The sequence below is a fragment of the Paenibacillus sp. FSL K6-1122 genome (genome assembly GCF_037977015.1).
Taxonomy (GTDB): domain Bacteria; phylum Bacillota; class Bacilli; order Paenibacillales; family Paenibacillaceae; genus Paenibacillus; species Paenibacillus amylolyticus.
On record NZ_CP150272.1, the window covers coordinates 6,854,266 to 7,084,951 of the forward strand.

The 230,686-nt window shown below is 45.8% G+C and carries 189 protein-coding genes and 4 pseudogenes (2 of these 193 running past the window's edge); 62 read left to right on the plus strand and 131 right to left on the minus strand.

The features are described 5' to 3' along the window. A protein-coding gene (locus tag NSQ20_RS30435) for a response regulator (protein ID WP_036671639.1) crosses the window boundary here: on the plus strand, positions 1 to 717 show its 3' portion. Its footprint begins 213 nt before the window's first position; the window shows 717 of its 930 coding nt (coding positions 214-930); its start codon lies off the left edge, out of view; its stop codon occupies positions 715 to 717. Positions 718 to 890: 173 nt separating this feature from the next. Here NSQ20_RS30435 and NSQ20_RS30440 read toward each other — a convergent pair whose 3' ends face one another. Then, on the minus strand, positions 891 to 1,067 hold the full coding sequence (locus tag NSQ20_RS30440; RefSeq protein ID WP_017691636.1) for an aspartyl-phosphate phosphatase Spo0E family protein: 177 nt from the start codon (positions 1,065 to 1,067) through the stop codon (positions 891 to 893). A 435-nt stretch (positions 1,068 to 1,502) separates the two neighbouring features. On the opposite strand from NSQ20_RS30440, the gene NSQ20_RS30445 reads away from it, so the two are divergent. The 4 genes and pseudogenes from NSQ20_RS30445 to NSQ20_RS30460 all read left to right on the plus strand — a co-directional run bounded on the left by NSQ20_RS30445 (position 1,503) and on the right by NSQ20_RS30460 (position 6,108). Continuing rightward, complete coding sequence (locus NSQ20_RS30445) at positions 1,503 to 2,126, plus strand: GPR1/FUN34/YaaH family transporter (protein ID WP_036671640.1); 624 nt, start codon at positions 1,503 to 1,505, stop codon at positions 2,124 to 2,126. A gap of 143 nt (positions 2,127 to 2,269) precedes the next feature. Beyond that, positions 2,270 to 3,341 (plus strand): annotated as a pseudogene (locus NSQ20_RS30450) (IS3 family transposase); the annotation flags it as partial. 651 nt (positions 3,342 to 3,992) lie between these two features. Then, entirely contained in the window at positions 3,993 to 4,931 is a 939-nt protein-coding gene (locus NSQ20_RS30455) for a hypothetical protein (protein ID WP_036671642.1), read from the plus strand. Between the two features lie 664 nt (positions 4,932 to 5,595). Further along, entirely contained in the window at positions 5,596 to 6,108 is a 513-nt protein-coding gene (locus NSQ20_RS30460; RefSeq protein WP_026081401.1) for an acyl-CoA thioesterase, read from the plus strand. Positions 6,109 to 6,149: 41 nt separating this feature from the next. Here the strand turns inward: NSQ20_RS30460 and NSQ20_RS30465 are convergent, their stop codons facing one another. Further along, entirely contained in the window at positions 6,150 to 7,226 is a 1,077-nt protein-coding gene (locus NSQ20_RS30465) for an anthranilate phosphoribosyltransferase (protein ID WP_340031450.1), read from the minus strand. An 18-nt stretch (positions 7,227 to 7,244) separates the two neighbouring features. Further along, the gene (locus tag NSQ20_RS30470; protein ID WP_036671644.1) at positions 7,245 to 7,838 is read right to left on the minus strand and encodes an ANTAR domain-containing protein; all 594 of its coding nucleotides are present in this window, start codon (positions 7,836 to 7,838) and stop codon (positions 7,245 to 7,247) included. Positions 7,839 to 8,428: 590 nt separating this feature from the next. Here NSQ20_RS30470 and nirB point away from each other — a divergent pair. Genes nirB through cobA form a run of 4 tightly spaced genes read left to right on the plus strand, consistent with a single transcriptional unit; the run spans position 8,429 to position 12,890 of the window. Continuing rightward, complete coding sequence (nirB, locus tag NSQ20_RS30475) at positions 8,429 to 10,870, plus strand: nitrite reductase large subunit NirB (RefSeq protein WP_036671645.1); 2,442 nt, start codon at positions 8,429 to 8,431, stop codon at positions 10,868 to 10,870. A gap of 16 nt (positions 10,871 to 10,886) precedes the next feature. After that, positions 10,887 to 11,204, plus strand: a complete 318-nt coding sequence (nirD, locus tag NSQ20_RS30480; RefSeq protein ID WP_036671647.1) for a nitrite reductase small subunit NirD — start codon at positions 10,887 to 10,889, stop codon at positions 11,202 to 11,204. 37 nt (positions 11,205 to 11,241) lie between these two features. Then, complete coding sequence (locus tag NSQ20_RS30485) at positions 11,242 to 12,123, plus strand: formate/nitrite transporter family protein (RefSeq protein ID WP_036671649.1); 882 nt, start codon at positions 11,242 to 11,244, stop codon at positions 12,121 to 12,123. After that, entirely contained in the window at positions 12,120 to 12,890 is a 771-nt protein-coding gene (cobA, locus tag NSQ20_RS30490) for a uroporphyrinogen-III C-methyltransferase (protein ID WP_036671651.1), read from the plus strand. The genes NSQ20_RS30485 and cobA overlap by 4 nt, the downstream gene beginning before the upstream one ends. An 8-nt stretch (positions 12,891 to 12,898) precedes the next feature. Here cobA and NSQ20_RS30495 read toward each other — a convergent pair whose 3' ends face one another. Beyond that, entirely contained in the window at positions 12,899 to 13,537 is a 639-nt protein-coding gene (locus NSQ20_RS30495; RefSeq protein WP_100528192.1) for a TetR family transcriptional regulator, read from the minus strand. A 195-nt stretch (positions 13,538 to 13,732) separates the two neighbouring features. On the opposite strand from NSQ20_RS30495, the gene NSQ20_RS30500 reads away from it, so the two are divergent. Continuing rightward, on the plus strand, positions 13,733 to 14,500 hold the full coding sequence (locus NSQ20_RS30500) for an SDR family oxidoreductase (protein WP_036671654.1): 768 nt from the start codon (positions 13,733 to 13,735) through the stop codon (positions 14,498 to 14,500). A 595-nt stretch (positions 14,501 to 15,095) separates the two neighbouring features. On the opposite strand, the gene NSQ20_RS30505 is transcribed toward NSQ20_RS30500, so the two are convergent. The 3 genes from NSQ20_RS30505 to NSQ20_RS30515 form a co-directional block, all read right to left on the minus strand. Then, positions 15,096 to 15,350 carry a hypothetical protein gene (locus NSQ20_RS30505; protein ID WP_036612324.1) on the minus strand — a complete coding sequence of 85 codons (255 nt, stop codon included), beginning with the start codon at positions 15,348 to 15,350 and terminating at the stop codon, positions 15,096 to 15,098. A gap of 201 nt (positions 15,351 to 15,551) precedes the next feature. Then, a complete protein-coding gene (locus NSQ20_RS30510; RefSeq protein ID WP_340031451.1) occupies positions 15,552 to 16,901 on the minus strand; it encodes a HAMP domain-containing sensor histidine kinase in 1,350 nt (449 codons plus the stop codon). Then, entirely contained in the window at positions 16,901 to 17,578 is a 678-nt protein-coding gene (locus tag NSQ20_RS30515) for a response regulator transcription factor (RefSeq protein WP_036612327.1), read from the minus strand. Before NSQ20_RS30515 ends, NSQ20_RS30510 begins: the two co-directional genes overlap by 1 nt. A gap of 253 nt (positions 17,579 to 17,831) precedes the next feature. Here NSQ20_RS30515 and NSQ20_RS30520 point away from each other — a divergent pair, with 253 nt between their 5' ends. Genes NSQ20_RS30520 through NSQ20_RS30530 form a run of 3 tightly spaced genes read left to right on the plus strand, consistent with a single transcriptional unit; the run spans position 17,832 to position 21,666 of the window. Then, positions 17,832 to 18,650, plus strand: a complete 819-nt coding sequence (locus tag NSQ20_RS30520) for a polyphosphate polymerase domain-containing protein (protein WP_340031452.1) — start codon at positions 17,832 to 17,834, stop codon at positions 18,648 to 18,650. Beyond that, positions 18,643 to 19,323 carry a DUF4956 domain-containing protein gene (locus tag NSQ20_RS30525; protein ID WP_340031453.1) on the plus strand — a complete coding sequence of 227 codons (681 nt, stop codon included), beginning with the start codon at positions 18,643 to 18,645 and terminating at the stop codon, positions 19,321 to 19,323. Before NSQ20_RS30520 ends, NSQ20_RS30525 begins: the two co-directional genes overlap by 8 nt. 27 nt (positions 19,324 to 19,350) lie before the next feature. Further along, entirely contained in the window at positions 19,351 to 21,666 is a 2,316-nt protein-coding gene (locus NSQ20_RS30530) for a carbohydrate-binding domain-containing protein (protein WP_340031454.1), read from the plus strand. Positions 21,667 to 21,895: 229 nt separating this feature from the next. Here NSQ20_RS30530 and NSQ20_RS30535 read toward each other — a convergent pair whose 3' ends face one another. Together NSQ20_RS30535 and NSQ20_RS30540 are read right to left on the minus strand one after the other, a co-directional pair. Beyond that, entirely contained in the window at positions 21,896 to 22,474 is a 579-nt protein-coding gene (locus NSQ20_RS30535) for a class I SAM-dependent methyltransferase (RefSeq protein WP_076329225.1), read from the minus strand. Positions 22,475 to 22,499: 25 nt separating this feature from the next. Next, complete coding sequence (locus tag NSQ20_RS30540; RefSeq protein WP_036612185.1) at positions 22,500 to 23,171, minus strand: FHA domain-containing protein; 672 nt, start codon at positions 23,169 to 23,171, stop codon at positions 22,500 to 22,502. A 234-nt stretch (positions 23,172 to 23,405) separates the two neighbouring features. Here NSQ20_RS30540 and NSQ20_RS30545 point away from each other — a divergent pair, with 234 nt between their 5' ends. Beyond that, complete coding sequence (locus NSQ20_RS30545; RefSeq protein ID WP_017691624.1) at positions 23,406 to 23,561, plus strand: hypothetical protein; 156 nt, start codon at positions 23,406 to 23,408, stop codon at positions 23,559 to 23,561. 380 nt (positions 23,562 to 23,941) lie between these two features. On the opposite strand, the gene NSQ20_RS30550 is transcribed toward NSQ20_RS30545, so the two are convergent. Both NSQ20_RS30550 and NSQ20_RS30555 read right to left on the minus strand, forming a co-directional pair. Further along, positions 23,942 to 26,530 (minus strand): DUF2339 domain-containing protein, encoded by a 2,589-nt coding sequence (locus NSQ20_RS30550; RefSeq protein WP_076329224.1) that lies wholly within the window; start codon positions 26,528 to 26,530, stop codon positions 23,942 to 23,944. Positions 26,531 to 26,719: 189 nt separating this feature from the next. Beyond that, on the minus strand, positions 26,720 to 27,763 hold the full coding sequence (locus tag NSQ20_RS30555) for an LCP family protein (RefSeq protein ID WP_327196801.1): 1,044 nt from the start codon (positions 27,761 to 27,763) through the stop codon (positions 26,720 to 26,722). A 295-nt stretch (positions 27,764 to 28,058) separates the two neighbouring features. Between NSQ20_RS30555 and NSQ20_RS30560 the strand changes: the two genes are divergently transcribed. After that, positions 28,059 to 29,033 carry an aldo/keto reductase gene (locus tag NSQ20_RS30560; RefSeq protein WP_036612194.1) on the plus strand — a complete coding sequence of 325 codons (975 nt, stop codon included), beginning with the start codon at positions 28,059 to 28,061 and terminating at the stop codon, positions 29,031 to 29,033. Positions 29,034 to 29,177: 144 nt separating this feature from the next. Here the strand turns inward: NSQ20_RS30560 and NSQ20_RS30565 are convergent, their stop codons facing one another. The 3 genes from NSQ20_RS30565 to NSQ20_RS30575 form a co-directional block, all read right to left on the minus strand. Then, positions 29,178 to 29,639: a MarR family transcriptional regulator gene (locus NSQ20_RS30565; RefSeq protein WP_036612197.1), complete on the minus strand. Its 462-nt coding sequence runs from the start codon at positions 29,637 to 29,639 to the stop codon at positions 29,178 to 29,180. Positions 29,640 to 29,773: 134 nt separating this feature from the next. Continuing rightward, positions 29,774 to 30,451: a TIGR00266 family protein gene (locus tag NSQ20_RS30570; RefSeq protein WP_036612199.1), complete on the minus strand. Its 678-nt coding sequence runs from the start codon at positions 30,449 to 30,451 to the stop codon at positions 29,774 to 29,776. Then, on the minus strand, positions 30,448 to 30,843 hold the full coding sequence (locus NSQ20_RS30575) for a winged helix-turn-helix transcriptional regulator (RefSeq protein ID WP_017691613.1): 396 nt from the start codon (positions 30,841 to 30,843) through the stop codon (positions 30,448 to 30,450). Before NSQ20_RS30575 ends, NSQ20_RS30570 begins: the two co-directional genes overlap by 4 nt. A 164-nt stretch (positions 30,844 to 31,007) precedes the next feature. On the opposite strand from NSQ20_RS30575, the gene NSQ20_RS30580 reads away from it, so the two are divergent. From NSQ20_RS30580 to NSQ20_RS30595, 4 genes are all read left to right on the plus strand, one after another. Continuing rightward, a complete protein-coding gene (locus NSQ20_RS30580) occupies positions 31,008 to 32,222 on the plus strand; it encodes an MFS transporter (protein WP_340031455.1) in 1,215 nt (404 codons plus the stop codon). Between the two features lie 196 nt (positions 32,223 to 32,418). Beyond that, entirely contained in the window at positions 32,419 to 33,276 is an 858-nt protein-coding gene (locus NSQ20_RS30585) for an aldo/keto reductase (RefSeq protein ID WP_340031456.1), read from the plus strand. A gap of 617 nt (positions 33,277 to 33,893) precedes the next feature. Beyond that, positions 33,894 to 34,424 (plus strand): hypothetical protein, encoded by a 531-nt coding sequence (locus NSQ20_RS30590; protein ID WP_051447254.1) that lies wholly within the window; start codon positions 33,894 to 33,896, stop codon positions 34,422 to 34,424. Positions 34,425 to 34,450: 26 nt separating this feature from the next. Then, positions 34,451 to 35,068, plus strand: a complete 618-nt coding sequence (locus NSQ20_RS30595; RefSeq protein WP_036612205.1) for a hypothetical protein — start codon at positions 34,451 to 34,453, stop codon at positions 35,066 to 35,068. Between the two features lie 248 nt (positions 35,069 to 35,316). Here NSQ20_RS30595 and NSQ20_RS30600 read toward each other — a convergent pair whose 3' ends face one another. The 12 genes and pseudogenes from NSQ20_RS30600 to NSQ20_RS30655 all read right to left on the minus strand — a co-directional run bounded on the left by NSQ20_RS30600 (position 35,317) and on the right by NSQ20_RS30655 (position 49,704). Next, positions 35,317 to 35,505: a hypothetical protein gene (locus tag NSQ20_RS30600; RefSeq protein WP_036612207.1), complete on the minus strand. Its 189-nt coding sequence runs from the start codon at positions 35,503 to 35,505 to the stop codon at positions 35,317 to 35,319. 317 nt (positions 35,506 to 35,822) lie between these two features. Continuing rightward, complete coding sequence (locus NSQ20_RS30605; RefSeq protein WP_162158981.1) at positions 35,823 to 36,137, minus strand: pectinesterase family protein; 315 nt, start codon at positions 36,135 to 36,137, stop codon at positions 35,823 to 35,825. Positions 36,138 to 36,365: 228 nt separating this feature from the next. Then, a pseudogene (locus tag NSQ20_RS30610) lies at positions 36,366 to 37,584 on the minus strand (IS3 family transposase). A gap of 151 nt (positions 37,585 to 37,735) precedes the next feature. Beyond that, the gene (locus NSQ20_RS30615) at positions 37,736 to 39,835 is read right to left on the minus strand and encodes a glycosyl hydrolase family 18 protein (RefSeq protein ID WP_340031457.1); all 2,100 of its coding nucleotides are present in this window, start codon (positions 39,833 to 39,835) and stop codon (positions 37,736 to 37,738) included. Position 39,836: 1 nt separating this feature from the next. Beyond that, on the minus strand, positions 39,837 to 41,348 hold the full coding sequence (locus tag NSQ20_RS30620) for a glycosyl hydrolase family 18 protein (protein WP_340033071.1): 1,512 nt from the start codon (positions 41,346 to 41,348) through the stop codon (positions 39,837 to 39,839). Between the two features lie 435 nt (positions 41,349 to 41,783). Continuing rightward, on the minus strand, positions 41,784 to 42,848 hold the full coding sequence (locus NSQ20_RS30625) for a pectinesterase family protein (protein WP_340031458.1): 1,065 nt from the start codon (positions 42,846 to 42,848) through the stop codon (positions 41,784 to 41,786). Next, a complete protein-coding gene (locus NSQ20_RS30630; RefSeq protein ID WP_340031459.1) occupies positions 42,845 to 43,957 on the minus strand; it encodes a glycoside hydrolase family 88 protein in 1,113 nt (370 codons plus the stop codon). The genes NSQ20_RS30625 and NSQ20_RS30630 overlap by 4 nt, the downstream gene beginning before the upstream one ends. An 88-nt stretch (positions 43,958 to 44,045) precedes the next feature. Then, entirely contained in the window at positions 44,046 to 45,014 is a 969-nt protein-coding gene (locus NSQ20_RS30635; protein ID WP_340031460.1) for a LacI family DNA-binding transcriptional regulator, read from the minus strand. A gap of 38 nt (positions 45,015 to 45,052) precedes the next feature. After that, the gene (locus tag NSQ20_RS30640; RefSeq protein ID WP_340031461.1) at positions 45,053 to 46,648 is read right to left on the minus strand and encodes an extracellular solute-binding protein; all 1,596 of its coding nucleotides are present in this window, start codon (positions 46,646 to 46,648) and stop codon (positions 45,053 to 45,055) included. A 68-nt stretch (positions 46,649 to 46,716) separates the two neighbouring features. After that, a complete protein-coding gene (locus tag NSQ20_RS30645) occupies positions 46,717 to 47,598 on the minus strand; it encodes a carbohydrate ABC transporter permease (RefSeq protein ID WP_036612222.1) in 882 nt (293 codons plus the stop codon). 29 nt (positions 47,599 to 47,627) lie between these two features. Further along, positions 47,628 to 48,533: an ABC transporter permease subunit gene (locus NSQ20_RS30650; RefSeq protein ID WP_047841090.1), complete on the minus strand. Its 906-nt coding sequence runs from the start codon at positions 48,531 to 48,533 to the stop codon at positions 47,628 to 47,630. 367 nt (positions 48,534 to 48,900) lie between these two features. Then, positions 48,901 to 49,704, minus strand: a complete 804-nt coding sequence (locus tag NSQ20_RS30655) for a helix-turn-helix domain-containing protein (RefSeq protein ID WP_340031462.1) — start codon at positions 49,702 to 49,704, stop codon at positions 48,901 to 48,903. A gap of 117 nt (positions 49,705 to 49,821) precedes the next feature. On the opposite strand from NSQ20_RS30655, the gene NSQ20_RS30660 reads away from it, so the two are divergent. Next, entirely contained in the window at positions 49,822 to 51,045 is a 1,224-nt protein-coding gene (locus NSQ20_RS30660; RefSeq protein WP_340031463.1) for an MFS transporter, read from the plus strand. Between the two features lie 78 nt (positions 51,046 to 51,123). Beyond that, the gene (locus tag NSQ20_RS30665) at positions 51,124 to 51,906 is read left to right on the plus strand and encodes an ABC transporter ATP-binding protein (protein ID WP_340031464.1); all 783 of its coding nucleotides are present in this window, start codon (positions 51,124 to 51,126) and stop codon (positions 51,904 to 51,906) included. 199 nt (positions 51,907 to 52,105) lie between these two features. Here the strand turns inward: NSQ20_RS30665 and NSQ20_RS30670 are convergent, their stop codons facing one another. The 5 genes from NSQ20_RS30670 to NSQ20_RS30690 all read right to left on the minus strand — a co-directional run bounded on the left by NSQ20_RS30670 (position 52,106) and on the right by NSQ20_RS30690 (position 57,076). Further along, complete coding sequence (locus NSQ20_RS30670) at positions 52,106 to 52,834, minus strand: class I SAM-dependent methyltransferase (protein WP_340031465.1); 729 nt, start codon at positions 52,832 to 52,834, stop codon at positions 52,106 to 52,108. A gap of 146 nt (positions 52,835 to 52,980) precedes the next feature. Next, positions 52,981 to 54,276, minus strand: coding sequence for a glycosyltransferase (locus tag NSQ20_RS30675; protein WP_036612238.1), 1,296 nt, complete (start codon positions 54,274 to 54,276; stop codon positions 52,981 to 52,983). A 160-nt stretch (positions 54,277 to 54,436) separates the two neighbouring features. Continuing rightward, complete coding sequence (locus NSQ20_RS30680; protein ID WP_340031466.1) at positions 54,437 to 55,312, minus strand: diguanylate cyclase; 876 nt, start codon at positions 55,310 to 55,312, stop codon at positions 54,437 to 54,439. Positions 55,313 to 55,424: 112 nt separating this feature from the next. Further along, complete coding sequence (locus NSQ20_RS30685; protein ID WP_340031467.1) at positions 55,425 to 56,534, minus strand: glycosyl hydrolase family 8; 1,110 nt, start codon at positions 56,532 to 56,534, stop codon at positions 55,425 to 55,427. 101 nt (positions 56,535 to 56,635) lie between these two features. Continuing rightward, the gene (locus NSQ20_RS30690; RefSeq protein WP_076329280.1) at positions 56,636 to 57,076 is read right to left on the minus strand and encodes a MarR family transcriptional regulator; all 441 of its coding nucleotides are present in this window, start codon (positions 57,074 to 57,076) and stop codon (positions 56,636 to 56,638) included. A gap of 212 nt (positions 57,077 to 57,288) precedes the next feature. On the opposite strand from NSQ20_RS30690, the gene NSQ20_RS30695 reads away from it, so the two are divergent. Further along, a complete protein-coding gene (locus NSQ20_RS30695; RefSeq protein WP_340031468.1) occupies positions 57,289 to 57,729 on the plus strand; it encodes a GNAT family N-acetyltransferase in 441 nt (146 codons plus the stop codon). 173 nt (positions 57,730 to 57,902) lie between these two features. Here the strand turns inward: NSQ20_RS30695 and rlmN are convergent, their stop codons facing one another. The 3 genes from rlmN to greA form a co-directional block, all read right to left on the minus strand. Next, a complete protein-coding gene (gene rlmN, locus NSQ20_RS30700) occupies positions 57,903 to 58,997 on the minus strand; it encodes a 23S rRNA (adenine(2503)-C(2))-methyltransferase RlmN (RefSeq protein ID WP_340031469.1) in 1,095 nt (364 codons plus the stop codon). Positions 58,998 to 59,176: 179 nt separating this feature from the next. Further along, positions 59,177 to 60,532, minus strand: a complete 1,356-nt coding sequence (locus tag NSQ20_RS30705) for a sodium-dependent transporter (RefSeq protein ID WP_036612255.1) — start codon at positions 60,530 to 60,532, stop codon at positions 59,177 to 59,179. A 283-nt stretch (positions 60,533 to 60,815) separates the two neighbouring features. Further along, entirely contained in the window at positions 60,816 to 61,292 is a 477-nt protein-coding gene (gene greA, locus NSQ20_RS30710; RefSeq protein ID WP_036612258.1) for a transcription elongation factor GreA, read from the minus strand. A gap of 291 nt (positions 61,293 to 61,583) precedes the next feature. Here greA and NSQ20_RS30715 point away from each other — a divergent pair, with 291 nt between their 5' ends. The 5 genes from NSQ20_RS30715 to NSQ20_RS30735 all read left to right on the plus strand — a co-directional run bounded on the left by NSQ20_RS30715 (position 61,584) and on the right by NSQ20_RS30735 (position 66,550). Continuing rightward, a complete protein-coding gene (locus tag NSQ20_RS30715; protein ID WP_340031470.1) occupies positions 61,584 to 62,456 on the plus strand; it encodes an arylamine N-acetyltransferase in 873 nt (290 codons plus the stop codon). 160 nt (positions 62,457 to 62,616) lie between these two features. Continuing rightward, positions 62,617 to 63,303 carry a 4'-phosphopantetheinyl transferase superfamily protein gene (locus NSQ20_RS30720; RefSeq protein ID WP_081745975.1) on the plus strand — a complete coding sequence of 229 codons (687 nt, stop codon included), beginning with the start codon at positions 62,617 to 62,619 and terminating at the stop codon, positions 63,301 to 63,303. 817 nt (positions 63,304 to 64,120) lie between these two features. After that, complete coding sequence (locus tag NSQ20_RS30725; protein ID WP_051447258.1) at positions 64,121 to 64,708, plus strand: matrixin family metalloprotease; 588 nt, start codon at positions 64,121 to 64,123, stop codon at positions 64,706 to 64,708. Between the two features lie 53 nt (positions 64,709 to 64,761). After that, entirely contained in the window at positions 64,762 to 65,388 is a 627-nt protein-coding gene (locus NSQ20_RS30730) for a hypothetical protein (RefSeq protein WP_036612263.1), read from the plus strand. A 271-nt stretch (positions 65,389 to 65,659) separates the two neighbouring features. Continuing rightward, positions 65,660 to 66,550: a hypothetical protein gene (locus tag NSQ20_RS30735; RefSeq protein ID WP_036612264.1), complete on the plus strand. Its 891-nt coding sequence runs from the start codon at positions 65,660 to 65,662 to the stop codon at positions 66,548 to 66,550. A gap of 152 nt (positions 66,551 to 66,702) precedes the next feature. Here NSQ20_RS30735 and NSQ20_RS30740 read toward each other — a convergent pair whose 3' ends face one another. From NSQ20_RS30740 to NSQ20_RS30750, 3 genes are all read right to left on the minus strand, one after another. After that, a complete protein-coding gene (locus NSQ20_RS30740; RefSeq protein ID WP_036612266.1) occupies positions 66,703 to 66,888 on the minus strand; it encodes a hypothetical protein in 186 nt (61 codons plus the stop codon). 143 nt (positions 66,889 to 67,031) lie between these two features. Next, entirely contained in the window at positions 67,032 to 67,778 is a 747-nt protein-coding gene (locus tag NSQ20_RS30745) for a Bax inhibitor-1/YccA family protein (RefSeq protein WP_036612268.1), read from the minus strand. Between the two features lie 208 nt (positions 67,779 to 67,986). After that, positions 67,987 to 68,343, minus strand: a complete 357-nt coding sequence (locus NSQ20_RS30750) for a nucleotide excision repair endonuclease (protein WP_036612270.1) — start codon at positions 68,341 to 68,343, stop codon at positions 67,987 to 67,989. A 673-nt stretch (positions 68,344 to 69,016) separates the two neighbouring features. Here NSQ20_RS30750 and NSQ20_RS30755 point away from each other — a divergent pair. The 3 genes from NSQ20_RS30755 to NSQ20_RS30765 are packed head-to-tail and all read left to right on the plus strand — an operon-like array spanning position 69,017 to position 71,856. Continuing rightward, complete coding sequence (locus NSQ20_RS30755; RefSeq protein ID WP_340031472.1) at positions 69,017 to 70,468, plus strand: PLP-dependent aminotransferase family protein; 1,452 nt, start codon at positions 69,017 to 69,019, stop codon at positions 70,466 to 70,468. A gap of 12 nt (positions 70,469 to 70,480) precedes the next feature. Next, positions 70,481 to 71,401, plus strand: coding sequence for a D-alanine--D-alanine ligase (locus NSQ20_RS30760; RefSeq protein ID WP_340031473.1), 921 nt, complete (start codon positions 70,481 to 70,483; stop codon positions 71,399 to 71,401). Beyond that, positions 71,398 to 71,856: a GNAT family N-acetyltransferase gene (locus tag NSQ20_RS30765; RefSeq protein ID WP_340031474.1), complete on the plus strand. Its 459-nt coding sequence runs from the start codon at positions 71,398 to 71,400 to the stop codon at positions 71,854 to 71,856. The genes NSQ20_RS30760 and NSQ20_RS30765 overlap by 4 nt, the downstream gene beginning before the upstream one ends. A 132-nt stretch (positions 71,857 to 71,988) precedes the next feature. On the opposite strand, the gene NSQ20_RS30770 is transcribed toward NSQ20_RS30765, so the two are convergent. The 6 genes from NSQ20_RS30770 to NSQ20_RS30795 form a co-directional block, all read right to left on the minus strand. Further along, on the minus strand, positions 71,989 to 72,774 hold the full coding sequence (locus tag NSQ20_RS30770; RefSeq protein ID WP_076251972.1) for a glucose 1-dehydrogenase: 786 nt from the start codon (positions 72,772 to 72,774) through the stop codon (positions 71,989 to 71,991). Positions 72,775 to 72,917: 143 nt separating this feature from the next. After that, positions 72,918 to 74,381, minus strand: coding sequence for a GNAT family N-acetyltransferase (locus NSQ20_RS30775; RefSeq protein WP_340031475.1), 1,464 nt, complete (start codon positions 74,379 to 74,381; stop codon positions 72,918 to 72,920). Between the two features lie 178 nt (positions 74,382 to 74,559). Continuing rightward, the gene (tnpA, locus tag NSQ20_RS30780; RefSeq protein ID WP_100529447.1) at positions 74,560 to 75,033 is read right to left on the minus strand and encodes an IS200/IS605 family transposase; all 474 of its coding nucleotides are present in this window, start codon (positions 75,031 to 75,033) and stop codon (positions 74,560 to 74,562) included. A gap of 350 nt (positions 75,034 to 75,383) precedes the next feature. After that, on the minus strand, positions 75,384 to 76,892 hold the full coding sequence (locus tag NSQ20_RS30785; protein WP_036612282.1) for a copper amine oxidase N-terminal domain-containing protein: 1,509 nt from the start codon (positions 76,890 to 76,892) through the stop codon (positions 75,384 to 75,386). Positions 76,893 to 77,100: 208 nt separating this feature from the next. Next, positions 77,101 to 77,229: a hypothetical protein gene (locus NSQ20_RS30790; RefSeq protein WP_017691584.1), complete on the minus strand. Its 129-nt coding sequence runs from the start codon at positions 77,227 to 77,229 to the stop codon at positions 77,101 to 77,103. Positions 77,230 to 77,365: 136 nt separating this feature from the next. Beyond that, complete coding sequence (locus tag NSQ20_RS30795) at positions 77,366 to 77,833, minus strand: YfbM family protein (RefSeq protein WP_076329211.1); 468 nt, start codon at positions 77,831 to 77,833, stop codon at positions 77,366 to 77,368. Between the two features lie 96 nt (positions 77,834 to 77,929). Between NSQ20_RS30795 and NSQ20_RS30800 the strand changes: the two genes are divergently transcribed. Both NSQ20_RS30800 and NSQ20_RS30805 read left to right on the plus strand, forming a co-directional pair. Continuing rightward, positions 77,930 to 78,394, plus strand: a complete 465-nt coding sequence (locus NSQ20_RS30800; protein WP_047840920.1) for a DUF4385 domain-containing protein — start codon at positions 77,930 to 77,932, stop codon at positions 78,392 to 78,394. Positions 78,395 to 78,498: 104 nt separating this feature from the next. Beyond that, positions 78,499 to 79,806, plus strand: coding sequence for a VWA domain-containing protein (locus NSQ20_RS30805; protein ID WP_340031476.1), 1,308 nt, complete (start codon positions 78,499 to 78,501; stop codon positions 79,804 to 79,806). A 22-nt stretch (positions 79,807 to 79,828) separates the two neighbouring features. Here the strand turns inward: NSQ20_RS30805 and NSQ20_RS30810 are convergent, their stop codons facing one another. Next, positions 79,829 to 80,644 carry an SDR family oxidoreductase gene (locus NSQ20_RS30810; protein WP_076320382.1) on the minus strand — a complete coding sequence of 272 codons (816 nt, stop codon included), beginning with the start codon at positions 80,642 to 80,644 and terminating at the stop codon, positions 79,829 to 79,831. Positions 80,645 to 80,893: 249 nt separating this feature from the next. Between NSQ20_RS30810 and NSQ20_RS30815 the strand changes: the two genes are divergently transcribed. Beyond that, a complete protein-coding gene (locus NSQ20_RS30815; RefSeq protein ID WP_076320383.1) occupies positions 80,894 to 81,553 on the plus strand; it encodes a TetR/AcrR family transcriptional regulator in 660 nt (219 codons plus the stop codon). Positions 81,554 to 81,685: 132 nt separating this feature from the next. Here NSQ20_RS30815 and NSQ20_RS30820 read toward each other — a convergent pair whose 3' ends face one another. The 4 genes from NSQ20_RS30820 to NSQ20_RS30835 all read right to left on the minus strand — a co-directional run bounded on the left by NSQ20_RS30820 (position 81,686) and on the right by NSQ20_RS30835 (position 84,733). Beyond that, a complete protein-coding gene (locus tag NSQ20_RS30820; protein WP_076251982.1) occupies positions 81,686 to 82,747 on the minus strand; it encodes an LLM class flavin-dependent oxidoreductase in 1,062 nt (353 codons plus the stop codon). A gap of 316 nt (positions 82,748 to 83,063) precedes the next feature. Then, entirely contained in the window at positions 83,064 to 83,318 is a 255-nt protein-coding gene (locus NSQ20_RS30825; RefSeq protein WP_340028072.1) for a hypothetical protein, read from the minus strand. Positions 83,319 to 83,430: 112 nt separating this feature from the next. Beyond that, positions 83,431 to 84,243 carry a class I SAM-dependent methyltransferase gene (locus NSQ20_RS30830; RefSeq protein WP_340028071.1) on the minus strand — a complete coding sequence of 271 codons (813 nt, stop codon included), beginning with the start codon at positions 84,241 to 84,243 and terminating at the stop codon, positions 83,431 to 83,433. Between the two features lie 148 nt (positions 84,244 to 84,391). Continuing rightward, positions 84,392 to 84,733, minus strand: a complete 342-nt coding sequence (locus NSQ20_RS30835) for a zinc ribbon domain-containing protein YjdM (protein ID WP_017691576.1) — start codon at positions 84,731 to 84,733, stop codon at positions 84,392 to 84,394. Positions 84,734 to 84,968: 235 nt separating this feature from the next. Between NSQ20_RS30835 and NSQ20_RS30840 the strand changes: the two genes are divergently transcribed. Then, complete coding sequence (locus tag NSQ20_RS30840; protein WP_340031477.1) at positions 84,969 to 86,120, plus strand: VanZ family protein; 1,152 nt, start codon at positions 84,969 to 84,971, stop codon at positions 86,118 to 86,120. Between the two features lie 170 nt (positions 86,121 to 86,290). Here the strand turns inward: NSQ20_RS30840 and NSQ20_RS30845 are convergent, their stop codons facing one another. The 7 genes from NSQ20_RS30845 to NSQ20_RS30875 form a co-directional block, all read right to left on the minus strand. After that, positions 86,291 to 87,748: a carboxylesterase/lipase family protein gene (locus tag NSQ20_RS30845; protein ID WP_340031479.1), complete on the minus strand. Its 1,458-nt coding sequence runs from the start codon at positions 87,746 to 87,748 to the stop codon at positions 86,291 to 86,293. 280 nt (positions 87,749 to 88,028) lie between these two features. Further along, positions 88,029 to 89,123 carry a metallophosphoesterase gene (locus NSQ20_RS30850; RefSeq protein ID WP_340031480.1) on the minus strand — a complete coding sequence of 365 codons (1,095 nt, stop codon included), beginning with the start codon at positions 89,121 to 89,123 and terminating at the stop codon, positions 88,029 to 88,031. Continuing rightward, positions 89,123 to 89,461, minus strand: a complete 339-nt coding sequence (locus tag NSQ20_RS30855) for a multidrug efflux SMR transporter (protein WP_340031481.1) — start codon at positions 89,459 to 89,461, stop codon at positions 89,123 to 89,125. The genes NSQ20_RS30850 and NSQ20_RS30855 overlap by 1 nt, the downstream gene beginning before the upstream one ends. After that, positions 89,458 to 90,228, minus strand: a complete 771-nt coding sequence (locus NSQ20_RS30860; protein ID WP_340031482.1) for an HAD family hydrolase — start codon at positions 90,226 to 90,228, stop codon at positions 89,458 to 89,460. Before NSQ20_RS30860 ends, NSQ20_RS30855 begins: the two co-directional genes overlap by 4 nt. A gap of 95 nt (positions 90,229 to 90,323) precedes the next feature. Then, positions 90,324 to 91,697, minus strand: a complete 1,374-nt coding sequence (locus NSQ20_RS30865) for an ABC transporter substrate-binding protein (protein ID WP_340031483.1) — start codon at positions 91,695 to 91,697, stop codon at positions 90,324 to 90,326. 37 nt (positions 91,698 to 91,734) lie between these two features. After that, positions 91,735 to 92,526, minus strand: a complete 792-nt coding sequence (locus NSQ20_RS30870) for a carbohydrate ABC transporter permease (protein ID WP_235431493.1) — start codon at positions 92,524 to 92,526, stop codon at positions 91,735 to 91,737. Positions 92,527 to 92,639: 113 nt separating this feature from the next. Next, a complete protein-coding gene (locus NSQ20_RS30875; protein WP_036671737.1) occupies positions 92,640 to 93,515 on the minus strand; it encodes a sugar ABC transporter permease in 876 nt (291 codons plus the stop codon). A gap of 198 nt (positions 93,516 to 93,713) precedes the next feature. Between NSQ20_RS30875 and NSQ20_RS30880 the strand changes: the two genes are divergently transcribed. Beyond that, positions 93,714 to 94,286, plus strand: coding sequence for a transcriptional regulator (locus NSQ20_RS30880; protein WP_076320388.1), 573 nt, complete (start codon positions 93,714 to 93,716; stop codon positions 94,284 to 94,286). Positions 94,287 to 94,512: 226 nt separating this feature from the next. Here NSQ20_RS30880 and NSQ20_RS30885 read toward each other — a convergent pair whose 3' ends face one another. The 4 genes and pseudogenes from NSQ20_RS30885 to NSQ20_RS30900 form a co-directional block, all read right to left on the minus strand. Next, positions 94,513 to 98,130, minus strand: a complete 3,618-nt coding sequence (locus tag NSQ20_RS30885; RefSeq protein WP_340031484.1) for an S-layer homology domain-containing protein — start codon at positions 98,128 to 98,130, stop codon at positions 94,513 to 94,515. Between the two features lie 229 nt (positions 98,131 to 98,359). Next, positions 98,360 to 98,455, minus strand: a pseudogene (locus tag NSQ20_RS30890) (dehydrogenase); the annotation flags it as partial. A 180-nt stretch (positions 98,456 to 98,635) separates the two neighbouring features. Next, complete coding sequence (locus tag NSQ20_RS30895) at positions 98,636 to 99,793, minus strand: glycerate kinase (protein ID WP_340031485.1); 1,158 nt, start codon at positions 99,791 to 99,793, stop codon at positions 98,636 to 98,638. A 3-nt stretch (positions 99,794 to 99,796) separates the two neighbouring features. Next, entirely contained in the window at positions 99,797 to 100,231 is a 435-nt protein-coding gene (locus NSQ20_RS30900) for an Lrp/AsnC family transcriptional regulator (RefSeq protein WP_340031486.1), read from the minus strand. A gap of 161 nt (positions 100,232 to 100,392) precedes the next feature. On the opposite strand from NSQ20_RS30900, the gene NSQ20_RS30905 reads away from it, so the two are divergent. Continuing rightward, on the plus strand, positions 100,393 to 100,860 hold the full coding sequence (locus NSQ20_RS30905) for a VOC family protein (RefSeq protein WP_340031487.1): 468 nt from the start codon (positions 100,393 to 100,395) through the stop codon (positions 100,858 to 100,860). A 91-nt stretch (positions 100,861 to 100,951) separates the two neighbouring features. On the opposite strand, the gene NSQ20_RS30910 is transcribed toward NSQ20_RS30905, so the two are convergent. Then, a complete protein-coding gene (locus NSQ20_RS30910; RefSeq protein WP_076252008.1) occupies positions 100,952 to 101,506 on the minus strand; it encodes a hypothetical protein in 555 nt (184 codons plus the stop codon). A gap of 96 nt (positions 101,507 to 101,602) precedes the next feature. On the opposite strand from NSQ20_RS30910, the gene NSQ20_RS30915 reads away from it, so the two are divergent. Then, a complete protein-coding gene (locus NSQ20_RS30915) occupies positions 101,603 to 102,520 on the plus strand; it encodes a phosphatidate cytidylyltransferase (RefSeq protein ID WP_076213755.1) in 918 nt (305 codons plus the stop codon). A 107-nt stretch (positions 102,521 to 102,627) separates the two neighbouring features. Here the strand turns inward: NSQ20_RS30915 and NSQ20_RS30920 are convergent, their stop codons facing one another. Both NSQ20_RS30920 and NSQ20_RS30925 read right to left on the minus strand, forming a co-directional pair. Next, entirely contained in the window at positions 102,628 to 103,200 is a 573-nt protein-coding gene (locus NSQ20_RS30920; RefSeq protein ID WP_340028054.1) for a hypothetical protein, read from the minus strand. A 177-nt stretch (positions 103,201 to 103,377) separates the two neighbouring features. Next, positions 103,378 to 103,755 (minus strand): LysM peptidoglycan-binding domain-containing protein, encoded by a 378-nt coding sequence (locus NSQ20_RS30925; RefSeq protein WP_338707360.1) that lies wholly within the window; start codon positions 103,753 to 103,755, stop codon positions 103,378 to 103,380. Between the two features lie 305 nt (positions 103,756 to 104,060). Between NSQ20_RS30925 and NSQ20_RS30930 the strand changes: the two genes are divergently transcribed. From NSQ20_RS30930 to NSQ20_RS30940, 3 genes are all read left to right on the plus strand, one after another. Next, entirely contained in the window at positions 104,061 to 105,113 is a 1,053-nt protein-coding gene (locus NSQ20_RS30930; RefSeq protein WP_133386327.1) for a trifunctional transcriptional activator/DNA repair protein Ada/methylated-DNA--[protein]-cysteine S-methyltransferase, read from the plus strand. Between the two features lie 77 nt (positions 105,114 to 105,190). Then, positions 105,191 to 105,964 (plus strand): isocitrate lyase/phosphoenolpyruvate mutase family protein, encoded by a 774-nt coding sequence (locus NSQ20_RS30935; protein ID WP_036671753.1) that lies wholly within the window; start codon positions 105,191 to 105,193, stop codon positions 105,962 to 105,964. Positions 105,965 to 106,014: 50 nt separating this feature from the next. After that, positions 106,015 to 106,533 carry a hypothetical protein gene (locus tag NSQ20_RS30940; protein ID WP_340031488.1) on the plus strand — a complete coding sequence of 173 codons (519 nt, stop codon included), beginning with the start codon at positions 106,015 to 106,017 and terminating at the stop codon, positions 106,531 to 106,533. A 161-nt stretch (positions 106,534 to 106,694) separates the two neighbouring features. Here the strand turns inward: NSQ20_RS30940 and NSQ20_RS30945 are convergent, their stop codons facing one another. The 7 genes from NSQ20_RS30945 to NSQ20_RS30975 form a co-directional block, all read right to left on the minus strand. Further along, entirely contained in the window at positions 106,695 to 107,393 is a 699-nt protein-coding gene (locus NSQ20_RS30945) for a hypothetical protein (protein WP_036671757.1), read from the minus strand. Beyond that, positions 107,390 to 108,265 carry an ABC transporter ATP-binding protein gene (locus tag NSQ20_RS30950; RefSeq protein ID WP_036671759.1) on the minus strand — a complete coding sequence of 292 codons (876 nt, stop codon included), beginning with the start codon at positions 108,263 to 108,265 and terminating at the stop codon, positions 107,390 to 107,392. The genes NSQ20_RS30945 and NSQ20_RS30950 overlap by 4 nt, the downstream gene beginning before the upstream one ends. Then, entirely contained in the window at positions 108,262 to 108,642 is a 381-nt protein-coding gene (locus NSQ20_RS30955; RefSeq protein ID WP_036611682.1) for a GntR family transcriptional regulator, read from the minus strand. The genes NSQ20_RS30950 and NSQ20_RS30955 overlap by 4 nt, the downstream gene beginning before the upstream one ends. Positions 108,643 to 108,741: 99 nt before the next feature. Continuing rightward, on the minus strand, positions 108,742 to 108,912 hold the full coding sequence (locus NSQ20_RS30960; protein ID WP_017691550.1) for an aspartyl-phosphate phosphatase Spo0E family protein: 171 nt from the start codon (positions 108,910 to 108,912) through the stop codon (positions 108,742 to 108,744). Positions 108,913 to 109,153: 241 nt separating this feature from the next. Then, the gene (locus tag NSQ20_RS30965; protein ID WP_036671761.1) at positions 109,154 to 110,536 is read right to left on the minus strand and encodes a hypothetical protein; all 1,383 of its coding nucleotides are present in this window, start codon (positions 110,534 to 110,536) and stop codon (positions 109,154 to 109,156) included. 272 nt (positions 110,537 to 110,808) lie between these two features. Beyond that, entirely contained in the window at positions 110,809 to 111,726 is a 918-nt protein-coding gene (locus tag NSQ20_RS30970; RefSeq protein WP_062836622.1) for an aldo/keto reductase family oxidoreductase, read from the minus strand. A gap of 147 nt (positions 111,727 to 111,873) precedes the next feature. Then, positions 111,874 to 112,764, minus strand: coding sequence for a diacylglycerol kinase family protein (locus tag NSQ20_RS30975; protein ID WP_340033072.1), 891 nt, complete (start codon positions 112,762 to 112,764; stop codon positions 111,874 to 111,876). A 381-nt stretch (positions 112,765 to 113,145) separates the two neighbouring features. Here NSQ20_RS30975 and NSQ20_RS30980 point away from each other — a divergent pair, with 381 nt between their 5' ends. The 3 genes from NSQ20_RS30980 (at position 113,146) to NSQ20_RS30990 (ending at position 117,788) form a co-directional block, all read left to right on the plus strand. Further along, on the plus strand, positions 113,146 to 114,663 hold the full coding sequence (locus NSQ20_RS30980) for a leucine-rich repeat domain-containing protein (RefSeq protein WP_340031489.1): 1,518 nt from the start codon (positions 113,146 to 113,148) through the stop codon (positions 114,661 to 114,663). Positions 114,664 to 114,974: 311 nt separating this feature from the next. Further along, positions 114,975 to 116,315 carry a glycoside hydrolase family 30 protein gene (locus tag NSQ20_RS30985; protein WP_340031490.1) on the plus strand — a complete coding sequence of 447 codons (1,341 nt, stop codon included), beginning with the start codon at positions 114,975 to 114,977 and terminating at the stop codon, positions 116,313 to 116,315. A 312-nt stretch (positions 116,316 to 116,627) separates the two neighbouring features. Further along, a complete protein-coding gene (locus NSQ20_RS30990) occupies positions 116,628 to 117,788 on the plus strand; it encodes an MFS transporter (RefSeq protein ID WP_340031491.1) in 1,161 nt (386 codons plus the stop codon). A 137-nt stretch (positions 117,789 to 117,925) separates the two neighbouring features. On the opposite strand, the gene NSQ20_RS30995 is transcribed toward NSQ20_RS30990, so the two are convergent. Further along, entirely contained in the window at positions 117,926 to 118,888 is a 963-nt protein-coding gene (locus NSQ20_RS30995) for an endo-1,4-beta-xylanase (protein ID WP_133386336.1), read from the minus strand. Positions 118,889 to 119,150: 262 nt separating this feature from the next. Here NSQ20_RS30995 and NSQ20_RS31000 point away from each other — a divergent pair, with 262 nt between their 5' ends. Then, on the plus strand, positions 119,151 to 121,445 hold the full coding sequence (locus NSQ20_RS31000; RefSeq protein ID WP_340031492.1) for a 5'-nucleotidase C-terminal domain-containing protein: 2,295 nt from the start codon (positions 119,151 to 119,153) through the stop codon (positions 121,443 to 121,445). Between the two features lie 150 nt (positions 121,446 to 121,595). Here the strand turns inward: NSQ20_RS31000 and NSQ20_RS31005 are convergent, their stop codons facing one another. Then, the gene (locus NSQ20_RS31005; RefSeq protein ID WP_338707369.1) at positions 121,596 to 122,534 is read right to left on the minus strand and encodes a macrolide 2'-phosphotransferase; all 939 of its coding nucleotides are present in this window, start codon (positions 122,532 to 122,534) and stop codon (positions 121,596 to 121,598) included. Between the two features lie 434 nt (positions 122,535 to 122,968). Between NSQ20_RS31005 and NSQ20_RS31010 the strand changes: the two genes are divergently transcribed. Together NSQ20_RS31010 and NSQ20_RS31015 are read left to right on the plus strand one after the other, a co-directional pair. Then, entirely contained in the window at positions 122,969 to 123,325 is a 357-nt protein-coding gene (locus NSQ20_RS31010; protein ID WP_036671774.1) for a hypothetical protein, read from the plus strand. Between the two features lie 223 nt (positions 123,326 to 123,548). Continuing rightward, entirely contained in the window at positions 123,549 to 124,994 is a 1,446-nt protein-coding gene (locus NSQ20_RS31015) for a DEAD/DEAH box helicase (RefSeq protein WP_036671776.1), read from the plus strand. A 79-nt stretch (positions 124,995 to 125,073) separates the two neighbouring features. Here the strand turns inward: NSQ20_RS31015 and NSQ20_RS31020 are convergent, their stop codons facing one another. Then, entirely contained in the window at positions 125,074 to 126,486 is a 1,413-nt protein-coding gene (locus tag NSQ20_RS31020) for a DKNYY domain-containing protein (protein ID WP_338707370.1), read from the minus strand. 245 nt (positions 126,487 to 126,731) lie between these two features. Between NSQ20_RS31020 and NSQ20_RS31025 the strand changes: the two genes are divergently transcribed. Next, on the plus strand, positions 126,732 to 128,600 hold the full coding sequence (locus NSQ20_RS31025) for an AbfB domain-containing protein (RefSeq protein ID WP_338707371.1): 1,869 nt from the start codon (positions 126,732 to 126,734) through the stop codon (positions 128,598 to 128,600). A 105-nt stretch (positions 128,601 to 128,705) separates the two neighbouring features. Then, positions 128,706 to 128,855: a winged helix-turn-helix transcriptional regulator gene (locus NSQ20_RS31030; RefSeq protein WP_340031493.1), complete on the plus strand. Its 150-nt coding sequence runs from the start codon at positions 128,706 to 128,708 to the stop codon at positions 128,853 to 128,855. A gap of 73 nt (positions 128,856 to 128,928) precedes the next feature. On the opposite strand, the gene NSQ20_RS31035 is transcribed toward NSQ20_RS31030, so the two are convergent. From NSQ20_RS31035 to NSQ20_RS31055, 5 genes are all read right to left on the minus strand, one after another. Further along, the gene (locus NSQ20_RS31035; protein WP_076320244.1) at positions 128,929 to 135,990 is read right to left on the minus strand and encodes an InlB B-repeat-containing protein; all 7,062 of its coding nucleotides are present in this window, start codon (positions 135,988 to 135,990) and stop codon (positions 128,929 to 128,931) included. A 579-nt stretch (positions 135,991 to 136,569) separates the two neighbouring features. After that, entirely contained in the window at positions 136,570 to 137,379 is an 810-nt protein-coding gene (gene minD, locus NSQ20_RS31040) for a septum site-determining protein MinD (protein ID WP_076320245.1), read from the minus strand. 409 nt (positions 137,380 to 137,788) lie between these two features. After that, entirely contained in the window at positions 137,789 to 138,487 is a 699-nt protein-coding gene (locus NSQ20_RS31045) for a response regulator transcription factor (RefSeq protein ID WP_076320246.1), read from the minus strand. Positions 138,488 to 138,491: 4 nt separating this feature from the next. After that, the gene (locus NSQ20_RS31050) at positions 138,492 to 140,633 is read right to left on the minus strand and encodes an ATP-binding protein (protein ID WP_340031494.1); all 2,142 of its coding nucleotides are present in this window, start codon (positions 140,631 to 140,633) and stop codon (positions 138,492 to 138,494) included. Positions 140,634 to 140,902: 269 nt separating this feature from the next. Next, complete coding sequence (locus tag NSQ20_RS31055) at positions 140,903 to 141,532, minus strand: hypothetical protein (RefSeq protein WP_161799407.1); 630 nt, start codon at positions 141,530 to 141,532, stop codon at positions 140,903 to 140,905. Between the two features lie 231 nt (positions 141,533 to 141,763). Here NSQ20_RS31055 and NSQ20_RS31060 point away from each other — a divergent pair, with 231 nt between their 5' ends. Continuing rightward, positions 141,764 to 142,624, plus strand: coding sequence for a GNAT family N-acetyltransferase (locus NSQ20_RS31060; protein WP_340031495.1), 861 nt, complete (start codon positions 141,764 to 141,766; stop codon positions 142,622 to 142,624). Positions 142,625 to 142,673: 49 nt separating this feature from the next. Here the strand turns inward: NSQ20_RS31060 and NSQ20_RS31065 are convergent, their stop codons facing one another. The 4 genes from NSQ20_RS31065 to NSQ20_RS31080 all read right to left on the minus strand — a co-directional run bounded on the left by NSQ20_RS31065 (position 142,674) and on the right by NSQ20_RS31080 (position 145,841). Next, positions 142,674 to 143,219: a hypothetical protein gene (locus tag NSQ20_RS31065; RefSeq protein ID WP_340031496.1), complete on the minus strand. Its 546-nt coding sequence runs from the start codon at positions 143,217 to 143,219 to the stop codon at positions 142,674 to 142,676. A 184-nt stretch (positions 143,220 to 143,403) separates the two neighbouring features. Continuing rightward, positions 143,404 to 143,673 (minus strand): CD3324 family protein, encoded by a 270-nt coding sequence (locus tag NSQ20_RS31070; RefSeq protein WP_036611734.1) that lies wholly within the window; start codon positions 143,671 to 143,673, stop codon positions 143,404 to 143,406. A 272-nt stretch (positions 143,674 to 143,945) separates the two neighbouring features. Further along, on the minus strand, positions 143,946 to 144,872 hold the full coding sequence (locus tag NSQ20_RS31075) for an oxidoreductase (protein ID WP_315372106.1): 927 nt from the start codon (positions 144,870 to 144,872) through the stop codon (positions 143,946 to 143,948). Positions 144,873 to 144,932: 60 nt separating this feature from the next. Continuing rightward, complete coding sequence (locus NSQ20_RS31080) at positions 144,933 to 145,841, minus strand: YafY family protein (protein WP_340031497.1); 909 nt, start codon at positions 145,839 to 145,841, stop codon at positions 144,933 to 144,935. Positions 145,842 to 145,910: 69 nt separating this feature from the next. Between NSQ20_RS31080 and NSQ20_RS31085 the strand changes: the two genes are divergently transcribed. Next, positions 145,911 to 146,477: a dihydrofolate reductase family protein gene (locus tag NSQ20_RS31085; protein WP_340031498.1), complete on the plus strand. Its 567-nt coding sequence runs from the start codon at positions 145,911 to 145,913 to the stop codon at positions 146,475 to 146,477. 117 nt (positions 146,478 to 146,594) lie between these two features. On the opposite strand, the gene NSQ20_RS31090 is transcribed toward NSQ20_RS31085, so the two are convergent. The 6 genes from NSQ20_RS31090 to NSQ20_RS31115 form a co-directional block, all read right to left on the minus strand. Next, positions 146,595 to 147,719: an SGNH/GDSL hydrolase family protein gene (locus NSQ20_RS31090; protein ID WP_340031499.1), complete on the minus strand. Its 1,125-nt coding sequence runs from the start codon at positions 147,717 to 147,719 to the stop codon at positions 146,595 to 146,597. A gap of 64 nt (positions 147,720 to 147,783) precedes the next feature. Next, positions 147,784 to 148,152, minus strand: a complete 369-nt coding sequence (locus tag NSQ20_RS31095; RefSeq protein WP_340031500.1) for a DUF4180 domain-containing protein — start codon at positions 148,150 to 148,152, stop codon at positions 147,784 to 147,786. Positions 148,153 to 148,220: 68 nt separating this feature from the next. Beyond that, positions 148,221 to 149,114 (minus strand): response regulator, encoded by an 894-nt coding sequence (locus NSQ20_RS31100; protein ID WP_340031501.1) that lies wholly within the window; start codon positions 149,112 to 149,114, stop codon positions 148,221 to 148,223. After that, a complete protein-coding gene (locus NSQ20_RS31105) occupies positions 149,086 to 150,405 on the minus strand; it encodes an ATP-binding protein (RefSeq protein ID WP_340031502.1) in 1,320 nt (439 codons plus the stop codon). Before NSQ20_RS31105 ends, NSQ20_RS31100 begins: the two co-directional genes overlap by 29 nt. A 168-nt stretch (positions 150,406 to 150,573) precedes the next feature. Continuing rightward, positions 150,574 to 153,711, minus strand: coding sequence for an ATP-binding protein (locus NSQ20_RS31110; RefSeq protein WP_340031503.1), 3,138 nt, complete (start codon positions 153,709 to 153,711; stop codon positions 150,574 to 150,576). 3 nt (positions 153,712 to 153,714) lie between these two features. Beyond that, on the minus strand, positions 153,715 to 154,872 hold the full coding sequence (locus NSQ20_RS31115; RefSeq protein ID WP_076320258.1) for a response regulator: 1,158 nt from the start codon (positions 154,870 to 154,872) through the stop codon (positions 153,715 to 153,717). Positions 154,873 to 155,047: 175 nt separating this feature from the next. On the opposite strand from NSQ20_RS31115, the gene NSQ20_RS31120 reads away from it, so the two are divergent. Then, positions 155,048 to 155,545 (plus strand): DinB family protein, encoded by a 498-nt coding sequence (locus NSQ20_RS31120; RefSeq protein WP_036671799.1) that lies wholly within the window; start codon positions 155,048 to 155,050, stop codon positions 155,543 to 155,545. A gap of 138 nt (positions 155,546 to 155,683) precedes the next feature. On the opposite strand, the gene NSQ20_RS31125 is transcribed toward NSQ20_RS31120, so the two are convergent. The 6 genes from NSQ20_RS31125 to NSQ20_RS31150 all read right to left on the minus strand — a co-directional run bounded on the left by NSQ20_RS31125 (position 155,684) and on the right by NSQ20_RS31150 (position 167,666). Beyond that, positions 155,684 to 156,634, minus strand: coding sequence for an SMI1/KNR4 family protein (locus NSQ20_RS31125; protein WP_340031504.1), 951 nt, complete (start codon positions 156,632 to 156,634; stop codon positions 155,684 to 155,686). A gap of 214 nt (positions 156,635 to 156,848) precedes the next feature. Continuing rightward, a complete protein-coding gene (locus NSQ20_RS31130; RefSeq protein WP_340031505.1) occupies positions 156,849 to 158,474 on the minus strand; it encodes a rhamnogalacturonan lyase B N-terminal domain-containing protein in 1,626 nt (541 codons plus the stop codon). Between the two features lie 352 nt (positions 158,475 to 158,826). After that, positions 158,827 to 159,699 carry an AraC family transcriptional regulator gene (locus tag NSQ20_RS31135; protein WP_340028022.1) on the minus strand — a complete coding sequence of 291 codons (873 nt, stop codon included), beginning with the start codon at positions 159,697 to 159,699 and terminating at the stop codon, positions 158,827 to 158,829. Between the two features lie 179 nt (positions 159,700 to 159,878). Continuing rightward, positions 159,879 to 161,987: a TerD family protein gene (locus NSQ20_RS31140; protein WP_340031506.1), complete on the minus strand. Its 2,109-nt coding sequence runs from the start codon at positions 161,985 to 161,987 to the stop codon at positions 159,879 to 159,881. A gap of 339 nt (positions 161,988 to 162,326) precedes the next feature. Beyond that, positions 162,327 to 166,352: an S-layer homology domain-containing protein gene (locus NSQ20_RS31145; protein ID WP_340031507.1), complete on the minus strand. Its 4,026-nt coding sequence runs from the start codon at positions 166,350 to 166,352 to the stop codon at positions 162,327 to 162,329. A 177-nt stretch (positions 166,353 to 166,529) separates the two neighbouring features. Further along, positions 166,530 to 167,666, minus strand: coding sequence for a response regulator (locus tag NSQ20_RS31150; RefSeq protein WP_340031509.1), 1,137 nt, complete (start codon positions 167,664 to 167,666; stop codon positions 166,530 to 166,532). A gap of 177 nt (positions 167,667 to 167,843) precedes the next feature. On the opposite strand from NSQ20_RS31150, the gene NSQ20_RS31155 reads away from it, so the two are divergent. Further along, a complete protein-coding gene (locus NSQ20_RS31155) occupies positions 167,844 to 170,924 on the plus strand; it encodes an ATP-binding protein (protein WP_340031510.1) in 3,081 nt (1,026 codons plus the stop codon). Between the two features lie 241 nt (positions 170,925 to 171,165). Here NSQ20_RS31155 and NSQ20_RS31160 read toward each other — a convergent pair whose 3' ends face one another. The 6 genes from NSQ20_RS31160 to nikA all read right to left on the minus strand — a co-directional run bounded on the left by NSQ20_RS31160 (position 171,166) and on the right by nikA (position 178,164). Further along, positions 171,166 to 172,671, minus strand: coding sequence for a malate:quinone oxidoreductase (locus NSQ20_RS31160; RefSeq protein ID WP_076252082.1), 1,506 nt, complete (start codon positions 172,669 to 172,671; stop codon positions 171,166 to 171,168). Between the two features lie 379 nt (positions 172,672 to 173,050). Then, a complete protein-coding gene (locus NSQ20_RS31165; RefSeq protein WP_340018793.1) occupies positions 173,051 to 174,022 on the minus strand; it encodes a dipeptide/oligopeptide/nickel ABC transporter ATP-binding protein in 972 nt (323 codons plus the stop codon). After that, entirely contained in the window at positions 174,019 to 174,819 is an 801-nt protein-coding gene (locus tag NSQ20_RS31170; protein ID WP_340018794.1) for an ABC transporter ATP-binding protein, read from the minus strand. The genes NSQ20_RS31165 and NSQ20_RS31170 overlap by 4 nt, the downstream gene beginning before the upstream one ends. Further along, on the minus strand, positions 174,816 to 175,670 hold the full coding sequence (nikC, locus tag NSQ20_RS31175) for a nickel transporter permease (RefSeq protein WP_340018795.1): 855 nt from the start codon (positions 175,668 to 175,670) through the stop codon (positions 174,816 to 174,818). Before nikC ends, NSQ20_RS31170 begins: the two co-directional genes overlap by 4 nt. Then, positions 175,667 to 176,614, minus strand: coding sequence for a nickel ABC transporter permease (gene nikB / locus NSQ20_RS31180; RefSeq protein WP_340018796.1), 948 nt, complete (start codon positions 176,612 to 176,614; stop codon positions 175,667 to 175,669). Before nikB ends, nikC begins: the two co-directional genes overlap by 4 nt. Further along, positions 176,614 to 178,164 (minus strand): nickel ABC transporter substrate-binding protein, encoded by a 1,551-nt coding sequence (gene nikA / locus NSQ20_RS31185; protein WP_340018797.1) that lies wholly within the window; start codon positions 178,162 to 178,164, stop codon positions 176,614 to 176,616. Before nikA ends, nikB begins: the two co-directional genes overlap by 1 nt. A gap of 370 nt (positions 178,165 to 178,534) precedes the next feature. On the opposite strand from nikA, the gene NSQ20_RS31190 reads away from it, so the two are divergent. Next, entirely contained in the window at positions 178,535 to 178,960 is a 426-nt protein-coding gene (locus NSQ20_RS31190) for a hypothetical protein (RefSeq protein ID WP_340018798.1), read from the plus strand. 57 nt (positions 178,961 to 179,017) lie between these two features. On the opposite strand, the gene NSQ20_RS31195 is transcribed toward NSQ20_RS31190, so the two are convergent. The 7 genes from NSQ20_RS31195 to NSQ20_RS31225 all read right to left on the minus strand — a co-directional run bounded on the left by NSQ20_RS31195 (position 179,018) and on the right by NSQ20_RS31225 (position 183,566). Beyond that, the gene (locus tag NSQ20_RS31195; RefSeq protein WP_076329331.1) at positions 179,018 to 179,422 is read right to left on the minus strand and encodes an Imm7 family immunity protein; all 405 of its coding nucleotides are present in this window, start codon (positions 179,420 to 179,422) and stop codon (positions 179,018 to 179,020) included. 79 nt (positions 179,423 to 179,501) lie between these two features. Then, positions 179,502 to 179,831: a hypothetical protein gene (locus NSQ20_RS31200; protein WP_340018799.1), complete on the minus strand. Its 330-nt coding sequence runs from the start codon at positions 179,829 to 179,831 to the stop codon at positions 179,502 to 179,504. A gap of 31 nt (positions 179,832 to 179,862) precedes the next feature. Beyond that, positions 179,863 to 180,345, minus strand: a complete 483-nt coding sequence (locus NSQ20_RS31205; protein WP_340018800.1) for a hypothetical protein — start codon at positions 180,343 to 180,345, stop codon at positions 179,863 to 179,865. 125 nt (positions 180,346 to 180,470) lie between these two features. Continuing rightward, the gene (locus tag NSQ20_RS31210; protein WP_340018801.1) at positions 180,471 to 180,866 is read right to left on the minus strand and encodes a hypothetical protein; all 396 of its coding nucleotides are present in this window, start codon (positions 180,864 to 180,866) and stop codon (positions 180,471 to 180,473) included. A 98-nt stretch (positions 180,867 to 180,964) separates the two neighbouring features. Then, on the minus strand, positions 180,965 to 181,375 hold the full coding sequence (locus NSQ20_RS31215) for a hypothetical protein (protein WP_340018803.1): 411 nt from the start codon (positions 181,373 to 181,375) through the stop codon (positions 180,965 to 180,967). A 2-nt stretch (positions 181,376 to 181,377) separates the two neighbouring features. Continuing rightward, entirely contained in the window at positions 181,378 to 182,577 is a 1,200-nt protein-coding gene (locus tag NSQ20_RS31220) for a WXG100 family type VII secretion target (RefSeq protein ID WP_340018804.1), read from the minus strand. A gap of 185 nt (positions 182,578 to 182,762) precedes the next feature. Further along, positions 182,763 to 183,566, minus strand: coding sequence for a hypothetical protein (locus tag NSQ20_RS31225; protein WP_036611803.1), 804 nt, complete (start codon positions 183,564 to 183,566; stop codon positions 182,763 to 182,765). A 164-nt stretch (positions 183,567 to 183,730) separates the two neighbouring features. Here NSQ20_RS31225 and NSQ20_RS31230 point away from each other — a divergent pair, with 164 nt between their 5' ends. After that, positions 183,731 to 184,078 carry a helix-turn-helix transcriptional regulator gene (locus tag NSQ20_RS31230; protein ID WP_036611805.1) on the plus strand — a complete coding sequence of 116 codons (348 nt, stop codon included), beginning with the start codon at positions 183,731 to 183,733 and terminating at the stop codon, positions 184,076 to 184,078. 75 nt (positions 184,079 to 184,153) lie between these two features. Here NSQ20_RS31230 and NSQ20_RS31235 read toward each other — a convergent pair whose 3' ends face one another. The 5 genes from NSQ20_RS31235 to NSQ20_RS31255 all read right to left on the minus strand — a co-directional run bounded on the left by NSQ20_RS31235 (position 184,154) and on the right by NSQ20_RS31255 (position 191,302). After that, on the minus strand, positions 184,154 to 185,848 hold the full coding sequence (locus tag NSQ20_RS31235) for a diguanylate cyclase (RefSeq protein WP_340031511.1): 1,695 nt from the start codon (positions 185,846 to 185,848) through the stop codon (positions 184,154 to 184,156). Between the two features lie 333 nt (positions 185,849 to 186,181). Beyond that, on the minus strand, positions 186,182 to 186,952 hold the full coding sequence (locus NSQ20_RS31240) for an AAC(3) family N-acetyltransferase (RefSeq protein ID WP_036611810.1): 771 nt from the start codon (positions 186,950 to 186,952) through the stop codon (positions 186,182 to 186,184). A gap of 160 nt (positions 186,953 to 187,112) precedes the next feature. Continuing rightward, entirely contained in the window at positions 187,113 to 188,531 is a 1,419-nt protein-coding gene (araA, locus tag NSQ20_RS31245) for an L-arabinose isomerase (protein ID WP_017691494.1), read from the minus strand. A gap of 274 nt (positions 188,532 to 188,805) precedes the next feature. Then, positions 188,806 to 189,501: an L-ribulose-5-phosphate 4-epimerase gene (locus tag NSQ20_RS31250; protein WP_036611813.1), complete on the minus strand. Its 696-nt coding sequence runs from the start codon at positions 189,499 to 189,501 to the stop codon at positions 188,806 to 188,808. 175 nt (positions 189,502 to 189,676) lie between these two features. After that, positions 189,677 to 191,302, minus strand: coding sequence for an FGGY-family carbohydrate kinase (locus NSQ20_RS31255; RefSeq protein ID WP_340018805.1), 1,626 nt, complete (start codon positions 191,300 to 191,302; stop codon positions 189,677 to 189,679). Between the two features lie 433 nt (positions 191,303 to 191,735). On the opposite strand from NSQ20_RS31255, the gene NSQ20_RS31260 reads away from it, so the two are divergent. Beyond that, on the plus strand, positions 191,736 to 192,827 hold the full coding sequence (locus NSQ20_RS31260) for a GntR family transcriptional regulator (protein WP_036612022.1): 1,092 nt from the start codon (positions 191,736 to 191,738) through the stop codon (positions 192,825 to 192,827). A gap of 157 nt (positions 192,828 to 192,984) precedes the next feature. On the opposite strand, the gene NSQ20_RS31265 is transcribed toward NSQ20_RS31260, so the two are convergent. Next, a complete protein-coding gene (locus NSQ20_RS31265) occupies positions 192,985 to 193,749 on the minus strand; it encodes a leucine-rich repeat domain-containing protein (RefSeq protein ID WP_036611818.1) in 765 nt (254 codons plus the stop codon). Between the two features lie 178 nt (positions 193,750 to 193,927). Here NSQ20_RS31265 and NSQ20_RS31270 point away from each other — a divergent pair. Then, positions 193,928 to 194,074: pseudogene (locus tag NSQ20_RS31270) on the plus strand (ABC transporter ATP-binding protein); the annotation flags it as partial. A gap of 277 nt (positions 194,075 to 194,351) precedes the next feature. Here the strand turns inward: NSQ20_RS31270 and NSQ20_RS31275 are convergent. The 4 genes from NSQ20_RS31275 to NSQ20_RS31290 form a co-directional block, all read right to left on the minus strand. Then, complete coding sequence (locus NSQ20_RS31275; RefSeq protein WP_340031512.1) at positions 194,352 to 195,491, minus strand: 5-methyltetrahydropteroyltriglutamate--homocysteine S-methyltransferase; 1,140 nt, start codon at positions 195,489 to 195,491, stop codon at positions 194,352 to 194,354. A 192-nt stretch (positions 195,492 to 195,683) separates the two neighbouring features. Then, positions 195,684 to 197,537, minus strand: coding sequence for a hypothetical protein (locus NSQ20_RS31280; protein WP_340031513.1), 1,854 nt, complete (start codon positions 197,535 to 197,537; stop codon positions 195,684 to 195,686). Positions 197,538 to 197,548: 11 nt separating this feature from the next. Next, a complete protein-coding gene (locus NSQ20_RS31285) occupies positions 197,549 to 199,840 on the minus strand; it encodes a glycosyltransferase family 2 protein (RefSeq protein ID WP_340031514.1) in 2,292 nt (763 codons plus the stop codon). Further along, on the minus strand, positions 199,840 to 200,934 hold the full coding sequence (locus tag NSQ20_RS31290; RefSeq protein ID WP_340031515.1) for a bifunctional glycosyltransferase family 2/GtrA family protein: 1,095 nt from the start codon (positions 200,932 to 200,934) through the stop codon (positions 199,840 to 199,842). The genes NSQ20_RS31285 and NSQ20_RS31290 overlap by 1 nt, the downstream gene beginning before the upstream one ends. Before the next feature lie 454 nt (positions 200,935 to 201,388). Here NSQ20_RS31290 and NSQ20_RS31295 point away from each other — a divergent pair, with 454 nt between their 5' ends. Further along, positions 201,389 to 202,111, plus strand: a complete 723-nt coding sequence (locus NSQ20_RS31295) for a YheC/YheD family protein (protein WP_340031517.1) — start codon at positions 201,389 to 201,391, stop codon at positions 202,109 to 202,111. An 84-nt stretch (positions 202,112 to 202,195) separates the two neighbouring features. On the opposite strand, the gene NSQ20_RS31300 is transcribed toward NSQ20_RS31295, so the two are convergent. The 8 genes from NSQ20_RS31300 to NSQ20_RS31335 form a co-directional block, all read right to left on the minus strand. Further along, positions 202,196 to 202,534: a hypothetical protein gene (locus NSQ20_RS31300; RefSeq protein WP_051449797.1), complete on the minus strand. Its 339-nt coding sequence runs from the start codon at positions 202,532 to 202,534 to the stop codon at positions 202,196 to 202,198. A gap of 243 nt (positions 202,535 to 202,777) precedes the next feature. Further along, entirely contained in the window at positions 202,778 to 203,338 is a 561-nt protein-coding gene (locus NSQ20_RS31305; protein WP_340031518.1) for a DUF4303 domain-containing protein, read from the minus strand. A gap of 30 nt (positions 203,339 to 203,368) precedes the next feature. Beyond that, entirely contained in the window at positions 203,369 to 203,647 is a 279-nt protein-coding gene (locus NSQ20_RS31310; RefSeq protein WP_340031519.1) for a hypothetical protein, read from the minus strand. 11 nt (positions 203,648 to 203,658) lie between these two features. Further along, on the minus strand, positions 203,659 to 204,276 hold the full coding sequence (locus tag NSQ20_RS31315; RefSeq protein ID WP_340031520.1) for a hypothetical protein: 618 nt from the start codon (positions 204,274 to 204,276) through the stop codon (positions 203,659 to 203,661). 336 nt (positions 204,277 to 204,612) lie between these two features. After that, positions 204,613 to 205,158 (minus strand): 50S ribosomal protein L25, encoded by a 546-nt coding sequence (locus NSQ20_RS31320; RefSeq protein WP_340031522.1) that lies wholly within the window; start codon positions 205,156 to 205,158, stop codon positions 204,613 to 204,615. 375 nt (positions 205,159 to 205,533) lie between these two features. Beyond that, complete coding sequence (gene srtB, locus NSQ20_RS31325; RefSeq protein ID WP_340031523.1) at positions 205,534 to 206,310, minus strand: class B sortase; 777 nt, start codon at positions 206,308 to 206,310, stop codon at positions 205,534 to 205,536. A 22-nt stretch (positions 206,311 to 206,332) separates the two neighbouring features. Further along, positions 206,333 to 212,413, minus strand: coding sequence for a carboxypeptidase regulatory-like domain-containing protein (locus NSQ20_RS31330; protein ID WP_340031524.1), 6,081 nt, complete (start codon positions 212,411 to 212,413; stop codon positions 206,333 to 206,335). A gap of 387 nt (positions 212,414 to 212,800) precedes the next feature. Beyond that, positions 212,801 to 214,924, minus strand: a complete 2,124-nt coding sequence (locus NSQ20_RS31335) for a 5'-nucleotidase C-terminal domain-containing protein (protein ID WP_340031525.1) — start codon at positions 214,922 to 214,924, stop codon at positions 212,801 to 212,803. A gap of 592 nt (positions 214,925 to 215,516) precedes the next feature. On the opposite strand from NSQ20_RS31335, the gene NSQ20_RS31340 reads away from it, so the two are divergent. After that, positions 215,517 to 216,143, plus strand: a complete 627-nt coding sequence (locus NSQ20_RS31340) for a hypothetical protein (RefSeq protein ID WP_051447237.1) — start codon at positions 215,517 to 215,519, stop codon at positions 216,141 to 216,143. 54 nt (positions 216,144 to 216,197) lie between these two features. Here NSQ20_RS31340 and NSQ20_RS31345 read toward each other — a convergent pair whose 3' ends face one another. From NSQ20_RS31345 to NSQ20_RS31355, 3 genes are all read right to left on the minus strand, one after another. Beyond that, positions 216,198 to 217,313 (minus strand): response regulator, encoded by a 1,116-nt coding sequence (locus tag NSQ20_RS31345; protein ID WP_340031526.1) that lies wholly within the window; start codon positions 217,311 to 217,313, stop codon positions 216,198 to 216,200. Continuing rightward, positions 217,310 to 219,040 carry an ATP-binding protein gene (locus NSQ20_RS31350; RefSeq protein ID WP_340031528.1) on the minus strand — a complete coding sequence of 577 codons (1,731 nt, stop codon included), beginning with the start codon at positions 219,038 to 219,040 and terminating at the stop codon, positions 217,310 to 217,312. The genes NSQ20_RS31345 and NSQ20_RS31350 overlap by 4 nt, the downstream gene beginning before the upstream one ends. A gap of 164 nt (positions 219,041 to 219,204) precedes the next feature. Beyond that, a complete protein-coding gene (locus NSQ20_RS31355) occupies positions 219,205 to 221,661 on the minus strand; it encodes an S-layer homology domain-containing protein (protein ID WP_340031529.1) in 2,457 nt (818 codons plus the stop codon). A 186-nt stretch (positions 221,662 to 221,847) separates the two neighbouring features. Between NSQ20_RS31355 and NSQ20_RS31360 the strand changes: the two genes are divergently transcribed. Continuing rightward, positions 221,848 to 222,396, plus strand: coding sequence for a DUF6199 family natural product biosynthesis protein (locus NSQ20_RS31360; RefSeq protein WP_340031530.1), 549 nt, complete (start codon positions 221,848 to 221,850; stop codon positions 222,394 to 222,396). A gap of 82 nt (positions 222,397 to 222,478) precedes the next feature. Here NSQ20_RS31360 and NSQ20_RS31365 read toward each other — a convergent pair whose 3' ends face one another. Then, on the minus strand, positions 222,479 to 223,147 hold the full coding sequence (locus NSQ20_RS31365; RefSeq protein WP_339190490.1) for a DNA alkylation repair protein: 669 nt from the start codon (positions 223,145 to 223,147) through the stop codon (positions 222,479 to 222,481). Positions 223,148 to 223,364: 217 nt separating this feature from the next. Here NSQ20_RS31365 and NSQ20_RS31370 point away from each other — a divergent pair, with 217 nt between their 5' ends. Together NSQ20_RS31370 and NSQ20_RS31375 are read left to right on the plus strand one after the other, a co-directional pair. Then, on the plus strand, positions 223,365 to 224,339 hold the full coding sequence (locus tag NSQ20_RS31370; RefSeq protein WP_340031531.1) for a YndJ family transporter: 975 nt from the start codon (positions 223,365 to 223,367) through the stop codon (positions 224,337 to 224,339). Positions 224,340 to 224,430: 91 nt separating this feature from the next. Beyond that, entirely contained in the window at positions 224,431 to 224,883 is a 453-nt protein-coding gene (locus NSQ20_RS31375; protein ID WP_036611867.1) for a HEAT repeat domain-containing protein, read from the plus strand. 220 nt (positions 224,884 to 225,103) lie between these two features. Here the strand turns inward: NSQ20_RS31375 and NSQ20_RS31380 are convergent, their stop codons facing one another. Together NSQ20_RS31380 and NSQ20_RS31385 are read right to left on the minus strand one after the other, a co-directional pair. Continuing rightward, complete coding sequence (locus NSQ20_RS31380) at positions 225,104 to 226,594, minus strand: aldehyde dehydrogenase family protein (protein WP_340031533.1); 1,491 nt, start codon at positions 226,592 to 226,594, stop codon at positions 225,104 to 225,106. Between the two features lie 28 nt (positions 226,595 to 226,622). Then, complete coding sequence (locus NSQ20_RS31385) at positions 226,623 to 227,708, minus strand: 5-methyltetrahydropteroyltriglutamate--homocysteine S-methyltransferase (RefSeq protein WP_100526841.1); 1,086 nt, start codon at positions 227,706 to 227,708, stop codon at positions 226,623 to 226,625. A 276-nt stretch (positions 227,709 to 227,984) separates the two neighbouring features. On the opposite strand from NSQ20_RS31385, the gene NSQ20_RS31390 reads away from it, so the two are divergent. After that, positions 227,985 to 230,009 (plus strand): right-handed parallel beta-helix repeat-containing protein, encoded by a 2,025-nt coding sequence (locus NSQ20_RS31390; protein WP_340031535.1) that lies wholly within the window; start codon positions 227,985 to 227,987, stop codon positions 230,007 to 230,009. A gap of 326 nt (positions 230,010 to 230,335) precedes the next feature. Here the strand turns inward: NSQ20_RS31390 and NSQ20_RS31395 are convergent, their stop codons facing one another. Continuing rightward, positions 230,336 to 230,686 carry the end of a hypothetical protein gene (locus NSQ20_RS31395; protein ID WP_340031536.1) on the minus strand. 399 nt of this gene lie beyond the right edge of the window, so 351 of the gene's 750 nt are visible here — the last part of the coding sequence; the start codon falls outside the window, past its right edge; the stop codon is at positions 230,336 to 230,338.

The window sequence follows — 230,686 nt, forward strand, 5'->3', positions numbered from 1 at the left end:
AGGTTCGAGGGCAGGATCGTCATGATCTCTCAGATCGAGTCGAAAAATATGATCGGTGAAGCCTATTCACTAGGCATTGAATATTATATTACGAAGCCGATTAACCGGTTGGAGATTCTATCTGTTCTGCGGTTGGTGAGCGAAAGGCTTCGGATGCAGCAATCCATCGCAGATATTCAGCGGACATTGCAGGGATTGTCCGGTTTAAATTCTACCGAACGTGCTGAAGCTCCGGTTCCGGACAAAACAATCACGACTGCAGGACATTTCCTGCTGTCCGAGATGGGCATGATCGGCGAAGCGGGCAGCAGGGATCTGCTGGACATGCTGGAATATCTGGAGCAGGTAGAGACAGATGAACATAAGCTGTCCCCCTATACGTTCCCATCCCTCAAAGACATCTTCCAGAATGTAGCGATACGTAAACTGGGAGAAGACGCCTCTCTCGCAGAGGTGAACAAGGAGATCAAGGCATCGGAACAACGTGTTCGCCGTGCCATCTTCCAGACTCTGAGCCATGTGGTTTCTCTGGGATTAACCGATTATACACATCCCAAGTTCGAGAACTATGCATCCAAATTTTTCGATTTTACCGAAATTCGCAAGAAAATGCTGGAGCTGCAAAACAACGTGGAGCCTTCCTTGTCCCAGACACGCATTAATACGAAAAAATTCGTACAGGTCCTTTATTTGGAAGCCAAACGATTACTGCATTAAACAGATGCATGATGGATACGATGCAAAAACAAACGGGCATGAATATTACACCGGTAGGATACCGCCTCTTCAACTGAGGCTGTCCATACCGGCTATATTCATGCCCGTCTGTACGATCAAGCGTTACAATCTATGTGATTTGTTCCGTGTATAAAATTAAAATCGCTTTGGGTTTAGGCCCGTGAATGGTTTCGGCTAATTCGGTTATACTCATTAATCAATTCGTCCAATGCCATAGACTGCCGAATCACATCGGGATGCCCAAGACCACCCTTGTTATGCTCTACCAGCATATGAAGGTTATGTCTGGCCTTCTCTATTTTATTTTTCAAATCCAAACTCATAACCATGACCCCTGATACCTCCTTATTCTGTGAACCATTTTAGTTTTTCCTGTCAATCTATAGTTGGATTAACATATGGCATAGGAGACAAGGATGTTTTGTATTCTTCTCCAAATTTTGATAAAGATTATTTTATCACACTAGAGCTTATCCGAAAATGGCTGATATGACGCAATTTTAGTGGTAACACCGAGGGTTGGATTCTAACGTCTGGCCTCATCATTCACGGCCAGAACGGATTGTGTCGTAAATGTGTATATTGAAAAAACAAAAAGTCTATTGGTTTAAAAGGTAATAAAATCCCTTTCCATAATGGGGTCATTCAGGTACAATAGGGCGATGTGTGTGTCCGGACCCGGCGGATGCAAATGATGTAATGTAGAGGACGGCCAACGACGGCCATTGATCCTGATTTGATATTATTGGAGGCTTATCATCACCATGCAGACCGATTCACAGACTAAAGTCAAAATTGTTAACGCCGATCCCAGCGCAATGGGATTATTTGGGTTGGCTATCGTAACCCTGGTCGCTTCTTCCCAAAAGCTTGGCATTACAGAAGGACTTAGCTACGCTATTCCTTGGGCGATCTTCCTGGGTGCTTTTGCCCAGTTATTCGCATGTATTCAAGATTCCAAACGCAACAATACCTTTGGCACAACAGCTTTTGGCGCGTACGCATTCTTCTGGTTTGCCATGGCTGCCAACTGGATGATCAAAATGGGCGTATTTGGCTCCACTCTCGCTGAACAGGCCGATGGCAAGCAACTCGGATTTGCTTTTGCCGGATACCTCGTATTCACCCTGTTCATGACGATTGGTGCTATTGAAGCGAATAAAGTATTGCTTATCATCTTCATTCTGATTGACTTCCTGTTCCTTGGCTTGACCTTTGACGCTTTCGGCGTAGCTCCTCACATTTTCCACACCATTGCAGCATACGCTGAACTGGCGATCGGAATTGTGTCCCTGTATGGTACAGGTGCTTCGGTACTGAACGCTCACTTCGGTTATGCGTTCTTGCCGATCGGCAAACCGTCCGGCATTTTCAAACCCAAGGCTTAATATACAGCAGTAAACCGCCAGCGCGCCGGTCCGCGCTGAACTGCACCCCAATTGTTAGACACAACTACCAATTGGAGGTGCAGTTTTTTTTATGACCAAATTTAGCACAAATGTAAAAGTACAGCTGTTATGCGTTATGAAAAGGGTTAGGCGCCCTTCAACCAAAGAAAAAGGGGCGCTCATCCATGAAAAAAGGAACTAAAGCACAGAAGGATAAAACGCTAGTAGAAGGATCTGTAGAGGCTTTACAAGCAGAGGTAGAGCGTTTGAAAATGGAGAATCCTGATTTAAAAAGTTGAATGCCTCGGTTCGAAGCAAGGAAAAATCACCAAACAAGACAAAGCTCAAGTAGTCTATGAACTAAGGAACGAATTTTCGGTAAAAGCACTTCTACAGCTAGCAGATATCCCTCGTAGCGCGTATTATTACGTGGTAAAAGCGTTTGGTACGCTAGACAAGGATTAGAGCTAAAAGACATGATACAAGCGATTTATAAGGAGCATGAGGGATGCTATGGTTATCGTCGTATTCGTGACGAGTTAATCAATCATGGACACCATGTGAATCATAAAAAGGTACAGCGTTTGATGAAAGTATTGGGATTAAAGTGTTTGGTACGTATGAAGAAATATCGTTCGTATAAAGGGACGATTGGCAAGATTGCATCGAACCTATTAGAACGCAATTCCCACGCTGAAAGGCCAAACGAGAAGTAGGTTTACGGACATTACAGAGTTTAAATTGTTCGGAGAAAAACTATATTTATCTCCCATACTTGATCTGTATAACGGAGAAATCATTACATATACGATTGGTTCAAGACCAATCTACTCCCTTGTTTCAACGATGTTAGATCGAGCATTTTGCAGTTTAACAAATAAAGATAAACTCCTTATTCATTTGGATCAAGGCTGGCACTACCAGATGAGATCGTATCGTCATGCCCTTGAAGAACGTGGCATCTCGCAAAGTATGTCCCGTAAAGGTAACTGTTACGATAACGCCGTCATGGAGAACTTCTTTGGCAACATGAAGTCCGAGTTTTTGTATTTAAAGGAATTTGAAAATATCTCACATTTTAAACATGAACTATCCAAATACATCGATTATTACAACAACAAACGCATTAAGACAAAACTAAAAGACATGAGTCCGGTACGGTACCGGATTCATGCAGCAGGATTGGCTCCTTTTTCTTCTTTGGAACTCATATAATGCTCCTATATCCAGCTTCCCCAACGATCCTCAATTACCCACATTTAGTCTTTAATTTACAAATTTTACAATATGTCCACCTTTATTGATCCCAAACTATTGACAAACTAATGAAATGTCAAACCTTCTTCCACCCACAGACGATTCCCTCTTACTACGTTTATTTGATTGCATCAAAAAATCCTCTCCGATTTCCAGTGTTAAGTTCATATTAATATGAACTCTTTTTTCACTATCTACCTTGAGAGGATAACACCACGTTGTTGTCTCACTAGTCTTCCAGAACAATCACAGGAAAGTCATATACATAGGAGAAGATTGTAAAGATTATTAGGCAAAGTAAAATAAGTCTCCAGCTTAATCTATTAATACGATATGGTATTAAATAAAAATATAGAAGTATAATTGCCCAAACAAGCAACACGCCAAATGTTTGGGTGAATATTGAAGGTCCAAACAAATTTCCCGAAATTAAAATGAGTGCAAAACTACCAATTTGAAACCCAACTAACAAAAATAAAACGGTTATTATAGCGAAAAGAGTATGCTTATTCATAATATTCCTCCTTTTTACAAAAATTCATTGTTTAAACTGTATAGTAATGATATTATAATCTTGTTTCTATTACAATATCTGGAGGATTATCTATTATGAAAAAAGTTTCACTAGCCCTTCTTTCTAGCTTTACAGCTTATTCAATTTTTGCTTCTGCTGTTGGAGCATCATCAATCTCCGATGCTAATATTAGTGCCGAAATGCTAGAAAGTAGAGTGGAGCAATTAGCTCAAACAGATTTTAATAACTATGTTACAATTAATGAATTTGAAAGCGAATTGTCTTCATTTCTAAACAATGTTGTTCTGGTGAAAGAGTACCAGTACTTTACTCCTGAAGAAGTAGAGAAATGGGAAATTCTATCTTCCAACTTTCAAGCCATTCAATCTTCAATTGCACCTGCTCAAACTGCTTCGACTGCATCTCTTAATGCAGCAGTAAATAATACATACCCAAATTTACAGAGAGATATTGAGGGAGCAATTGTGACTAGCAAGTATGGTGCAGTAGTCCTTGCTGGAGTATATGTTGCAACTGACCGAGCTAACGAGGAACAACAAGTATACAAAAACAGATATGGCTTTACAACTACACAGGAAAATGAAGTTGACGCCTTTAGACACTTCTCATGGAACTATCATTTAACGGATACAATTACGATTACTAGAGGTGCTGCTACCTTTATAGCTGATAATCATGAATTCTCTGCTTTTGGTGTTAGATATGCAGAAAACAATTTTCCTACTGCTACTGCAGCTACAAAACTCGCACAGGGGATCTACTATACAAATAAAGTAAAAGGCGAAACCAATACAGCAAGTAAATTCAAATCTTTATTTGTTAACTCAAATTTTATGGATTTCAATAACAATGAAGCTGGCCGGGCTTATGAAAGCAAGGGATATAAAGACAATTACGAAGCGTTTGCAGCAGCAAAATCAAATGGACATGTAACTACTAGTCCAAGCCAGTGGACGTCTAGTAAATTATCAAGTAGAGCATATGATATTTACTCTGGAGCATTCAAATACTAGAAATAAAAATCGTGAAACTTGCCTGTAATTGATCAAATAGTTTTCATCACTTATCCATTCCTAAATTTATTCACCCTCTTTGTCATAATTAGTTTAAAGACTCTCGAATAATTCCGACCGTTTCCCAACACTCTAATGGGAAACGGTCTTTTAGTTTAAATGAAGTGTAGTTTAAACGTATCAGTATATTAAAAATACTACTTCATCACAACCGTTACTCCCCCCACATAAGCTTTTCAAGCTACTTGGTTGATTATACCGTTTAAGAAAATCTGAACATTTTGAGCTTTAGTTCGAGCACTCTAACTTTTATTAGGCTTACGGGTTTCCAGACCCTCTACAAACACTTTATTACATGCTTCTATATCCATAAGATCACTTGTACCACTCCGTGCTTTCTGCATACAGAATTATATTCGATGTCACCTCGCTCAATTTCTTCAAGGATAGCCACTTTACCCGAAACAGTATATGATTATCTAACAGTAAACCACCCTCTCAAAACCAGGCTTTAATTATTCCCCTCTTTACCGTTAGAGGAGTAACCTAGGGATAACAGATCAAAAATAGACCCTACAACACATGAAATAAAATGTCACAGCAGCCATACTGTAAGGAGGAAAAAAGCATGAGAGAGATACCGAAACCAACGGAGATGGATCAGGTGGAGAAAAAATATGTACGCGAAACACGTTGTTTCAAGACGGCACGGGTGTTCCCAACCGATGTCAACAATCATAATACGTTATTCGGCGGCAAGCTGATGTCCTACATCGATGATATTGCATCCATTGCCGCTTCCAAGCTATGCCGGGTCAATACTGTAACGGCTTCAACCGACTCTGTCGATTTCCTGTACCCGATTAATCCAACGGATTCGGTTACACTTGAATCGTTCGCGTCCTGGACAGGACGAAGTTCCATGGAGATTTTTGTGAAAGTGATTCGAGAGGATCTGAAGACCGGAGAGAAGAAAATTGCGGCGACTGCATTTCTGACCTTTGTGGCCTTGGACGAAAATAATCGCAAACTGATCGTACCCCGCATTATCCCGGAGACGGAAGAAGAGAAGAAACTATACGAGACCGCTCCGGATCGGGCGGCCATGCGGAAACAACGGCGGGAAGAGAGCAAGAAATTCGCTGACTTCCTGACCGTTACTTATCCTTGGGAATAAAAACACGCTAAACAATAACAAGATGGAACACCAGCATTACATTATCTGGTCGATGCCGGATAGATGGACACCGCTCTGCTATCCGGCAGTTCACCACCCATGGAGACACACCACTGCTGATAGATGCGATACGCTGCACCACTCTCCAGTAATCCCTGACACGTGTATATGCCCTCTTCGATGGAATTGACACGCCCCGCCGCATACAAGCGGAAACCTCCATTTAACAAGACCTGATTCACAAAAGCAATATGACCCTCACCGCTTAACACGCTTTCCGCCACTTCAAGCTGCTTCGCAGCCGTCCAGACCAGCTCCGGCACGGGCATATCCAGTTCATAGGCTGTAGGATCAACCAGTTCCAGCTTCATATCACCGTCTTCCACGGCGTATACGCGGGTTGGCCGATCAATATACAGATCCTCAGAACCTTCCATCCCCTGTACAACATAAGCACGCCGATAGTTAAACCGGGTGAGCAACTTCGCAATCCGATCCAGAAAGGTATTATGAAACACACCAAACACCAAATACGGTGAATGGTTATAATCAATCAGTTTCTCTGCTGTGTTAAACACCGTTCGAAAACCCAACTCTTCCCGTAACGGACGAAGCTTACGAAGAGGTTCGCACCAATCCTCGGAGGATACGTACATGACACCCGAACGCAATGCAGCGCTCCGTGCATCTTCCCGATCCATTTTACGTGTATCAATTCCTGCTTCCTTTAACAGAACCGACAGCGTAACTCCCCATTTGGGTGGTAAAGGATCACTCCCGTGCAAAGTCACCGGCAACCCGGCCGCCGCGAGTACAAATGCAACCGGAAACGTGGCCATGAACGACTTCGTCCGTCCATCATAAGGACCGGCACAGTCCAAACCGTCCTGAAATACGGAGAAACGTTCCGCACTGTTACGACATGCATGAACAAAAGCTTCCAGTTCCTCGACGTTTTCCATTTTCATACGTTCAGCCATTAGAAACGCAGCCGTCTGGGCAGGGGAAACCTCCTGTTTCAGGATTTTCTCTGCTACAGTCAGTGCCTCTGTATAATTCAGATCACGCGAGCCTCGTTTCCCACGTCCGACCTCTCGGAGTATCTGAGACATATCCATGGAGAATCCTCCTTCCAACTAAGACTGGAGCAGTTGATGGGCCTTCACAATCGCTGTGGCTACATCGACCATCCGTTTGCGTTCATCCATCGCTTTCTTGCGTAACAGGTCATAGGCTTCGGCCTCCGAGATCTGCTTCAGATCACTAAGGATAGCCTTCGCCATATCAATCCACTTCCGATCCTCCAGCCTGGATTGCAACTGCTTCCGTTCCTGCTCCCACTGTTTGCGTTCCATGTAGCGTCGGGCTGCAAAGTGAAGAGTCCAGTGAATCTCGGGCCCAGTCATGGACGGTGTAAGTATTCCATCAAATGAAGTTTCGACCTCGCAGGATTCTGCGGAGGAAGAGGCTGTATCTGGCGCGCACCACCAAAGCAGCGGTGAATCCGACTTCCCCTTTCCCAGGCAGTTCACCCAGTACTCCACATCAGCCAGCGACAGATGCAAAATGGACGCTTCGGCCACACGAGCTAGCTTCACCGCTTCCGCTTCACTGCCCGCAACCTGTACATGGTACCCGTTTGCTCCCAGCAGCCTCTCCGGTGTCAGAGGGATTGCATCGGATGAGGCAGCTATCGTTGGTTGAACACGGATGACCAATAAAGATCGCATGATGGATCAATCCCTCCCTATTGCGTATAATCAGAGTCCATATCATTTAAGACGTTAATACACGAAAGCGATAAACATGTTATATTACCTAACAAAAAATAAGTGGTGACGATTATGCGTCTTATTTTTAACATTAGAATGATCTTTTCATGCCTCATCATGTTGCAATTAAAAAGGGTGAAACACTATACATGGCACCTTTTCTACAGTATTTATCGTATCCAGCGTGCTAACGTTATCTAGAAGCCTTTAAACTAAGAAGATATACTCGTAAAACTTCGTCGTCCATTCGATATTCCAATAAACTCATGTAAACATAATTAACTTTAAATTTCAAATACTTTTTTATGTTAACTATATTGACATGGTTAGATCGATCTTTTATAGTTAAGCCATAACAACTCCATATTTGAATCGATCACAGTTACAACGGCGTAGCTGGTTGAAACGGCAATGAAGCCTGTTTTGCAATCTCGGAGCAAGGGATGCGTATGTATATGCGCAGTCCTCCGAGGCATAACAGGCTTTTTCGATTTTAGAGACAAGGTTTTGAGGCAGTTTGCAGAATGGACCTAAGGGGGCTAATCATAATGAGTACAACGAAAAAACTGGTGCTGGTCGGCAATGGCATGGCGGGAATCCGCACAATCGAACATATCCTTAAGCTTGCTCCACACGCTTATGAAATCACAGTCTTCGGCGCAGAGCCGCATCCCAACTACAACCGGATCATGCTATCCTCTGTACTGGCAGGCGGAACATCCATCGAAGATATCGTAATCAACGAGTGGAGCTGGTACGAAGATAACGGCATTCGGGTGCACCCGGGTGACCCGGTCGTTCAGATCGATACCAAGCGCAAGGAAGTTGTATCTCAAAATGGTGTACGCGCAGCCTATGATGAGCTGATTATGGCAACCGGTTCACAAGCGTTCATCCTCCCGCTTCCCGGCGCTAACAAGGAAGGCGTAATCGGATTCCGAGATATTAAAGACTGTGAGACCATGATGGCAGCATCACAAAAGTATCGCAAAGCTGCCGTCATTGGAGGTGGATTGCTAGGACTTGAAGCAGCGCGGGGGCTGCTCAATCTGGGCATGGACGTCACGGTCATCCATATTAACGGTCATCTGATGGACCGGAACCTAGATTTGCCGGCAGGTCTGATGCTCCAGCGTGAGCTTGAAGAACAGGGCATGAAGTTCCTTTTGAACAAACATACCGAAGAAATCACAGGCAAACATCGAGTGAAGGCCATTCGTTTTACTGATCAAACGGTGCTTGAAGCGGATCTGGTTGTCATGGCTGTCGGGATTCGCCCTCAGATTGAACTGGCTCGCAATACCGGCCTCGATGTGAATCGTGGAGTCATTGTAGATGATTATATGCATACCAGCATCCCTGGTATATCTGCCGTCGGCGAATGTGCAGAACACCGCGGTATTGCCTACGGACTGGTTGCTCCATTATATGAACAAGGTATGGTACTTGCGAAACGTCTGGCTGGCGCGGCAACCGAAGGATACGAAGGTTCAGTCACTTCTACCAAGCTGAAAGTATCCGGTGTGGACGTATTCTCTGCCGGACAATTCAAAGACGCTGCGGACACTCGCAGCATTCGCATTCAGGATGACGTTGATGGTGTGTACAAAAAGATGGTGATCAAGGATGGGCAGCTCATTGGAGCTGTATTGTTCGGGGATACCACGGATGGCGCATCGCTGTTTTCCCTCATTAAAAGTGGTGAGAAAATCAGTGGTCGGGAGAAAGAAATTTTGCTCGGTGTACCTTCCGGTGGTTCAGGCTCGGGTCCATCTGTCGCAGAACGAATGGCGAGTATGCCGGATGACGAGATCGTCTGTGGTTGTAACGGTGTTACCAAATCTTCCATCGGGGACGCCGTTCTGAATAAAGGCTGTAATACACTCGGTGCAATCAAATCCTGTACCAAAGCCTCCGCTTCTTGCGGTGGGTGCAAACCTATTATCGAAAACCTGCTCACGTATTATGCCGGCGATAATGTAGGTGAACAGACCAAAGAAGGCATCTGTGGCTGTACATCCTATGATCGGGATGAGATTGTTGCTCAGATCAAGGAGATGGGACTCAAAAGCGTTAAGGAAGTCATGAACGTTCTCGGGTGGAATGAACCGGAAGGTTGCTCCAAGTGCCGTCCTTCCCTCAACTATTATCTCGGTATGATCTGGCCGGCTGAATACACAGATGAGCGTGTATCCAAATTCACCAACGAACGTTATCACGCCAATATCCAGAAAGACGGTACCTACTCCGTTATTCCACGGATCTATGGTGGTGTCACTTCCCCGGCGGAATTGATCAAGATTGCAACTGTCGCAGAGAAATACGATGTGCCGTTGGTGAAATTCACGGGTGGGCAACGACTCGATCTGCTCGGTGTACAGAAAGAGAACCTGCCGAAGATCTGGGAGGAACTCGATATGCCTTCCGGTTTTGGTTATGGCAAGGCGCTTCGTACGGTGAAGACTTGTGTAGGTAATACGTTCTGCCGATTCGGCACACAGGATTCCATTGAGATGGGTATTCGTCTGGAGAAAAAACTCGACAAGATGGTGGCTCCGGCCAAAGTGAAACTCGCTGTCTCCGGATGTCCGCGGAACTGTGCTGAAGCAACCATCAAGGATCTGGGTGTTGTCGCCATTGATGGCGCTTGGGAGATTCATGTTGGCGGTAACGCGGGAGTCAAGGTTCGTGCAGCCGAGTTGCTCTGTACGGTGAAGACCGATGCGGAAGTGGAAGAGTGGACTTACTCTTACCTGCAATATTATAGAGAGAACGCAAAATGGAATGAGAGAACAGCGGCTTGGATTGAACGGGTTGGTCTGGATCATGTGAAGGAAGCATTGGCGGATCGGGATGTACGTCTCACTCTGGTTGAACGTCTGGAAGTTACACTGGGTCACACGGTTGATCCTTGGAAAGAAATCATTCAAGACGAGAAATTGCGTAAAAACTTCACCCCACTGTCCGGTGCCGAGCCGGTAACCCACTAGAAGAGGAGGAACAGCGATGAACAAATTCCGAATTGGACACCTTGCAGATATTGATGAAAAGGGAGCACGGACCTTCCTGATACAGGATACGGAAATTGCAGTGTTCAAACTGAGCGACGGAAGTCTGCATGCCGTCGAGAATCGCTGCCCTCACAAGGGCGGCAAGCTGTCGGAAGGCATGGTATGCGGGACGGCCGTTCATTGTCCTTTACATGATTGGAAGATTGATCTGCGTAGCGGCAAGGTACACGAGCCGGATGAAGGCTGCTTGAATACCTACAAAACAGAAGTGGACGGCAACAGCGGAGAAATCTTCATCACAATTGCAGGTTAAAGGCTAGAGATACCCTGACATCAAGGAGGCGTGCGCTATGGATTTTGTTAAACCTGCAGAAGTGCTGCAATCGATGGTCGAAGCTGGTGAGAACAAATCCAGAATGAATCGGGTACAGATGCTGATCCGCGGTTTTCTGGCGGGGGCTATTCTTGCCTTTGCAACCACACTGGCATATACCGCTGTATCTCAAACTTCCGTTGGTTTGGCAGGTGCACTGATATTCCCGGCGGGATTTGTCATCATTATTCTGCTGGGTCTCGAATTGGTGACAGGAAACTTTGCGATGCTTCCACTCGCAGTGTTGAAACGCAGAATTACATGGATGGATATGCTTCGAAATTATTTTTGGGTGATCACAGGACATCTGCTCGGATGTGCATTCTATGCTCTCTTATACGGCCTGACCATTACCAGGATGGGTACGGATATGAGCAACCCTCTAATTCAAACGCTGATCCAGAACAGTGAAACCAAAACATTGGGGTATCAGCACTTGGGTGGGGATGGCATTGTACTGGTCATCATCAAAGCCATTCTATGTAACTGGATGGTCACACTCGGGGCAGTGATGGCAATGACGTCCACTTCTACACTGGGCAAAATCGTAGCGATGTGGCTGCCCATTACCATATTTTTCGCTCAGGGATTTGAGCATGCTGTGGTAAATATGTTTGTCATCCCGGCAGGCATGATGCTCGGTGCACAGGTCACTATGGCTGACTGGTGGCTATGGAATCAGATCCCGGTGTTGTTGGGTAACCTCATTGGCGGAGCTGTATTTACAGGCCTCGGTCTATATGCTGCACACCACTGGGGGAATCCGGTGAAACTATCGACGAAACTGGCAACCATTCAGGGTGGTCGTTCAGGATTGGCAAGTTCTGATGCTGCACCGAAATTGGGGACACGATCATGAGCCGGGGCCTGGTTAGTATTGTTGGCGCTGGTCCTGGAGATCCGGAACTGATTACGGTAAAAGCCCTGAAACGTATTCAGTCCGCAGATGTCATTATGTATGATCGGCTTGTGAATGATCAATTGCTCGCTGAAGCTCGTGAAGGAGCACTCCGCATCTACTGCGGCAAGGCTCCAGGCCTTCATTCCATGAGTCAGGAGATGATTGGACGGATGCTGGCTGCCCATGCAGCGGAAGGCAAACAAGTCGTAAGACTCAAGGGTGGCGATCCGTTCATCTTTGGCCGTGGTGGTGAAGAAGCGCTTGTGCTGGCGGAAGCAGGGATTGCATTTGAGATCATTCCTGGCATCACTTCAGCTGTAGGTACATCCGCTTCATCCCTTATTCCGTTAACCCATCGCGGGGTTGCTTCATCCTTCGCATGTGTCACGGGAACCGGCAGTGATGGAAGTGTATCTTCGGTCCGCTGGGATCTACTTGCCCATAGTGTGGATACACTGGTCATCTACATGGGTATTAGCCAACTGCCCCAGATTCAACATGAATTGCTTCACCATGGCAAAAGTGGACACACCCCTGCGGCTTTAATCGAACGAGGAACCACTTCGGAGGAACGGATTATTACCGGCACACTTGCCGAACTCCATTCCCTCGCCCTGTTACATCAAGTGAATAATCCGGCATTGATTATGGTCGGAGAGTCCGTTCTGATCCGCGAACAGCTGCTTCAGATGCAACAGGCCGCGAATGCCTCCATGACCGGATAATCCGGTACTTAATCTAACAGCATACGCTCGTGAATAGTCCGACCCTTCTGCCCTGGTTCAATCAGCAGACGGGTCGGTTTGATGTTAATCAGCGCCGTAAGCTGCTCTCCCATATAATGCGCAGAATACTTGAATCCAATCTCCGCCCAATGCATGATTACCCCTACTGTTGCAGATACCAGATAACTTAACATGATGTCGTAATTAATCGTCCACTCACTATCCTCGGTCACCAATACAAAATCTTCGGTTAGATACGTTCTAAACATATTGCACAGCCGGGAGCTCATATCTGAATGCATCGTTATTAATGCACGAAAGATATCCTGATGGGCTTCAATATATTCGAATACAGGCATCGTGGATGGCAGCAATGCAGTCATGTCCACTTCTGTAAGCTGTGCGTATGGTTCTGCATAAGCTCGCCCCACTCCCTGCATGAAATCATCCAGAATGAACTGCAACAACTCCGGTTTGCCGGGAAAATGTAAATAGAAGGTTCCCCGGTTGTAATCCGCCCGTTCCGTAATATCCCGGATTGTGAGGGCATCCGCTCCCTTCTCTAATATCAAAGAAACCGCCGCAGCGATGATCGCATCCTGCGTTCTTCGTGCTCTCCGGTCCTGAGGATGTTCAATGATCAACATTTTCGCCTCCTTTGTTCATTATTGTAATATAAATGAACACCGCTTACACCTCTGTCCGATAGCTGACATATGCGATGTCAATGATTATTGTCACATTGCTATGTATATCTTAACATTGAGACAGGAAAGATAGACGACAGGTTGAAACTTTTTTTGAGAAATACCTGCCAATAATGAATAAGGAGCGGATATATCATGAGTACATCTTATAAACATACAGCCGTTATTACAGGAGCAGCCGGGGGCATTGGTAAAGAATTGGCACGCCGCCTTGCTGAGCGCAAAATTAACTTGGTTCTGGTGGACCTGAATGAAGAAGCTATCCAACAGACGATTACTGATCTGAACCTCGACAAAGAGCACGTCATCGCCGTAAAAGCGAACGTATCCCAAGAAGCAGACGTGAAAAACTATGTGCAAAAAGCATTAGATGCTTTTGGTCGAATCGATTATTTTGCCAACAATGCCGGAATTGAAGGTCCAACAGGGCTGATCGAAGACCTGAGTGTTGAAGCACTCGACACCGTATATAACGTCAACATTCGTGGAGTATTCCTGGGTCTGCAAAATGTCATTCCAGTGATGAAAAAACAAAAATCCGGTGCGATTCTTAATACCTCTTCCCTCGCGGGTCTGATGGGTGCACCTGCTGTATCTCCATATATTATGTCCAAACATGCCGTAGTTGGTCTCACGCGTACCGCTGCAAATGAACTGGCACCTTATAATATCCGAGTTAACGCTGTATTGCCAGGTACAATCAATACACGCATGATGCGTCAGATCGAAGCTAATTCCGGTAACGTGGAAGATTATCAATCAGCAACCGTGTCCAGCATTCCAATGGGCCGTTACGGCGAACCGGAAGAAGTCGCTGCGGTAATGAACTTCCTGTTGTCCGAAGAAGCATCTTATGTAACAGCTTCCCTTTACACCGTAGATGGCGGTATGGTGGGTCAATAAGAAGCTATAAACGGTGGGATTGATAGGGATTGGGTCGATAGAACTTCAAGTCCATCCTTAGAAAAGTTATACCGACAGGTGTTCCCGAAGGGATGCCTGGTCACTACAATCTAAAAAAGGCCTCAACACCACAGTATTGTGGAGTTGAGGTCTTTTTGACAGTACAACACTTGCCATGCATTAGGCTGCATCTGTGAGATTTCACTTTTGAAACAGCCATTTAACGCCTCGTTGCACCATGTGATCACTCTAAGTTACTCTAACGAACCTAGGGCACCTTATTTCGGCAAAAAGCGCTTATTTCCCGAACTAACGAATCTCAGACACGCTAATTCCGCGGAAATGCTTTAACTGCATGGGAAAGTCCTAAAATCCAGAGAATAATGTGTCTGAGATTCGTTACATTCCCAAACGAGCGAGGAATACCCTTATAAGGCGTATCAGGTTCGTTAGATTTTGCCCGGATCACAGAAAGGCTTAATCGCTGGACTGAACAACCTACGCACACCAATAATCTAGCCCCTCATGCGCCGATCATCGATACAAATCTCCTTAAACCTCACGCCACAGTCCAAACTCCAAATCCACGCTTAACTTAATCGACGTATCCCGCGTGACCCTTGTCCATCAAGTAGTCCATCTCAGCATCTAGGATGCTTTCCACGGTCAACTCATCCAGCTTCACATCTTTACGACTAAGGATGTAGTCAGCCAGATCATCGCCGTCAATATCCACATCGTTACCTTTGGAATTTTCGTGCGCCTTGTTGATGTACGCTTGCTCATGCTTCAACACAAGGGCGATATTCTCCTGGCTTGCCTTCGTTTTATCTGCAATATATTGCATCATTTCTTGTTCGTTAATTGCGTTTGCTTCTGCCACGTTCAGTTCATCTCCTTGATTCATACATACTGTTGCCATTGTAGCATAGGTTAACCCATTACAGGCAGAACTTATGCCTGAAGTACAATTATAGAGCGGGAGCGAAGAATTAGTGTTGAGCCGAAACGTAGGTAGCATTTTTTCATACGCTGGCTCATCACTCTGCCCCTACGACAACCGCACGTAAAATGTAGCACCCTCTCCAACTACACTTCGAGCATACACCTCTCCTTTGTGCTGATCCACAATGGAACGAGCAATCGCAAGCCCCAGACCATGCCCACCATGTTTGCGGGCTCTTGACGAATCCGTACGATAGAATCGATCGAAGATCCGATCCAGATGTTCGGGTGCAATGCCTTCACCTGTATTGGATACGGCCAGCATGACATCATTATTCTGTTTCTGAAGGGTGACGTTTACGGCGCCTTTGGGACCGGAATACTTCACCGCATTATCGAGCAGGATCAGAATGACCTGTTTGATCTGCTCACTGTTCCCATGAACCGTAAGATTCGGCTCAATGTTGTAATCGAGGGAAATGTTTTTTTCAAATATAACGGCTTCCATCGGCAAAATAATACTCTCCACCGCATCGCTCATATTGAACTTCGCATGAATCATCGTTGAGCGTGAGTCATCCATCTGTGTCAGATAGAGCAGATCATTCGTAAGTCCGGTCATACGCTCAGTTTCAGACTTAATATAGTGAAGCCACTTCGCCTGGTTTGCTATAGTATCCTCCTGATTCGCAAGCAGTACGTCGGCATTGGTATTGATGATCGCCAGAGGTGTTTTCAACTCATGAGAAGCATCACCGATGAATTGTTTTTGCTTCTCAAACGCTTCTCTGACTGGTGAAATGGAGCGATTCGCAAAATAACGGCTCAGGAAGTAGATCACAATCAGCATCACCAGTCCGACAACTGCAAAGGTATAGATCAGATTCGTCAGAATACCTTGTTGCGCCGTCACATCAATGAATACGATCATGTGCCCGGCACCGCTCGGATCAACCACATAGGCCCAGTCCGTTCCATCCAGCGCAAATTGCCCCGTCTGCCGTTCCGAATCACCAACTTTATTCTGGTCAACCTTTTGTAACGCCTCGGTGTAGAACGTATCTTCCATATCAAATCGGGAATGTGTATCCGTAATCTTCCACTGTTCATCCGTCTTAATCATGAACGAAACGGAACGTGCCGGAGGTGAGTTGGGATCACCTCCCGGTCCTCCATTATCACCACCCATGGTATCGGAAGGAAACGAATCTGAACCAGAACTTGAACCAGAGCCTGTACTACCCCCTGTACCGGAACCCTGCCCTTCCCCGCGCGGCATCTTGGATGAATTATAAGGACTGTGATAGAAATCAGACACCTTGTACAACTCCATATTGGTCTCACGTTGCACATTCTGATAAGTAATCGTATAGATCGTCGCAAATGCCACCAGCATCATAATGGAGATGGACACCAGATTCACGATCAAGAATCGATTTCGAAGTTTCTTGAACATCAGGACGTCACCTCAAGTACATACCCCACACCCCGAATCGTGTTAATGCGGACGGCAGAGTTCAGGAAGGTTAATTTTTTGCGTAAAAAAGAGATATATACTTCCACATTGTTATACTCCACTTCCGAATCAAATCCCCATAACTTCTCAATAATCTGCTCTTTGGAGGTAATCGCCTGTTTGCGGGCAATCAACAGCTCCAGCAGTTCATTCTCCTTCAGATTCAGCTTAATCTCCTTACCCTGTACGCTCAGCTTCAGTTGAGTTGTATTCAGCTCAATGTCGCCAAACTTCAGCCCATCCTCGGGAACCACTTCACCCTTCCTCCGTAAAGCTGCTCGAATCCGGGCCAGCAATTCCTCTGTGGCAAACGGCTTGGCGATATAATCATCGGCACCATAATCGAGGCCTGTGACTTTGTCCGATAGTTCACCCTTGGCAGTAAGCAGAATGACAGGCGTATGATTGCCTTCACTGCGAAGTTTCTTCAGGACGGTGATCCCGTCCATCTCCGGCATCATGATGTCGAGTAGTAACAGGTCGTAGATGCCGCTCTGCGCATAATCCAATCCTGATCTGCCGTCGTGGACCATGTCCACGGAGTAGTTGTTTTTTTTCAAAATCTGCGATACAGCCTCTGCCAAATGAACCTCATCTTCCGCAATTAATATTCTCATCATCTATTCATTCCTCTGCTTGAATTATTTCTCTCAATGATCTTGTTTTATATGTTCTTATTCTATCAATCAAACCTTGAATCAATCTTAATTCATTTTGTGTATGCGCACTATTATAGGAAGGTGAAAAAATGTTAACGCAATGTAAAACCATTTAAGATTCATTCAAGGTTGGGGCTCTAAGATACAGACATGGAAGCAATACACGATGCAACAAAACATACAACCCACCGACGAAAGGACTGAGTCCCACATGGCTATTGAAGTATTCAACCGATATGAGAGCAAGTATCTTCTGACGGATGAACAGTACGCACATTTCTACAATGACCTGCTGAAATACATGGAGCTGGATGCCTACAACAAGAAACATGAGTATTACTCCATCAGTAACCTGTACTTCGACACTCCACAAGATTCGCTGATCCGCGCCAGTCTCTCCAAACCAAAATACAAGGAGAAGCTGAGAATGCGAGCTTATGGAATCCCTGAAGAGAATGCCAGAGTGTATCTGGAGATCAAAAAGAAAGTCTTTGGCCTGGTGAACAAACGCAGAACAGCCTTGAAGCTGGATGAAGCTTACGAATTCGTCCGTTCGGGACAGGCACCGGAGCTGGCAGATTACATGAACAAACAGGTTGTGGAGGAAATCAAATACTTCCTTCGCCTCTACGATCTGGAACCAAAAGTGTATCTGGCGTATGAACGCAAGGCGCTCTTCGACAAGAACAGCCGGGATCTTCGCATTACCTTTGACACCAACATTCGTAGCCGCAGATATGATCTGAAGCTCGAACAGGGAGATTACGGTGAACCGCTGGTGAAGGACGGACGATGGCTGATGGAAGTGAAAGCCGAGAAAACCGTTCCGATGTGGCTGTCACAACTGCTGTCCGAACATGGTCTCTATCGCACCGGATTCTCCAAATACGGCAACGAGTACAGACATCTCGCGAGAACAACGAACCTAAATTACCAGACGGAGCGCATTCTTGTACCAGGTACCGATTTCGACCCATCCATAGAACAAGATAAAACGATTATAGAAAGAGAGCGTGTCCTATATGCTTGATTCACTGTTCAGTTCAGCCCTAACCGATACCAACCTGACGTTTAACAACGCCGTCATCACCATCGGTCTTGCCATCACTCTGGGGTTGATCATCAGCCTCACCTACATGAAAACTAACCAAAGCACATACTCTCAGAGCTTCACCTTAACGATGGTTGTTCTGCCCGTCATTGTCGCCATCATCATCCTGCTCATCGGTAGCAACATCGCACGAGCTTTCAGCTTGGCAGGTGCCTTCTCGATCATCCGATTCCGAAGTGCCCCTGGTGATCCAAAAGACATTGCTTACGTATTGTTCACGATGGCTTCCGGTCTTGCCTGCGGTGTAGGCGCTTTTGGATACGCGGTACTGTTCACCATTATCCTGTGTGTGCTGATGTTTGTTCTGAGTCGCTTTAACTTCGGCGGCAAGAAAAGTCAGCTGAAAACGTTGAAAGTTACCATTCCCGAAAACTTAAGCTATGAAGAAGCCCTTAATGAAGTGTTCCATACATTCAACGTACCTTTTGATCTGAAAAAAATCAGAACGACCGAACTCGGCAGTCTGTATGAGCTGGTCTACAGTGTAACCATTCACGAAAGTGTTAGCCAAAAGGAATTCCTCGATGCGATCCGCACACGGAACGGCAACCTGGATATCTCATTAACCATGAGTCCAACAACGGAATATTAATTTATAATTCGAAGGGAACGATCTAATATGAAGAAAAACATAATAACAGGTAGCAAACTTTGGTCCATCGCCATGATTACCAGCCTACTCGCCGCATGCAGTTCACCAGCAACCACAAGCACAACGGCCAATGCCGCAACGTCAACGACAGGAACAACCAAAACGGTATCTGTCAGCGAGCAAACTTCTGTAAAATACGCCGATCTGGTCTCTCTGGATGCTGACGATACCAATATTAGCTGGAGTGAGGCAGATTCCACAGCGATTAAGCTGAACGGAACAACTGCAACGGTAACCGGTTCGGGTGCCAAAGCAGCGAATGGTTCGGTAACCATCTCTGAAGCAGGCACTTATGTACTTAGCGGTGAGCTAACGGATGGACAGATCGTGGTTAACGTTGCCGATAAGGGTACCGTACATCTCGTATTAAACGGAGCAACCATTCATGATAACGACAGCGCCGCAATCTACATTCAGAAGGCTGGTAAAGCGGTGATTACGCTCGAAAAAGGAACCAAGAATACCGTTTCCGATGGTAAAACATATGTGTACGCCGATGCTACAACAGACGAGCCCGATGCTGCAATCTTCAGCAAAGCAGATCTTACATTCAACGGTGCAGGTCAATTGACCGTCACAGGTAACTATAATGAAGGTATTACGAGCAAGGATGATCTGAAAATCATTAGTGGTAGCATCAGTGTCAAAGCAGCCGATGACGGCATCAAAGGTAAGGATATGGTCGCCATCCAAGCGGGTACGATTACCATTGAAGCCGAAGGCGACGGCATTAAATCAACCAATGACACGGATACCACCAAAGGCTTCGTTGCCATCGCAGGAGGTACCTTTGATATCCAAAGTGGCAACGACGGTATTCAAGCTGAAACCGCACTTGTTGCGGATGGCGGCACATACAACATTGTAACGGGCGGCGGTAGCGTCAATGCACCAGCCAAAGTAGAAGAAGGTCCATTTGGCGGCGGCGGTGGCGGTGGATGGGGTGGCGGCACACCTCCAACGGATATGGGCACACCACCAGATGGCGAACCTCCTGCAGATATGCCAGAGATGCCTAATAACAGCGGTACGAATGCAGGTGCTAATACAAACGGCGTAGCAGCATCCAACTCTGCCAACACAACAACAACAACAACAACAACGGATAACAATGCTGATGCGGACACTGCAACAACAGCAACCGAGTCCACAAGTGCCAAAGCACTCAAAGCAGGTACAGATCTTACGGTTAATGGAGGTACGTATACCATTGATTCCATGGATGATTCCCTGCACAGCAACAATAACGTGACCGTCAACGACGGAACATTCAACATTGAATCTGGTGATGACGGCATTCATGCCGATCATGCCCTTACGATCAACGGTGGAACCATCACCATTGCGAAGAGCTATGAAGGAATTGAAGGTGCAATGATCACCCTGAACGATGGGGATGTAGATGTAACGGCATCCGATGATGGCGTCAATGCTGCAGGTGGCGAGACGGAAACAGCTACGAATCCAGCAGCAAGTACAGATAGCGTGACTACAGCAACCGATGCAACAACGACATCGAACATCTCTGTAACCGAAACGACAGGCACAACATCAACTACCGATCAGGCATCCCAAGGTACAGCTGCTAATCAGCAAGGACGTGGACCGGGCGGTATGGGTGGTGCAGCAGCAAGCAATAACGAGTTCCACATTAACGGCGGTTCCCTCACCGTGAACGCAGGTGGTGACGGGCTGGATTCCAATGGTTCCATTAACATGACTGGCGGAACGGTTATTGTGAACGGACCGACGAATAGCGGCAACGGAGCATTGGATTATGACGGCACATTTGAAATCAGTGGTGGATACTTGGTAGCTGCTGGCAGCTCGGGTATGGCACAAGGAACATCCGATGCGTCTACGCAAAATACCATTGTGATGACATTCCCTGCAACGCAAAAAGCTGGAACACTTGTACATGTACAAGATAGCGAAGGCAACAACATTCTGACGTTTGCACCAGCAAAAGATTATCAAACCGTGGTTGTCAGCTCCCCGGATCTTGCGAAAGATGGTTCATACGTGATCTACTCCGGTGGTACGTCTACAGGTAAAGCGGTGGATGGACTCTATACAGATGGTACCTATAGTGGTGGAACTCAAGTGGTTGCCTTCCAATCGACTAGTAATGTGACTTGGGTGAATGAATCTGGTGTAACCACTGCCAATACAGGTATGGGCGGTCCTGGTGGCGGTGGACAAGGCGGATTTGGAGGCGGCAGAAACAGATCCCAATCCGGTACAACATCCGACAGCACAGACACTACCGATTCTGCAAAATAATACGTGCGGTAAGTAATAATCAAGCAATCTCTTGCCCTAACTCAAAGCCGAGACAAAAAGGCCCCGAATCACTTCATAGTGAGTTCGGGGCCTTTTTCGCATCCTCGTTCTTACGTGGTATCTGCATTACTATGATATGGAGCACACTCTTTCATCCATTCACGTTATGGCAGAAGGTTTGCAGCACTCCAGCCGAGCAAACCTGGTGATCACTTTCCTGTTCTTTTCTTTAAAAGGAATACACATACACCTTGGTACGCAGGGCATCCCGGCATGTTATGGTGCGTAGCGGTTCTTTTCCTGGCAGGGCAAAACAGACGCTAATCACCTTGGCACCCGGCGGAAGCTCTCGACTGAACTTGTCCAAAAGCTTAGTCATGGCTCCCGGGAATAGATAACAGATCACACAATCCGCATGTTCATAGGAACTGGTGTAGATATCCCCGCGCATGAAGCGCAGCCTGCCCTTGAGAGAGTGTTTGTTTCCCTTGGCTCCACGTAAGCGAACACTGAGATAGGCAATTATTTGGGAAGACCATAAGGGTATGATAGAATTCTCAATACCCGTTAGCCTTTTACCAGGACAATGCCTTACAACATCCAGCCCCAGTGTGCCCCATCCAGAGCCCGCTTCGAGCACATCCCCGTACCCTGGAATACGGTTCACTTCCTGAATGACCACCTGTCTGACACGACTGGATGTGGGCATCGGGGAAATACCGTTTTTCCAACTGACAAGTACGATGGATATGACACCTATCAATGTCACCACGGCAATCAGCCATGGAATCAGGTAAATGATGAACATGAACTCATCCCTTTGTTATGACTCATTATTCCGGCACATGAGACTTCATATATACACCCTTTTTGTAAACGGACTTGATGGTAAAGTGTACACCCAGCTTGCGATTCGTCCGATAGATTAGCGAGTTAATCTCGTCGATCCCTACCGCTTCACTCTCCAGCATACTACGCTCCGGCCACACCTGAGCCACAATTTGTTCCCTTGTCACAAAGTGGTCCAGTTGACTATACAGCAGCTTGAACAGCTGATACTCCTTCTTGGACAGCGGAATCTCCACTTCGCCGATCTGTACGGTTTGCAGGTGATCCAGTAAACGTACGCCCTCACCCAGCAAGTCCGACACCCGATATTCCCTTGTCTCTCCAAGATCCCCTTCAGCGCGAAGCTGGATCAGGCCGTTGACCAACGTCAGGCTGTCTCCCTCGCCAAACGGATATTTCTCATAGGGAATGAGGCGCTGCCCGTTCAGTTCCGTTCCATTTTTGCTATCCAGATCCTCGATCCATAACTGTTGCTGTACATCATAATGAATGCGGCAATGCCGCTTCGATATCATCTGATTATAGACAGACAAGTCCAATTCACTGCCACCTGTGTAACGTCCCACCGTAATGGAGCGACCCTGGCTTACATAAGCAAATGAGCCGTCACTTTCCTGTCCTGGCGTACGAATGACGATTTTTGCCGTCTCCCGCATGTTATTCTCCCACCTTCAATGATCACTCACTCGATCTCTATAAACATATCTTCAACAATAATGATAAGATCATCAGATTTGTTCCATTGTTTGCACCGCTATAGTTCAATATAGTGGTACACAGGAACGATTTATGTTCGGTTCTACTCACTCTACTATACCAGACGTTGTGCTTTTTTTCTCATGACGGCCGGATGTCTACTTTAGCTCATTCAACAAGAGAGGTACCTTCTAATGAACAAAAAAAACATTTTCATATACGTGCTACTCGCCTTTGCCCTGTCCATGACATTAACCGTGCTCTCCCGTATGAATGATGATGGCGGAGAATCACTGAAAGGCACCTCGGCTGCCGAAACCTCATGGTTACAAATGAAGATCCAGCCCTGAGTCTACTCTATTATAACGTGATCTCTGCGCAAAACGTTTCACGAATGTCATATTAGGCTAAGCCATAGACTCACATCAATAAGGCCCCAGATTGCTGGTAACAGCAGCCCGGAGCCTCATTTTGGATTGAAAAAATCTATATTACACGACTTATTTCCCAAAGCGAAGTGAAGTGGACAGCGGACATTCCCGCCATCTCACCCACACTCACGTCATTGCCGCTTCTTTCTCGCGCCGAATTTCCTCCAGCCATGCACGACAAGAGCTACAGGGCCAGCAAGCCATAACAGTTGCCAAAGCATAACTTTCAGGTCGAATCCCATCTTAAGAATCCCTCCCCATATGATCCCAAAGGTCACTACAGTCGTTCAAAACCCAAATCAATCTTGGTCTTCCTCCGGCACAGTCGGCTCGTCGTCAGGCTTCACTGTCTCTCTGGACTGTACTTCCTCCATCCGGCTGGACACCTTCTGATATAGGTAAGAGATCCCCAGCAATAGTACGCCGAAGCTGAAATAGGCAAAGATTTTGCTGCCTGAGGTAAGCATCCCCACATCATAGAACACCATCTTCCCCGTAGCGAACAACGTTAGGCCAAGGCCGAGACGCCGAATCATGACATATTTTCTACGGAATCCATAGGCAATATAGAGAATCGCGAGCAGCAGATAGATCAGGCTGAACATCAGCCCCACATCACCCCACTGGAACTGAATCGTCAGGAATACGGTGATGACACCGAGCAGATACACCCCTGCGATAACCGGGTACCATTCAATGCTCTTGAACTGCCCGCGGATGCCTGCAATCAGCAGATCCCTTCCTGCAAAGAATACCCCTACGTTAAAGATAATTAACACCAGCAAACCAACAATCTCTGCCGCTGTATGCTGTTGAACTTCCGGCTGAAGCGCTGGCATGGTTAAGGTTACGGCCAGTGCAATACAGCAGCCAATAGCATGCAAGAAAGTGGTATACACCTGCACGTATCGATCACGCAGCAGCTTCACCTTGTTCAGTCCATAGGCCAATGCAATGGTGAGCGCTGCGAACATGAGCAACTTGTAGAACATGTATAACAGGAACGTCCCATCGACAGCTCTGGTATACAATTCATTCGACTCATACAGCACATATAACCACAGATTCGCAAGTGTCACATACTTGAATCCGTTCAGAAAACCCAGCTCCAGCGGGCTGTAATTGAATCTCTCTCTGGAAGATGAGTTGCTGTGAACAGCCCAGGCATAATACAGTGTAATAAGCAAGGTTCCCAGCGTGATACTGGAGTATTTTAACATGAAGTAAGAACGTTCCCCGATGAAGAATAGCGCCAGCAGATCATAGTACACAAAAGTGATTAGACATAGAAGAACAATGCCCCATCCGGCACGTTCCACCGACTTGAGCCGTTTCAGATGTCCAAGCGTAACCAACAAAACTCCTTCGATCAACCAGCCCATCGATAACCACTTGGCCCCGAACTGGAACGGAATAATCAGAATGGCGAACGTCAGGGATGTGACATAAAAGAGCAGAATCGTCTGTTTCTCCTGAGCCATATGGCGCTGAACGAATCGTGCGAGGCCCAGATACACCAAGCAGAAGATTAACGCCAGCAAACCCTGAGCATCATTCCAATTCGCAACATCAAATAATACGTATAACATCAGACAGCTGATGCTCGTATTCATGGCGAGTAGAGCGAAATCCCACCAGGTTAACTTCATTCGGTGTTTGAATGGATATGCCAGCGTAATGCCCAGATATAATGCAAACGTCACAATGGAATACAACATGCCAATTTTCTCACTTGGCGACAGCCATAAGAGGATGAGCATGGATGGTGTGTTGAACAGGAAACTGATATAGTGCACCACCGGCCACCGTTTGCCAAACGAAATGAACACAATAATGCCGTTTAAGAGCAGCAGATAGATCATGGCTACATAGACAGCAGGGCCCTCAAGCCCGAACGAGAACATGTAGGAGAATAACGGAAGATATCCGCCTACCAAACCTAGTGAACAGATGGTCTTCGACTGGTATCTCAAGGACAACAATACGGAGATTGCCGATACCAATACAGACAGGGCAAGTCCCGTATATAACCCGATAATATGCAGTAAAAAGTAACTATAGAAGACGGAGCCGAACAACACGGATATCCCACCGCCGAGCAGCCCCATCGCAAACGTCTGCCTTTTGCGGCGGAACAGCCACTCTCCTCCAGCAAGCATCAGTGCACCGAGCAGGAAAAAGGCTCCACTCTTCATCTCGTCATTGAACCAGGTCGAGTACGAGTATTGGAACGCTGCTCCAACCCCCAGAATGAGGAGCAGGATGGCTACCTTGTTGATCCAGCTGAGTCCAATCTTCATCTCCATGCGATTCTGCTTGATCCGGCGTTGAATAGTCTCTTCGCTCAACCCTTCCTCCGCCATATGCTCATATCCACGTTCCATGTGCCCACGCAGAGCCTCTTCTCTATCCCGTACAGCTCGTCTGTGCGATTCAATGCGCTCATTCACCTCTGCCGCAAGGTAAGCAATCCTCTCCTTCACCTCGTGGGAGTCCTCTTGCAACTCCTGTGCTGCCTGGTTGTACAGCGCGTTTAGATTGGATTTGGTTCGATGCTCATGGAATGCAATTCGATCATTATGTACTGCTGTTTTCCCTTGAAAATAGGTCTCCATCTTCTCCCGGGATACCCGGATCAGATTCAGCTTCTCATCCAGCATCTGTTCAGATAACGCCATACGAAGACGTGCATTCTCTTCTTCCATCTTGCGCGAGCGAAGTACAAGCTGTTGCAGCTTGAGCTTGTGGGCTTCATACTGTTCCTGTAACTGTTCATTCTGAACGATCAGGTCATCGGACTGGTACTCCTGGAGCAGGGCGTGATACTCCTTCGCCAGTTGCTTTTGCTGCTCCTGAACCTGTTGAAGCCGATCCTTAAACTCCTTCATGAGCTTCCTCCGTTGGTTGATGTTTAATCTTTTCCCTATATTTTACTATATGTATGCCATAAAAAGAGGTTTAAACATTAGATATATCTGTGCAATATTTCATCCGTAGGATCTCAAACGCAAAAAAGCCGGGAAGCAACTGCTTCGCCGGACTTATATTCATATGAGCATTTGCACAAGAATGGATGCTTATGCCGCATCACTCGTCTCCGATTGTTCGGTTGACTCCGGTTCAATAATCTCGGTCGCATCCGGGTCCAGCCAACTGGCGATCATGCCACGCACATATTGCAGATCGTCCTCCGACAGATCGTAGTACCATGTGCCACTGCGCGTTGCACCCTCACCCTTCAGCATGTAATTGCTGATCGTTGGTATGCTATCTTTCATATATAAGGACTCGGCAAATTTCACGATAAAGTCCGAGGTCATGTTGGTTGTAAAATTCGATCCGGCAATCTGGATTACGTCCGGGATCTTGGTCAGATTTTTGACCTCCAGCGCACGATTCATGAAGGCACTTAAGAAAATCCGGTGACGCATCGTCCGATTGAAATCGGAATCTTCCCGGTAACGCACATAACCAAGCGCTTCTTCACCGCTATAGATCGGTTTATTCGCTTCAACAAACAGCTTCTCATGAATTTTGAGCTTGTTCTCAATATTTTTCTTGATTGGCAGTTCAACACCACCCACCGCATCAACAATATCCTTGAGCCCGTTAAAATTAATCGCGGCATAGAAATCCACTTTGTTTCCCAGCAAATTCTCAACCGTATCCATCGCCATCCTGGCTTCACCGTGGGCATACGCCGAGTTAATCTTCGACTTCACATCCCGGCCGACAATCTCGGTATAGGAATCACGTGGAATGGACAGCAGCAGCACTTTATTGTCTTCTGGACGCACGACGGAATAGATGATGGTATCCGAACGGCTTGGTTCGTTATCTCGTTGGTCAATACCCAGCAGCAAGAGCGAGAACGGGTCGGTATGTTCCACAACAGGGGCATCCTTATCGCCAGCTGGTACAAAGGAGTCATCCAAGGCATCCTTCACTGTAGCTGAAGCAAACAAATTAAAGGCAAACACGACGAGTTGCTTTTGATAAATAAATCCGAGTCCTCCCAACACAAGCAGCACACTTAGGGTGATGATTAATGGCTTCTTCCATTTCTTCTTCGGTTTCTTCGGCTTCCGTCTTGTTAAATGTGCGGCACTGTTTTCCATCATATCTCCTTTAATAACGGGTTCTTAGAATCATTTAACTATATTAATAACACGTTTTCAATAGATTACGTTATAATCTGCTATACAAATGCATGTTCAAAAAGTCTGATTTTCAGTACCGAGAAGATGGAATGAAGCTAGAAATGGAGTAGCGGAGCGTAGGGAAAACTACGTGAGCAACGGACATTTCGGCTGAATTTCATATTCGATGCTGATGATGCCGCCAGGCATCATTCGTAATCAAAAGTGGACTTTTTGAACTACCTCTACAAAACGAATAGAGAAGGAGCGATGAATGATGGAGTATCGACGTTTGGGCAATAGTGGTTTGCGTGTGTCGGCACTGGGGCTTGGCACCAATGCGTTTGGCAAACGCGCGGATGAAGCAGCTTCTACCCACATTATTCATGCAGCGATGGATCAGGGCATCAACTTTATCGATACCGCCAATATCTACGCAGGCACGGAATCGGAACGCATCATTGGACAGGCTCTCACAGGTCGACGTGAAAACGCGGTGCTTGCTACCAAAGCCGGATTACCCCGGCATGATGGTCCTCATGGGCGGGGTTCCTCCCGCTACCATCTGCAACAAGAGCTGGAACATAGCCTGCGGCGTCTGCAAACGGATTATGTCGATCTGTACCAGATCCACACTTTTGATCCGCATACACCGCTGGATGAGACACTGCGCACATTGGATGATATGGTCACTTCCGGCAAAGTCCGTTACATCGGAGCCTCCAACTACGCAGCTTGGGAGCTGATGAAAGCTTTGGGCATCAGTGAACAGAAAGGTTATGTGCGCTACATCTCCACCCAAACCAGCTATTCCCTGGCAGACCGTACACCTGAGTTGGAACTGGTACCAATGTGTCTCGATCAGGGTGTAGGCATTATCCCGTATTTCCCGCTGGCAGGTGGTATTCTGACCGGTAAATATAACGGACAGACCCGTGTGCCTTCTGGTTCCAGAGCAGACACCGATCCGTCTTTCAACCGTTTCCTGCTGGAGCATAATATCCAACTGAGTGAACAAGTGAGTGCTAAAGCTGCCTCATATGGATGCTCCCCGAGTGTGCTGTCGCTTGCATGGCTACTGACACGTCCAGCTGTATCCACAGTGATTGTCGGGGCTACACGCACCGAACAGCTGGAACATAATCTGGCTAGTCTGGACATGTCACTGCCCGATGAGCTGTTGGACGATCTGGACCAGATTAGTGACTCTTTCCGTCGCCGCGAGCCGTTTGCGTCCTATCGAATCGATTGAGCAACCCAAATAGACCTTCCGACAAGATGAAGTCAGGAGGTCTATTTGTATTTTACAGAGGTGTTACAATTATTAATAATCAGAAAATTTTCCAGTTCCACTACATTCTGTAGTTTAATACATTAAAAAAAGATATATTACGGATCAACTCTCTGTTTTTTGGCGAAGAAACTCCTGCATGATTTCCAAATACTCTCCCTTACGTTCATCCAAAGTTTCGAAAAATGCCTTGTCCGATTCCTCGACCAGATGGATTCCCTCCACAGCCAATCGGGTTCCTTCTTCCGTTGTTGTGATAATATTGGCACGCGTATCTGTCTGATGACGAGCGCGGGTAATTAATCCCCTTTTTTCAAGCGCACGTAGAACCTGAGAAGTCACGTTAACATCCACCTTGGCAAACTGAGCAATTTGAACCTGAGTCACTCCCTTGCCTTCCTCATCGTGTTCATTGAGCCATAAACAGGCGTGCAATAATACAAATTGAGGTTGTGTCAGTTCGAGGGGCTCCAGCACCCTGCGTACTTCCTTTTGCCACATGGCTGTAACCTGCCATAACAGATATCCCGGACTTTCTTGTGCGTTTTTATACCGTGAGCTTGTCATCTCATACCTCCATGATGTGCGACCTTATGCAACAGAATATATACCCGTCAGTCAATGAAGTAAATCCATTATTCATATAACGATGATGGAAACATATCCGTTGCAACTCTGTGTGTTCTTTCTCAAAAAAATAATTAGCGCGCAGGGATAAACTGCTTCACCCATTGTCCGAATCCTTGCGGATTGCGGCTCTGTATAAGAATAGTTCCTTCTCCCCGGAACCTACATACCAGTCCTTCTCCACTTGTAACACTGGATAACCAGCCCTGTGAAGCTTTCTCAATACGGTAATCTACATAATGAGGCCATGCCACCAAATGGGCGTTATCGACGATCATTTCTTCACCTGCTGCCAGATTAATCGCATGGATGGCACCATAGGAAGACAGAAATACAGTTCCACGTCCGCTGATCTCAATAATGAAGAAACCTTCTCCCGAAAAGAGACCTTTTTTCAGGTTTTGCATTTTGGTATTCACCTGAATGCCCTCGGTTCCTGCCAGAAATCCGTCTTTCTGCACATAGAGTGAATAGGAACCGTCCAATTCAACAGCTTCTACATCGCCCATGCTTGAAGGTGAGAGCAGAATCTCTGCCGATCCGCCCGTAGCCGTCAGTTCCTGAAAGAAAAACTTCTCCCCGCTCAGCATCCGACCGAACCCGGCAAACATCCCACCTTCTGCTGAACCCTTCAGTTCAACCGTAGGAGTCATAGATACCATCGCACCACTCTCGGCCTTGAACCGCTCTCCCCGCTGCAAATGTACCTTGAGCATCGCAAAAGCACCATCATATAAAATCTCATAGTTCACGGTTGCACCAGCTCCCTATTGTCAGAGTTAAAATCATTGAGTCCATTATCTTCCAGAACTGCTGATTTGTCTCCGTATTCCTTCACAATATGTTGATCTCCCCAATTGCAGAGCGCATTGAGAATCGGTTCAAGACTTCTCCCGTAATCACTCAATTCGTATTCTACTTTGGGAGGGACCTGATTATATACGATGCGGTTTACGATTCCGTCGTTTTCAAGCTCTCTCAGTTGCTGTGTTAACATTTTTTGTGTAATTGCGGGCATAATACGCTTGAGATCACTGGTTCGTCTTTTCCCATGTGTCAGATGACAGAGAATGACGCATTTCCACTTGCCACCGATCACCTCTAAGGTAGCTTCAACCGAGATGTTATATTTTTTTCTAACCATAACTTGCTTCCTCCCTGATGAATTGAATTACATCCGTCGCATGCTGTATAGGCACCAAAAAGTACGTAGGGTACTAAAAAGTACGTACTATTCAATCTATACCGAATAACTCATAATAGCATTTGCCGGTACGTAAATCTACATTCTGGGGAGTGGAGCAAGAAATGTTACAAGATTCAAAACGCAGCACATGGGCATTGCTTGCGCTGGCCATTAGTGCATTCGCGATCGGTACCACAGAGTTTATCAGCGTTGGGCTACTGCCCCTCATTGCAGATGACCTGGGCATTTCCGTAACTACAGCGGGACTGACCGTTACTTTATATGCATTAGGCGTTACCTTTGGGGCTCCTGTTCTGACCTCACTGACGTCTACCATATCACGCAAAACGCTATTGCTTGCCATCATGATTGTCTTCATTGCGGGTAACACGATGGCTGCACTATCGACAGGCATCACCATGTTACTCATTGCACGAGTAGTGTCCGCTCTGGCACACGGGGTGTTCATGTCCATTGGCTCCACGATTGCAGCCGATCTGGTGCCTGCCAACCGTAGGGCGAGTGCTATTGCCATCATGTTCTCCGGTCTTACCATTGCCACAGTAACCGGTGTACCTCTCGGTACACTCATCGGCCAACATTGGGGCTGGCGCGCTGCCTTTATCCTGATTGTTGTGGTTGGCATCGTTGCAATGATCGGTAACCTGATACTCGTGCCATCCACGTTGAAGCGAGGAACACGGACGGCATTTCGGGATCAGCTGAAGCTCGTTACAGGTGGACGCTTGCTGCTTGCTTTTGCCATCACTGCTGTTGGGTACGGAGGAACATTTGTTGTCTTTACGTATCTGTCCCCGTTGTTGCATGATATTAGCGGATATTCCGAGAAAACAGTAGCGTTCATCCTATTGTTGTACGGAATCGCCATCGCTGTTGGCAACATCATCGGCGGCAAAGCAGCCAATCGCAACCCGCTCAAGGCGCTCTTCTATATGTTCATCATTCAGACCATCATTCTCGGCGTAATGTACTTCACCGTCCCGTTTAAGTTGGCAGCACTACTCACCATTATGGGTATGGGCCTGCTCGCCTTCATGAATGTGCCTGGTCTTCAGATGTACGTTGTAACCTTGGCTGAACGATATGCACCACAGGCCAAGGATGTAGCCTCAGCCTTTAACATCGCCGCATTTAATGCAGGGATCGCTATAGGTGCCTATTTGGGTGGAGTGATCAATGATTCCATCGGTTTAATTCACACGACATGGGTCGGAGCCTTGATGGTTCTCGTAGCTGTAATCCTGACCGCATGGGCTAAAATGCTGGAAAGCAAAGATCAACATGCATCAGTCGAAATGGAGAAAGCTTCGTTCTAATTTCCATTCCGACCATGGGTCTCACTCTTATATATATCAGTTCCAGCCTTCGAGGGGAACCGGTTTCACATGGTATTTTATTATACTATAATACGTTGAACCCAATTTGATCTACTATGATTTAATTTTGTATGATAAAACAACAAAAATTCAGCTTAATATGACTGATTTTTACACACTTTAAGGAGGAAATCTCATGACAACAACTCAAACCGCACAACATTTACAATCCACAGTAACTCTGCATAACGGTGTTTCTATGCCTTGGTTCGGACTTGGGGTATTTAAGGTAGAAGAAGGATCTGAACTGATTGAAGCCGTGAAAAATGCGATTAAACATGGATACCGCAGCATTGATACTGCTGCAATATACGGCAATGAAGCTGGTGTTGGCCAAGCGATTGCAGAAGCTTTGCAAGAAAACAACCTCAAACGCGAAGAACTGTTTGTTACATCTAAAGTATGGAATGCAGACCTTGGATATGAAGAGACACTTGCCGCTTTTGATACCACATTGAACAAACTGGGACTGGAATACCTTGACCTGTATCTGATTCACTGGCCTAAGGCAGGCAAATACAAAGCAGCCTGGAAAGCAATCGAGGAACTGTACGCCGCTGGTCGCATTAAGGCCATCGGTGTGAGTAACTTCCAGATTCATCATCTCGAAGACCTGATGCAGGATGCCAAAGTGAAACCGATGATCAATCAGGTGGAATACCACCCTCGCCTGACTCAGGTTGAGCTTAAGGCTTTCTGTGAGAAGCATGGTATCCAGCTTGAAGCTTGGTCGCCTCTGATGCAAGGTCAGCTGTTGGACAACCCAGTGCTCACGGCGATTGCTTCAGACAAAGGCAAATCGGTTGCACAAGTCATCCTGCGTTGGGATCTGCAAAATGGAGTCATTACCATTCCGAAGTCCACCAAGGAAAACCGGATTATCGAGAACTCCTCCATCTTCGACTTTGAACTTTCAAATGAAGAGATGGATCAGATCAGTGCTCTGAACGAAGATGTACGCGTTGGACCTGATCCGGACAACTTCGATTTCTAAATTGAATCGAATTGCTGTTATTCTGTGCTGATTTGCAGGTAAAATAAAACAGTGAAAAGCCTCCAGACTTCTCGTTACGTACGAGAGTTGGAGGTTTTTCACTGTTTTTTGTTTCTCAACAGATGACATTGTCACTTCTAAAATTCTGAAACCTCAATCTCTATAATCAATCAGCTTAACTTTCAATTTGATCCGCAACAAATTCATTCTCGCATTGTCAAATTTATAAGTGACATTGAATTCACACACATATGTGGTGGTAGACCGGCCAACAGATCCCCTGAGGTTCAATTTTTTCCAAAAAAAATAAATGTATACACCACCAAACCCAAGGCTATCTTGCTCGTGATAATCCGGAACTGGATCAAATTCATAATTGAAGTTGTATTCTTTTCCTTGCACTTTAACCGAAAGATGTTTTTGTTTGACTGCTAGTGTATTTAAAAGAGTAAAATAGCATCTACTTTTTCGTTTAGTTTAAAATTTTCAAAATTATTCCTTTTTTTCTAGTAGATCGCAACCTTTTGTTGAAGTATGACGTTAAGTATATATGGAATCATTTTCCAAACCACTCAGAAAACAAAAGCAAGAATAAAAAAACTATGAGGTGATAATGAATGAAGGTTAATTACGTAAAAAATGGTATTATCACATTAGCTCTCGCTGTACCACTTATGTTCAGTTTTAACCTTACAACAAGCGCAGAACTTACTAACTCCGGTAGTCCAGACGCAGGAATTAGCGTAAAGTCTCCAGATAACCTGAATGATACCTGGAAGACACCAATCAATGAAGGAATTATTGCTTGGAACGGTACTCCTACTCCAGTTACAATTGGATACTTGAGTTCATCAACCAACACAATTACAGCGGCTTCTTATCCAGATACCTGGTATGGCCTAAATTCACAGTGGTTTTCCCCAAAGTATAGATACACAATTCAATTAAACTCAAGAACAATTGTCAGAGACGCCACTAATTTCTCCAATTTTGTTAAAGGAGCGACCGTTCATGAATTTGGGCATTCCTTCTTCTTGAAAGATAACCCGAATACAACTAAGGCGTCTATTATGAAATATAGCAATGATTTTAACACAGTCACTACCCCTAGGCAGTATGATATTGACGATGTAAATACTGCTTACTAATTTAAAAGGATTGGGAGGAAGATAGCATGAAGAATTTTACATCTGTAGCTTCAGCATTTTGTATCACTGCAATGTTACTCGCCGGATGTGGAACAGCAGAGCCATCAAAAGAAGGATCCGCTGCAACAGAAACAGCAAAAAAAGAAGTGGTGCTGATGGATGCCTCTTTTCCAACTTACAACAACATTGATGAGTTGGCTAACCAGGCGGATTTAATTATTGAAGGAAAGATTTTAAAATCATCTTTTAAACTTATAAATATCGCAGAAGAACCTGCTGATCCTAATGATGAAAAATTAAACCCAGGTGGGGATATATCAGACAGCCCCGCTATTCCATATACGATCTATGATGTTGAAGTACAAAAAAACTATAAAGGGGAAGCAGCCGAAAAAGAAATCATTCAAGTCAAACAAGTAGGGGGAGAGGATCAAGAACATACATTTAAGGTAGAAGATTCTGAAGAACTCAAAACGAATGAAAACTACGTTATGTTCCTAGCGACGTTTGAAAATTCACCGGCATCACTGTTAAATCCAGTTCAAGGTTCATACACGGTAGAAGATGATGGTACGATTAAAGGGAATGAAAAAAACCAAATCAAAATTGAAATGAACAATTTGTTGAAGTTAGAACAACAGTAAATACTCGAAAGAAGGCACTGACTGGATTAATTTCAGCGCCTTCTTTTTATCCCTCTACTAGCCATTATTTTTCGAAAAACAATAATGGCGTATAGCGCTTGAACAACATTATAATTATCATGATCGGCAATAATGCGAACTTCCGGATTTTGCTCTTAATGAGTTTGGACGTACTGGTATACCTCCGCTACCGTTTCTAATGGATCTGGCGGAAGATACTTTCGCCACGCTTTAAAAATCTGTACGCCTTAAACATCAAATTTCCCCAATTTAACAAAACCATGATGTGAAAGATACACTTCTATAAATCTAACTTCCATTTTGGAATCATTATTATATGAATCGTTCTTGAATCCCCTCTCTAGAAATAGATCGGTAGTATAATCATTGCTCATTATGAAAAAGCCATCTTCGGCACTACTTTTAAGCAGTTCCACATTCAAATTCTCCCACAAAAATTTTTACGATTAATACAACTAGTGTTACCTGAGCGCCAATGTAAGACGTTATAACCTGTAACGCCTACATTAACGTTGAAGCAATCTAGGCCAGCGTCACCGAGTCTACTGTTACGCCTGTAGAACAATCGCGTTGGAGGCGTTACAGCGATAAGGCCCCTTGGCAAGTATCGTTCCAGTACCCCGTGTATCAGTTTTTGTTAATGTAAGCCCACAAAAAAGGCCATCCACCAAGTCCATAAGAGATTCGAAAGACAACCTTTCATTATAAATATCGCAAAGTAAATATACTTGGCTTAATGCCGATTAATCCCTCTCTCCCCAAAAGGCTGCCACCCGTCCTCACCAGACAAAATAAGCGGCAACGCATATTCGGCGGCTTCCTGTTCGCTCAGCACTTTTGCCCATGAAACTCTCGTTGTCGCTTTTCCCGCCCCAGGCCCGAAACTGTTATATTCCACATACTGAACGGTCTGCTCTGCATCTGTCTTGTTCCAGTTGTGCCATCCCTCCCGCTTCACATGAGCGCCGATCCAGCAGTTCACTTGTCCATCCGCATCCTCCGCTTCAGTCAGGCGATGCTTCGTAACGATCTCGTAGCCCTTAAACACCACCGTAGCCGAGCCAAGAATAAAATCGATATCACCTTCGATGTAACAGTCCTCGAAATACTACCGAAGTTTGCGCCGCACTGAACGAAGATGTATGCATTGGACCTGATCCGGACAACTTCGATTTTTAATGAATAGCCTTTTTGGAGCCTGCTTTGTTTGACATAGCATAACGAAAAACCACCGGACCAGGTGAAGTGACCCCGTAAAGTTAGACAGATTATAACGTTAAACAACTTGTTGGGCATTAGTCCGGTACCGTACCGGACTAATGCCTTTTAGTTTTGCCTTGATGCGTTTGTTGATGTAATAATCGATGTATTTGGATAGCTCTTGTTTAATATGTGAGATATTTTCAAATTTCTTTAAAAACAAGAACTCGGATTAATGATGCCAAAGAAGTTCTCCATGACGGCGTTATCGTAACAGTTACCTTTCCGGGACATACTTGCGTGATGCCAACTTCTTTAAGGGTATGACGATATGTTCTCATCTAGTAGTGCCAGCTTGGTCCGAATGAATAAGGAGTTTATCTTCATTTGTTAAACTGCAAAATGGTCGGTCTAACATCGTGGAAACAAGCGAGTAGACCGGTCTTGAACCAATCGTATATGTAATGATTTCTACGTTATACAGATCAAGTATGGGAGATAAATATAGTTTTTCTCCGAACAATTTAAACTCTGTAATGTCCGTTAACCCACTTCTCGTTTGGCCTTTCAGCGCGGAAATTGCGTTCTAATAGGTTCGGTGCAATCTTGCCAATCGAATCTTTATACGAACGATATTTCTTCATATGTACCAAATACTTTAATCCCAATACTTTCATCAAACGCTGTACCTTTTTATGATTCACATGGTGTCCACGATTGATTAACTCATCGCGATTACGACGATAACCATAGCGTCCCTTATGCTCCTCATAAATCGCTTGTATCATGTCTTTTAGCTCTAATTCTTGTCTACCGTACCAAATGCTTTTACCACGTAATAATACGTGCTACGAGGGATATCTGCTAGTTGTAGAAGTGCTTTCACCGAAAATTCGTTCCTTAGTTCATAGACTACTTGCGCTTTGTCTTATTTGGTGAGTTTTCCTTGTTTCGAACTAAGGCATTCAACTTTTTTTTAAATAAGCATTCTCCATTTTCAAACGCTCTACCTCTGCTTGTAAAGCCTCTACAGATCCTTCTGTGCTTTATATCCTTTTTTCATGGATGGGCGCCCCTTTTTCTTTGGTTGAAGGGCGTCTAGTTTAATCTGTGTAGGATATGATGTATAGCCCTTTATAAAAAACTTTTTCCCTATGATGCTCATATTGTCTAATCCAGTTTAAAAAGACAGAATCGTGAAGCCCGCTCGATTTTGCAATGCTTTTCAAGCTTTCTGATCCCTTTTCATAACGCATAACGGCTTGTATTTTTTCATCTGAACTGAATTTAGTCATAAAAAACTGCACCTCCAATTGGTAGTTGTGTCTAACAATTGGGGTGCAGTTCAACCAGAAACCGGTGTTTTTTCGTTATGTTCTCTTCCCTATAACCAAGCCTCGCTAAAACTACATGTTTCAATTCAAAATGTGGTAATCCATTTTTTAACTATTGAACCTGCCACAATGCAGGGACATTGGATGGTTCCCACCCAGGCAAGGAAGTGTGGGCCTGCAAACATATATACGTCTTGCCGCTATACGTGACCAGCTGTCCTACAGTATAGGCTGTATTCGCCTGCCAGGCGGAAACGCCCGGATTCGTCGTTCCTGCTGTTGTTTTCACGGTCACCGCATTGCTCGCAGCAGAACCATTCCCCGCCGCATCCTTTGCTTTCACCGTAAATGTATACGAGGTATCCGCTGCAAGCCCGCTGATCGTTGCTGTCGTTCCGGTCACGTATGTCGCAAGTGTCGTTCCATTGTACACATCATAACCCGTTACACCCACGTTATCCGTGGATGCCGCCCAGCTCAGCGTTATGCTGGATGTTGTTTGCGCCGTTGATACCAGGTTCGTTGGTGCAGATGGCGCTTGGGTATCACCTCCCGGCAAAGTGGCAGTGCTTACGGTTACAGCATTACTGGCTGCAGACAGATTACCTGCCGCATCTTTTGCTTTGATCGTGAAGGTATAAGAAGTACCTGCAGTAAGTCCACTGATCGTTGCTGTTGTTCCGGTGACGGATGTTGCAAGATTATTGCCATTATAGACGTTATAACCGGTAACCCCTACATTATCCGTTGAAGCATTCCAAGCCAGCGTCACCGAGTTGCCCGTCACACCTGTCGAACGGGCATTACCGGGTACGCTTGGCGCCGTCGTATCTGCTGGAGGCATTGTACCTCCGGTAGGCAGATCGGCTTTCAGTTTATTTTGAAGTGTTTTATTCCGGTCACCACTAAGTTCCCAGAACATCGCTCCGCCGAGTCCTTTGCTTTTGATATAAGCTGTTTTATATCCAATAGACTCCGCATCATCATAGCTAATAAAACGCTTGTTGGTCGCATTATAGAGATATGGCACCTTGGCAATGTCATTCCAGTAACGCGTGTACCCGTTTTTGTTAATGTAGTTGGTCTCCAGATCATAAAAATCAAAGGAGCCTGCTTCCCATGTTCCAACGGAAGAACCTCCCGCGCAGGTCTGATACTGGCCATTGCTTGCCTGTGCGCATCCATCCCAGCCGCGGCCATAGAACGGAACACCAAGCACAAGTTTAGCGGCTGGTACGCCTGCATTCAAATGCCCTTGTGCTCCAGCAGCCACATTAAATGTATTGGCATCTGGCACCCCAGCAGCCGAAGCCGCAGGGTCATAGTTCAACGGCGCGTTATGCGCACTGACTTTTTGCCAGGCCCCGTTAAAATCGTATGTCATAATATTAATCCAGTCGACGATGGCAGCTATATTGGCAAGCTCAGTATTCGCAGCATAGGTCGTCGATGCACCGCTTGCAATCGTAAGCAGATACTTCTTGCCGTCCACAGCTCCGGCAGCATCCAGCTTCTCACGGATTTTGCTCAGAAGGAGCGTGTAATTTTGCTTATCCTCAGGACGTTTGCTGTTACCATCAAGTCCGCCTGATACCGGATACTCCCAGTCCAGATCTACTCCGTCAAAATTGTATTTCCGCAGGAAGTCGACGGCAGAGTTTGCAAATACCTCTCGCGTTGCAGCAGTCGCAGCTACATCAGAGAAGCGGTTGGACCATGTCCATCCTCCCACGGAGATGATTGTCTTAAGATTAGGATTGATCTGTTTCAGCTTGTTAAGCTGATTGATATTGCCTGCAATGGGCTGATCCCACGTATCCCCTGCAAATGTCTTTCCGGTATCGATCCATGGATCGCCAAGCACAATCGTTCCATTCGGTACATTGATTGTCTGGCTCTTCTCATTCTGACACGTCCAGGTCACCGGGTTAGGGCCCGAAGGGTCCGGATTTCCATGAATACCGTTCCAGCAAATATCGGCAAACGCATAGTTGATATGCGTGACTTTGGTTGGGTCGATGTCCGTTACATTATAGTTTCTCCCATACGCAGCCCAGGACGGGTAGTAACCAACAATTTTATAAGAATCTGCAGCTGCTCCCGTAGCGGGTTGGAGCACAAAAGAAGGAATAATGACGGATAAGAGCAGGGATAGACCCAGGAGAAACTTTGCGGTTTTCTTGAAAGCAGTGTGTTTATTTAAATGTATCATCTTAATACACAACCTCCTTTGTCGTTTGCGTACTCAGCCCGTTCAGGAACGGACGATTTGCGCTCGAAAACTGGTTATTCGTATATGCATCCCAGTTGATTGACCAGGTCATAATCCCTTTTATCCCCGCATAGCCCGCAGGCTGGAGCAAGGTATAGGAACCGCCGTATGACACACCTTTGATTAGGTAATTCAGTGCCTTTTGCAGCTCGGCTGGCGTTGTATAACCACCTCCGGCAGCCTGTTGGGAAGCCGGCACACCGATGGCAATCTGGTCCGGTCGCAACGGACTAAAGAATGGGCCTGTGGTACCGCCTACATGAAAGCCTTGAAGCAGCATCTCCGCCATGGCCACATGGAAATCAGCTGTTCCTTGGGCGTAAGAGCGTCCATCCAGCCCTACCATGGAGCCCGTGTTATAGTGCTGTACATGAAGCAGGGTCAGGTCATTACGCAAGGCATGGATGACTGGCAAGTATGCTCCCCAAGGACCGCCGTAGCTCAGATATCCACCCTGTACATAGGCCGTCTCCGGCGCAGCCGTCAGGATGAAATTGGCGCCGAAGTGTGACTTAACCGCTTTCACGCCTTGGATGAGGTTAACAATTTTCGGTGTAGTTGGACTACGGAAATCGGTATCCCCTGCATTCAGAGACAGGGAACTTCCTTCCAGATCGATATCTAGACCATTGAAACCATACGTGGAAATGATTGATTTTAACGAATCTTCGAACTGCTGTCTCTTGGTCGCATCGGTGAGCTCAATGGTACCGTTGGCTCCCCCCATGGAAAGAATTACTTTTTTCCCCTGGCTTTGCAGATAGGCAATATCGGATTTGAATTCAGCTACCGTTGCATTGTATGGAGTAAAAGCAAGCGTTCCGCTGCCATGTGAAATCGGTTCAGCAAAGGAGACATTAATGACGTCATAGGCTGTTGATACGTTACGAAGTCTGATATTCGTTGAACCATTATCGAAGTTATGCCAGTAGCCGATCAGCCATTTGCTGCCGGTTGGCCCCGGATTGGAAGATCCATTGGAAGTTGTCACACTGAGGGAGGTGCTCGCAGCGGATATATTGCCTGCGGCATCTTTGGCTTTTACCGTAAAAGCATAAGTCGTGCTAGCTGTCAGTCCTGTGACTACAGCCGTTGTAGTTGAAGTACTTGTCACAAGAACGCCGTTCCGGTATACCTCATACCCTGCTACGCCCACATTATCCGTGGATGCATTCCAGGAAAGACTCACGGAGGTGTCCGTGATGGAGGATGAAGTCAGACCCGCAGGAACAGAAGGTGGTGCCGTATCTGGCGTCGGCGTTTCCCCTCCTGAACCTTCCCCGACGTATTTCCACAACGCGGGCACAATAGAGGGCTCCCATCCGGTCAACGCCGTGTGGGCCTGAATACACTCATAATCTTTATTTTGATATGTTACGAGGTCTCCTTTCTTGTATGCGGTGCCTGCCTGCCACTGGGCGGCGGCATCGGCTCTCGGTGCAAACCACGAAATAAGTAGAAGAAATGCCAAAGCAAATGTAATGACCGGGCGGAATCGAACAGCTTGATTCAAGCAAAATCCCTCCTGTACTAAGGATACGTTCACCTTGCAAACAAAACTTCAATTGTCCACCTGCATCTGATCTGTGATCGATTAGAGCCAGCCCCATTCAGCCATCTGATGTTGCGTGTCACTTCACTCCCTTCCCTTACCAAAATGGACCTTCCCTCTCGTGTTCTTTTTTTGCAGGCACCATCCAAATTTTACAGGGAATTTACAGATCCTCATCCTGTATTTAATCAGTAAAATGCAAAAGAGATAAGGGATAAAATAGTTCTATTGGGGGCGAAAAATGTAATATAGCGCACAAAAAAGGTTTTCTTTCAACTCCTTAGGAGACTTGAAAGAAAACCTGTGTTAGATATTGCGCAGAGAAGAGGGCGTATCTTACTGCCGCTGCTCCCCTCTCCCTTCCAAAGGCTGCCACTCATCCACGCCGGACAGAATCAGAGGTACAGTGTACTCGGCCGCTTCCTGTTCGGTCAGTATTTTGGCCCAAGGCACACGATCAGCAGCATATCCGGCACCAGGTCCGGCGCTGTTATATTCAGCATACTGAACGGTCTGCTCTGCATCTGTCTTGTTCCAGTTGTGCCATCCCTCCCGCTTCACATGAGCGCCGATCCAGCAGTTCAGAAAACAGACTTTGGCATGATGACGCCACGGTCTGCCCAGATACACCGACTGCGGCGGAGCATTGCTGGTCAGATCACAGTCCAGAAACACATAGCCGTAACGCACATCCTCCGGTGTAGAGGCTGCGGTAATCCAACCGTTCACTTGTCCATCCGCAGCCTCCGCTTCAGTCAGGCGATTCTTCGTAAAGATCTCGCAGCCCTTAAACACCACCGTAGCCGAACCAAAAATAAAATCGATATCACCTTCGATGTAACAGTCCTCGAAATACTGCCGCAGTTTGCGCCGCTCGGCACCGTCGCGTGGCCCACCAAAGTAACTGCGATCCATGGGCTGCTCAGGCAGCGGGCCGGTGAAGATCGTATCCTGGTGACCGATCAAACGACAGCGGCGAAAGACCGCCCGGTCTCCATCCACATAAACGGCCAGGGCCTGACCAACCTGCTTGCCCGGCCCGGCAGCATTTACGAAGGAAATCCCCTCTGCCGTGAAATCATCGGCACCAATGAAAGCCGTATAGGAATGAAACGTATGATATGGCGACCCGTCCGGAAACTTCTTTAGTGCATGATCATCATACGTAATGATCGTCTGCTCCGCCCCCTCACCAATCAGGTGGATGCCCGGCTTCTCCATATGCAGCTTCTCATGATAGACACCAGCCTTCACTCGAATTGGAACGATTCCGATGCCATTCTCCGGCAGCGCATCAACTGCGGCCTGAATCGTCACATAATCCCCTGTCCCATCTGAAGCAACAGTCAGACAGGGAGCCGATGATTCCAATGCTGTATTTGGCAATCTCTGCTGCGTCATGGCAGTCGCTCCATTTCCAGCGCTGCCAGCAGAAGCGGAGCCACACCCATAAAGGAATCGCTTACAACCGCTTCGCTTACATAATAGTTGTACGAGCCATCCCGATCCAGGCTTAGTCCTGCGCCATGACAGATCCCGTTTAACCGAACGCCGTCAGCCGTCTCCTCCACCAATCTGGAGGACAGTCCCTGCCATCCTTTCTCCGCCACCTCTCTGAAATGTGGCTCCAGATAACGCAACCGCACACCCTTCGCAAGCGCATATACAAACATGCTTGACCCGGATGCTTCCAGATAGTTGCCTTTGCGGAAGCCCTGATCCAGCACCTGGAACCATAACCCGCTCTCCTGCTCCTGCACGCGTACCAGAGCATGACACATCCGTTCGAAGATGCCGATGATGGTTCCGCGCTTTGGATGATTCACGGGGAAATGCTCCACGCTGTCTACAATCGCCATGGCATACCAGCCCATCGCCCGGCTCCAGAAGTGTGGTGAGCACCCTGTCGATGAATCTGCCCAGACCTGCTCCTTCGATTCATCCCAGCCATGATAGAGCAGCCCGGTCCGCGGATCACGGGTCTGGCGCTCGATCAGCAGAATCTGATGTGCAACTTCATCCCATAACTCGGGACGATGAAATGTCTTCGCATACTCGGACAAAAAGGGAGCGGACATATACAGGCCGTCCAGCCACATCTGGAATGGATAGATTTTTTTGTGCCAGAAACCGCCCTCCGACGTGCGGGGTTGCCCTGCGAGCTGTGCTGCCAGGAGATGCGCCGCTTCTGCGTAACGCTGATCTTCCGCACCATCCAGTAAGGTAAACAGGTTTTTTCCCTGATTAATCTGATCCAGATTATATTCTTCCAAAGTATAGGTGCCAATAGAGCCGTCCGGCTGGATATACAGGTCCATATGTTTTTTCATAAAATCAACATACTCTTGCTTGCCATAATACTGCCCGGTTCGTGCCATCGCCATCAAGGTCATGCCTTCCACGTATGCCCATCGTCCCGAAGGGAACGCATGATAACCGTCCCCGTCACATTGCTGGATGATCGTTGCTGCAATTCGCTCAGACCAGGATAACTGTGTCTGTACCTGCATAAGCAATTCCTCCTTGAATGTTGTACTCACCTAATACATACATGTATGACTAACGGATAACCGCTTCACTCTTCAAAGGTTGCTGTCCTTATTGCCGACACATTGCCGTTGAATTGCGAAGGTTCAGCTTAGGCTGAATGACTACCGGAACATCGACCTGTTCATCACGGATTAACGATACAATCAGCTCTGCTGCCTGCACGGCCAGTTCATCCAGAGGCGGGCCAATTGTAGTCAAGGCCACTTCCGCATATTGCATATCCGGCAGATCATCATACCCGATTAACGAGATATCGTGTGGAACACTGTAACCTGCCTCAAGTAAAGCCCGGAGTGCCCCTCGGGTGACCAAGTTGTTCAGTCCAATAAATGCTGTCGGCGAATCCGCCCCAAACGCATGATTACGTATGGCAAAATACCCGTCTTCCCAGGAGGAATACGCTGGCAGCACATGGTCTTCGTTAAAATCCAGACCCGTACGCTGTAACGCTTCCCGGTATCCCTCCAGCTTGACGTGCTGGGAGTTGCCGATGAATCCGATTCGGCTGTGGCCCAGCGATTTCAGATGCTCCACTGCTTTGAACAGCCCTTCTTTGCGATCAATCTTGATGTAAGGAGAGTTCGGCGCTTCATCTGTACCCAGCACAAAACATGGCATGTTGAGTGTTGCAAACTTTTTCCAGAACATCTCCCGATTGTCCAGTGCATAGTCCCACAGAATACATCCGTCCACGCGCAGCTGGCTGAAGACATCCACGCCATCATCCGCCACAACCAGGATCATCTGATATCCCCGCTTCTTCAGCTCGGTGTGCAGACGGCCGGAGATGTTCGAGAATAACGGATTGCTCAGCTCATCCAGTACAAAACCGATGATGTTGCTCCTGCCGGTCGAGAGCTGCCGAGCCAACATATTTTTCCGATATTGATGTTTCTCCGCGACCGCAAGCACCTTCTGCTTTGTTGCCGGTTTGATTCGGGGATCATCATTCAGCGCCTTCGATACCGTGCTATAGCTCACCCCCGCCAATTTGGCAATGTCTTTAATGGTTATCAAAATCAATCACACCTCTCATACGCCTAAAACCCTAATTTCTATTTCTGTGCAGACTTATAACGATCATATTGTGCCTGTCTGCCCGCAATAACCTGCTCTATATTCATCTTCTTCAACGTCTCAATATAACTGTCAAACTGGTCCAGACTGGCGTCACCGCTAATAAACTTGAAGTTCATCTCTTCCACATATGTGGTGATGTCAGGCATCGCCATGCTTTCCACGCTCGCTTCATCCGGCAGGGCATAGACAAACGGGAACGGTTCGCGCACATACGGCTCCAGTTCTTTATCCATCTTCGAATGCCAAGGGGCTACGACGGAATCAGCAGAATCGGTGGATTGAATGTTCGGCAGATTCACCGGACCAATACCGAGCTTCTGAATGTATTCATTGTCCTTGCCTTTGTCCGTGAATGTCTTCACGCCATTCTCTTCCGTATACGTGTCATCCTTGATGCCCCACGTATAATACGTCTGTGCTTCCTCACTTACGGCATAGTCCAGGAAACGGAAAGCAAGTTCCGGATTTTTACTATCACGTGTAATGCCAAAGATGCCACTCACTGGTGTACGTCCTACATAGAACTGATCCCCATGCGGTCCTTTCAGTGGTAAAATGCCTTTGATGATCGGCTCTTCCGGATTGTAATCCTTGAACAACGGACTGTAGACCATCGACATATACCAGCTAAAATTAAACGTTGCTCCCGTCACATCCTGAGAGATGCGCGACGTAACCTGATCACTCGTGGTACTCGCATAATCCACCCCAAGCAGACCTTCCTTGTAGAGTCCGTTCAGATAGGTCAAGTACTCCTTGTAGGCAGGCTCATAATAGCTGAAATGTACCTTGCCCTGATCGTCTGCATAGAACTGGTTGGACAGATCGAGACCAAACGCGGGGCCAAAGGCCATGGATACAAATTTTGCTTCCATGGACAGTGGAATCTCATCGGCTTTTCCGTTGCCGTTCGGATCCTCTGTCTTGAATTTGCGCAGCATCGCCGTGAATTCATCCAGCGTGGTCGGCTCGCTTAATCCCAGCTTATCAAGCCAGCGCACATTAACCATAAATACCGGCATGTAGTTGCGGGTTAACGTCTGCTGCGGGATATAATACATTTTACCATCTGGCGTTGTTAAACTGGCTTTGACTGAAGGCGACTTTTCATATATTTTTTTGAGATTCACGCCGTACTTCTCTACCAGTTCATTAATCGGAATGAACAGACCGCTGTTAATGTACTTCATCAGCTGATCCTGATCCGGCAGGTACACGATATCGGGCAAGCCGGTACCGGCAGCCAGCCTCGGATTTACGGCATCCGCATAGTTCTGCGGCGGAATCAGATCCCAATCCACCGTCACACCAGCGTTGCTCTCAATTTTCTTCACGATGGCTGCGGTGGACAAGTCCACATTGGTCGTCCAAGCGTTGGTGCCGAGAATAGACAGTTTGGCATCCGGTTGATCCGTCACCGGCCCTGCTCCGGTATAATTGAAGGCTGGCTCCGAACTGGACGGGGTGCTCCCCGCATCGGTTCCCGCCCCTGTTCCGCCGCTACATCCCGCCAGGCTGATTGCCATTATCGCTGCGATTACACTTTTTCTTCCTGCCCCTTTAAATCTCATCCATCATTCCTCCTTGGTATGAACCATTTTGAACTCCTTTGAATGACATGACACTTAAGTAAGTAAAGCTATCCTTTCACGGCTCCGAGGGTGATCCCCTTAACGAAGTACCGTTGGATAAACGGGTAGATCGTAACAATAGGCAGAATACTGACCACAATGGATACATAACGAACCTGAAGGGAGGAGACCGCCAGCGCACCGGATGTCATCGTACCGCCCATCTTCTGCATCACTTCCGGCGAAGCCATGATCAGCACTCTTCGCAGGAACATCTGTAAGGGCTGCATATCCTGTTTGCCCAGATATAATAGGGCCGTGAAAAAGTTGTTCCAGTGGAATACCGCGTAGTACAGCGTGAGCACAGCCAGTGTTGGCTTGATGATCGGAACCGCCAGACGATACAGCATCGTCATCTCGTTAGCCCCGTCTATACTGGCACTTTCGAAAATTTCATTCGGAATGCCTTCGAAAGCTGAGCGGCAGATCATGACGTTAAACGTAATCACCAGCACAGGCAGCACCATAACCCAGCGGGTGTTGTACAGCCCAAGCGAGGTAATCAGCATGTAGACCGGAATGAGTCCACCCGAGAAATACATGGTGAAGGCGATGAAGAAATTCAGCTTGCGACGTAAGAAAAACTGCTGTCTGGACAATGGAAACGCCGCAAGACATGTTGCCACGATGTTCAGCAGTGTGCCTACCACGGTGTACCAGAGGGTGTTGTAGAACGAAACCCATAACTCCTTGTATTGCAGTACCATTTGGTAACCTGACAGGGTAAATCCAACGGGCCACAATACAACTTTTTGTTTGTCGATGGCATCCACCGAGCTGAATGAAATACTAATGACGTACAGAAAGGGATACAACGTGACAACAACCGCCAGTATGGTCAGCAGGTAGACACATCCGTAGAACAAACGGTCACTTCTCGATTTTTGCATACAGGTCTCCTTTGGTCCGGGGTATAGTCTTACCAGAGTGACATCTTGGTCAGGCGGCGGGTCATGGAATTGGCAGCAAAAACAAGGATAAAGGTGATGATGGAGTTGAACAGGCCGACCGCTGTGGCGAAGCCGTAATTCTGGCCCTCAATCCCCATCCGGTATACATAGGTGGACAGGACATCTGCCGTTTCGTAGGTGGCTCCGTTGTAGAGCAGATATACTTTCTCGAAACCTACACTCATAATGCCCCCAAGCGACAGGAGCAAAAGAATGACAATGGTTGGTTTGATACTGGGAAGGGTCAGGTGCCATAACTCCTGGAATTTGTTGACGCCGTCAATTTTGCCGGAATCATACATCTCTGGGTCGATCCCCATAATGGCTGCAATGTAGATGATGGAGCTGAAGCCAAAACTTTGCCAGATGTCGGAACTTGTGAAGATGGTACGGAACCAGCTCGCATCCATCATGAAGTTCACTTTTTCCATGCCAAGACTCGCAATGAGGGTGTTCACGATACCGTCTGTTGGTGACAGGAAGTTAATAATCATACCGGCTACAACAACAGTGGAGATGAAGTGAGGAAGGTACGTAACCGTCTGGGCAAATCGCTTGAATGTCCGGTTCTTGATCTCCACGATACAGACAGCGAATAAAATCGGAATGGAGAAGCCAAACAGGAGTGGCAGGAAGGCGAGCAAAAATGTGTTACGCAGCAGTCGCCAGAAGTAAATGGAATTCACAAACTGTTCGAACCAGCGCAGTCCCACCCATTCCCCGCTGAGCATGCCCTGCCCCGGCAAGAAATTACGAAATGCCAATAACACGCCAGGCATCGGAAGGTACATGAAGATGAGGTAATACAGAAAGATAGGCGAAAACATCAGTAGCAAATACTTATCCCGTCTGATCAGGCTGAACAGCGTGGACATGCGTTTTTTCAACGTGAAACACTCCCCTTCGCTACATAATTACAACGTTTGAATTTTTGAATAAAAAAAACTATCATTCCACTGACGTATTTGTTATTCATCTCATTCACATTTGTAACAACCTATATCATTCATCGTACTAATGAGATAATTAATTAGAAATAATCCTCCTCACACCGTATTTCTTTCTTTTCAATAATCGCCATAACCATAATTACAACGTTGTAATTTTAATCTAAATGTATACGCTTACATAAACTTTTTCCCATCTTAGCAAACTCTTCAATGTTTGGCAACAACAAAAATGAGTGGCATGCTGTAACGTACTAAAATACAGTCTCGCATATGCGAGACTGCCCGTTAAAATCTACACATGATTCCGATATTCCATCGGTGTCATAACATACACTCGCTGAAAGGCTCTGTAAAACTGACTGACGCTGGAAAATCCCAGTTCATAACTGATTGTGGTTACTGAATCCGTTGTATGGCGGAGCCTCTTGGACGCTTCTTCTACGCGCAAATTCAGCAGATATTGATACGGTGTTGTTCCCGTAAGAGCCTTGAAAGAACGCATAAAATGATACCGGCTCTGATGCGCGACCATCGCCATCGAATCAATATCCATTGGGCCTGTATAGGCACTGTGAATGTAATCCAGCACTCGTTGGAGATGAGGGTCCATGAATGTACCGGGATTTACAGTTCTTTTTCCATTTTCCTGCCCCGTCAACATACGTCTTAGATACTTCTCGATCGCCATTTCTGTTTCCTGCACTTGCAGCATTTCGGGCACATCATCTAACAAAATGGAATTCCAGCCTCGAAACAGACTGCTGATCTCAGCAGGATCAAATGTCTGGGTAGGTCGAAACTCAGCTCGCCCCCCACTTAACTCCGCACCTTCGAAACTGCCTAATGGCGGTTTACGGAACTTGATCACAATGACAGCCGAATCCGACCCTATCTCAAAATAATGCTCAGTCTGGGGATGAGCAATAATCCCTATGCCTGCTCTTAGCGGGTATGCATGCCGCTCCTGTACCAGATGACATTGACCTCTGACCGGCAGCGTTAGCTGATACCAGTCGTCATGTACATGCGGCTCATTCGCAAACCCTCCGGTAGCTTTCCATAATTCCAACCCATTTAGCGTCATGTTTAATTCCATCGTTTGCTCACCTGCTGACATTATAGCAAATCGTGCTCACTTTCCAAGCACTTTTCACAAAGACATGATCTGCCCCCATCTTTTATCATTGAAAAAAATAATTCGAGGTGATCTCCCATGGCTCAGGCCACTTTAAGCAAAATGCAAATCAACTCTTCCGCCAATTGGGCACTTGCCGGAGTCAGCTTCGCCCATCTGCTGAATGATGCGATGCAGACAGTTGTTCCGTCTGCATTCCCACTATTCCAGCAGACCATGCAGCTCAGTTTCGCCCAGATGGGCTGGATTGCCTTCACCCTGAATATTACCGCATCCGTCCTTCAGCCACTGGTCGGTTATATGTCAGACCGCAAGCCAATGCCGATCCTGCTTCCCGGAGGTATGTTATTTTCCCTGATCGGTGTTCTCGGTTTAGCTTTGTCTTCCGAGTTATGGATGTTGCTTGTTGCGGCAGCATTGATTGGCATAGGCTCATCCATCCTCCACCCCGAATCCTCACGCGTGGCTCATATGGCAGCCGGCCGTGGACGCGGAATGGCGCAGTCAATCTTCCAGGTGGGAGGCAACACAGGACAGGCCATTGCTCCATTACTGGTCGCCTTCATCCTGCTGCCACATGGGCAGCGTAGTTTTCTATGGCTGATGGGCTTTGCCCTGATCGGCATCTTCATTCAGTCTATGGTCAGTCGTTGGTACAGAGACAAGCTTACCGAGACTCGCATTCGTCAGCAACGCCCTCTAAAATCAAGTGGCGCAGAGCCAGCAGCTCGGCCTGTGAGCCGGGGATTCATCGCTTTTACAATGGGAATTCTCATCCTGCTGCTGTTCTCAAAATTCGTATATATTGCAGGCATGACCGGGTACTACGCCTTCTATTATGCCGATGCATATGGCTTGCCTCTCTCCCAGGCACAGATCTGTCTGTTTATTTTGCAATTTGCAGGCATGGTCGGAACCTTGCTCGGCGGCCCACTTGCTGACCGCTACGGACGCAAACCGATGATCTGGTTCTCCATTGCAGGCACTGCACCGTTTTCCCTGCTGCTACCTTATGCAGGACCCGTCTTATCCATGGTCTTGTGCGGAATGATTGGACTCATCCTGATGTCCGGCTTCAGCGTCATCATTGTTTATGCACAGGAATTGCTTCCTCGTCATATTGGAACGGTATCCGGATTGTTTTTTGGCCTGTCGTTCGGAATGGCTGGACTTGGCTCGGTTGTGTTAGGTTCCTTAATTGACGTAACCAGCATTGCGTTTGTTATCAAGTTATGTTCGTTTTTGCCACTGCTTGGTGTGTGTGCTGTATTTCTGCGCAAGGACCAACCAAGAACAGCGTGATAACCGTTGAAACCTCACTGATTTTGTGACTACAATACATCTAGGACACTCGAGGATAACAGGAGGGAGGAATAACGCATGATTATTGATGTACAGCATGTCACTTGGAAAAGGGGACCACTTACCCTGCTGAACGATGTGAGCTGGCAGGTGAATGACGGTGAACACTGGGCGTTGCTTGGCCTGAATGGCTCCGGCAAAACAACACTCCTGAACATGATCACCGGATATCTCTGGCCGACCGAAGGCAAGATATCCGTGTTAGGCCATGAATATGGGGATGTGGATCTGAGACAGCTTCGTAAATCCATTGGCTGGGTCAGTTCATCTCTGCAAGAGAAATTGCATGGCACAGACCGCACGCAGTATGTCGTGATCAGCGGCAAACACGCCACCATTGGCCTGTATGACAAGCTGTCAGATGATGATCTGGATCAGGCACAGGAATTGATGCAAACGCTGGGCTGTCAGCACCTGTGGGATCGCGAATATCGTACCTGCTCTCAAGGCGAGAAACAGAAACTTCTCATTGCCCGAGCACTGATGGCCAATCCGCGCGTACTCATTCTGGACGAGCCTTGCAATGGACTGGATCTTTTCTCAAGAGAGCGACTGCTGGAGAGCATCCGTGAATTATCACAGCGTCCAGATACCCCGTCACTCATCTATGTCACCCATCATACCGAAGAAATATTGCCTGTCTTTAGTCACAGCCTCCTGCTTCGCCGGGGTGAAATAGTCCATAGCGGAGTAACCGGCGATCTGATGAACACGGAAGTGCTGAGCAACTTTTTCGAGGCACCTGTGGAAGTGGATCGACACGGAGAACGTGTCTATGTCAGAGCTGCGACGGATTCATAATTGCGGGGTTATACACAGCAAACGTAACATAGGTGAAGAAACTTAACAGTAAAAGCCCAATATCTTATCCACATGTGGATAGATTTTGGGCTTTTAACTGCTATATCTAGTGTTATCCACCGTTTTCTGTGTAGAACTTTCTAATTTATGAGTATAACTTTACGGTTTCATCTATTTATCTATACGTTTTACCACTATCCTATTTCCGCACGCCTAAAAACAGAAATAGCGGAATGCGTTGCCTGCGCAGATAGGTTTCCTCGTTTACAAAATAAGCACGTTGTGGTGCTGACTCGCGCAAATGTTCTACACGGAACCCTGCCCGCTGCAATGCCATAAAGTAGGATTCAATGGAACGATGCATCTTTTTCACAGAACCGCCCAGCCACTGCTGCTCACGGAATCCTTCCACAAAATACTGATCAACTACCCAATTGGTTCGGGTTCCCGAGGGCTGCAGGGTGGACGTGATCACAGGATGTTCTACCGAAAATATGAATGTGCCATTTTCATTTAACGTGTTATATATCTTGTGGAATAGGCTCTCCACATCCTCGATGTAGTGAACAGCCAGTCGGGATATAACCAGATCGTATGTACCTACCGGATAGGTCCAGTCTTCCATGAATGCCTGTTCAATCTGTGCATTCGTGCCTTTAACCGATTCGTTAGCTGCCCGCACCATATTCAGTGAACCTTCAACTCCCGTGTAAGTTGTACCCTCTTGACCAGAACGGAGCAATTCTACGCCAAACCTCGCATCCCCGCAGCCAAGATCCAGTATGCTCTTGCCCGCAACGTCTCCGATCAGCTCTAGCATAACGGGTTTCTCTAACGTATCATTGGCATTCTCCTGCCACTGGCGGCGTTCCATATACTTCTCAAAGTTTTCCTCATTATCGTAAAACTCAGGTCCCCTGTAGCCCATTCCACACGCCTCCGTTTCCTTTATGCAACGTTCAATATGTACAGCCTGAAAGAGTATACATAATGCCAACCAATCTTTCCATAGTAAAAAAGACTGCCTTCTGAACGAATCCAGAAAACAGCCCTTCATTTATAAGTTGATGTTTCTCAGCCAAAACGCTGCGTTTTGTACCATTTGGTTTCTCTCCGAAATAGCTTATCTCCAATAAGCGAGATAAATGCTTTGACGGATATGACCAGAAATAACTGGGCATATGTGAAATAGGAGAGGCAGGCCACAATAAAATTCTGCGTATTACTTTGCCCAATATCTGCTGAGAGTGCGAGATTAATTTGTAGTACATAAATGTAGTACATTAGTGCCCATGCTATTACGAGATACACGTAAACATCCCCTGAGAACTGGAAGGGAGAAATGACATTCGGATTAAATAATGCAATAACCTGATACACTAGATTCGAGACAAAAATAATATCCGATACAATAATAGCGATCATAAACCAGAAATAACTTGCAGCATAGTACAGAACATGCAGTTTAATTCTCCAGCTAGTACGGTCAAATAAATGCTTCACATTGTCGATAACAACCTGGTAATTTCCCTTGGACCAGCGCTGGCGCTGTTTCATATATACCGATAATTGCTCAGGTTCCTGCTGGTAAGCCTCTGCTTGTGGCGCTAATGCAATAAGCTGACCCCGAGTAAGAATATCAAACGACACGGCCGTATCTTCCGTGATCGCATCAGGGTCCCATCCACCAATCTCACGGATCAGTGCTGCCTTGATAATATAGTTCGTACCAGGAATCGTGCCCAGTTTGAATAACTCCCATAGCCCCGTATGGTGAACACGTTGGACCGTTACAAGTTCCAGATTAATGCAACGGGAGAGAAAATTCTGACCCCGATTACGAGCTTTGTTTCGACCAAATACAGCACCATACTTCTCCGGGTTTTCCAATGCTTTTTGTGTCAAAAACATCAATGCATTCCGCTCAGGCGCCGCATCTGCGTCATAGATACATATCCATTCTCCCCACGCCAGTTCAAGGCCATCATTCAAAGCTCCCGACTTCCCACCTGTACCGGTACGCTCCAGAATGGTAAAGTCACGATCTGCATAACTCGTCTTGGCCTTGAGTTCCTTCAGGCGCTCTGCTGTATTATCTGTACAATTATCTGCAATAACAATAACTTGAACTTTATGCTCAGGGTAGTTCAGACGCAATATATGCTCAACGGTAGACACGATAACTACCCCTTCATTATGCGCAGGCACCATGACAGTCACAGTGGGGTAATCATCCATACTTTCAGGAATTTGAATTCCCTTTTTTTCTTGTTTGTTAATGAAACGAATAGCTCCAGCCATAATGACAATCGACTCGGTGACGGATATCCAAATACTGAGGATGGACATCAACAGTAGGAAATCAGCCATTCAATTTCCTCCGATCATATTTCCTGTTAATTTTCCCTCGAAAACGAAGAGTCGCAAAGGTTAATATAAGAATCGTAATGGCAAAGAAACTGCTAACTACAATACATAATGGAACAAACCATGTTAAATAATTCACAGAAATACTCCTCCCCCATAGCATCTAGATGTATTCACCAATGAGATCTGTCTCTGTGTTCCGTTCCAGTGCCGCAATAACAGCATCGATATCCTCATACTTACTGAATTGTTCCTTCTGAAATACCAGTGCACCCGATCGAATAACCGTCTGCAACTCATTTCCCTTTTTATCGATGATTTGCAGATCCATCATGGCTTTTTTGATCCGTTGTGTCAGGATGGGCAAGTACTCCACATTGGTCATTGGACAGATAATCACAAAACGTCCTCGATCCACAAAAAATTTATAATCCTCAAACCGAATCTGCTTCTGTATGGTAGTGGATAGTTCAAGAAGGAACTGTGCATAACGTACGGAACCGAGTGATTCCAGTACCAACGGCAAAAACTCGATCTTGAACATCGCCATGCTGAATCCATATTGCTCCGAATAACGTCTGGCTAGATTACTTTGCTTAACAAGCGTATCCGCAAGTGCATCCTTATTGCCCAGAGAGGTATCCAGATCAATCTCCGGATTACGCTCCTGAAGCTCCTGCAGACGCTCCATGACACGCGCATTGCGCACAAGACTTGCCTTGATAAAAGCAGCCACAGCCACATTGGCTGGAATGAGCAGCCACCAAGAGAACGTAAGTACACTTACATCCGCATAGGTAACAAGCCATACAAAATAAGAGACCAGATAGATAAATCCGGCGACGACAGATACCCCGACAGGTATCACAAAACTCAGGATCAGCGCTCCAAGCGACACAATGCTAAACACCACATCCAGTGTAGTATAACTCTGATTCATATAAATCTTAAGATAGACAACGAGCTGCTGGATTACGGCTAATCCAATCAAACTCGCATATCCCCATGCAATACGAAGGATGGGTGCTTTATTCCTCATAGGTTTCTTCTCTCCAGTAGATTGGTTAGTGATATTTCGAGTAAACAATATATGACATGAATAGACAAACATCATGTTAACACATTGTTGAATATATTAAATGACATTTTTATTACTTTTTAAGTAACTTTTGTAATTCAGTCTCCCCAAGCAAAGGAAACAGGTTATCAAACATATGTGTGTTTCCACTAAATACATATCCGCCTGGATAACTGGCGTCCAGACTACGCATGCTGATCATATGCTTATACAGCTGTTTCGCCCATTTTGGATCACCTGACTGAACCGCAAGCAGCATCGCGAGTCCATATACGGATGGAGATTGGTAAGATACCGCAGGTGTGCGAGTACTACGCTTATATTGTCCCGGCAGCTGATGACGGGTATTGAATTCTTTTTTCAAAAAAGCAATGAGCTTGTCCGGTTTGCGGCTGGTCGCAGTTAGATGGTTCGCTACGATCAGCTGATCAATCAGATTCACTGTGTCATCATATGTATACTCTTTCGTCCCCACATTGAATGTTTTTGGATAAAATATCCCGTCATCCGGCATACTCTTCAACATGGATTCGTACTTGGCATATGTGCCCGGCTCCAGCATTTCGTGCTTCTCCATTAATTGGAGAGACGGTAGATCCACATAAACCAGGCTTAACATATCCGCGGAGTAACCATTGCCAAAATCGTGAAAATCAACATAATATCCTTTATTCTGAACCGACTGCGTCAGTGTACGGGAAATATCCGAGGCCGTTGCCAGTTTGGCTTCTCTTCCCTGTTGCCATTGATCTGCTGCCTTTAATAAGGCACCGACAATTCGGAAATCATCACCGAGCGCGTTGGTGGTCACGTGAGATTTCCCCTCAGCATCCAGCTTCCAGGCAATATATTTTTGCGGCATGAGGAAATAGGTCGTCAGCAGCTCATAGCTTTGCTCAAATAACGCCTGATCGTTCTTGGCTACAGCATATTGCATCCAAAGACCAATTGATTCAGATAAAACCTCTCTGCCTGCTACGATATCCGCTTTTTCGGATGTGGCATCCTGCAAATAGGATGCAAGTAAACCATTGGGATTGGTCATATGATCTTGGACAAAGGATACTGTAGGGGATAATTCATTCATCACGAACCGCTCCTTCATGAAAATAATGAACGCTGCTGCAATACTGACCACCAATATGACCAACCACGTTACTGTTTTCCGGTTCATTCTCTTCATGATTCCCTCCTGTACTTTTGCTGTTGTGAGATAATGACTCTGCTCCTTGAGATCGGTTCGGCTAGGGTCTGGGCTGTAGGGGTCAAGGATAGAGGTATTGTTCATTCTGAGGTATCCATGTAGGGTCGCCGTCCACCCTTTTTGACAAATTTCCAGTCTACCTCGATGTTGTGGCGCATTCGGCGGAGAAGCTTAACCGTTGTCTCTATCTCTTCATCCGTAAAGCCGTCCAGCGTCACCTGGTCGGAATGCTCGCCCTCTTTACGAATGAATTCCCATGCTTTCAGGCCAGCTTCTGTCGGATATAACAACTTGTTCTTCTTATTGTCTATTGCCGACTGTTTGACAATAAATCCATCGGATTCGAGTTTGCTAATCGCTCTGGCCGCTGTCGTTCGATCTACTTTGATCAGTTCAGCCAGCTGGTTAGGAATAATGCCCGGATTCTCACATATGCGATAAAGATACAGATATTGGCCTCGGGACAAGTTCAGATGTTGAAATTCGACATTGCTGATCGAATCCAGACAGCGGGCAATCATGCCAATTTCACGCAACACTTCTTTTTTATCAGTCAATGCGCTCACGCCCTTTTATAAAATTGTTGCATTCACAACATAAATAGTGATATAACTACAGTTAAAATGGATTAAATTTTAACCATGATACTCACATGGAACGGCTGCAATGATTATGCTATATACCAGTTTATCATGCCCGGATATGATTACTATCGTCCAAAGGAGAAACATTCATGAATACAACGATTATTGAAGTTACTAATCAGGAATTGCTCGATGCCTGCTTCGCCATTCGTACTGCTATTTTCGTCGAAGAACAAGGCGTGCCCGCAGCGGATGAATTCGATGCTTATGATACATTAGACGCGGAGGTGCGCCACATTCTGCTCTACGTAGACGGTGTACCTGCTGCTTCCTCCAGACTGCGCATTGTGGAACAGGTCGCCAAATTGGAACGGATCTGTGTCATGCTCGATTACCGTAAACACGGCCTGGGCCGTGTGCTGATCGACAAGCTGGAGCAGATGGCTGTTGCTGATGGTCTTGAGAAAGCCAAGCTGCACGCACAGGTACAAGCTTCCGGGTTCTACGAACGTCTCGGATACGCACCCGCATCGGAAGTATTTATGGAAGACGGCATTCCCCATCTGCTGATGACCAAAAAACTGAAATAATGAAACTCCAAAAAACGCCTCCGTTATCACTTCTCAGTGATATACAGAGGCGTTTTGCATTCAGGCAACGCATTCGCGAATCCAACAACGATAAATGGCACGTACATACAAAGTCCAGGCACTGATTATAACAACCAAGTATCCTAACTTACTTGCCAGATCCGCGTTGTATCTTATCCCAGTGCCAGACGGTCTGGCTCGGATTCGGCAGCGTTGTTCTTCATTTGTTTACTACGCAACTGTCCGCAGGCAGCATCGATATCCGTACCATGTTCCATACGTACAGTGGAGTTGATGTTGTTCTTTTTGAGTGTATCATAGAAGCCCAGAATCGACTCTTCTGTACTCCGTTGATACTGACTGTGCTCATCCACCGGGTTGTATGGAATCAGATTCACACTGACCATACTTCTGCGACTGGACAACAGTTCAGCGAGCTCCGCGGCATGCTCACGTTGATCGTTAACATCACGTAACAGGATGTACTCAAACATGATGCGTTTGTTCGTTGTAGCCAGATAATAATCCACCGCATCCATCAATTCCTCAATCGGAAAAGCCCGGTTGATCTTCATGATGTGTGTACGCAGTTCATTATTAGGTGCATGCAGAGAGATCGCCAGGTTAACCTGCAGACTGCTGTCTGCAAATTCCTTGATCTTGTCCGGAAGGCCACTCGTGGACACAGTAATCCGTTTGGCGGCAAGTGCCAGTCCTTTGCGATCCTTGATGACTTCGATGAAATCACTCATGTGCTGGAAGTTGTCGAATGGTTCACCAATCCCCATCACAACCACGTTAGTTACCCTCTCGTCTTGACCCGCTGCATCCAGATGTCGCTGCACATGCATAATCTGTTCCACAATCTCTCCAGCGGTCAGGTCACGGCTCTTCTTGATCAGACCGCTCGCACAGAAGCTACAGCCAATATTACAGCCCACTTGTGTGGTTACACAGACGGTAAGTCCGTATTTCTGTCGCATTAATACCGTCTCAATCAGGTTGCCGTCCTGCATCCGAAGCAGAAACTTCACGGTACCATCTGCCGATTCCTGCTTCACATGTTCGCTCAGCGAGTTCATGGTGAAATGCTCGGAAAGAACATCCAGACATTCTTGACGGACATCAGACATCGCGGGAAAATCGTGTACACGCTCTTGATATAACCATTCCCAGATCCGGGATGCACGGGATTTTTTCTGCCCATGCTCCGGCAGCCAGGAACGTAATTGCTCTAATGTTAATCCATATATGGATGATTTGTTCATTGTATAATCCTCTTTTCGCAAAAAAGCATATGGCTTATCGGTCCTACCCAAAAAACCTCTACTCCTTATTGTCCCAAAATTGACGAGGGAAAACAAGGGCTTTTGCATTTCTTCCAAGAGGTTTTATCCATGGTAAATCTGCACAACATACCATATTTCACCCTATCGGGCCTTCACCATTAGAAGTGAATGATACCGGATGTGTGCAGTAGAACCAGCAGAACCAGGATCGGAGCCACGTAACGCAGCATGAACAGCCATACCCGGAACCATCCGGAACGCAGGCCGGAAGCTTCAGCAGCCGTTTTCCAGAAGTATCCGGCAAAAATCGTTACAAGCAGTCCACCTACAGGCAGCAGGATGTTGGATGCTACAAAGTCCATCCAGTCGAACACACTCTTCGATCCAATCGTCCATTCAGGCAGCAAGCCGAGCGACAATACCGAAGGAAGTCCCACGATGAAGACCGCTAGAGAGATAACCCACACCGAACGACTGCGGCTCCAGGACAAACGTTCCATGAAATATTTCACCGGAACTTCCAGCAAGGATACTGCTGACGTTAATGCCGCAATAGCCAGCAGGATGAAGAACAGTCCACCAAACAAGAAACCAAGTGGCATCGCCGAGAAGGCCGCCGGAAGTGCCACAAAGATCAGTGAAGGTCCTTGGTCCGGTGCAATACCAAACGAGAATGTTGTTGGGAAGATGATCAGACCCGCAATGAACGCATAGATCAGGTCACCCGCGCCGACGGCAACGGTTGCCGCACCGAGGGATTGATTTTTATCCACATACGAACCGTAGGTTACAAGAATACCCATCCCAAGTGACAGGGAGAAGAAGGCATGCCCAAGCGCCACCAGTGCAGATTCCGTTGTAAGCTGCGAGAAGTCCGGATTCAGGAAGAAGGATACCCCAGCTCCTGCACCCGGCAATGTAACTGCACGAATCATCAGGATAATAAGCAGTACAAGCATAGCTGGAATCAGAACTTTGTTGAATTTCTCGATTCCGTTGGATACCCCTTTGGCTACAATCCAGCCTGTAATTAAGACCGCGACCAGTTGCCACACAATCGGCATATAACCGCCTATGAAGGAATCGAACTGTCCGGCATAATCCGGATTGTTAAACAGTGTTCCACTGAATGACGTAATTGCATATTGGAGGGTCCACCCTGCAATAATGACATAAAACGAGAGGATGATAAAAGGCGTCAGTACTTGCAGCAAACCGGCTGCGAGCCAACCTTTATGTCCACCTGCTTTGATAAAAGCCGTAGCTGCACTACCTCTGCCACTGCGACCAATCGCAAGTTCAGCCAGGAGCACTGGCAGACCAATCAGCAGCAAACAAACGATGAAGAGCAGGAAAAACGCAGCCCCTCCGTTCTCACCCGTAATGTACGGGAATTTCCACATGTTGCCCAGACCAACCGAACTACCAATGGCCGCCAGGATAAATCCAGCTTGGGAGAAACGTTCTCCTTTGCCAGCGTTGTCTTGATCTAGATTAGGCTTACTAAAATTCATCGTATCTACTCCATCACTTTAAAGTTTTCCCGTAATTATATACTACTCAACTTGTCAGGTCATTCGAAATTCGAAATTTGTCGAAATGTTATTTTTTTACATATAAAACACACGGAAATCTTCATCTCATAAGTTCCTTAAACACAGTATGTGATAAAGTCCGTTAGTCCAACCGTATGAAGTTTCAACAAATCCGTATTCCCAACTGTTAAAAGCCCAATAGAATCAAAAAGAGGTGTCCCCTCAGCCATTTGGATGACTGCGGAGCACCTCTCTTTTTGAATTACACTTTAATTTGAAGTAACTCGTACTTGATAACGCCCATCGGAGCATTGACATGAATGACGCTGCCCACTTCTTTGCCCATTATCTCCTTGCCCAGCGGGCTCTCGTACGAAATTTTATTATCCGCAACATCGGCTTCGGCAGGACCAACCACTTTATATTCAATCTTCTCGGCGAACTCAATGTCATTAAGCAACACCGTCGATCCAATGCTCACTTTGTTGGAGTCTATATTGTCTGAAGAAATGACTCTTGCTTTTGTCAGCATCTTCTCCAAGATCAAAATTCGGGTCTCCATAAAGGCCTGATCATCTTTGGCTGAATGATACTCACTATTTTCCTTCAGGTCACCGTAACTGATCGCAAGTTTCAGACGAGCTGCCAATTCCTTACGCTTCACCGTCTTCAAATCCTTCAGTTCGTCCTCCAGCTTTTCCAAGCCTTCCTGTGTCAAAATCACTTCATCATTAGCCATTTTTCCATCTCCTAATCCTGCTATCTATCTATATTCTAACCTATATCCACTCCAAAGGGTTAGCATACCCCGGAAAAAGAAATAGCTCATCCATATATTGTATTTCAATGAAATCAGAACCATGCCTATCTCTTGAGATGAATTTCAAGACTTTGTTCAATAATTGTACCGTTACAATCTGCACAACTGATGATGTTGTTTTCATCCGTTCGCTTTTACAATGAACACAGGGCAGCAGAAGTTTATAACCATCGCCTGCAGCCCACTATATGACGTGAGGTGATCTGAATAATGATTGAACTATTGAATACAGCTGAAATACAGGCCTATCTGAAACGGATCGGCATAGATGATATAAAGGAACCTACACTGGAATTCTTATTTGAACTCCAGCGAGCACATGTGCAATATTTATCCTGGCAAACGGTCGATATTTTTGCAGGTCGTCCTGCGGAAATCAGTCTTCAAGATTCAATTCAGCTTATATTACAGGGACGCAGCGGCTACTGCTTTCATCTAAATGGTGCATTTAGTGTTCTTCTCCGCTCGCTGGGTTATACGGTTGATTGGCATCGCGGGGGAGTACAGCCTCATGGGGAACAACCCCGTGTGAACTCATTCCATCTCGGTCTATCTGTGCTTCTGCCAGATGCTGACCCGACAGTTGAACGCTGGATTGTAGATGTAGGTCTCGGCGGAATGCCCTTTGAACCTCTGCCACTTCGTTATGGAACCTATGGTTCAGCTCCGTTCACGTACCAATTGATGCCATCATCTGTTGTGACTGGGGGATGGCGGCTTGAGTACGAGCCGAATGGGCCAAGTGAAGGTGTGGACTATGCTCCTGAAGCAATTACCAGCCTGGAAGAGTTCATTCCCAAACATGAATTCTACAGTCGGGCAGTCGAATCACCTTGGCATAACGTATTTTTGCTTCGTCAGCGGGATGAGAATCGCAGTCATGAACTACGTGGATGTATGCTCCGAACACATGATACCGAAGGAATCCAGAAAACGGAGATCCGGAATTATACCGAGTGGCGTGACGTATTAACTGAAATATTTCATGAACCCTTGGTGAATTACAGCGAACTGGAATGCCAAGACATGTGGGATGGAATACAGGCTGCGCATACAGAATGGAAACGAGTACAGGAAGCATGAAGAGGAAGATGCAGAACCTGAGGCCTTAACATGAAAAGCGAGACGACCGGCTTGCTTGTTAGGGGCATCCGTATAGTGATGATTTGGGAGGAAGAGTTGAGGGGACGTTCCATATAAAGGAAAGTTACTGAACTGCGCCGAATACGTATTCAGGTGATTAATGATGATAACTATTCGTGTACTCCAAGTTCCAGAAGTATTGCCCGAGGCGAACTGGAACCAATTGCTATCGCAAGTTTCTGCGGAGCGACGTGCTCAGGCTTCGCGTTTTGTGCGTCAGGCTGACGCGTATCGCTCCGTGCTGGGAGAGATATTGACTCGTGTGACTTTGAGCAAGTTAACTGGACTGAGACCTGCTGAGCTTTCTTTTACCCGTAATTCCTACGGCAAACCTTCGCTCAGTCACCATTCGGATGTACAATTCAACGTCTCCCATTCTGGTGATTGGATTGCTCTGATCTCCGGCAGTACAGATGAACTAGGCGTGGATGTGGAAAAGATAGCTCCAATTGACATGCAGATTGCAGAGCGTTTCTTCTCTCCTAAGGAAAGCCAGTTCTTGGCTGCCGAGCCTGACGATCGTCGGCTGGAAACCTTCTACCGTCTATGGACGCTGAAGGAAAGTTATATCAAGGCAGTCGGTATGGGGTTGTCCATACCATTGGACTCCTTCGCCCTAATTCGTAATGTGGACGGAGACTGGCACTCGCCAGAAGCGACTTCTTATCAATTCCTAAGTCTACGGCTTGATCACGGACATATGTTGGCAGCTTGTTCCGCAGGAGAAGATTTGCCTGCTCAGCCGGATTTCATCACAACTGAAGAAATGTATCAAGTTTTATTATGAAGGCAGGGTATAAACCAATGTTATTAATTTAAGCTCAAAGATAAGACCAGGATAAAAAAATTGAAGTATAACGGCATGGGAAAAACCCTGTGCCGTTTGTTTTTTTTGTGCAGGCAAGAAAAAAGTAAAGAGCAAACCAAGCGAAAAAAAATGCTAAAAAATGTTCTTATGAAAAAATTATGCTGTTATTTAGACGAACATACCAAATCTTGAAGTTGACTTGGTGAGAATAGTAAAAACCATCTCCTTTTACATTACCTTAGGACGTTTATTCGTATATTCACACCGAAACTGCGCCTGTGTTTCAATTTCTATCAATTTAATTTGAAAGATATCTTAGATTTCGCTCTACTAATCAACTTAACGATATAAGCTAAAATATTAATTCACTGGTTATTTTTTAGACTTAATTTATAACTTATTAAAATTAATAAATAAAAGAGTATTGATATTCATTGGTTAAATATGTATTATAAAGAATATAAAATCAAAATATATATTTTTATAACTTAAATGGGATATATTAATTTATTGTAATCAAAATATGTTATCTCAAGTATCCGAATTTTTAAAGAAATAGTCAGGGTATGTTATTAAAAATATAATTAGAATTTTTGATTTAATCTTTTTGAAAGGGGATTTTGATATGTAACATTAGGCTCTCTTTTTTTAATATAGATATGAGTGGTTTATATTTTCAATTCGTGCCTGCCAAATAATTCTCTTAACAAAGAAATAAAGATACTCATTATCTTTTGAAGACATGAGCAATTAGGGATTTTTTTGAATTATAGAATATACTGAGAGGAAGAAAATTATGAAAAGAAAAAAAATTGCTGTTGCCCTTACTGTTTTAAGTTCAGTAGTATTGTTTTCAAGTTTTGTATCGGCGGATGTTTTCTCAAAAAAAAGGCTTGAGGGCAAGTACTCGGCCTGGTATGACTCTTCCGTAAGTTCATACGGTTATACGGGCTCTGTTGATGCAGGTAGACAAAGCTGGAACGGGATATCCTCAAAGGTTAATATAGGTAAAACTACTGTTAAAACCGGGAATAGCACGGATGAAGTTTATGTTGGAACTACTACAGACGCTGAGACTCTGGGTCAAGCAATGCCATATATGATATCTTGGCCTGCTAATATTATTGCACCACCTGACCTATTTAACTGGGATTACTCTGTAATATCGCTTTATCATAACACTATATCTGCCGGCAAAATGAATACTAGTGACCTTCGTAAGTCAATTGTATCGCACGAATTCGGACACGCACTTGGCTTGGCCCATACAACAGGTAGCAATGCCTCTAAATCAATAATGAAACCAAAGTCTAATTCTCAAGAGACTATTTTTGGACCACAAACGTATGATAAAGCTGAATTAAAGAGTAAATGGGGAAATTAAATCAGTATTACCTTTATTTTAATAATCATCTAATTTAATTGGAGGTTTTGAGAATGTTGATAAATCATAAGAAAAAGTGGATTACAGGCTTTGCTATAGTCCTTGGACTTTTTGCTGCTTATTACTTTTTCATATTTAACAGCTATAAAAGTGGAATAGTGGATGTAGATTCAACCTACATATCATATGATAACGCAGATAGTTTGGTCAGTTCAGCAGAACTGGTTGTCATCGCGAGTCCTGTTGCAGATTTTGATGATCGTGAACATGATGTTACTACTTATTTAACCGGAGCAGTTCAAGATTTTTCTACTAAAACAGAGCTGAGAGTGGAGAATATTCTAAAGGGGGACTGGAACGAAGAGTTTTTAACAGTTATTGAACCCGTCTCTTATGTCCAAAGTTTGGATGGCAAACAAAAAATCACACGTGATGGCTACGTTGAAATGCAGAAAGGGCACACTTACATTATTGCGTTAAAGAAAAACACTTTTGGAGATTATAGTATTATTAATAGGGAAAATGGAGTGTTTGATTTAAATGATAAGATTTCAACACCAAATTCATTCTCCGCTGAACAGAATAATACATCTGATATAATTTCAGTTGAAGGAGAGAACGAAGAACTTTTTGAACATGAACGAATTAAGAATGAGATTTTAGACATGTTTAATATGTAAGAAATCTGATACAGATATAAATGAGGTTAATATTTTTTAATTTACTTTACTTAAATAGTTTTATGTTTTCGGTGAATTCAAAAAATATAAAAAATCTAACAACCAGCCCACTTTAATGATATGGAGGCAGGTTGTTAGATTTTATTTTAGAAATATTATCCATAATGATCAAAATCAATCTCCAAATTGCAAAAAGAATCATTGTATTATATCGCTTTTCACAAAGTTCAGTAAACAGTTAATAAACATATTGGAGATGACAAAACTGATTATGAATAAAGATGTTGCAATAATTCAAGAGTTCTTTAATAAGATTAATCAATTCGAACTTCCATCAACTTGGGACTCACATCGAAATGAGTTAAAAAAGATTATTGGCATTTCCGAGTTTTTTGGTGAAAACTTTGATAACAGCGTAATAATTGGTGCAGGAAATTTATACGATCTTCCATTCAATGAAATCGTTGAAAACTATGAACAAACTGATTTACTAGATGTAGATTCTGCAACCTTAATTAAGGCTAAGGATAGAGTAGATACGGAGTTGCAAAGTAAAGTTAATTTAATTACTAGGGATATAGTAGGTTATCCTGAGCAAATTTCCATTTTAGATCTTCAGGACTTAGACAAAAATTCTGTTGCAGTTAAGGAATTGTTACAACAACTTTTTAGTGCTGAATTATGTCCAATCAAAATATTTCAAACTCAATATTCGTTAGCTATTTCTTCGACTGTTTCTAGTCAGTTAATCCTTCCTATATCTAAGATAACTGATCATTCTTCAAACGACGAAGTGATAGTTATGACAAAAGAATTAGGAGATATAATCGCTGACAGACATGTAAAGCAAGTTTGGGATTTACTTAAACGAGGTGGTATAGGAATAATATCTTCAGAACAATATGCGTGGGGTTCTATAGATAACTCCCCTCTACCTCTTACCAAAGTTATAAACGATCCAGCTTTAATGATGGATGAAAACATTCAAAGTCAAATTGAATTAATAAAAGGGGGATTGGTCATTAATGGACGAGTAACATCTGAGTCTATTTTACATCATATACCTCAAAGCAATATTCTGAAGGAATCTGAATGGATTTGGCAGTTTGATAATGAACTATTTTATTTGGTTAAGTGCTGGGTAATTATTAAAGATAGATAATAAATTTGAAAATAAACTACACCTTATGTAAAGGACATTTCTTACAAAATATCTATACGGCTTCTAGAAGATGATCTCCGTATTTAACAAAGATCATTCATTTTTAAGTTCCACCGGTGTCTGTAGTTGTTCTAAGTCATGTATACTTTGACTTAGTCCAGCATGCTGCAGATTACATCCTTAAAATGACCAAAGAACGACTCTTGTGAAGCGTTATCCCCGCCAAATTCCTCTTCTAAACATAGTTTGCCAACCCCATACGTTTCACTCTCTTCTAAAATCGAGATGAGTGTGGTGGATGCCTCGATCGGAATGAAGGCATTTTCTGTGCACTTCATTTTCCAGTAACATGAGGCTACTCCTTTCGATCTGGTATTAGACTCATTCATAGACAACAACAAAAAGCCAACGGCGTATTTCTACACCCATCAACTTTTTGGGGAATGCGATTCTGAGTCAGAGGAAGAAGGATTTTATGAAACTAGTCCCGGCTACGCAATTTGCCCAGCAGACGGATGATCTCAATGTACAACCATACCAATGTCACCATCAATCCAAATGCACCGTACCACTCCATATACTTGGGCGCACCACGTTCAGCACCACCCTCGATGAAGTCGAAATCCAGGACCAGATTGAGGGCAGCCACAATCACGATAACGACCGAAATACCAATGCCGATCAAGCTGTTATCATGCAGATAAGGAATCGAAATGCCGAAGAAACCCAGTACAAAGCTCAACAGATACATGATCATGATACCGCCAGTTGCAGCAACAACGCCCAACTTGAAGTTCTCCGTAGCTTTGATCAATCTGGTTTTGTATGCCACCAGCAGAGCGATGAATACAGCCATGGTCAACAGAGCCGCCTGCAATGTAATTCCGTTATACAGTGACTCATAGGTTGCGGAGAGTGCTCCCAGGAACAGGCCTTCTGCCACGGCATAGACCGGTACGAGATACGGTGCCGCTACTGGTTTGAACGAAATCACAAGTGCCAGAATGAAACCAACAATTAATCCACCATAAGCGAGCGGCATCACTTGTTGTCCGTTAAAGAACATCATCCATGTTGCAAACGCACTGCCCAGCAGAATCACAAGCGTAATAAACGCTTTGTTCACCGTGCCGTTGATTGTCATGTAATTCTGATACCGATCTTCTCCATATCCTCTGTTTTCAAACGTGCTGTCTTTAAGTGTAGGGTTACCGCTACGACCGATCAACACAATCACCTCTTCATATGTATTTGGTATATCTATGATACTAAGCTTGGGTTTACTACGTTTCAAATTCTACAAGCTACTCCCTCAAAAAGATCGGGATAGCACCAGAAGGAATCGGATGCAATCCTTCGATCACATCCTTACCCACTGGCGCAACACTTAGGACATATGTCCCAGACATTGCATGTTCATGTGCTTTTTAAGCGTCTTATTTGTACAAGACTTTATCTACATTGTATTTCGCACGCATCGTGTTGATGATATACGTCTCGTAAATTTCACGATCTACCGGATCTTCAACCAGGCATACTTCAATCTTTGTTACTTCTTCGCGGTGATTCTTAATTGGTGATACTGTGTCTTCAAAATGCTTTTTGATACGTGGTCTTAATTTTCGCGCTTTCCCGACAAATAACAACTCTCCAGCGGCATTGTAAAACATGAAAATCCCGCCTAGTTCCCGGGTAATCAGGTGAAAATCAGTAAATCCATAAATGTGGCTAAGCTGTGGATCAGCCTGCTTTGTGATAGTTACATCCGGTGTTGGCACGGTAATATTAATCAATAGGCTCACTTCCTCATTATCTATAGGTTTTCATCCTATCACATATTATAAAGGGACACCATTTCAATCTATATGAAGTACAATTCACGCAATTTTCGCTATTACGACAAATATTTCAAAAAAAAGGTTAACTTCCCTGATTCAAAGTGGTACTATAGGGGTATGAGGAAGAAATTGGGCACTGAGACATACGTCTTTATATCTACCTCCGTCTATTGTACCCTATGATTGAATATCTTTTTCATGCTGAATTCTGTTACGTGATCACGACAAGAGTACAGTTAGCAAGAACCCTAGCTTATAGATTGTGGATTCATCATCTAATCGACCCTTGCAGCAAGCAAACCTAGAAAGACCTAGATTCATGATTCACTGTAGATTTTAAGTATCACCTAGAAAGCCTGCAATTATAGTCGTACTGAAGTTAATAGACACACGTAGAAGGTCAGATAGCTATCGATCCTAGAGAGACTAGTCATGCAATACAACTGTAGAAATTATAGCAGCAGTACTATAGAAAATGGATCAAGTTTCACCACCAGGCCCCGGCATACTGCCAGGGCTTTTTTGCGTTTGTGCGAACAACCAACCACACACTCAGGGAAACAGAGGTATCGTGGTTCTTTCTGCGGGGTTTATAATATGGCAAGATACCAGTAGAGGGAGTGATGGGATGTATTCCGATCTGCAACTGACGGAGGACCGCCCTGTATATATACAAGTCAAAGATTATATGAAGCGATTGATGCTCAAAGGCGGCCTGCAAGCCAAACAAAAGCTGCCCTCGACCCGTGAACTCAGTACACTCATGAAGGTTAGTCGCAGCACGGTCCTGCTCGCTTATGCCGAGCTTGAAGATGAGGGACTGATCTATGCAGTCAAAGGCAAGGGCAATTACGTCAGTGCCTCCATCGAAACACCTGAGGCAGCAGCGAACTGGGAACTGGACTGGACGACAGAGGTAAGCGAGTATGCAATTCAGGCAGAGCAGTACGATCTGATGAAGCATGGCTCCGGCGCAGAGCGCGGTGAGATATCGTTTACCAGCATAGCGCCGGATGAAAAGCTGTTTGATCTGCACAACGTGAAACGGGCTTTTCTGGATCGCATGTCACTTGAAGGCGAAGTACTGCTGAATTACGGATATGCACAAGGATACAGACCGCTGATGAATTATTTACTAAGATATATGGAGAACAAAGGGGTCGACCTCCGTGGCAAAGATATTCTAATCACCAACGGATTCACGGAAGGATTCGATCTGGTGCTTGGAGTGTTACGCAAAAAAAGCGGCAAAGCGCTCTGCGAGAATCCAACGCACCACACGGCAATCAAAAATCTAAAATTGCACCAGTTTCAACTGACCGGTGTGAATATGGAGCCGGATGGCCTGGACTTGAAGCAACTGGAACATGAACTTGAGGCAAGTCCATATGATTTGGCATATCTCGTGCCCTCCTATCACAATCCAACCGGGATTGTGACGTCCCCTGCGAAACGGGTAGAAATCATCCGGTTGATGAACAAGTATCAGGTACCGATCATTGAAGACGGTTTTAACGAAGAATTGCGATATTCCGGTTCGCATGTCTCTCCCCTGATCGCCAGCATGGGCAAAGGCAATGGACTGGTGTATCTGGGCAGCTTCTCCAAAGTCCTGTTCCCAGGTCTGCGGGTGGGTTGGATTATTGCGGATGCGGCGCTGATTGATTATCTGGAGAGTATGAAACGGGCACGCAGCATCCATACCTCCACGCTGGACCAATCGTTATTGTATCAATATCTGAGCAACGGTAATTTCGAGAAGTATTTGAAGCGAGCTCGCACCGAATATAAGCGAAAATATGAATTGGTTGTGCGTTGCCTGAAACAGTATCTGCCAATGTGCCGAATTTCCGGTGCGGGTGGTCTGCATCTGTTCGTGCAGTTCCCGTCCGAATACAGAACCCGTGAACTGCTGGAAGCCTGTAAAGTGAAAGGTGTAACGTTCACACCTGGGGATACCTTTTATCTGGAACCCGGTCAGGGTGTAAACACGATGCGTCTGGGTTTCTCCAGAGTCAGCGATGAGAATATACGTAAAGGCATTCGCATCATTGGCGAGACAGCAGCTCAAATGAGATAAGGAGGATTTCACATGAAAGTTGGCGTGATTATGGGCGGTACATCTTCAGAGCGGGATATTTCCCTGCTCACCGGACAGGAGATGATGGCAAACCTGAATAAAGACAAATACGAGGTTGTACCCATCGAGCTGAATACCAAGCGCGATCTAATCGACAAGTCAGCGGGGATCGATGTGGCACTGCTTGCCCTGCATGGCAAATACGGCGAAGACGGTACGGTCCAAGGCACATTAGAATCTCTGGGTATTCCCTACACAGGCTGTGGTGTGCTGGCAAGTAGTGTATGTATGGATAAAGACATGTCCAAACAGCTCATGCAGCATGCAGGTGTACTTACAGGAGAGTGGCTACGAGTGAGTCATATTGAGGAACTGTCCTCAACTGCTGTTCAACAATTAACGTACCCTGTGGTGGTCAAACCCAATTCAGGCGGTTCCAGCATCGGTACCCAAGTGGTGAAGGAAGCTTCCGCCCTGCCAACTGCAGTAGAGGCTGCCCTCGCCTGGGATGATACGGTCATGATTGAACAGTATATCGAAGGTGAAGAAATTACCTGTGCCATTCTGGATGGTAAGATGCTGCCGGTGATCTCCATTCGTTCGAGCGCTGAGTTTTTCGATTATTCTTCCAAATATGATGACCACGGGGCCGATGAGCAGGTTGTGCAATTGCCTTTGGACCTTCACCATCGCGTCGAAGCCGCGGCCTTGGCCTGTTATCAGGTGCTCAAATGCAGCGTCTACGCTCGCGTGGATATGATGATTCGGGAGGGCATGCCGTATGTGCTTGAAGTGAACACGCTGCCGGGTCTTACCCGTAACAGTCTGTTGCCCAAAAGTGCAGCTGCTGCAGGCATTTCTTTTGCAGAGCTACTGGATACCATTATTGAACTTTCATTGAAAGAAAGACCCAAGGAGGATACAACATTATGAGTCTGGATGTGACGATTAGACATAGCTCCCCTACCGATCTGCAAGATATGGTCATTCTGATGGACCAACTCGGTTACCCAACCACATACGCGGAGATGGAGGAGCGTTATGCCCATATCTCTGCGGACGCAAACTTTACTACACTCGTTGCTGAAGCACGAGGACGCGTAGTTGGACTGATCGGATTACAGACGTCTTATCTATATGAAAAGAACGGAAGACACTGCCGCATCTTGGCATTGGTTGTACACGACCAGTTCAGGGGCTCAGGCATCGGCCGTCAGCTCATTCTTGAAGCTGAGCAATGGGCAGCCACGCATAACGTGGATTCCTTGTCTCTGAACAGTGGCAATCGCCCAGAACGTGAAGCTGCACATGAATTCTATCGCCAGATGGGCTTTATAGCCGGGAGTACCGGGTTTAGCAAAAAGCCGCAGATTCTACAGCACACTTAACCTGCCGGATACGGGATACGCCCCCTTGAATATCAAACCAAAAAAAGAACGCCCCAATCCGCACATTGGCGAAAAAGGGCGTTCTTCAGTATATATCTATGTCGCATTGATGTGCTGTTGATGATTATGGGATCAATATTTGGCTGACTGCGCACCATCAATCGGAATAATGGCTCCATTGATAAATGGTGCTTCGCCGGACAGCAAGAAGGCAACGAGACGCCCTACTTCCTTCGGTTCACCCAAGCGCTTCGCCGGGTTGTCCTTCACGAACTCTTTGGATGCTGACTCCCAGTCATTCGGATTGATCTGTTTGAACGAGCCGATAACCATATCTGTCAGAATGGCTCCGGGTGCAATTGCATTAACGCTGATCCCATGCTCGGCGTATTCAATCGCTGCATCTTTGGTCATGCCGGCTACGGCATGTTTGCTCGCTCCGTAGGCAACCAGGTTTGGCACGGCGCGAATCCCTCCAACAGAGGACGCGTTCACGATGTAGCCTTCGCCCTGTTTTTTCATCACAGGTAGAACGTGCTTCAACCCGAAAAATACACCCTTCAGATTGATATCGATAACTTTATTGAACATCTCCGTCTCGTAGTTCTCGATCAGGTTTTGCTTGCCTTCAATGCCTGCATTGTTGAAAAATGCATCGATACGCCCAAATTCATTGACCGTATCACTAACATACTTCTTCACAGCTTCTTCATCCGATACGTCACCTTCGATTAACAGAAACTCGGCATGCTGTACCTCTTCCGAGATCACACGCTTGGTCTCTTCCAGCGCCTTCATGTTCACATCCACTAGGGCAAGCTTCGCCCCTTCACGTGCAACTTCCACAGCAGCTGATCGTCCAAGACCGGAGCCACCGCCTGTAATCAGTACCACTTTACCCGCAAATCGTTCAGTCATAATCCATAGACCTCCCTTTGCTGTTTTGACATCCTCCATACGTAAATACCTATTTCTTCATTTGCTCTAATCTAACGGGGAACAGTTACAGCCATCATCTCAACCGGATTAGTATGCTTCCGTATCGGCCCTGCCATTCGTCCTCAGGACTTCATAGCCTCATAGGCTGCAAGTAATTCCCTTACTTCTACTCCGTTGATCTTCATCCCGTTCACTTGACATTGTTCCAACTGTACTCCAGATAGATCGCAATCGATAAAACGACTTCCCCCAAGATCACAATGCGCCCACTGCATGGGTACACGGTCAGATCCAAGATGTGTGTCCTGGAATTGAACGCCATCCAAAGCACAAAATTCAATCTTGCTATCAGTTAGGCGTAAATCAGCTAGCAATATATTGGTCATATTTAGATTGGTAAATTTGCTTCCACTCAGGTTGCAGTCGGTAATCCGACTATTGGTCAGATTACTGGTGCTGTAACGGACTGAGTCCAGATTAGCTTGAACATATTCAACCACCGACTCACCCGAGTCCTTGGCTAATGTCTCATCACATGTTGGATCAAAAGAATCAACGGACATGTTCTTCTCATATACAAACTCTTCCTCAGATGCATAGATACAAACATATCCCATTTTTTCATAAAAATGATGATTATCCAGCTGCCGACCTGAGGTCTCCAGCTTCCAGGTTTCAATCTGCGGAAATTCAGCCTCAATAAGCCTCATGACTTGAGTTCCCACGCCACGGCCCTGGCATACGGGGTCAATATAGATCTTATCGATCCTGGCATGTTTTCGTCCAAGCACGTTAACACTCACTCCGCCAATAGCGCATCCATCTGATTCTACAACATAATAATCCCATTCACGGATCACGTAACGATGCATGCGAACTGACGAAAAATCAGGCGGGCATAGATTGCTATCGATATCCTTCTCATTATCCGCCCAGACTTTTATGACATGATCAAAAGCACGAGTGCAAATCTCTGTAAGTACAACAGCATCTTCCTGCTGTGCTAGTCGTAAGCGAATTTCAGAATGTACCTGCTTCGGTTGCACTGGTTCGGACTTTACTTTAAGCAGTTCAAAATAATCGTAGTTCTCCTGATCCACAAGTATCCTGCGAGAGATATAACGAAAACCTGTATGCTCCAGAACTTTGCGTGACGGCTGGTTGTGCGGCTTCACAATGCCCACGATTCGATCCAGCAAGGTATGCTCAAATACATATGCTGTTAACGCCTGCACAGCCTCTGTGATGTATCCTTTATTCCGGTAATCCCGTGAGATGGCGTAAGCCACTTCACGGTCAGCCCGATCCAGCATGTCATTGGGAAACACACCACACCAACCGATGATACGCTGATCTTTATTGTGTACAACGGCAAGCAGGATGCGTACATCTTCTGGGTTGAACTGTTCGTAACTGCCAACGACAAATTGTAAAAATTCGCGCAACTGCTCCTCGGTCATCTTCCAATCGGGTAGCATATTGGTGATTTCAGGTTGTTGGGTTAATGCATACACGACAGCCTGATCTTCAAGCGTAAATGGACGCAACGTAACGGAGTTTGAATGGATGAACAATTGACTTTTCATATACAACACCTCTGGGGATTTATTTAGGATGACACAATCAGGACCACCCGTCCAACGGGTGGTTTGCTCTTGGGGTATAACCCCCTGTTGCCAAACTGCGCCTAAAGACGCTAGCCTGACAGCAGGGCTGTTCAGGCTCAGTGTTATTTGTCACTTTCACTCACCAGTTAAACTGGTTTTACTTCTTTTTGCTCCGATTACTGCTGAATGGATCTTCGTATTCTTTTACACTCAGCTTATCTAACGCTTGATCATGTGCTTCTTGTTCACGAATATACTTTCTTACCGTTGCTTCATTTAGACCCACTGTACTCACATAGTACCCTTCTGCCCAAAACTTTCGATTGCCATATTTATACTTGAGCTGGGCATGCTTCTCGAATATCATTAGTGAACTTTTCCCCTTTAGATATCCCATGAACGTGGAGACTGCCATTTTCGGTGGAATCGCTACCAACATGTGAACATGATCGGGCATCATGTGACCTTCTATAATTTCTACTCCCTTGTACTTACACAGACGTTTGAAAATTTCGATTAAATCTTTTCTCACTTGATTATAGATTTCTTTCCGTCTATACTTCGGGGTGAATACAATGTGGTATTTGCACATCCACTTTGTGTGAGCTAGGCTATAGCTCTTGTTTGCCATCTAAGACCATTCCTTTCTTTTGAGCCTGAACATCTCAATTTTATCGGAATGGTCTTGGTGGTCAAACCCTCGATCCCTCCACCCGCATAGCGGGTGGTTTTTTGTTTCGCGCGTTTCACGCACTCAACTGGCTAAAGCCATAACAAAGAGGAGCACCTCCAATAGAGGCACTCCTCGATCCGTTTCATCATTTCAGAAACGCCGAAGCTCCTCGTAATGGGTCAAAAGGACACACGTATCCCGTTCATGGTCTAACGGAATTTTTGCGGTGTTCTTTTCACGATCATTACGAGAAATCTGGCATACTCTGAAATCCCCTCTCTTACTAAGGCTTACTTATAACGTCTCAATTAAGGACGGTCAATGTAGATCCAGCCTGTTTCTTGTTCCTTATCTACAGTAGCTCCAAGGGATTCAGCCATAAAGCGCAGCGGCACATACGTCTTGCCGTCCTTGCCTACATAGGCGGATTCCACCATAGTTACTTCTTTACCAGCAACGGTTGCCTTCTTGGAACCTACGGTCAGGACAATCTCATCACCAGTGATGTCGTCAATGACAACGATTTGGTTCGAGCCTTTGGTCCATTTCACTTCAGCATCCAATTCTTCAGACACGTAGCGAAGCGGTACAAATGTTGTGTTCTTCACAGTGATCGCCCCAGCGTATTCATCATCCGGGAAGAGCACTACACTTTTACTCGTGATCCCAGCCTCATCTTTCAGCAATTGGTATGCGAGTGAATTGGAATCAAAATTGCGCAGCATCTGTCCAGGCGTAATATCATCCTTCATCAGATCCATAACGCCACCCGATACATCCACTTCATCAACTGCAACTGTGCCACCGATATTCCACTGTTCACTGTCTCCACTTACGGTTACAGATTTTACCGGCAGATCCTCAGAAGCAGGCAGCGCTACTTTCAGTTCAAAGTTTTGCTTGCGAATATCCAGTTTGCTGTCGAGATAGAAGTCCAATTTCAGTTTGGTTTCTGTGCCAAAGACCGTTTTGAATTCAGGGGTCTCATTCAACAGGTTGTTCAGCTCCTGATCATAATTGACCAGCATACTGTCCAGTCCTACTTTGATGATGGCATACAGAGACGCAACGGCTTCATCTTTCGATTCAGGAACGATCGAATTCAGCGTGTCGTCTCCCCCACCTTCTACCTCATTCACTGCTTCCAGTACAGGGTAGAACACATCGTACAGATCGCCAATCAGATCTTTCAGTCCTTGCTCATCCTTCGAAATACTCGTCAGGAACGGTTTAACCATGGCAAGCATCTCTTCACCACTAACTTCCAGATGCAGCTTGGAGAGGCTAAGTGCTTCGCCATTCACGGATTCCTGTACCGGTGTTACGGAGATGTTCTTCGGATTGGACAGATGCTTCAGGACAAAAGAGAACAGTTTCGGGGAAATTTCCTCGAGTTGTTTCTCCAGAGCCTTCGTATCTACCATCGGAAGCGCCTGTGCATCCTGGAACGTATCCAGAGACATGTACAGCGGTTTCTGGGCTCCGTCCAGATCAATGACCAATTGGGACTCATTCATGGACACGTGGAAAGGTAACTTTGTTCCCTCCATGCTCAGTGTACCTTTGATCGATGCTGTCTTCGCATCTTTCATTTTGGCTTGATCAATATCCAGGGATATGGAGTTAATAAGTTCGATCATTTCAAGGTCTTTTTCTGTAGCAAATTCCTTAGCCGGTTCTATGTTTATATTCATGGATTGTCTGGATTCACCGGACTTGATACTCGCGCCATTGGCCATTGCTTTGCCAACGTCTACTCCACCCACAGCCTGACATCCTGTAAGAACAACCATTAAAAGTACTAGTGGCACTGCCATCCATTGGACTAACTTCCGATTCGTAATATGAACTCCTCCTTAGAAAAATATGGTTCATTTCCATTATGAAGGTATAGGTAATTCTTGTAAACGGATACGCAAAAAAATAAACCAAAAGGCCGGAGCATGTCCGACCTCTGGTCTATCTATATTTCAGCATATCGTATGTTTCGATAAAACATCCTGCTTCATTGTGCAATGCTGGGAGTTATTCTTGCTCCTGATCTTCTGCAAGTTTCTCATCCGTTTCTTCATCTTCCGCAGTTGCGGGAGTCTCGAATTGATCCGGCTCGTCCTCTTGAATCGCTTTATTCTCTTCGTTCTGATCCTGTGTCATATCGCATTCCCTCTCTTCTACCGGATTGTCATGTCATCAAGGCCTGAGCCTTGTGTCTATCAATAACCCGAATAGGCGTAGTTCAAACCTGCCTCAGTGTCGGCCTGACATTTTCCATCATAATTTTAGTGCTCATTTAGAAAACATAAAAGATGATGCCGTTCCCACTTGCAGCCGTGGCCTGAAACAAGGCCTGGACATCATCCACAGTCTGAACGATCTCCTGAAATGTCTCTTCCGCGTCCCAATCTTCCATGACAGGATAGACGCCTTCAGCGATCATCTGGTCCAGACTATACCGCTGCTTTAATTCTTCCGGTGTGAGTTGCTCCAATGCCATGTAGGCTTCCAGCACCTGCTCGTTACTAAGCAAAAACAGATCCATGTCCGAATAGTTTCCCAAGTACTGCTCACCTGCGAGAGGCACCACATATCCCAGGGGCGGCTCCCCTTCTATTAAGTTACCGTTCAGTGTGAATTGAAGCATCTGCCACGTTTTATCAATATCCAGATCCACTCCACAATCATGCACACTAACCTCGCCTGACTTGATGGATTCAACTAGCTCCTTCGTTACCACAAGATATCTGCCGGACATTCCCATACCGCTACCCCTCCTGTGTAATTCCTTCTATTGTTCCCCATTAACCGTGCTTGTTGGTTCAGAATCGGGGTAATCCCTATCAAGGAGGGCGTATACATGAAAAAATTTGATTACAGTCTCAATTATGATGAGTTGGATCTGCGCAAACATCCTGAGTTGTACACCGTAGGCCGGGGCGAGCAGGGTGTTCTGATGGTAGAGCCGTACAAAGGCGAGATTCTGCCACACTGGCGATTCAAAACACCCGAGATTGCGACGGAGTCATCGGAGAAGATCTATGAGCTATTTTTGGAGTATAAGAAAAAGGGAGATTTCGTCGGTATGGATATGGCTCGCAAATTTCTCCAGATGGGTTATACACGGGCCAGACGGTATACGAATCACAAAGGAGGACGCAAATACTCGAAGGAGGATGGCTCGATTCTGCCCTATCAGAATGACAAGGTGAAGGCAGAAGCCGCGGCTATATTCAAAGCACAATGGGAGATTGCGAAGACCGATCCAGACTATGTGAAAATGAAGAAGGAGCATCGGGAAAAGTACGAGTCTGATGAAGCGTAGGATCAACGGTGAAAAGATTGACTTATGGAAACATTTGTCTCAGAATCGATCTTGTTACTGTACATTTTCAACCATTAAATTGGAGAAGAGAGGCGCATCCGATTATGACAGATTCGTTTATCCACTTAAACACAGGCCAGAATATCAGTATCAACGAATCCACCCAACTTCAGGTAACCATTCGATGTACATCATCTCCTTCTCCCTTGGATGTTAGCTGCTTTATGGTGAATGAAGAGGGAAAAGTCCCATCTGACGACTATTTTGTATTTTATAATCAGACGGCCGATCCCCATCAAAGTGTACTTCTGCAACAGGCAGAGGAACTGAAATCCTCTTTTGTACTGGATACAAATCAATTACGGCAGGCCCCTGTGGAAAAGTGTGTGTTTACGGCTACTCTGGATGCGGGAGGTACTTTCGCCGATGTTCAGGCATGTCAGGCGATTGTACAAGCTGGTTCCCAGCAGATCACCTATGAGATCACAAAGGTCACTGCGGAAACAGCACTTATTCTCATTGAAATCTATAAGTATCGTGACGGGTTCAAAGTTCGTGCGATTGGACGAGGTTTCTTTGGTGGATTGCAGCCGCTGGCAGAGTCATTCGGTGTTGAAATTGAGAGTAACGACACCTCGGAAGCCGAACAAGTTCTTCTCACGGCACAAGCTGAAGTAGCAGCGGCCTCTCCAGAAGTCTTGGCACCTGTTGCCGCACCAAATACGAATCATCCGCCGCTTAACCTGACCAAGATCGATCTCCTCAAGCGTAAAGTAACCCTGTCTCTGCAAAAGAAAAAGATCGAACCTATACAGGCACGTGTTGCCGTTGTATTTGATGCATCAGGCTCCATGTACCATCTGTATCGCAAAGGCATCGTGCAAGAAGCCTTCGAGCGTATCCTGGCAATTGCATCCGCGTTTGATGATAACGGGGAGTTGGACGTCTGGTTCTTCGCCAAAGACTTCTTGCGTGCACCTAGCGTCACCGCCAGGGATTTCGAGAATTATATTGAACGCACATATACGCTGGGAAGCAAAGGCGGTACCAATAACGAACCTCCTGTGATGCAGGATGTCATTCGCAAATATACGATCGAGGAACCCGATGTGAAGATTCCAACGTATATTATCTTTTTTAGCGATGGTGGAGTCAGTCAAAAAGGGAAAATCATTCGGCTTATTACCGAAAGTTCAACCAAAAACCTGTTCTGGCAATTTGTTGGCCTAGGCCAAGCCAATTACGGTATTCTCGAGAAACTTGATGACATGACTGGACGTTTCATCGATAATGCTGATTTTTTTGCTCTCGACGACATCTCCAAGATCAGCGATGAAGAATTGTACGATCGTCTCCTTACTGAATTTCCAGGTTGGATAAAGGAAGCTCGGGCCAAAGGCATTTTGGCCTAAATCTTTTACCCTATACCCCTAATCAGGCTTGTACTTTTTCTGCTTTACCATCCTTGGAACGTGGACGGAGCATACTTCCTACGATTCGCAACATCAACTTGCGTGGCACGAGGCGGGTGAACTGCGCTGTCCAGTAATTACCGGCCCCCGGCACAGCATAAGGTTTGCCTGACTCGAGTGCACTCATGGCCACCGCCACGACATGCTCAGGGGTATCACGTTTACCCACCGAGGCTTCATCAGCACCCACTACATCAAAGAACGAAGTCTCGGTTGAACCTGGGCATAGTGCCAAAAACTGAACGCCACGCTTCCTGTTTTCTTCGTATAATGCCTCTGTAAAAGAAAGTACAAATGCCTTCGTTGCTCCATACACAGCCATATACGGATCAGGTTGAAAGGCAGCCGTCGAAGAGACATTAATGACAGCACCATTTTTCTTCTGTAACATGCCTGGCAAGAAAAGATGCGTCATGTTTGTCAAGGCGAGCACGTTCAACATAATTTCCTCCTGCTGCCGGGAACCATCCACCTGTTCAAAACATCCATGGGTAGCAAATCCCGCATTGTTGATCAGCATATCGATGTGTATTCCCCGATTCTGACATTCCTCATATACGTTCTGAGGTGCCTCTACTTCGGAAAGATCCGATACGATTACCTCAGCCCTTACTTGATATGTACGTTCTATACGTTCTGCCAATTGATTCAGTTTGGACTCTGTTCTAGCCACCAGCACGATATTTTTACCCTTAGAAGCCATCTCGAGTGCAAAAATTTCCCCAATACCTGAAGAAGCACCTGTAATAAGTACCCATTGATGCTGTTCCTTTATCATCTCTCATCCATCCTCTGTGTATAATTTAAACACTCGTTTTCATTAGGAAACACTGTTTCTGTATAGAATCATCGTAACCAAAACCCATGACGCTGTCAAATGCATTTGTTAGATTTGAATCTAGAACGGGGTGCTTACTTACTAAACTCGGATTAAATTGACGTTATCCGGCGTAAAACAGTAGAATGACCTTAAGAAAAGGAAACGTAGTTTCTGTTCAACAACAATACGGTTACGAGGATGAAATCAATGAAGGATCTTAATTCGGGTTCCACGGAATCTGCACATACGGTAACAACCTTTCAGGAAGCCAGACTGCAGCACTCGGATAATCTGCGGCAAAATATTGTGCATGCTGCTGCTGCTTTACTGCAAGAGCATGGACCAGAAGCCGTCACGGTACGCCGTGTAGCTGAACGCATGGAGTGCTCCACCAAAATCATATATAATCTCTTCGGCAAAAAAGAAGGGTTAGCCAAACATCTGTATCTAGAGGGATGCTCCCTCATGGCCCAGCGTTTTGAAGCTATGCCCCAGCAGGCATCGTTCGAACAATATTTCCGTGATCTGGCCCACGTCTACTGGGACTTCGGCATTTCTCAATCCAGCTTCTATCAGCTGATGTTTGGAGGATCTTTTTCCGAATTCAAACCAGATGGAGAGACCTTACAGGGAACAGCAACTGCACTGAAACAAGTGTCTGCCTTGGTTGAGGTAGCGATTGAACAGGGAATGCTTCAGGTGCAAGATCCCCTGCTTGCGGTTCGGATGATCTGGGCTCCCTTACACGGTGTTATTCATCTGTATTTGGGAGGCCATATTGAGAGCGAAGAAGCTGCCAAAACCCTCTATGATCATACGTTGTCGATGGTTATACACTCCCTTGTGAGTACATCTGCGAATGGATAAGCATTACATCTGTGCTGTTTTAGATACTTTCAGAAGATAAACGAAAAAGGAGCAGCCCCATTGGCGTAATACGCCTAGGGCATGCTCCTTTATTTGGTTGACTTTATCTAGTTCCGTAACGGTTTCAGTCGATTAACGTGCCTCTTCGTTCTCAGCTTCCCAACGTGCAATTTCTTTACGCACGATTGGAGCGACTTCTTTACCAAGCAGTTCGATCGCTCTCATGACCTCGTTGTGCGGCATTGTGCCGAGGGGGGTGTGTAACATGAAGCGTGTAATCCCAACTTCTTTGCGCAGGTAAATAATTTTCTGAGCTACGGTATCCACATCACCTACATACAATGCACCTTCCAGGCTACGCGCCGCATCAAATGTCGCACGGCTGTAGTGTCCCCATCCACGTTCACGACCCAGTATGTTCATGACTGCTTGCGCTGGCGGGAAGAACTTCTCCACGGCTTCGTCTGTTGTATCGGCAATGAAGCCGTGAGAGTGAGAAGCAACAGTCAGCTTGGAAGCATCATGTCCCGCATGTGCAGCTGCTTTTTTGTACAGCTCCACCAGTGGTGCGAATTGCACCGGACGACCACCGATAATGGCAAGCACCAGTGGCAAACCGAGCAGTCCTGCACGAACTACCGATTCCTGATTACCACCACTGCCAATCCATACCGGAAGCTTTTCCTGTACAGGGCGCGGGTAGACGCCCAGATTGTTAAAGGAAGGGCGATGTTTGCCTTCCCAGGTTACTTTTTCAGAATCACGCAGCTTGAGCAGCAAATCCAGTTTCTCGTCGAATAACTCATCGTAGTCGTTCAGATCATAGCCAAACAGTGGGAACGATTCGATAAATGATCCCCGCCCTGCCATAATCTCTGCACGTCCGTTCGAAATGCCGTCCAGTGTCGCGAAATCTTGATATACCCGTACCGGATCATGCGATGACAGCACCGTTACCGCACTCGTCAGGCGTATGTTCTTTGTCTGTGAAGCTGCCGCCGCCAGAATGACAGCTGGTGATGAAGCCGCATAGTCAGCACGATGATGTTCTCCCACGCCGTATACATCCAAACCAACCTGATCTGCCAAAACAATCTCTTCAACAACATCCCGAATACGCTGCGCATGACTGATAAGTTCTCCTGTTTTTACATCCGGGTTTGTCTCCACAAATGTACTAATTCCGATTTCCATTGTCTGTTCCTCCCTGGTATGAAGCGATCCGTTGTTCATCTAACCTATTGTAAGTAGATCACCTTTTGTTATGTATCTTAATATTGAACTATTTTGATGAAAAACACAAGTACCCCCTGTTTCCAGAGGGCACATTTATGTTTATTTTCTATAGATTACAGCTTATCTGTACTTAGTTCCATCAGGTTGGCATTAATTACAACACCGGTCTGTTTCATAAAATTAAATCCCAGAATTCCGTCAATCTCCAAACCATAATCCATATTTCCTATTTCAACTTGAAATTCATTAATCGTTGTTCCATCTGAAAGTTACATCAGAGACCTCTCATGCCAACATATCGTTCTCTTGCCACAACTTCTGGACGTGAAGTGTGAAAAAAGCAGTATTCCCGTCTGGGATCTTCCTGATGCAATTCACCATAACGTTTTAGTGCCTTTGTAGAATCATCAAATGAATCAATCACTGCCATCTCTTCAATATAACGCTGGCCTTCTCTAGAATGCGCCTTGGTTGCCTCAAAAACGACCCACTCGTTAGGGAATCGCTCCTGAACTTCCTTCCATTGCATAGTGACACCTCCAGACCATTAGATAGAGATATTATATCATGTGGAAACAGTATTCCACGGGCTGAAATTCTAAAATACATAGATTTTTAGAGCATTGCCTGTAAGTCTATTATTATTTCTTCCTCCCGATGTACAGCAAATGAGACGAGATTCCCAATATGGAAGGGTCTTTGGCAGCTTCAATCATATATTGCATGAGTTCATCATACTCGCCACGCTCTTTCCAGTATTGCTGCTGCTCGTCCGTGAGCATCGCTCTAAGACTGGATGAACCAATCAAATCAACGGTTTCAAATCCATGTTGCTCCATGAAGGGTGTAACGTCCTGAATATTAAAATAGTATGCTCCCGTAAATCGTCCTTGATCCTGATGATTGAATATACCCTTTTCCACAAAAGAATGGATTGCTGCCATGTTATCATTCGGTTTCCAGTGCTGCGGGGATTGCAGCGAATTGATACTCATGCGCATTCGGCTTTGCATGGCTACAAACACCACGCCCCCTCGCTTGGTCACACGGTACAGCTCCCGTACAGCAGCCGTGCGCTCTTCGTCTGTCTGCAGATGGTATAACGGCCCCAGCATGAGGGACGCATCGTACGTCTCGTCAGCCATACCGGAGAGCGAAGTCGCATCGAGAACATGGAATCCATCGAATTGCTGTGTCAAACCAAACTCCTGAGCCTTTTGCCGCGCAGTATCCACGGAGGAAGGTGTCAGATCCGATAAAGTGACCTTGTACCCCAGCTTCGCAAGCTCCATGGCATACTTTCCTGGCCCTGCGCCATTATCCAGAATACAACCAGTAGCGGGGAGATGTTCCCTGATGTAATGCATGTTAATGATGAATTCAATTGGTTCCCGCTCCAGTCTACCCCACTCATCAAACCCAGAATAATATTCAATAATGTGATCTCTCTTCATCGCTCTGACACCTGCCTTTTCTTATATGTAGACTACTCATCCATGTTCAAAAAAATTAAATTCCAACCAGTATATATCTACTAAATATTTCCTGTCAAACAAAAAACGTTCAATTCCCATTGAATGCGGAACTGAACGTTTCTCGATCTTATATCTTTTTCACAAACTCAGACTTCAACTTCATTGCACCCAAGCTGTCGATCTTGCAATCAATATCATGATCCCCATCAATCAGGCGGATATTCTTCACCTTCGTGCCCTGTTTAACTACAAGCGAGCTACCTTTTACCTTCAGATCTTTAATGACGGTAACGGTATCGCCATCACTCAGCACATTTCCGTTGGCATCGCGGATTACTTTTGCATCCTCTGCGTTATCATTGTCTGCTTCCAAAGACCATTCATGCGCACACTCCGGGCAAACCAACAGGTTACCATCCTCGTACGTGTACTCTGAATTACATTTGGGGCAGTTAGGCAAATTAGACATATGTATTAAACTCTCCATTCTACGATTGGCATTCCCGCAAGTATACGGGATTTCGACGGTATATTCCATACGCTTGGTCACTGCATGGATGGATTTAAACCAAATTTAAGGTTCATGCATCCCTCACTTTAAGGGTAACTACTTATGATGTAACTAATAGATACGCACTACACATACATGAATTTTAATGTCTCTATGAATGTTATTATATTTAATACCAAAGGAGTTCCTACTCATGTCCTCATATGTTTTCCCTGTGCAAACAGCTTTTTTGATCTTTGTTGTTGCGGCCATGTTCTTGCTGGTGCCGTGGTTGATCTATGGTTATCGTAAAGACGGTTTCTTCAGCTGGTCACGGTTTGGTATCAGCTTTTCGTTTATCTTTTATATTCTGGCCGCCTATTGCCTCGTCATTCTCCCGTTTCCGACTACGCGAGATACCTGTGCGCAGCAAGCCGCTGACACGATCTACTACAATCTGGTTCCATTCACTTTTGTCAAAGACATCATGAAGGAAACACCCATTGTATGGACCCAGCCTTCCAGCTATCTCAGCATGATTCAGGGCAGAGCCTTTCTGCAAGTTCTATTTAACGTCCTGCTTCTTATGCCGCTGGGTGTATATATTCGTTATTTTTTTCAAAAGAGATCATTCTGGAAGTACGCCCTGCTTGGTGGATTCGGGCTTTCCTTATTCTTCGAGATCACTCAAATCACCGGATTCTACGGGTATTATAATTGTCCATACCGCCTTTTCGATGTAGATGATCTGTTATTGAATACTTCGGGAGCAGTCATTGGATTTTTCACAGCGCCCATCCTGCTTGCTTTATTCCCATCACGTGCAAGCATTCAGGCGAAGAGTGAACAGATCGTGGAGCAAAACCGAGTGTATACTATGCCTCAATTGCTCGCGTTAATTATTGATGGAATCATTGTTGTCTTCCTTTCGAATCTGATATCAATCTTCACAGCGTCTGATGTGATCAGTGATGCGCTAAGTACATCCATTGCTATGGTCATTGTACTGTTCTTCATCCCTTGGGTGCGAAATGGGGTAACTCCAGGCTCGGCCATCTTGCGATTCCGCTATGTGAATCGTCAGACCGGCACACCTACCAGTGAATCGTTATTCAAAAGATTTGCCGCACTCTATGTTCCATGGCTGCTAGCTACAATCATTCGCTTGGTCAACGATTATGCTTTTTCAGGTCATCAGGATGTTATGCTTCAGCCTTATCAAATGTGGATCTCCTTGGGGACATTCGGTATCTATATGTTAGTCTACGCCGTACTCTTTGTTCATGTCTTGATCGTACTCTTCTCCCGTGGAAAACGTTCCTTCTACTTCGATGAGGTGTCCCGCACACGTGCCTCTCGTAAATAATGTTTGGAGTATAACAATGCAATGCATAATGTCCCCCTAATTGGTGCTTACGTTCTGCTTACTCTCCAGCCGAATTACAAAAAGAGGACGTTCATTCTGAGAATAAACGTCCTCTTTTGATCGGGCGCATAGCAGTTATTCAGAGTATCCATTCAAATAATCAGCCTGGATTATAACCCTAACAGCTCTCGCTTGGCTGCCTCCGGATCATGTACGACCTCAATCTCATGGTTGAAGATTAGTGTCGCACGATCCTGCTCATATTCAGGCCAGTTCACACCTGCAACTTCAGGTTGGCCATTCTTGGCAAAGGAAATCCAGGCATCCTGTACCTTGAGGGCAAGTGCCGCCGCGGCTTCATCCGGCTCCGCATTCATGAATTTAAGGACATGCAGTGTATTAAACACAAAGAACATTTCGATGCTGTGAATCGCTCTTTTTAACAAGGGATGTTCCGGCATCACCCAATCAAATCGATACATCCACACCGGGGCATACTTCTGCTGTGCCGCAGCATATTGCAGCGCTGACCGCCAGAAGAACATATCGGTCATGACTTGGGCTTGTCCATCTGCCGTTTTTGGATAACTATCCGCGATGGCTATCCGGTTCTCCAGATCTGGCGTCATAAATTCTACGCCCTGAACCATATCGATTTCTTTTGAAAAAGGCACATGTGGCTGGATGAACAGTGCACCCTCGTGTAATGTCGTACCAATCAGCACCGGAATATCCTGCGCTGAGCCTTCACTCACTGCCTGAAGTGGCATCTGTGGTAGTGTATTCCCATCCAACACAGGTTGGAACAACAATGCCATGGCTGCACCGCTCTGCTGTTTGACCGTTTCACCCGCTGTAATAATCTGCTCTACAGGAATTGTATTTAACTTCTGCAGGTTGTCCCGGTCCACCCCAAGAATCTTTAACATCCCTTCCCGCAACGCTGAAGCTTGCTCTGCCGGCATGAACTGGGATGCACCGCTCTCCATAATGGCACGTTGGAACAGTCCTTTGGCCGCTGGCATCGCCATCAGTGCTGCAATACTCATGCTACCTGCTGATTCGCCGAACACCGTAACTTGATCCGGGTTACCACCAAAAGCAGAGATATTATCCTTCACCCACTGTAATGCCGCAACCTGATCCAGCAGACCTGCATTGGATACATATGAATCACCTAATGGAGCCATATGCAGGAATCCCAAAGGTCCTAATCGGTAGTTGATCGTCACAACGATGACGTCCCCCCGAACCGCTAACTGTGTACCATCATACATCGGCTGGCTACCTGAACCTGTTACAAAGGAACCACCGTGAATCCATACCATGACCGGCAGTGGTGTTGCTCTTTTTCCCTTAGGTGCCCAGATGTTCAGATATAAACTATCTTCTGACTCATTCGGAATTTCTGTCTGGCCTTCTGGTTGATGATTTCGTGGTTGTATATTCTCAGGTCCAAATTGAGTGGCCTGTCTGATTCCATCCCATGACTCGGGCTGTACCGGAGCCTTGAAACGCAGCTCACCTACCGGAGGTTTCGCATAGGGAATGCCTTTCCATACACTTGCATCGTGCAAAAGTTCGCCTTGAACGGTACCATATGTCGTTTGAACTTGAAGTTCTCTCATGCCACTTCTACTTCCTCTCCGTAAATAGGTTAAATTAACGAGTATGTGCATATCATGTGTACTTATTTGAGTATAGTTTGTAATCATACCCATTTACAACTTTACCCAACTCTAGCCTCCCCTGCTACGTTTCACGTGGAACTTTATGGGGTGGATGATCTGATACATATCTTTAAGATGAACACCAAAAAGGCCACCCATTAAGCAATGTCATCAAGTTTAACTTGTCTTAATGGCATTGACCCTTAGAGTAACCCTTTCCTTTTTACCATCCAAATAACTACCCTTCTACAGGATAACTTACCGTAAATTCAGCACCCTCAATCCATTCGCTCGTAACAAAGTTCCGCCCCTTTACAACCACTCGATCCTTATAAACCTCCACATGAAGACCTTCGCTACCCTCCAGATGTTCATCCTGATCCGTCCATAGATAACCTACAGACGACGCATTGAACATGGTTGGCATGTGGCCTGCACCATCGTACATCGTATGCTGTGCTTCCAGTTGCCAATGGGTATGACCGGAGAAGAGAATCACTTGCGGGTAATTGGCCAGAACGGCCTTGAGTTCCGCATCCTGATTCACACCATACCAGCCTTGTTCCTTCATCGATCCTGCTACCGTATCCATAAGCGGCTGGTGTAAGAAAAGGAAGATGGGATGATCTAGTGTTGCATGCTCAGACAATTTCGCATCCAGCCACTCCAATTGTTCAGCCGACATATCACAATCCTTCGGATGAGGTTGCTCGGTGCCCAGGAAAATATAATGATACCCATCAATCCAATGATCGTGGTATGCGCCCTTCATGCCTGTTGTCCCTTCAAAATCACTTAATCGACGCTGCCATAACCCTGCGACTGTAATGGGGTCCACTCTTGAAGAGATCGGTCCCCCGTCTTGGCCCTCCTGCTCAGAAGTTACAGCAGACAACGTATAGGTCCCGCCAGATAGTTGCTCAATTAGTGCAGCTGATTCAGCAGCGGTTTGTTTTGTGACCAGTTCCATATCTGCTTCCTGCTCCAACAACTCGGCTACTTCACCTTCTTTCATCTCAAGCAAAACGATCGGCGGATCTTGCCATACCACGGCTCCAATATCATGATTACCTACCGTGTACCGGATGTCTGGCAAACTCTCCGCATGTTGCTTCCATATGCGTTGCAACTCACGATATTCGCTCGGCAGCCCCCGATCCGTCACATCGCCCACATGCATAATCCCGCTGCTCCCCTGACTAAATGTAGCTATGTCGGCTAATGCTTGGTCCAGATGCCGGTTATGAATATGGTCTGCCTCATCTCGCACATGTGTGTCCGTAATGACCTGGAAGCTAACAATAGGTTGCTCCGGTTTATGTTCATTTCCCATCAAGAATCACTCCATTTCAGTCCAATAATGCCAATCAGAATAAAACCGATCCAGACCATCGACGTGAGCCGCATACGTTCACCAAAAAAGTAATGCCCTACGAAGCCAATAAGCGTAATGCCCACGCCAGACCAGATCGCATAGGCCACAGCCAGCGGCATATACTTCACTGCAAAGTTGAGAAAGGTAAAGCTTGCTCCATAACAGACAAACATCAACACCGAAGGCCATAACCGCGAGAATCCATCCGATACTTTCAGCAAAATGGTAGCGCTCAGCTCCAGCCCGATGGCCAGTGCCAACAGTACCCAGCCCAAGTAGGCGTGACTGTTTGTCATCGATTCAGCCCACCATTCAGCAATTCATGGAAGGATTGAATCGTTCTATCCGCCAAGCGGATTTTTCCCGGTTCTCCAATGCCCATCCTGTACCCCGCACCAGCGGTTCGTGCCATCTCCATGTCTCCGTCCGTATCTCCAATGACCACGGTATACTGCACGGATACACCCAACCGTTCACAGGCAAGCAGTAGCATATCGGGAAAAGGTTTGCCCCGCTCCACCAGATCTGTACCAATCACCACGTCAAAAAAGGAATCCAGTCCCATCCACTGTAAATGTTTAATTGCACTGGGTGTATCATCTGCCGTCACGACACCCATAGCGACACCTTCGCTACGGCACTGTTCAAGGAATTCTTGAACTCCCGGTAACGGACGTGCCGGACGATGCCGCTCCATCTCTTCCTCCGCTCGCGCCAAACACTCCCGGACCATAATCTTGGATTCCGCCCAGCTGAGACCCGCACGATATCCATGCCACGTCAGCACGGCATACACTTCATCCATCGTGCCCATCGCAAGCGGGCCCCGCACATCATACCCATTCATTCGGCCTTGATCATCGTGGAATGTACCCCAGATCTGTGGGAATTCATCTGTGTCGATACGGAGTCCTCTAGTCGCTAACTGTTTTCTGAAGTCGTTCAACACACAATCGGTCCAGAATCCCCACATTCCCGTAAAATCAAGCAATGTCCCGTCCTTGTCAAACAAAACGGCTTCAACCGGATTTGGTAATCCGTCCACATACATCTCATCTTGCATTGGTTAAACTCCTTGTCTGCGATCTTGTATGAACGGAAAGGACGGTACAGCATGTACCGCCCTTATCGCGTGAGTCAATTGCCTGTATACGTTTCTTATTTCGTTACCCGATCCAGTTCCTTCTGTGCTTTCTCTTTCGCTTCCTTCAGCGCTTGTTCCGCTGGCATATTATTGATCTGTACCTGATCAGCTGCATCTTTTAAAGCATCATTGATCTTGCCACCCGTTGGATCCTGGAAGGGAGCCGAAGCGTGAGCTGCCTGTTGCAGTGGTACGGTGATCTGTGGATTTTCCTCACTGAATTTCATGAACTCTGGATCTTGTTGGGCCGATTGACGTACTGCGATATATCCGGTGTTCATGGACCATGAAGCTGTGTTCGAAGTTTCAGAGAAATACGTAAGCCATTTATAAGCTGCCTGCTGTTGCTCTGGACTCGCTGCTGACGGAATACCTGCCGAAATGGCACTTGCTACCGGTTTTCCTTCACCAATACCTTCCCAGCCTGGTTGTTGCATCGCAGCGACTACGCTAAAGTCCAAGTCGCCTTGGTCACCACTAGATCCGGTATAACCTGCTGCTTTATTTTTCATCACATCATCAATCGTTTTGTACCAGTACTCCCAGCCCTGACCTCCATAATGAATGCCCATAATCTTGTCTTCGTTAATCCATTTACGGAACAAGTCCCATGTCTCGATCCATTCCGGAGAGTCGATCATAACGGTTTTGCCATCGTCGCTAAGAATCTGTCCGCCCTTACCCAGCACGGCATCAATCATATTGTCTCTACCCCACATCGGTTCCCAACCGTAGAAGGTGGTCTTGCCATTTTCTTGTTTGCTCATCTTCGCAGCCGCCTCAGCCAGCTTCTCCCATGTCGTCAGAGTTGCTGGGTCGATTCCGTTCTCCTTGAACGTATCCATACGGTAATACATAATCTGAGTTGTACCGTACATTGGCAAAAAGTATTGCTTTCCATCCACCTGTCCCTGGTTCAGGAATGTCTGAATGAAATCATCTTTCTTAAAATTCGAATCAGCTGCAATCATCTCATCCATGGGTGCATAATATCCTTTGCGTGCCCAGTCTATATTGGAGCTGAGCACAGCGGCTGGAACCTTCTTGGAAGCAATTGCTGCTTGCAGCTTCTGTTCCGTTTCCGTGTAATCTGCTTGTACAATCCCTTTTACAACGACTTCGTTCTGGGAGGTGTTGAACGCATCAATCGTCTTTTTCATGTTATCGCCCAGATTACCACCCAGACCATACCAGAACTCAATCTCCACCGGATCTTTCGCCTGAGCTTCGGTTCCACTGGCAGCAGCCGTCGTGCCTGATTCTGCGGGTGTTTGTGTTCCACAAGCCGTCAGTAGAGCAAAGCTGGTCGCGAGTACCAGCGACATGCCACCCTTCCAGTTCAACCTCAATCTCTTCTTCCATGTCATGCTTGCCTGACTCCAATTCATTGTTGTTCCTCCCGTTTTAGGTGAATGGTAGTGCATATCAGTTCTTGTTCACACCAGCCGTAATATTCACGCTCTGCATGATCGTCTTCTGGGTAAACAGGAAGAGAATAAGTAGGGGGGCGATGGTGAAGGCACTCGCAGCCATAATCTGAGGCCAAGCAAGTCCATATGCCCCGCCTTCTACAAAGAAGCTGCGCAGACCCGCCGATACCAGCTGTAAATCAGGGTCTTTGGTGATGAGCATAGGCCAGAAATAGTTGTTGTACTGTTCAATAAACGTAATCAGCACCATCACGGCGAAGCTTGAGCGAACAAGCGGTGTGATAATCGTCCAGAGAATCCGGAAGTGAGATGCACCGTCCAGCTGTCCGGCTTCCACCAATTCATGAGATACTTGCATGAACGCCTGCCGGATCAGAAAGATCGAGAACACGCTGACACAGTTGGATACAATCAAGCCGGTGTAGGAATCCAGCAGATTAAGCTCACTAAGCACCAAGTAACTAGGCAGATACACAGCCGTACTCGGTATCATATAACCCACCAGAATCAGGGATGTCAGTACACCTTTGAGACGGAATTTCATATGTGTCAGGGCGTACGCCATCATACTGGAGTTGACGATCTGAAATAAACAGATGGCTAAGGCTACCCCGGTACTGTTCAGGATGTAACGGGCAAATGGTGCCGCATTCCAGGCATCCACATAATTGCTCCACAGGAACGTCTCCGGCCAGAAGGTCGGCGGAAACTGCCAGATCTCATCATTGGTTTTGAATCCGCTAATGACCATCCAATAGAAGGGAAAGGCTGTACCCAGCGCGATCATGGCTAACAGAAGGTAGCGGATTAATTTACTTATTTTAAAATTTGGTTGTGACACGTTCTGCAACTCCTTGCGCTTCATCCGTTTAGACTTTTTGTTGGGCAATGTCATTGTCATTAGTAGTGCACCAGACGTCTGCCAAGCAGGAAGGATACTCCCGAGAGCAACACGCAGATCAGAATGATCACAACGGCGATGGACGAAGCTTCACCTACGTTAAAGGATTCGAATGCAGACTGGTAATACATGTACAGCAACGTTCTCGTTGATCCCGCCGGTCCACCCTGCGTCATGACATTGATCTGGTCATAGGCTTGCAAGGACTGGATGGTAAGAATAATTGAGAGAAAAAACGTCGTTGGTGAGATCAGCGGCAATGTGATACTTCTGAACTTGTCCCAACCGTTTGCACCATCGATTGAAGCTGCTTCGAGCAGATCGGAAGGTAGATTTCGTAGCGCAACGAGATAAAATACCATCGCCCACCCAATCGACTTCCAGAGCGTGACGATCAGAACAGCAACCAACGCCCAGTCCGCGTCACGCAACCATCCGATCGGTGATACGCCAACCCAGCCCAGCATAAGATTAGCGAGTCCCACTTCGGGCTCAAAGATCCAGGACCACGCAATAGACACCGCAACTGTCGGGGTGACCCAAGGTGAGAAGAGTAATGTCCGGAAGATGCCGGATGATTTGATCTTGCTATTCATGAGCATCGCAAGTGCCAATCCGCCCACAATAGTTGGGATTACACTCCCCAGTCCGAATAACAAGGTTACTTTCAGTGATCGATAGAATTCAGAGTTTGTCAGCAGATAACTGTAATTGTCCAAACCAACAAACAACTTGTCCGGGCTCATGAAGTCCCAATCGGTGAAACTGAGATAAACGATATATCCCAGAGGTCCCAGCCAGAAGATCAGCAATGGGATTAGAGCTGGCAACGTGAATAGTACCGCCTCAGACTCCCTCCATAGTTTTAAACGCAAATCCCCCACTCCTTACTTTCCAATTTTTCTTTAATGATTGGGAATTTTTGAGTATAATCAGCTTTATATTTATTCTGTACAAAATTGATTGTACACTCGTATTGAAAATTCTAATTCCGGCTTATGTTAAAATTGGAGCAAGTCATGTAAAATATGAGGCAGCTAGTGGGAACGCTATCATAAACCAGAGGTGACATTGTGGGAAAAGAAACCGCCGGGAACCCGAATCATTCTTCGTTACCTGATCGGCATGCGCTGAGGGAGAGAGTCATTGAGGCCATCGCCAATACGATGGATCTATATGGGGTTAATCATACGTTTGGCAAATTATACGGCATCATGTATTTTGAGGATCGACCGATGACACTTGAAGAGATGAAAAACTCGATGAATATGAGCAAGAGCAACATGAGCTATGCGGTTCGTTCGCTTACAGAATCACAGATGATCTATAAACTGGAGGAAAAGAAGGAGCGCCAGGATCAATATCTGGCTGAGACCGACTTTTATCGTACGTTCCAGAATTTCTTCGGGGCCAAGCTCCAACGGGAAGTAGATGTCATGTTAGAAGGCATTCGTGAGGTCATTCCTGACCTGTCGGCAATGATCCTTTCGGAACATACCTCTTCTGAAGATCGAGATGATGCACTGCGTGATCTGCACAAACTCCAACATGCGGAGCAATACTACGTCTGGTTACAAGGATTCGTGGATCAGTTGCGGGATGGTAAGTTTTACGAGAATGCTTCACACACGCCCGATAAAGAGTAGTACAACTGCGTAAACAGAATAACTAATGGGTGATCAAGCGCTAACCAACCTAGACCAATGTTAAGTCACACTAAAGCGCAAAAAGGAGCTGTTCCTAGCCAATGTATGGCTTTTGGAACAGCTCTTTTTTTATTCTATCTATTGTATCGTCATATCCTATCCGTCATTAGGGGTTCTCTTTTCCATATGCTACTGCGTTAATGACCCCTTTTTTCTTTTAAAAATATTACTTTTGCGCTGCGGCTTCGATATCTGCATATGCCCAGTGTGTTGCTGGTACATCTCTGAACGTTGGCGTAACTTCGCCAGTTAGTGGTGTGCGGTTGAACAATACATTCAGCACTTTCACCGCTTCAGCACGGGTCAGCTTACTGTCCGGTTTGAATGTACCATCGTTGTAACCAACCATCAGGCCAGCCGATTGCACGTATGCAATCGCATCTGTTGCCCACAGGTCTGCGGATACGTCTGTGAAGGAAACTGCTGGACCATTCACGGTTGTTGCACTCGCTTGTTGCTGCGTCCAGCGATACGCAATCGTTGCCATCTGTGCACGGGTGATCGAGCCTTCCGGTGCAAATTGGGTGTTACTCATGCCGTTCATGATGCCAGCGGATTGCGCTTTTTGAATCTCACTTGTTGCCCAGTGTGTTGCAGATACATCCTTGTAGCTCACGCTATTCACGGAACCTGCTGCCGCTTCAGTTGGAAGATTGCGAGCTAGCATGGCTGCCATCTGTGCACGTGTTACGAATGCATCCGGGCGGAAATCCGCACCAAATCCTTGGATGTACGGTTGATGTGTACTTTGTGAAGCTTTCAGTCCATCCACAACAACGAGGGTGAACGTACTGAATTTTGTTACGGTAAATTCGATGCCTTCGCTGTTATCCGCGAGTTGCACCAATTTGCCTTGAATCAATTCTTTTGTGCCGTCACTGTGTTCGATATAGATCGCTAGGTTGTCCAATGCTTGCTGACGAGCAGCCGGATCGGTTGGCAGACTATCACGCAATGGCAACGTGAGTGTCACTTCGCGGCTCTGCATATTCGTGTCGATCTCTACCGGACGAGCCAGTACGCGCACATTCGTATTCGGAGCAACTTGTTGAATCAACTGTTCTTTCTTCGCACGTTCTTCAACTTCTTTGCGCTCCGATTCCTTTTTCAGGGGAACCACACGGAAGTACAAGTCTTGATCGAATCCGGCGATGGAATTCGTCGGAACGGAGATCACTACATTTTCAGTGGAGATTTCAAGTTTCAGTGAACCATCATTCAGTTCTTTTACCGTTGCTTTAGGCAGTTCAATACGTGTCTCGGACACGGAATCTTTGGTATCTGGAATAACAATGCGTGCGGTGTTCATGTTCAATTGTTTCGCTTTTTCTACCGATTCCTTGGCAATGGCTTCGGTCATTTTCACCAGATCTTTGATCGTGCCGTTGGTTTCGGTTGTACGTGTGATTGGCGTTTTGGTCAAATTGGTACCGTTTGTTCCATTAACGTCAACCACGATCTGCTCTTGTTTCGTTGTTGGAGCAGGTGTAGACGTTACTGGTGAAGTTGTTACAGGCGCCGTAGATCCGCCGCCACCACCAGTGTTTCCGCCCGGGTTAGGCGTTGGAGTATTGCCATTATCTGTGCTGCTATCACCATTCTGTGTAAAGACAAACTTCACGGCGCGGCCTGGCAGTTCATCGCTGATTGCTTTGTAACGAACCCATATCGTTTTGTTGCCGCTAAGGTCCATTTTTTGAATGAAGGCAACATCAATCCAGTGCAGCTTATTGTCAAAGGAAATCTCCATCGTGCTGTCCAAGCCCGTTAGGGTGTTATTGATGTCATTCCCCTTCACATTAGGAGCCGTAAAGAATCGATTAAATACATTTTGTAGATTCCCAACATCCTCGTAACTGTCTTGTTCATTTAGGACCCATTCAGCCAATTCCTTCTGGCCTTCAGGACTAAGTTCTGCTCTTTTGGATAAATCAAGAGCGCCTCTAAGATTAAATTTGTACTTGCTGAAGAACGCTTCACCTTTAATCTGATCTTTCATTGCCTTATCAAGCCATTGATCCATTCGCGGTATAGAGGTAGCTTGCTCAAATGAATCGATAGGCATAGAGAGGAGATTCAGGACAATATCAGGATCAACAATATCCCCTTTAGACACTCCTTCCAACCTTTCGAATGCAACTAGATGCAAGTAATTGAATGCCAGTACACCTTTATCTACTTTGCTACGTTCCAAATGTTGTTGTCCAAGGCTGCGTAACACATATGTCTGTTGGTCATTAAAGTGATTAGGTCCATTTACTAATTGCTGAGCGAGCAGATCCAGCTTATTCCTAAGAACACTGAGTTCCCTCTGCTCCCAAACAGATTGTGCCAATACACCAAGTTCAATCATATATTGGACCTGTTCTTTGTTTTTGTAATCTTTATTTACATAGTCGATCAGGAATCCCGCAATGAAATCTCTAACCTGCAAAGACAAAGCACCGTATCCGTTAGGAAGAGTGATACCCAGATCTGGATCTTCCATAGCCATTCGCATAGCCGCTATATTACTGTTGCTCTTTGCAGTATTTAAGACACTCAATGGATCGCTTTCGTTATCATCCGGGAAAAATTTATTAAATGCAGTCTGGATTTCTTCAAAACTTGCATATCCACCAAGTGGTCTTTCACTAAGCATATATTCTGCCAATTCTTGTTGTTCTTCGGAAGTAAGATCATTCAATTTGCTAACATCCAAAGGGAATTTTCCAAGTGGTTTTTCTTGGTTTTCTTCTTTGGAATTATACGATTCAATATCTTCTTGAATTTCTAACATATTTATTAACTTGTTCACCATCTCTTCTACTGTTGTTACCTTGTTAATAAAAGGGGTGTCTTCCAATGCAGATTTTGTATAATCGAGTATTTGTGAAATATCAAGATTTCTGGTGAGTTTACCCTCATATCTGAAAGCTGCCATACGTCTTTCAATTTCAGAGGAATCAAGATAATAGTGGATACGTTCATAGTACTCATTATCTTCTTCCTGGTTATGAAATTGTAGCTGTAGTCTCTCTGCTTGTTTATTAAAAAATGCATCAAGGACTTCTCTGGAGTCAAGTCCACCAATTTCTCGAGGAAGATTCCGAGCTTGCAAGGCTAATTGCACTACATATTGGACTTGTTCCTTACTCTCATATCTACTAGATGCTGGTGGGCTTGACTCCTTTAACATGTACTCTGCAATCTCATATTGCTCATCCTCAGACAACGATTCAAAATCGGGATCAGCTAAGAAGTCTTTGTTACTAAACAGCTCCATTACTTCTGGTATAAAATCGGTGTAATTATCCAAAACTTTTCTCTCTTTAACATAGTTGAATTGCTCCAACGGACTCAGCAGTGTATTCGGATTGAATGATTTCATCTGATAGGAGGCTTCCATATCATCTTGATCTACAACCATCACATTATAATAGAGCGTTTCGCTGGTATCTAAACCTTGAAATATTTTGAAGAACGTATCGTCATTAGATGTTGAACCCAACACCCAATCCTCATCTCCATACTCTAGATTGTCCCTGATCTCTGTCATGTTGTTCAGATTAGAAGTATTAGAAACAAAGACCTGATATTTTAGGTTACGAGTTTCAGTGGTGTCAGAGAAACCAGCGCCCCAACGCACCTCTATGTTATTATCATCAGTAAGCTTGACAGTAATTAATCCATTTTTGCCTGGCACAGGGCTTGAGCCACCTGCACTAACCTTCCCTGCTGGTGCCAACCATGGAGCTATTAACACCATAATGAGCATCAAACTAATTATTTTCCTGTAATTCATGTACTTGATCCTCCCTATCTCATGTTTTTTACATATAAATTCAATCCATCTGATACGTAAGGCCTATTGTAGTGCACTGCGATAAACAGAATCTAAACAAAAAGAGCAAATAAAAGGAAAAAGATCCATCCTGTAGTACAAAAAATAGGATGGATCTCAATTTTTTTCGCCAAAATTCATCATTTTATTTTAAAAAAAGTATTCTTCGGGACCTATATAGCTCCGACTCTTAAATCAAGGTGTACCCGCCATCCACATACAATGTGCTGCCAGTCGTGAACGTATTAGTCATCAGATACATAACTGTATGTGCAATTTCTTCATTGTGCCATCAAGGGTAAAAATAACGCGAACGAAGCGACTTGAACGACAACTATACAATGGAACTTCACAGCAAAAAAGACGAGAGACAGATCACCTGATATCAGGCATATCCGTATCCCGTCTTTGTCACATCACATTCCAATCCGCGATCCGACCCTATACGATCCAGATGGTCACTGACCTAAGAAAGTAACCCCAACTTCAGTACTCTTGCAATATTCTCGGCGGTACGTTCCACATTCTCCGGGCCTTCTCGCAATAGTCGATCCAGATCTGCTGCTCCAGGCGCAATACCAAATATGGCATCGATGCCTTCCGCGTAGAGGGTGTCAATCCCTGCGCCCACACAACCTGCAAGTGCAATCACAGGTTTACCTGCTTCCTTGGCTGCCCGAGCAACACCATAGGGGGTCTTGCCAAATTTCGTTTGGAAGTCGATACCGCCTTCACCCGTAAATACCACATCCGCAGCAATCAACTTTTCACGCAACTCAGTATATTCAATGACAATCTCAATCCCTTTACGTAATACAGCCTGTGTAAAAATCAAAAGTCCTGCGCCCAATCCACCAGCCGCTCCGGCTCCTTGTACATCTCGGATATCTTTGTGTAGCTGCTGTTTCACCACATCTGCATAATGGGACAGATTCGCATCCAGCTGTTCAACCATCTCTGGAGTAGCCCCTTTTTGTGGTCCAAACACCCTTGATGCGCCATACTCCCCACATAGGGGATTGGTCACATCACAGGCCACAATGAACTCCACTTCCTGCAAACGCTCATCCAGACCAGATACATCAATCTGAGCCAGTTGATCCAGAGCCCCGCCCCCACGCGCAAGCGGCTGACCCTGTGCATCCAGAAACTTCGCACCAAGTGCTTCAGCCATGCCAGCCCCACCGTCGTTGGTCGCGCTACCACCAATGCCAATGATGATCTTACGTATGCCAAGGTTCAGACATGCGCGAATCAACTCGCCTGTTCCATAGGTTGTCGTCCGGAGTGGGTCCCGGGTCTCCTTGGTAACCAAGTGGATGCCGCTGGCCGATGCCATCTCGATGGCCGCCGTTGTTCCGCCACCCAGAATGCCATACTGTGCAGTGACTGTCTGCCCCAATGGTCCGCTCACCTCGTGCTGGTGAAGGACGCCGCCGGAAGCGTCCACAAGGGACTGCACCGTACCTTCCCCACCATCTGCCATAGGTACATGAATATAGCGTGCCGTCGGATATATTTTACGCAACCCTTTTTCCATTGCCATACATACTTCTTTCGCTGTCATGCTTTCTTTGAACGAATCCGGTGCCAGAACAAATGTCTTCTCTCTAGTCTCTCTCATATCTTAAAGAAGAACACGGTTTTCCATAATATTTTTCATGCTGATATGGGATTTGGAGGGTCCCAGCTTGACCAGTGAATCCTGAAATTCGGCAAGTTCTTCAATGGACGCCGTCTGTACCTTGATCAGGTAGTTATACTCACCGCTAATCCGATAGACATCCGTGACTTCGATGGCCTGTTCACAGAACTGGACCAACTCGTCGCAATGCTCTGTTTTGAGCAAAATAAACGTTGTGGTTCCACGGTTTAATTGGGCTAGATTATAGATGGTCGAATAGCCCGTTATCACACCTCTCTCCTCCAGTTTCAGAATTCTTTCCTTAACCGAAGGTTGGGACATGTTAATTTCTTTGCTTATCTGTGCAACGGGGATACGCGCATGATGTTGCAACAAGCGCATAATCTGCTGATCGATCTCATCTATTATGTGATCCATTTGTAAGACCTCCGAGTCATGACCTTATTTAATAAGGTTTTCCTGATAAATTAGCTAAAATTATATAGATTTTATTTCATTATATCCTTTGATATTGTATGGTTCCAATGCGATATCAACCCTATAATTTAGACTACAATCTAAAGAAGGAGCGATGTAATGTGAGTGTTATTGGACTTGCACATGTAGCCATTCAGGCTCGTAATTACGAAGATACTCTGGCGTTTTATACAAAAGTATTGGGATTCAAGGTCGGTCACTCCTGGAGTTTGCCTTCCTTCCTCATTACCGAGGCATGTATGCTGATCTCTCCGGATCAGCGCACCTGTATTGAGGTATTTGATCCAAAAGCCGTCATTCCCGCCGAGGGTGAACCTGCCACCTCGCCTGAAGCGGTCCGGCACGGCGCACTGTTACATTTCGCCTTTTACGTGCATGATGTAGAAGATATCTATCAGCGAGCGCTCGCCTATGGAGCCAAGGCCTACGTTGAACCGGATTGGATATCGCTTGGCGAACCTGCACTTCGGGTTAGAAATGCGCTCGTCCACAGTCCGAATGGTGAAGTGATCGAATTCCTTGAAGAGGTTAATTTTGACCGATCCTCATCCTCACCATCATCTATATGAAGTACACAAACAGCCTGTTGCCTCGTCATTCGTGGCAGCAGGCTATTTCATGGTTCGATTTCCTTGGCAAGCATCAGCACACGCACCTACCCTACTCTTGCTCTGCATTCCCCAGCGTATACTCGCTTAATTTCCCTTCATAAACCAGTTGCAATCGTTCACTCTGGCGAAAATCATCCGGTGTCACCAGCGCAGGCAGCTTGTTCCACAGTTTGATTCCCGAACGCTGTAGAATCTCGGCTACAAATTGGGAGCAGAAGTAGGAGTTGCTGAACTCCACCGGTTCCTTGAGTGTAATGCCGATCACGCCGAGCAGATTGTACATATATTTCTGGCGGCTGCGGATGAAGATGTGCAGCACACGTTTCATCTTTTCCACTTCCCGATCCGTCACCTGAAGCTTGTATATGACACATGTCGTATTGGGATACTTGCTGTATGTACCTGTCTGAATATTTTCCTTCACAAACCCGCCATTCAGCGGATTGCTCGGATGCTTGCGGCCGAAGCTGTACAGCTCGGTTAACTCCCGGTCAAATGAGATCGATGCGTGATTATATGGCGCTCGGGTATAGCTCTGAATAACCTTGGTAAACAGCGTTCCTGTATTCGTAAGCAAGATATAGATGGAGCGTTCATCTGTCATAGCAAAATTTCCCCTTATCAAGTTGGCACTATTCCTTCATAATAACATAGGTACCCTACAATGGAATCTTACTTTGAATAAGCAGGTGATCGGTACGTGAGCAGTTCACTCTTTACACTAACGTTAATCTTCACAGCTTTACTTGTGATACATATCGTGTACAAAATTATTGCAAAGCTTCAGCCAAGCAAAGACTATTCAGGCATCGGCCAAAAAATCAAAACCTGGTGGGGTATGTTTGTGATTTTCTGCCTCGCCACCCTTTTTAACCCCATCGTGTCCCTCATCTCCCTCATGGTGCTTGCATTCTTCTCACTCAAAGAATACTTCTCCATGATTCGCAGTACACGCAAAGCCGACCGCAGGCTGTTCCTATGGGCGTATCTGGCGATTCCGGTTCAGTTCTACTGGATCTACATTGGATGGTATGGCATGTTTATCGTGTTTATTCCCCTATATGTGTTCCTAGTGCTGCCCTTGCCCCGCCTGATTAACAAAGGTACGGTCGGGTTCCTGCGCAGTGTCAGCTCCACACAATGGGGACTAATGCTGATGGTGTTTGGGCTGAGCCACCTAGCCTATTTTCCATTTGCCACACCGGAGTACGGGTCCAAGCTGGTGTTGTTCCTGGTAGTGTTAACACAGCTTAATGATGTGGTGCACTATCTGGTCTCTCTCTATCTGGGCAAACGAAAAGTGGTGCCTACCGCCAATCCTTTTGTCACCTGGGAAGGGTTTGCGTGTGCGTTCATTGTAACGACAGCAACGTCTTACTTCATCCATCCTTACCTGACGCCATTTGATTGGAAATTCTCGTTGTTCATCGGGGTGTTGATCAGTTTGGCTGGATTCTTCGGTAGTCTGACGGTGTCTGTACTGAAGCGCGATCTGTTAATTGGAGATGACAACAAGTTCGATTCGCTCAAAAAAAGCTACCTGAGCCGGGTCGACAGCCTGACCTATACCTCTCCGGTTATGTTCCACGTGGTCCGTTATTTCTTTGACTTTATGTAGCAACAGATAGATCGGCGAGCTTGTAATTATATATGTCAAAAAAAGCAGCACACGTGGCTGCTTTTCCTGTTCAATAGGCTCCAGACGGAGCGTTAATGATGCGTATGTTACTTCAACGTAATTTCTTTTTCGGACATGATTTCGTTCCCCTCATCATTTGTGAAGACAAATGTGGCTTTGCCCCGCTCGCCCTTCATCTCATCCGAATAGATAAAGCCGGAGAATTGTCCATTACCGCTAAAGTAAAAGCCATCTTCTCCATTTCCACCATGTTCAATGGCTTCCTGTAGTGAATTCACAATCGTCACCGTGTTAGACGTCCACCGCATCTCCGTTAGTGTATACCCCTTCGGAACCTGTTTAATTCCAAAATCAAAACTGTTACCCTCGCTCGGTTTCTCCGACTGGTCAATGACAATATCAATCTGCTCAGACGGTTCAGTGGATTCCGATTGAGCCGTAGGCTTGCCCTCATCACCACTGGCACTGCCTTGGCTATTGTTATTCTTCGCATCCGCATTCGGTACAGAGTTTTCTCCAGCTTCCTCTACAGGTTGCTTCGATTCCGGATAGGCATGTTCCTGAACCGATTCACCACTAGTGCCACAGGCACTAACGAATAGCGAAATACAGAGCACAGACATGCAAAGTGCAGATTTCTTTATATTTATTTTCATCATCTAATTCTCCCTTCATCTATCTACAGCACGTATATCCAACACACCACTTACTAATCACTACACCATATCGTCCCACATGAAGCTCCATTATATGTAAATGATTAATAAATTCAGTATGTAACTGCACCTCGATGAGTAAAAAAAGAACTCTGTTCATGACGTCATGCACTGTTTAATTTATCGATCGAACCCAGGTAAGACCAACACTTGTCCAATCTGAATGGCGTTATGCTCAATTTTGTTCACTTTCTTGATAGCTTCTACATACACACGAGTGTCCATCTGCTGAGGTTTATGTACCAATGAAATGCCCCACAGTGTATCTCCCTGAGATACAACGATCTGGTCCCCCGACAACAATTGCTCATCTCCGGCAAATGCAGTGAATACAGCACTACACCCTATGATTATAATTAGAGTTATAGTGACGATCTTCATTAGCCAGGTTGGCGTCTTCACAAGCTGCATGAATTGACCTTTAACATACATGGTGCGAGACTCGGACGTTTTGGTATAAACGGATTCATAAATACTTTTGTACGTAGAATATCTCATTCTATTCGACCTCCAGACTTTCATTCCGCTAATCTTTAATTTCATGTTTACCTATGTATTTTTCCTATAACAATGAATGATCAATAACTCGCTTTTTCACTATATAGGTATCTTTGCCTAAGTCACCCTACCCTGATAGGTCTATACTACCAGTTCACTCTAAACAAATTCTGAACAACCGAATTTAAATGTTATATCCGATTCAATTTATCCAATATTCATGCCTGATTTTCGGCGATGCTTGCTGCAACGTTTTTCTATAATAGGTTATAGATAAAGATTCTAATGAGTAAGGACGTGCCCCCATGATTTCTGCTGATCTAAAGGAACAATATTACGAGGCGCTTGTGGCCAAGGATTCGGAATACGAGGGTTTATTCTATGTTGGAGTCCGAACCACAGGTGTGTTCTGTCGTCCCACATGCCCTGCGCGAAAGCCAAAATTCGAAAACTGCGAATTCTATGAGACGGCTCAACAGGCACTTCTGGCCTCTTATCGCCCTTGCCAGCGCTGTCGTCCACTTTCTCACCCTAACCAAGTATCCGATGTCGTTCGCATATTAGTGGAAGCTGTGGAGAAAAATCCGGAGAAACGCTGGAAAGGACAGGATTTCAAGGCCCTCTCCATCGATGAATCCACGGCGCGCCGTCAGTTCAAGAAGCGGTTCGGCATGACCTTTGTCGAATATGCTCGCGCCCGACGCATGGGTCTTGCCCTGAAAAATATTCGCTCCGGCCGCACCGTGATTGATAGCCAATTATCTACTGGATATGAATCAAGCAGCGGCTTCCGCGATGCCTTTTCACGGATCATGGGTGCTGCCCCTACACAAGTCGATGAAGGACATATCCTAAAAGCGTCCTGGATTGACACCCGCCTCGGCCCGATGATGGCTATTGCTGATGAGGAGTCGCTATATTTACTGGAATTTGTGGACCGCAGAGGTCTGGAACGCGAAGTTGAGCGTCTGCGCAAACGAACCAAATCAGCGATTGTACCCGGCACTACAGCTCCCATCCAGTCCATTGAGCGTGAACTAAATGAGTACTTTCAAGGTATTCGGACAGCATTCGACACACCGTTGTTCTGTTTAGGAACACCATTCCAAAAGCGTGTGTGGGACGAGTTGCTGGCCATTCCGGCTGGTGAAACGAGGTCATATCAAGAGATTGCAAATGCACTGGGAAAACCGACTGCTTGCAGAGCTGTGGCACAGGCGAATGGGGCCAATCAGCTTGCGATTGTGATTCCATGTCACCGTGTAATCAATGCCAGTGGTGAACTGGGTGGATATGGCGGGGGATTAACTCGCAAAAACTGGCTTTTGACTCATGAGAAACAAAAACAGGGTAGCTGAAAAACAGAATGAAGTAATGAAGTACGTATCAAATGTCCAAAGGAATGCATGATATAACAAAGGAGAGTCAACATAATATGAGTACCTTAGAAGAAAAAGCAGCGTTGTTCCAACAATACCATGTGAAAGGAAAACCACTTGTTCTGGTCAATGTATGGGATGCCGGAAGCGCACAAGCCATCCAATCCGCTGGAGCAACGGCCATTGCTACCGGAAGCTGGTCCGTTGCTGCGGCCCACGGTGAACGCGATGGTGAAGCCATGCCATTCCATCTGGTGCTTGCCAATCTCGCACGGATTACAGCGAGCGTGGATCTGCCTGTAACGATCGATATAGAGGGAGGGTATGGGAGGTCTGTGTCAGAAGTGAAGCGAAATATCCTGCAAGTCATCGATCATGGTGCTGTAGGAATCAACATTGAAGATCAACTTCCCGCTGGCTTGGGATTGTACACTGTGGAGGAGCAATGCCCAAGATTGTCCGCCGCCCGGGAAGCTGCGCAGCAGGCAGGCATCCCGTTGTTCATTAACGCCCGCACAGATATTTTTCTGCAACATGCACCTGAACACCATAACCACTCTCTCCTGGAGGAAGCACTTATACGTTCGAGCCATTATGCAGATGCAGGAGCCAGTGGTCTGTTTGTACCCGGTTTGCAGGATCACCAACTGATTCAGGAATTGTGTGAGCGTTCACCGCTGCCAATTAACGTCATGGTTACGTCTCCTGAGCCTTCACCAAAACAGCTTGCCACACTGGGTGTAGCGCGTGTAAGTTACGGGCCATATCCATATCTGCAAGTTATGGAACACCTAAAAGAACTAGGGAGAAACATTTTATCGGGAAATTAACAGGAGGGCATGTTATAATCACCTCTATTGAACATTTACAGGAGGCAATTATGCTTAACGTGGAACAAAAGCTAGAAGTGCTACAATCGTATCCCCAACTGCAACGCAAAGATGTTTCTCTCGGTCGAGTTAATTTCCACTACGAGGATAGTGCGTATGATAAAAAAATTGTTGCTCTCCATATTCACCCTAACGGAAACGGATATATCTATGCAGGACTACTGCCTAACTATGAGACCGATGCTAAAGGATTCGTCAATATTCGTGATTACTCCCAAGCAGATCTGCGCACCTTGTTAGATGAAACGATCCAAGCGATGTCTCACAATCCCAACGCAGTTGAATTTAATGAACCAGAACAAGTAAAAGCTGCTGCTCCTACATTGTCTACAACCTCTACGGGTGGCGGAACGTGGATCGATGAAGATGGACATACGCTGACTTTAAAATACGAAGATGACATGTGGTATGTGTATTCCGGTGTTAATCTAGATATGGCTTTTGAAACGCGTAGCGAAGCTGGCGAGTACCTCAAAGACGAAGGATTCAAACCGCAGGCTCAGGCTTAAGGGATGCACCTTCATTTGGAATTGCGTATAAAGATTGTTGAATAGGTAAATCCAATGATTTAGGATGATACAAAAAACACGAGGCGTGTTCGCACTCGTGTTTTCTAATTTCGGAGATTTCGCTTAGATTCCTTGCCCAGTTCCTTTATAACTGTTTCCTGTCAGTCTTTTTTGGATTTCATGGTAAGCGGTGCATTCTTCATCATCGGGTACGTAGACAGAAGTAGCGCACCACCAATACACCCCAGAACGGTGAACAATGTCATGCGATTGATCCTAGCAATCCACAACATAAACTCACCAAGATCGCCCAATGTAATTATCAGCGTAAAGAACAAGCCAACCCCGAAGAACATAATGAAGAAGTTACGCATCCCCAAGCGCATCCAACAAACCGTTGGGAAGACAGAGATTCCCAGTACGAGAAAGCCGCTCATCAGATCGATCCACAGGTAGGATAAAAAATGATATTTGTTTGAATACAACATGCCTGGTTGATAAAGGGTTACGTCAACAATTCCTTTTTCCTGAAGCAGGTGTATGAGGAAATACGCCACATGCAGAATGACCATGGTGCCTGCAACCATCCATACCGAGTTCATATAGAAGGATTTCATGAATTGAATTCGTGTACTGCCCATACCAATCGCAACCGGAAACAGTGTAATCATTCCCCCGATGGCAAACGCACATATCCCTCCGTACATGGGACCAAACAGTTGCGTAGCATACGAGACATCAAATATGAAGCCAATGGCCAGATATACAACGGCGAGCATTAGAGCGATGGATGAAAATATGCTCAGAAACAAACGCATATCATCGCGAATCAGTCGGTTCGTACCTTTTACTGCGTTCATGGTTTAACCCCCTCTTGATTACGGGTCCTGTTAACCAAATAATCTTGTAATGTCGCTTTCTCAATGGAAAGCCCCTGTGAATGAGCGATATCCTTCCACATTTTCGAGTAGGGCTCATCAATCATCACTTTTACAGTTGATCCCATCTGGGAAGACTCTATAACTTTAACACCTGCTGTAACTCGGTTAATATCATCAATTCCCCCTGTTAGAAGAACTCCTTTTTCGCGTATCTCTTCCATCGGTTGATTTAACAACACCTCTCCGGCTTGCAAAACGATAAGGGACTCACATAAAGGCTGAATCTCCTCAATATGGTGGCTGGATATGAGAATCAGACGCGGGTTATCTTCATAACTTTCCAGTAGCGCATTATAGAAGAATTTACGCTTCTCAGCATCGAGTCCATTGGTGGGCTCATCCAGAATGGTTATCTTTGCATTACTGGCAAGACCCAATATAATCTGGGCAGCAGTCTTCATGCCTTTCGAAAATTTAATGATCTTTTTCTTCGTCGGTAGTTCGAACACATCGATTAAACGTTCCGCCAAATCCTGATTCCACTGCGGATGAAAATATTGTCCCATTTGAACCATGTCACTAACTGTCCAATTTTTCCCCAGGGGATGATTCTCCTGGATGTAACACAGATGCTCTTGGGCAGCCAGATTATTATAGGGGTCTTGACCCATGATCTGAACGGTTCCACTGTCCGGGCGGTTATGCCCTGCAAGTAAACTCATCATGGTTGTTTTACCCGCTCCATTTCTTCCCCAGATTGCACTAATGATTGGCTCACTCTCATGTAGCGTAACCTGGTTCAGAACGGGCGTCTTCTGGTAGCTGTAGTTGACCTGCTCCATATGAATCATAACTCACTCTCCTTATCCTTCTTGCCACGAATCAGATCAATGATCATGTCTTCATTCATGTGAATCCGTCTGGCTTCTTCAAGTAAAGGCTTGATGTATTCTTCATAAAAATCTTGCTTCCGTTCAACGAGCAATGCTTCTCTTGCTCCCTTTGCAACAAACATTCCAACACCTCGCTGTTTGTATATAATCCCCTTGTCTACGAGCTCCTGCAGTCCTTTGCGGGCTGTAGCCGGATTAATATTGTAGAAGCGTGACAGTTCATTGGTTGAGGGAACCTGTTCTTCCACCTTCAATCTGCCTTCCACAATATCGTCCATAATCATTGTGGCAATCTGATGAAAAATAGGCTGAGATTCATCCAAAGTCGATTTCATGTGCTTCCAACTTTCATACGTATTCATTAGTCAGTTAGTCGGTTAGTTACTCATGTAACTAACTATAGTATACAAAGACGCAAATGTAAATAGGCGAACTTAATTCATTGCCTTTCCTACCTTGGCTCTGTTGTATTGATTAATAAGCCCGTCCAGGACTACGGATTGCTGGATCACTTCCGGATGAAGCAGACTACCGTATTCCATATGCATGCGATATAACAACTGTCTGGCATCTTCGATCCGTGATATCAAATCCAGGCGATCCATAGTATCCCTCCTTTTTGTCATATTTTAGTGTATTATGCCAATCAAAAGCGCATGTGAGATACGACATACTTATTCTTCCACTTTGATACACAAAAAAAAGAACGCTTCTGAATAAATCAGAAGCGTTCTTTACTTTCATTAAGTTCCAAATCCATGATCAGCGGGTCTCATAATTTCGGGGTTCGGGATTTCCTTGCCTGGGACAGGTTCCGTAGCAGGGGCTACGATGAATACAACGATACTACAGGTAGCTATCAGCAAAGCCAACTTTCTCTTCATTGAGTTTCTGCACCTCACTAATTATCATTTTGTATTGCTTTTTCGCCGTCTCAGATGCAAATTCCCGATATTGCTCGAACAGTCCGACACCTCTAAGCATACCTCGTCCACTGCTAATTTCAATAGAAAATTTTAAACTATCTAGCACAAATTCTATACCTAAATGAAACTCGTCTTTCTTTAAATAATATGCACCTAAATCTGCTAAAAGTCTTAAATATCGATCATCCGTAACCTGACTGCTCACTTTGCCAATTCGGTTACTCTGTTCCTGATAAGTGAAGTACGATTCATACTGTTTGAGAACATGATCAATATCCTTATCATAACGATTAGCCGCTGTTACAATATCACACAGCGCTGGGAATATCTCATTTTCCTTCGTTGAGATATACGCCAGATAATCAGGTAATACCTCAAACTGTCCACCCATTAAATGATATATATATCGATTAGCTTCAGCCCATTCTTGAAACTGATTCATAACAACGATTTCATCTTTATCCGGGTTCCTCACCCAGCGATTATCCGAATATAAAGAAACATATTTAAGTGCCTCAGTGTAGTCCTTCAATTGATAACAGGCACTTCCTGCAGCTAGATCGGAGTACAGAATATAGAAGACAATTGGTCTTTTGGTCTCTTCTTGTTTCCTTCTGCCATTCATCTCATAATGGATGGACGCTTTTACTTTCAATTTTTCAGATAACTCCTGAACCTTGTTCCATCTATGCAGTGCTCCAAATGCATTAATTAGTTCGTTAAGCGCATCCAATTGATAGCGCTCATCCAGCCGATCCACATAATATTCGAACCGGGCTGCGATAATCAGATTCCGCTGCTGATCATTGGTCAGTCCCAACCGGAACAGTCGATACTGACAGAGTGCAAGCCGCTCGGAATGTTGCATTTTCTCGCTTTCAGCAATGTTTTCATATAGAAGAATGGCTGGTTTGAATTTACCCGCTTGGTAGAACTCTTCAGCCACATCAAATAACAAAGGAATATAGGATAGATTATCCATCATCAGACGAATAACCTCTTCAATACAGTCCAACTTGTCCAACTCGGCACAGCGATGAAGGAAGGGTCCCAGTCTTCGCCAGTCCGGGGTCGCGTGTACAAAACACTCGTCTATGTATAACTCATAGAAGTAACCTTCTTCCAGTCTCATGGCGGAAGTAATGCGATCCAACTGCTGCATGGCAATAGGCCGATTTTTATTCAAAATATTGCTGAGCGTACCCGAATTAATCCCTGACGTTTCCGAAAAATGACTAATGGACATCTGCTCACGCTTCAGATAACTTTCCAAGTGATCGCGTATCGTGGTTGTCGACTCCAAACGAACACCACCCTCCAAAATAAAAAACATAAACGGGATTATCGGTATGCAAAAGTAATTATATGTAATTAGAAAGTATCGGTCAATATAATAATTTCAACTAATTTGTATTAAAACCATTTTAATCCTTTTATAAAACGGACAATCCTATCCTTATTTTATATCGGAAACACGCCTGACATCAAACCTGAAAATAGACAAAAAACACGAGCCATCTACGGGCTCGTGTTCTCAACTGACTCAGCAGTCAGAATGCTCACTATAACTTGAATTTAAGGGAGTATATTGCCTGCCGCACGGTAAATTTCATACCACTCTGGACGCGTAAGATGAACATTTCCTGCTTTTACACAGTCTTGCAGACGTTCAATATTCATCGTGCCTGTCACAGGTTGCATCTGTGCAGGGTGACGAAGCAACCAGGCGATTGCAATCGTTGTATTGCTCACGTCATACTTCGCAGCAATCTCGTCGATCTTTGCATTCAACTCCGGGAACTTGTCGCTACCCAGGAATACACCTTCGAAGAATCCGTACTGGAACGGGGACCACGGCTGAATGGTGATATCATGCAGACGACAGTAATCAAGAATGCTACCGTCACGGTTAACCGCGGCATCGTTCTCCATGTTCACGTTGATGCCACTGTCAATCATCGTCGTATTGGTAATACTCATCTGCAACTGATTGGCTACCAGTGGCTGTTTCACGTATTTTTTCAACAATTCGATCTGGTTCGGATTCTGGTTGGATACCCCGAAGTGACGCACTTTACCTTCGCGCTCCAGTTGATCAAAGGCTTCAGCCACTTCCTCCGGCTCAACCAATGCATCTGGACGGTGCAGCAGCAGAACGTCAAGATATTCCGTCTTCAGACGTTGCAGGATGCCATCGACTGAATTCAGGATGTGCTCTTTGGAGAAATCAAACATGCCTTTGCGGATACCGCATTTGGATTGAAGAATCATATTTTCACGAACTTGGGGATTCATCTGTACCGCTTCGGCGAAGATCTCCTCACATGTTCCTGTACCATAAATGTCGGCATGGTCAAAGAAATTCGCGCCAACCTCCATTGCAGAACGAACAAAATGTTCGGCTTCCTTACCGTCTAGTGAATTAATCCGCATGCAGCCCACCGCGACTACAGGTACTTCTAGTGCGCTGCTGCCCAATTTAATGGTTCTCAAGATGTTTTCCCTCCATATTCGAATATTATCGTGTATCTTACCTTTGATTGTGACATATATCTGCAATCGGTTTCAATAGCTTTATCCTACATTCATATGGAGAAATGATAGGTTCTTCATTCCAGCCTATAGATCCCAAAGAATAAGTTATACTTCTTCCGGTATGATAACCTCAATATGCCTTGGCAGGACACGGATGTGAATCGGCAGGGCAGGACCTTCTTCCCCATCTACATTGGTGCGAATGGCTTCTTCTGAGCGAACATGAACTTCTTTGGCTGTAAAATAGTCCACATCCTTATGGTCCTTCAGATTGCCAAAAAACAGGGAAGTACCTAGTGTGAGGCTGTTGAACACACTGATGTTACGAACAACAAAACAATGTATCAGACCATCATCCACCTCAGCATCCGGGGACAACTTCTGGAATCCTCCAACCGAATTGGTCAGCGCCGCCAGAAAAAGGGGAGATTCTCCTTCCCAGATCTGTCCGTCATATTCGATGGTTAGATGATTGGCTGGTGTATTCACCAGGTCTTTCAAGCCTTCTTTGAGATATGCGAATGATCCCAACTTCGACTTCTCTTCCGAGGATACGGAGAACAGAGCTTCTGCCAAAGAACCTGCAGCCACAACGTTGGCAAACAGGCGATCATTGATTTTCCCCAGATCCACGATATGGGTCTGATTCGAACGTAACTGCCTAATGGCCTCCTCCGGGTCAAGCGAGATATTCAGCGCACGCGCAAAATCATTCACCGTACCTAGCGGTACCACGCCCAGTCGGGGACGATGATCCTGATCCATCATGCCGTTAATCGTCTCATGCAGTGTACCGTCGCCCCCGATGGAGATGACCAGATCACAGCCGTCTTTGCAAGCGCTCAGACAGTAGTTGGTGGCATCACCTTCCCCGGCCGTCTCATTAACAACCACCTCGTACTGCTGTGACTCCAGAATTTCTCTGACTTGGGACACATACTGCTCGGCCTCTTCCTTACCTGACGATGGATTACTAATGATCATGGCTTGGCGCATACTCACATCTTCCCCTCCAAAATGGCATCTTTACTTCATCTTTACCCGTTTCAAGGGTGGGTTGAATAGGGTCTGCGGGAGATGTTCTATTTTTTTTGATAAACATGTCTCTGAAGAGTGCAGAGCAGGGTTTGTTTCATATAGAATAGAAGTAGAGAAATAGCCATTACGAAATTCCTTGTTCCTTTTTCCCGTTGACGGGTTAATAACTATAGATGTGCTTTGAGCCGAACCTGCATATGTTAAACTCTTCAATTCACACTGAACACTCCCGTGGGCAGAACAACCTTCCGGTTGCTGTTATCGTGTAGATACTATACTTAACTAACTCAATCTGTTCGGATTATTTTATAATTCTAAAAATCGGAGGGAATGCATGCAATGAGAAGAATGACGCTATTATTTCTAGTATTCATCCTGAGTCTCGGGGCATCGGGGCAAGCCATGGCTTACACAACTACAGACTTGGGCGAGGAAATCATTGAAGATCCCGCATTGGAGGACGGACTGAAGTTAATCCTGAACAAACCTCTGGATGTGCCATTAACTTCAACGGATCTGGAGCAGCTTGAGGTGGTAGATCTGAGCAATGCAGGTATTCACAGCCTGACCGGTCTCGAATATGCAACCAACCTGACACACCTCCGATTATATGGGAATGAGATTGAGGATCTCACACCGCTGGCGCACCTAACCCAGCTTCGCGAGATCGATGTTCGCAATAATTACATTACATCCATAGACGCACTTACTGAATTAAAAGACTTGGGACGGCTGTATATCAGCAACAATTCCATTTCTTCCATAGAGGTTGTACGTGGGTTCAACCGATTACATACGTTCCACGCCAGTGGTAACCAGATTGCCAGTATTGCGGCCCTCTCGGATGCGGATGCACTGAAGTGGCTTGAGATTTCGAACAATACCATTAGCGATCTGACACCACTCATGGGTAAAACACGGCTCCAACAACTCAATGTAGCGAATAACCAGATTCAGACGCTGGACGTACTGGCTGAATTGCCAAATACACTGCGGAATCTGAATGTGGCAGGTAATCAAATCACGGATCTGACACCACTGGAGCATATGACACGCCTTCGGACACTTGATATCTCTGGTAACCAAGTACAGCATCTCAAGGGGCTTGAGGAACTGACTGGGCTGACAGAGCTGAATGCAGAGTCCAATCAGATCTATGATCTGGAACCTTTACGGCAACTTTCCAGCCTGGACGTGTTGAAATTATCCAACAACCGGGTGTGGGATCTGACACCGATCGCAGGTTTTACGTTTACCCGTGATCAGTCAGCGACAAATGTTATACAGGATATCTCGGCGTCTACCTCGTTATCCTCGGGTATTCAGACGTCTGTCTCAGAGGTTGAGCCTGCCGGACTCACGGTGCAGAACAATTATCTGGATGTTGTGAGTGGCAGTCATACTATGCAGCTTCTGAATCGGATGAATGTGCGGGAGCAGAAACGAACGCCCCAGGGCAGCTTTCAGCGTCTAATCGAAGGGTCTACCACCGCCTATGTTGGGGATCGTGCTTACGCACTGGATGCTGCACCTTTTATCGATGAAGGCCGGACCTATGTGCCTCTGCGTTTTGTCTCGGAGCAGTTAAACGCCCGTGTGAACTGGAACAGCGGTACGCGCGAAGCTGTGATCACACAGAATGATAAGACCATCCGCTGGAGCGTGGGTAACAAACAAGTTGTCGTGAATGATACACTTGCGATCAATGATGCTCCTCTTCTGATGAAAGATGGTAAAGCTTTTGTACCGGTTCGCTTCATCTCGGAGCAATTCAATACCTCTGTTGGTTACATCGGAAGCAGCAAAACGATTCTGATTTTTGAAAATAAACAGCTTGGTGAGAGTGTACAGCCTTAAGTTGTGTCCCACGTTCATTTACAGCCATAAGAGAATATGAGAAACATAGCGCAAGTCCCCGTCTGAACAATCAGCGGGGATTTTTGTTGTGCCATGACAGTTTTGCTATGACATTGGATAATGGTATATGGACATCGCCAATCTCAAGCAAATACAGCATACCATCTGTCTGTGCGGACATGAACTTGTGACACTCTATCTTGGATTAGGGCAAATTTTACACGGTTTAGCCTATCTTCTTTTGCCGCGGGAGTTGGTATACTGAACTTAATATATAGGACAGCTGAAGTTCAAGCGAGGGGGAAATTCATATGACATTCACATTCACTGGTTATTCAACAACCCAAGGTAACTCATGGAAAGAGTTATCTTATGTATCGACAAATGAAAGCGCTAACTTAAAACTCACGGGTGAAGATCACCAGCTTGTGGAAGGGTTTGGTGGCTGTTTCAACGAGCTTGGTTATATGGCTCTGTCCCACTTAAATGAGGAGCAGCGCCATGAGGTATTCCATTCCCTCTTCCATCCGGAGGGTGAGCACAAGTTTAACATCTGTCGCCTGCCGATCGGCGCAAGTGACTATGCAGAGCAGTGGTACAGCCACAACGAGGTGGACGGCGACGTGGCCATGGAACATTTTTCGATCAAACGTGATTTCAAATATCTGATTCCTTACATCAAGGAAGCTCTGACTTATAACCCGAACCTACAATTCTTCGCCTCGCCATGGAGTCCACCAACGTGGATGAAGTCGCCCAAAGCCTATAACTATGGGACACTGCGCTGGGAGAAAGATATTCTGGAGGCCTACGCCCTGTATTTCGTAAAGTTTGTACAGGCTTACCGTGACGCAGGCATTACGATCCATCAGGTGCATGTGCAGAACGAAGTGATTGCAGATCAGAAATTTCCTTCTTGCATGTGGACAGGCGAGCAGCTTCGTGAGTTTATTGCCGATTATCTGGGCCCGGCTTTTGACAAACACGGTCTGGATACGGAGATCTGGCTGGGAACGATCAACGCCCCTGATCCATGGGAAGAATTAATCAAGAAAAAAACGAATGACTTCGATGAGTACGCCGGGCTTGTCCTGAGTGATCCAAAGGCCTATTCCTATATCAAAGGTGTTGGGTATCAATGGGCAGGTAAAAATGCGATTCAACGTACCTCGGCGAGTTATCCGGAGCTGCGTTATATGCAGACCGAGAACGAATGCGGTGATGGCAACAACTCATGGAACTATGCCAAGTATGTATATAACCTCTACCAGCATTACTTCAGCAACGGAGTGAACGCGTACATCTACTGGAACATGGTTCTCGAACCCAAAGGCCGTAGCACATGGGGCTGGGAGCAGAACTCCATGATGACCGTAGATCCGGACAATAAGGAGGTTACTCGGAACCCCGAGTATTATGTGATGAAACATTTCGCGCATCATATTGTTCCTGGTGCTCGAAGAGTCGGCCTGTCTGGCGCATGGAGCGGGAAATCCGTTGCTTTCCGCAACCCGGATAACAGTCTCGTGATTGTCATCAACAATCCATTCCAGGACCGTCGTGACCTGTATCTAACCCTTGAAGAAGGACAGACCCTACACATGGAGCTGGAAGCCGATTCATTCAACAGCATGGTTATTCAACCGAAATAACTAATCCAACACATCGTTAAAAACGCGGACATCAATAGCGTCAGGCCCCAAGGATTCCCCGGGCCGGCGCTATTATTTTATGGGCCAGACCATGCTTATTGTCAGCATAATTACTCCTGTAGAACACAAGCAGAAGACGACTTAAAGATATGACGTTTCACCTTTTATATTTACAAATCTATAAATCTAGATATAATGTAATCCAGAGAACTTACTCTCATGTCCATCATATTATAGGAGGCAAGGCAGGCTCATTTCAGCATAACATATCTACTTTTCTGTATATTTAAATTTATTGGAGGTACGCTTTACATGAAATCACAACAGGTCAATCCACTGCTTATCTTGATGCTGGCACTCGGGGTATTCGGAATTATTACAACAGAAATGGGAATTGTGGGGGTACTGCCTCAGGTTGCGCATAAATTCGGTATCTCGGCTGCACAGGCAGGTTGGCTGGTCAGTATATTTGCGCTAGTCGTAGCCATTGCGGGCCCTTTTCTCACCTTGCTGGCGTCCGGAATTAATCGCAAAATCATCCTTTTAACCGCTGTGCTGATGTTTGCCATTTCAAACGTTGTATATGCCTACGCCACAACATTTGATACCATGCTTATCTTCCGTATCATTCCCGCGTTATTCCATCCCGTCTTTTTTTCCGTAGCCCTGGTCACCAGTGCCCAACTCGTACCAGCAGAGAAAAGCAGTCAGGCCGTCGCCAAAGTGTTCACCGGAGTCACCGCAGGCTTTGCCTTTGGCGTGCCACTGACATCGTATCTTGCTGAACGGCTATCCCTCGAAATCGCCTTCCTGTTTGGAGCGATGGTCAGTGTGGTCGCTTTGATCGGCATATGGATCTGGTTACCCTCGATGCCCGTGAAGGAAAAGATGTCCTATGGCAAGCAACTCGGTATTCTGCGCAAACCTGGATTATGGCTGAATGTTGCCGCAGTCATTTTTATATTCGCCGCCATGTTCTCCGTATACAGCTATTTCGCCGAGTATCTTGGACAGGTCACTCACATGAGCGGATCATGGATCAGTGTCATGCTGACTGTCTTTGGTGTCGTCATGATCATCGGAAATTTGGGGTTTGGACAGTTTCTGCGTAAGAGCGTGGTCCGTACTGTTCTCATGTTCCCCCTGCTCTATATAGCAGCTTACGCACTCGTCTATTGGGCTGGTCCTCACTTCATGTGGATGGTTATTGTAGTCATCCTCTGGGCATCCGTGCATTCGGGAGGATTAATTGTAAGCCAAACCTGGTTAACCGCTGAAGCGCAGGACGCGCCCGAATTTGGCAACAGCTTGTATGTATCCTTTTCCAACCTCGGTATTACCTTGGGTACTGCCATCGGCGGATGGTTTATCGCGAACCTGGGAATACATCAATTGATCTGGAGCGGAATGATATTTGCACTGATCGCTTTTGTATTGATCTGGATTAAAATCAAATGCTTCCCTGCACCATAAATTGCCGAACACTGTTGAGACAAAGCATTAACACAAATAGCGCCATGTTCCCATGCTTAACATGTGGAACATGCGCTATTTGGTGTTATATGATTACCGGATTTACAAAGGATGCTCAGACTCGTCAAAACGCACGCTTAAGGATTGTTCGCCAGGTAATTTCTCAGCCATTGCATAGCTGGACGTTCTGTACCGTTGCTATTGACCAAGTGGGAGCCAGCCTGCCAGGTTTGATTCTGGTTGTAACCCCACAGCGTCACACCTTTAACAGCAGAGTGTTTCCACAGCACAGGGAATTTCTGCTGATAACGCTGCAATTGTGTATTATCGTCACCTGTCATATCCAGCTCGGATACATAGATTGGCAACCCTGTCGCTGCGAGTTTGTTCAATACCGTGTTCATCGTGCTCACAGAAACGTTGTCCATATTGAAGTAATGCGCCTGGATTCCAATACCATCAACTAGACCTCTGTTTTTCAAAAGGTTGATAATCTGGATATATTGGTCCGCTTTAGCAGGATCACCGATAATACCATATTCATTAATTAACAATTTGGAGTTAGGGAAGGCTTGTCTCGCTTGTTGGAATGACCAGATAACCCAATCCCAACCCGTTGCCCCATCTCCACCAATGGCATTGCGATAGGATGGTTTCGCATGCAGAGGTTCATTCACCACATCAACGAAGGCAGACTTCGAATACCGTTGTCCTGCGGCTTTAATCCATTGTGTCACTTCAGCCTTCTGATCTGCGGCTGAGAGACTGTTAATCCAATTTGGCTGTTGATTTCCCCATACGAGCGTATGGAACTTGAACGGGAACCCGTTGTTGTTAGCATAGTTGTAGGCCATGTCCGCCTGGCCCCAATTCATTACGTTGCGTGTGCCTTCAACAGCATCCCACTTGGTAGAGTTCTCCGGAGTTACCTGATTCCAATACGGGCTAAAATTCGAAGGAACCTGGTTGGCAATAATATTGCCCAGAAATTTGCTACCTTTCGCCAGACCAGCGCTCACACTACCAACCGCAACAGAAGCAGCGAGAATCCCTACCAATGCCAGTGAGCCGACTGTTTTGAACCACTTAGACTTAATCAATGATTTTCCTCCTTAGTATTCATTTTTTTGTAAAGCGCTTACAAACATCATTTTACTGGATAATTTTGGTTTTTAACACCTGTCAAATTATAGTATTTTATTGTAAAAAAATAGATCTAAATGCTTTTTCTGAAGTTATTTATAGATTCACTCTCTTAAATCCAACATAACTCTTACATTGGAGTTTACATTCACCACATGTTTATCTAGTATGAAATGATACATATCTTTACACACACTAGATAACAAGGGAGATTACAACATGCGCAAAATTTCAACGAAACGATTCGCCGGATGGCCTTTATCTTTCCTCTTATGTGCCTCCATTTTGTTCGCCCCTTTTACTTCAACTCCGGTTCAGGCTGCTGAGGTAGACAAGGAGACCAAGATTACGTTGCTGGGTACATCGGATATACATGGTCGATTCATGCCGTGGGACTATGCTCTGGACGGTCCAAACCCAACCGGTAGCATGACACAGCTCTACACCATTGTGAAAAAAGTCCGTGCGGAGAATCCCAATACGATCCTGCTGGATGCAGGAGACATGATTCAGGATAACTCGGCTGAGTTATTCAATGATCAACCTCAATCTCCCATGATGGTTGCAATGAACGAAATGAAATATGACGCATGGGTTATGGGTAACCATGAGTTTAACTTTGGACTGGACGTACTGGAGAAGATCTCTTCCCAATTCAATGGACAGCCTCTCGTGGGTAACATTTTCAAAGAAAACGGCGACCGCTACATGCCTGCCTATACGATTATCGAGAAAGACGGAATCAAAGTGGGTGTTATCGGAATGAACACACCTATGATTACCGAATTTGAAAAAGGCACGGATCACCTGGACGGCATCATCGTCAAAGATCCTGTGGAAGAGACCAAGAAGGCCATTGCTGAGCTGAAAGGCAAAGTTGATGTCATGGTTGGACTCATGCATATGGGATTGGACAACGAGAACGGTAATCCGGGAACCGGAGTGACGGATATCGCCAATGCCAACCCAGAGCTGGCTGCCATTTTTGCCGGACACATGCATACTTTGATTGAATCCCAAACGGTTAACGGCGTATTGATCTCCGAACCGAATAAATATGGCTCACATATTTCACGAATCGATCTGACATTTGAAAAAGACGGCGACAAAGTTGTGCTGAAAAGCAAAGAAGCTCAAGCACTCGCTGTAAAAGCAGCCGACGGAACGTATGAAGTCTCCGATCCTGCGCTGGAAGAGACTTTGCACCCATTCCACGAGTTCGCTCGTGCCGATGCCAACATTGAAGTGGCTGAACTGAAAGGAACGAACCTGGTCCCTGCTGATGAGATTAAGGGTATCCCTGCGGTGCAGATCCAGGAAACACCTTTGTCTGATTTTTTCACCGAAGTGATGTTGCATTACAGTGATGCCGATGTGGTCGCGCATCAGATTGATAACGACAAAGCCAAGCTGGATGTAGGCCCGATTAAGAAAAAGGATATTGCATTCAACTACCAATACACCTTTGGTGAAGTGACCGTATATGAAGTAACCGGACGCGATCTAATGGATTATATGGAGTGGTCTGCGGGGTACTTCAACTCCACACGCCCGGGTGATGTGACCGTCAGCTTTGATCCGAAACGACGTGCTTCCAAATACAGCACCGATGATTTCTTCGGCGGCGTAACATATGAGATTGACCTGACCAAGCCATACGGTAGTCGGATTACAAATCTCAAGTACAGCAATGGATCAGTTGTCAAAGAAGACGATACGCTGAAGCTCGGTATGAATGCCTACCGGATGGAAGCGCTGATTGCCAAAGGTGGCGCCATGGAAGGGCGTAAGTTCAAGCAACTCTGGTCCTCCAAGGACGCCTCGGCATTTGGTGAGATTCAAGGCACGATTCGCAACCTGTCCATCGCCTATCTGAAAGATGTCATGGAAGGTGTCTACGAACCGAAGATTCAACGCAACTGGAAAATCACCGGCGTAGACCTGACTGCACCGGAGCGTGCAGATGTGGTGGAGTTAATTAACGATGGCATTATGTCTGTGCCAACAACGGAAGATGGCAAGTACACCAACATTGCCTCCATTAACATTTTGGATGCGGTGACTCAAGAAGAGATTGATACACTATCTGCCAAAGCAGGTGTGAGTGCAGCACAATTCGCAGGCGTGAAAAACAAGGGAGCATTCTATCAACAGCTGAACAAGGCTCGCAAAGCAGTAGGTAGTGGTGAGGGAGCAACTACTCCTACACCTGAGAAGCCGACAACGCCAACAGTACCAAAACCAACACCAACTCCAGGCACGTCGAAACCTGGCAAACCATCCACACCAAGCACGGGTAAACCAGGAACTGTCACCAAAGGCAAACAAGCCAAGGTTACAGCGTCTTACCTGAACGTACGCGCTGGCGCTTCATCCAAAGCGAAGGTCGTTGCTGCGGTACCAAAGGGCACCCTGCTTGAGGTGATCAGTACAGACAAGTATGGCTGGGTAAAAGTGAAGCTGGATGGACGTGTAGCATTTGTATACGGGAAATACGTGAGTATTTTGAAATAGGTAAAATCGTGACGCACCACGCTTAACGAAAAACAAAAGGGCGATTCTCCCATGGAACTCATGGTCGGGATCGCCCTTTGTTATGTTAAGGAGCCGTTATGCGAGAGTACGTGCCATAACGGGTGAACGAATTATATATACCTTTAATACTCAACCTCTCTTCACATCCCAATTCGCAAGCATGCCTCTCGCCATCTCCATGTCCGACTCCTTCCCCGTAATTAGTGCAAACTTGGCAACAATTGCAGGATAGGCTGCCCACTGCTCCCGAATATGCTCCAGCATCTGGGGCCATGTTCTTCCCCCTGCCTTCTCATAACGACTCAAAAGCTCACGCAGCCCATCCTCCTGAAAGAGTGCGTAGTAGATGACAAAGTCCTTACCCGGATCTGCAATCTCCGCTTCCGTCCAATCAATAAGTCCAGTTACTCGCTGGGCATCATCGACAATAATATGCGGCGGATGCAGATCACCATGGATGAACGCCGAGTGCTGAGGCCAATAGCTATTTATAGAAAGCCATACCGTCCAGCGTTCAACCAACTTGGTTGGCACCGTAAAATTCTGCTTAATCTCCTCTATATTGGCTGCAAATTCTTTGCGAGCTTCCATAGGTGTCTTGATCCGCACTCCACCTTTCTTCGCCTTGTCGGGATCGATGTTATGCAGTGTGGCGAGAGTCGTAGCTAGTGAATCCAGGAATGTATCAGATAAGCCCTCCTGAGTGAATCGCCATACATACCCTCCCCCTGCGGGATCCACAACTGCGATCGGATCACCTTCAAGTAAAGGATAAGCTATCAACTCTGGCGTGAAGATCCTCCAATCCGGTACTTGTGCGGGTATATTTCCTCGGACCACATCCAGCACCTTGTGCTCATTCTCGGCTCGCTCCCATACGTCTTCGCGTCGCGGCTGGCGCAGAACCCATCTGCGGCCTTCTTCATCCGTGGCGAATGCTACACGAAAATCCATCCCCGACTCGTTGATCTCTAAGGATTCCTCAACGATAAGAAGTCCGTTCTGTTTTGCTAAAGATAATAGTTCCTTTTGAATTGCCAAATTCTCATTCAAGTTCGGTTTTGACATATCAGGTACTCCCCTTTTCCTTGATAAAATAAAAAACACAGACATGTTCGCCTGTGCAGTTCATTTCGGATGTTGGCATACCTGAATGCTCACAAAAAAATAGTAGTACATCAAAGAACCACTTCAAAGAGTGATTCTTTCACGACGACTAGCGGCATACGTGTAAAATGGCAAACCGATCCCGATGAACTGCACACAGGCAGTAAACAGCAAGCGTAAATAGACGTTTTTCGCCACACTATCTCAATCGGGAAAAATTTTGCACACGTATCCCTCCGTTCAGTAAGTTACCCATATGCTAACATATTCCAAATTTCAGTTCCAGACTGAATCAAATGATTTTGGTTCTTTTTATTGATATACAGGAACTTCGTCGCCTCAGGTAACGTCCATAGTTATAGATGCATTAAAAAGGATGAGAGGTGAGTAACCCAATGTCCATTGCACGAAGGTTATCCTTACTACCAGTCATCATGCTCCTGTTAACCCTTGGATGTGCAGAGAAGTCCGTAGAACAAGGGAAAGAGAAGCCACATGTGCGAGGAATTATTACGGATTTTGAGGAAGAAAGAGGTCAGGTACTCATAGAGAATAAAGAGGATCACGGTGTTGATTCTGGACCGATTTGGGTCTCTCTCAGCAAGGACGCCGAACTCATCATCGAAGAAGAGATTGTCACCGTCTCTTTGGATGAGACACTCGTTGGTCGAAGTGCAGAGGTGTGGAGCAATGGAGTTATTGCTCAATCTTACCCTCCCCAAACCAAGGCTGTAAAAATGGTCATTCATTAACACCAAGCAAAATACGCCGATACATTTCGTTTCACGTGGAACGTTATGATACACATACGAATAGCAACAAACGTTGCTCCCTCAAATCAGGAATTATGAAAACAATTTACACACTTGAAGCATTTACTCCGTTAGCCTGCCTGCATATAGAGTATAATGAAGAGGTATACGATAAATGTACGGTGCAATAATTGTACAAAAACTAACGCAAAAGAGGTAAACGATGAGCGAGCAACAATTTAAAGATTATGGACTTGGTGAAGAGATCGTAAAAGCACTGGACAGTCTGGGCTATGAGACACCAACCGAGGTTCAAACCAAAGTTATTCCGGTAGCACTAGAGAATCAGGATCTTGTGGTCAAATCACAGACAGGTAGTGGTAAAACAGCTGCTTACGGCATTCCACTTTGCGAGCTGGTGGATTGGAATGAGAATAAGCCACAGGCTTTGATTCTTACACCAACCCGGGAACTAGCTTTGCAGGTTAACGAAGATATTACGAATATCGGCCGCTTTAAGCGTATTAAAGCAACCGCACTATACGGACAGTCCCCTTTTCATATCCAAAAAGCAGAGTTAAAACAAAGAACACACGTGGCTGTTGGTACACCAGGTCGGGTACTGGATCATATCGAACGCGGCACGCTGCCACTCGAACGGATTGCCTATCTCGTCATTGACGAGGCGGATGAGATGTTGAATATGGGCTTTATTGAGACAGTACAGTCCATCATTCAGAAACTGCCGCAGGAGCGCGTAACGATGTTGTTCTCCGCTACGTTCCCTGAAGATGTAGCCAAGCTGTCACGCAAATACATGAACAAACCGGTGGAGATTGAGATCAAGGCAAGTGGACTGACAACAGCCACGATTGAACATGCTGTGATTAACATACCAGAGGTGAACAAAACCGCACTGCTTCAAGACTTGTTCATTGTGGAAAATCCGGATAGCTGCATTGTGTTCTGCCGTACGCAGGAGAATGTGGATAAACTGTTCCGGGTTATGGCTGACCTTGACTACCCAGCAGATCGTATCCATGGTGGTATGGAGCAGGATGAGCGGATCGAAGTGATGAACGCATTCAGACGGGGACAATTCCGCTATCTGATCGCGACGGATGTAGCCGCACGTGGTATTGATATCACGAATATTACCCATGTCATCAACTACGATATTCCTTTGGAAAAAGAGGGATATGTTCACCGTACAGGCCGTACGGGTCGCGCAGGCAAAACAGGTAAAGCCATTACGTTGATTACACCGAAAGATGGCAGACGTCTCGCCGAGATTGAATCCTATATTGGATTCGAAATCCCTGTTGTGAAAGCACCTTCCGAAGAAGCTGTAGATCGCCGCAGAGAAGATTTTGAGAAGCGATTGAAGATTGTACCTGAACGCAAAAAGGACAAGCGTGAACAGTTGAACCAACAGATCATGAAGCTGAACTTCAACGGAGGCAAGAAGAAGAAACTTCGTGCCGTTGACTTTGTAGGTACCATCGCCAAGCTTGAAGGGGTTACAGCAGACGATATCGGGATCATTACGATTCAGGATAATGTGACGGATGTAGAGATCCTGAACGGCAAAGGCCCTCTCGTACTGGAGCTCATGCAAAACATAACGATCAAAAAGATGCAGCTTAAGGTTCGCAAAGGTCATAAATAGTTTGCTAAACACGGTCAAATAACTAGAAATTCAAACAGGGATAGTGGACTCTTTTCTAAGTCTACCATCCCTTTTTTCATTACCTCTTCTTTTTCCGCACTGTACCGCCTTCCACCGTATACCGAAATAGCACATCTTCGGCGCCCCCGATATCATCCGTAACCATAAACGTCGCTGCATCTCCCGCCTTATAAACCCCACCCGTCATAAAACTGAACACCACATGGTCATCTTTGCCCCAATATCGATTCAGCATGACAAATGTACTGCCGTTAACTCCCTTCACTGTGCGGTTTCCATTGGCATTATACAGACCATTCTTGTCTTTCGCGAAGCTCTGGGGATCGGCATCAAATAGATGTGTAAAACTGGCTCGATCGATATGTTTATTCGGTTTACCCCATAGATACACACGATTGGCATCCACCGCCCAACTGCCGGAAGGTGTTATTAACTCAAACGTCGCTGCGTCAGCCCCCTTAATGATCTGAAGCACATCGTCAGGATGACCGAAGGGCTGACTTGTCCGAACAACCTCCGCACGATACACATGTTGCTGATCCATGGAAAGTCCAAGATGCTCCGTCCCGGCAAACGCTACAAAATGCTGAGCATCTGCCTCGTCGACACGGTATCCGTTGTAATACACATGATTGCGGTCACGACCAAAAGGTCCACCTAGCGGCTCGAACGTATCCGGGTCTGCTCCTTTTACAGTACGCCACTGAAAATAAACACGTTCCCGGTCCCGTGCAAACTGCTCATCAAGCGGTTCAAAGGTAGACCTGTCTGCTCCACGAACAAGGTTGAATACCGCTTTTGCTTCTCGATGTGGAGTACGGCCCCATTCTGTTCTATAAAAAATGGACGACGCCGTCTCATACCAATTGCCTCTGATTTGCATAGCGCCCTCTGCACTGTGGGCATAATTCGCATGCCACCAGCCATGTACGTCGGGATGATGTTCTTGCAGCCATGCCCTCACCTCATCCTTTTCCCCATTCGCATAGCGAAGAGAACTGGACAGATGGAACAGATGGTCCTTGTCGGTGCAATAGTCGTGATGAGCAATCACAGCATTCGTATCAATATCCTCAAATAGATGAAAATGCGTGCTGCTCTTTACATATAAATAACGTTGGTCCTGAGCAAAGTAAGGCGTATCCGGCAACAGCCGAAAGCTGCTCGGATCGGAGTCAGGCACGACCTGATCTTCTAGATAGACATACTGAGAGTCGAAGCAGTAATCTTCATCGATCACACGAAAAGCTTCCGTATCCCGACTGAACAAACTCGCCTTATTCTTGCGGGCATTGAACCACCATATTCCCTGACGATCACGCAGATAGGCGAAGGTCAACCATCCCTTTTGATACGTAGAGATGACTTCAAAATCCTGAGCAGTAATACCTCCCTTAATCGGAGTGTTCGTTCCATCCTCGTCATTATGCAATATCACCTGAAGGTCTTCATCTACAATAAACTTGTTCATGACGGTCCACCCTCCAACCATGATGTGAATTCAGTCTAGCTTTATTTTAACGTGTGTATTTGATCCACTCTACATCATCGTACTTGATATTTAGGAACATTTCCTCCGCTCTCACCGCTCAGCCACGATGAAATGAAGGTTTGTTCAGCAATGGATGGATTGTTCACTTGAAAAAGAGTCTGACCCAACTACAATATAAATGAAAGCGCTACATTTAATCTGATATCTTTCGGGAGGTGTATGTAATGGGTAACAGGAAAGCCGTCTGGTTTCTGGTCTTTGCACTCACGTTCACCCTGTTTGGACTTCATCCTGAACGAACAAGCGCAGCAAGTGTCACGATAACCAACGGTACCGATTGGCTCGACACCGCAGGTAACCCCATCCATGCGAACAGTGGCAACATTCTGCAGGTAGGCTCGACGTATTATCTGTATGGTGAACATGCGGTGGGCGGCAAGTTCGACAGCGTGAACGTCTACACCTCCACTGATCTGAAGAACTGGACTTTCAGCAACGCCATCCTGACCAAAGATTCTGCAACCGAGCTGGCCTCCAGCAAAATCGAACGCCCCAAAGTCATCTATAACGCCTCCACTAACCAGTATGTACTCTGGGCACATTACGAGAACGGTACGGACTACAACCTCGGGCGTGTAGCGGTCGCAACAAGCAATACCCCGAATGGCAAATTCACCTATGAGGGCAGTTTCCGCCCAATGAATTATGAATCCCGTGACATGACTGTCTTTGTTGATACAAATGGATCAGGTTATCTGGTTACTGCTTCACGCAAAAATGGCGGTGCCAATGATACGATGGCTATTTTCAAAATGAATGCAAGTTACACCGGAATACAATCCTTCGAGGGCTGGTTGTTCGAGAACGCCTATCGTGAAGCGCCTGCTGTTGTGAAAAAAGGCAACCGTTACTACCTCTTCACCTCTCAAGCCGCTGGCTGGTATCCGAATCAGGGCGCTTATGCTACAGCAACTTCCATGACGGGTCCATGGACTGCGCTTACGCCATATGGCAATCCATCTGCCTTTGGTTCGCAGATTCATGATATTGCCACGATTACAGGCAGCAACACCACATCCTACATCTACATGGGGGATCGCTGGAATCCGATGAACCTCGGAGAGCACAAACATATCTGGCTGCCGCTAACCTTGAATGATTCGAACGGAACCGCATCACTGGAGTGGTATACAACGTGGAATATCGACGCAGTAACGGGTGCGGTAACACCGCCTGCTCTCGTCAATCATGCACAAGGCAAAGCAGCTACCGCCAGCTCCACAGCCTCCGGCTCGTCTGCATCCAACGTCAATGATGGCAACTACCAGACTTCATGGGTGGCTTCCTCCAATAGCTGGCCTGCCTGGTGGCAGGTGGACTTCGGCGCACCGAAGACGATCACCGAGATCGACACGTCCTGGTTTATGTATAAAGGTTCCGAAGGATACTACAAATACAAAATTGAAATTAGCAACGATGGAGTCAATTACTCCACCTTGGATCGCACCAACAATCTGACCTATGGCTTTACGACCGATGCTGTGCATTTCACAGCCCGTTATGTGCGGATTAATATGGTGAACGCGGTCTTGTGGAATAATCCGGGTAACTGGTACACCCCAACTCTGCACGAAGTCAAAATGTTGGGTCCTGCAACACCAGAAGCCACAGGTTACAGCCGGTTCAGTTCACACAACGTTCCGGATCGATACATCCGTCATGCCAACTACACGGCTCGCGTGGATGCCAACGTCTCCCCTGTTCTGGATTCCCAGTTCCGCGTCGTACCGGGTCTTGCCAGCTCCACAGGAATCTCGCTTGAGTCCATTAACTTCCCAGGCTACTTTCTGAAGCGTAATGCCAGCAACAAAATTGTACTTGAAGCATATGCGGACACTGCAGCCTATAAGGGAGATGCTACGTTCCTAAGCAGCCCTGGTTGGGCTGACAGCACCAAAGTATCCCTTCAATCGTACAGTCAGCCCGGATATTACATCCGGCATTATGATTATGTTTTGCAGTTGGATGCTGTAAATGCAGCCAGCAGCGCAACTGTGAAGAGTGATGCCACGTTTGGGCGAACCAATTTCTAAGCAAGATAATTGGAGTTGAGGATGAGCCATCTACATCTACAATTTAGATCTCGGGAAAGGCCGTTTTTCAGGGTTCAAAACTGAAGAAGCGGTTAACGTGAAGGTGTGATAAAACGAGTTAAGTACGATCAAACCCCGCCCAAAGTGGAGTATTACTTAACCCACCGAGATAAAAGTGTAATGCCCATTCTGGAGGAAATCTGCAAATGGGGTGTGCATAACGTCCCAGAGACACAAACGCTGCATGAAATATAGTGAGTTATGTAATATATGCAAAAAAGCCTACTCCGATGGGAGTAGGCTCTTCTGCCAGTCTGATCTATCCAAGTTATTTGAAATTAGGATCAAACTTCATCACGTTCATTTTACCTTGTTCCTTATAACTCACATAGATGTTATCGGTGCTGTCTATGGTGATGTCTAGCTGAAGAACATCACCAGCGGAGAATCCGGCAGACCCTACGGGTCTCCAATCCAAATTCTCGTATTTCATCACAGTCACCCTGTTGCCGTCTGCTGCATCTCGATAAGCAACGTAAGGCGTTCCTTCGCTGTCAAAGGCCATATCTATGCTTCCTTCTTGAGATGAACCGACCAAGAATTCGGGAGTACTCACCTTCTCCCATGCTGTATCTTCTGACGGAATGGTGTGCGGATATTTCCACATTTCAACAACGTTGGAGCTGCTGAGATAGATCATATAAGGTACGCCAGATGGATCAAGCGCGGATGCAGCATCCATATTCGCAGTTATTAGATATGCTTTACGATCCAATTGTTTCCATGATCCATCTACCAAGCTATATCCTGTTGCCACAGGGGTACCAGTTAACCTGAATGGAGCAAATAAATACATGCCGTTGTTTGGTAATGGTGCGAGGAAGGCTCTTAGACCTGCGAATGCCTCTAGTCTCGCTTCTTGTTTCCATCCACTACCTTCATGATAACTCCATGACATAAGCATTGACGGTTCCGCAGCATTACCGGCCAAAATACCTCTAAACATCAGAAAAGGATTATCATCCTTATCGAAGGTAATGAAGAAGCTATCATTAACTTTATCCACTTTTCTGCTCGTCTTTCCATCATTCCAACTGAAATCAGAGATAGTAGATACTGGTCTCCACCACTTATGTTCATCATTATAATTCTTAAAGCTTACTTTACCTGAGCTATTCTTATAAGCAACATAAAGCTTGTCCTTACTGTCTATTCCGAGCGATATAGCTGAGCTCCCTAATCCTCCCGCTTTTTCAAGATCGCTTTGATTGCCAAAGGACTGCCACTTGCCTCCCTTAAATTGCATCACAAACACTTCGTAATTGTCCTTTATATAAGCCACGTAAGGAGTTCCTTGACTGTCGAAGATGACATTGGACTTACTATTCAAATCCAACAAGTCACCTACTTGCAGCCACGATGTCATCGTCCACTTCGCGTACAGGGTGATGTTTGACGTCACCGGCGTCATGAAGTCGTAGGCGATCTCCAGATCGCGATCGCTGTACCAACCTTCAAATCGATACCCTGCCCACTTCAGCGCAGCAGGTGCCACAGCTTTGTCGCCAGTAACCACCGTCTGACTACCTACTGCTGCTCCACCGTTACTGTCAAAGTCCACCGTGCGGCTGTTAAATGTCCACTTCGCGTACAGCGTGAGGTTACCCGTCACCGATGTCGTGAAGCTGTAGGCTTCATTCAGTCCAGCGTCGCTGTACCAACCGTTAAACACGTAACCGTCCCTCGTCGGTACGGCAGGCTCCGTAGCATTACCGCCGGTTTGCATATTCTGTTCAGCCACCAGTGATCCGCCGTTACTGTTGAAGGTGACCGTATATATAGCCGTCCACTTCGCGTACAATGTGAGGTTATTCATCACAGGTGTCATGAAGCTGTAAGATTCATTCAGACCAGCATCGCTATACCAGCCTTCAAATACATGCCCTGCACGGGTCGGTGCGTCAGGAACTACTGCCGTGTCACCTTCACTCACGGACTGACTGCTCACCGACGATCCGTTGTTACTGTTGAAGCTCACTGTGTAGCTGTTCTTTGTCCACTTCCCGTACAGCATCACATTGGCAATTACACCTTCTGTGAAACCATAAGGTATCATCAATTCGCTATCGCTATACCAGCCATCGAACGTATACCCTTCCAGCATCGGAGCGCCAGGAGCAGTAGCCACGGCACCTTCATTCACAGTCTGTTCTGTGACCAACGATCCGCCGTTACTCTCGAAAGTTACAGTGTAGGTAATCGGTACATATACCGTCCACTTCGCGTACAATGTCAGGTCTCCCGTAACCACCATAGTCGTGAAATTGTAGGCGTTCATTAGCTCACTATCGCTGTACCAGCCGCTAAACACATAGCCGTCTTTCGTCGGAGGGGCAGGAGCCATAGCCTTGACGCCTTCATTCACTGTTTGGGCATCTACTACCGACCCTTCATTACTCTCGAAGCTTATCGTGTAAGGGATCAGCCACTTCGCATACAGTGTGAGATCCGCCGTCACCGCTGTAGCGAAGTCGTAAGCATTCGTCAACGTGTTATCACTGTACCAACCGCCGAATACATAACCATCTTTCGTCGGTTCAGTCGGCGTACTAATCGTGGCGCCAAACCCCACAGTCTGAGCCGGCACTTCTTCGGACCCACCGTTACTGTCGAAATTTACAGTGTAGTCGTTAATTGCCCACTGAGCGGTAAACTGGACATCTTCAGCAGGCATCGTGTTCGGAGGCGTTGGCGACCAACCCGTAAAGCTATATCCCTGCCATGTCGGAGTGCCTAGACGCAACAGCATCGTCGCTCCGAAAGGAACATTATCCGTTTTATTTGTTGCCCCAGAACCGTTATAATCAACCGTCATTTGGTATACATCACGCTTATAATATACCTTCAACGCCGTTTTGCCGTTGCTCGTGATTAGATCCGTCAGTACCGAAATGCTGTCGTCCCGCACGAAGCCATCATAGGATCTCGGCTTGACATCCGCCAAATTCGCCTCGGTACCCGTAACTCCACGATACGATTCCGTATCTGCAACCGTATAGGTGTCACTTCCGATATTTTGCAGCAAGTACACGACCTGATAAGGCGTACCCTCTCTCCCCGTCCACTTCGCTGTATACGTAGTATCCTCAATCGGCATTGTACTTGGAGCTTCTGGCGACCAACCGGCAAACGTATATCCCTGCCTTGTCGGCACAGGTATACGAGCAGCAATGTTCTTGCCAACGGCTTCCGTTAGCGAGATTTGGGGCGCACCGGCATAACCCCCAACGAAGGTCATCTTTCGATTCTCCGGATAGTAATTAACTCTTACGACTGTCGAGCCGTCTCCCTTGATTAATACGCCGCTTACCGTTCCGGTCGCATAGCCCTGCTCCTTAAACCTGTCGGAGCTGATTCGAATCTCTGTGTCCGTTGTTCCAGTCCTATTTTCAGTATCCACAGGCGGAGCCTGTATTCTGCTGTTCGGGTCTAGCACATAATACTCAACCGTATACGGCGTATTCTTGTTCGCAATCCAGTGCGCGTACAGTTTCCGATCCTCCGCAGCCATTCGGTTCGGAATCGTGATCTTCGTGCCGCCGGAAGCGGCCGTATACCAGCCGTCAAAGGTGTATCCTGGATATACCGGGGTGACCACACTGATTGGCGCGTTATAAGGAGCCGCCACAACCTGGGTCACTCCGCTGTTCTGTGGATCCAGCTGAAGGATGTAGTCACCCACTCTGGCAAGCCAGCTTAACTGAATCGTACGCTTGAGTGGCTCGGACATGAACGACGCCGGTGCCCCCTTCCAGGTGATAACCAGATTGCCATCACTCACCTGAATGTTCTTGTCCACCACTTCAATCATCCCGTTTGCTGCGTCATACTTGAAGTTTGGATTGTCCACCTGAATATCGAAATTCGAGCGATCATACGCCTGTTCATCCGTATCGCCTGTCTTCAAATCAAAGGTATTCATCGTGACCCACAACTCCGGTACAGCGATGGATGACGCAGAACCCGCCATGTTCACTTTGAGCGACTTATCCTGTGGATAGGCGAAGTCGTAGACGTTCTGTTCTTCTCCAATCGTATACAGTGGCCACTCTTCATCGACCAGCTCCACGCCGCCGGAAAGCGCTCCATCTCCTAATTGAGCGCCGAGTTCGACCTCCAAATAGATCCCAATCTCGACGAACAGGGCACCTAAAGACTTCGTGGTCTTCACCCCGCTAATATTTTTCAATTGATAATAGAAGTAGCCCCAAAGATTCACATACACACCGGGTTCTACAGCAAGCCCGATACTATTCAACTTGACGCTTCCAATCCCCGCTTTGACCTCCATATGAATACCAGCTCGTAAACCGATCGTCCCCATCACATAGAAGGTAAATTGGTAATCTCCGTCTCCCGGCAAGCTGACCGTATTGCTCGAACCACTGAAACTCAATACGCGCAAGCTAACCGAGTAGCGCTTCGCCATCTTATAGTAGAAATCTGCCCCCACCGTCAGGTTCACCTGGGCGCTGACCACAAACTCCGCTTCAAATTTGACTTCCACAATACCTAAAGCCACGCGTACGCTCTTTTCAAAAAGCTCTTTCTTGATTAACGGAACCCACTCCGTGTCTTGCTCCAACATCTCTTGATACTTTTCCTTCAACGATTCCGCATCTACGGCAGTATCCTGCACACCCGCCATTACCGCTTTAATCTGTGTCGCAATGTTCTGAACCTTTCCCAACCTGCCAGCGTTCTTCTCGCCCACCCAGTCATTCAGTGCATCATTTAACTTATCGTGTTCAACGAGAGCTATCTCTGCCGTGATGTTCATCCCGGTATAGCTATAAGCATCCAGATTCGCCGTAATTACATAATCATCAATGCTGTACCAGTAAGGAATCCCCCACTTTTTCAGCCAGTGCCCTTTCATATCCCCATTGATACCGAGGTCCAGGCTCATTTCCTGCACGAATGTACCCGTCATATGGATGACAAGATCGCTGTCTTCATTGATATTGACAACAATATCGGCACCCACTTGTAATGTAACGCTTACGCCTGAGGTTCGGCCGTCAATATTCTTCAGCCTCGTGCCGAGTGAAGCAAAAACGGTCAGATTCTCCACACTTACCCGGCTCCCTTTACTGGACGCTAGGGAGGACTGAGCCTTGATCTCCTGAATTTCCTTCGTCTCCATGGCGATGTCAGACAGATAATCCGCGGCTTCATTGACGAATCCGCTGTCTCTCGCTTGCTGCTCAATTTGCTCTTCGAGCTGTGCAATCTGTTCTTCCGAAAACAGATCGTCGCCGTCAATTGCTTGCTTCTGATAGATGTTGAAGGCATTTTCAATATCTTCAATGGTGGCATCTTCATACGTAATTACGTCCATCTCCGCCTCAGGCGTAATCGACGTAATACGTCCATAACCCATGATCTCAATACCTTCTTGATCGAATTGTCCATCATAAAAACCAATAAAGTCGCCCACATCAACAGTGGTCAGCTCATCCAAACCAAAGGGCTTGTACAGGCTGTCACTGTAGTTCATGGCAGTGTGCTCAACCGTGATGGAATGGTTATTGGGAATTCCATCCTTATCTGCTTCTATGCTCACCGGTAGAACATCCGGCTTGAACAACACTTGATTGGCATCTGCGTGATCATAAGTGTAGACACTTCCATCTACCGCCGTGATCTGGACATAGGCCACATCACCATCGTCTTCACCAGTCGTTTCGACTGTGCGCAGTTTGGGACTAACTCCCTCATAGATGGCTACGGTATCACCGACTTGAATTACCGTGCCAGTGCTTCCGGTGTACTTGAACGTTCCACTACTCGCATTCACTTCGGCGAGTGCATTTTCGCCACCTACCGTCGTAGTAACGACTGAAATCGCGGGCGAATCGACATCTGCTCCATTTATCACCATATCCGTGACATCCGTGAACGGAATGTAGATCATATTCGGATTGAGTGGAACATTCATGACTTCTTGTTTAGCAACGCTAAATACATAAATACTTGTCGTCGCGTCTTGGCCTTGGAAGGACAAGCTGTCATCCGTCAACGTAAGTTGATATGTGTTACCTTCAACGAACTTGCCGTTTTCGGCTGCTGACGATACCGTGAAAACTCCGTTCCCGCCAGAGACGGTAACCCCTTCGAATTCGGGATTCGCCGTATCCACGAAGTTCATCCCCTCTTTGACCTGGGATTCCGTTAGACTGCCCGATGAATCCTGCACCTTAATGGTGAAGTTCGGCGCGACATCCAGTACCGAATAGCTTGGTACGCTCTGTACTGCACGATCTATGCTATCCGTATACTTTGCATACAACTTTGTATCCGCGTTCAGGGTGCTGCCGCTTGCGAAGATGAGTGAAAGATCACTATCCGCAAACCACCCTTGGAATATATATCCTTCTTTTGTTGGAGCAGGTAGATTATTTAGCACCTGGCCTTTTCGTACCGTCTGCGCAGCAACTGCCGTGCCTCCGTTGCTCTCAAACGTGAGCGTATACGCAGTGGAACCCGTGCCTGGGTTACCTCCGTTATCTCCAGGCGTTCCGCCACCACTATTACCGCCGGTTGTTGGTGTCACCGGCGATGTCGGTGTTGGTGTTGGAGTAGGCGTCACCGGCGTTTGATTCTGATTTTTCCACGCCTCTACAACCGCGTTGTTGCGCATGAAGAGAACCGCTGCTTCCGCGCGAGTCGCTTGTGCACGCGGATTGAAGTTCCCCTTTTCGTCCCCGGTGAACATACCGGCTTGCCACAGCTTGATGACCGCATCAGCCGCCCAAAGCGATACATCCCCGAGATCGCCCGGCTCTGTCGTGACCGGATTCTCGGTCTGATAAGGGATCTGTTCGCTTTCGAAATACCGCAACGTCATCGTCGCCATTTGCTCCCGAGATACGGTAGCATCCGGCGAATATTTCCGATCCCCCGTGCCATCGGTAATTCCCTTCTTAACCGCCCATTCGACATATGGCGCATACCAGCTGCCCGCCTGTACATCGGCAAAGCTCGAAGTGGAGTACGCCCCGGCATCGACTCCCGCCATCCGTCCAAGTGCCGTTACATACATGGCACGTGTCATTGTCCCCTTAGGAGAGAAGCTACTCGCGTTCGTTCCGCTGAATATGCCCTTCTCCTGCACATGGACGACTGCATCATAGAACCAGTCGGTGGGACTCACATCCTGGAATCCAGTAGATGTGGTTACTTTTGTCATCTGCATCGGCAGTTCAGCCGCTACTGCCGATTGCGCTGGTAATAGGGGCACGGCAGAAACTACTAAGCTGATCACCAGCATCCACATCAGGATCTGCCGGCTCACCTTCCATCCCTGTCTTACTTTCTTCACTTTCATTCATCCCTTCTATGTATAGATCAAACTAAAAAAGACCTTCCAAAATTGGTTTCTAATCAAGCTAATCAACAAAGCCAGACTAATAGCGGATACCACTGACCCAGATCGGGATCATTGGTTTCCTGCGAGTCAGTTCGCTCGACACGTGGAGATCAAGCGAGGAAAAACTTTACATACAGAAATGGAATTGTCCTAGCTGCGGCGTTCAGCACATTCAACACATCAACGTCAGCTCAAACATCCGACTGAAGAGATCCGACTGCTTTAAGGTACGATAATGCCAACTTTACAGATTGAATTCGTTCACCGACCTTCCTGATCAGTCGCAGTCGAATTGTGACACCGACACAGCAAATTATGTCGTTTTTTCTTCCGTATTTTATCATGCGAGATAGGGGCGCTTGTGAATTATAAAGAAAACTTTAAGTAAGCAACTACTCGCAAGTGAGAACATCAATGACATCAAAAAATAGCGGCGTAGGGAAGGTAACTCCCACACCACTCTTTCATGAATTCTTTAGCTCGTCTGCAATCCATTCCAGATGGTTCTCTTCCCAACGATTCATCTACCAGAATCGACTATAACGAACTACTCTTCCCCCAACGCAGTCTTGGAGGAAGTGAAAAAACACTAATATGCCTCTTGGGTTTCAATGAGATAAAAGGCTCCTGCTGATTCTTCGCCACATTGTGGGCGATATGCCTGAAGCGCAGCCCGCTTTCAAACTCAGGATTAAGCGCAATCGGGATGCCCTTATGTACGGAACGTATAATTTCTACATCGGCATGGATCACGCCAATCACACCGATATTGAGAATATCGATAATATCCTGCATCTTTACCGTTGCCGAACGGGCTTCCTGTCCGTCGGCCATATTAATGATGAGCTGTGGCGGAGCCGGAATCATATCTTCTAATAATCCGATTACGCGATCCGCGTCCTGAAGCGATGTACGATGAGGCGTAGTAACGACAATAGCCTCACCTGCTGCCAAAGCCGCATTCCAGAATCCATTTTCAATGCCTGCCGGCGAATCGATCAGCACATAATCATAGTTCTGGGCTATTTGCTGTACAACCTCGCCAAAAACTTGCGGATCATCGTGATGCACCGCGTCGTTACTACAGGAGATAAAGGACAAGGTACTGATTCGCTTATCTTTGACGATCACTTGATGTAAAGCACATTGACCCGTCAGAAAATCAGAAATATGATACCTTACCCTATTACTCAAACCAAGCGGAATATCCAGATTTCTCAATCCAAAATCAGCATCGATCAGGCAAACGCTGCTCCCCGATAAGGCAAGGGCAGTCCCGAGATTAGCCGTGACCGTTGTCTTGCCAACTCCACCTTTCCCTGATGTGATACATATAACTCGTGCCATCGGAGCCACTTCCTTCTCTTCAAGTACTAATGCGGGACAGCAAGACAACCATTTCTTCACGTATTATCGTTTGATCCGGCTTGAATGTAACGTCCTCGTAGCTAATAATCAGGTACAATTTGATGAAATATGTCGTTATATCGACCACAGTGATTTTATCATGATGGATTATCCTACTTGAGAAATCTAAAGAAAACTTTAAATCCGTGCGTATTGGATCGTTTAATTCTTCGGAGAGATGGCACATCATTTTGACGAGGATGGAAAAGCGCAGACTGGTGTTGAGGAATTCAATATCTTGAGTCGATTATGAAGCTAGTGGAAAAAACAAAAAATGGGCCAATAGCGTCAGGTACTGCTCCAACGCCATTTTCCCATTTATAATAGACTACCACCCTTACTGCTATATTCATGCTTGTGACGTACTGTTAGAAACCAGCATATATCCGCTCCCCCGAACCGTAATGATTCGCTCGGGGTCGGCAGGGTCAGACTCAATTTTTTTGCGTAAATTACTGATATGTACAGCAACCGTTCTTGTATCCTCCAGACTTTCCATTCCCCAGATGATTTGAAACAACGTATCAACACTGACGACACGATTTACGTTTTGTGCCATATAGGACAGCAGACTGAATTCTTTTTTCGATAAAGAGATAGGTATGTTCCCCATGTTGACGGACTGCGTGTAGAAATCCAGTGTCAAACCCGGTAACTCCAGCAGTTGTTCCCTTCTACCCGTCGACACTCTGCGAAGGTGAGCCTTGATCTTGGCCATGAGCACTCCCGGACTGAATGGTTTGGTCACATAATCGTCCCCGCCATAGGATAATGCGCTAATTTTTATTTCGTCTTCCTCTTGACTGCTCAGAAACACAATCGGCGCACTGGTGAGATTACGCGCATTCCTGCACCAGTCAATACCGTTTTCATTAGCCAGCAATATATCCAGTATAATTAAATCCGGCTCAAACGATGCAAGCAGCTCCATCGCTTCTGACCCGCTATGACTGCAGGTGGAGACAAATCCCTCCCTATCACAATACACCTGCACAATCTCGCATATATGAGGATCATCATCAACGATCATGATTTTGTGCGTGTCCATCTCATCACCCCTTTCCTTCAATCACCGTACAAGGAAACGTTACATAGAATGTCGCCCCCATCTTGCCGTCGCTCTCCGCTCGAACCATGCCTCCGTGCGCTTGTACGATTTCCCTGCAAATTGCAAGCCCCAGTCCACTGCCCTCTATGCCCATTCCCGGCCGATCATATCTGTAATTACGTTCGAAGATTTGCTCAAGCTGATCCGGAGGAATCCCCATGCCAGAATCCTGTATGCTAATGGTCGCATAGCGAGCATGATTCATCACTTCCACAACTAGTGCAATACGCACCAGCCCCCCGCTGGAGGTGAACTTCATGGCGTTGGATACTAGATTAAATAAGGCCTGTTCTATTCTTTTCGCATCCATCTCGACAACTGGCAAAATAGATCGTCTATCCTCGGTATCTCCGATATCCAGTATGAAGTCTAATCCTGCGTCGCGTACTACCAACTCATATTGTTCAAAAAAACCATGCAAGAAAGGAATCATCTGAACTGGCTCCATTCGGTACGAGACTTGTCCAGTCTCCAAATGAGACAAGAAGGACAACTCCTCGATCATACGGTTAATCCTTATCGTGTTCTCCCGGATGTACTTCAGATATTGTTCATTGCGTTCCGGCTTGACCCTGTCCTGTATAGCTTCTACATATCCAAGCATACTGGACAACGGCATACGCAGATCATGCGTAATATAAGCAAGTAGCTTCTTCCTCCCTTGCTCGGAGTGAAGCAGTCGGTCATACGAGGTTTGGAGATCATCATGCACTGTAGATAAGGCCTGTGTTCGCTCCTGAACGGTCTGTTCCAGATTCATATTCATTTCAATCAGCTTGTCATTAACGTACTGTAATTCACGTGTAATTCTCTCTTCGTTCGATGCCGTCCTCGTAGATCGCGAAGACAGCAGAATCAGCTGCGCGATCGTAAATATCAATAAGCCAAGCGGAGATGTATTTCCAACTAGCGACCATCCGTTAAAATACAAAAAATCGTTGACAACCGTGACCAAAGTAACCACCGACACCAGCAGGAAGATCAGCGCTCCCTCCATACGTCGCACAGCCGCCTGAACCAGCCCGATCATCAGATAAATCATATGTAGAACTACCATCACACCGATTACCAGCAAAAATTTTGTATATATAATTGCAGGGGTTACCACTACAAGGATACAGAATGCACCAGTTACGATCCGGGTGCCAAGGCGAAACCATCGCGACACATAATTCGGAAAAATACAATCAAAATACATGGTGATGATATAACCGCTGAGGCAAAGAATCAGATATTCGATCTTGAACTGCAATTCCCAAGGAAAATGAGGCAACCATTGTGTAAAGATAAGCTCGCCGTTGAACAAGGATCGAATACCAAGCAGTACAGTAAACAGGCCAAAATTTAACGGAGCTTTATCCTTACGTCGCAACATAAACAACAGCAGATTATACAAACCGATCACTAGCAAACTTGCCGTGATGAACATATCCCTGGCAAGATTCAGATTGGTCTTGGTCGTTAGTACGTCACTGCCACCCAGCTCGATATCCTTGGTAATGCCGCCCCGATGATGTTGGAAGTTGGATACTTGCATGACCAGCTCTAACGTGTCGCTTTCAGGCTGAAAATACACCAGCTTTGTTTCCAATTGCGGGGTCATGCTGTGCTTGTCCTGACCAACCTCACCAACTTCTGCCAGCAGCTCGCCATTGACCCATAATTTGTACGCATTAAAAATGCTAGGCAGCCGCAGAGCAAGCATCTCATCGCGATCCTGCTCGCTTAGATGAACGACCAGTCCAAAGGTTGCATAGCCTGTACCGCTCAGCCGCTGACCTTCTAACGGGTAGCCCAGCCAGGAGCTTGGGATGTTAATCCAGTGGTCCTGATTTCCTTCCCTTGCCGAACGAACCCGCATATCCTCAGGCGACAGCAGTTCTTGCCAATAGAACGCCCACTTCCCTGTTAATTTTTGCGGATTCGTACTAAGTTGAGCCTGCGTTAAATCCAGAATACCTTCTTCACTTTGGAGCCTAGGAGAGTCCGGCGAAGAGAGGACGACATAGCCTGTAACCAAACCAATAACAGCAGCAATGATATACAACCAAACCTTACGAGAACCGACTCGGAGAATCTCCCTCATGATGAACCCAACCCCATTCTACAAGAGCGCAATAAGTAAGTTGATCATCCAAATAATATCATCAATACAGGAGAATGTACCCTGCAAATTTCTAGCAGGTGTCGATAGCTAACATCGCGATGATACCCTTTTGACGACGCGCGCTTAGCTGGGTGCGCCGCCACAAAAAAAGTACACACTTTGAAGTGCATACTGATATGAAGGATCTTATTCGCAATGAATAATTCGAGCACAATCTGTATGTGCCAGATTCACAGATGACTCATGCATTATAGTGAATTATTGATGATTTCTGTGAAGGGCTTCATGTTGTACGTGTCATCCTGAATGCGCCATTCTCCCTGATCCTGCAAAAAGGTGATATCACCCGATAACGGAATGGACTTGAACTCTTTGCCATCCTTATCCGTAAATTTCAAATCGAGCGTGTATTCCACAAGAATCCAGTCACTCTTGCTATCTTTGATCTTGGTTTGTATATTTTCAGGATGCAGCAGAGCCTTCTCTTTGTCTGCTACACGTAAAGGAATCTTGTTAAATCGCGCATCTATATTGGATTCGAAATTCCTTTCTGTCAAAAATGGTCTGATTACTTCTGCTCTAGCCAGCAGACCCTCCACAGTTAACGTATCTTCATAGTCCTTATAATCAACAGTCAGTTCGGTTGTTTTATAATCCAGCGACATTTCGAGGGCCTGCTGCTCATCTATGGCTGACGCCTTCTGATTGCTCACAATACTCGGCTGATTCGTCGCTGGTGGAATGGTCTCTTTAACGTTCTCGGCTGACTCAGATGGGGTGCACCCCATTATCATGACAGATGAAAGAAACAACGTACTCATCACATAAGCTAACTTACGCGAGGTGATCAACTCCTTTCTCGTCAGTATTACTCTCAATTATCCCTTCAATAGGATATAATGTCCAGTTATTGGGCGTATCTGAACAGACACCCAGTGAATTATATCCATTGGGTGTCATCTTCATCATAGATTGTGTTATAGTCATCGGGAAGTGATTTGGAGGAGATAATGATGATGATCAAAATTACAACTGGACCAACTCTCGAAGGATAGCGCCTGCGGGTCCAATAACTGCGTGTTTCCTTCAACAATGAAGGTGTGAAAGCTATGTCAACCTATCAAATCGTTCCTATGGTCTATAATTCCAAGGAACAGATTGATGCTATTATTTTACTCGAACAACAATGTAAACAGCTTGATTCCGTTCATCTGAAAGCAGACCTTGACCATATTAGCAAAAAAGACGGAGACCATGCACTCCTCTGTTATCGCCACGGTGATTTGGTAGGACTCCTCAGTTGGTATCCATCCGACGGCGTAACCGGGAATATTAATGCCATCGTACACCCAGATTTTCGTCGCCAAGGTGTGTTCGGCAGCCTACTGAACAGGGCCATCCTGGATATGAAACCACAAGGGATTAACCAACTCAGTTATCGCGTTCCTCAGGGCTTATCTCCGGGTGTTCATACTGCCCAATCCCTCGGAGCCATTTATGATCGTGCGGAGTACTCGATGCAACTTGTGAATGAGGTCCTTTCGGTTGTGGAGCCTCCTGAACTAACGTTGTCCTTGGCAGAAGCCGAGGATATGGAATTTATGGTCACTTGCTCCTCCCAAGCCTTTGGAGATTCGGAGGACTGGACACGCGAGTACTTTATGCAAACAAATGAACCCAGCCGAGTCACCTATATTGTATGGCAGAATCAACTGCCTGTTGGGCTGGTACGGGTCAACTCCATTAATGCAACAACCGCATTTATTCATAACTTCTGTATCTTGCCTGCTTATCAGGGACAGAAACTGGGGCGCACTGCGCTTAGCATCCTGGTTGATCTCCTAAGGAAACAAAGTTACACAGATATTCGCTTATCCGTTGTTACCGAGAACAAACGTGCTTTGAATCTGTACCGCAGTGTTGGTTTTGAAGTGATTTCTGAGTATCACTATTTCAACGGTAGTTTATAAAAGGTAGTAGAGAGAGATCGTTTTCCGCAAAGGGAGACGGTCTCTCTTTTTATATATTGGAGAATTGAAAAATCAATTTATAACCATCGAACGTTTGCCCGTAAATCTCCCGATAGTTACCTTTAGTATAATTATCCACTGTTTTTCGCCAGAAAGATTGGCCAATCTTATTTTTCTCCGATGGATTGGTGAACAACTCCCAGTTTCCTATAAACATGCCGAAGATCGTCGATGCCGCGTATTCAGCAACGCCTACACCTCGAAACGGCTGCATCAGAAAGAAGTCATGTACAAAGAAATTCGTGCCTTGTGAACAATATGGCGGAGTAGCTATGAACGCAAACCCTGCCGGTATGCCATCCACAATCATGAGGAACGGATAAAGACACTCCGGTTTTTCCCACCATATGTTCTGGACGTTATACTGATCCTGCAAAGTTATATAATCAGGACTTGGCTCAAAAATGCCATGTTCGTTCGGGGTATGCTCTCCACCCAGACCATAATGTCCGGATAGATCATGAAGGTATAGCGGGTACATATTTTTAATCACATACGCCTCGTCTTTATTCGTTAATTTCACTTCTATATTCATATTCACCAACCTTACCAGATGATTTAAGGAGTTAATTCATGAACTCTCACAGCATAACCTTCTACCGTCAAATGAATTGTACGCGTAATTAACAACCTCGAATATGTAAAAAAGCTTTAATAACTATTCTTTATTCTTACAGGAAAAAGCCACATTCGATTGCTCGAACATGGCTTTTATAGTTTCATCCCTTTTTGCAATACACAATTTTCTTGATGCTATCGATGGATAAACAGTATTGGTCCGCAAGCTGATCGATGGTTGTTCCGGCAGCAAAAAGCTGGCGGATCTCGTCGTTCCGCTCCCGGACAATCCTTCTGCCACCCGAATTCTCGCCCCACTTCTTGTGGGCATCCTTGGGCCTCGGAATATAGATCAAGCCACCAGAGATATGACGCTGTATTTCTTTGAGTAATTCTTCCGGGAAGATTGTATCCGCATTAATATATTTCACGTTGCTCCACTCCTTAAAAGTTAAAATCTTTAAGGCAGCAGAGTCGTACAATGAACACATTGGATATGCACTACAATGATATGGCGGAAAAGAATTTCAAGCTCTATGCAAACAACCGCCGTTGTTCATCACATGGACTCTGCATAGAGCGGGTCGTTAAATTTATTATGAATCGAATCATGGTAGCCCCCCATTCAGTTAATCTTATTTTGTGCTGAAGAACTTTTAACTGTCTATTCCATAATAAGGTTTACTTTCCTTAATGGCAAAATCTACACGTCGAATCTGTAATATACCCCTGTTAATTCTTCTGATACGCTCCATAGCTTGTTTGAAATGTTAGCGTCATATAATTTTTCGATGATCTTAGCGCTCTTGGGATAGCCCTTAGTGCCGCCCATACCGCTGGGAGCAATATACTCCCCTCCCGTGATTGTCGGATCTGCTGCAGCATATAAGGTAGGTAATGCCCCCATATGTGCCGGTTGACTAATAATTTTCAAAAGACTGCGCATGAATATATTGGTCTGTTTCCCCGAACCAAAGGAAAATAGATTGGTATGCGAAATCCCTGGATGAGCGGCGATACTCATGGAATCAATATGGGCGGAATTAAATTTATTCTGCAGCTCTCTCGCAAACATCAGATTGGCTAGCTTGCTTTGACTGTAGAACTTCATGGGATTATATCCTTTGGAGCCATCTAAATTATTAAAATCAATCGCACCATTATGAGCTGCCATACTACTTACAGTGACAACTCTCGATTTCGGAGTAGAGATCAATCGAGGCAATAGTAGACCCGTAAGCGCAAAATGGCCTAGATGATTACTACCAAACTGTAATTCAAAGCCATCTTTCGTCAACTGGAATGGAGGGTTCATAATTCCTGCATTATTAACGAGAATGGACAAAGAATCGTATTGCTCAAGAAAAGCGGCTGCGAACTTACGGATACTAGCTAAATCGCTAAGGTCAAGCTGCATAACGATTACCTCTCCAGCTACATGCACAGACGACTTTATTTTATTAGCTGCCTTTTCACCTTTTTCCATATTACGAACTGCAATGATAACCTTTGCGCCTTTTTCAGCTAACGCTAATGCCGTTTCATACCCTAACCCGCCGTTCGAACCGGTCACAATCACTACTTTATCGGATACAGTCGGGATGATGTCTTTAGTCCAAACTTCGCTCATTTGTCTACACACCTTTCTTATCTCTTCCTTGATACCCTAATATCCAGCGTTTGAAAGCTCTTATCCCCCACCATACTGGCTTAAACTCCGTTCCAGCATCCCTCTAACCTGCTGCTGCAGTTCGAGCGGAGACACCACCTTCACTTCCGGCCCATAGGAGAGTAACTTTCGTGCTGTAAAAGAAAACTCCTCGGGCGGAACAAGTCCGCGCCATTCGTTATCTTGAACCGACTTGAACAACACATCTGACGCAGCAATCCTTGCTCCAAATTCCGTGAATTGCAGCATCACTTCTACGCTTGCTCTATCTTCTTTGGCATCTAGCCATGCCTTCAGGCTCGGAACAGATTTATCCACTGATTCCATAACCGTCAATTGCTGCATGCGATCCACCCGATACAATAATACGCGGTCCTTATTTCGGGCTGGCATGTACCAATGTCCCTGTTCATAGTAGATACCATAGGGAAAGACCTGGACTTTTTTACGCCCATTTCGGGCATGATACATAAATTCGATTTCTCTCTTTTCTACCGCTGCACTCAATATCTCAGTTGTTAAAGGCTCGGAATGCCCACCAGGGTGTTGGACAAAGGTGATATGCTCTCTCATTCGCATAATGAGATCCTGTACATCTTCGGGCAAAGTAGAGAAGTATTGCTCAGCCAGATGCTCACGCATTGATCCATATGGAAAATCCGGTACTTGCTGTAGATATTCCAGCATCATAAACAGCCCTAATGCCTCCTGCTGTGTCAGTTGAAGAGGTGGCAAAATCCGATTGGGCAACACCCGATATCCTCCGTTCACGCCAACTTCTGTGTACAAAGGAAAACCCAGCGCCTGCAATGCATCCAGATCTCGCTGAATTGTACGAACCGATACATCAAACCGCTCTGCCAGTTCCCGGGCAGTGAACTTCTGTCTGGAATCCATCAGGCGCATGATCGCCAGTTTCCGATGATTCATTTATTCAACACCCTAACTACGTCAACTTTTGTCATAGTTAAAGTGTATCATACATTGTAGAAGGGAGCGATGAACATGTCTGATAACAAAACAATTTTGTACATTGCTATGAGTTTGGATGGATATATCGCAAGACTGGATGGTTCGGTCGATTGGTTATTTGATGTGGAGGGTGATGGTGGAGACAACGGGTATGCTGCATTTTATAAAACGATCGGTAGCGTTATTATGGGACGTTATACGTATGAAGAGGTGCTCACACTGTCTGAAGAATTCCCCTATGCGGATCGGCCAACATATGTGCTTTCTCGTTCGGAACAGCTGCTCGCTCCGCATGCACAGTTTACAACTGAGGGGGTAGAGACACTCATTCCCCGGCTAAAGCAAACTTCTGATGGAGACGTGTGGATTGTGGGTGGCGGCATATTGGTTCAAGCTGTGTTAGCAAAAAAATTACTGGACGAGATTGAAGTCGCCATCATTCCCAAAATTCTTGGCGAAGGCATTCCTTTATTCCCGACAGGCACTGTGCCAAGTCAATTTAAAATGCTCCGAACCCAGGCGCTCGGACAGATCATTTCGATTCGTTATGAGGTACAGAACAGCGGCCCAGCGGACACACCTTCGAATGTCTAGATAAGTAGAAAGGGAAAAGACCATTCTTATGATGAAGGGACCTCATAAAGTTAGACACCATCTAACCATTGGGGTACAGTTCATGAAAGAGTGGTCTTTCCATTACCATGTATCAAGTTATCCTATCAGTCCTCGTACATATTCTGCTAACACCTCTGCCGTCCTACGGTGAGATAACTCGCCTGGATGGGTGCGCGCCCCTACCGTCTTTTCGGTTGTATCAGGAAGCTGGATGATTGAGACCTTGCGGTCTCCTGTCCCCTTTGTATACGCATCAACTGCGCGGTAGATGGCGGGCATCATAGGAAAACCCAGCATGCCATAAGCCCATACGAGATGTGCCGCCGGATTGTTTTTCCGAAGTTTGAACAGGAACTGTTCCACCGCTTTCTCAAAAGCAGCCAGATCCTCTTCATGATACGTACCATCTTCGTTCAAACGCTGCTTGTACACCTTGCCCGTGTCGGGGTCTTTCCACTCCGGTGACTGAAATGCACCCCCATCATTGCTGCCCAGGTTCACGACTACCACATCCGGCTGCCAGGAACTAAAATCATGCTGATCTCCTGCGCCTAGCGCATCGTTACGTTCACCAGTAAGCAAGCCACAGACCTTTTCGTAATACTCGGGGATGTTCCCTTTTGGATTGTTATCCCAACTTGTCAGCACACCCCAGCCACTTTGCGAGATGACCCGATACTCCGCATTCAATGCCTCTGCTGTCATAAACGTATAATTATGTATGGCGCTGAACCACATCGGAATCCAATCTTCCTCCGCTTTCGCTCCAATCGCACCTTCGCCAGATGTAATACTGTCACCAATGAACTCGATCTTGTACGGTTGTTCCTGCACAGGCAGGAACGCTCCATCCGATTTCACCGCATGAATCTGCAAGGCACAACCTGGGTCACCACTCATCGCTTGAACATCTTTGACGATCCGTACATTCTTCACCACATTTGCGTTCATACCTCGGAATACACAGACCCAATACCTTCCCGCCGTTAACATCTGTCTGCTCACCGGAACACCGTTGATCAGAATGCTGATCCATGACTCATACATGTCATACTGCGACTCTACTTCAACCCATAGTTCGGAGCCCTGTACATTGAGTTCGACTGCACTCCCCGTCCAAAATAACGTCAACGGCGACAACTCTCCAGTTATTCTGCCATGCACTTTAAGATTTCCGATCTCAGGCAGAGCATATACCTTTAAATTCTCATTAGATATCACGGTGCAAACCTCCTACGTTTGGCTCAAATTATAAGCAGGCTCTCTACATGCCTCGGATGTACGCTTAACTGATATTATGCAACTTTTGAAGCGCTTCCTCTTTGTTTTTCAAAAAGAAAACATACTTGCCATTGTTGCACTCATAGATGAAATCTCTCAGGCTCTTGCTGTTATGTCCTTCGAAATCTCCCACAATAGCAAGCTTAACATGATAGTTCACGTATTTCTGCAAAATGTCGCCTGCAAGCTTGGTTTTCAGTTCGAAGAACTCTTCCGTGATGTTCGATTTGTCGATAATGAGTTTATCAGCATCATCGGTATACCTTACCGAAGCCATCAAATCCAGTGCATCTTGAGCATTGTTGATGACGATGCCATCACTTTCAATAATGGCGACTTTGGAATTACCTTGCTGATCAATAGTTATGTTCATTTCACTTTCTCCTCCTCTGGACATCGGCTTTTGGTTATGAGTTAACATATCTCAGTTACTATAATTATTTAGTTATTCATCTTTTCAAGCGTCTCCATATAGAACACATGCAGGAACTTTTTGATATTAACCTTGCCTTTGTCGCCTGCCTGATCTTCTTCCATGGCTCTCATCTTCATTCGAACATCCTGGAAGTCGAAGTACAGGGGAGCATAATGCTCAAACTTGTGGTTGCTATAATCGTTGAGTCCAATCGAGGCCATGTTTGTTAACGCGGCAATTACCGTTCTGCGAATGCGCTGTTCCATCGCCTTGCTCTCTTTCTCGACGTCTTTGGGCGTGGACTTGTACGTCTGGGCCACCGCTTCATAGGACTCCTTCAGTGGCGGCCACTCCGCCACCTGCTTCTGATCAATCGCATACTCCATGAGCGCAATGATGTCCTTGCTACCACTTTCTCCGATAATCCCCAGATCCATTAGAATGCTTCGTGCCGCATCTCGCACCGTACGACCTTGGGCAGGGGCCGGTGCTTCCACCAGATTCAATCGAGCCATCGACTGCTTGATCTCCAGCACGTAACGTTCATACTTCCACTGGTCATTCACTTTGCTGAGCACATGCTCCACTTCCACCCGATTAATCGGTTTATGAATGAAGAATTCAATGCCGTTCTGGTAGGCCTCCCCTACCATCTCCTTGTTCTCCACCTGAGAGATCATGATGAATTTACCGGTATAACCGCCTTGCTTCAGCTTCGCTACCGTCTCAATTCCGTCCTGATCCGGCATCAGCAGATCAATCAGCACCACATCGGGACGCAGATCCATGATCATGCGTGCTCCTTCTATGCCACCCTCTGCCATGCCTGCAAGCTCGCCGATTCCACAGGATTCAATGATATCATGCAGCATACTCCGACTTACCACATCATCATCCACGATCATGATAGAAAGTGTCATCGACATCGGCCCCCTTGATCAGATTTATTTTGGGAATAGCTATAACAAATGTTGTCCCTGTCTCTCCCGGAGGCGCCGACTCTACCTTCATTTGTCCCGCCAACGACTGAACGATATCACGTACATGGGACAAGCCAATGCCCGTCGCAGCAATGCCAACTTCATTGAACTTTGTTGTATAGCCTGGTTCAAAAATAACATCCCGTTTGGCTTCAGGTACACCTTTTCCAGTGTCCATCACGACGAAATGCACGTCATCTTCTTGCTCATATACATGAATTCGGACCGTCCCGTCATGCTCAATCGCCTCTACCGCATTGGCAATCAGGTTATTCATTACCGTGAGAAGAGGAATGTAATACGGAGACTCACAATCATACTGTTGCTCAATATCGATCTCGACCTGCTTATGAAGCATTTCGCTATATTTTCGGTTTGCTTTGCTGGCAAAGTTCAGTACTTCAGATAGGCTCATGTTGACCGCTTTTTCATTATCATACAGCTTCAGCAGACCTGCCAGAATGCGTTGTGAATCCTTCTTCACTTCATGAATCTGCTGAGCGATGCCCAGGGTGCGCTGACTGTATTGATTCATGTCCTGCTCCCGGAGATCGCGATATAGATCATAGCTGTCAGCTGTAATGCCTTCGATCGTATTCATCGCTTTCTTCAGGTAAAAGACCTCGCCATACAGACCTGAGTTCACACTCAGCATCTGCTCCATCCGCTTCTCCTGCTCTGCATGTAAGAGCCGCATCTGCCTCACCGCAATGCTGTTATATAGCCCAATCACAAAATAACTTCGCAGACCACCTACCACAAGCAGATACAACCATTCCTTCATATAAAAAATATTGGTCCCGCTTAACATTCCGCGAAAAAGCAGCTCAACAAGATTAGAGGAGAAATCGATACATGTGATTAACCCGCCGAGCAGAAGAGGCTGCATCTCATGGAATCGATGCTTGAACTTGCTAAGCCCATAGGCAAAGACCACATAATACACACCTGCCCCCAGATTGTCCCGCATGCTTTCCAGTATAGACACCGTCTGTACATGATTGATGAGATCTACCGACTGGAACAGCAAATTCGCGATGCCTGTCAGGATTCCTGTCTTCACATAAGATAAGTGTGGCATGATCATCAGCAGAAATAAAAGGATGCTAACCCCCAGCCCGATTCGGAAGTAATCTTCCCGGAACGGATTTATCTTGAATTGCGCCCCTACCGCAGTGGTAATGGCAATGGCCGTCATCTGCACATTCTCATTTTTGACCCAATTGCGCATCGATCTCTTCACCCACTATAACAACGTTTAGCGCCCAATGCCGGAACCCGCGCTTCTAATGTTAAATATACTAACATATGAAAGAAGCATTAGAAATAATTAAAATTAGGGAATGAACACGCAATTAAAACAAAAAGGCCGGAAGTTTTCACTTCTGCGGCCTTTTCCTTATATCTCATCCGGAATATCAAATGATACCATCGTGCCCTCACCCGGCTCACTTACAATCGATAATCCCTGACCATACCTTTGCAGCAATCTGCGGTTTGTATTCACAATGCCTATTCCGCCTTTTCCACCTGGCGTAGCATGTAGCAGCTCTGCAACCTTCTCCGGTTCGATGCCTTTGCCATTATCCTTCACCTCAATACGGGTATAACCCTCATGGCGAGTGATCGATAGGCATAACGTACCGCCTACATTGCGGCTTAATAGTCCGTGTCTGACGGCATTTTCAATCAAAGGCTGAATTGATAGCGGCGGGAGAAGCAACGGAAGGTCCGGCTCTACGTTTAATACCACCGACAATCGATCCTCAAATCGTGTTTTTTCAATAAAAAGATAGGCTTCAACGAGTTCCAGCTCATATGATAATTTCACCAGTTCCCCTGTGTTGAGATAGTTGAAGCTGATCCGTAAATAGGATGAAAAAGCATCGCCAAGCTTCCGCATATGCTCTGTATCAATATCACTTAAAACCATAAGTGAATTCAACGTATTGAATAGGAAGTGAGGCTGAATCTGAGCCTGTAAATAAGCGGCCTCCATGCGCAGGCGCTCTTGGATAGACTGATTTAGCATGGTCAATGCACGTATCCGATATTTTAGTTCCACCGCATCTACAGGCTTCGTGACATAATCATTGGCGCCCGATGCAAACCCCGTGTAGATATCTGGCGGCTGACTTCGTGCCGTCAACAGCAGCACAGGAAGCTCCGACATCGAGAATTGTTCCCTCACCTTCTGGGTTAACTCATAGCCGGACATATTGGGCATCATCACATCTGTAATGAGCAGATCCCACTGACGTGTGCCGAGCAATTCCATCGCTTCCTGACCCGAACCCGCTGTAGTTATATCATATGGTTCCGTCGAAAGAATGCTGACCAGCACATCCAGATTCACCGGATCATCATCGACAGCCAGAATGGTGGCTCTCCCCTCTTTTAACAATGGAGCCATCTCTGCTGTCGCCAAGGCTTCCGCGTCCCCCATACCTGGGCGGGGTAACAGGAATCCGCTGGGTGCATCTTCCATCATCTCCGCGGCCTGTTCCCAAATTAGAGGTAGCTGCGACTGAGCCTGATCGGCGGCTTCATCCGCGAGTGGTAGATCGAAGCTGAATACCGAGCCCTTTCCGAGTTCCGAGCGAACCGTAAGTGCCCCGCCGTGCAGTTCTACAAGCTCTTTGCAGATGTTCAGTCCAAGCCCGATGCCTTGTCCATCACTGATTCCATACGACCCTTGTTCATACGGAAGGAAAATACGCATCCGTGTATCCTCATCCATGCCAATGCCTGTATCCGTCACATGAATCAGAGCATGTCCTTCACGAATTTCGGCACTTACGGATATCGTTCCTTCCTCTGTATGTTTAAGCGCGTTATGCAGTAGATTATACAAAATCTGAACAAGCCTTTCTTCATCAGCCATGACCTGAGGGAACGATTCGGGAATCTCCATATGAAGGCAAACCGGTTTTCGTTCTGCCATGAATTGCAGCATGGCGATAACGCCAGGCACAACCGACTGTATGGAAAGAGGCCCCTGACGTAACTCAATGCGGTGCTCCTTCAGCCGGACTACATCCAGTAGATCACCAAGGAGATGTGACATCCGTCGACCGATCGTAATCAGCAACTCCATATCCTCCAGGCTCCGTTCATCCAGCCTGTTTTTCTCTCGGGTGACCACGTTGTGAGCGATGTTAATGATCCCATGCAGTGGAGTCCGCAGTTCATGTGATGTATTCGCCAAGAACTGATCTTTAATTTTGTCGCCCTTCTGCAGCTCTGTATTCAGCTTCATATTCTCCCTGACATTCCTGAAGTATTTCTTGAACCAATAGGCAGAGAAGCCCGTAATCGCAAAGATAATATCAATAGGATAATAGACTGTTGTCACATCTCCGGCTGTCTCGGCCACACTCCATAACAGGTTGGATGTAATACCTCCTGCAGTAAGCAGCAGAAAAACAATATCCCGGTCCGCCTGTTTCCTGAAGATCATCGTTCCGACGATATATAGAAACCAGATCAGGGATACAAGAAAGAATAGGTTAATGACGTTGTAATGGATCATGGCATATGTAATATGAATGGGCATCACCACAATCACGGCCGTATAGATCAAGGTCATGACAACATGCCACTGTAGCCATGCCTTTCGTACATGAACCATCGTTAATCTCTGGAATAACAGAAGGATACAAGCATTTTGCAGCAACAATGAGATCAATCGAATTTTAATGCCCCAAGTATAATTAATTGGAAGCCATAACATCAATATATTATCATGACCCATCGTAACCGTGATGCCAACAGATAAAGTTAATACGGCTCCAACCAGCAAGGAACGTTCCTGTCGATTAAATGCGTAAAGAATACAGGCATACATGCCGTGGAGGAGCAGAACCAGAAAGGTGAGCATCTGAAAACCAATGGAATACCAACGCGAAAAATCAACGGCTGCCTGTGAACCAAAGCGAACAGGTTTGCTAATTCCGCCCATATATGGGCTATCGTAATTGGCTACACGAACCAATAGTTCAATGGAGGTTGTTCCTTCCTGATCATAGGTCGCTGTATACGAAGTACTTCGGGGTATATATGTACTGCTATCCACGGAGATCTCACCCATGCCCCCGTCCGCGTCTCCATTCATCTCGATCTCGGAGGAACTTCGAATCCCCTTGAACCAAAAGGTAACAGGCGTCTGAAGTGGATCTGTCAAAATACGCAAGCGATATGTTCCGTAACCGTACGAACCCTCTTGTTCCTGACTCTGTCCATTCCCCCAGTCTCCTGGGACCTGAACACTCTTCGCACCGCCATTCCTCTTCGCAATATCTTGTTGGGTCAGCAACTCATCCGGGTAAAGTTCCCATTCCCCATTCAAGTACATGACAGGGGACTGATCCAGATCCACATCTCTCAAATCAAGCACCCCGTTAACGGCGCGATGCTCATCTACTGTGTGGAATAGCTCAGACCATACCGAGCGCATGCCAATTAACAATCCAAAAATGATCAGCATAATGAACAAATATTTGTAACGGTCCATACGTTTCGTTTGAAGTAATTTCATTAATTATTTTTTCATGACTTTGGTTAAACCGAGCTTCCAGTCCTGATACCATTCGGTAATGTCCTCACTGATCGGTATCTCCAAATCTTGCTCCATTCTGGTGGTTAAGAGACGATACTGCTCCTCCACACCGAGATCGTTGTGCATTTCATCATATAACTTCATTAGCATAAAATAACTTTCTTCTTCGTCCGGAAGCATATGCTGGATACGTTGTGTACTCTCGACCACTTTCTCCGCCAGCCCATGCTGCTGGTAATACAGACTTAGTTGTCTCATATGATATAGCCACAGATAGCGTAATCTTTCCCGCTCAGGTTCAGCCCACATGTATTCATAATTGCCAAGATAGGTACCCTTATATAGATGAAGCGCTTGCTCATAGGCATGAACGGTACTTGCGTCTATGACTTTCCATTGCCTGATTTCCCGTTCCCACTGCTCACTATCCAACTGAGCCTCACCCAATTCGAGTCGATAGCCTGCCTCCAGGTGCCCGCTCTGAATCGTGATCATATCCATATTGCAAGTTTTCAGGGTTTGGCGGACATGATACATTGCAGTGTAGAGTTGATGTGTCGTCTTCTCCTCTTCCATTCCCGGCCACAGAAGCTCCAGCAGAACACTGCGATGGATGACCTGGTTCCGGTGGTGAAGCAAGTATGCAAACAGCTCCTGCGCCTTGCTTGTACGCCATTTGGCAACCTGAACATCCTTGCCTGGAAGCTTAAACTGAATCTGATTAAAACAGCAAATTAAAGGTACGTTTGTATCCTTTGACCGCTGCTCGCGTTTTACGCTCAGTTTCTCTCTTACGCGGCTCACCGTCTGCTTCAATCGATCCTTTTGGATGGGCTTCATCACATAGTCCAAAGCCTGTAATTCGAAAGCATGCACCGCATATTGATCGTAACTGGTGACAAATATAATTTCGGTGCCCGGTGTTACCGCCTGAATCTGTCTTCCCAGATCCATACCATCCATCTCCGGCATATGAATATCCAGAAATACAACATCAGGACGGTGCTCCACAATACCCGCCACAGCCTCTGTTGGATTCATATATGTAGCGATAATTTCAATGCCGCTTACTTCTTTTTCTAGTGATTTTTGAAGGCCTATCAACGCTAGACGTTCGTCGTCAACCAATATCACTTTCACAGGAGCTTCCTCCTCGACCCTGAGGTCTTGAGATTTATTTTCACTATTATATCATAGGCATTTTAAGTATTTAGCGTTCTTCGTTACCCATTTTTAATTTTTAGCAATTTAATTGTATAATACTAAATAGAAGACGGGTTATCAGATCCGGTCTTGGAAGAGAGGAAGGTACCATATGTCAGATGTTAATCAAAGCTTTGGGCAAGCCCTTGTCAAATCATTAGTGGGGGAACGCGGTCATATCCGCATCGCCCGTGCTCTACCCGATATCGATGTCACACTTGCTGCTCGTACGCACGATGCCATGCCATATACGATCTATCAGTTGGTGAAGCATATGCATTATTGGCAGCAATTCATGCTCGAACACTTGGAAGGACGCAAACCACAGCTCCCTGCTAACGTGAGTGAGAGCTGGCCTGAGGAGAAGGGTCCACAGGACGAAGCCACGTGGAAGGCAGATATTCAGGCATTCTTGGATGGGGTTGATCAAGCCGTAGCGATTGCCGAAACTGCACAATTAGATGATCCACTGCTCTATTTCCCTGGTGAAACTAAAGCAGGACTTCTACGCAATATCGCATCCCATAACTCGTACCATCTGGGTGAGATTGTTCTGCTGCGTCGCTTCTACGGCGCATGGCCGCCTCCAGGTGGCGGATATCCGGCGTAAACCGGAAAGATTCCGATAGAACGAAAGCAAGCCGCAAGGGAATGTATCTCCCTCGCGGCTTGTATTGTTTTTACCATACTCTACATTGTCTAGTTAGCACTAGTATAGAGGCGCTTCAACACAATGATATTATTCATACTAGACTTCTGGAGTCATCAGCCCTTGGATAAACGTCTCAAAGTTCGGTGCCAGCGAAATGATCTCTTTGGGATTCTCCCTCTTCACATAAACGACCTCTGGTTCTCCATCATTACCGAATGAACGATAATCGAGCATCACAACCCCCGACTCCGAAGGAGATACCGCGATGACCACACCAATCTCCGGATAACCTTCATGTTCAATCAAATTCCAGCTGCCTTGAATACCCGCTAGTGTGCGAGGCTTCTCACGGCCAATGCCCAGTATACCTTCAATTTCAACATAATCCGTAGCTCCCGTATCTGTGTTCGCCACAGGGAAATAACGATTGTACGGAATACCACCGTTATGCAGCTTCATCATCTCAATGTAGGAGGCAGGGAGTCGGAACACCAATTGCTCCTCCACAGACTCAATGAGACCATCACTCGGCGGATTGGACACATAGTGCTCCAGTGCCTGCTCACTATCGTTCCAGAATTCGCCGGATTCTGGTCTGGGAACCGCTTCAAAGGTCGCTACAACGTCAACGGGTACACGGAATTCTCCAACAGCCTCTGGATCCGTTTCAACTTCATGTTCAGATTCGGACGGCTCCTCCATTTTGCTTCGAATCCATCCCAGAAACTCCAGCGTATCTTCATCTTCAGGGTCCAATTCATCCGCTCTTTCAAACGCCTGCAGCGCATGCGCATATTGCTCCAGATAATAATAAGCCAGTCCAATCCGATAATGCCAGAGTGGGTCACCTGTGCCCTCTTTAGCAACCGTCAGGAATTGTTCAACCGCTTCTTCATACTGTTCCAAGTTATTCAGCGCTCGTCCCAAATGGTTAACCAGCTCATAATCTCTTTCTTCCACAGGAATCGCTTGGATTGCATCTACAATTTCCTGAAATTCATCTTCTTCATGCCACTCTTGCAATTGAACCAACAGATCGTCTCTCATTCTCTTTTCCTCCCCGTTCATTCACTCATGATTACGTATTGAAAATTATACCACTATCCGGATCACCATCTCCAGCAAAGCAAGATCCTTAGGGATCTCATGAATCGATATCTTTTCATTTCCGATGACAAAGCTAAAAGAGGTAACCTGAACCCGGTTAAGAAAACCAGGCAGGCTACCTCCTCTATTCCTTCCACTATATTGAATTCTTCATTCAATTCAGCAACTCAACACAATCGTAGACCCAGCCTGCACTTAACCAGTTACCCAAGTCACTGGAACCGCTGATCGGCGTAATCGTGATAGTATTGGAACCATTCACGAAGTAGGATGCTGGAACATTCCAGCTAAAGGTTGTGTTGTTCCCACGATACGTACCAATGGTGAAGCTACGAGATTTGGGCTGTGAAGATGCAGCAGGATTGGTTAAAGCATGTCCATTAACCGTTACACTCGGTCTGCCATTATTGTAAGCTGCGGTAATACCGATGTTGAGCGTATGAGAAGATGCCGCTTGAGATGCATTCAAATTAAACGTTATTGTGGTTGGAGAATTCTGACCACGGAACTGGATTGCCGGGAATCGATTGGTCGCGCTACCGGTAGCATAGGTGACAGGTCCCCAGCTTGGGTTGCGACTATCGGAAGGGTGACGGATCGGAATCGTCTGTCCATTCAGCAACTCCCGTGGTGTACCATCCCAGTTGCCGATTCGCCAGATGTTAGAGGCTTTACTTGGGTCATTGTTGATCGTACGTGTATTCAGAGTCGTCGTTTGCCCTGCCGTGACATTAACCGTTTCCGTATATACGGCTAGTTCTCCCTTATAAGCTGTCATAGTGTACGTGCCCGGGATCATGCTGTATTTGGCGGCCGCCCCACTTGAAGACGTCCCCACCCAATACTGGGCATTGTTATTGGCGAACCCAATTGTGTATGCATAACCCGTATCCATCCCGGAGAGACCATTAAGCACAACGTTCCCCCGACTGGATACCCAACCCTGCAGATTCAGACCAGACATCCAACTGAAGTCGGGTACACTTGGCGTACCTCCGGTTGTAAAGATCAAAGCGTACGGCCCATGCAGACCCAGGCGCCAATTCTCCGTCTGTGCATGTCCCGAGTTCATATAATTATATACTTCCGTCTCGGTTCCACTTTGGAACTGGATGTCGCGGAAGAATGGACCACCAGAGCTTTTTTCCCGATTGCCGTAGGCCATAAATACACCGACGCCATTACCCGTAACTCCACGAACGGATAAATCTTTGGCCTGATCATTACCATAATATTTGGAGGCACTCTGGCCGTTTGCGAACCCGAACACATCCTGACTTTCAATCGCTCCGGTGTTACCCCGGTTGTTTGAATTCGCCGGAACACCTGTCAACACACTACCATTGCCACGGAAAATGTATCGCAGCTCCCCGATCGAAGGTTGAGCCGTGATATGCGTGGCCATGTATATGATATTCTCCCCACCACGTGAAGCATAATAGTGAGTTAGTGTGCTTGTGGATACCGTGATTAATACGGTTGATCCTGAAGGAGAGGTATTCCACGTCACATTGGCAGAGGAGCCCAAACCTGAGCCTATATGTGATCCTCTGTTGCTGTTCAGCTCCGTACCGTTCATTTTGGCTGAGATAATATCCCCATTGGTTTTGTTCACCACATAGACTAATCCTGATCCGGTGTTTACTTCAATTCTGGAGCCGTTATCCGTAACATTAATGGTTGCCGCGTGTCCGGTAGATGCAGGGTATACAACAGCTGTTGCGATCATAACGATGATTAAAAACAAACCAAGCGCCTTTCTCACTATACTTTTGGTCATGAGTAATTCCCTCCTTGGAACTCATTTAATAAAGCGCTTACATTATAATGTATAATAACTGACACTTCCGTCTCATATCGATATGTCTGCTATGTGAGCCTGTCCATAATCAATGGAATGTTATGTCTGCGTGCGTATAGAATAGACTCATCACTTCATGTAAACCTGATCTCGCCACCCCCTTCTTAAATCACTCTTCTACATACAAGTATTCTTACAATTCCAATAAAATAATACCATTATATTACATAAATTTGCAATGAAAACGGCTCGAATATCCGATAGCAAATTCTGAAAACAAAAAACGCAGCTTCAAAAAGCTGCGCCCGTAGATACTAAGCTAGAGACAGTATCATCTCTTCCGAATAGGTATCCATATCTCACTTCTATATTGCTCTACAGTAACATCCTTGTGCTCATTCCATAACATTTCCGGGCCCTCACTCAGCTCATAGTCCGATGAAGGAAACCATTCCGCGTAGATCCGGCCCCACACCTCCTGAAGCGTGCCTGGAAACGGGCCAACGACAGTAAATACAGCCCACGTCGAAGCAGGAACTTCCAGCTGTTCCAGTCCTTCAGGCGTCTCTTTTGTCGTAGCTGCACCAATGTAATGATCCAGTTCTCCCTGTTCCGCCATCCGTCCCTCACTGAAATGGGCTGAAGCACTGATTAAGCCCAGAGGTTGGACGTTTGATGCCCCCTTGATCGAATCAATCAATTCCAGTGTAAGGCTCTGGTACATCGCCGCGATCTCCGGATTTACCCCGTTGAATACGATTGGCACCCTTTTACGAATACCCACGATTCGAAACGCCTCTTTATCTTCAATACGGTAGTTCATTTCGCTTCCTCCTTGAATGGTCAGTTGAAATGTCATCCGTGGGAAGGCTTTAAGGGATGGACCATGGTTACGCGCTTCGGAGGGCGTAGTGCCATGCATGCTTTGAAAAGCACGCGAGAAAGAATCCGGCGATGTATACCCGTACTTTAGTGCAATATCAATGATTTTGCTGTCACTGTGGCTTAACTCCATGGCTGCAAATGTCAAGCGGCGACGTCGAATATATTCCGAGAGTGTTACACCACTAAGAAAAGAGAACATGCGTGTAAAATGATACTCCGAGCAGCAGGCAATCCGGGAAATCTCCTTCATGTCCACGACATCCATCAGATGCTCCTCAATATAATTCAAGGCTTCATTTAACCGCCTCAGCGTATCCATATCATCCCTCCCACGTTAATTCAAGCTTAGCAAAGTCATTCTCTTGGCATCCGACATTACCTGCACCATTCTGTAGGCTCTTTGCATCTAAACAGAAAAAAGAGCAGCATCAGCTACTCTTTTCTAACCTTGATATTCACATAGATATTCACATATCGCCAGTAGTCAAGTCAAACAATTCAAACCAGATACTCCGCCATAATCTGCTCGATATCATACGGCGTAACGCCTTGATCGACCGAATAGATTGTATCCGCCTGATCCATTGTATCCACCAGTTCTCCTCTAGCTTTGGCATGGAGCATGAACAAGTCATGCAGATGGGGTTTGCGTAAATTCGTTAGTGCTTTGCCCATCAGGACCATACCTTTTTGATTGCCTTCCACATTATTGTAGTAATCCGGATGGCTTGTCAGCGCCAGGTCTGTCCAGATGACGGTACGTTCAACCAGGTCCATAATGACAGGGATCGCAATCTGCGTATCCGCGGTAATATCGATTTTGTTCGCTACGGTGGACGGTTCGAAAATCTCGCCAGACCCCGGTTTCTTCCGCATCATCCACCCTACAAAACATTCCGGCAGATCACAATACGGATGACTGGTGAACGAAAGCAGGGTTGCCACCACATATCGTCCACCATAAGCCACGATGGATGGAATATGCAGATCAATGAACTCACTTGCTCCGTTAGGTGCTGTCACGATATCTCCGCTATGGACAGCCTTATAGTTAGAGGATCGCAGATTCGTATAGGAAATATGCTCCACATAGTTCCAGTCCTTATCGTACATCACCGCAGACAAGTCAATGTCCACGCGCCCTGTAGACTTCCCATCCACGTCCCCCTCTTTCCACCAGTTGAAGAAACGAATCGTATCACCCTCTGCCATCGGCACACGGCTTCCACGAACGATAGTATGCAGAGCCTTGCTAGCCGATCTCTGGGAAAAGGGTACCAGATAATCATGAAGCTGCGGATCGACATAAGTCTTTCCGAGCGGGGCAAGGGCAGCGAAGCGCTCTACCAATGCCTGTTCGCACAATTGCACGACATTCTGACACGTGGCTTCATCGATCTCTGGCAGCTCATTCGGAACAGCAAAAGCTTTGGCTACATTGCCTTTCGGGAAAAAGACACGCAAATCCTGCGGTTCATTACGGTGGGCAAAATGCTGTCTTACCTGCAATAACACCGGGGTAGATACTTGCTCCAGTACCTCACCAAATGCCAGCAGTACATACGCTTCATCTTCGGTCATCCGCAGCAAGTGATCCAGTCTTCTCGCGAATTCACCTGGACGCTGTGACAACAGATCAATCAGACTCCATACATTCCGATATTGGAAGGCAAGTTCCACACTTCCGTTGAAGGTCGAATAAGGTTTATTATTACGCAAAATATCAAAGGCTTCTTCGCATCGTGGATACCGAAGCTTATATTCCGAAGGATGCAGAATTTCGCCAAGGCGAATCCAGCGATCTTTATAGCGGAGCATATCCTCTGTGATGGAGCCACATTGCTCCAATAATCCGAGCAAAAGGCGTCTCTCGCGGCGTTTGAATTTCCGGAAGGGAGAAGCCACAACCAGGCTGACATCACCATCGGACCAGGCAACAGCCAGACGCAGGACATCACTTGCCGTTTTGAAATACGGACCGATCCGGTCGATGTTCGCTTTTTCATGCTTCAACAGCGACGCAACCACAAAGCCCACATTTTCTTTGAACGGAATCTCAGCGGGTAATAGCGCATCCACGTCTTCCGGGTCAGCATGCTCCAATACCGTGTCGATATCCGCCTTGTCTGTTTCCGAGATAGAACCTTTTGCTTCAATGATCTGACGGATGAGTGTCTGGAATGCTTGCTGGTTTCCCAGTCCAATGACTTTCAAGTCCGTCTTCTCCAGCAAAGGCATTCGCTCCACAGATGGTTGATCCGGATAGACCACAGTCAGGTTGGTCAGATAATGAATAATCGCATTAAGGTATAACTCCGCTTCATCTATTTGCATCACCTGCATCGGGAATCCTGCATACATCGGTGTGTACTTCACATGTGCGCCGACCATGACTCTCAGATCAGCCACAAGTTGATGATACACTGTTTCAAATTGTTCCTTGGACAGCTGCCGCATCGCCTGCATTAGCTCATCCGAGAAGGTGTATCCGAGTGCTTCAATATTTTTGAGGGCAGTCGCCAGATGTGTCTTAGGCAACTGTTGTTTCCCTTCGTTTGATTCAATAATGAGTTTGTTTGCTCTGCGCAAATAGATGGTATTGTTCATGATAAAAGAGTCCAGGAAAGCCACATCCCTATATAACGTGAAAGGTTAGGGTTAGAAGGAAGGAATGTGATAGCCTGGACGCCTCCTCTCTGAAATAAAATCTTCAGGAGAGCTGCGACCCTATGATCTCCAATGATTGTAGAAGGAAGGATCGCAATAGCCTGAAGGCCAGCAGTTCAAAGTTTGTCGCCCGAACCTCTGGTGAACCCATCATCTCAGATTCCACGATCTGCCAACAGGGCGAAAGTATTACGACATGAATTTAAGAATTTAATAAAAATAAAAAAAAGCCTTTGCCGACCCCCAATGTCAGCAAAGGCTTTTCATTTTAGATTGTGTTTATTGATCAATCAAGTTTGTTACTTTCAACATTCTTGCAATCAATGCAGTAACCTCGGCACGAGTCATCGTGGTCTTTGGACTCAGCACCTCCGGCCCATTACCTTGGATGATTCCGGCTGCAATCAACTGGGCTACATCTTCTTTGGCCCAATTCGATACATCCGTTGCATCACTGTAACGTCCCAGTTCAGAGTTCATCTGATCCGGGCTAATTGCCGCTTCCGGCTCAATCAGACGGTAGGCACGAGCAACCATAGCAAATCCTTGCTCACGTGTGATCTCCTGATTACCGTTGAAGTTCCCATTATCGTAACCACGAACGATACCGAATTCATTTGCAAGGGCTACCGCAGAGCGGAACCATGCGGAATCGTTAACGTCAGGGAATAGATTCTGTGGTGCATCCTGACGCATTAAGCCCAGTCCAAGCACAACAATCTCGGCAAACTCAGAACGAGTAACCTGACGGTTCGGTGAGAATGTGTTATCTCCGTTACCCTGCAAATCCAGTCTTGCAGCGATGTTGTTCACATCAATTTTACCCCAATGGGATCTGGCATCTTCAAAATCCTGTGGATTCCAGATGACCGAGTAACTTCCGCTGCTACGCAAGTCATTAATGAGCGCATAGTAACGACTACTGATCTTAGTGACAACCGTTGGTACATGGAAGATGCTACCGTCCGGATTAATGATTACGCCTGTAGTAATCCGGTTCGGATCGATACCTTCCGGAAGTGCAATATACTTCGGTGCATAACCATTCAGCTGGCCGGATCGCACGGTCTGTCCATCTTTCGTAAACGTCAGATCCAGATCAACCGGTGTGACAAGTAGCTCGTATCCTTGGGATGCGGCTCTTGTCTCAGCGCTGTCAATCAAAGCATCCGAGGAACGTGCGATATCAACATGGACATCAATATCATTCAACGCTGCATTACCAAGCTGTCTGGACACACCATTCACGTCCATTTTACCGCCAGGTACCGGATAGATTGCCAGCGGATTGCTAATGTTTAGTTTGGAACCTTGATCCACCAATTGTTTCAGTGTTTCCAGGGTTAAACCGTTCACCTTCATATCCCCATCATTCGGTGAATGAATGGCGAACTGCTGGCCTGTGCCTTGTGACATGGCAACATTCAGCTTGGCTGGATCAACTTGAACCAATGTTTCTTTGTTGTCAGATGGTTTGGATGTAGCAAATGGTTGATGGTTACCATCCCGAGTTGTTTCCAAATTATCCTTCACGGGTGCCGGAGTTGGCGTTGGTACTGGCGCAGGTGTAGGCGCTGGTGCTGGTGTACTTCCGCCGTTACCTCCCGTATTGCCACCACCGCCATTGTTGCCTCCACCATTGTTACCATTGTCACTGGATGCTCTAGTCACGTTGATTTTATACGCCGTAACATTTCCAAGTGAATCGGTTACTCTAACAACGATCTTATTTCCACCGACTTGGAGCGGTAGATTCTCACTTACAGTACCACTTGAAACCTCGTTCCATTCTCCATCTCCAACAGCTACTTCAATCTTCGCAAGTGGATCAAGTGCCGTTGGCGTGAGCTGGAATTGATATACGCTATTCGGCACAGAGATGGTGTACGTGTCTTTCGCCGGATCAAAAGCCGGAGACAAGCTTCCCACGGAAGGGACCAGCGTCTGCAACGTAGATGCATCTGTACCAATTACTTTGGTAAGTCCCGTTCTTGCATCTGTCAGATCCTGAAGTGCCTTATCTACCTGCGCTTGAGTCGCTGTCGGTTCATTTAACACTTGCTCTGCTTCATTCATTGCATCTTTGAGTGCAATCCAGCTCGCTGGTGTGTACGCTGACTCTTCGAGGCTTTCACCTGTAATTTCAGTTACTTTCGCTTGCAAAGCTGATTTATCTACAACTGGTACAGATGTTGTAGGGATTAAGCCCGTTCTTGCATCTGTCAGATCCTGAAGTGCCTTGTCTACCTGCGCTTGATTCGCTGTCAGATCATTAAGCACTCGATTTGCTTCATTCATCGCATCTTTGAGTGCTTCCCAGCTCTCTACCGTATATTCCGTTTCGGTTAGATTTTCACCCTTTATTCTATCATGTTCATTTTTCAGCACTGACGTGTCGACACCAGTACCAGGCTTTTTGGTAAGCCCCTTCCGGGCATCCACCAAATCCTGATAAGCCTTTTCTACTTGTTCCGGTGTTGCATTCTCGTCGTCGAACACGGATTCAGCAACTCCTAACGCTTCTTGCAGCGTTTGCCATGTTTCTGGTGTGTACTCCTCTTCGTCCAGTTCGCCTGATTCGATCTTACCGTTAATCTCATCGGCTTTGGCTTTCAACTTCGCCTTATCAATAACATCATAACTTTTCGAATTCGACTCTTCTGAATCTGAATAGGCTGGATTGTTCGTCTTCGCTGTTACTGTCACTTTGTAGGTGCCAACTTCTAGCGATGGTACCAATTGCGACAGGTTAAGCGCCATTCCGGTTACTTCCACCGTCCGCTTCCTGCCGTCTTCCAGTTCGATTGTTACTTCATATTTATCTGCATGCGCAACTGCTTCCCATGTCAACTCATCGTCGGTCAGTGTGACGTCCGGTACCGTCAAAGGAGTAGCAGCAGTTGCAATGGTAAAGTATGAGTTCGGACCAAAACTAGAGGTATTCAGGGTTAATTGGCCATTCTCAATTAAATGTAATGAGTTTGGATTACCAAATTGAGTATCATCGCTGATCACAACATACCGAGGCAACGCCGGGTTACCTCCCGTTTCGTCTACCTGAAGTGTAATCTGTGATTCAGTCCAATTTGCTTTCTGTACCTTGAAGACACGCTCCATCCCAAGTAGTTTTTTCCCATCTTTCGTAATTGGTGTTTTGAATTCAGTACTTGCTCCATTGTCACCAAACGTAAAGAAAGAAGAATCCTTTAAGAATTCATTTTTATTTGCAGAATTGGTATCCTCAACACTGTTGCCCAATGCAATCGTCAACGTAGATCCCAGTTCCTGCGCTTTGGCTTGTTTCTGCATCAATCCGCTCTGATCATCTCGACCGATGCTTGTAATGCGATGGGTATAGACTGCGTTCTCCTGGGCATCCCAGATCGTAGCCATGTTTGAATCGACATATGAATTTGCTGTCGTCTGATCCATCGTGTAGCCATATTTGATCGCCAGATATGTGCTGACTTTTTGGCGTTCTGCGTCCGTAAGAGCATGGTCAAATACGATAATTTCTTCAATCGTACCCTGCCAATGTTCAATGCCCGTAGCTGCTGGGATCAGCTTACCGACTACTGCTCCGCCAGAGTTACCAGTATCCCATAGCTTAACATTATCTTTTCCCCAGTCATTTAGTTGCTGTACCTGCTTCATTTTACTGTACAATCTAGCTTGGTTTATACCAGTATCTCCGCCTGTCCAAGTAACAAATTGCTCGTTCGGGAAAGTCGTGCCCAAGAATCCTTCAGGGGTGTATAATGTTTGGTTTCTATCACTGTTAAATGTCGTCAAGCCGCCCCTTGTATTATTCTGAAGCATCCCCATACCCGTATAAGCATTCGGTGTTTGTACTCCCCATGAAATAATATAATTGAGGCCTCCCGTTTTATTGGTTTTACTAACGGTAATGATCGATCTGGGGCTCTTCCCTTGAGGAAGCTTACTTACATCCAGATTCATAAAACTACTCGTGCCGTTATATTCCAATACCGGATTGAAATTGATATTATGATTTTTATCATCCCAATAGGTCGGTTGATTAGCTTCCGTACTTTGGGTTGCATTGTTTATTTTACTGCCTTGATCTTCCCAGATACTCACCTTTTCGCCGCTGGCAACTCCGCTTACCCGCTCTGGTCGTAGCCATAGTGAAGGGGATCCAACTCCGCCCGGACCAACAGGAGTCTGGTTAGTCGACTCCGCTTGAGCCAAACTCATGGGCAACGTTCCAATCGCTAGAATAAAGGAAAGAACCAGCATGGAAATTCTTTGCCATGGTTTCTTCCGGATTTTTGCTGTGTACATAGTTTCCTCCTACTTAATATGTTATTTTTGGACTGCTTACTGACTCAAAACATCATATCTACCCTCATCTTGCTTATTCTACACATGGCCTCTTACCAAACTCTTACCAAACCTTTCACTAGCAAATACAACAAAAAACAGCCTTGCAAATGAAGCTGCAAGGCTGTATATTTCCAATTAACTATTCGAATTTTTCCATTGTTGGTACCATAACTCAACTTCTAGGCCAGGACGTATACCTGCCTCTTGTTCTAAAGCGATAACCAACTGATTATATTGAGCGACCACAGGATCTTTATTGCCTAATCGATCGTAGGTCTTCATTAAGGCCAGTCCGACTTCCTCCAATGATGGTTCGAATTGCTGTACCCGGTAATATAGCGTTAGTGCTTCCGTATTCTGCCCTAGATCAATGTAATATTGTGCGAGTTGCATGGCATGGTTACGCCAGAGTGCATGCAATCGCTGGCGCTCCAACTCAGCCCATACATAATCGTCCTCGCCATAATATTTGCCTTCATATTGATCTGAGGTCTGCCGATGTTCAGTTATTGTAGACGAAGATAATAGAGGCAATCGGTTAAGACGGCTCTCCCATTCTTCCGCATCAATCCTGAATTCACCCGTTTCCAATAGATAACCAAACTGTTGATAACGAATGACCATCTTGTCCTCACCCATGAATTCGTTCATCATGCTGCGTAAGCGATGGATCCCACTGTGCAGATTGGATATACCTCTCCGCTCATCCAACTCTGGCCACAACAATTCAAGTAGTGTATCCCGCTTAATCGGTTTGTTCCGATGGTGGAGCAAATAAGCAAATAACTCTCTAATCTTGGTTGTTCTGAATTTCATATGTTTTGGCGGCTCATTGGGGTGCACTTGGACTTGGAGCATCCCCAGACAACGGATCAACATGGATGGCCCTTCTGCTACATTCAGACTTGCTGACACCGTTCGGCGTTGATACATCTTCATCGTTTTTTCCAAACGGTCACGCGTTACAGGCTTCATAATATAATCCAGCACTTCAAGCCCATAGGCCGTCAGTGCATGTTCGTTATATGCGGTTGTGAAAATAACTTCTGTTCCAGGAGAAACCTCATGGATACGTTCGGTCGCCTCGATCCCGTTCATCCCCGGCATTTGAACGTCCATGAAGACGATTTCCGGCAGATGAATTTCGATCTGATCTATGGCTTCCTGTGCCGTCAGAAAAGAGCCGATAACTTCGCAATCCTCTCTCTCTTGCAACAGTTTGTTCAACCTGCTCAGAGCGAGATATTCATCATCTACCAAAATCACTCTCATATGCACAACTCCTCTGGCTCACTGATCACCCTTTAATCTATAATTTTACCATAAATTCTGACGTGGGACCGCTATCATTTAAATATAGAATCTATGTTCCGGTACTCAAAAAAATGTTCATCTTTGGCAGAGGGCATGCAGGAATTTGAAGTAAACTGTCGAAAACTAAAGTCTGCCATGAAACCAATAACCTATAAAAAGATACCCCGATATGTAGTGCTGTCGATTCTATTCCTGACTATTTTGCTTGGCTTTCGCTGGATATGGTCCGAGACTTTCACTATACCCGCACATCCTGAACCCATTGAAGGCTTGTTAGACCTTCGAGACTGGGACCTAGCCAACACTTCACCTATATCCCTGGATGGAGAATGGGAGTTTTATCCCCAGACGTTAATCTCTAATCGTGACGCGAAAATAGCGGATAACCCATCCACACCGATTCAAGTTCCCGGTGACTGGCGTGATGCATTACCACAATCCTCATCGTCGTTTGGATATGGGACATACCATCTTCGCATACTTTTAGATCCATCTGTGGAGGAAGTCTCTCTCTGGGCTCAGAAAATCCAGACATCATCGATTATCGAGATGAACGGGACCATTGTTGCCGAATTCGGCCAACCTGCCACTCATGCCGAAGCCTATCGACCAGAAAGGACTGCATTTACAACTTCCTATGTGCTTGACGGTTCTACCGAACTCAATCTTTTGGTGCAGACAGCCAATTTTGACGATCCTTATAGCGGAGGGATCACACGCTCTCTCTATTTTGGTTCTCCAGAAGCCATTGGAAGTGAACGAGGACTATCCATTGACTTGCAAAAGATTACATTCGCTATACTGCTTTTGCACAGCCTATACGCTTTTGTCATGTTTCTGTTTATCAGGAAGGAACGAGCTCTGCTGACGTTCTCGATGCTAACACTGGTAGCTGCCCTAACGGTCGCTTCCGACCATGACAATCTGTTATTAAGTTGGATTCCACTCAACTTCACTTGGATCGTTAAGGCCAAAGCGTTGTCCTATCCGTTGTTCGCATTCTTTCTTTTACAAATGGCTAAAAGCTTCTCCCATAGTCTACAATGGCGTAAACTGTTCCGCATCTATGCCAGCGTGCTTGGCGTTTACTGTTTATTTTTGCTCGTCGCACCAGTGACCCTGATCTATCATGTACTTGAGATTGGGCTCTCTGATTTCCTTTATCTGTTTGCCATCGGCTGGTCTGTGTACCTATTCTTCCGAATGGCAGCCGAGAAACGAAGGGACGCAAGCTTTTTGCTCTTTGCGGCTACTAGCAGCCTATCAAGCGTGTTATGGGGAATTGTGAACTCACATAGCGAAATTACCAACGTGTATTATCCGATCGATGTGATTGCGGCCATGTTTGGCTTCTCCGCCTATTGGTTCAGAAAATACTTCCGCAATTCAAGTGAGATCGAGAAGTTGTACGAACAGCTCAAAGAAGAGGATCGCCAGAAGGATCAGTTTCTTGTGAATACGGCTCATGAATTGCGTACACCACTGCACGGGATCATCAATATCGCCGAGAGCATCGCGGTTCGTGAACGTCGTAAATCAGGTGGGCAGCAGGCAGAAGACATGAAGCTGTTAGTTACCATCGGCCGACGCATGTCCCAACTGGTGGATGACCTCCTTGATGTCATTCGTTTGAAGGAAAAACGTATTACGCTTCAGAAGAAACCTTTATCTCTTGCATCTGTCATTCCAGGCGTGATCGGTATGTTCCGATTCATGGCAGAGGGGAAGCCCATCCATATGCAGGTGGATATTCCAGAATCACTGCCGTTGATTCAAGCCGATGAGAGAAGACTTGTTCAGGTGCTCTACAACCTGTTGCATAATGCGCTCAAATTTACCGATGAGGGTACCATTACCGTGTCCGTTCGGGAACATGGAGAGTACGTCTTGATTCAAGTTTCAGATACAGGTGTTGGTATGAGTGAGGAGATACAACAGCGAATATTCGAGGCGTATGAACAAGGGACCCCAGAGGCCCGTTTAAGCGGAGGAATCGGCCTCGGTCTCAATATCAGCAGGCAGCTCACCGAACTCCATGGCGGCCAACTCACCGTGCAATCCGTACCTGGGCAAGGATCGACCTTCCAGATCTCGCTTCCACGGGAAGACACCGCATCGTTATCGGACCAGACTGAGCAGCAATGGGACGCTCACAGCTTCGATGAAATTGCGATTGCAGAGCCGCAGCAGCAGACCGTCTCTCAAGATAAGACTGCCGCAAGAATTCTTGCCGTCGATGATGATCCTGTAAACCTGCGAGTACTGATCTCCATGCTTGCGAATGAACCGTATCATATTCAACCCGCGGCCTCGGCGCTTGAGGCACTTGAATTATTGGATAAGGAGCCTTGGGACTTACTGATTGCCGATGTCATGATGCCTCATATGTCCGGTTATGAACTGACCGAGAACGTACGCAAGCGTTATTCGGTATCCGAGCTTCCCATCCTGTTGCTGACGGCCCGTAACGAGCCAGCGGATGTATACGCCGGATTCATGGCCGGTGCTACGGACTATGTCACCAAGCCCGTGGATGCCGTTGAATTAAGGCATCGCATCGGGTCTCTGATCGTACTGAAACAATCCATTGATGAGCGACTGCGCATGGAGGCTGCTTACTTACAAGCACAGATTCAGCCCCATTTTCTTTTTAATACGCTCAATTCAATCATGGTTCTTAGTGAGATGGACACGGAGCGAATGCAGAAACTGGGCGATGCTTTTATCGAGTACCTTCAGACCAGTTTTCATTTTGTTAATTCGGAGAAAATGGTTGAGGTCACTCATGAGTTGGATCTCTCCCGCGCCTATCTCTACATTGAGAAAGAACGATTCATGCATCGGTTGAACGTCATCTGGGATATTCCCGATGATCTTGATCTATCCCTGCCGCCACTCACCATTCAACCGCTCATTGAGAATGCTGTTCGACATGGTATTCTCAGCAAAGTGGAGGGTGGAACCGTGCATATCCGAATCATCAACCAAACAGCGTCCACCTTGATTGAGATCGAGGATGACGGTGTGGGGATGCAGCCCGAGCAGATCGAACGGGCACTAGCGTGGCCCAAGAAAGGTCCCGGTGGAACTGGAGGAATTGGATTAACCAATACACATCGCCGGTTGACCCAGATGTACGGACAAGGTTTGACCATCGTCAGCTCGCCGGGCCAAGGTACGAAAGTTTCCTTTGTCATCCCTTTGGACCGCAGTTGAGAGCCTGAGCATTAAGATCGTACTATAACTCTACAGCGGCATATTATTCGATCCATATCCGTTTGCTCTGTGTAAGGTCTACGGGGAGCGCTGTGATAGCGGATATGTTCAAGTTCAATTTCAAGCTCAAGTTCAGGTTCTGACATACCAAATAAACCAAAAGAGAGCTAAGCACGGGTTTCGACCCGGCTTAGCTCTCTTTTCTATGACTTCATTATGATCTAACACAATAAGCTAAACGTTATACGTGCAGGACATGTTTTTCATCCGATAATCCCAGTGCCTTGGCTGTTGAGGAATGAACCTCTTTGAGAAGATCCAAGTTCTCCACAAGGGATATGCCGTAGGAAGGAATCATTTCCTTGATCTTTGGCTCCCATGCCTCCATATGCTGCGGGAAGCACCGCTGAAGAATCTCAAGCATGACCTGAACGGCAGTGGATGCACCCGGTGATGCACCTAACAGAGCCGCAATCGTTCCATCTGCAGACGTGACCACTTCCGTACCAAATTGGAGCGTACCCTTGCCACCCTGGACGGTATCCTTGATCACCTGCACACGCTGCCCCGCCAGAACCATATCCCAATCCTCGCTCTTCGCACCCGGAACAAAGTCACGCAATTCTGCCATACGTTGTTCTTTGGATAACATCAGTTGTTGGATCAGGTACTTGGTCAAAGAGATTTCTTTGACACCTGCTGCGAGCATCGTAAGCAGATTATGCATCTTAACAGACGTGATTAAGTCGGCATTGGAACCCGTCTTCAGGAACTTCGGCGAGAACCCAGCAAACGGTCCGAACAGCAGTGATTTTTTATTGTCGATAAAACGAGTATCCAGATGTGGAACCGACATCGGCGGAGCTCCTACCGAAGCTTTGCCATATACTTTGGCGTGATGCTGTTCCACGACTTTTTGATTTTTGCACACCATAAAGATCCCACTGACCGGGAATCCGCCGATATGTTTACCTTCCGGAATGCCCGTCTTCTGGAGCAAATGCAGACTTCCGCCGCCCGCGCCGATGAAGACGAATTTTGCCTTATGGCGTTCGACTGCACCACTCTTCAGGTTTTTCACGGATAATTCCCATTGTCCATCGCTGGTGCGTTTCATATTCTTCACGCTATGTTGGTAGTGGACGCCCACTTGTTGTTCCTTCAAATGTTTGATCAGCATACGCGTTAAAGCACCAAAGTTAACGTCCGTACCGGAGTCAATTTTGGTCGCTGCAACAGGTTCATTACTGGTACGATCTTTCATCATCAGCGGCATCCATTTCGCCAGCTCTTTCTTGTCATCCGAGAATTCCATGCCTGCGAACAACGGGTGATTCGACAAGGAGTCATAACGTCTTTTCAAAAACTGGACATTGCTCTCTCCATGTACATAACTCAAATGAGGAATCGGCATAATGAAGTCCCGCGGATTACGAATCAGACGGCTATTGACGAGATAGGACCAAAATTGCTTTGAGATCTGAAATTGTTCATTCACTTTAATCGCTTTGCTAATATCTACGGTTCCGTCTGGTCGTTCAACGGTATAGTTAAGTTCGCACAATGCAGCATGCCCGGTTCCGGCATTATTCCATTCGTTGGAGCTTTCCTCTCCTGCAGTGGCTAGCTTTTCGAAAACCTTAATATTCCAGTCTGGTGCCAATTCTTTTAGCAAAGTTCCCAAAGTTGCACTCATAATTCCGGCACCAATCAAGATAACATCTGTACTCGTTTGTCCCTGGCTCATGTCTACCGTCCTTATATCCTATATTTGCCAAAAGGATGTAAGCGTTATCGATTTGGCATTTGCAGCAAGCCCATTCTTGAACGGGATCGCACCTTCTCTGAATGATTATAACCTTGAACTAGTGTATCAATAATATAGAGCAATTTAAATATGCAATTTCAAGATATTTGCTATTCCATCAGTATACGCTAGTTTACATCGGAACGTTAGCCCGGTTATAGGCCTGAAAGATATATTTGTTCAAAACAAAGAAAGGAACCCGGTTTTAGGGGGACTTTGGGTGATGAAATGGATGCACTAAAAGCCGCTCTCGAATCTCTTCGTAAGGCGGCTTCATATATAAATTAACGATTACCACCCCCGGCGTCTCCGGGAGTACTCAGAAGATTGAAATCAGTTCCTTTGTATACGGATGGCGTTCTTCAGCGAACAACGCATCTGCACCAAAGCGGTCAACGATCTGACCTTCGCGCATAACGATGATGCGCTGGCTCATGCGATGTACTGCAGCCAGATCATGCGAGATGAACACGTATGATAGACCAAGCGACGTCCGGAGATCGGTGAGCAACTGCAAAACTGCTCCTTGCGAGATCACGTCCAGGCTGGCCGTCGGTTCATCCAGAGCAACAACGTCCGGTTCAATGCCAATAGCACGTGCAATCGTGACGCGCTGACGCTGTCCACCACTGAGCTCATGGGGGTATCGTCCAGCCAAATCGCTAGGAAGCTCGACCGCTTCAAGCAGCTTTTGGACGTATGCCTCCTTCGATGTGTAGGTAAAGTGGGACAACTCGGCGTTCCGTCCAAGTTGTTCGTACGGATCGATTAGTGAATCAGCAATCTTGAGCTTGGGATTCAGTGCTGCCATTGGATTCTGGAAAACAATCTGAATCTTCCGGCGATGAGGCCGCAACCGTCGGCCGCTCAGCCGTGCAATATCCTGTCCACCCAGTGTAATCGAGCCTGCATCTGCATCTTCGATCCGTAGCAGACAGCGGGCGAGTGTACTCTTGCCGCACCCGCTCTCCCCAACCAGGCCAAGGCATTCGCCGTGGTTCAGGGTGAAGGAAATATCGTTCACAGCCGGTCGGTCTGCACCCGCGTACGTTCGGCTTAGATGTTCCACGTGAAGCACAGGATTGCCAGGGGTGCTGAGCGATGAAGATTTGTCTGAACCGGCAATATCTATATCCGCATCTATATCTGTATGATCTGAATTTGTAGTATTTATGACTGCATTGTCTGTGTCTGCATGGTTTACGTCTTTTGCAAAATCGTGGCTTCGCACACCAGATTCTTCTTCGGACTGCACGAGTCCAAGATGTTCATCATTTGCGGTCGTCTTCATTCGGTTCCTGCCTCCTTCAATCCCGACTTCAGCGAACGACTCAGAACGGGAGCCGCATCAATCAGCTGGCGCGTATATTCATGTTGGGGATGATCAAGAATGCGATGTTTCCCGCCAGATTCGACGATCTGCCCTTCCTTCATGACAGCCAAGCGGTTGGCATAGCGACGTACATGGCGCCAATCATGCGTGATAAACAGAATGGCACATCCCGTCTCCGCTTGTTTGCGTGCCAGCAGTTCCAACACGCGATGTCCGGATACACTATCGAGTGCCGTCGTTGCCTCGTCTGCAATTAGCAGACGAGGAGACAGCATCAGCGAGGTGGCAATTGAGGCCCGCTGAAGCTGTCCACCGCTCAACTGGAACGGATAGCGGCGCAGCAATTCAGCGCCAAGGCCAACCGATTCCAGCGCTTCCTCCGCTCGTTTCTTGCGGATGGCAGAAGACTTTTCTCCATGTACCTTCTGGTATTCATCAAAGTGCCCACCAATGCTGCGAAAGGGCGTAAATGCTCCCTGATAGTCTTGAAAAATATATGAGATGCGGCTTCCCCGCAGGGCGCGCATCTCCTTTGGCTTCCGTTCGAGCAGGTTGCTACCTTCGAACATGACTCGCCCCGACGCATGCAAGTTGGGCGGCAGCAGACGACCAATCGCTTGCGAGAGCAAGCTTTTGCCACTACCACTCTGTCCAACCAATGCCATGAACTCGCCTTCGCGAACAGCCAGAGAGACTTGATCTATAATCGTACGATCCCGACTGGAGATGCTCAGTTCCTCAATGGAGAGAATCATGGCTGCACCTCTTTCTTCACGTCAAACCGGTCTCTTAGATAGTCGCCCAGCATGTTAGCGAGCAGCACTACCGAGACAATGGCAAGGCCCGGATAGATCATCAGCTCTGGCCGAGACTGGAAGTAAGGCCGCGAGTCGTTCAGCATCGCACCCCATTCAGGTGTTGGTGGCTGTGCGCCAAGGCCAATGTAGGACAATGATGAGATGAGCAGGATGATTTTGCCCAGATCGAGACTGGCTAACACGAGCACATGGCCTGCGATATGTGGAAGCAGATGTTTTCTCATGATACGACCGTCCGATAGTCCGTTGGTCCGGGCAATTCGAATGTAATCCTTTTGTGACTCCGATAAAACCGTACTTCGAACTAGACGGGCATAGCTGACCCACTTTATGATCACAATCGCCAATACCAGATTACCGATTCCCGCGCCAAGCAAGCCACTGAGCACAATCGCCACGATGGTATCAGGGAAAGCAAGAAAGGCATCAGCAATCCGCATGAACAGCTTATCGACCCAGCCACGTTTGTATCCTGCGATCAAACCAAACGGAATACCGATCAGCAGTGCAGCACCGAGTGCCAGCAGACTATAACCCAGTGTTTGGCCGCCGCCAAGCAGCAGACGTGTCAGTACATCGCGGCCCAGATGATCGGTGCCGAACGGATGGAGAGCACTTGCGCCCTGCAATCGTCCGCGCAGATCGGTTAAGGTATGATCATGTCTCAGAACTAAAAAGGCATACAAGGAGGCCGCGATGACCAGAAGTGCAAATAGCAAACCAACGATCGCCTGCCAGCTATGTTTTTTAGATTTTGTAGTTGAAATGGGCAGGGGCATGGTTTTCATCGGTGGGCCTCCTTTTCCTTGAGTTTCATTTCAGGATTCAAATAACGATAAGATAGATCAACCGCCGTATTCACGAAGAATACCACAATAGCCATGATCAGGATGTAACCCTGAATCAGTGGGTAATCACGCTGGCGGATCGCGTCCACCACGAGCTTGCCGATGCCCGGATAGGCGAACAACACTTCAATCACGACAACTCCGCCAATCAGGCTGCCGAGGCTTACGCCGAATACCGTAATGACAGGCGGCAGACTGTGCCGAAACGCATGAAGCATGAAGATCCGGCCTTCGGATAACCCTCTTGCCCGGGCGGACCGAACGAACTCCTGGCTAAGAGAATCTAGCAGGCTGGAACGCAAAAGACGCACATAAACGCTGGAGATAGCAAGTCCCAGCGTCAGAGATGGCAGAATAAGTGAGGTGAATCCATCCCGGCCCATGGTCGGCAGATTGCCAAAGCGTACGCCGAACATGTCGATCAGGATCAGACCCAGCCAGAAGCTCGGCACCGCCGCACCCACAATGGAGAGCATCCGGCTGCCGCGGTCAATCCAACTGCCGCGATGGAGTGCTGATAGCGAGCCGAGCGGGATAGCTATGACGAGCATGACCAGCAGGGCGCCAATCGTGAGTTCAGCCGTAGCAGGCAGCGCACGCATCAGGGTCTGCATGACGGGCTGGCCTGTTGAATACGATACACCGAAGTCGAGACGAACAAAATCGAGCAACCAGTTGCCAAACTGGACAGGAAGCGAATCATTGAAGCCCATTTCCTCGCGTACAGCTTCGACCTGCTCCTGACTAACAGACAGTTCGTCCACATTCAGGATCGTCAGCACGGGATCACCCGGAGCCAGACGAATGAACAGAAAGCTCACAAACATAATGAACAACAGAAAGATAAATACCTCAAGGAACTTCCGAAGCAAAATGCGAAACATTACATCACATCCAGCTTATTGGTAATCATGTAATATTCACTGCGAGTGGTAACCCAATTCTTGATCTTCTTGCCGTTGTAGGCAACGATCGTACCTGGATGCAGCACGAATGAATTCAGTACGTTATCATGCACATAGTTGGCTGCCTTCTCGGCAAGTTCCGCGCGCTTCTCCGGTGCAACTGTGAGATTCAGTTCGTCGATGATCCTGGTCAATTCTGGATCTTCCGATCCACTGAAGTTAAGAGCACCCTTCGGATGGTACGTCGCATTCAGGTAATAGCCTGCATCCCCACGAGGAGCCGTCAAATTACTGTACGTTGCAATATCCCAATCGCGGTTGGATGCCATATAATCTTCCGGGGTGTCAATCTGGCGAATCTGCACGTCGATACCGATCTTCTTCGCATCAGATTGGAACACTTGGGCAATCAATGGCAGATCGGCACGAGCCGAATATGTCAGCAGCGTCAGCTGCAATGGTTTGCCATCCTTAGTCATCACGCCGTTTTGCAGTGTATATCCCGCTTCTTGGAGATAGTTCACTGCGGCGTCAGGCCCGGATTGCGTAGCAGTCTCAGTATAGTTTGGCGCAAATGGCAGCGATGGCAGGAACGGTCCGATGGCTGATTCACCATATCCTAGCAGGATCGTGTCGACGATACCCTGACGGTCGATCAACGCATCCACCGCACGACGGACGTTAATGTCCTTCATACTCTCCCGCTGCATGTTCGTCGTCATCTGATGCACGCGGAACGTCGACGTGGACTCCACAGTCATGCCATCCATTGCTTTGAGCGATTCGAGGCTCTCGACCTCTGGACGGTATACGATATCAACCTGACCAGATTTGAGCGCTAGTGTGCGGGCATTGGCATCTTCATTGAATGAGAATGTGATGGAATCCAGTGGAGATGCTCCATCCCAATATTCATCATAGCGATCCAGATCCAGCTTACTGCCTGGGGTAAAAGAGGTCAGCTTGAACGGGCCCGTACCAATGGGCTTGTTCACAATGTCCGGCTCACTCACATCGATAATCGCCGTATTAGGATTCACCAGCTCTGAAGCAAATTCCGGGAAAGGCTGAGTTGTGGTAATCTCCAGCTTGTCACCCTCGGCTTCAATCGAATCGATCTTCAGCGCGTTCTGGATGGCTACATTCTCTTCCAGCGCCCGCTCAAGGGATGCCTTAACGGATTCACCCGTCATTGGCTTGCCGTTCTGGAATGTCACATCATCTCGCAGGTCGATCGTCCAATGCTGCCCATCTTCGCTCTCCCAGCTCTCGGCGAGCCATGGAGCAACCGTCAAGTTCTCTTCATCGAGACGAACCAGCGTTTCCGTAATGCCCGCGCGCAACGGCACATAGCTGGAATCCACATGTGGATCTAGCGAACTAGTGGAGAAGTTATATAGGAAATGAACATTTTTATTATCGGTGGATGACTGCGCAGCGGGACTGGACTCAGATGATCCGCAGGCGCTCAACAGTCCAGCGCTCAAGGCCAAGGAGACCAGCGCTAGCAGTGGCGTCTTTTTATTCAAGGTAATGCCCCTCTCTCTTAATCGTAATCATTATGATCTAAACAATGAGTATTATCATATCGTAATGATTACGTTTTGACAAGAGTTATATTGGTGTTAGAACGAGAAAGAATCCGACTCTCGGATGAGAGCGGATTCTTCATGTTTTTTGTTACATATGAGGGCTTTATTATGGTTTATTTCCTTTACGATCCGGGATTGTTTACAGGTAGAACCATGCAAGACTCCTCGAAGAGTTATAACCCAGTTTCGTAGTCTTCCAGCAAATGTGACCAGTAACCTCGATGTACTTTAAGGATTAAACAAAATAGAGTTTATGCGGAACATTTCAAATGCAAAATTCGTTTAGGGACTAAAGAGGGGGAGTACGATGAGAAGATATTCACTTATCGCCTTAATGTTTGCTACTGTTATGGCCCTGATTCTTAGCGGCTGCCAAAGTTCTAATCAGCCCGATCAAGTCGAAGTAAATAAAGTCCAGAAGGAATTACACACCTTTTATCCTGGCGATATTACACAGGTTGACTCTATTGAAATGATGACTGGTGGTGATGGTACTAAAAAAACAACTACAGATCAAGTGCTGATTCAGGAATGGATTGAAAAGGTACGCGATTTAGAAATTGTAATTGATCCAGATCAAGAAGATGCTACAGGGGTATTGTTCCATGTAACAATGTTTGAGCAGGGAGAAGAAGTGCTGTATATGACACCTACCGATATGAATCATCAGCGAATGCAGCCACAGTTGGAATTGGCTGACCGAATGTCGGAACTTTATGATGCCATAGAATAAGAGTGTTCTTATATCCTGTATTCAAAGTGACTACATGCTTAAAAGTTCGATTTGAAATTATCCTTCGTAATCATCTTCTAGTTTAGGTATGAATGGGGAGAGAAAGGGATCATTATTCTCCATTACTTTACCTCGGACTAAAGTGTAGACCTTAAACTGATTGAAGGTTTCCGTATCATCACTATCTCTTACATAAAGAATTCCATAGGAGCCTGGAGCTATTTCACCTACTTTTCTAAACACTTCGGTGGGATCATACTTTGATACAGGTTTATGATTATCTAGGCCCGCTATCCATAGTTGAAAGTCACCATTAACTGCTCTCACGTCCAAAACACCTGTAGGCCAATTTAGCTCCTCTACATATTCCCGAAGATGTTGAATAACTAAACCATATTGATACTCATTTTCTTCAAACGACGCACACTCTCTAATGGTTGCCCAGCCATGATATTCGTACATTACCTTTTACAGCTCCTTTATCCGTAAACTATGTAGACAGTGCTTCAAAACTATTTATCTTCTATAGTCGTTACTAACCTCAGAATATATACAGGATTGTACTTGCACTAATAAATGCGCTAGGTAATATATCTTGTACATTTTCAATTCTACTCGTCATATAATCTAACTCACTCCCGTTTAAATGTTGCTTTGCCCACTCCCTTAATCGTTTTAACTCAACTTCAGCAGCTTCTAATTGGTGAAAATATATTTTAGATCCATCCCGAATCAGGGCTATTCCTAATTCATGTATTGCTGCCTCCCAGTACTCATCGTAAAATTCCTGAGTAGCAATATTCTCACTGAGTGTAAGTTCACAGTTCCGATCTTCTATATCCCCGTTATATCTGTATAGGCCTACGGACATTACTATCCCCCCAAGTTTGATCAACATGATCCTATACGATGTCGCTAATATCTTGTACTGAAATATTTAAATGTCTCCAATAATTAAGAGGATAAGCTGAACTACCTACAACCATTTCGCCTTGTCTTGTGATGAAACTCCCACCTCGTTCAAAGAATTTTATCATCGGTTCGTAGAGGTCTATGTATTGAATTGCCTCATCCACTCCTTGATCTGCTAATTCGGAGACTTCTAAATAACCGTAGCAAATTACCTTTACATAAGGATTTCCTAGCGTGTCGAGTTTTGAACAAGCTCGATATACCTTTTCATCTATAGTTTTTCCAAGAATTTTAGCAAAACTAAGTAGGGGATATTGATCTATTGAAGCATCCATCTCGTTTAATAATTGATTAACGCGTCTAAGATATTCTTTAATCAAAACATGAGAAGAAGATTCTATTAAGCTATCTTCTGTATCCTCAAATGAAATAGACGATAATCGTTCAATAGCTTTGGTTAGTAGCTGCCCCATGTATTGCTCTCCTCTCGATAACTATTACACCTATTAGAGTTACGTACAAGGTAACGACTAAATAACGCAGCCCTGGCAACTGCGTTATCGTTTTAAAGTATGTTCTTTAATCTCAATCAGTCGTATTAAATATACACGCTACAAGCGTTCGTTTTGGCTAATTCTAAAAATGTTGTTATCTGATGTGCTACTTCTGGGAGAGTAGGGACAATGTTCTTAACATTCTCTATTTGCTCGCCAATTACTTTACTCACATTGAAGGACTTAAATAAATGAATAGCTGAATCAAGGTCCTGTATTTCCCATGGACTTTCCTCAAACCAACCTTTATGCGCATAGTATTCTTGTAGAATACCAATGTCAGTAGGCTCATAATGACACATAAGATCCAATAATGTCTCAAAATATCCATTCCACATCTTTAGGATATTTTTCTCCGCAGAGTTTTCAAATACAATTAATATTTCCGGTTGCCCCTCGTAACCAACATAATAAAAGTCATTAACTTTATCTTCTATCATAGCTCAACTCTCCAACGCTTAAATGCCAATAGATAAATAATAGGCAACCCTTCCCACTCCATTTAAGTAAAGTTTCCATCCAGTAAATCACAAGGACTTTAATTTAAGGGCTGTAGAACCGCTATGAACGGAGGATGTCCCGTTTCTTGGTTTTGTAACAAACTTGGTTTACGAAATCTTAAACTCGTCTGCAGTTCAATTACAGGTGCTTCAGCCCTGACTTCTTTAAGCAAAACTTTTATCCAAAGGGGGCACAAGGGTACTCTACAACCCAACATCTTTATTACAGAATCAATATCGAACTCGCGTCCATCTAAATTATTCGAATTTAACATTCCCCGGTAAAGATATTCGTCTGTAGAATTTAAAGATTTACCCCGCTCCTCAATCGGAGTAATTATGAATTTACTGTTTTCACCCAGTACTTCGTTATGATAGGTGGATAATTCATCTACAGTTTTTAGTAAGTATTCCTTAAAAGAATCTAAGTCCATATATTTGATCAACATGATCACTCCTTTAATTTCTTTATTATTACTGGTTTGGAGTCTACAACATAACCATCTTTGTCCGTTTCAAACTTATAAAGTTCAAGCCAAGAGCTCTTCACCTTTACACCTGCGTTCTTTAGCAAATCGGCGTACATACTTGATTCTTCCGGAGAAGGACGGTAATGCCCTGACTGATTAGTAATCTTTCTTACTTCTCCTTGACCATTAATCTTTAATTGCCCAGCAGCAAGGACCTCTTCCCGTCCTCCTAATGTATGATGTCGCTTCCCAATGATTAATTCTCCATTTTTATTGATAACGAAATCAACTTCAGTTCTACCATCAATTCCTTTTATTCTTCCACTTTCTAAATGATATGTGAGTACTTTGCCGTCATGTGGAAAGTCTTCATTCGGAAATTTATTACTAATAGTTGAACTAGAATTCACTTTTCCATGTGTAGCTCCTAAATTTTGTTCAGCCTTCTTTATATTATTCTGAATCTTAGATGCCAAACCAGATGACGACGTTTTAAATGGTCCTGAACGTCCCGGCATACTCCCACGAACCATCTGAATCGCCATGAATATCTGACTAAACTTCAGAGAGGTCACCATCATCTGAGCATACTTATCTGATACAGGCTCGCCCGTCGTAGGATGAATCCCCATCTCAAATGCCTTGATCTGTAACGCAAAAATATCTTCCCCAGGCGGTTCAACGTTCACAGCTTGCATGCGATTAAAGTCCAGATTTCCCTGATCCCTCTGATAAGCCCGAAGAGCAGCCTGATCCGCAACACCATTCTCGTTGACAGGCATCCATACCAATTTACCGAACATATTGATTTGCGCCATCCGATAGCCCTTGTCACCCGAACCTGAACCACCTGTTGATTTGGTCATCATAGCTGCGGCACCGACTGCTCCAAACGCACCACCCAGACTTACCTTCTGAGCATCTGCATCTTGGAATCGCGTGGCGATATCCTTCAATTCCTTGGATGTATTCACCATACTCTCTAGCGCTTTATCCAGTATAGGTCGTGACTGCTCGAACTCATAGTAAAATCGCTCCTGCGTCGCACCCATCCACATCATCTGAACGAACATGATCTGTCTCATCAGATCACTTCGTATACTCTCCAACTGCTGTCTGGCTTGATCCACCTGATTCGATACGTGATTTAGTTGTTCAGGGGTAACTTTGATTGTACTCATACGTTTCTCCGCTCATTCAAAATATGATTATCCTATGTTAGCAGAAGTGTAATATGTAAACTATCCGGCTAACATCCTGATTTCACCATGGTAAAAACACAAGCTGTGCTCCTCATCGGTGCTATGGTCCTATATGCATATACCCACTTCAAGGCATATCCTACCAGTTTCAGTAAATACCTTTCCTACTTCATTTCCTCCAACATGACCCGATACCGCCCGATCTGCTCCGCTGTCGCCTCTTCCCGCAATGATTCCAACAATGCTATGCACCTTATAAAATACCGATCCAACCCAAGCTTATCCGCTAACCGAATCCCCTGCAAAATGAATTCCACGGCCTCCTGCGGTCTTCCCATCCACCGTTCATACAAAGCCCGCTGATAACAGTAATGGTACATATCATCGTTGTTTGAAGAATTCATTTTTGTGCCATCGCCCAGCATCTGATCCTCAATCACCTGTAAAACCCGATCAATCTGCCACCTATGCCGCACTGCTGCCTCCGTAATCACTTTCAGACCTGCCAACCATTCCTCCGGATGCTCAAGCAAAAAGTTCACAAACTCCTCCAGCAGTTCCACCTGCCCAGCTTCAATCTCAAGAGCATACCGATTCACCTGTGCCTTATGCCTGAACTCCTGTACCACCTGCATGCCTACCTCATCCAGATCCTCCATCCACCCCAGTTCTGCGTACTGATCGATACATGCCCGCGCCTGATCTACCTGTCCCATCTTCCGGTGAGCCATACCCCGCATTAAGTGACTGAACCCGTAATAGTAGACCAGGGGCTGCTCGATGTGTATATGTGGTGCAGGCACTCCCTTTGACCGATACTCCTGCCGCTCTTCATGGATCGACTGCACACATTGATATAACATGTCTGCCCTCTCCATCACCTTGTTCCAATTTTCAAAAGCCACAGCCATCTCCAACATTTCAACAATGATGTCAGGTTTGAGTGATTTTAGGATAGATTTCCGCAAAGATAATCCTCCTTAATTATCGATTTTCTTATAATTGTATAGATAAATCAAAAGAAGATCAATATAAATTGTACTTATAAGTACTGTTTAATAATCATTTCCTTTGCACATATTAGTCTGTAAGGATTCTATAACCTCTTCTAACCTTAAGTGGAGGTGATCAAATGAGTTTACCAGAGGACGTAGGAAATCGAATACGTGAGTTAAGGAAAGCAAAAGGCTGGACTCAGGAACAACTGGCGGAAGCAGCAGGTCTTCATTACAGCTATATTGGTGGAGTTGAACGGGGAGATCGTAACATTTCTTTGGAGACTCTTGAGAAAATAATCAATGGATTGCAGGTCACTGCTGAAGAAATCTTTAAATTCAAAGAAGACTCTGAGTACAAAAGAGCCTTGGATGAACATATAACTTTAATAAGCGGCAAAAGTACAGATACAATCGTATCATTGACCAAAATTAGCAAAGAATTTTTAAATGCTATCGAAAAATCACATAAAAATTCCGAATAAATATCTCTACATCAAAATCATACGCTAACACCAAAAAGAGTGGAGTACGTCTCCACTCTTATCTTATTTCTCTTTTCAAATAACTCCCCGCTCAAACTCCGCAAACTCCACTCTGTTACGCCCATTCTGCTTCGCCTGATACAAGGCCTTATCCACCGCAGCGAACAGCTGAGTCAAATACCCCTCCGGATTGTCCGGTACATGCACAACTTCAAAGTCCTCAAAGGAAAGAATCCCAATACTAATCGTAATCGACACCTGCATAATCTCGTGATCCACCATAATGTGGTTGGACTCCACAGCTGTTCTCACGCGCTCTGCGATTTGGTTCGCCAGATCATGCTCCGTATGCGGAAGGTAGATCATGAACTCTTCCCCGCCATAACGCGTCAGGATATCGGTACTGCGAATGGATTGTTTGACCGCCTCCGCCGTACGGACGAGCACTTCGTCCCCGATGACATGCCCATAGCGATCATTGATCGCTTTGAAGTAGTCGATATCGAGCAGCAGGAGTGAAAATGGTGTTTTGTATTGAATATTGGTAATGACCTCGTGATTCAGGTGTTGGGTCAGATATCGACGGTTGTAACAGTTGGTTAAACTGTCCGTCAGCGCCAGTTCCTCCAGTTTGCGATTGGCCTCGGATAACTCCTGACGGATCAGGTCTAGAGCCTGATTTCGCTCTTGAAGCGTTACGTTCTGGCGATTCATCTCTTTCACATAGAAGCGCTCTTGCGAGACATCCTGGAACGTGAGTATATGACCAATCGGCACAAGAGCCGAATCCACAATCGGAGAAGATTGCAGGATATAGTGCCGGATATTGTTGTCCCGCTCCACGATCACTTCGATGTGAGAGAGGGTATTTTCTTTTTTCTTATAGTGATTCACGAACTCCCGACAGCTGCCCACAACATGAACAGACTCCAGAAAGGCTTCCATATCAAATGAATCCCCCACATGCAGATCCATAAAGGATCGTGAGGCTTTGTTCGCTTCAACAATGATTTCCTTCTCATCCAGTACCAGGATGCCATATGGAATGGTATTGATTACGTCCTCATGGGCGATGGAGACCAGATCGAACACATTGTATCTTTTGATCACATAGACAAAGAACAGGTCCGACAGAAAGATCCCCAGCGAAGTCATGCCAGGAATGATCGGCAACCAGCGGGCTAGAACGACATTCAGAATCGCATCAATTGTTGCAAAAACAGCCAAGACGAAGATGCCCCACAGGGTAATCCGCACCTGTTTTTTGATCATGGCAGACGTCTGCGAAGAATACACCGCCCGGAATAGAACCACGAGAGAAGTCAAGAAATAACTCACCAGAATAGTCATCACAACCCAGAACCAAAGGCCGTAATCCCGCTCGATGTACCCGCCCTCCAGTGGAATGACGAACTCGTTCCATGGATTTGCGACCACACCTATAGCCCCGATCACCGCAGGGATAAATAGCAAGAAGGTTCCTTTTGCACTCAGACGCTCTGAATAACCGGTAATAAAGATCGTCAGTAGAAGCCACCCGCTCCCAAGCAGAGAGACCGCAACGAAAGATAAGGTAACGTAGAACAATTGCAGACCGGAATCATCCGTGAGCGTACTCGCAAATTGACAGAAAGGCCAGAGCATCATCAACCCGTGAAATAAAAAGTACACTTTATGTAAGTTCGTAATTCTAACCGTAGCAAACACATATACACCTACACCAAACAAAAGGACAAATAAAAAGAGATCATACCATACTAAAGGGTTCACGAATCTTCTCCTTCTTAGATGCTACAATGACAACGTGGTTGTTCATGATTCTATGTGATACTTATATATAACTTCAATAAACACCTATACAATTCTGCTACGCCAAACTTATTGGTTAATTTAACCATATCTTATCACACCACCATAAGGGTGAGTAGCCCATACACTGGAAGTCCGACCAACCTCTGATCGAAATGCTGATCTATTTCTGATTATTTTGAATGCTTTTGAAGGTTAGAGTACAAACAGGAGAGGAGATCATCTGCTCAGGAGATATTCGGGTATCATCAAGTGGTCGATATTGAGCCATCCGGCTACCGGACGGCCCTTGTATCATTCGGTTACTGCATGTAGAGGGAGATTGTCCGTGAATAGATCGGGGTTATGCTTGAGCATCTCCGTAATTACCTCTTCTGTCTTAGCCGCATCACACACTCTTACGACCGCATCGCCGAGCTTTCCTATACGCATCGCACCTTCGCGAACCAATACCTCGTCTACTTTCCAGAAATGCTCCGACCATGGCAACCCACAATGTCTGCGGGATGGTACTGAAATCTGGCTTCCATCCGGTAAAACCGTATACAGCATCTCATGCTCGTCCGTCATTCTGCCAGGGATGTCCACCCACTCTTCGACCCCGTGGATAAATGTATTCCGCTTCAAGTCAACGCCTACTAACAAGATCGACGCTTTCCGATCAAGCAGTTTCCCCCATGCTGAACCTCTCGCACACGGTGTATCGAAGAGATGATCGTCCTTCGTAAATGCCTCTGCGTCCCTTCCCAGTGCCGCTACCGAATGCGTAGGGTGCCACGAACGAACTACGCCCGCACGTTTACGAAAAAGTTCAGGCAGAATGCCCACGCAACAGGTAGTATTTTCCACGTGGAACACTGGGTTATCCGCATTAATGGTAGACCACGTATGAGTGGGAAGCACCAACAATCCCTCTTTCATATAGTCACTAAAGGCATCCAACACCGTGTCTGCTCCACCTTCAACCTCGCCTATACTTTTCATTGAAGAGTGAATGAGCAACGTGCCTTGCCTATCCATACCAAGCTGCTCTAGCTGCTGCATCAAGCTTTCTTTTGTATACATGTCCTTCCTCCTTCATTTCTTATCCCTTTTCGATGAAAAAGCAAATCCTTGCTCAGCTTCACATCATGCTTCTCAGCATAACAAACAAAGGGCCGAGGGTTAACCCCCGGCCACAGAGAAAAAAATTGTATGAGTTCAGGCAGTAGCTGCCAATCCACTTTTACTTAATAATAACGTACTCCAGATTCACCAGCTTCGCATACGTCACGATCTGATCTGTAGTCAGGTTCAAGGATACAACCGTATGGTGACCACCACCATTTTCGATCCATGCCTTCACTCCATCTTGGAAGTTCGGCTTCACGCTCCACAGAACACGTGCTACTGGCAGATTAGGTGCTGGAACGGTTGGTTCAAAAGCAGATACTTCGTTGATCAGCAGTTTGTAATGTGTACCGAAGTCTGCCATGGATACCACGACACCTTCACCTGCTTTGCCGTCGAATACGAGACGAGCCGGATCTTCACGATCGCCAATGCCCAGTGGGGACACGATGATTCTTGGTTTGGTGCTGGCAAGTGTCGGATCTACTTCAAGCATGTGAGATTGCAGGATAGCTTCCTGTCCAGCAGCCATCTCGTATGTGTAATCTTCCATGAAGCCCGTGTTCTCGTTATGGGCCATGATTTTCAGCAAACGATCCAGCGCAGCTGTTTTCCAGTCACCCTCACCGGCAAATCCGTACCCTTGAGCCATCAGGCGTTGTACAGCCAGACCCGGAAGTTGTTTCATGCCATGCAGATCTTCGAAGTTTGTAGTGAAGGCACTGTAACCACCTTCGTCCAGGAAACGTTTGATCGCAATTTCATAGCTCGCTTGCACACGTACACTGGCTTCCCAAGCTTCCTTGCTGTTCGTGCCGTAATCGAATTCGTAGAGGTCTCCATACTGAGCAATCAAATCATCGATTTCCTGCTCTGTTACAGCGTTCACGTATTGCACGAGGTCGCCAATGCCGAAGTAATCAACCGTCCATCCGAATTGGATCTGTGCTTCCACTTTATCACCTTCGGTTACGCCCACGTTACGCATGTTATCACCGAAGCGAGCTACTTTGATGTTAAAGCTTTCATTATAAGCTACCGCTACGTCCATCCAGTCAGCAACCTGTTGTTGCACTTCTGGGCGCTCCCAGTAGCCAACAACGATTTTATTTTGTTTTCTCAGACGGGCATTAATGAAGCCATATTCACGGTCACCGTGTGCCGCTTGGTTCAAGTTCATGAAGTCCATATCGATGGTTGCCCAAGGAATGCTTTCGTTGAATTGGGTTGCCAAGTGCAGCAAAGGTTTTTGCAGCAATTTTGTACCACGAATCCACATTTTCGCCGGGGAGAATGTATGCATCCATGTGATCACACCCGCTACTTCGTCGCGGTAATTGACTTCTTTCATCGTGCTCGTGATTTTATCTGCGCTTACCGCCAGATCCTGCAATACGAGCGGGTACGGCAGTACGCCACTTGCATTAAGCGCATCCGTAATTTTCTGTGCGTTGGCTTTTACTTCACCCAGTGCTTCTTCTCCGTACAAGTGCTGTGAACCGACCACAAACCAGAATTCTTTTGCTGCTGACATATAATCATCCTCATTTCATTATTTTATAGTTGAACAAATGGGTTACACTAGAACACTGCGATTGCAGTACCATCTTCCGATCGCTGGTTATCCCCGGATTTCTTTGATCAATTTTAATAAGGATGATATCCGGTTATAAAGGCGAGCGCTTCGCTTCTACAGATTGGTACTGCACTCTCCGTTATCGTGTAAAAGTTTGATACAACTTCATTGGTAGTAGTAACAAACAACCTATTCGCTTGAATTATTATCAACCGATCGCTATATAACCTAATTACTTTTGTCCGTAATACGCGTCTTTTCCGTGTTTTCGCAGATAGTGTTTATCCAAAATGCCTTGTGGCAGTTCTTTCGCGAAGTTATTCAATTGCCGCGCGTACAGGTTCATTTTGCACACTTCCTCCAGCACGACACTGTTTACCACCGCAGACTTGGCATCTTTCCCCCACGTAAACGGCGCATGACCATGAAGCAATACAGCCGGAACAGCCATAACATCAATCCCGCGCTGTTCAAACGTTTCAATAATGACGCGTCCCGTCTCCGCTTCGTATCCTCGATCCACCTCGTCCTGATTCAGGAAACGTGCACAAGGCACCGCTCCATAGAACGTGTCTGCATGTGTTGTTCCCATAACAGGGACGTCCAGTCCGGCTTGCGCCCAGATGGTCGCCCATGTGGAGTGTGTGTGCACAATGCCGCCAATCTCCGAGTAATGCTTATATAGTACGGCATGTGTTGCGGTGTCCGAGGAAGGTCGCATCTCACCCTCCACGACGTTACCGTCCAGATCAACCACAACCATGTCGCTTGCTTTCATCGTATCGTAGCTGACGCCACTTGGTTTGATCACGAACAGACCGCTTTCCCGATCGATTGCGCTGACGTTACCCCATGTGAATTTCACAAGTCCGTGCTTTGGCAGTTCCAGATTCGCCTGAAATACCTCTTCTTTCAGTTGTTCTAACATGTTATTCCCTCCCGTTCTCTAATAGTGCGTGTTCAAAAAGTCGGTTTTCAGTACCGAGAAGATGGGATGAAGCTAGAAATGGAGTAGCGGAGCGTAGATCGAGCTACGTGAGCAACGGACATTTCGGCTGAATTCCATATTCGATGTTGATGATGCCACTAGGCATCCTTCGTAATCAAAAGCGGTCTTTTTGAACAACCTCTACCAGATGATCTACGGCTGATTGCTCAATCGCAAGTCCACTCCGATAGCGTTCGATAAATGCTTCAAACCCTTTCACATCCGATGCATCCGGTGCCACTTCGACACCCTCCACATCGTTAAAGACTTTCTGCTCCAGGAACACATCCAGGCTCTCCTCTTGATCCTTGTTGATCATGTAGGAAGCTAGAAGCGCCATGCCCCATGCGCCGCCTTCACCAGCGGTAGACATTACCGATACCGGTACGTTCATCGCAGCAGCCACAATACGTTGTCCCACCACAGGAGTCTTGAACAAGCCACCGTGCGCCAAAATACTATCAATGGCTACATTCTCTTCCTCCGTCAAAATGTCCATACCCAACTTGAGTGCACCGAAGGCACTGAACAGATGTGTCCGCATGAAGTTTGCCAGATTGAAGTTGCTTTCTGGGGAGCGGACAAACAATGGACGGCCTTTCTCAAGTCCCGTAATGTTCTCGCCTGAGTAGTAACCGTAGCTGAGCAAGCCACCACCATCAGGGTCTGCCTCCAAAGCCTTGTTAAACAACACGCTAAACAACTTTCCGTTGTCCACTTCATATCCCATCGCTTGAGAGAATTCACGGAACAATCCAATCCATGCATTGATATCACTGGAACAGTTGTTGGCATGCACCATCCCTACTGGACTGCCATCCGGCGTGGTGACCATATCGATCTCGGGATACACTTTGGACAATTCCTTCTCCAGTACGATCATCGCAAATACGGATGTGCCGACGGAGATGTTGCCCGTACGTTTTCTCACGCTATTTGTTGCCACCATACCCGTTCCGGCATCGCCTTCTGGCGGGCAGAGCGGAATGCCTGCTTGCAGATCTTGTGAAGGGTCGAGTAACTTGGCTCCCGCTTCCGTTAGCTCACCCGCATTCTCACCCGCGAGATATACCTTGGGCAGAAGGTCCTCAACTTTCCACGGATAACCTTTGCCTGCGATCTGTTCGTCGAACTGTTGGATCATGGATGGGTGATAGTTATGTGTAGACTCGTCAATTGGGAAAATGCCTGAAGCATCGCCGATCCCAATCGCCTTATTGCCCGTCAGCAACCAGTGGATGTATCCAGCCAAAGTTGTCAGGTGATCGATCTGTGGCACATGCACCTCTTCGTTCAAAATCGCTTGATACAAGTGGGCAATGCTCCAGCGTTCCGGAATATTGAATTGCAGAAGTTCCGTTAGCTCTCTTGCAGCTGCTCCCGTCGTAGCGTTACGCCACGTGCGGAAAGGTACCAACAGTTCACCAGCGCTATCCAAAGCGATATATCCGTGCATCATGGCCGAGAATCCGATAGACCCGACCGTGCGCAGCGTAATACCGTATTTCTGTTCCACATCTTGCTTCATCTCACGATAAGCCGTTTGCAGACCTGTGATGATATCCTCCTGGTTGTACGTCCAATATCCATCTTTCAGGAGGTTCTCCCATTCATAACTGCCTGACGCGATGGTCTCAAAACGCTCGTCAATCAACACCGCCTTAATCCGCGTTGATCCAAATTCAATACCGAGCGAAGTAGCACCCTTGGTAATGGCTTCTTTCAAGTCCAATTGACTCATAATCACGTGTATCCCCTCTCCGGTCGCGATTTCACATCCCAAAGGATGCATATATAAGGTGAATCTCTTACTTATAGCAGTGACTAATAATATTTTTGTATAAATGCTTCCTGTTGTGTTTTCAAAGAATGCGCTTTCCTTTTCTGACAGCCTTAGTATATTTTTTGTACGTACATTTGTCAATAATATATAATAGTTATACTTACAAAGGACACATATTGTACTCTATTTAACCATTCAAAGGTCTTATATGGCTATAAATTGGCTATGCTGTAAGGTACACCTCTTTCTAAAAAGACCTGATATGTACGGTTTATTTCAAAAATTGTGCTGTTTTATATGCATTCAAACTGAATCATGCTAAAATATGTACGTACAACTATTTGAACAACTACGTTTATATAGATGAGTAACGATGAAAGAAGTGGACTACGTGAAGCCAAAATATCAGGTCATCATTGATGATATAAAGAGTCATATCCTTTCGGGGACATATAGCATAGGCGAACAGATCCCCACCGAGTTGGCTTTACAGGAAAGCTACACCGTAAGTCGCCAGACGGTGCGGAAGGCTATTTTGGAGTTATCAAACGAAGGGTTTTTACGAAGCGAAAAGGGTTCAGGAACTTACGTTAGCAATCAGTATCGATCACGATCAGGTGGCCATACGTCTAAGAAAACGATTGGTGTGATCACGACATACATCTCGGATTACATCTTTCCGTCCATCATTCGCGGTATTGAGAGTCGTCTGAATGAGGACAACTACTCGTTACTGCTGGCCAGTACTAATAATGATGTAGCGCAGGAGAAAAAAGCCCTCGAAATGATGCTCTCCTACGGCGTGGATGGCCTGATTGTCGAACCAACCAAAAGTAATCTCTACAATCCCAACATTGCATACTACCTATCGTTCAAAGAGCAGGATGTGCCGTTTACGATGATTAATGCATTTTATGAGGAGCTGGAGGTTCCGTTCTTCTGCCTGGATGACGTGCAATCCAGTTATCTTGCCACACGTGAATTGATCGCCAAAGGCCATACCCAGATCGGCATTATTGCCAAAATGGATGATCTACAGGGCAAGTACCGGATGAAGGGGTACATCAAGGCGCTGGGTGAAGCGAAGTTACGGTTCCATCCTGAGCAAGTGCTTTCCTTTGATACCGCATCGAAACCGGATTTATCTTCTAGTGTAGCCACATATCTGGACGAAAACAGGGATGCGCTCACCGCGATTGTTTGTTACAACGATGAAGTGGGACTGGAGGTCGTGCACGCCTGCAGGCAACTGGGCATCTCGATCCCGGATGAGTTATCCATCATTGGACAGGACAATTCGTATATTGCCAAGAACGCCAACATAAGGCTTACAACGCTCACCCACCCCCAAGAGCAAATGGGCCGCGATGCTGCCGACTGGGTGATCAAGAATCTGCAAGGCAAAAAGGATCTGCCAACGAACACCTACTATCAGCCTGTGCTGGTTGAAGGAGAGACGGTGAAGGAGATCGAAGTGGAATAATATTGTTGTGGGACGGGCGTTAATTTGTTACCGAGCGTTTCTGTTCAGCATGTTTAAAGAAGGCCGTCAGAATATCTGCGGCCTTCTTTGTTTTTGTTCAATATAATGAGGGATTAACTTCTTCTTACATATACATATACATTTTTTCTAATCGAAACTACTTCGCCTGATCCGCTTCATCGCTTACCAGACTTACAAGGACACCTTTCTTCTCCAGCTTTTTCACAACCTGCTCTGCTCGATCATTCAACGGATTGTTAGCCAAATATACCTCTGTTAGATGTGGGATGGTTTCGAGCACTGAAATATCCTCAATGAGGTTATTTTCTACATATAGATACTCCAAGGTCGGATGATTTTTTAAAGGAGTCAGATCCTGAATTTTATTATCGTTCATAATGACCCATTCCAGCTTTAACTTCTGAAGAGGAATTAGATCAGTCACCTGATTACCACTGGCGAGCAGACTGGTCAGCTTATGCATATTTTTTAATGGAGCCAGGCTTTTGATTTTGTTATCGTCCATAACCAGATTTTGCAGATTAGTCAGACCTAAAAGTGGCGAGATATCTGCAATCTGATTGCCTTCAACAGCTAAGAACGTCAATTTCTTTAACTTGTAGAGTGGCTTAATATTTTTTATATTTTGACCAGGCAAGAATAGATCCGTCATATTAACGGCATGTTCAAGACCTTGCAGGTTAGAAATCTTACTTTTTAATTCCATAGCATATAGAGATTTTAATTTTTTCAAATCGGCAGCCTTTATTTCCTTCTTAGCCGACATCTTCAGATCTGCTCGAATAACTTTGGCCAAGACCGGGTCCTTAATAAGTGACGACGCAGCCAAAACGCTCGTTGCTGGTAATAATACAAAAACCAAACAAAGAACGATCAACTTTTTGATGAATTGATTATGCATGTAGAATCTCCTTACATTATTTAATAATACAAATATACCATGATCTGGAATGTAATACATGGATATTATTTTTATCCTAATTTAATAGAACCCCTCCTGCTCTCATCCTATAACTGTTCCGTTAAGAACGGATAATGGACTACTTCATCAAGGAATGTAACCCTCTGTGCTTCATACCGGGAAACTTGTGGCTGAGGGTAAGCCCGCAGAGGTGATAACCGCCCCACAGGTTAAAGACATTTTCGGATTGGAATGTACGGTCATAGAAGACCCCGTCTCGGGATCGCCCATGGTGGTGCCTAAAGGACGATATCATGCGAAATAGACAAATAGCGGCAGTTGCGACAAAGATCCCTTTGTCCTAACTGTCGCTATTTTATTTCGTCCACCACACCTCTTCCTGACTCATGCCGATTCCCTGAACCGTTACTCGCATCTCTACCCATTGCTTCACTCTCTTGGCTATTATGGACTCTGATCAAACATCCACTCTACAATGAGGACTACACCAAAAAGCCATACGGATGATGGTCCGTACGGCTTTTTAGCGAATTTTTACTTATGCATAACATGTGCGTGAATGATGAATGACGCTGCAAATGTTACTTCCAAAGCTCTTCAGCAATTTCCTTAATGAAGGAAAGCTTGCGCCATTGTTGTTCCTCGGTCAGATGGTTGCCTTCTTCCGTGGAAGCGAAGCCGCATTGTGGGCTCAGGCAGATTCGATCCAGATCAACATATTGTGTAGCTTCCTCAATCCGTTTCAGGATATCTTCCTTGTTCTCCAGCTCTCCAAATTTGGAAGAGAAGAGGCCAAGTACAACCTGCTGATTATCCTTCAGGAAACGAAGTGGCTTGAAATCACCAGCCCGTTCCGTATCAAACTCCAGGTAGAAACCAGAGTAGTTGTCGATGCTCAGAAGTGTCTGCGCAATCGGCTCGTACCCGCCACCCACTCCTGCAAATGTCGAAACATAATTACCGCGGCAGACATGAGTGGTTACCACGAGGTCTTCCGGCAGGCCAGATACCACATCTTCGTTCAGTTTTGCGAGTTCGTTTGCATACTCTTCCACATTAACGCCAATCTGCTCCATGACTGTGATGAACTGTTGGTCACACAGTGCACCCCACGTGCAATCATCAATCTGGATGCTGCGGCAGCCGGCTTCATAAAAGGCCAAGATGGATGCTTTGTACGCCCCGGCAATGTCCGAGAGAAGCTCTTGGCGGTTCGGATAGATGGCCTGTGTGCTTTCCTTGTTATCTGCCCGGTCCAATTCGAATAGGAACTGTGCAGCTGCTGGGATGGACTGACGGGCAACAACGTCTTCCCCAGCCGCTTCTTTCAAGAAGGCATAATGCGCTACAAATGGATGACTGCTATAGCTGATTTTGCCGCTCAGACGAGCTGTTTCCGGTCTGGATGTCGCACCGTTGAATCGGTAACCTTCCTCAATGATCGTCCGCTCTACACCATCCAGTCCCCAGAAAAAGTCCAGATGCCACCAAGAGCGGCGGAATTCGCCGTCCGTTACAGCCTGAAGGCCAACCTCTTTTTGCTTCTGTACAAGTTTTACAATCTCGGCATTCTCCACTTCATTCAACTGTTCCGTGGTAATTTCGCCGTTCTGGTATTTTAATCGGGCATCCTTCAACGCACTCGGGCGCAGGAAACTGCCAACAATATCATATCGAAATGGAGTGACTGTTCGTTGTTTAGGTTCTGTTTGTACGCTCATAGTTTAATCTCCCCGTTTATCATTATAGAATTAAATATAACATATCCGATCGGAATAGCTGTTCTACGAAAGAGTTATAGCCCGCTATAGGTATTAGCTATAGCGGGCTATATTTAAGGAGACTCTATATACAATCATGTATTCCATCTTACCTGACCGGATACCCGGAACAGGATCTCAACATCTATGATCTCAAGTCAACGTAAGAACGATCTGATCCCCGGAACGGGTGATTTTGTAGATCCCCTCTTGCATGTCGATGCCATAATGCTTTTTCAGCAACCACTTGGCGTTGAGATCGGTCTCGACGACCACTAGATAATCATAGCCGCTTAGAAGGTTATCCATATTATCCTCATAGAACAATACAATCCCGTCCACATGAGGAGCATACAAGAAATACTTCCCTACATATTGCATGTAATAGTTCGTGACCTGTTGGTCCCTGTCTGAGGCGTAGAAGAGATATCTGTTATTATCCTCTTGTCCACCTGAGTACCACCGATCACCAGTAACCGCATGAATCTTGTAAGGGAGCGTTGTATCATAACTTTGGGCGATAGACACGATACCATTATATTCGGACAAAAGGATGGTGGCCGCAACCGCCATACAACCGATGATGCCTTTTTGATAATGACCTTTCGTCTCAACCGTCTTAAAGGATTGATAATCAGGCACTTCACCGATCCGATAGTGAAATGATCGCTCCAGGTCGATCGCAGCGCACAACACCAGCCCACCGGCGAACAGTACCACGATACTGGACGCATAACGCTCAAATCCAGCCAGGACAATGGCTTCATCCAATGGCATGGAGAAGAGATACAACGCCAGAATACCCGCATAGTACAGTAACAGTACAACGTCCAGTGCAATCAATGCTTTCCACAAGTTCCACTTCTTCTTAAGCACAACGATGGCAAATACAGATGCTGCAATTGCGATAAGCTGGAAAATAACAATGCCGATCACTGGCCGTGTCGTCAAATCCGTACTGGCCTTGAGGAAAGTCCACAGAATATCACGCATCTGCTCTGGCGTTTTGCCAGCCTGTATCCCCGAGGTAGCCACATCGAACTTGTTATCAATCCCTTGGAACACCGTCGCCATTCGCCAGCTCCAGCCGAAGTAGGGAATGAGCGCAACGCAGATCGTACCCACTACAGCGAGCGCTGTTTTCCAATCGAACTTTTGTTTATGTTTTAGCCATGTATACACTAGGAATATCAGACCGATCGCGGCGAAAATAATACCCGTGCTTTTGATAATGGTCAGTAATCCTGCAAGCGGAGGAACGACAATACATGCCTTTTGGATCTCATTACGATATTGGTAGATCACCGCCAAGATCGCGAGTGCGTAGATCGGAAGCAAGAAATCCACGAGCAGATTGGTGATCCGAATCGTAAGATTGAAAAACGAAAGCGTAGATAAACCAAGTCCTAGAAAAGCGTACAAAAGAAAGCGTTTCTTCTCCGAAACGATGCCAAACATGGCATAAAAACAGGAAAAGATAAGCAATCCCTGTGCCAAGAGCATTACGGACTGGGAGTGCCCCATGAAGCGACAGACATAATAAATGAAAGACGAAGTCCCGAGCGGATAGTTTTTAAAATCAATCAGGTTGGAGTCTGGCGTCGGAAAAGCATCTGTACTCAACATCTGCTTCAATACGATAGCCCAGTGGGAGAAATTATCGTAATGTGTTAACTGGTTCTGAAAGAGCACCAGCAAGAAAACAAAAGTCCCTGCCAAAAATGAAAATTGAAATATGGAAAAGGACATACGTAATGAGGCCCCTCGGCGCAGCCTGAGAAACAACATTCCCCCATACAAAAGCAAACCTATAATCAGGATGACAAGGCTACCCGTAAAGAGCTGCCCTGCCAAACCACTCAGAAAAACAATGCAGGCAATCGAGGAAAACACGAATACAGGGATGAACTCCCAACGCAGTGAAAGTGCCTTCCGTACAAACTGCATATAACCAAGAAAGGAGAATATCAATAAAACTCCCATCACAAAATGAAGCACAATGAGCATCTTTATCTCTCCTAACCCTCTCTGGTGGAACGATCGGAATGTGGCTGAATCAGATCCGTCAGCAATTGGTCGATCAGGCCCTTCTCCACAATATCATCGATATTCTCCACCGAGAGAAGCACTTCGCGCTCACGGGCTGTCGTTTTTCCCGTATGTTGCAAAATGACTTCAATATTACTCTTTGTATAAAAAGTAACGACCGCTCCTGCCACAATATCCCCATGGAATCCCGTCGCGGAGAAGAAACGATAATTGAAGCTGCGCAGCGTACAGCTAGCATCATTGGTGAAATGAACCGGAAGCTGAAGGGAAAGCCGCGGCATTTTTCGCTGATCCGATCTGGGTTGAACAATCCGTTTTTTCACATTGCGAAGCATATCGTCATAAGCCGTATCCCACAGATTCATCTGCTCTGGCAATGAGTGTTTACGGTCGTAGATGATTTGCATGTATTGGCGGTTATCATTCTCATCGACCGGCTGAACCGTTGCAGAATAACGCCAGCCCTCCCCATCCTGTTTCACATAAACGATGACTGCATCGAGGTTCGCCTCATATCGCTCGGTTTTGACGACCAGAGAGATGATCTTCTGTTCAGCCAAATAAATGGGATAAGGGACATAAAAGGCAATCCCTTGTTCGGATACATCCACCGTCTTGGCCTGATATCGCAGATTGTTGGCTTGGTCATGAATCGTGACATCTTCCTGCGCCCGAATCCGTTCTGTCTCCCGATACGCACGGCGGCCAATCATGAAGAACAGGGCGTAACACAGCGCAATCATGTTATGAATCAACCAGAAAATAATGATACTGCTGAAGAACAGCGCAATGCCGTACTTGCCATTGACATACCGAATCACGGCTGCAATGGATAGCAACAGCAAGAAGATATGCGGAAGTGCATATAACAGAGCAGACATCCATTGTCGACCGCTCGCTCTGCTTTTGTTGGTAACCTTGAATTTTTTCTCGCGAATACCCAGCGTCTCCAGGAGAACGGGCCAGATCAGATAAGGCATGAATATGGTATCGATAACCTGACTCCAGCGCTGATTCCGAATATTGCTGGACAGATATCGCATGGATACACTATAGAAGAAATAAGATGGAAGCCAGAATATTAAGATCTGCCAGAAGGTTGTGTTCACAATCTGGAAGTCGAATAACGCAAACAAAATAGGTGCCAAAATGAAAATCAACCGGTTAAAGAAGGACCACCAGTATAAGAAACTGCTTAAGTAGGTCACTCTCGTCCAGAAAGGAAGCTTCCCAGATAAGGGTGCACGCGTATTCTGCAGGCTCTGAATAATACCCCTTGCCCAGCGAATCCGCTGCTTAATCATGCTCTTCACTGTTGTTGTTGTCTGCCCGGCAGCTTGAACCTCTTGAGTCGCATAGGTAATATAACCTTCCTGCTGCAAGCGGATGCTTGTCTCGAAGTCCTCGGTGATCGTATTGAGTGGAAAACCTCCGATGTCTTCCATACCCTGCCGGGAAATGATCGTATTACTTCCTGTATAGGCTACCGCATTGGAGGCATTACGCAGGATGTTCACTTCTCTGGAGAAGAAATCCTGTTCATTCGGAATGCCTTGCTCTGCATACAGGTTAAACTGGAATAGATCGGGATTGTAGAAACTCTGCGGGGTCTGTACCAGCCCAAGCTTGAACTTAGGGTCCATCTCGTCCTGCCTACGAGGACGCCATACCTCATTCTCCTTAATAAACGTGGAGAGCATGAAATAGGGTACCGTTTTCATCAAAAAGGTGTGTTGTGGAATCATATCCGCATCAAACGTTGCAATGAGCGGGGAAGAGCTTTTCCTCAGTGCATTGTTCAGATTACCAGACTTGGCATCCTTGTTTCCGGGGAAACCCAGATACCCCACGCCAAACTGTTTGGCAAGCTCCTCCACCTCTGGTCTTGCTCCATCGTCACAGAGATAGATATGAACCTTCTGCTTGTCCGGGTAATCCATGAACGTACAGGCATTAACGGTTTTATATAACAGATCAACAGGCTCATTATGCGTAGCAATAAATACATCCACATCCGGATAATACTCCGGCGGAACGATTGGAAAATCGAGCTGCGTACGTTCTTTTTGCATCTTTTGAAAGAATAATTCAAAGGTTGTCAGTACGGTGACCGTTTCAGCCACAATCAGCAGCATACCAAAAATGACGTTCAGAACGCCCTCACCCCATGGCAACGTAAAGAATGTACGCCATACCAAATAAATCGACATCAGGATCATCGTGATGACAAAAAAGATATTCTGCCTTTTTTCGTGTTGCACTACAGCTGCTTCCTCCTTGCTGCAAATACCCATCTTCGCTGCAATTGGAAACTGAGCAGGAACAGCAAGGCATCACAGACGAATTTCGCCAATTTCTCATCTAAGAAGAGAACGGTATGGAATATATATACACCGGTACTGGAAAGCAAGATCACTACTCCGCATAAAGTCAGATAGCGCCATAGACTTCCCTGGCTATCCTCCTTGCGAAATACAAAATGTCTGTTCAGTACATAGTTGACTACAATGGAAATCACTCTCGCAATCACGGTTGCAAGCAGAATTCTTAAATAGTGCTGCTCACCCAAGACGGGCCGCAACGCGTCTATTAAAAACCAGGCAATGCCCAAATCCACAACAGAACTGGCCACCGATGATGAGATGAACCGCAGGAAATTGGAGAACAGCACCCCCATGACCCGAGCACTATCCTGGATCGCTTTAAAATGAGTGCCTGCATTGCCATTCTCATAAATGACTTGGATTGGCATCGTATGAATCGGTATGCCAGACTGAATGCACGAGATGAGCATCTGCAGCTCATATTCAAATCGAGTGCCGCGAACATCCTGCATAAACGCAAGTAACCCTGGACCGAAGGCACGAAGCCCAGTCTGGGTATCTGACAGCTTTTTACCATACAGCATGGCAAAAATAAAGGAGGTCATCCGATTGCCTAACAAGGACTTTGGAGGTATGTTCCCCTCGCTGAAATTCCTTACGCCGAGAACCAATGAGTCCGGATGAATCCTTGCTTCTTGGGCTATGCGGTATACATCCTCAGCTGCGTGTTGTCCGTCTGAATCAGCGGTGACGACGAAGGAAGATGCGTCGAATTGCTTCCCAATATACTCAAATCCGGTCTTGAGTGCCGCACCCTTCCCCTGATTTTCCGTATGTGTCAGCAGAGCACAACCGTTCTCACGAAGCTCCTCGAAAATCGACTGGTAGGCCTCACCAGATCCGTCGTCCACAATAACAATATTAGTAAATCCATACTCTCGCAATTGCCGTACATAGGCTGGAAGTCTCTCATCCGGTTCAAGTGATGGAATGAGGATGATCGTTTCGCCGTTTTGTCTACCTATAATCATCCTGATAAGCCTCAATTCGACATATTTCAACAATTTTTTTGAATATTGTGAGTATAACATCGAAAAGACATACAGTAAACGAATAATCTGTATATATATTAGTAAAAAAGTCTCGCTTTTTATAAGCTAATTTATAGGTAAAAAGAACTATTTGAAGGTTAGTCTAGTACTCCTCAAACCATTTCACATTTGGCTCTTGTTTCAGTACATGTACCAGCATGGCATGCCGTTATCCACGGTGGTGATAGAAGTGAGCCTGCGTATCCAGAAGCCACTCAAAGCATGAATGAACACCTCCCCAGAATGCAGTCATTTCTCGCAAAAGTTCATCTTCTGTCTCCATCGACCGATTGGACATGCATCGACTTACAAATCTGGACGAATGGCCACTTATGCGAATCACAAATCTGAATTAGAATTACCGTAGACGATTGAAAAAAAGGCTGTGATTCCAATGTTATTCGAAAGAGACAAATGGCTGCAGTATGGCATTCTGCGCGATGAGCCCTCTCTCGCTGAACGGTTGCCAGAAACACAGTTGCTTGAGAAGGATACGCTAACGAAGATGCTTCTTCAATATCCCAGCGTTGTACTGAAACCTCGTAATGGCAGTTACGGAAGGGGTATCCTGTTCATTAAACGAAGCGGTGCAAATGCTTATCGTATTCAAAATGAAAATAACACAGTCACCATGAGAGACAACGAGCAGTTACTCGAATGGTTCGAACAAACAATCAAAAGTGATGAATATATTGTCCAAAAGCGTCTGCAGCTTGCTCAAATTAAGCACAGGCCGTTCGACATTCGGATCATGGTTCAGCGCAAAAAGAGTTCCTCGTCCACTTGGAACGTGACAGGTTCCTATGCTAAAGTCGCAGCACAAGGATACCAAGTCACCAATGTGAATAACCGCCCCATTCCAGTTCTTAAAGCACTGAGACTAGCTCGAATTGGAGATCGGCGCTTACTTGTCAGAGCGGAACAAGTTGCACGATTAGCTGCCAAACGATTGGGAGAGCATTACCCTATGCTTAGACAAGTCGGGTTCGATATATCCATCGACAAGAAACGGCGAATTTGGATTATCGAAGGCAATTATCAACCAGCCTTACGGCCTTTCCGACTTTTGAAAGATTCCTCGATGCACCGCAGAATATTATGGTACAAAGAACATTAAAGCAAAAGAAGACGACCAGCCTTTTACTCATGGCCAGTCGTCTCTTCCTGTTTAGTACCTGTTCTTGATATTAACCATCTTCGGTTATTTCCGGCATTTTCTAATCGCACTTGTAACACGTGTCACTCGGAACTGATTTACCCCTACCTGTATAATGGCGAACTGGCTGTACGAAGTACCAGAAGAGGTATACGGTTCAGCCTCAATATTTCCACTCGGTGTTCTAACTGTCGCGGTGATTCTAGTTACCAGGCACACACCACGGTCGGATGATCTCCAAGTCTCGTCACGCTGAACACTATATCTATCGTTGCTACAAAAAATCGATGCATACTCCACTACTCCACTCGCATTAAACGAAGTCGAGTTATAGATCTGAACAGGGTCATAACCACTAGGTGCTCCAGGTCTTCTATTTCCCATTCTCAAAACCTCCTTTTTTATTGATAATCTATTAGATGCAATTAAATAGTTTTGGTGAGGTATAAATGTGGACAAGGCAGAAAAAGTGTGTTTGTCCGAGGGTCGCAGACACAAAAAAGAACCACCCTTTACTGTACAAAGGTGGTTCGAGAATTATAGTCCTACTGTCACTATCATCTTATTGAGCCAATTGAGTCGAAACGGTACATCATAGACGATCAAAACTCCCCATTGCAGATGCTTCTATTCTGCCGCCTCCGCCAACCATGCTTGCATAGCCGGAGATTCTGCCCGATTCAAACGTAAGGCAATTTCGGTATTGATCTTATCCGGCGGCATGACTTCAACAAGGATACATACGGACTCTCGCGGTTGATTTAAGGCAAACACGCCTTCATCATCGAGCATTTTCATCGCCAGCTCCATGGCGTTCAGCCTCACATCCAACTCCCGATTCCAATCATCATACTCCAGATCCGCAATGAAAGGACGCTCGTTATATCGTTGTTTGACACCGTCAAAGTGATCATCCCCAAAACAACAATAGGGGGAATCCGCATACGACCATTTGATGAGATCCGAAATCGTGGATACCGGCGTATCACCTTCCTCTGCTTGCCTAGCCGATTCCAACGCCAAAGCTTCCCACGACCATGCAGAGATGCTTGGCGCATGTCCCTCGCCAGTAGTGTATAACGTACAATAATAATAACGTTCACCATTTTCAAAAAGGGTGAAAAAAGACTTTCTGGCGGCAGCGGCGATCTCTATGGCCAGCGTCTCTATTTCTTGCATTGGCTTCATGATTAGAGTTCCCCCCTTTCCATTCGTTGATCATTTGCCCCTTCGATATGAATTGGCTATTTGGACTAGATACCAGACACCTGCACCCACAAGGGCAGCAAACACCAGATTGATGCAGCCAAACACGATGAGTGACTTTGCTTGGCCTGGACCAATCCAGAAAGCCGTAACAAGCTGGAAGACAGCAGGTAGCAAAAATGCCAGCCAGGAGACGGTTATAAGCTTTTCTGTCCTGAAGCTCCACCATACCGCTGAACATGAGGCGACTAGCAGTACCCAGGTACAGATAAGCTTTAGGGCGAACGTCATTTCAGCCCCTCCTATTTGCCATGAATCACAAGTCCATATTTACTGAAGATCCACGATTGGCTCAATTCGTGCATTGCATCATGGCTTATACGCACAGAGGGCTTTTGCTCCTTCATCGCATCTGCATCAAGGGCTGAGAAGCGAAGGGGTTTGGTCATTTTTTTGATAGAATCTCTTATTTCATCGAAAAACGCATAAGTTGCCGGCTTATGGTCCCGGATATCCTCATATATATAGTACTTTCCTTTTTCATCTTCCACATTAACTTGGAAACCTTTCGGAAATGAAATCAAGATACACGGCAGTTCATCCTCTGCCCATTGTCCGTGATATGGAAAAGAAACCTCTTCATTTCTCACAAAAAATCCTGAACTTTCTTGATCCGATGCAATAGAAATAGAGTAAACAAAGAAGGGATGGATGTCATCTCTCTTTTCTCCTGCCACAAAATACTGATAGAACGTCTGATACTCCTCGTACACCTGATTATAATCATGCTCTGTTCGGGCAGCATTGGTACGATGGAATTGCGCTTGCCGATGCTCCAAAAGCTGCAAAAGGCTTTTAAACTCTTCAGGAGTGATGAAGAATCTCAGTTTATAGAATCCGCTATTCTTTAATTTGTCCATTTCTTTTCGCTCACCGCCCTGTTTAGAAATGTTATGCCATTGACCTTAGCAGTTCGGATTCAACTATATATGTATCTTATTTCCATTATAGTGATTACCTTTCCTGAGTCTACCTACTTTACACCTGAATTTTGCGTATGAACTTTGAAAAGGTAGCGAAATATCAGGATCATTGCACCTGTATGCGAGCAAAAGACATACGTGAGGTGAATTCCAGACTACCCGCCTTGTAAGGATGGGAGCACGCCAACATCTCGTAATCAGCACAAATTAGCCGTACGGATTATCACCCGTACGGCTAATTTTGACTTATTCAGCTTTAAAAATTTGGAATTGTTAAGGTTTAACTACAGAGAGTAGAGACTCATTCCCCTCAGAGATCACCGTCACATCTGATGCAAACGTAGCATCACTTACATGTAACGTTTCTCCAAGTTCCATAGCACTAATGTCAAATTCAATCGACGTTGGCAAGTGTCTCGGCAATGCCTCCACTTCAATAGAAGATAATTGAACTTGCACGACTCCGCCCTGTTTTGTACCAATCGGTGTGCCGTTGAACTTCACAGGAATTTTAGTACGCAGGATCTCATTGGTCTGCACCTGCTGAAAATCCACATGAAGTAAATCCCGTGTAACTGGATCACGCTGGAGATCTTCCAACAATACAGTCAATGAGCCTTTCTCTTCAAACTGCAGTTCTATAAAACCAGACGTACCCTGCTTCAACCATTTTTGAAATTGTATTGTTGGAATATGAATCATTTCATTCTCCGTATTTTTGCCAAACACAATACCTGGCAAACGCCCGGATTTACGTAAATCTCTAAGTCGGGATGTATTTAATGGAATGCGGGTCTCCGCTTGAAAACTAGTAGTCATGCTATGTTCGCTCCTCTTTATTAAATGATATTTTCACATTTTTCATACTCATCCAACCATCCCCTGTTGGGGCTAAAGAGAGAAACATAGCATCACCACCTCCATATACGATCCAATTAATTTTAAAATACATTTAATGTAAGCACCCATAATATACATGAAGGCACTCTACTCCGAAGAGTAGAATGCCTATGGGATGCTTCAACCCTATCATAGAAACATCGATTTGTCGATTTAACCCGCCATTTCCCATTTTGACGATTGGAACAGGCCTTCATGTCCATGAGCACCTTATTTCGGGGACAAGAAAAATCGCGTCCTCTAAGGTGAGAACGCGAAATAAAGCAGATTGATTTTGTTTTTCAGCATCGTCAATTAACGCTTTCGGGCTACCACTGCTAACCTACCGTTTTCGGTCGAATACTCGCATGTGGACAGCACAATAAGCTTGTCACCATACTGTGCTGTTACACCTGTGTCATAAAGAGAGAGTTGTTTGATATTCTGAACATATGAATCGAACTCGGCGGGCGTACTTACATTCTCAATCTGGTAGTATTTAAACACGTCGTCCGATTTGCGATAAACTTTTGACAGAATAACGGCAACAATCTCATACTCTTCCTTTTCATAAAGCGTGCTGAACTGGAACGTCGCATGTTCTTGATAAAAGCTTTCGTTCTTGTACTTCATTAAATCTCTAAACATCCAACCACTTTTCATGTGATGACCATGAATCAGCAAAATGTCCGAATGGTTGGTCGTACTAGACTCGTCCAAAAAAGGAAGACCGCCTTGGTTTTCATTTTTATCAAAATCATGATTGAGATAGTACTCCGAATCCTGTGGGCTCTGCATGACTGGGTACTCAATTCGGGTACCGTCAATCTTCAGCCAGCCGACGATGTCTGAGTTCCTCTCGTAAAGATCTCGAAATTCGGGAAGCTTAACCGGCTCATTGCCTTTATTGAACAAAAGGGAGGGGAATGCATCCCCTCCACCTTGTTCTGAACCTTCTTTCCAAACCTTTGTTAACTCTTCGATTTTCTGCTTCTCGGCATAATCTCGCAAGAAAGTCCTCGCAAGACTGACAAGTGAAAATACCAACACAAGCAAGGAAACAGCGATAAGAATTTTTTTAGTTTTGCTCATTTTCTTACCGCCTTCCCTTCCATTACTGGATGTGCTTTTTCTTCTTGTACCCGAGCAGACAGAACCCAATCGTCATTAAGGACATCAGCGCCAAAACCATATACAAGAATGGCGATTCACTGTTATCTCCAGTTTTCGGAGCATCGTCCAACTCGTTGCTATCGTTCTTAAGCTGATCGTTACCATTGCTTGGTTCAGGCGTTACGATGCCTGGTTCTGGCTTTACAGTGCTCGGATCTGGCGTTACGGTGCCTGGATCTGGCGTTACCGTGCCTGGACCTGGCGTTACCGTGCCTGGATCTGGCGTTACGGTGCCCGGATCTGGCGTTACCGTGCCTGGATCTGGCGTTACGGTGCCCGGATCTGGCGTTACGGTGCCCGGATCTGGCGTTACCGTGCCTGGATCTGGCGTTACCGTGCCTGGACCAGGCGTTACGGTACCTGGACTAGGTGTTACGGTACCTGGACTAGGTGTTACGGTGCCGCCTCCGTTGTTACCATTGCCGCCGGTGCCGCCACCAGAACTAATCGGCTTCATTGGCACATCGTACCTGACAATGTCAAAATCGACTGAAATGGTACCACTTGTGTGCGTTTCGTATCCGTCTTTCGTTACGATCAGATAGTAATCCGCTTCAGGAAACACCATGTACGCATAGAAGCCATCTGCATCACTACTCTGCTCCGGGCTCTCGTTGTCGTACGGCGGGAAATTTGGAACCTTTGGAAGCGTTACTTTCGTACCCGGAATGCGGCCGTTATCTCTATTCCGCTGCGTATCCGCATAATACAGTGTAACTTTGGCTCCATCAATTTTCTTGCCAGTGACGGCATCTCCTGTCGTTTCATCATAGACCGTACCGTAAGGGTCGACTAACTCCTCTGAAATATTCAGCTCTCCGTTAGCTTTAACGTCAAGTTGCGCCACTTTGAGGAGCAATTCCTCGCCGGTCTCAGCTTGATAGCGAACTTCCATTGTGTACTTCTGCTCGCTTAGCCCTTCCACAGAGAAAGTTCCATTCGTAGCCATAGGGAATGCTTTAGGTTGGCCGTTTTCCTTAACATAATTGCCATCCTTGTCTTTCAAATAGATATGCATCTGGCTAGTCAACAAATCATTGAATAGCACTGTTGTTCCATCCAGTTGTTTGAACAGAATGATCCCCACGGCCGTAATGTCCGCTGGAACAGTCTCGTCCGTTACACTGCTGTTCACTTTTGCTTTCTGCGTAAATTCAACAGGTGCATCCTTACCGCCTACCCGATACAATTTCGTATATCTGATCGTATAATCGGTATCCGCTACGGCTGGAATTGAATATTCACCCTTCTCGTTCGTCTGCGTCTGAATCTCTTCGCCTGTCTTCAGATCAGTTACCGTAATCGGTGCATTCGGAATGACTTCTCCTGTGTTATTGTTACGCAACACGCCTTCCAGATACGGTCGGGTATTGGCAAAATGTGCTTCAGATAATTTTTTCTCTGGAATAGTGCCCATGTGAATGAGACTCTCTGGATCAGTCACATAGCCATCTTCCGTATAATCATCTTGGGTCACTTTATACTGAAGATTGGTTGGAAGCCCTTGGACAATGAGCGTCTGTCCATCTGTAAGCTCAAAGCTCTCACCGCTCTTGATCATACCCTTACTGCCGTCTGATTTCTCATAGACGTAGGATTCGTCCGATCCCTCGCCGGTGAAGGCAACCGTGTACTTAAACAGCTTCTTCTTGTCTTCATCTTTGCCTTTAACTGTGTTGCTGATTAATAGGCCGCCCTTCAAGACTCGCACGTTCGTGAACGGGGCATCTTCATCAATGCCTTTCATGACTCCGGTATAGTACCGTTCCTCAGGAGTAGTCATGTATTCATCGGTTGTGTAATCTTGTTGGGTAACTGTATATTTCAGATTCTTAGGCAGGCCCAAAATATCCAGTGTCTCTCCATCCTTGAGGCGGAAAGTACCGCCGGACTTGATCGAACCTGTGCTGCCGTCCGTCTTCAAGTAAGAGTAACTTTCCTCTTTGCCTGTATCCTCAAAGTTGACGGTGTACTCGAACTCCTTCGTGTTATCGCCGCCGTTGCCCATGACCGTATTGCTGATGGTCAGCTTGTTAACGGTCCGTTCATTGATGAAGTCCGCTTTGTGATCACCTTTATTCACGATTGAGCCAGACAGCTCTCTCGTACCCGGTATCGTCGTATAACCGTCAACGGATGTATAATCAGCCTCGTTTACGGTATAGACCAGATCCGCAGGCAAGGCTGGGAACGTCACAGATTCCCCGTGCTTAAGGGTAATCTTGCCTCCGCTCTTGATCGTGCCGAACGTATCATCCGACTTCTTATAGGTATACTCTCTGTCCTTACCTTCGCCGGTGATGGTCACGGTGTACTCGAACTCTTTGTCCGGATCACTGCCGTTGCCTTCCACCTTATTGGTAATGGTCAGCTTGCCTTGGGCCGGTGTAGGCACGATCAGTGGATTATCAGAGGTTAATTTCACCCCGTCAACCCAGATGGGCTTCCCTGGCGTATTCCCTACATATACTTGGTATACTCTTGTAGTTGGCAGCCAAGTATTGGTGTCAATATAAGTTTCTTTCAGCTCATAATACCCTGGATCAGGGAATAGCAGATTAAGTTTCCCTCCGCTATCGGTTTTTCCTTTGGTGATTATAGTTCCGCCGTCTTTCTTATAGAGTGTAAACTCTACGTCTTTTAGCGGATTGCCATTGGGATCTACCTTTTTCAGAGGCAACAGAGCATTGGAACTTGAACTGCCAGCCACGTCCGAACTGTCCAGCGTACTTTCGCTTCTGGCACTGACAGATTTCAGATTGTCATCGCCCTCCAGTTTTACCTCGTTGCCCATTGTGTCTCCAGCTTTCGCTTTAGATGGATCAACTTCTGTTTGGTACACAAACTGGTAAAGCTGATTAGGGTCGTCCATTTTAAATGTTAGAACCGTAGCGCCACCCGTGCCTGGTGCAGCTTCTACTTGAACTTCAGCATTCGGGTCGCTGAGGTCCAGTGCTGCGCCCTCTCGTTCAAGAGTGCCGCTTGCGGTCAATTTAGCAGGATAGACTGCCATACTAGGTGATGTCAGCACAAGCTTTCCGTTTTCTTCATAACGCAAATTCATGCCTGCACCCAAGGTATCCTGCAAATAAACACCCTGCTTCATGTTAAATGGCGGGGTATAGTTCACCGTCCATTCCAGCACTCCTGGAACTGGCTTAGTTACCGACTTTCCAAGGGTCTGAATAGGTACAATAACTTTGCGCTGTTCGGTGACAACCTTCTCCACTCCACCCCATGTCATATGAAGGTCGGCTTTGTTATACAGCACCTGTTTGTCCGTGCCGTTGATGGTGTATTCCTCTAAATACTTCTGCAGAGCATCATTGGAAGGTCTTGCCTTCACCAGAATAATATAAGGACTTTCCAACTTGGAGAAGGTGAAAGTACCCTCGTTTCCAATGTGTGAAAAATGGACTACATGAGAACTAGTACCTGGTTCAATTAGAGTTCTAGCATCGTTTCTAACACCATATTCTGTTCCTGCACCATTGTCCGAAAATCCTTTCCAAAGCTCAAAATCCTTAGTTTCAGAGAAAGGAACAAATTCCCACCCTTCGGGAAGTGTATCCACTAGCTTAATATTACTAATGACTCGATTACCGCCATCCTTAGCCATTTCTTCTGTGTTATATCCAGGCATATTTACCCCTAAACGGAATGTGACCGTTTTGGTTGTCCTGTCATAGCCAGAAATTGTCCATGCTTCATTGCTATCATTTCTAATGTAACTGCTAACGTTATTCGGCGTCACATTGTCAAAAGTACCATCTACTTTTAATGGCCTCGAAGCAAAGAGCATATCCTTGTTCAACATATGCAGGTGTAGGTTGGCGCTGTTATCTGCTTTTTTTACGGTTTCGCCATCAATGAGCAAAGCCCGATTCGAAACAGTTTTCCCTGCGTTAATATCCTGTCTGAAGAGAATGTTCGGGTTGGTCTCAAGTGCACGGAAGCTGAAGGATGCCGCTTCTTCGGTGTATCCGGTCACCTTGATCAAATCCGCCACCACTTTACCGTCCACGGTTAATGGAATAGCTTTCATCGTCAATCCGGTTGCATTCGACTTCAGAGTTCCCGCTTTGTACTGCTTCCAAAGCTGCGCAGAAGTGATATTTGCTTTAATTTTCGCAATTGTCTCCGCACTCACCTCGCTGGTTTCATCTACAGCGTTGTCCAAGACGTTCAAGTCACCGCCATGCACAAGGACATCGTATACTACCGCGTTAGGTAAGGCATACTGTGGTGCTAGATTAACGGTCCACGTGATACTGCCCAGGTTATAATCCTCGGTTGATACTGCGCCTGTTTTTGTAAACGTGTGTGCGCCAATGCTGACGACTGCCTCATCTGTCACCGCAATAGGTCTTTTACCCGTCATTACATCGTTGTTCTGTATAACCCCTGGTGTATCCAAATTCCAGTTGGCACGAGGGTCAATTTGGAAGCTGGAACCACTTATCGCCTTGCTTTTAATCAACAATTCGACTTTTCCGTTAATATCCCCGAAGGAATACACGCCGTTTGAATCTGGTGTAATTGGCGTTTCTTCAGATACAGCGCCATCTACCCATGTCTGCCATGCAGCCGATTCAAATTCCAGCCCAGCCGGTAATACATTTGTGATGGTAAAGTCCTTTAACTCTTTTTTATTATATTGGTTAACCGCGATCTTCCATGTAATGGTTTCATTCGCATGGTCATACGAAGCGCTGGCTTGAATCCAGTCGGGAGCAAAAGAAATCTCCTGACCTGCCTGTACCAACATGTTGTTGTCCTGTCTCAGTTCCACTTTGCCATTCATGTCCCGGTAGCTGCGACCAAGATTGTTTGGCGGATTCCGATGTTCGTAATAATAAGCTTCCTTTGGAATCCATGTTTTATATTCAACCTTTGGATCTAGACCTGTTCCCTGCGGAAATATGTAAGTCAGCGATCCGTCGCCCCCAATGACTGGCGTTACATTTTGGCCGTTTACTTTGAATGAACCCTCCTTATAGATACCACGGACATTTCCAAAACCCGTATTATAAGTGGCTGGATTCGTATAGAATGTCTTCCCGTCTAACGGCAATTTGACTGTTTTATCAAACTGATCGAATGCAGAGACGTTTGACTCCCAAGTAATTGCACCTTCAACCAATTGCGCTGGCTGAATCCCGCGGTAACCATACTGATCCCACCTGATCATTCCAGGCGAGCTTAAAGTAATGTTATACTCTGCTGTAACATCTGGGTTCTCTAGCTGATATGCACCACCAAAGATGTTGATCGGCTTTTTATCGCCATACGCTAGTCCCGTTATATCTGCATTGGCAGTAGATTCAAAGCTGAAGGCAATACCTCGTCCAACACCATTGAAAAAATTATCTTCACCGTTAAATACAATCTTGATGCTATTTGGAGTGAAATAGGCGGTACCCAGCTGTTTTGTACCTGATTCCGTCTGTGCATTCAAGGTTTTAGTAGCTGTTGGCAGCACCACTTCCTTGAAGTAATCTTCTCTTTTCAGCTCGATCCAGTCACCCTTTTGGATGTATTTCTCAGGATCTGCATTAGTTGGATTTGGGTCATCACCATTCACTGGTACCTTGAGACCTTCCGATTTGAGCGTAAAGGGCTGTCTACCCTGAATAATACCGTTTGGATTAATAACAGCATTCCCCTGTGTCACTTCCAGCGGAAAGGTTGAATTAGATTCCATAAATACCGCTGTTTTGTCCGTTGGGACTGCCGCCATCGCTACGAAATTATTCGGTTTGTCGTTCACTGCCTCTGGTACCGAAAGCGGTTCCTCTTGCACTTCCTCAGGTTCCGAAAGCGGTTCGTCATTCACTGCCTCAGGTACCGAAAGTGGTTCGTCGGCACTCGGTGAGTCAGATTCAATGACCGCTTCCATTCCGGAATCGGTTGGCACACTCTCCGCATATGCGGCGGTGGAGTATATCACTGTCTGCAAGACGAGCAACATTGCCAGAAATAAAGACAATAACGGTTTACCTATATTGCGTTTTTGTTTCAAACGAAAATCTCCTCCACTTCTAAAATTTTTGCAGCAACCAGAAACTTTTTCCCTTTCCTTTGGCCATTCCATCCTTACAACAGAAACTGATAAAATTCATCAAGTTCATATGGCTTGCCTTACCATTTTACTGTAGAGCCCTTACCAAATTCTGAACACTAAGCGGTAACCAGAGCATAGAGCCAATTCAGACATGGATTTCTCCATAGAATCGTGGATTTTAAGCATAAAAAAAACATCCTAAATTGGGATATGGCATTCTCCTGGATAAACCCTTTTCACCAATTAAAGAATTACTTGATGAGAGGGTTTATCCGTAGAGGAATGCTCATTCGCCCGATAGGATGTGTTTCTCTGTTTTAATATAAAGTTTGAATAAGTTCTACATTATGAAGCTTTTGCTGCAACAGCTTTTTCAATTAATGCTTTTGCATCCTTAGTAGTCAGACCTAGTTTAGGTTGAAGTGATTTTTTATCTGTTCCAGCAAAAATACCTTTGTCAATCAATTTTGCCATAGGTTTAATTGCATAGGCAGACACGGATTTACCATCTTCGAAACTAGCAATAATTGTAGCAGCGTCTTTATCAGTCGCTTGATCTTTTACCAATTTAGCAAGAATGGTAGCAGCTTCTTCACGTGTGATATCCCGATCAGGATAGAAGTTTCCACCATAACCTTGAATGAATCCAGCATGCGTAGCTTCAGCAATCGCATCTGCATATGCAGCATTAGCCGCAACATCTTTGAATGCAGGTGCTGTAGCTACTTCGTTAAGTTTCAACATGTCGACCAGAGCACTTACAAATTCAGCACGAGAAATGACTTCTGTTGTTACAGGTGTTTCTGTTGGCTCGGTAGATGCAGCCAGGTTTGTGATACGTCCTTCATTTTTAGCTTCGATGCTACCGCCTTTATACGTGTCTACGATGTATTGGTAGAATACATCCAGATCGATAGGACCTGCCAGGGATGATTTAGCATCCAGCAGCACTTTATAGTTATCTCCACCTGCAGCCATAAAGTTGTTAACTACAGCCGTATATGTTTTTGCAGGATCAATCGTTGTTCCATCTTCAAGACTGAGACCTGTAACGCGTTCTGCGACCGGCTTATTGAAATCTGCAGTGTATTTCAAACCAGAGATTTGGAGTGTTTTGGTATTAGGTGTACCGTCAGCATTGATACCCCATTGCTGCTGCAACAAGGTTTTAACCTGTTCGCCAGTCAGCTCAAGTTTTACTAGAGTATTACCAAACGGTTGGATTTTGGCAAGATCAGCAAAGGTCACATCGCCTTGTGGCAGATCCGCACGAATACCGCCTGGATTCATAAATGCAAAGTCAGCTGCACTTGCCTCATCCCCAAAGTCTGCTTCACGCATTGAATCTGCAATGAGGTTGCCTAGAGGGGCTTCGTTATTATAAGCATCTGTACGGGTAACAGAACCATCCGTTGTACCTACTGGCTTCGTCAGCTCAGGATGCTTGTCTAATGATTTTTTAATAATAGCTAAAGATTCAGGGTCTTCTTTTACACCCTCTTGGAAAGTCGTTGTAACAGTCGCTGATTTTTCAGTTACATCCCCGGTAGCAGGGTCAATCATCAGCTTGATATCTTCAAACGCCGTACCATATGAGTAGGCTTGCACAATCAACTTTCCGTTCACTTCACCGTTAGCCAAAGCATGATTGTCACCTGCAACGATAACGTCAACAGGGGAGTCCGCCGGTAAAGCTTTTGCCAGATCAGCTGCTTCTCCAGTGGTTACGCCTTCTTTGGTTGTTGCTGGATCATGTGCCAAAACAATGATCGTTTCTACACCTTGGTCTTGCAATTCTTTAGCATATTTATTAACGGCTTCCACTTCTTCTTCTGCGCTTAAGAAACGTACGCCAGCTGTCCCCGATGGAGATACTTTGGCAGGTGTGGATTTCGTCACTAGTCCGATAAATCCAATTTTAACTCCGCCCACTTCTTTAATCACATACGGCTTAATCAATGTTTTTCCTGTGGCAGTTTCAATCACGTTTGCATTGACGTAATCAAATTTTGCACCGGCATGTGTTACCTTACCTTCTTTTGGATCAAGGCCACCAAAGATCTGTGCCTTTAAAGCAGCGACACCTTGGTCGAATTCGTGATTCCCTAAGGAACCTACATCAAAGCCCATCATATTCATCCATTCCATGGTAGGCTCGTCACGATCCAAAGATGAGGCTGGAGCAGATGCACCAACAGAGTCCCCATTATGGAAGAGTAGAGAGTATTCATATTTGGCTTGAGCTTCTTTGAGATAGGTTGCTAGAATTGGAGCCGTTCCTGCCTTCTTATCACCCACGATTGATGTGGTATCTAACTGACCGTGGAAATCATTGATTCCAATCAAGTGTACTTCTACATCGCTACCTGCGGCAGAGACAGAACCTGTTGCGCCCAATAGTTGCGTGAGTAATAGTGCAGCAGTAGCTACACGCAGTGTGCTTTTACCCAAAACTTTTTTCCAAAACATGAATGAAAAAACCCCTCTCCAATTTTAGATCCTGAGATATTTTACCATAGTTCAATTCATAAAAATCATTAAATATATAAAATTGATGTAAAAATTTTGGGAGATTGATAGAGGAGATGAATACCTATGTCTCGAGCTGCACCAAAGTTAGTGTTTGGCTTCAATTTATTCAAGCGAATAATAGGTTTTTTTCTAGCTCAGGAGACGAGAAGTTATAACGCATTGGTTGTAAGTAATAGATTCAAAATTTCATATAGAAAAATATGGCTTTTATATTTTTTGTTGCTATAATGGAAAATAAAGTATGTATTTTCACTTGATGATATAACTCCTCTACTAAAAAACACTTAGCTTCCATCTCCTAAAACACACACATCCCATTACATAATATGTATCAAAGATTTTCACACTTCTATTAAAGGAGGTGACCGTTGGGAGCATTTTAGATCTTAGTTCCCGTTTTACACCAGATGGGGACGTGTTACCTCACCGCTCCTGACTGAATACAACGCAGAAACATGCAATAGCTGTAAGGATTTGTTGTTCTATGCATTTAACTTTAACCATTATAAGAAAAATAGGAGCGTGTCCAATGAACAAACGACTTTTTCCCAGATCTTTTCGAGTTCTTATGGCTTGCTTGTTGATTCTTGCATTTGCCGTACCAGCAACAGCTTCTGCTGGCTATCTTGGAGATAAACTCACGATCGGCCAAAGCATGGCAAAGGGTGATTATCTCACCTCCCAAGATGGTAGATTTTCAGCCATTTGGCAGAATGACGGGAACTTTGTTATCTATCAAAACGGTTCATCTCTTTGGAGTAGCGGAACTAGTAACAGTGGGGCTCTTTCGTTCAATTTTGAATCACAGTACGGGAAACCTGTCATCTATAAATATGGCATGAAATATCAAGACGTTTACCAATATGGTTATCGTTATGGTTTCAACCCGGCTACAGGTAAATTCGAATATTACACCGGTTGGGGATGGGACAAAGTTTTGATGATTGATACTTCTGTACAGGTAGCTGCTTGGTCTCCCAATACCACCTCATGGATTCCAGGTCATCACGGGAGCAGCTTACCTGCTAACACAACAGGTGATACACTGGTCATGCAAAGTGATGGGAATTTAGTTCTCTATAACACAACCCTGACCAATAGCAATTATCCGAACAGTTGGATTCCTGTCTGGGCTTCCAATACGGGCGGGCGTTAAAATCAGATAGAGAGCCGCGTGATGCGCGGCTTTTTTTTGTTTATCAGAAGGATATCATTGATATTGTTCATATTGCTGTTGAATAGACAGCGAAGGCTGTAATCCAAGTTCATGAAGCAGTAATTGTGTATATTGCTCATAGTGGTTATGTAGTGATTTTCGATCTCCCATGGCTCCCAATATACTTAACAACAGCAATGTTGCCTCTTCCTCAAACTCATTGCGGGATACAATTCTTCTGGCAATGCGTGCTGCTTCATTATATTGATTCCGTTCCAGCAACCAGCTTGCAAGACGCTTGGCATAGGAAACGTACACAATTAACAATCTCTCACGTTCCCCTGTCGCCCAATCAAAAGATTTACCCTCAAACAACTCGCCTACGAACTGTTTCTCTAACGCTATGGCCGCTTTTTCATTAGCTATATTGAATTCAAATAACTCCAACATGGTCTGTTCGAATCGAATAAAATCAACATCGGCTTGATCTAAATCTACCCGATATTGCTCTTGCACTGATAGGATCATCTCCTTGAACCCATGCTCGGATAACACCTTTCTAAGCTGATAGACAATCGTATTCAAGTACACTTCCGCCTGCTTGAGAGGCCTCCCTGGGAAGAGATCCTCCAGGATTCGGGATTTGGCTACACTTCGACCCTGATGAACAAGCAGATAGGCAAATAGCTCCATGCTTTTTTTGGATTTCCATTTTACTGCACCCGCTTGTTTGCTGCTAGCCTCGAAGCAACTCAGTCCATGAACCGTCAGCCGATTAGGCGCAATGTCGTCAGCAAGATTAGAAGAAGATCTGCGTCTGCTGGCCGCCCTAGTGAGCGTCTGAGCCAGTCGCATTCTGGAAATCGGCTTAACCATGTAGTCCAACGGATAAACATCGTAAGCGTGAATCGCATATTCTGCATGCGAAGTGGTAAACACAATGTCAAGATCATTACAAACTGAGATCAAGCTGCGTGCAAGCTCTAATCCATTGTCCGTAGCGATCTGGATGTCCAGGAATGCGAGATCCACTTCCCTGTTCTTAACGAAATCGAGTGCCTCTGCCGCATTCTGAAAGCTTCCGACAATCTCCACATCTTGCATACTCGACAGCATCCGCTTCATTGCCAACAGCATGGCAGGCTCATCATCAACGATGAGTACTTTCATCTCTCTGTTCCGCCTCTCAAAGTGAAGTGAAATACGCTTCCTTGTTGCACCGTGCTTTCTGCCCACATATCTCCACCACTTAGTTGTACGAACTGCCGACTTACGAGCAGTCCAAGCCCTGCCCCTTTTTCACCTAATGTACCCGCCATGGAGTTGAGTTGCTTCTCGTTAAATAGCTGACGAACTCGCTCCTCTTCCATACCTACTCCGTTATCACGAACGGACACGATCACCATGTCTCCTGACAACTGAGCGTACACTTCGATTAAACCACCCAATTCGGAAAATTTGATGGCGTTGGTTAATAAGTTACGAATAATTAAACCAACTGTTTCCCGGTCTGCATATACATGGGTGCCTATAGCAATCTTATTCATCACGCTGATATGTTTACTCTCACTTTTAATGTGTAACATATGACAACAGTCCTCAACAACCTCCGAAAGCTCCAGTAACTCTGGACGAAGTGTCATGTCTTCAACCTGACTGCGAAACCACTCCAACAAGTTATTAGCCATTCCAAGTGTATTACGAATCTGGTCACCCAGCTGCTCAATGATCTCCTGATGATCCGCAGCGAAGGATTGCCTGTCCGCCTCCAGTAACTCCACGAGTTGAAACTGCAGCGCTAGCGGACTGCGAATATCATGCGATATAATTGTAAACAGTTGATCCTTCAACTGGTTCAACTGTGCCATCTGCTCCAGATGCCGTTGTTTCTCTGTAATATCAAAAATAAGAGAAATATTACCCTGTGCCTTACCCAGTGTATATAATGGATATACGTTTACACTATATATTTTTCTTTCTCCATCCAGCCACTTATCAATCTCTACACTGCCCGGTTGCATAGACTTGCTCAGCTTATACCATTCTGGCCAGGAAGCTAGGATTTCCGATATATTCCGACCCGAAATATTGGTATAGCCCAACTCTGAGAACCATTGTGAAGCTCGATTATTGTTATCGATGACCTTTCCCGAACCATTCACAATCACAATACTCTCCTGCAACGTATCGAGCACAATATTCCTGGCAATCGGAACGGTAGAGAAGAACTTAATCCTCAGAATAATCACCAACATAATTGTCCCTGTAGATCCGCAGTAAACTGTTAATGGAAGTAACCATGATGACCACTCAGGCTTCACAAATTTGATAATCTCCAGGACAAACGGTAATGTAGCCAGAAGGAGAACCCACATTCCCGGCTTACGATAATCACTCCTAATATTCCTTACATACTGAAATAAATAGTAGAGGCATATAACCACTGCACTATAGCAAATGAGGCTGAATGCTCTAGAATAGAGGGTTTTTGTTGTGACTAGGTGGCCATTATAAAGCTCAATCGTCAGATATATAATATGAAAGTTTGGGTCAAGCCACATAAGCAACGACCACGATACAAATACGGCAAACAATAGGATCTTCCATTGGGTCTTCAGCAGCTTGTCTCGACCGACTAAGTGATAAACGAATAAGATCAAGAAAGGGACCATTACATTTTGGGTCGTATTCTGAATATTGCGAAAAATTAATTTAGTCATAAATACATCGCTATGTCTCTCCAGAATGATACTGCTTGAGTACATCATTCGGCATACGATCAAACCTACGAGGTAGATTACTCCGCGCTCTCGTCTAAACCCGTACACAGTGAGTAAGATGATACCCGTCATGATCAATGAAACAATCATCAGGATAAGTTCTACAGTGGAATTCATACATCAGGTCCCTTTATATTTAAATTAAGAAAATAGACACCTTATGCCTTTTCTATCCATAATAGTAGAGGGAATTATGGATTACAAGCATATCTCCTATCAGGCTTCAACAAAAACTGACCCCTGTTGTCATCTAATGACATCAGGGGTCAGTCCTTTATTGCTTAATGTATAGATTTCCAAAGTCGCAAGAGTACAACCGCTGCTTCGGCTCTTGTTGTTCGTCCCTCCGGAACAAATCGATTACCCGCTTGCCCTTTCAGAAGTCCGTGCTCCTGAGCAGCTTCGACATATGCCTTGGCCCATGTTGGAATGCTTGTATTATCAGAGAAATAAGAGTTAGCCGTACGATCAGCATTCCACTTCATGGCCTTGGAGACCATCGCAGCCATCTCTGCACGGCTTACCGTTTGCTTCGGCCGTAATGTTCCATCGGGATATCCTTGCAGAATTCCCTCGGCTACAGCTGTCTGGATCGTCAGGTGTGCCCATGCCGGGATGCTTTCTGCATCGCGGAAAGACACCTCACTTGATTCGTTATGTATCGGGATCTGAAGTGTCCGCATCAGCATAACGGCGAACTCCGTTCTTGTTACGTTGCCTCTTGGTACAAAGGTGTAGGCATCTATCCCCTCCACAATACCCAATTCTGCTGCCTCGCAAATTTCGGATGTTGCCCAGTGATTCTCGATATCCGTGAGCCGGCATACCGGAGCTGATGACGCATTATCCTCATCATCGGTAATACGGGTAACCGTTACGGTATACGTGTTGATCGTTCCATCCTCGGCTTGAACCGTAAGTGTCAGCACATTGGCACCCATCACCAAAGGAACGGTCGCCATCTCACTTATGCGTTCTCCCCTTAGCTTAACAACCGCCTTGGAATGGACTGAAGCTACTTCCAGTTCAACCTGCGCAGCGTCTGTTTCTACTGTATACGTCGTAGTCCCCGACGTGAACTTAGGAGATAATTCCAATGTCTTTCCGGAATTATAAACATTTATTTTAGCTAAAGCTGCCTGGTTAGATCGGGATGGGGTTACCGAAGGCCCAACAGGTGAACTACCGCCTTGATCTATTGGATTCGGTGCTGGTACCGGCATTGTGTTATCCAGTAGAAAAGGATTGGAAATCGCATCCGTAACATTCCCTACGTTGTCTGTTGCGCGAATGTGTAAGTACCAGTTGCCATTTCCGCTAGTCTGACTCAAGTTATCACTGTTGCTGAAGGGCAACCAGCCACCTGTCGGAACGACGGTACTTTGCGTCCACACATATTGCAGTGAAGCAGTATCTATTCCGCTTTGTATGTCGCTGACCTTCACTTGGCTTGCTGCGGTTTTCGCCGCGGCAACACGACCATTCGTACCGAACTGCACTTCTGGAGACGTTGAATCGATTGCTACAGTAATGGTATACGTTTGACCCGGAAGCAAATAGGGCTTCACGTGAACAGGAATGACCGTATCCGTGGTTGCTCCCGAGATATCTATCGTCTTGGTGTTGCCGTCCGGCAGCAGCTCATTGTTTACGTACATAACTGTCTGGTCCGCGCTTGCCATTGTCGGCGTTACATCTACACTGGACAGCGATTGACCGTCGTAATAATACGTGTAGTCCATGACTGCAGGATCAAAGGATTCCGTGAAATTCCCTTCCTCTAGCTTAAGATCTCTCAGATTGGCATTCCCAGGTACATTAATTTGTCCATCCTGATTATATCCCCAAGTAACTAGGGTACCATCTGACTTTAAGGCAAGCGAATGTAAATGACCTGCAGCGACCGCCACTACTCCTTCTAAGTCGGTTGGTACATCGGTTTCACCACTAATATTTCCCCCCCAGGCGACCACCGTGCCATCTGACTTTAGCGCTAGTGAATGAGCTTCTCCTGCAGCGATCGCCACTACTCCTTCTAAGCCTACGGGCACATTGGTTTGACCACCATTATTACCTCCCCAGGCAACCACCGTGCCATCTGACTTTAGCGCTAGTGAGTGAGATGCTCCTGCAGCAACCGCCACTACTCCGTCTAGGCCTACAGGCACATTAGTTTGACCAACATTATCGCCTCCCAAGGCGACCACCGTGCCATCTGACTTCAGTGCAAGCGAATGGAGGTTACCAGCAGCAATCGCCACTACTCCGTCTACAACCACGGGTACATTGGTTTGACCGTTGGCATTGTTACCCCAGCCGATCAACGTGTTGTCTGACTTCAGCGCAAGTGAATGGTTGCTTCCTGTGGCGATAGCCACCACATCATTCAAGCCCGCTGGCACGTTTAGTTGACCAACGCTATTGTTACCCCAGCCGACAACAGTACCGTCCGATTTCAATGCAAGTGTATGGAAATACCCAACATCGATTGCTACAACTTCACTTAAACCTAAGGGAACGTTTAGTTGACCAAAGTCGGTTCTCCCCCAGGCCACCAACGTCCCATCTGACTTTAACGCCATTGAAGCAAGACCGCCTGCGTCTATTTTCTCTACTTTAACAGGTGAAGCAGGACCTGCAGCATAAGCCGATCGAACATCAAATGGAACGATTGTGCTGAACAACAATACGAAGCATATAACAAGATAATCCATCTTTCTCCAATTAAACGATAACAATATGTATTCTCTCCTTCATCCCTTTGATTCAGGCAACGCCAGAGCATACTTTTTGATCAGATCCGAGAGTCATCACCCTCTATGGATATTAACAGAGCGCTATGAAAGAATAATGAAAGAAATAGAGTGGTGTTCTTACTGTTTTTTATATTAGACTAATACTTAACATATAGAGGATGTGATTGTTTGACAGGTATCATAAGTGTTTTAGTCTTATTAACAGGATTAATTATGGCAATTTGGCCTTACTTTGCTTGGTATATTCGACTGGGATGGAAGTTTAAAGATGCGGAGCCAAGTGATTTAGCACTAAGTACTGGACGGATCTCAGGCATTGTCTTGGTGATTGTCGGTTTTATACTGATCGTTTCAAGTTGCTCCACGGGAAGCGGAGCGGACAGCAAATGGGCAGAACAATTTAAAGAGAAACTTGATGCAGGGCAAGTAAAAGAAATCAGTATCGGTATGATTAATCCCACCATATTAAGCGAGGAAGAAAAAAATACGGTTATCCAAATGATACAAGATGCAGAACTTAGACCTTTTGATGCAGGTGATGTGTTTGGATCGAACAATGCTGGAAAAATTACATTTACAGACGAAACGAGCCTAGACATCGTTATTTTCGGACCTTCTGGAGGAATCGAATTGCATCCGAAGGCTGCTGAGAAGGAATATGAGATCATGAGTGAAGAGTTAAAAAATTGGTTTCACACCAATTATAGTGATCAGTAGTGTAAGAAAAATTTTGCAATTACCCTCCAAGCAAAAAGGGTCTGGAAGCTTACTTCCAGACCCTTTTTCCATATTAAGGCTTCTAATTCTTATTTCGTTTGTTAACTTCAATTGCAATGAACTCTGGCAAATAATTAGGAGTACAACCCTTTGATACCATTTCATCTTTATAAAGACCTGTATTCTCACCAAGTTTAATACAACGTGCACGGTACTTTTGATCATAAATGCCTATCCAACCTGCAATGAAATTCATAGCCCACTGGACTGTCGGCTCTTCCTGCGTAATATTAGCTTCAATTGCAGATAGTAAGTCCTCGGTGTTATCAGGAGGCGTTTGTCCGGTCCATCTCAATCGCGCTTGATAATACCAAAAAGCTCGCCTTTGAAGAGCAGAAGGGCTTTTTTCCCATGACTCCATCAATGCAATGTTCTTCTTGTCTTTGGTGAGCTGATTAGCCATTAACCAATCCATTAAGTTATTTCGCTCATCAAAAGTGTGAGTCTGCATATCCTTATCAAACTTATTAAGCACTTCTTGTGAGAGAAGTTTTTTATCCATAATTAAAATAGCTAATAGTCTGGGCAAAAACGCTTCGGTCGACCAAAGTTCCATAGCTAGTTCGTGATCTTTTTTAATATCCTTTGCGATTTTTCGTAATTCGCCTAGCTTAGTTTTACTATTGATCTGCTGTAGAATGTCCCCTGCTTTTGAAGAGTATTTCGTTTCTATACTTTTATCCTTATTCATTTGATACCACAGCTCCTTTATGGTGAAAGTCTTTGAAGAGCGGAAGGACTATTTCCCATGACTCCATCAACCGCAGTAAGATAAGAAGCTTATTTTCATATATTTACAATTAAATGTGTTAGACTACTAAAAGAAGAATTGCCAATCTATACTAAAGAAAGCTACACAACTGGATACGGGTAGTTATTACGATAAACGTAGTTAGAAAGGAAACCCCATGAATAGTTCCTTGAAGCAACGAATGAAATCATTATTAGCACCAGTGTTTCCCGGTGGAATCATAACCATTCTGATATTTTCCCTTGATTACTTCCAATTCGAACTTGTTGAAAAATTTCTACTTTTTGCGGCTTTTGTCATTGTACCTCTTGTGATTTTACTTTTGAACCATGATGAAAAGAATAAACATCAACGAATGATTTATGCTGCTATGAAATGGCTTCAATTTCCCGCTGCGCTTCTTACCCTGGCCTCGGTAATGAGTAATAAGATGTGGGGGTTAGAAAGTACGGAAATCCCAGGAATTCTGTCTCTTGGATGGCTACTGTTCACACTGCTGCTTGGCATCTATGGCTTGACCACAATTGTGATCTCTAAAGGAAAAGCAGCGGAAATAGCGATTGGTGCGGGGCTCGTTTATTTTTTTATCGGGGGCATTTGGTTTACCTTATATCAATATCAATTGAACCTGTTCCAAGCTAATCCTTCAACGCACGCGTTAAGCTCGCTCCACTTCCATTTCTCATCTGCGATCGTTCCGATTTTTATTGGTGCACTGGGACGCATCATGACGAAGAAAAGCTGGTATCCTTGGGTCGTTGCCATCGATATCATCGGACCCATATTGATTGCTATTGGTATGATTTTCTCCAAGCCAATTGAATACGTCGGTGTCACTTTGTTCGCCTGTAATATTGTGGTTTACACCGCTTATCTCCTTTCTTACTTGAGGAAGAACTCTTTGGATAATAAGGCAACCTTCTTTTTAGGCCTTTCTTGTCTAGCCTTTTACACGGTTGTTGTCATTTCTATTTTCTATCCGTTACTGAAAAATATGTACTCCTTAACCATACTCGATTTTATTCCCATTTATGGATCTCTGCATGCGTTTGGTTTTGTCTTATGTGGACTAATTGGTTGGGTGTATATGGTGGACTTCATTAAGGAAAAGGCTAACCAATCGGCTTCATAGGAGTAGTTTAGTCAGGTTCGTGCTATAATAGTGATCACATAAATAACATTCATCATTCTGCCGAGATGGCGATGATTAAGGAGATTGAATTTTGACGAACAACCATGATATTGGAGCAGTTAACGAACTACCGGAGAACTTTGAAGAGCTCAAACGAGCGGCTAACCGGACGTCGAGCTGGAGAGAAAGACTGAATGCGGTGAACGAATTGGGGAACTGGAATACAGCCCCTACCATTAAGTTGCTGCAGCATGTTTTGAAAAATGATCAAGTGTTTCAAGTGCGCGAAGCCGCATATCAAAAGCTCAAGCAGTTGGATGAAGATGTACAAATGCCTGCCAAAAACAAAGGTGAGCTGTTTAAAGGTACTAACAAAATTTTGCTACGGATTAAAAAAAGCCTTCCTGAAGGTCACACATTCGAGCAATTCAAGGAAAAACTGCAAAAGACACGTCTGGATATTTATGATACTTACGAGGGCGACAAAGATGCTGATTTCGATTCCTGGCTCCATGGAATTTGGGAGACACTAGGTAGAAGATAACCGCCGTTCACCGTATAATAGCTGAGTATCAAGCCACTCCATCAATGGAGTGGCTTCTTTATTTCTTCAGCGTCACCTCCATCAGATGTGGGGGTATTTTCTCTCTAAAAAAGTCACCACTGTCAAACTGATCTGACAAAAAAACGCCCTGTCTACTGATTCTTAAAAATCAGTAAACAAAGCGCAAAGTTAGAGCCTTTTTGAACAACCTCTATACCATTTACTCTGGTATATAAGGAAGATCCAGTGTCTTCGGAACGTTGATGACATGTTTTTCTGTATACGTGCGGATACCTTCCACGCCGTATTCACGGCCAATACCGGATTGCTTAACCCCACCGAAAGGGAACCGAACGTCGAGCCCCTGCACAGCAGCTGTGTTGATCATAGTCGTTCCAGCTTCGAGTTGACGTGCGACGGAGATGGCATCCGCTTCTTTCCCCCACACAGAACTCGTCAATCCATATATGCTTTCATTGTGTAGATGAATAACCTGCTCTTCATCGTCAAATGGAAGAATCGGAACCGTAGGACCAAACTGTTCCTCCACTACAATCGGATCATGAACATCGCAACCTAAAACAAGCGTAGGTTGTAAGTAGTAGCCTTGGTCAAACAGCTTCTGATCCAGAATTTGACCGAGAGGGATGACCTCAGCCCCGCGCTTTTGCGCATCTTCAACCAAACCAAGCACGACATTTTTCTGCTTCAGGTTATTAACCGGACCTACTGTCGTATTTGAATCAAATGGATCACCAATTCGAATCCAGCGATTTGCCGCCTCTATATATTTTTCCACAAACTCATCATAAATAGAACGGTGTACATACACACGTTTGGCGATCATACAGATTTGACCTGCTGTCAAGAAATTAGAAATGACAATCCGGCGCATTGCTCGCTCATCATGAACATCAAAGCTCTCCAAGAAGATAGCCGCATCATTACCACCAAGCTCAAGCGTCATATCCTTAATCGTTTCCGAAGCCGCTTTGATAATATGCTTAGCTGTTGCGGTTCCACCTGTAAAGGCGATTTTAGTAACAAGAGGATTACTAGTCAGTTCAACGCCCACATCCGCATCACCATGAACGACATTGATTACACCAGCCGGGAACTCACTCGCAATAATTTCTGCCACTTTCGCTGCCGCCAGTGGCGCATATGGACTTGGTTTAAGCACAATCGTGTTGCCCGCAAGTAAGGCAGGAGCGATCTTAATCGTAGATAAAGCAATGGGATAGTTCCATGGACTAATTGCTGCCACCACACCAATGGGATCATAGGAAAGAATCGTTTTACCATTCTCATGCTCTTTGATCTCTTCCTGTAGAGCCGATTTGGCTTCATTACAAGCAAATTCCATCCACATTAACGAAACATAAATTTCACCGTGTGCATCATACAGGGGCTTGCCATGCTCTCTGGACAGCAAATGAACAATTTCATTCTCAGCTGCTCTAATCTTCTCGATCGCCTTGCGCATCATAATAATGCGTTCATCAATGGAGATCTGATTCCATGTTTTAAAAGCCCCTGCCGCCGCTTCAATCGCATCAACCGCTTGTTCTCTCGTAGTGACAGGGAAATAGCCTACGATCTCGGATGGGTTTGTCGGATTCTCTTTTGCTAACTGCGAAAGGGATTTTACATTTTGACCATTAATGAACGCTTCAACTATAATTGTCTCTTGGTCTGCTTGCGTCGTCATTTTACATCCCCTCCGTTATTTAAATGGATTAATTCCAAACTTCTTCTGCAATTTCCTTCACATAACGAAGTTTACGCCATTGTTGTTCTTCCGTTAAAATATTGCCTTCTTCTGTAGATGAAAAACCACATTGTGGACTCAAACATAGTTGCTCAAGTGGTACATAGGTTGCCGCCTCTGCAATCCGAGCTTTAATGTGTTCTTTATCCTCTAACTCGCCTGTTTTCGATGTGAGTAAACCAAGCACGATTTTCAAATCTTTTCGATTCACATATTTTAATGGCTCGAATCCACCTGAGCGCTCATCATCAAATTCCAGGAATAATCCATCTACGTTTAAGCCTCCAAAGATAACTTCAGAAGCGTAATCATAACCACCCGTTGAGAAATAGTTCGATTTATAGTTACCACGACAAATATGCATCGTCACCACTAAATCTGCTGGTTTATGAGACAAGGATTCATTAATCATGCGCTGCATCGTTTTCAACTCTTCCGCCGGTTCCAGACCTTTAGCACGTAGCTTATCGTGACCAGCGTCTGAGAACAGGTCGGCCCAAGCTGTATCATCTAATTGCAGGTATCGACATCCCGCATCATAGAAGGCTTGAATGGCTTTTTGATACGCCGCAATCGTATCCTGAAGGAATTGCTCTCGGTCCGTATAGATATTGGCGTCATTCTCCAATCGATATAGAAGCATGTTCGGACTTGGAATGGTCTGTTTCGCTACTGCGTCACCTGCATGCTTTTTCAAAAACTCAAAATCCTGAACAAAGGGATGACTCGAGAAATCAACTTTACTAACAACACGAATCCCACCCTTGCGCGTTTGCATATTATGGAATTTCGGTCCGTCTATTTGCTCATACAACTCTACGCCATCCAAGCCGCCCAGAAAATCAAAATGCCACCAGCTTCTGCGGAATTCACCATCCGTAACTGCCAATACGCCATTTTCCTTTTGCTTTTCAATAATTCGAATAATCTCTTTATCTTCCACAGCTCTTAATTCCTCATATGTGATGTTGCCTGATTTATATTGTTCACGTGCCTGACTTAAATCTGCAGGACGTAGAAAGCTACCTACATGATCATTACGAAATGGTATCATAACTATTTCTCCTTCTAAACTTTTTATTCTAATGAGTATAGCATGATGAAAAGGAATGCTTGTTATATGAAAAAAGCATGGCTAGTCATAGCTTTTAACAATAGCTACAAGACTTTAATACGCAAAAATCCACAACTTCATAGGGTAGTGGATGTGGTTTTACCTTTTATCAATATCAATTCAGGCTAACATCCACTTTCCTATCTCTCCCAATATATTTATTTCTAGTATAATAACGGGATACAACAAACATTTTAAAATAGAAGGAGAGTTGTTATGGAATATCATGTATCCAACCATGGGAATGATCAAGGAAAAGGAACAGCGGATCAGCCCCTTCGTACCATATCACGCGCTGCGGCTTATGCCATGGCTGGTGATACAGTTATTGTTCATGCGGGAGTATACAGGGAATGGGTTAACCCGGCTAATGGAGGAACAGCGGAGCATAGAATCGTATATCGATCCGCAGGAGACGGGGAAGTCGTGATTACAGGAGCTGAGCGGATTGCCAACTGGAAGTCCGAAGGAAACCATGTCTGGAGCACAGAAGTGCTCAATTCCCTCTTTTCCGTTCGCAATCCCTATGAGGTAGAGCTCAGTGGAGACTGGTTGTTTGACGGGCCCTTCCCAATTCATCTCGGCGATGTCTATTTGGATGGCAAATCATTGTATGAATGCGATAGTATTGAAAGCGTTCACAATCCTGAAGTTTGGTCCGAAGCCAAGTATCCCAAGGATTCATTGTTAAAATGGTATGCCGAGGTTGGTTCTACAACAACAAAAATCTGGACCAACTTTGGTGGAAAAGATCCTCGTACGGAAAATGTAGAAATTAATGTACGTCCTTATTGCTTCTGGCCTGAGAAACCGGGAATTAACTACATCACCGTAAGCGGTTTCACTCTGCGTCAAGCCTCCCCCCAATGGGCACCGCCTACAGACTACCAGGAAGGTTTGATTGGACCTCACTGGAGCAAGGGCTGGATTATTGAGAACAATATAATCAGTGAGTCCAAATGCGTTGGTATTAGCCTGGGTACCGAAATCGGCACAGGCCACACCAAGTCTTTGGAGAAGCATAGTAAAGGCGGTACTCAACGCGAGCAGGAGGTTATTTTACAAGCATTACGCTCCGGCTGGCATAAGCATAACATCGGAAGTCACATTGTTCGAGGTAATGTAATTCATGATTGTGAACAGGCAGGTATTGTGGGTCATATGGGAGCAGCCTTCAGCCACATATATCAGAACCGTATTTATAATATTCACCATAAACGACTCAGACACGGTGCCGAAGTTGCGGGAATTAAGCTTCATGCTTCACTGGATACTCAAATTAGCGAAAATATAATGTATAGCTGTTACCGTGCGCTTTGGCTGGACTGGCAGGCTCAGGGCACTCGCATCAGCCGTAATGTATTTTTTGACAATCTTTCGGAGGACCTCTTCGTTGAGGTTTGCCATGGTCCATATATGGTCGATCATAACCTATTTCTCTCTCCGATGAATTTCAGAAATATGGCTCAGGGCGGGGCATTTGCTCATAATTTGTTTGCAGGCCGATTTGTAGTTCGTTCCGAAATTACTCGTATTACGCCATATCACTTCCCTCACGAGACGGCCATGGCTGGATACTCCAATATCACTGGAGGCGATGACAGGTACTACAACAATATCTTTATAGGTGACAATGATCCTAATAATGAGCCTGTGCCCATCACCTTTTTTGAGCATCTTCCGCTTAAACCAAGAGATGAAGTTGGAGAGGACGGGAAGACGGTCATGGATGGTGTTCCGGACAACTCCATATGTTATCTGCATGCTGTGGGACTGGGCGGCTACGATCAACATCCTAATGTGAAAGATAAGAAATGGTGGGAATACACCAAAGAGGAGCTTCTTGAGCTTGGCGATGCGGCGAAGGATTTCTTTATAGGCAATGCCGTTCTTCCGGTAGCTATGGGTGGCAATGTATTTCTTAACGATGCGGTTCCAAGTCGTCACGAATCCCAAGCGAAGATAGTTGCACAGAAGGGCATAACAATTGAGATGAATCCTGCACTAGGCAAAGTGCACATTCAGATCCATGATCCCGAATTGCTTCGGGCAACCTCTGCAATGTTAGTTACCACGGATCTGCTTGGAAAGACTTATCACGCCGATATGAAGTATGAGGAACCAGACAGTAGTCCATATCATTTTGACTCCGATTTCTTCGGATCAAAGAGACCCGATGCAGATGTCACAGCTGGTCCGTTTGAGTTAAGCGGAAATGGTACTCTTGATTTTAAAATTTAGTTTGTTATTGAAGGTCCAGTCATTTCAAGTGATTGGATCTTTTTTGTGTGTAAAGCCTCTATTCCGCTAATTGGGATAGAGGCTTTTAATTGGTGAACATGCTCTTTTTCTTTAGGATGAGCTTTGTTTTCATCAAAAGATTTCTGCCCTACTTGTGGTACGGTTCACCTTAACGAGTCTAACAGCGAAAAATGCGAAAAAAGCATGCCCAGACATGCTTCTTAGTTTATTTCAAATGTTCTTATTCTTATGTGTGAAACAGCGTAAAACTCTCCCAAAGAAAGAATAAAATATTTATTCAAATTCAGCCTTTCATGGTTTTGTGCTTATTTATTATGATTCCTTTTCATTTTTTCCATAATTTCATATATCTCTTTGTACTGTGCATCATGAACTTCATGTTTAATCCTTTCACATAATTTATCAAGGAACAGCTCTGTATTGCTTATAACATCAATTATACATTTTGCCTCTAAGGAAATCTTTCCTCTGGTCTGTTTTACATGGTTATAATTGTGAATGAATTCAACAAATTTGTCTTCAGCTTTAATTCCATCTTTTTTATAGAATATTTGATCAAATTGTTCTGGAGTTAACCTACTATCGCGATGTACAATACAATTCCTCAGTTCCACAAATGATCCAATCAAATTAAAATTTTCAATTTCTTCATACAC

Excerpts from the sequence above, each read along its gene's own strand:
- NSQ20_RS30440 (WP_017691636.1), bottom strand. The coding sequence starts at position 1,067 with ATGGTTATGAGTTTGGATTTGAAAAATAAAATAGAGAAGGCCAGACAT.
- NSQ20_RS30445 (WP_036671640.1), top strand. The coding sequence starts at position 1,503 with ATGCAGACCGATTCACAGACTAAAGTCAAAATTGTTAACGCCGATCCC.
- NSQ20_RS30455 (WP_036671642.1), top strand. The coding sequence starts at position 3,993 with ATGAAAAAAGTTTCACTAGCCCTTCTTTCTAGCTTTACAGCTTATTCA.
- NSQ20_RS30465 (WP_340031450.1), bottom strand. The coding sequence starts at position 7,226 with ATGGATATGTCTCAGATACTCCGAGAGGTCGGACGTGGGAAACGAGGC.
- NSQ20_RS30470 (WP_036671644.1), bottom strand. The coding sequence starts at position 7,838 with ATGCGATCTTTATTGGTCATCCGTGTTCAACCAACGATAGCTGCCTCA.
- nirB (WP_036671645.1), top strand. The coding sequence starts at position 8,429 with ATGAGTACAACGAAAAAACTGGTGCTGGTCGGCAATGGCATGGCGGGA.
- nirD (WP_036671647.1), top strand. The coding sequence starts at position 10,887 with ATGAACAAATTCCGAATTGGACACCTTGCAGATATTGATGAAAAGGGA.
- NSQ20_RS30485 (WP_036671649.1), top strand. The coding sequence starts at position 11,242 with ATGGATTTTGTTAAACCTGCAGAAGTGCTGCAATCGATGGTCGAAGCT.
- cobA (WP_036671651.1), top strand. The coding sequence starts at position 12,120 with ATGAGCCGGGGCCTGGTTAGTATTGTTGGCGCTGGTCCTGGAGATCCG.
- NSQ20_RS30495 (WP_100528192.1), bottom strand. The coding sequence starts at position 13,537 with ATGTTGATCATTGAACATCCTCAGGACCGGAGAGCACGAAGAACGCAG.
- NSQ20_RS30500 (WP_036671654.1), top strand. The coding sequence starts at position 13,733 with ATGAGTACATCTTATAAACATACAGCCGTTATTACAGGAGCAGCCGGG.
- NSQ20_RS30505 (WP_036612324.1), bottom strand. The coding sequence starts at position 15,350 with ATGATGCAATATATTGCAGATAAAACGAAGGCAAGCCAGGAGAATATC.
- NSQ20_RS30510 (WP_340031451.1), bottom strand. The coding sequence starts at position 16,901 with ATGTTCAAGAAACTTCGAAATCGATTCTTGATCGTGAATCTGGTGTCC.
- NSQ20_RS30515 (WP_036612327.1), bottom strand. The coding sequence starts at position 17,578 with ATGAGAATATTAATTGCGGAAGATGAGGTTCATTTGGCAGAGGCTGTA.
- NSQ20_RS30520 (WP_340031452.1), top strand. The coding sequence starts at position 17,832 with ATGGCTATTGAAGTATTCAACCGATATGAGAGCAAGTATCTTCTGACG.
- NSQ20_RS30525 (WP_340031453.1), top strand. The coding sequence starts at position 18,643 with ATGCTTGATTCACTGTTCAGTTCAGCCCTAACCGATACCAACCTGACG.
- NSQ20_RS30530 (WP_340031454.1), top strand. The coding sequence starts at position 19,351 with ATGAAGAAAAACATAATAACAGGTAGCAAACTTTGGTCCATCGCCATG.
- NSQ20_RS30535 (WP_076329225.1), bottom strand. The coding sequence starts at position 22,474 with ATGTTCATCATTTACCTGATTCCATGGCTGATTGCCGTGGTGACATTG.
- NSQ20_RS30540 (WP_036612185.1), bottom strand. The coding sequence starts at position 23,171 with ATGCGGGAGACGGCAAAAATCGTCATTCGTACGCCAGGACAGGAAAGT.
- NSQ20_RS30545 (WP_017691624.1), top strand. The coding sequence starts at position 23,406 with ATGAACAAAAAAAACATTTTCATATACGTGCTACTCGCCTTTGCCCTG.
- NSQ20_RS30550 (WP_076329224.1), bottom strand. The coding sequence starts at position 26,530 with ATGAAGGAGTTTAAGGATCGGCTTCAACAGGTTCAGGAGCAGCAAAAG.
- NSQ20_RS30555 (WP_327196801.1), bottom strand. The coding sequence starts at position 27,763 with ATGATGGAAAACAGTGCCGCACATTTAACAAGACGGAAGCCGAAGAAA.
- NSQ20_RS30560 (WP_036612194.1), top strand. The coding sequence starts at position 28,059 with ATGGAGTATCGACGTTTGGGCAATAGTGGTTTGCGTGTGTCGGCACTG.
- NSQ20_RS30565 (WP_036612197.1), bottom strand. The coding sequence starts at position 29,639 with ATGACAAGCTCACGGTATAAAAACGCACAAGAAAGTCCGGGATATCTG.
- NSQ20_RS30575 (WP_017691613.1), bottom strand. The coding sequence starts at position 30,843 with ATGGTTAGAAAAAAATATAACATCTCGGTTGAAGCTACCTTAGAGGTG.
- NSQ20_RS30580 (WP_340031455.1), top strand. The coding sequence starts at position 31,008 with ATGTTACAAGATTCAAAACGCAGCACATGGGCATTGCTTGCGCTGGCC.
- NSQ20_RS30585 (WP_340031456.1), top strand. The coding sequence starts at position 32,419 with ATGACAACAACTCAAACCGCACAACATTTACAATCCACAGTAACTCTG.
- NSQ20_RS30590 (WP_051447254.1), top strand. The coding sequence starts at position 33,894 with ATGAAGGTTAATTACGTAAAAAATGGTATTATCACATTAGCTCTCGCT.
- NSQ20_RS30595 (WP_036612205.1), top strand. The coding sequence starts at position 34,451 with ATGAAGAATTTTACATCTGTAGCTTCAGCATTTTGTATCACTGCAATG.
- NSQ20_RS30615 (WP_340031457.1), bottom strand. The coding sequence starts at position 39,835 with ATGATACATTTAAATAAACACACTGCTTTCAAGAAAACCGCAAAGTTT.
- NSQ20_RS30625 (WP_340031458.1), bottom strand. The coding sequence starts at position 42,848 with ATGACGCAGCAGAGATTGCCAAATACAGCATTGGAATCATCGGCTCCC.
- NSQ20_RS30630 (WP_340031459.1), bottom strand. The coding sequence starts at position 43,957 with ATGCAGGTACAGACACAGTTATCCTGGTCTGAGCGAATTGCAGCAACG.
- NSQ20_RS30640 (WP_340031461.1), bottom strand. The coding sequence starts at position 46,648 with ATGAGATTTAAAGGGGCAGGAAGAAAAAGTGTAATCGCAGCGATAATG.
- NSQ20_RS30645 (WP_036612222.1), bottom strand. The coding sequence starts at position 47,598 with ATGCAAAAATCGAGAAGTGACCGTTTGTTCTACGGATGTGTCTACCTG.
- NSQ20_RS30650 (WP_047841090.1), bottom strand. The coding sequence starts at position 48,533 with ATGTCCACGCTGTTCAGCCTGATCAGACGGGATAAGTATTTGCTACTG.
- NSQ20_RS30655 (WP_340031462.1), bottom strand. The coding sequence starts at position 49,704 with ATGGAATTAAACATGACGCTAAATGGGTTGGAATTATGGAAAGCTACC.
- NSQ20_RS30660 (WP_340031463.1), top strand. The coding sequence starts at position 49,822 with ATGGCTCAGGCCACTTTAAGCAAAATGCAAATCAACTCTTCCGCCAAT.
- NSQ20_RS30665 (WP_340031464.1), top strand. The coding sequence starts at position 51,124 with ATGATTATTGATGTACAGCATGTCACTTGGAAAAGGGGACCACTTACC.
- NSQ20_RS30670 (WP_340031465.1), bottom strand. The coding sequence starts at position 52,834 with ATGGGCTACAGGGGACCTGAGTTTTACGATAATGAGGAAAACTTTGAG.
- NSQ20_RS30675 (WP_036612238.1), bottom strand. The coding sequence starts at position 54,276 with ATGGCTGATTTCCTACTGTTGATGTCCATCCTCAGTATTTGGATATCC.
- NSQ20_RS30680 (WP_340031466.1), bottom strand. The coding sequence starts at position 55,312 with ATGAGGAATAAAGCACCCATCCTTCGTATTGCATGGGGATATGCGAGT.
- NSQ20_RS30685 (WP_340031467.1), bottom strand. The coding sequence starts at position 56,534 with ATGAAGAGAATGAACCGGAAAACAGTAACGTGGTTGGTCATATTGGTG.
- NSQ20_RS30690 (WP_076329280.1), bottom strand. The coding sequence starts at position 57,076 with ATGATTGCCCGCTGTCTGGATTCGATCAGCAATGTCGAATTTCAACAT.
- NSQ20_RS30695 (WP_340031468.1), top strand. The coding sequence starts at position 57,289 with ATGAATACAACGATTATTGAAGTTACTAATCAGGAATTGCTCGATGCC.
- rlmN (WP_340031469.1), bottom strand. The coding sequence starts at position 58,997 with ATGAACAAATCATCCATATATGGATTAACATTAGAGCAATTACGTTCC.
- NSQ20_RS30705 (WP_036612255.1), bottom strand. The coding sequence starts at position 60,532 with ATGAATTTTAGTAAGCCTAATCTAGATCAAGACAACGCTGGCAAAGGA.
- greA (WP_036612258.1), bottom strand. The coding sequence starts at position 61,292 with ATGGCTAATGATGAAGTGATTTTGACACAGGAAGGCTTGGAAAAGCTG.
- NSQ20_RS30715 (WP_340031470.1), top strand. The coding sequence starts at position 61,584 with ATGATTGAACTATTGAATACAGCTGAAATACAGGCCTATCTGAAACGG.
- NSQ20_RS30720 (WP_081745975.1), top strand. The coding sequence starts at position 62,617 with ATGATGATAACTATTCGTGTACTCCAAGTTCCAGAAGTATTGCCCGAG.
- NSQ20_RS30725 (WP_051447258.1), top strand. The coding sequence starts at position 64,121 with ATGAAAAGAAAAAAAATTGCTGTTGCCCTTACTGTTTTAAGTTCAGTA.
- NSQ20_RS30730 (WP_036612263.1), top strand. The coding sequence starts at position 64,762 with ATGTTGATAAATCATAAGAAAAAGTGGATTACAGGCTTTGCTATAGTC.
- NSQ20_RS30735 (WP_036612264.1), top strand. The coding sequence starts at position 65,660 with ATGAATAAAGATGTTGCAATAATTCAAGAGTTCTTTAATAAGATTAAT.
- NSQ20_RS30740 (WP_036612266.1), bottom strand. The coding sequence starts at position 66,888 with ATGAAGTGCACAGAAAATGCCTTCATTCCGATCGAGGCATCCACCACA.
- NSQ20_RS30755 (WP_340031472.1), top strand. The coding sequence starts at position 69,017 with ATGTATTCCGATCTGCAACTGACGGAGGACCGCCCTGTATATATACAA.
- NSQ20_RS30760 (WP_340031473.1), top strand. The coding sequence starts at position 70,481 with ATGAAAGTTGGCGTGATTATGGGCGGTACATCTTCAGAGCGGGATATT.
- NSQ20_RS30765 (WP_340031474.1), top strand. The coding sequence starts at position 71,398 with ATGAGTCTGGATGTGACGATTAGACATAGCTCCCCTACCGATCTGCAA.
- NSQ20_RS30770 (WP_076251972.1), bottom strand. The coding sequence starts at position 72,774 with ATGACTGAACGATTTGCGGGTAAAGTGGTACTGATTACAGGCGGTGGC.
- NSQ20_RS30775 (WP_340031475.1), bottom strand. The coding sequence starts at position 74,381 with ATGAAAAGTCAATTGTTCATCCATTCAAACTCCGTTACGTTGCGTCCA.
- tnpA (WP_100529447.1), bottom strand. The coding sequence starts at position 75,033 with ATGGCAAACAAGAGCTATAGCCTAGCTCACACAAAGTGGATGTGCAAA.
- NSQ20_RS30785 (WP_036612282.1), bottom strand. The coding sequence starts at position 76,892 with ATGGCAGTGCCACTAGTACTTTTAATGGTTGTTCTTACAGGATGTCAG.
- NSQ20_RS30790 (WP_017691584.1), bottom strand. The coding sequence starts at position 77,229 with ATGACACAGGATCAGAACGAAGAGAATAAAGCGATTCAAGAGGACGAG.
- NSQ20_RS30795 (WP_076329211.1), bottom strand. The coding sequence starts at position 77,833 with ATGGGAATGTCCGGCAGATATCTTGTGGTAACGAAGGAGCTAGTTGAA.
- NSQ20_RS30800 (WP_047840920.1), top strand. The coding sequence starts at position 77,930 with ATGAAAAAATTTGATTACAGTCTCAATTATGATGAGTTGGATCTGCGC.
- NSQ20_RS30805 (WP_340031476.1), top strand. The coding sequence starts at position 78,499 with ATGACAGATTCGTTTATCCACTTAAACACAGGCCAGAATATCAGTATC.
- NSQ20_RS30810 (WP_076320382.1), bottom strand. The coding sequence starts at position 80,644 with ATGATAAAGGAACAGCATCAATGGGTACTTATTACAGGTGCTTCTTCA.
- NSQ20_RS30815 (WP_076320383.1), top strand. The coding sequence starts at position 80,894 with ATGAAGGATCTTAATTCGGGTTCCACGGAATCTGCACATACGGTAACA.
- NSQ20_RS30820 (WP_076251982.1), bottom strand. The coding sequence starts at position 82,747 with ATGGAAATCGGAATTAGTACATTTGTGGAGACAAACCCGGATGTAAAA.
- NSQ20_RS30825 (WP_340028072.1), bottom strand. The coding sequence starts at position 83,318 with ATGCAATGGAAGGAAGTTCAGGAGCGATTCCCTAACGAGTGGGTCGTT.
- NSQ20_RS30830 (WP_340028071.1), bottom strand. The coding sequence starts at position 84,243 with ATGAAGAGAGATCACATTATTGAATATTATTCTGGGTTTGATGAGTGG.
- NSQ20_RS30835 (WP_017691576.1), bottom strand. The coding sequence starts at position 84,733 with ATGTCTAATTTGCCTAACTGCCCCAAATGTAATTCAGAGTACACGTAC.
- NSQ20_RS30840 (WP_340031477.1), top strand. The coding sequence starts at position 84,969 with ATGTCCTCATATGTTTTCCCTGTGCAAACAGCTTTTTTGATCTTTGTT.
- NSQ20_RS30845 (WP_340031479.1), bottom strand. The coding sequence starts at position 87,748 with ATGAGAGAACTTCAAGTTCAAACGACATATGGTACCGTTCAAGGCGAA.
- NSQ20_RS30850 (WP_340031480.1), bottom strand. The coding sequence starts at position 89,123 with ATGGGAAATGAACATAAACCGGAGCAACCTATTGTTAGCTTCCAGGTC.
- NSQ20_RS30855 (WP_340031481.1), bottom strand. The coding sequence starts at position 89,461 with ATGACAAACAGTCACGCCTACTTGGGCTGGGTACTGTTGGCACTGGCC.
- NSQ20_RS30860 (WP_340031482.1), bottom strand. The coding sequence starts at position 90,228 with ATGCAAGATGAGATGTATGTGGACGGATTACCAAATCCGGTTGAAGCC.
- NSQ20_RS30865 (WP_340031483.1), bottom strand. The coding sequence starts at position 91,697 with ATGAATTGGAGTCAGGCAAGCATGACATGGAAGAAGAGATTGAGGTTG.
- NSQ20_RS30870 (WP_235431493.1), bottom strand. The coding sequence starts at position 92,526 with ATGATCGCGCTGGGTACAGCCTTTCCCTTCTATTGGATGGTCATTAGC.
- NSQ20_RS30885 (WP_340031484.1), bottom strand. The coding sequence starts at position 98,130 with ATGAATTACAGGAAAATAATTAGTTTGATGCTCATTATGGTGTTAATA.
- NSQ20_RS30895 (WP_340031485.1), bottom strand. The coding sequence starts at position 99,793 with ATGAGAGAGACTAGAGAGAAGACATTTGTTCTGGCACCGGATTCGTTC.
- NSQ20_RS30900 (WP_340031486.1), bottom strand. The coding sequence starts at position 100,231 with ATGGATCACATAATAGATGAGATCGATCAGCAGATTATGCGCTTGTTG.
- NSQ20_RS30910 (WP_076252008.1), bottom strand. The coding sequence starts at position 101,506 with ATGACAGATGAACGCTCCATCTATATCTTGCTTACGAATACAGGAACG.
- NSQ20_RS30920 (WP_340028054.1), bottom strand. The coding sequence starts at position 103,200 with ATGATGAAAATAAATATAAAGAAATCTGCACTTTGCATGTCTGTGCTC.
- NSQ20_RS30925 (WP_338707360.1), bottom strand. The coding sequence starts at position 103,755 with ATGAGATATTCTACGTACAAAAGTATTTATGAATCCGTTTATACCAAA.
- NSQ20_RS30930 (WP_133386327.1), top strand. The coding sequence starts at position 104,061 with ATGATTTCTGCTGATCTAAAGGAACAATATTACGAGGCGCTTGTGGCC.
- NSQ20_RS30935 (WP_036671753.1), top strand. The coding sequence starts at position 105,191 with ATGAGTACCTTAGAAGAAAAAGCAGCGTTGTTCCAACAATACCATGTG.
- NSQ20_RS30940 (WP_340031488.1), top strand. The coding sequence starts at position 106,015 with ATGCTTAACGTGGAACAAAAGCTAGAAGTGCTACAATCGTATCCCCAA.
- NSQ20_RS30945 (WP_036671757.1), bottom strand. The coding sequence starts at position 107,393 with ATGAACGCAGTAAAAGGTACGAACCGACTGATTCGCGATGATATGCGT.
- NSQ20_RS30950 (WP_036671759.1), bottom strand. The coding sequence starts at position 108,265 with ATGATTCATATGGAGCAGGTCAACTACAGCTACCAGAAGACGCCCGTT.
- NSQ20_RS30955 (WP_036611682.1), bottom strand. The coding sequence starts at position 108,642 with ATGAAATCGACTTTGGATGAATCTCAGCCTATTTTTCATCAGATTGCC.
- NSQ20_RS30960 (WP_017691550.1), bottom strand. The coding sequence starts at position 108,912 with ATGGATCGCCTGGATTTGATATCACGGATCGAAGATGCCAGACAGTTG.
- NSQ20_RS30975 (WP_340033072.1), bottom strand. The coding sequence starts at position 112,764 with ATGCGCCAAGCCATGATCATTAGTAATCCATCGTCAGGTAAGGAAGAG.
- NSQ20_RS30980 (WP_340031489.1), top strand. The coding sequence starts at position 113,146 with ATGAGAAGAATGACGCTATTATTTCTAGTATTCATCCTGAGTCTCGGG.
- NSQ20_RS30985 (WP_340031490.1), top strand. The coding sequence starts at position 114,975 with ATGACATTCACATTCACTGGTTATTCAACAACCCAAGGTAACTCATGG.
- NSQ20_RS30990 (WP_340031491.1), top strand. The coding sequence starts at position 116,628 with ATGAAATCACAACAGGTCAATCCACTGCTTATCTTGATGCTGGCACTC.
- NSQ20_RS31000 (WP_340031492.1), top strand. The coding sequence starts at position 119,151 with ATGCGCAAAATTTCAACGAAACGATTCGCCGGATGGCCTTTATCTTTC.
- NSQ20_RS31005 (WP_338707369.1), bottom strand. The coding sequence starts at position 122,534 with ATGTCAAAACCGAACTTGAATGAGAATTTGGCAATTCAAAAGGAACTA.
- NSQ20_RS31010 (WP_036671774.1), top strand. The coding sequence starts at position 122,969 with ATGTCCATTGCACGAAGGTTATCCTTACTACCAGTCATCATGCTCCTG.
- NSQ20_RS31015 (WP_036671776.1), top strand. The coding sequence starts at position 123,549 with ATGAGCGAGCAACAATTTAAAGATTATGGACTTGGTGAAGAGATCGTA.
- NSQ20_RS31020 (WP_338707370.1), bottom strand. The coding sequence starts at position 126,486 with ATGAACAAGTTTATTGTAGATGAAGACCTTCAGGTGATATTGCATAAT.
- NSQ20_RS31025 (WP_338707371.1), top strand. The coding sequence starts at position 126,732 with ATGGGTAACAGGAAAGCCGTCTGGTTTCTGGTCTTTGCACTCACGTTC.
- NSQ20_RS31035 (WP_076320244.1), bottom strand. The coding sequence starts at position 135,990 with ATGAAAGTGAAGAAAGTAAGACAGGGATGGAAGGTGAGCCGGCAGATC.
- minD (WP_076320245.1), bottom strand. The coding sequence starts at position 137,379 with ATGGCACGAGTTATATGTATCACATCAGGGAAAGGTGGAGTTGGCAAG.
- NSQ20_RS31045 (WP_076320246.1), bottom strand. The coding sequence starts at position 138,487 with ATGGACACGCACAAAATCATGATCGTTGATGATGATCCTCATATATGC.
- NSQ20_RS31050 (WP_340031494.1), bottom strand. The coding sequence starts at position 140,633 with ATGAGGGAGATTCTCCGAGTCGGTTCTCGTAAGGTTTGGTTGTATATC.
- NSQ20_RS31060 (WP_340031495.1), top strand. The coding sequence starts at position 141,764 with ATGTCAACCTATCAAATCGTTCCTATGGTCTATAATTCCAAGGAACAG.
- NSQ20_RS31065 (WP_340031496.1), bottom strand. The coding sequence starts at position 143,219 with ATGAATATAGAAGTGAAATTAACGAATAAAGACGAGGCGTATGTGATT.
- NSQ20_RS31075 (WP_315372106.1), bottom strand. The coding sequence starts at position 144,872 with ATGAGCGAAGTTTGGACTAAAGACATCATCCCGACTGTATCCGATAAA.
- NSQ20_RS31080 (WP_340031497.1), bottom strand. The coding sequence starts at position 145,841 with ATGAATCATCGGAAACTGGCGATCATGCGCCTGATGGATTCCAGACAG.
- NSQ20_RS31085 (WP_340031498.1), top strand. The coding sequence starts at position 145,911 with ATGAACATGTCTGATAACAAAACAATTTTGTACATTGCTATGAGTTTG.
- NSQ20_RS31095 (WP_340031500.1), bottom strand. The coding sequence starts at position 148,152 with ATGAACATAACTATTGATCAGCAAGGTAATTCCAAAGTCGCCATTATT.
- NSQ20_RS31100 (WP_340031501.1), bottom strand. The coding sequence starts at position 149,114 with ATGACACTTTCTATCATGATCGTGGATGATGATGTGGTAAGTCGGAGT.
- NSQ20_RS31105 (WP_340031502.1), bottom strand. The coding sequence starts at position 150,405 with ATGCGCAATTGGGTCAAAAATGAGAATGTGCAGATGACGGCCATTGCC.
- NSQ20_RS31110 (WP_340031503.1), bottom strand. The coding sequence starts at position 153,711 with ATGAAATTACTTCAAACGAAACGTATGGACCGTTACAAATATTTGTTC.
- NSQ20_RS31120 (WP_036671799.1), top strand. The coding sequence starts at position 155,048 with ATGTCAGATGTTAATCAAAGCTTTGGGCAAGCCCTTGTCAAATCATTA.
- NSQ20_RS31125 (WP_340031504.1), bottom strand. The coding sequence starts at position 156,634 with ATGAGAGACGATCTGTTGGTTCAATTGCAAGAGTGGCATGAAGAAGAT.
- NSQ20_RS31130 (WP_340031505.1), bottom strand. The coding sequence starts at position 158,474 with ATGACCAAAAGTATAGTGAGAAAGGCGCTTGGTTTGTTTTTAATCATC.
- NSQ20_RS31135 (WP_340028022.1), bottom strand. The coding sequence starts at position 159,699 with ATGGATACGCTGAGGCGGTTAAATGAAGCCTTGAATTATATTGAGGAG.
- NSQ20_RS31140 (WP_340031506.1), bottom strand. The coding sequence starts at position 161,987 with ATGAACAATACCATCTATTTGCGCAGAGCAAACAAACTCATTATTGAA.
- NSQ20_RS31145 (WP_340031507.1), bottom strand. The coding sequence starts at position 166,352 with ATGTACACAGCAAAAATCCGGAAGAAACCATGGCAAAGAATTTCCATG.
- NSQ20_RS31150 (WP_340031509.1), bottom strand. The coding sequence starts at position 167,666 with ATGAGAGTGATTTTGGTAGATGATGAATATCTCGCTCTGAGCAGGTTG.
- NSQ20_RS31155 (WP_340031510.1), top strand. The coding sequence starts at position 167,844 with ATGAAACCAATAACCTATAAAAAGATACCCCGATATGTAGTGCTGTCG.
- NSQ20_RS31160 (WP_076252082.1), bottom strand. The coding sequence starts at position 172,671 with ATGAGCCAGGGACAAACGAGTACAGATGTTATCTTGATTGGTGCCGGA.
- NSQ20_RS31165 (WP_340018793.1), bottom strand. The coding sequence starts at position 174,022 with ATGAAGACGACCGCAAATGATGAACATCTTGGACTCGTGCAGTCCGAA.
- NSQ20_RS31170 (WP_340018794.1), bottom strand. The coding sequence starts at position 174,819 with ATGATTCTCTCCATTGAGGAACTGAGCATCTCCAGTCGGGATCGTACG.
- nikC (WP_340018795.1), bottom strand. The coding sequence starts at position 175,670 with ATGAAAACCATGCCCCTGCCCATTTCAACTACAAAATCTAAAAAACAT.
- nikB (WP_340018796.1), bottom strand. The coding sequence starts at position 176,614 with ATGTTTCGCATTTTGCTTCGGAAGTTCCTTGAGGTATTTATCTTTCTG.
- NSQ20_RS31190 (WP_340018798.1), top strand. The coding sequence starts at position 178,535 with ATGAGAAGATATTCACTTATCGCCTTAATGTTTGCTACTGTTATGGCC.
- NSQ20_RS31195 (WP_076329331.1), bottom strand. The coding sequence starts at position 179,422 with ATGTACGAATATCATGGCTGGGCAACCATTAGAGAGTGTGCGTCGTTT.
- NSQ20_RS31200 (WP_340018799.1), bottom strand. The coding sequence starts at position 179,831 with ATGTCCGTAGGCCTATACAGATATAACGGGGATATAGAAGATCGGAAC.
- NSQ20_RS31205 (WP_340018800.1), bottom strand. The coding sequence starts at position 180,345 with ATGGGGCAGCTACTAACCAAAGCTATTGAACGATTATCGTCTATTTCA.
- NSQ20_RS31210 (WP_340018801.1), bottom strand. The coding sequence starts at position 180,866 with ATGATAGAAGATAAAGTTAATGACTTTTATTATGTTGGTTACGAGGGG.
- NSQ20_RS31215 (WP_340018803.1), bottom strand. The coding sequence starts at position 181,375 with ATGTTGATCAAATATATGGACTTAGATTCTTTTAAGGAATACTTACTA.
- NSQ20_RS31220 (WP_340018804.1), bottom strand. The coding sequence starts at position 182,577 with ATGAGTACAATCAAAGTTACCCCTGAACAACTAAATCACGTATCGAAT.
- NSQ20_RS31230 (WP_036611805.1), top strand. The coding sequence starts at position 183,731 with ATGAGTTTACCAGAGGACGTAGGAAATCGAATACGTGAGTTAAGGAAA.
- NSQ20_RS31240 (WP_036611810.1), bottom strand. The coding sequence starts at position 186,952 with ATGTATACAAAAGAAAGCTTGATGCAGCAGCTAGAGCAGCTTGGTATG.
- araA (WP_017691494.1), bottom strand. The coding sequence starts at position 188,531 with ATGTCAGCAGCAAAAGAATTCTGGTTTGTGGTCGGTTCACAGCACTTG.
- NSQ20_RS31250 (WP_036611813.1), bottom strand. The coding sequence starts at position 189,501 with ATGTTAGAACAACTGAAAGAAGAGGTATTTCAGGCGAATCTGGAACTG.
- NSQ20_RS31255 (WP_340018805.1), bottom strand. The coding sequence starts at position 191,302 with ATGAGTCAATTGGACTTGAAAGAAGCCATTACCAAGGGTGCTACTTCG.
- NSQ20_RS31265 (WP_036611818.1), bottom strand. The coding sequence starts at position 193,749 with ATGCATAATCAATTCATCAAAAAGTTGATCGTTCTTTGTTTGGTTTTT.
- NSQ20_RS31275 (WP_340031512.1), bottom strand. The coding sequence starts at position 195,491 with ATGAGCGTACAAACAGAACCTAAACAACGAACAGTCACTCCATTTCGA.
- NSQ20_RS31280 (WP_340031513.1), bottom strand. The coding sequence starts at position 197,537 with ATGCTCATTGTGCTTCATTTTGTGATGGGAGTTTTATTGATATTCTCC.
- NSQ20_RS31290 (WP_340031515.1), bottom strand. The coding sequence starts at position 200,934 with ATGATTATAGGTAGACAAAACGGCGAAACGATCATCCTCATTCCATCA.
- NSQ20_RS31295 (WP_340031517.1), top strand. The coding sequence starts at position 201,389 with ATGTTATTCGAAAGAGACAAATGGCTGCAGTATGGCATTCTGCGCGAT.
- NSQ20_RS31300 (WP_051449797.1), bottom strand. The coding sequence starts at position 202,534 with ATGGGAAATAGAAGACCTGGAGCACCTAGTGGTTATGACCCTGTTCAG.
- NSQ20_RS31305 (WP_340031518.1), bottom strand. The coding sequence starts at position 203,338 with ATGAAGCCAATGCAAGAAATAGAGACGCTGGCCATAGAGATCGCCGCT.
- NSQ20_RS31310 (WP_340031519.1), bottom strand. The coding sequence starts at position 203,647 with ATGACGTTCGCCCTAAAGCTTATCTGTACCTGGGTACTGCTAGTCGCC.
- NSQ20_RS31315 (WP_340031520.1), bottom strand. The coding sequence starts at position 204,276 with ATGGACAAATTAAAGAATAGCGGATTCTATAAACTGAGATTCTTCATC.
- NSQ20_RS31320 (WP_340031522.1), bottom strand. The coding sequence starts at position 205,158 with ATGACTACTAGTTTTCAAGCGGAGACCCGCATTCCATTAAATACATCC.
- srtB (WP_340031523.1), bottom strand. The coding sequence starts at position 206,310 with ATGAGCAAAACTAAAAAAATTCTTATCGCTGTTTCCTTGCTTGTGTTG.
- NSQ20_RS31335 (WP_340031525.1), bottom strand. The coding sequence starts at position 214,924 with ATGTTTTGGAAAAAAGTTTTGGGTAAAAGCACACTGCGTGTAGCTACT.
- NSQ20_RS31340 (WP_051447237.1), top strand. The coding sequence starts at position 215,517 with ATGAACAAACGACTTTTTCCCAGATCTTTTCGAGTTCTTATGGCTTGC.
- NSQ20_RS31345 (WP_340031526.1), bottom strand. The coding sequence starts at position 217,313 with ATGAAAGTACTCATCGTTGATGATGAGCCTGCCATGCTGTTGGCAATG.
- NSQ20_RS31350 (WP_340031528.1), bottom strand. The coding sequence starts at position 219,040 with ATGAATTCCACTGTAGAACTTATCCTGATGATTGTTTCATTGATCATG.
- NSQ20_RS31365 (WP_339190490.1), bottom strand. The coding sequence starts at position 223,147 with ATGAATAAGGATAAAAGTATAGAAACGAAATACTCTTCAAAAGCAGGG.
- NSQ20_RS31370 (WP_340031531.1), top strand. The coding sequence starts at position 223,365 with ATGAATAGTTCCTTGAAGCAACGAATGAAATCATTATTAGCACCAGTG.
- NSQ20_RS31380 (WP_340031533.1), bottom strand. The coding sequence starts at position 226,594 with ATGACGACGCAAGCAGACCAAGAGACAATTATAGTTGAAGCGTTCATT.
- NSQ20_RS31385 (WP_100526841.1), bottom strand. The coding sequence starts at position 227,708 with ATGATACCATTTCGTAATGATCATGTAGGTAGCTTTCTACGTCCTGCA.
- NSQ20_RS31390 (WP_340031535.1), top strand. The coding sequence starts at position 227,985 with ATGGAATATCATGTATCCAACCATGGGAATGATCAAGGAAAAGGAACA.